General features: G+C 42.6%; 180 protein-coding genes, 1 tRNA gene and 2 pseudogenes (2 of these 183 running past the window's edge). 94 read left to right on the top strand and 89 right to left on the bottom strand.

Annotated features, from left to right (window positions below):
* Window positions 1–149, top strand: partial view of an IS4 family transposase gene (locus tag PSM36_RS15700; protein WP_076931714.1) — the 3' portion only. The gene continues 715 nt to the left of window position 1, outside the view; the window shows 149 of its 864 coding nt (coding positions 716–864); its start codon lies beyond the left edge, outside the window; its stop codon occupies window positions 147–149.
* Complete coding sequence (locus PSM36_RS15695) at window positions 146–571, top strand: transposase (RefSeq protein WP_076931713.1); 426 nt, start codon at window positions 146–148, stop codon at window positions 569–571. Before PSM36_RS15700 ends, PSM36_RS15695 begins: the two co-directional genes overlap by 4 nt.
* A 303-nt stretch (window positions 572–874) precedes the next feature.
* Here the strand turns inward: PSM36_RS15695 and PSM36_RS15690 are convergent, their stop codons facing one another.
* Window positions 875–2,581, bottom strand: a complete 1,707-nt coding sequence (locus tag PSM36_RS15690; protein WP_076931712.1) for a transposase — start codon at window positions 2,579–2,581, stop codon at window positions 875–877.
* A 178-nt stretch (window positions 2,582–2,759) separates the two neighbouring features.
* On the opposite strand from PSM36_RS15690, the gene PSM36_RS15685 reads away from it, so the two are divergent.
* From PSM36_RS15685 to PSM36_RS15670, 4 genes are all read left to right on the top strand, one after another.
* Window positions 2,760–3,854, top strand: a complete 1,095-nt coding sequence (locus tag PSM36_RS15685; RefSeq protein WP_232001474.1) for a Fic family protein — start codon at window positions 2,760–2,762, stop codon at window positions 3,852–3,854.
* A 388-nt stretch (window positions 3,855–4,242) separates the two neighbouring features.
* The gene (locus tag PSM36_RS15680; protein WP_076931710.1) at window positions 4,243–5,145 is read left to right on the top strand and encodes a bifunctional enoyl-CoA hydratase/phosphate acetyltransferase; all 903 of its coding nucleotides are present in this window, start codon (window positions 4,243–4,245) and stop codon (window positions 5,143–5,145) included.
* A 21-nt stretch (window positions 5,146–5,166) separates the two neighbouring features.
* Window positions 5,167–6,246: a butyrate kinase gene (buk, locus tag PSM36_RS15675; RefSeq protein ID WP_076931709.1), complete on the top strand. Its 1,080-nt coding sequence runs from the start codon at window positions 5,167–5,169 to the stop codon at window positions 6,244–6,246.
* Window positions 6,247–6,313: 67 nt separating this feature from the next.
* Window positions 6,314–7,510 carry a hypothetical protein gene (locus PSM36_RS15670; protein ID WP_076931708.1) on the top strand — a complete coding sequence of 399 codons (1,197 nt, stop codon included), beginning with the start codon at window positions 6,314–6,316 and terminating at the stop codon, window positions 7,508–7,510.
* 78 nt (window positions 7,511–7,588) lie between these two features.
* On the opposite strand, the gene PSM36_RS15665 is transcribed toward PSM36_RS15670, so the two are convergent.
* The gene (locus tag PSM36_RS15665; RefSeq protein ID WP_076932325.1) at window positions 7,589–8,959 is read right to left on the bottom strand and encodes a dipeptidase; all 1,371 of its coding nucleotides are present in this window, start codon (window positions 8,957–8,959) and stop codon (window positions 7,589–7,591) included.
* Between the two features lie 111 nt (window positions 8,960–9,070).
* A complete protein-coding gene (locus tag PSM36_RS15660) occupies window positions 9,071–9,952 on the bottom strand; it encodes an SMP-30/gluconolactonase/LRE family protein (protein WP_076931707.1) in 882 nt (293 codons plus the stop codon).
* Window positions 9,953–10,161: 209 nt separating this feature from the next.
* On the opposite strand from PSM36_RS15660, the gene PSM36_RS15655 reads away from it, so the two are divergent.
* From PSM36_RS15655 to PSM36_RS17450, 19 genes are all read left to right on the top strand, one after another.
* A complete protein-coding gene (locus PSM36_RS15655; RefSeq protein WP_076931706.1) occupies window positions 10,162–12,228 on the top strand; it encodes a gluzincin family metallopeptidase in 2,067 nt (688 codons plus the stop codon).
* Window positions 12,229–12,361: 133 nt separating this feature from the next.
* Window positions 12,362–12,448, top strand: a tRNA-Ser gene (locus tag PSM36_RS15650).
* 452 nt (window positions 12,449–12,900) lie between these two features.
* Window positions 12,901–13,329, top strand: a complete 429-nt coding sequence (locus PSM36_RS15645) for a VOC family protein (RefSeq protein ID WP_083711097.1) — start codon at window positions 12,901–12,903, stop codon at window positions 13,327–13,329.
* A 169-nt stretch (window positions 13,330–13,498) separates the two neighbouring features.
* The gene (locus PSM36_RS15640; RefSeq protein ID WP_232001473.1) at window positions 13,499–14,428 is read left to right on the top strand and encodes a helix-turn-helix transcriptional regulator; all 930 of its coding nucleotides are present in this window, start codon (window positions 13,499–13,501) and stop codon (window positions 14,426–14,428) included.
* A 102-nt stretch (window positions 14,429–14,530) separates the two neighbouring features.
* Window positions 14,531–15,004: an AraC family transcriptional regulator gene (locus PSM36_RS15635; protein WP_076932324.1), complete on the top strand. Its 474-nt coding sequence runs from the start codon at window positions 14,531–14,533 to the stop codon at window positions 15,002–15,004.
* Window positions 15,005–15,079: 75 nt separating this feature from the next.
* Window positions 15,080–15,340, top strand: coding sequence for a DUF1905 domain-containing protein (locus PSM36_RS15630; RefSeq protein ID WP_232001472.1), 261 nt, complete (start codon window positions 15,080–15,082; stop codon window positions 15,338–15,340).
* Window positions 15,341–15,683: 343 nt separating this feature from the next.
* A complete protein-coding gene (locus tag PSM36_RS15625; protein WP_076931703.1) occupies window positions 15,684–16,055 on the top strand; it encodes a type IV toxin-antitoxin system AbiEi family antitoxin domain-containing protein in 372 nt (123 codons plus the stop codon).
* Window positions 16,056–16,296: 241 nt separating this feature from the next.
* Complete coding sequence (locus PSM36_RS15620; RefSeq protein WP_083711096.1) at window positions 16,297–22,218, top strand: DUF3320 domain-containing protein; 5,922 nt, start codon at window positions 16,297–16,299, stop codon at window positions 22,216–22,218.
* 119 nt (window positions 22,219–22,337) lie between these two features.
* The gene (locus PSM36_RS15615) at window positions 22,338–23,336 is read left to right on the top strand and encodes a virulence RhuM family protein (protein ID WP_076931701.1); all 999 of its coding nucleotides are present in this window, start codon (window positions 22,338–22,340) and stop codon (window positions 23,334–23,336) included.
* Window positions 23,337–23,500: 164 nt separating this feature from the next.
* On the top strand, window positions 23,501–24,007 hold the full coding sequence (locus PSM36_RS15610) for a DUF6398 domain-containing protein (RefSeq protein ID WP_076931700.1): 507 nt from the start codon (window positions 23,501–23,503) through the stop codon (window positions 24,005–24,007).
* Window positions 24,008–24,012: 5 nt separating this feature from the next.
* Entirely contained in the window at window positions 24,013–24,522 is a 510-nt protein-coding gene (locus tag PSM36_RS15605; protein ID WP_076931699.1) for a GNAT family N-acetyltransferase, read from the top strand.
* On the top strand, window positions 24,523–24,972 hold the full coding sequence (locus tag PSM36_RS15600) for a GNAT family N-acetyltransferase (RefSeq protein ID WP_076931698.1): 450 nt from the start codon (window positions 24,523–24,525) through the stop codon (window positions 24,970–24,972).
* Window positions 24,973–25,115: 143 nt separating this feature from the next.
* Window positions 25,116–25,391 (top strand): zinc ribbon domain-containing protein, encoded by a 276-nt coding sequence (locus PSM36_RS15595; protein WP_076931697.1) that lies wholly within the window; start codon window positions 25,116–25,118, stop codon window positions 25,389–25,391.
* Window positions 25,392–25,490: 99 nt separating this feature from the next.
* Window positions 25,491–26,243 carry a subclass B1 metallo-beta-lactamase gene (gene bla, locus PSM36_RS15590; protein ID WP_076931696.1) on the top strand — a complete coding sequence of 251 codons (753 nt, stop codon included), beginning with the start codon at window positions 25,491–25,493 and terminating at the stop codon, window positions 26,241–26,243.
* Window positions 26,240–26,992 (top strand): DUF5131 family protein, encoded by a 753-nt coding sequence (locus PSM36_RS15585; protein WP_076931695.1) that lies wholly within the window; start codon window positions 26,240–26,242, stop codon window positions 26,990–26,992. The genes bla and PSM36_RS15585 overlap by 4 nt, the downstream gene beginning before the upstream one ends.
* A 228-nt stretch (window positions 26,993–27,220) precedes the next feature.
* Window positions 27,221–28,069 (top strand): class I SAM-dependent methyltransferase, encoded by an 849-nt coding sequence (locus PSM36_RS15580; RefSeq protein WP_232001471.1) that lies wholly within the window; start codon window positions 27,221–27,223, stop codon window positions 28,067–28,069.
* Window positions 28,066–28,278: a hypothetical protein gene (locus PSM36_RS15575; RefSeq protein ID WP_076931694.1), complete on the top strand. Its 213-nt coding sequence runs from the start codon at window positions 28,066–28,068 to the stop codon at window positions 28,276–28,278. Before PSM36_RS15580 ends, PSM36_RS15575 begins: the two co-directional genes overlap by 4 nt.
* 78 nt (window positions 28,279–28,356) lie before the next feature.
* On the top strand, window positions 28,357–28,755 hold the full coding sequence (locus PSM36_RS15570; protein WP_076931693.1) for a helix-turn-helix domain-containing protein: 399 nt from the start codon (window positions 28,357–28,359) through the stop codon (window positions 28,753–28,755).
* 109 nt (window positions 28,756–28,864) lie between these two features.
* Window positions 28,865–29,026 (top strand): hypothetical protein, encoded by a 162-nt coding sequence (locus PSM36_RS17450; protein ID WP_154671048.1) that lies wholly within the window; start codon window positions 28,865–28,867, stop codon window positions 29,024–29,026.
* 37 nt (window positions 29,027–29,063) lie between these two features.
* Here the strand turns inward: PSM36_RS17450 and feoB are convergent, their stop codons facing one another.
* The 3 genes from feoB to PSM36_RS15555 form a co-directional block, all read right to left on the bottom strand.
* On the bottom strand, window positions 29,064–31,577 hold the full coding sequence (gene feoB / locus PSM36_RS15565) for a ferrous iron transport protein B (protein WP_076931692.1): 2,514 nt from the start codon (window positions 31,575–31,577) through the stop codon (window positions 29,064–29,066).
* A 102-nt stretch (window positions 31,578–31,679) separates the two neighbouring features.
* Window positions 31,680–32,234, bottom strand: coding sequence for a PepSY-associated TM helix domain-containing protein (locus PSM36_RS15560; protein WP_076931691.1), 555 nt, complete (start codon window positions 32,232–32,234; stop codon window positions 31,680–31,682).
* A complete protein-coding gene (locus tag PSM36_RS15555; protein WP_076931690.1) occupies window positions 32,215–32,760 on the bottom strand; it encodes a hypothetical protein in 546 nt (181 codons plus the stop codon). Before PSM36_RS15555 ends, PSM36_RS15560 begins: the two co-directional genes overlap by 20 nt.
* A 534-nt stretch (window positions 32,761–33,294) precedes the next feature.
* On the opposite strand from PSM36_RS15555, the gene fumC reads away from it, so the two are divergent.
* Together fumC and PSM36_RS15545 are read left to right on the top strand one after the other, a co-directional pair.
* Entirely contained in the window at window positions 33,295–34,692 is a 1,398-nt protein-coding gene (gene fumC / locus PSM36_RS15550) for a class II fumarate hydratase (RefSeq protein ID WP_076931689.1), read from the top strand.
* Between the two features lie 109 nt (window positions 34,693–34,801).
* Window positions 34,802–36,442, top strand: a complete 1,641-nt coding sequence (locus tag PSM36_RS15545; protein WP_076931688.1) for a fumarate hydratase — start codon at window positions 34,802–34,804, stop codon at window positions 36,440–36,442.
* Between the two features lie 129 nt (window positions 36,443–36,571).
* On the opposite strand, the gene PSM36_RS15540 is transcribed toward PSM36_RS15545, so the two are convergent.
* From PSM36_RS15540 to PSM36_RS15520, 5 genes are all read right to left on the bottom strand, one after another.
* Complete coding sequence (locus PSM36_RS15540) at window positions 36,572–37,012, bottom strand: PepSY-like domain-containing protein (protein WP_076931687.1); 441 nt, start codon at window positions 37,010–37,012, stop codon at window positions 36,572–36,574.
* A gap of 106 nt (window positions 37,013–37,118) precedes the next feature.
* A complete protein-coding gene (locus tag PSM36_RS15535; RefSeq protein WP_076931686.1) occupies window positions 37,119–37,559 on the bottom strand; it encodes a PepSY-like domain-containing protein in 441 nt (146 codons plus the stop codon).
* Between the two features lie 73 nt (window positions 37,560–37,632).
* Window positions 37,633–38,904 (bottom strand): sensor histidine kinase, encoded by a 1,272-nt coding sequence (locus tag PSM36_RS15530; RefSeq protein ID WP_076931685.1) that lies wholly within the window; start codon window positions 38,902–38,904, stop codon window positions 37,633–37,635.
* 6 nt (window positions 38,905–38,910) lie between these two features.
* Window positions 38,911–39,588 carry a response regulator transcription factor gene (locus tag PSM36_RS15525; RefSeq protein ID WP_076932322.1) on the bottom strand — a complete coding sequence of 226 codons (678 nt, stop codon included), beginning with the start codon at window positions 39,586–39,588 and terminating at the stop codon, window positions 38,911–38,913.
* A 431-nt stretch (window positions 39,589–40,019) separates the two neighbouring features.
* Window positions 40,020–40,232 (bottom strand): hypothetical protein, encoded by a 213-nt coding sequence (locus PSM36_RS15520; protein WP_076931684.1) that lies wholly within the window; start codon window positions 40,230–40,232, stop codon window positions 40,020–40,022.
* 141 nt (window positions 40,233–40,373) lie between these two features.
* On the opposite strand from PSM36_RS15520, the gene PSM36_RS15515 reads away from it, so the two are divergent.
* Window positions 40,374–40,754, top strand: coding sequence for a hypothetical protein (locus tag PSM36_RS15515; protein WP_154671047.1), 381 nt, complete (start codon window positions 40,374–40,376; stop codon window positions 40,752–40,754).
* A gap of 154 nt (window positions 40,755–40,908) precedes the next feature.
* Here the strand turns inward: PSM36_RS15515 and PSM36_RS15510 are convergent, their stop codons facing one another.
* The 9 genes from PSM36_RS15510 to PSM36_RS15470 form a co-directional block, all read right to left on the bottom strand.
* Window positions 40,909–42,774, bottom strand: coding sequence for a glycoside hydrolase family 127 protein (locus tag PSM36_RS15510; RefSeq protein ID WP_076931682.1), 1,866 nt, complete (start codon window positions 42,772–42,774; stop codon window positions 40,909–40,911).
* Window positions 42,775–42,815: 41 nt separating this feature from the next.
* Window positions 42,816–44,852: a beta-L-arabinofuranosidase domain-containing protein gene (locus PSM36_RS15505; RefSeq protein WP_076931681.1), complete on the bottom strand. Its 2,037-nt coding sequence runs from the start codon at window positions 44,850–44,852 to the stop codon at window positions 42,816–42,818.
* Window positions 44,853–44,892: 40 nt separating this feature from the next.
* The gene (locus PSM36_RS15500; RefSeq protein WP_076931680.1) at window positions 44,893–47,700 is read right to left on the bottom strand and encodes a formylglycine-generating enzyme family protein; all 2,808 of its coding nucleotides are present in this window, start codon (window positions 47,698–47,700) and stop codon (window positions 44,893–44,895) included.
* A gap of 3 nt (window positions 47,701–47,703) precedes the next feature.
* A complete protein-coding gene (locus PSM36_RS15495) occupies window positions 47,704–49,179 on the bottom strand; it encodes a hypothetical protein (RefSeq protein ID WP_076931679.1) in 1,476 nt (491 codons plus the stop codon).
* 46 nt (window positions 49,180–49,225) lie between these two features.
* The gene (locus PSM36_RS15490; RefSeq protein WP_083711094.1) at window positions 49,226–50,356 is read right to left on the bottom strand and encodes a DUF5007 domain-containing protein; all 1,131 of its coding nucleotides are present in this window, start codon (window positions 50,354–50,356) and stop codon (window positions 49,226–49,228) included.
* A 17-nt stretch (window positions 50,357–50,373) separates the two neighbouring features.
* Window positions 50,374–51,153: a hypothetical protein gene (locus tag PSM36_RS15485; protein ID WP_076931677.1), complete on the bottom strand. Its 780-nt coding sequence runs from the start codon at window positions 51,151–51,153 to the stop codon at window positions 50,374–50,376.
* Window positions 51,154–51,264: 111 nt separating this feature from the next.
* Window positions 51,265–52,875 carry a RagB/SusD family nutrient uptake outer membrane protein gene (locus tag PSM36_RS15480; protein ID WP_076931676.1) on the bottom strand — a complete coding sequence of 537 codons (1,611 nt, stop codon included), beginning with the start codon at window positions 52,873–52,875 and terminating at the stop codon, window positions 51,265–51,267.
* Between the two features lie 12 nt (window positions 52,876–52,887).
* Entirely contained in the window at window positions 52,888–56,256 is a 3,369-nt protein-coding gene (locus PSM36_RS15475; RefSeq protein WP_076931675.1) for a SusC/RagA family TonB-linked outer membrane protein, read from the bottom strand.
* A gap of 323 nt (window positions 56,257–56,579) precedes the next feature.
* On the bottom strand, window positions 56,580–60,536 hold the full coding sequence (locus tag PSM36_RS15470; RefSeq protein WP_076931674.1) for a hybrid sensor histidine kinase/response regulator transcription factor: 3,957 nt from the start codon (window positions 60,534–60,536) through the stop codon (window positions 56,580–56,582).
* 216 nt (window positions 60,537–60,752) lie between these two features.
* On the opposite strand from PSM36_RS15470, the gene PSM36_RS15465 reads away from it, so the two are divergent.
* The 7 genes from PSM36_RS15465 to PSM36_RS15440 all read left to right on the top strand — a co-directional run bounded on the left by PSM36_RS15465 (window position 60,753) and on the right by PSM36_RS15440 (window position 73,159).
* A complete protein-coding gene (locus tag PSM36_RS15465) occupies window positions 60,753–62,840 on the top strand; it encodes a glycoside hydrolase family 172 protein (protein WP_083711093.1) in 2,088 nt (695 codons plus the stop codon).
* A gap of 137 nt (window positions 62,841–62,977) precedes the next feature.
* A complete protein-coding gene (gene rlmD, locus PSM36_RS15460) occupies window positions 62,978–64,387 on the top strand; it encodes a 23S rRNA (uracil(1939)-C(5))-methyltransferase RlmD (RefSeq protein WP_076931673.1) in 1,410 nt (469 codons plus the stop codon).
* Between the two features lie 485 nt (window positions 64,388–64,872).
* Window positions 64,873–64,971, top strand: coding sequence for a DUF4466 family protein (locus PSM36_RS17840; protein ID WP_317042247.1), 99 nt, complete (start codon window positions 64,873–64,875; stop codon window positions 64,969–64,971).
* Window positions 64,972–64,973: 2 nt separating this feature from the next.
* Entirely contained in the window at window positions 64,974–66,218 is a 1,245-nt protein-coding gene (locus PSM36_RS15455; protein WP_076931672.1) for a glycoside hydrolase family 88 protein, read from the top strand.
* Between the two features lie 72 nt (window positions 66,219–66,290).
* Window positions 66,291–68,180: a heparinase II/III domain-containing protein gene (locus PSM36_RS15450; RefSeq protein ID WP_076931671.1), complete on the top strand. Its 1,890-nt coding sequence runs from the start codon at window positions 66,291–66,293 to the stop codon at window positions 68,178–68,180.
* Between the two features lie 59 nt (window positions 68,181–68,239).
* Window positions 68,240–70,873 (top strand): heparinase II/III domain-containing protein, encoded by a 2,634-nt coding sequence (locus PSM36_RS15445; RefSeq protein WP_076931670.1) that lies wholly within the window; start codon window positions 68,240–68,242, stop codon window positions 70,871–70,873.
* A gap of 57 nt (window positions 70,874–70,930) precedes the next feature.
* Window positions 70,931–73,159, top strand: a complete 2,229-nt coding sequence (locus PSM36_RS15440) for a polysaccharide lyase family 8 super-sandwich domain-containing protein (RefSeq protein WP_076931669.1) — start codon at window positions 70,931–70,933, stop codon at window positions 73,157–73,159.
* A 16-nt stretch (window positions 73,160–73,175) separates the two neighbouring features.
* Here PSM36_RS15440 and PSM36_RS15435 read toward each other — a convergent pair whose 3' ends face one another.
* From PSM36_RS15435 to PSM36_RS15425, 3 genes are all read right to left on the bottom strand, one after another.
* The gene (locus tag PSM36_RS15435; RefSeq protein ID WP_076931668.1) at window positions 73,176–74,087 is read right to left on the bottom strand and encodes a TraB/GumN family protein; all 912 of its coding nucleotides are present in this window, start codon (window positions 74,085–74,087) and stop codon (window positions 73,176–73,178) included.
* 62 nt (window positions 74,088–74,149) lie between these two features.
* Window positions 74,150–74,470 (bottom strand): hypothetical protein, encoded by a 321-nt coding sequence (locus PSM36_RS15430; RefSeq protein ID WP_076931667.1) that lies wholly within the window; start codon window positions 74,468–74,470, stop codon window positions 74,150–74,152.
* Window positions 74,471–74,581: 111 nt separating this feature from the next.
* Window positions 74,582–75,103, bottom strand: coding sequence for a ferritin (locus tag PSM36_RS15425; protein ID WP_076931666.1), 522 nt, complete (start codon window positions 75,101–75,103; stop codon window positions 74,582–74,584).
* A 224-nt stretch (window positions 75,104–75,327) separates the two neighbouring features.
* Between PSM36_RS15425 and spt the strand changes: the two genes are divergently transcribed.
* From spt to PSM36_RS15400, 5 genes are all read left to right on the top strand, one after another.
* Entirely contained in the window at window positions 75,328–76,521 is a 1,194-nt protein-coding gene (gene spt / locus PSM36_RS15420; protein WP_076932320.1) for a serine palmitoyltransferase, read from the top strand.
* Between the two features lie 112 nt (window positions 76,522–76,633).
* Window positions 76,634–78,112, top strand: a complete 1,479-nt coding sequence (gene guaB / locus PSM36_RS15415; protein WP_076931665.1) for an IMP dehydrogenase — start codon at window positions 76,634–76,636, stop codon at window positions 78,110–78,112.
* A gap of 245 nt (window positions 78,113–78,357) precedes the next feature.
* Window positions 78,358–78,894 carry an RNA polymerase sigma factor gene (locus PSM36_RS15410; protein ID WP_076931664.1) on the top strand — a complete coding sequence of 179 codons (537 nt, stop codon included), beginning with the start codon at window positions 78,358–78,360 and terminating at the stop codon, window positions 78,892–78,894.
* Between the two features lie 13 nt (window positions 78,895–78,907).
* Window positions 78,908–80,173, top strand: a complete 1,266-nt coding sequence (locus PSM36_RS15405) for an outer membrane beta-barrel protein (protein WP_076931663.1) — start codon at window positions 78,908–78,910, stop codon at window positions 80,171–80,173.
* A 282-nt stretch (window positions 80,174–80,455) separates the two neighbouring features.
* Window positions 80,456–81,730: an LVIVD repeat-containing protein gene (locus PSM36_RS15400; RefSeq protein WP_076931662.1), complete on the top strand. Its 1,275-nt coding sequence runs from the start codon at window positions 80,456–80,458 to the stop codon at window positions 81,728–81,730.
* 81 nt (window positions 81,731–81,811) lie between these two features.
* Here the strand turns inward: PSM36_RS15400 and PSM36_RS15395 are convergent, their stop codons facing one another.
* Window positions 81,812–82,573, bottom strand: a complete 762-nt coding sequence (locus tag PSM36_RS15395; RefSeq protein WP_232001470.1) for a protein-L-isoaspartate(D-aspartate) O-methyltransferase — start codon at window positions 82,571–82,573, stop codon at window positions 81,812–81,814.
* Window positions 82,574–82,754: 181 nt separating this feature from the next.
* Between PSM36_RS15395 and PSM36_RS15390 the strand changes: the two genes are divergently transcribed.
* From PSM36_RS15390 to PSM36_RS15380, 3 genes are read left to right on the top strand one after another with little or no spacing between them, the layout of a single operon-like run.
* Complete coding sequence (locus PSM36_RS15390; RefSeq protein WP_161947583.1) at window positions 82,755–83,882, top strand: NlpC/P60 family protein; 1,128 nt, start codon at window positions 82,755–82,757, stop codon at window positions 83,880–83,882.
* 4 nt (window positions 83,883–83,886) lie between these two features.
* On the top strand, window positions 83,887–85,041 hold the full coding sequence (locus PSM36_RS15385) for a dipeptide epimerase (RefSeq protein ID WP_076932318.1): 1,155 nt from the start codon (window positions 83,887–83,889) through the stop codon (window positions 85,039–85,041).
* A gap of 54 nt (window positions 85,042–85,095) precedes the next feature.
* A complete protein-coding gene (locus PSM36_RS15380; protein WP_076931660.1) occupies window positions 85,096–85,461 on the top strand; it encodes a DMT family protein in 366 nt (121 codons plus the stop codon).
* 49 nt (window positions 85,462–85,510) lie between these two features.
* On the opposite strand, the pseudogene PSM36_RS15375 reads toward PSM36_RS15380, so the two are convergent.
* From PSM36_RS15375 to PSM36_RS15345, 7 genes and pseudogenes are all read right to left on the bottom strand, one after another.
* Window positions 85,511–85,771, bottom strand: a pseudogene (locus PSM36_RS15375) (AAA family ATPase); the annotation flags it as partial.
* A 70-nt stretch (window positions 85,772–85,841) separates the two neighbouring features.
* A complete protein-coding gene (locus PSM36_RS15370) occupies window positions 85,842–86,225 on the bottom strand; it encodes a DUF3037 domain-containing protein (RefSeq protein ID WP_076931659.1) in 384 nt (127 codons plus the stop codon).
* Window positions 86,212–86,982 carry a HipA family kinase gene (locus tag PSM36_RS15365; protein WP_197684937.1) on the bottom strand — a complete coding sequence of 257 codons (771 nt, stop codon included), beginning with the start codon at window positions 86,980–86,982 and terminating at the stop codon, window positions 86,212–86,214. Before PSM36_RS15365 ends, PSM36_RS15370 begins: the two co-directional genes overlap by 14 nt.
* A 34-nt stretch (window positions 86,983–87,016) precedes the next feature.
* Window positions 87,017–87,562, bottom strand: a complete 546-nt coding sequence (locus tag PSM36_RS15360; RefSeq protein WP_076931657.1) for a nicotinamidase — start codon at window positions 87,560–87,562, stop codon at window positions 87,017–87,019.
* Window positions 87,563–87,637: 75 nt separating this feature from the next.
* Window positions 87,638–88,387: a hypothetical protein gene (locus PSM36_RS15355; RefSeq protein ID WP_076931656.1), complete on the bottom strand. Its 750-nt coding sequence runs from the start codon at window positions 88,385–88,387 to the stop codon at window positions 87,638–87,640.
* A gap of 46 nt (window positions 88,388–88,433) precedes the next feature.
* Complete coding sequence (locus PSM36_RS15350; RefSeq protein ID WP_076931655.1) at window positions 88,434–89,561, bottom strand: TIGR04133 family radical SAM/SPASM protein; 1,128 nt, start codon at window positions 89,559–89,561, stop codon at window positions 88,434–88,436.
* Between the two features lie 18 nt (window positions 89,562–89,579).
* Window positions 89,580–90,092 carry a radical SAM-associated putative lipoprotein gene (locus tag PSM36_RS15345; RefSeq protein ID WP_076931654.1) on the bottom strand — a complete coding sequence of 171 codons (513 nt, stop codon included), beginning with the start codon at window positions 90,090–90,092 and terminating at the stop codon, window positions 89,580–89,582.
* A gap of 307 nt (window positions 90,093–90,399) precedes the next feature.
* Between PSM36_RS15345 and PSM36_RS15340 the strand changes: the two genes are divergently transcribed.
* The gene (locus PSM36_RS15340; protein WP_076931653.1) at window positions 90,400–92,778 is read left to right on the top strand and encodes a TonB-dependent receptor; all 2,379 of its coding nucleotides are present in this window, start codon (window positions 90,400–90,402) and stop codon (window positions 92,776–92,778) included.
* 32 nt (window positions 92,779–92,810) lie between these two features.
* On the opposite strand, the gene PSM36_RS15335 is transcribed toward PSM36_RS15340, so the two are convergent.
* The gene (locus PSM36_RS15335; RefSeq protein WP_076931652.1) at window positions 92,811–94,235 is read right to left on the bottom strand and encodes a basic amino acid/polyamine antiporter; all 1,425 of its coding nucleotides are present in this window, start codon (window positions 94,233–94,235) and stop codon (window positions 92,811–92,813) included.
* Window positions 94,236–94,300: 65 nt separating this feature from the next.
* The gene (locus PSM36_RS15330) at window positions 94,301–94,978 is read right to left on the bottom strand and encodes a DUF554 domain-containing protein (RefSeq protein WP_076931651.1); all 678 of its coding nucleotides are present in this window, start codon (window positions 94,976–94,978) and stop codon (window positions 94,301–94,303) included.
* A gap of 132 nt (window positions 94,979–95,110) precedes the next feature.
* Between PSM36_RS15330 and PSM36_RS15325 the strand changes: the two genes are divergently transcribed.
* The 21 genes from PSM36_RS15325 to PSM36_RS15225 all read left to right on the top strand — a co-directional run bounded on the left by PSM36_RS15325 (window position 95,111) and on the right by PSM36_RS15225 (window position 125,493).
* Complete coding sequence (locus tag PSM36_RS15325) at window positions 95,111–95,560, top strand: DUF4494 domain-containing protein (RefSeq protein ID WP_076932317.1); 450 nt, start codon at window positions 95,111–95,113, stop codon at window positions 95,558–95,560.
* Window positions 95,560–96,222 (top strand): YggS family pyridoxal phosphate-dependent enzyme, encoded by a 663-nt coding sequence (locus tag PSM36_RS15320; protein ID WP_076931650.1) that lies wholly within the window; start codon window positions 95,560–95,562, stop codon window positions 96,220–96,222. Before PSM36_RS15325 ends, PSM36_RS15320 begins: the two co-directional genes overlap by 1 nt.
* 108 nt (window positions 96,223–96,330) lie before the next feature.
* Complete coding sequence (locus tag PSM36_RS15315) at window positions 96,331–97,305, top strand: dihydroorotate dehydrogenase-like protein (protein WP_076931649.1); 975 nt, start codon at window positions 96,331–96,333, stop codon at window positions 97,303–97,305.
* A 9-nt stretch (window positions 97,306–97,314) separates the two neighbouring features.
* Complete coding sequence (locus tag PSM36_RS15310) at window positions 97,315–98,259, top strand: hydrogen peroxide-inducible genes activator (RefSeq protein ID WP_076931648.1); 945 nt, start codon at window positions 97,315–97,317, stop codon at window positions 98,257–98,259.
* Window positions 98,260–98,366: 107 nt separating this feature from the next.
* Window positions 98,367–98,753 carry a hypothetical protein gene (locus PSM36_RS15305; protein ID WP_076931647.1) on the top strand — a complete coding sequence of 129 codons (387 nt, stop codon included), beginning with the start codon at window positions 98,367–98,369 and terminating at the stop codon, window positions 98,751–98,753.
* A gap of 384 nt (window positions 98,754–99,137) precedes the next feature.
* On the top strand, window positions 99,138–101,564 hold the full coding sequence (locus PSM36_RS15300) for a TonB-dependent receptor (protein ID WP_076931646.1): 2,427 nt from the start codon (window positions 99,138–99,140) through the stop codon (window positions 101,562–101,564).
* Between the two features lie 201 nt (window positions 101,565–101,765).
* Entirely contained in the window at window positions 101,766–102,302 is a 537-nt protein-coding gene (locus tag PSM36_RS15295) for an HD domain-containing protein (RefSeq protein WP_076931645.1), read from the top strand.
* Between the two features lie 155 nt (window positions 102,303–102,457).
* On the top strand, window positions 102,458–103,063 hold the full coding sequence (locus PSM36_RS15290) for a nucleotide exchange factor GrpE (RefSeq protein WP_076931644.1): 606 nt from the start codon (window positions 102,458–102,460) through the stop codon (window positions 103,061–103,063).
* A 1-nt stretch (window position 103,064) separates the two neighbouring features.
* On the top strand, window positions 103,065–104,222 hold the full coding sequence (gene dnaJ / locus PSM36_RS15285; RefSeq protein ID WP_076931643.1) for a molecular chaperone DnaJ: 1,158 nt from the start codon (window positions 103,065–103,067) through the stop codon (window positions 104,220–104,222).
* Window positions 104,223–104,268: 46 nt separating this feature from the next.
* Window positions 104,269–105,162, top strand: a complete 894-nt coding sequence (locus PSM36_RS15280; protein WP_076931642.1) for an AraC family transcriptional regulator — start codon at window positions 104,269–104,271, stop codon at window positions 105,160–105,162.
* A 151-nt stretch (window positions 105,163–105,313) separates the two neighbouring features.
* On the top strand, window positions 105,314–108,547 hold the full coding sequence (locus PSM36_RS15275; RefSeq protein WP_076931641.1) for a SusC/RagA family TonB-linked outer membrane protein: 3,234 nt from the start codon (window positions 105,314–105,316) through the stop codon (window positions 108,545–108,547).
* A gap of 22 nt (window positions 108,548–108,569) precedes the next feature.
* Window positions 108,570–110,369: a RagB/SusD family nutrient uptake outer membrane protein gene (locus PSM36_RS15270; protein ID WP_076931640.1), complete on the top strand. Its 1,800-nt coding sequence runs from the start codon at window positions 108,570–108,572 to the stop codon at window positions 110,367–110,369.
* A gap of 97 nt (window positions 110,370–110,466) precedes the next feature.
* Window positions 110,467–111,711, top strand: a complete 1,245-nt coding sequence (locus PSM36_RS15265) for a glycan-binding surface protein (RefSeq protein ID WP_076931639.1) — start codon at window positions 110,467–110,469, stop codon at window positions 111,709–111,711.
* A 21-nt stretch (window positions 111,712–111,732) separates the two neighbouring features.
* Window positions 111,733–113,895: a glycan-binding surface protein gene (locus PSM36_RS15260; RefSeq protein WP_076931638.1), complete on the top strand. Its 2,163-nt coding sequence runs from the start codon at window positions 111,733–111,735 to the stop codon at window positions 113,893–113,895.
* A gap of 144 nt (window positions 113,896–114,039) precedes the next feature.
* Entirely contained in the window at window positions 114,040–115,722 is a 1,683-nt protein-coding gene (locus PSM36_RS15255) for a glycosyl hydrolase (RefSeq protein ID WP_076931637.1), read from the top strand.
* 101 nt (window positions 115,723–115,823) lie between these two features.
* Window positions 115,824–116,969, top strand: coding sequence for a glycoside hydrolase family 26 protein (locus PSM36_RS15250; protein WP_076931636.1), 1,146 nt, complete (start codon window positions 115,824–115,826; stop codon window positions 116,967–116,969).
* Window positions 116,970–116,974: 5 nt separating this feature from the next.
* Entirely contained in the window at window positions 116,975–118,156 is a 1,182-nt protein-coding gene (locus tag PSM36_RS15245) for a glycoside hydrolase family 130 protein (protein ID WP_076932316.1), read from the top strand.
* Window positions 118,157–118,225: 69 nt separating this feature from the next.
* Window positions 118,226–119,611, top strand: a complete 1,386-nt coding sequence (locus PSM36_RS15240; RefSeq protein WP_045090506.1) for an MFS transporter — start codon at window positions 118,226–118,228, stop codon at window positions 119,609–119,611.
* The gene (locus PSM36_RS15235; RefSeq protein WP_076931635.1) at window positions 119,608–120,843 is read left to right on the top strand and encodes an AGE family epimerase/isomerase; all 1,236 of its coding nucleotides are present in this window, start codon (window positions 119,608–119,610) and stop codon (window positions 120,841–120,843) included. The genes PSM36_RS15240 and PSM36_RS15235 overlap by 4 nt, the downstream gene beginning before the upstream one ends.
* A 143-nt stretch (window positions 120,844–120,986) precedes the next feature.
* On the top strand, window positions 120,987–122,894 hold the full coding sequence (gene acs, locus PSM36_RS15230) for an acetate--CoA ligase (protein WP_076931634.1): 1,908 nt from the start codon (window positions 120,987–120,989) through the stop codon (window positions 122,892–122,894).
* 112 nt (window positions 122,895–123,006) lie between these two features.
* Window positions 123,007–125,493, top strand: a complete 2,487-nt coding sequence (locus PSM36_RS15225; RefSeq protein WP_076931633.1) for a DUF4982 domain-containing protein — start codon at window positions 123,007–123,009, stop codon at window positions 125,491–125,493.
* 84 nt (window positions 125,494–125,577) lie between these two features.
* Here the strand turns inward: PSM36_RS15225 and PSM36_RS15220 are convergent, their stop codons facing one another.
* The 18 genes from PSM36_RS15220 to PSM36_RS15135 all read right to left on the bottom strand — a co-directional run bounded on the left by PSM36_RS15220 (window position 125,578) and on the right by PSM36_RS15135 (window position 150,029).
* Window positions 125,578–127,206 (bottom strand): sialidase family protein, encoded by a 1,629-nt coding sequence (locus tag PSM36_RS15220; RefSeq protein ID WP_083711191.1) that lies wholly within the window; start codon window positions 127,204–127,206, stop codon window positions 125,578–125,580.
* An 87-nt stretch (window positions 127,207–127,293) separates the two neighbouring features.
* Window positions 127,294–128,697 (bottom strand): sugar porter family MFS transporter, encoded by a 1,404-nt coding sequence (locus PSM36_RS15215; protein WP_076931631.1) that lies wholly within the window; start codon window positions 128,695–128,697, stop codon window positions 127,294–127,296.
* Window positions 128,698–128,798: 101 nt separating this feature from the next.
* On the bottom strand, window positions 128,799–129,911 hold the full coding sequence (locus tag PSM36_RS15210; protein WP_076931630.1) for a DUF4434 domain-containing protein: 1,113 nt from the start codon (window positions 129,909–129,911) through the stop codon (window positions 128,799–128,801).
* Window positions 129,912–129,928: 17 nt separating this feature from the next.
* The gene (locus tag PSM36_RS15205; protein ID WP_076931629.1) at window positions 129,929–131,008 is read right to left on the bottom strand and encodes an SGNH/GDSL hydrolase family protein; all 1,080 of its coding nucleotides are present in this window, start codon (window positions 131,006–131,008) and stop codon (window positions 129,929–129,931) included.
* Window positions 131,009–131,135: 127 nt separating this feature from the next.
* Window positions 131,136–131,990 (bottom strand): sugar phosphate isomerase/epimerase family protein, encoded by an 855-nt coding sequence (locus PSM36_RS15200; RefSeq protein ID WP_076931628.1) that lies wholly within the window; start codon window positions 131,988–131,990, stop codon window positions 131,136–131,138.
* Window positions 131,991–132,234: 244 nt separating this feature from the next.
* Window positions 132,235–133,284 (bottom strand): integrase core domain-containing protein, encoded by a 1,050-nt coding sequence (locus PSM36_RS15195; RefSeq protein ID WP_076928998.1) that lies wholly within the window; start codon window positions 133,282–133,284, stop codon window positions 132,235–132,237.
* A gap of 5 nt (window positions 133,285–133,289) precedes the next feature.
* Entirely contained in the window at window positions 133,290–133,571 is a 282-nt protein-coding gene (locus PSM36_RS15190) for a hypothetical protein (protein WP_076929390.1), read from the bottom strand.
* 155 nt (window positions 133,572–133,726) lie between these two features.
* Window positions 133,727–134,143: a type II toxin-antitoxin system VapC family toxin gene (locus PSM36_RS15185; protein ID WP_076931627.1), complete on the bottom strand. Its 417-nt coding sequence runs from the start codon at window positions 134,141–134,143 to the stop codon at window positions 133,727–133,729.
* A gap of 4 nt (window positions 134,144–134,147) precedes the next feature.
* On the bottom strand, window positions 134,148–134,351 hold the full coding sequence (locus PSM36_RS15180; protein WP_076931626.1) for a hypothetical protein: 204 nt from the start codon (window positions 134,349–134,351) through the stop codon (window positions 134,148–134,150).
* Between the two features lie 255 nt (window positions 134,352–134,606).
* Complete coding sequence (locus PSM36_RS15175) at window positions 134,607–136,118, bottom strand: Gfo/Idh/MocA family protein (protein ID WP_076932315.1); 1,512 nt, start codon at window positions 136,116–136,118, stop codon at window positions 134,607–134,609.
* 10 nt (window positions 136,119–136,128) lie between these two features.
* Window positions 136,129–137,376 (bottom strand): phosphodiester glycosidase family protein, encoded by a 1,248-nt coding sequence (locus tag PSM36_RS15170; RefSeq protein ID WP_076931625.1) that lies wholly within the window; start codon window positions 137,374–137,376, stop codon window positions 136,129–136,131.
* A gap of 15 nt (window positions 137,377–137,391) precedes the next feature.
* Window positions 137,392–138,738, bottom strand: a complete 1,347-nt coding sequence (locus tag PSM36_RS15165) for an alpha amylase family protein (RefSeq protein WP_076931624.1) — start codon at window positions 138,736–138,738, stop codon at window positions 137,392–137,394.
* Window positions 138,739–138,777: 39 nt separating this feature from the next.
* On the bottom strand, window positions 138,778–140,490 hold the full coding sequence (locus PSM36_RS15160; protein ID WP_076931623.1) for an FAD-dependent oxidoreductase: 1,713 nt from the start codon (window positions 140,488–140,490) through the stop codon (window positions 138,778–138,780).
* Between the two features lie 19 nt (window positions 140,491–140,509).
* Window positions 140,510–141,904, bottom strand: coding sequence for an alpha amylase family protein (locus tag PSM36_RS15155; protein ID WP_076931622.1), 1,395 nt, complete (start codon window positions 141,902–141,904; stop codon window positions 140,510–140,512).
* A gap of 135 nt (window positions 141,905–142,039) precedes the next feature.
* A complete protein-coding gene (locus tag PSM36_RS15150; protein ID WP_076931621.1) occupies window positions 142,040–143,710 on the bottom strand; it encodes a DUF5018 domain-containing protein in 1,671 nt (556 codons plus the stop codon).
* A gap of 19 nt (window positions 143,711–143,729) precedes the next feature.
* A complete protein-coding gene (locus tag PSM36_RS15145; protein WP_076931620.1) occupies window positions 143,730–145,346 on the bottom strand; it encodes a RagB/SusD family nutrient uptake outer membrane protein in 1,617 nt (538 codons plus the stop codon).
* A gap of 19 nt (window positions 145,347–145,365) precedes the next feature.
* On the bottom strand, window positions 145,366–148,521 hold the full coding sequence (locus PSM36_RS15140) for a SusC/RagA family TonB-linked outer membrane protein (protein WP_076931619.1): 3,156 nt from the start codon (window positions 148,519–148,521) through the stop codon (window positions 145,366–145,368).
* A 314-nt stretch (window positions 148,522–148,835) separates the two neighbouring features.
* A complete protein-coding gene (locus PSM36_RS15135; RefSeq protein WP_076932314.1) occupies window positions 148,836–150,029 on the bottom strand; it encodes an AGE family epimerase/isomerase in 1,194 nt (397 codons plus the stop codon).
* 564 nt (window positions 150,030–150,593) lie between these two features.
* Between PSM36_RS15135 and istA the strand changes: the two genes are divergently transcribed.
* Genes istA through istB form a run of 3 tightly spaced genes read left to right on the top strand, consistent with a single transcriptional unit; the run spans window position 150,594 to window position 152,819 of the window.
* The gene (istA, locus tag PSM36_RS15130; RefSeq protein WP_076929581.1) at window positions 150,594–151,781 is read left to right on the top strand and encodes an IS21 family transposase; all 1,188 of its coding nucleotides are present in this window, start codon (window positions 150,594–150,596) and stop codon (window positions 151,779–151,781) included.
* A gap of 28 nt (window positions 151,782–151,809) precedes the next feature.
* Window positions 151,810–152,070, top strand: coding sequence for a hypothetical protein (locus PSM36_RS15125; protein ID WP_076929580.1), 261 nt, complete (start codon window positions 151,810–151,812; stop codon window positions 152,068–152,070).
* On the top strand, window positions 152,067–152,819 hold the full coding sequence (gene istB / locus PSM36_RS15120; RefSeq protein ID WP_076929577.1) for an IS21-like element helper ATPase IstB: 753 nt from the start codon (window positions 152,067–152,069) through the stop codon (window positions 152,817–152,819). Before PSM36_RS15125 ends, istB begins: the two co-directional genes overlap by 4 nt.
* A gap of 178 nt (window positions 152,820–152,997) precedes the next feature.
* Here the strand turns inward: istB and PSM36_RS15115 are convergent, their stop codons facing one another.
* The 19 genes and pseudogenes from PSM36_RS15115 to PSM36_RS15035 all read right to left on the bottom strand — a co-directional run bounded on the left by PSM36_RS15115 (window position 152,998) and on the right by PSM36_RS15035 (window position 173,163).
* Window positions 152,998–153,438 carry an ATP-binding protein gene (locus PSM36_RS15115; protein WP_076931618.1) on the bottom strand — a complete coding sequence of 147 codons (441 nt, stop codon included), beginning with the start codon at window positions 153,436–153,438 and terminating at the stop codon, window positions 152,998–153,000.
* Between the two features lie 465 nt (window positions 153,439–153,903).
* Window positions 153,904–154,680 carry a nucleotidyltransferase family protein gene (locus tag PSM36_RS15110; protein WP_076931617.1) on the bottom strand — a complete coding sequence of 259 codons (777 nt, stop codon included), beginning with the start codon at window positions 154,678–154,680 and terminating at the stop codon, window positions 153,904–153,906.
* A complete protein-coding gene (locus PSM36_RS15105) occupies window positions 154,677–156,098 on the bottom strand; it encodes a RapZ C-terminal domain-containing protein (protein ID WP_083711189.1) in 1,422 nt (473 codons plus the stop codon). Before PSM36_RS15105 ends, PSM36_RS15110 begins: the two co-directional genes overlap by 4 nt.
* A 22-nt stretch (window positions 156,099–156,120) precedes the next feature.
* Window positions 156,121–158,097: an NAD(+) synthase gene (locus tag PSM36_RS15100; protein ID WP_154671046.1), complete on the bottom strand. Its 1,977-nt coding sequence runs from the start codon at window positions 158,095–158,097 to the stop codon at window positions 156,121–156,123.
* A gap of 48 nt (window positions 158,098–158,145) precedes the next feature.
* Window positions 158,146–159,579 carry a transglutaminase-like domain-containing protein gene (locus PSM36_RS15095; RefSeq protein WP_083711091.1) on the bottom strand — a complete coding sequence of 478 codons (1,434 nt, stop codon included), beginning with the start codon at window positions 159,577–159,579 and terminating at the stop codon, window positions 158,146–158,148.
* A 55-nt stretch (window positions 159,580–159,634) separates the two neighbouring features.
* Window positions 159,635–160,378: an HAD family hydrolase gene (locus tag PSM36_RS15090; RefSeq protein ID WP_076931615.1), complete on the bottom strand. Its 744-nt coding sequence runs from the start codon at window positions 160,376–160,378 to the stop codon at window positions 159,635–159,637.
* 283 nt (window positions 160,379–160,661) lie between these two features.
* The gene (locus PSM36_RS15085) at window positions 160,662–161,087 is read right to left on the bottom strand and encodes a hypothetical protein (RefSeq protein WP_076931614.1); all 426 of its coding nucleotides are present in this window, start codon (window positions 161,085–161,087) and stop codon (window positions 160,662–160,664) included.
* Window positions 161,088–161,259: 172 nt separating this feature from the next.
* The gene (locus tag PSM36_RS17440; protein ID WP_154671045.1) at window positions 161,260–161,487 is read right to left on the bottom strand and encodes a hypothetical protein; all 228 of its coding nucleotides are present in this window, start codon (window positions 161,485–161,487) and stop codon (window positions 161,260–161,262) included.
* Between the two features lie 157 nt (window positions 161,488–161,644).
* Window positions 161,645–161,740: pseudogene (locus PSM36_RS17435) on the bottom strand (beta-phosphoglucomutase); the annotation flags it as partial.
* Complete coding sequence (locus PSM36_RS15080) at window positions 161,741–162,970, bottom strand: M20 metallopeptidase family protein (protein ID WP_394333038.1); 1,230 nt, start codon at window positions 162,968–162,970, stop codon at window positions 161,741–161,743.
* Window positions 162,922–163,983 (bottom strand): dihydrodipicolinate synthase family protein, encoded by a 1,062-nt coding sequence (locus PSM36_RS15075; RefSeq protein WP_154671044.1) that lies wholly within the window; start codon window positions 163,981–163,983, stop codon window positions 162,922–162,924. Before PSM36_RS15075 ends, PSM36_RS15080 begins: the two co-directional genes overlap by 49 nt.
* A gap of 12 nt (window positions 163,984–163,995) precedes the next feature.
* Window positions 163,996–165,018: an NAD-dependent epimerase/dehydratase family protein gene (locus tag PSM36_RS15070; RefSeq protein ID WP_076931612.1), complete on the bottom strand. Its 1,023-nt coding sequence runs from the start codon at window positions 165,016–165,018 to the stop codon at window positions 163,996–163,998.
* A 9-nt stretch (window positions 165,019–165,027) separates the two neighbouring features.
* A complete protein-coding gene (locus PSM36_RS15065; RefSeq protein ID WP_076931611.1) occupies window positions 165,028–166,236 on the bottom strand; it encodes an Nramp family divalent metal transporter in 1,209 nt (402 codons plus the stop codon).
* A 5-nt stretch (window positions 166,237–166,241) separates the two neighbouring features.
* Window positions 166,242–167,849: a Gfo/Idh/MocA family protein gene (locus tag PSM36_RS15060; protein ID WP_076931610.1), complete on the bottom strand. Its 1,608-nt coding sequence runs from the start codon at window positions 167,847–167,849 to the stop codon at window positions 166,242–166,244.
* Window positions 167,833–168,342 carry a DoxX family membrane protein gene (locus tag PSM36_RS15055; RefSeq protein WP_076931609.1) on the bottom strand — a complete coding sequence of 170 codons (510 nt, stop codon included), beginning with the start codon at window positions 168,340–168,342 and terminating at the stop codon, window positions 167,833–167,835. Before PSM36_RS15055 ends, PSM36_RS15060 begins: the two co-directional genes overlap by 17 nt.
* Before the next feature lie 165 nt (window positions 168,343–168,507).
* Window positions 168,508–169,923 carry a sulfatase gene (locus tag PSM36_RS15050; RefSeq protein WP_197684905.1) on the bottom strand — a complete coding sequence of 472 codons (1,416 nt, stop codon included), beginning with the start codon at window positions 169,921–169,923 and terminating at the stop codon, window positions 168,508–168,510.
* A gap of 73 nt (window positions 169,924–169,996) precedes the next feature.
* Window positions 169,997–171,451, bottom strand: coding sequence for a sulfatase family protein (locus tag PSM36_RS15045; protein WP_232001469.1), 1,455 nt, complete (start codon window positions 171,449–171,451; stop codon window positions 169,997–169,999).
* Between the two features lie 58 nt (window positions 171,452–171,509).
* Window positions 171,510–172,871, bottom strand: a complete 1,362-nt coding sequence (locus PSM36_RS15040) for a Gfo/Idh/MocA family protein (RefSeq protein WP_076931607.1) — start codon at window positions 172,869–172,871, stop codon at window positions 171,510–171,512.
* A 112-nt stretch (window positions 172,872–172,983) separates the two neighbouring features.
* A complete protein-coding gene (locus PSM36_RS15035; RefSeq protein ID WP_076931606.1) occupies window positions 172,984–173,163 on the bottom strand; it encodes a hypothetical protein in 180 nt (59 codons plus the stop codon).
* Between the two features lie 30 nt (window positions 173,164–173,193).
* On the opposite strand from PSM36_RS15035, the gene PSM36_RS15030 reads away from it, so the two are divergent.
* Window positions 173,194–174,384, top strand: a complete 1,191-nt coding sequence (locus PSM36_RS15030) for an IS66 family transposase (protein WP_076931605.1) — start codon at window positions 173,194–173,196, stop codon at window positions 174,382–174,384.
* Between the two features lie 166 nt (window positions 174,385–174,550).
* Here PSM36_RS15030 and PSM36_RS15025 read toward each other — a convergent pair whose 3' ends face one another.
* The 3 genes from PSM36_RS15025 to PSM36_RS15015 form a co-directional block, all read right to left on the bottom strand.
* Complete coding sequence (locus tag PSM36_RS15025; protein WP_076931604.1) at window positions 174,551–175,864, bottom strand: Gfo/Idh/MocA family protein; 1,314 nt, start codon at window positions 175,862–175,864, stop codon at window positions 174,551–174,553.
* A gap of 16 nt (window positions 175,865–175,880) precedes the next feature.
* Window positions 175,881–176,606 (bottom strand): 3-keto-disaccharide hydrolase, encoded by a 726-nt coding sequence (locus PSM36_RS15020; protein ID WP_076931603.1) that lies wholly within the window; start codon window positions 176,604–176,606, stop codon window positions 175,881–175,883.
* 164 nt (window positions 176,607–176,770) lie between these two features.
* Window positions 176,771–177,748 (bottom strand): PIG-L deacetylase family protein, encoded by a 978-nt coding sequence (locus tag PSM36_RS15015; RefSeq protein ID WP_197684904.1) that lies wholly within the window; start codon window positions 177,746–177,748, stop codon window positions 176,771–176,773.
* A gap of 171 nt (window positions 177,749–177,919) precedes the next feature.
* Here PSM36_RS15015 and PSM36_RS15010 point away from each other — a divergent pair, with 171 nt between their 5' ends.
* The 5 genes from PSM36_RS15010 to PSM36_RS14995 all read left to right on the top strand — a co-directional run bounded on the left by PSM36_RS15010 (window position 177,920) and on the right by PSM36_RS14995 (window position 184,748).
* Window positions 177,920–178,744 carry an IS4 family transposase gene (locus tag PSM36_RS15010; RefSeq protein WP_449421179.1) on the top strand — a complete coding sequence of 275 codons (825 nt, stop codon included), beginning with the start codon at window positions 177,920–177,922 and terminating at the stop codon, window positions 178,742–178,744.
* Window positions 178,745–178,752: 8 nt separating this feature from the next.
* Window positions 178,753–179,088, top strand: a complete 336-nt coding sequence (locus PSM36_RS17960) for a transposase (protein WP_449421178.1) — start codon at window positions 178,753–178,755, stop codon at window positions 179,086–179,088.
* A 123-nt stretch (window positions 179,089–179,211) separates the two neighbouring features.
* Window positions 179,212–181,437, top strand: a complete 2,226-nt coding sequence (locus PSM36_RS15005; RefSeq protein ID WP_076931602.1) for a beta-N-acetylhexosaminidase — start codon at window positions 179,212–179,214, stop codon at window positions 181,435–181,437.
* Window positions 181,438–181,447: 10 nt separating this feature from the next.
* The gene (locus PSM36_RS15000) at window positions 181,448–182,575 is read left to right on the top strand and encodes an amidohydrolase family protein (RefSeq protein WP_197684903.1); all 1,128 of its coding nucleotides are present in this window, start codon (window positions 181,448–181,450) and stop codon (window positions 182,573–182,575) included.
* Between the two features lie 4 nt (window positions 182,576–182,579).
* Window positions 182,580–184,748, top strand: a complete 2,169-nt coding sequence (locus PSM36_RS14995) for a glycoside hydrolase family 36 protein (RefSeq protein ID WP_076931601.1) — start codon at window positions 182,580–182,582, stop codon at window positions 184,746–184,748.
* Here PSM36_RS14995 and PSM36_RS17920 read toward each other — a convergent pair.
* Window positions 184,715–184,924: a hypothetical protein gene (locus PSM36_RS17920; RefSeq protein WP_394333037.1), complete on the bottom strand. Its 210-nt coding sequence runs from the start codon at window positions 184,922–184,924 to the stop codon at window positions 184,715–184,717. The two genes, PSM36_RS14995 and PSM36_RS17920, sit on opposite strands and share 34 nt — an antisense overlap.
* Window positions 184,925–185,256: 332 nt before the next feature.
* On the opposite strand from PSM36_RS17920, the gene PSM36_RS14985 reads away from it, so the two are divergent.
* From PSM36_RS14985 to PSM36_RS14965, 5 genes are all read left to right on the top strand, one after another.
* Window positions 185,257–186,381 carry an SIS domain-containing protein gene (locus tag PSM36_RS14985; RefSeq protein WP_076931599.1) on the top strand — a complete coding sequence of 375 codons (1,125 nt, stop codon included), beginning with the start codon at window positions 185,257–185,259 and terminating at the stop codon, window positions 186,379–186,381.
* 15 nt (window positions 186,382–186,396) lie between these two features.
* Window positions 186,397–187,626 carry a class II D-tagatose-bisphosphate aldolase non-catalytic subunit gene (locus PSM36_RS14980; RefSeq protein WP_076931598.1) on the top strand — a complete coding sequence of 410 codons (1,230 nt, stop codon included), beginning with the start codon at window positions 186,397–186,399 and terminating at the stop codon, window positions 187,624–187,626.
* Complete coding sequence (locus PSM36_RS14975) at window positions 187,623–188,579, top strand: carbohydrate kinase family protein (protein WP_076931597.1); 957 nt, start codon at window positions 187,623–187,625, stop codon at window positions 188,577–188,579. Before PSM36_RS14980 ends, PSM36_RS14975 begins: the two co-directional genes overlap by 4 nt.
* A 1-nt stretch (window position 188,580) precedes the next feature.
* Window positions 188,581–189,393, top strand: coding sequence for a class II fructose-bisphosphate aldolase (locus PSM36_RS14970; protein ID WP_076931596.1), 813 nt, complete (start codon window positions 188,581–188,583; stop codon window positions 189,391–189,393).
* Window positions 189,394–189,544: 151 nt separating this feature from the next.
* Window positions 189,545–190,510: a glycoside hydrolase family protein gene (locus PSM36_RS14965; RefSeq protein ID WP_197684902.1), complete on the top strand. Its 966-nt coding sequence runs from the start codon at window positions 189,545–189,547 to the stop codon at window positions 190,508–190,510.
* Window positions 190,511–190,552: 42 nt separating this feature from the next.
* Here the strand turns inward: PSM36_RS14965 and PSM36_RS17955 are convergent, their stop codons facing one another.
* The 12 genes from PSM36_RS17955 to PSM36_RS14910 all read right to left on the bottom strand — a co-directional run bounded on the left by PSM36_RS17955 (window position 190,553) and on the right by PSM36_RS14910 (window position 207,765).
* A complete protein-coding gene (locus PSM36_RS17955; RefSeq protein ID WP_449421184.1) occupies window positions 190,553–191,008 on the bottom strand; it encodes a transposase in 456 nt (151 codons plus the stop codon).
* The gene (locus PSM36_RS14960; protein ID WP_449421179.1) at window positions 190,897–191,721 is read right to left on the bottom strand and encodes an IS4 family transposase; all 825 of its coding nucleotides are present in this window, start codon (window positions 191,719–191,721) and stop codon (window positions 190,897–190,899) included. The genes PSM36_RS17955 and PSM36_RS14960 overlap by 112 nt, the downstream gene beginning before the upstream one ends.
* Before the next feature lie 136 nt (window positions 191,722–191,857).
* Window positions 191,858–193,882 (bottom strand): alpha/beta hydrolase family protein, encoded by a 2,025-nt coding sequence (locus PSM36_RS14955; RefSeq protein ID WP_076931595.1) that lies wholly within the window; start codon window positions 193,880–193,882, stop codon window positions 191,858–191,860.
* A 100-nt stretch (window positions 193,883–193,982) separates the two neighbouring features.
* Window positions 193,983–194,333 carry a putative collagen-binding domain-containing protein gene (locus tag PSM36_RS14950; protein WP_076931594.1) on the bottom strand — a complete coding sequence of 117 codons (351 nt, stop codon included), beginning with the start codon at window positions 194,331–194,333 and terminating at the stop codon, window positions 193,983–193,985.
* Between the two features lie 134 nt (window positions 194,334–194,467).
* Window positions 194,468–195,814, bottom strand: a complete 1,347-nt coding sequence (locus PSM36_RS14945) for a rhamnogalacturonan lyase family protein (RefSeq protein ID WP_154671043.1) — start codon at window positions 195,812–195,814, stop codon at window positions 194,468–194,470.
* Between the two features lie 153 nt (window positions 195,815–195,967).
* A complete protein-coding gene (locus tag PSM36_RS14940; RefSeq protein ID WP_076929797.1) occupies window positions 195,968–196,861 on the bottom strand; it encodes an IS3 family transposase in 894 nt (297 codons plus the stop codon).
* Window positions 196,858–197,157 (bottom strand): transposase, encoded by a 300-nt coding sequence (locus PSM36_RS14935; RefSeq protein ID WP_019537946.1) that lies wholly within the window; start codon window positions 197,155–197,157, stop codon window positions 196,858–196,860. Before PSM36_RS14935 ends, PSM36_RS14940 begins: the two co-directional genes overlap by 4 nt.
* A 268-nt stretch (window positions 197,158–197,425) precedes the next feature.
* On the bottom strand, window positions 197,426–198,931 hold the full coding sequence (locus PSM36_RS14930; protein ID WP_076931592.1) for a SusD/RagB family nutrient-binding outer membrane lipoprotein: 1,506 nt from the start codon (window positions 198,929–198,931) through the stop codon (window positions 197,426–197,428).
* 20 nt (window positions 198,932–198,951) lie between these two features.
* On the bottom strand, window positions 198,952–202,119 hold the full coding sequence (locus PSM36_RS14925; protein ID WP_076931591.1) for a SusC/RagA family TonB-linked outer membrane protein: 3,168 nt from the start codon (window positions 202,117–202,119) through the stop codon (window positions 198,952–198,954).
* Window positions 202,120–202,224: 105 nt separating this feature from the next.
* A complete protein-coding gene (locus tag PSM36_RS14920; RefSeq protein WP_076931590.1) occupies window positions 202,225–203,670 on the bottom strand; it encodes a DUF4832 domain-containing protein in 1,446 nt (481 codons plus the stop codon).
* Between the two features lie 447 nt (window positions 203,671–204,117).
* Complete coding sequence (locus tag PSM36_RS14915; RefSeq protein ID WP_076931589.1) at window positions 204,118–205,221, bottom strand: transglutaminase domain-containing protein; 1,104 nt, start codon at window positions 205,219–205,221, stop codon at window positions 204,118–204,120.
* 102 nt (window positions 205,222–205,323) lie between these two features.
* Window positions 205,324–207,765 carry a WD40/YVTN/BNR-like repeat-containing protein gene (locus PSM36_RS14910; protein WP_076931588.1) on the bottom strand — a complete coding sequence of 814 codons (2,442 nt, stop codon included), beginning with the start codon at window positions 207,763–207,765 and terminating at the stop codon, window positions 205,324–205,326.
* 451 nt (window positions 207,766–208,216) lie between these two features.
* Between PSM36_RS14910 and PSM36_RS14905 the strand changes: the two genes are divergently transcribed.
* From PSM36_RS14905 to PSM36_RS14890, 4 genes are all read left to right on the top strand, one after another.
* Window positions 208,217–209,002, top strand: a complete 786-nt coding sequence (locus tag PSM36_RS14905) for a DeoR/GlpR family DNA-binding transcription regulator (protein ID WP_076931587.1) — start codon at window positions 208,217–208,219, stop codon at window positions 209,000–209,002.
* 530 nt (window positions 209,003–209,532) lie between these two features.
* Window positions 209,533–210,867, top strand: coding sequence for a DUF1593 domain-containing protein (locus PSM36_RS14900; protein ID WP_083711088.1), 1,335 nt, complete (start codon window positions 209,533–209,535; stop codon window positions 210,865–210,867).
* A gap of 50 nt (window positions 210,868–210,917) precedes the next feature.
* Window positions 210,918–212,381, top strand: a complete 1,464-nt coding sequence (locus PSM36_RS14895) for a glycoside hydrolase family 140 protein (protein ID WP_076931586.1) — start codon at window positions 210,918–210,920, stop codon at window positions 212,379–212,381.
* Between the two features lie 196 nt (window positions 212,382–212,577).
* The gene (locus PSM36_RS14890) at window positions 212,578–213,885 is read left to right on the top strand and encodes an Ig-like domain-containing protein (RefSeq protein WP_154671042.1); all 1,308 of its coding nucleotides are present in this window, start codon (window positions 212,578–212,580) and stop codon (window positions 213,883–213,885) included.
* 322 nt (window positions 213,886–214,207) lie between these two features.
* Here PSM36_RS14890 and PSM36_RS14885 read toward each other — a convergent pair whose 3' ends face one another.
* From PSM36_RS14885 to lysS, 3 genes are all read right to left on the bottom strand, one after another.
* Window positions 214,208–215,557: a glucose-6-phosphate isomerase gene (locus PSM36_RS14885; RefSeq protein ID WP_076931584.1), complete on the bottom strand. Its 1,350-nt coding sequence runs from the start codon at window positions 215,555–215,557 to the stop codon at window positions 214,208–214,210.
* Between the two features lie 183 nt (window positions 215,558–215,740).
* Window positions 215,741–216,736, bottom strand: a complete 996-nt coding sequence (locus tag PSM36_RS14880) for an NAD(P)H-dependent glycerol-3-phosphate dehydrogenase (protein ID WP_076931583.1) — start codon at window positions 216,734–216,736, stop codon at window positions 215,741–215,743.
* 24 nt (window positions 216,737–216,760) lie between these two features.
* Window positions 216,761–218,494, bottom strand: coding sequence for a lysine--tRNA ligase (lysS, locus tag PSM36_RS14875; RefSeq protein WP_076931582.1), 1,734 nt, complete (start codon window positions 218,492–218,494; stop codon window positions 216,761–216,763).
* Between the two features lie 501 nt (window positions 218,495–218,995).
* Between lysS and PSM36_RS14870 the strand changes: the two genes are divergently transcribed.
* The 11 genes from PSM36_RS14870 to PSM36_RS14820 all read left to right on the top strand — a co-directional run.
* Window positions 218,996–219,538 (top strand): NADH-quinone oxidoreductase subunit NuoE family protein, encoded by a 543-nt coding sequence (locus tag PSM36_RS14870; protein WP_076931581.1) that lies wholly within the window; start codon window positions 218,996–218,998, stop codon window positions 219,536–219,538.
* A 10-nt stretch (window positions 219,539–219,548) separates the two neighbouring features.
* Entirely contained in the window at window positions 219,549–222,686 is a 3,138-nt protein-coding gene (locus PSM36_RS14865; RefSeq protein WP_076931580.1) for an FAD-dependent oxidoreductase, read from the top strand.
* A gap of 15 nt (window positions 222,687–222,701) precedes the next feature.
* Window positions 222,702–224,459: an NADH-dependent [FeFe] hydrogenase, group A6 gene (locus PSM36_RS14860; RefSeq protein WP_076931579.1), complete on the top strand. Its 1,758-nt coding sequence runs from the start codon at window positions 222,702–222,704 to the stop codon at window positions 224,457–224,459.
* Window positions 224,460–224,708: 249 nt separating this feature from the next.
* A complete protein-coding gene (locus tag PSM36_RS14855; RefSeq protein WP_076931578.1) occupies window positions 224,709–225,053 on the top strand; it encodes a DRTGG domain-containing protein in 345 nt (114 codons plus the stop codon).
* Between the two features lie 119 nt (window positions 225,054–225,172).
* Window positions 225,173–225,583 (top strand): ATP-binding protein, encoded by a 411-nt coding sequence (locus PSM36_RS14850; RefSeq protein ID WP_076932305.1) that lies wholly within the window; start codon window positions 225,173–225,175, stop codon window positions 225,581–225,583.
* 12 nt (window positions 225,584–225,595) lie between these two features.
* Window positions 225,596–226,960, top strand: coding sequence for a [Fe-Fe] hydrogenase large subunit C-terminal domain-containing protein (locus PSM36_RS14845; protein ID WP_076931577.1), 1,365 nt, complete (start codon window positions 225,596–225,598; stop codon window positions 226,958–226,960).
* Window positions 226,961–227,025: 65 nt separating this feature from the next.
* On the top strand, window positions 227,026–227,364 hold the full coding sequence (locus PSM36_RS14840; RefSeq protein ID WP_076931576.1) for a hypothetical protein: 339 nt from the start codon (window positions 227,026–227,028) through the stop codon (window positions 227,362–227,364).
* Between the two features lie 41 nt (window positions 227,365–227,405).
* A complete protein-coding gene (locus PSM36_RS14835) occupies window positions 227,406–228,122 on the top strand; it encodes a PHP domain-containing protein (RefSeq protein ID WP_076931575.1) in 717 nt (238 codons plus the stop codon).
* The gene (locus tag PSM36_RS14830; protein ID WP_076931574.1) at window positions 228,115–228,681 is read left to right on the top strand and encodes an ATP-binding protein; all 567 of its coding nucleotides are present in this window, start codon (window positions 228,115–228,117) and stop codon (window positions 228,679–228,681) included. The genes PSM36_RS14835 and PSM36_RS14830 overlap by 8 nt, the downstream gene beginning before the upstream one ends.
* Before the next feature lie 195 nt (window positions 228,682–228,876).
* Window positions 228,877–229,266, top strand: a complete 390-nt coding sequence (locus PSM36_RS14825) for a (2Fe-2S) ferredoxin domain-containing protein (RefSeq protein WP_076931573.1) — start codon at window positions 228,877–228,879, stop codon at window positions 229,264–229,266.
* A gap of 10 nt (window positions 229,267–229,276) precedes the next feature.
* Window positions 229,277–230,686, top strand: the 5' portion of a protein-coding gene (locus PSM36_RS14820) for an NADH-quinone oxidoreductase subunit NuoF (protein ID WP_076932304.1). Its footprint extends 423 nt past the window's final position; only the first 1,410 of its 1,833 coding nucleotides appear in the window; its start codon is at window positions 229,277–229,279; its stop codon lies off the right edge, out of view.

Genomic DNA, 230,686 nt, shown 5'->3' with positions numbered 1-230,686 from the left:
AATATGAAGTTCAGGAAGTCCTGTTTGAAAAGAAGTTGGAGAAAGGTGAATATGGCGTTTTTAAAACGGAGCATATCCACATAAACTATAAGGAAACCGTTGAAATCGAAGTCGAGGGAAAAAAAAGAAGAAGAAATCCAAACAGGTGAAAACTTTATGCTTGCGTTTAGTCTGGTATAAAGATGAGGAAGGCAGAAAATACAAGTTCATAACCAATAATTGGGAAATAACGGATGAGGAAGTTGCCTTGGCTTATAAAAACAGGTGGTTAATCGAGACGACCTTCAAAAGTTTAAAACAGAACTTCCAACTCACCTATTTTTATTCCGACACGGAAAACGGTATAAAAACACAAGTTTGGTGTACATTGATCGCCTTTTTGCTTTTGCAGGTGATTCAAACCAAATCTGAAAGCAAAAAGGCATTTTCAACCATAGCCGCATTGTTGCGAATGCATTTGATAAGCCATTTGGATTTGACTTGGGTTGTGACCGAAGGCAGGCGTGCATATCCCAAACGGATGAAGAGTCGGAACAAAAGCCCATCGGCCGCACAGCTATCATTGTTCTGAGGAATGGGGAGGGTATCTTTTTGGAAAATGAATTTTCATTTTCCAAAACACTATGTATCATCGTAATAAAAATAGAATTTAAAGGATTTAGAATTTAGTCGGTTAATAGTGATATTTCCTTATATTTGTTCCTGATAAATAGATGATAATGAGTATGAAATATGATATTATAGTCTGAAATTTATGATGGAAGGAGTGATATTCTCTAAGTATTTGGGAATGAAATTGGAAAAAGTTTGAATAAGATAAACAAAAAATGATGAATAATATGACCTATGAGTCTGCTCTGAAAACCCCATTTTTTCAAATTGCTGAAAAATGAAGTTTAACCGGACAAATGTGATTGTTTTTATTAATTGAAAGTATGCTTACAATAATATACATATTGAAACATAAATTAATTATATATTGTGGCAGTTTTTGCCAAAAAAGCGCTCTTTGACTTATTCGCGTCATATAATTCACTATCCTGACGAAGTTTATCCACAACGAGCGGGAGTATGCCCATAGTTTGTGCTTGGCAAGTGACCTGTAACGGCTCTTGTCATTCGGGTAATGGTATCCTAACTGGAAAATGCTTGCTTCGACATTGTTCCTGATATTTTTTTCATCTATCGGGATATCGTCCAATTTCTTCCTCAGAGCGGCAGCCCTGAGGTTATCCTCATCGAAGTAGCGGTATTTTCCTTCTTCAGTCTTGATCCTCCATTTCCTCTGTGTTTTGTCTTTGCGGAGTTTTACCCGTTGTGCCTGTATTGTTGTTCCTGTTTTGTTGTCGGTTACTATTAAATTGATTTCATTCTGTTCGTCCAAACGGATGTCATATCTCGGTGCGGGGCCTTGCATGCCTGTGAGTATCAGCTCGATGCCATTTTTATCGCTTTGGCAATACTCCTGATTATCAGCACTGTGGTAAGCCCCGTCGGCATATACTTTCTCTATTTTGTCGGATATTATTTCCTGTGTCCGATCCAGGGCTTGTTCAAGGAAGCCGTTGTCCGGAGCCGATGCCACCGTTACCTCGGTATCGGTTATCAGGTTCAATGCCGTATCTTTGTCATCTCCCGGTTGGTCGCATGTCTCGGTGACGTTCACCGAATACCCTTTGACCTTGTTGCCGTCTTTGTCACGGTAATGGCAGTCGGTGTCATGGGGTGACTGTATGGATTTGGCGCTGACTTTCTCCTTTTCCAGAGGAACGACAGTTTTGTCCCTGCCAACCGAGTATTGTTGTTCGAAAACCGCTTTAAGGGTCTGGTAATGACCATAGTCATGCTTCTTGAAGAGCCCTATAAAACGGTACATCAGTTTGCCCAGTTCAACGAACCTGGCATCAACCTCGGCCTTTGTACTGCGGTACACCACCTTGTTGCCCGTTTCACCCTGTATGCTTTCGATAAGGGAAAACATCTCTTTGGACAGGCTCTTATTGAAGATATGTTCCTCCCTTTCATTGATAAACAGACGCAGGGTTTCATGAATCAACTCGTAACGGGAGTACCAGGCGATATTGCTGCCGACCAGTTTACTGTCCATGCGCACCTGCTTGCCGCTCACCTCAAACTCCAATAGCTGGTCACGGGTGATTTGCCCCTGGCACTTTTTGAACAGGTCTTCGCCGTGTTCCCTTGCATAGTCAACCAGATGGCGACGGAAAAGGTAGTAAGTGGATGAAACAGGCTCAGCGTCCTCTAACGACATCAGACCCAGAGCACTGCGAACAAGTAAATTGTATGCGCAGTTCTCAAACAATTGTGCGTCGCTCCATCCCTGGCCTTCCTTGAGGATCATCATACCGACCAAAATACGGATAGAGGCATTAGGAGCCCCCGTTCCATTAGAATAAAGTGGTCTGAAAATAGACTCATCCACACGCATTACAACATGGTTTCGGAACCGGTTATGCCAGGAGTCATTTTTTAGGTATTCTTTCTTCTTAGAGTCTCTGAAGTACTCCGTCGGTGATGAAAAAATGCCCAATTGAGGGTTTTCGTCCGATTTTTTGAACATATTATACAGTTTTAAGCCCTACTAAGGTAGTGAATAATAGCTATATACACAAATATTTCAAAGAACTTTTCAGGTGAAATTTACCTGATTTATAAAATTTATTGTACAAAAAATTTTAAACTAAATTATCACTCCGACTTTTCGGAGCGGACTCACCTATAAAATACCTAAACTGCCGTTGGAATTAGATGTTGAGACAAAATCTGTATTACGTCAATTAAACGAAGCGAATAAAAAGTTGGCGGAGTTGAAAGGTGTTGCCCTGACAATTCCTAATGAGAATATTCTCATCAATACTTTGGTTTTGCAAGAAGCTAAAGACAGTTCGGCCGTTGAAAATATTGTAACCACCCACGATGATCTATATAAGGCTGATTTAGATTTGAGAGGAATGGCTGTTTCTGCAACCACAAAAGAAGTTTTGAATTATGCAGAAGCATTACGATATGGTTTTCAACTTATACGAAACCACAAGGTTTTGACTAATAACAATATAAAAGATATTCAACAGAAACTGGAAAAAAACAGTGCCGGTTTTCGTAGTGTGCCAGGTACTACTTTAAAAAACCAAGCCGGAGATGTGGTGTATACCCCTCCACAAGATAAGAGGGAGATTGAAAACTATATGGATAACTTACAGGATTTTATCAATGATACTTCTGTAAGTCAACTTGACCCTCTTATTAAGATGGCTATTATTCACCATCAGTTTGAAAGTATTCACCCTTTTTATGATGGAAACGGAAGAACCGGCCGTATAATCAATGTTCTTTATCTTGTCATAAATGGGTTATTGGATTTACCCATATTGTATTTGAGCCGTTATATTATTTCAAATAAATCCGAATATTACAGGTTGATACAATCAGTCAGGGAAACAAATGACTGGGAGAGTTGGATTTTGTTTATTCTGAAAGGAGTTGAAGAAACAGCAGGACAGACAATACAACTTGTAAAAGGGATATCAAAACTTATGCAGGATTATAAGTTTAAAGTACGGGAATTGCTAAAGAAATCCTATAGCCACGAACTACTCAATAACTTGTTTAGCCATCCTTATACGAAAATTGAGTTCGTAATGGCAGATGTCGGTGTAACACGTCTTACAGCCACATCTTATCTGGATAAACTTGTTCAGGCTAAACTATTAGAGAAATTAAAATCGGGTAGGTATAACTATTATTTAAATATTCCATTAATTAATTTACTCATGAATAATAGTGCCGATTTAAGGCATAAAGATGTTGAGCAAATAGAATCGGTGAATGAATAGATATATATAAATTTTTTCTGTTTTTATACATATTGAAGATGACGTATATAGAAAACCGCATTTTTCTATACATGTAAATAAAAATATATATAGAAATTATACGATGATTATACATGAAGATATTCTTGTACATGAACGTATGGTTTATGGTGTATATCAAAAAGTATATTGACAATCAAATAAAGACAAAGTTATGTATTTAATTTTATAAATATGTGAGTTTGAGGTAAGAAATTATATAATAATGCAGTTGCTCCTACGACACAAATTAATCGCCGTGTCTTTTGATAATGGATTTACTTTTTGTCAAAAATCATTCGGAATATAGCTGAATATTACCATATTTTTTGTTTATTTGCAAGTAAAATAGTGCAAAATAATAGTTGCTATGATTCGTGATTTGACTGAACTACTCCGGAAAGCGAAAACCCGGCGGCCTGTGCGGAAGGTCGTTGTGGCTGCTGCCGAAGATAAACATGTTTTGAAAGCTTTGCAGAATGCTATAAAGGAGGAGATTATCATACCCCTGCTCGTTGGAGATAAAGGGAAGATTGAGCAAATAGCACAGTCGATTGGTTTTTCTCTGGACGGTATCGAATTGATCGATAATCGGGAGGGTAGTGCTATTTCTGCGCGGATCGCCGTTGCGAAAGTAAGGAGCGGAGAAGCTGATATTATCATGAAAGGTTTTGTGAACACCGGCGACCTCTTGAAAGCAGTACTGGACAAAGATCTGGGTTTGCGTACCGATCAGTTGTTGAGCCATGTGGCTTTCTTTGAATCGCCCTATTACCATAAGATATTTTGTGTGACGGATGTGGCGATGAATATCGCTCCCGATCTGGAGGCAAAAGTGCAGATCATCCATAATGCGGTGAAAGCATGCCATGGGATTGGTATCGGGAACCCCAAGGTGGCTGTGGCTGCCGCAGTGGAAACTGTGAATCCAAAGATGGAAGCAACGGTACATGCCGCTCAGTTGAAAGAGATGAACGACAAAGGTTTGTTGAAAGGGTGTATTGTCGATGGCCCTTTTGCCGTTGATATCGCGGTAAATGCGGATGCAGCACGGCATAAAGGAATCAGCGGGGAGGTAGCAGGCGACTGCGATATAATCCTTGCGCCCGATATCGAAGCGGGAAACATGTTTTACAAGGCGCTCAACTTTCTGGGTGGGGCTTCCTCAGCAGCCGTGGTGATGGGCGCTTCAGTACCTGTCGTGCTAACTTCACGATCCGATGATGAAAGGAGCAAGCTGCTCTCTATCGCTTTAGCCACACTGATTGATTAACCAATAAAATAAGATATTCAAATGGGAGTAAATACGCGTATTTTAGTGATTAACCCCGGTTCCACTTCTACAAAGATCGCTATCTTTCAACAGGAAAAGGTGATTTTTCTGAAGACCATCAAACATTCTCAGGAAGTGTTGGGCAAATTCAAACGGATCACAGACCAATTCGAACACCGTAAAGAGGTGATTTATGAAGAACTAAAGAATGCCGATATACCGCTGGAGACCATTGACGCGGTGATTGGCCGCGGAGGATTGGTGAAGCCAATCGGTTCGGGCGTTTACCGGGTAAACGATGTAATGAAAAAAGATCTGCTGGAATGTAAACGCGGTGAACACGCCAGCAACCTTGGAGGATTGATCGCTGCAGACATTGCAAAGTTACTCCCCTCTGCCGAGGCTTTTATTGCCGATCCCGTGGTAGTGGATGAACTTGATCCGCTCGCCAGGTATTCGGGACATCCCGACTTTGAGAGGAATTCTATTTTCCATGCACTCAATCAGAAAGCGATAGCTCGCTCGCACGCCAACTCCATCATGAAAAAATATGAGGACATGAACCTGATCGTAGCCCATTTGGGAGGAGGTATTACGGTCGGTGCGCATCGCAAAGGAAGAGTTGTGGATGTAAATCAGGGACTGGATGGTGATGGGCCTTTTTCTCCCGAACGCTCGGGTTCACTGCCTGTAGGAACTCTATTGAAAGCTGCATTTAGTGGTCAATACAGTTACGAAGAGATGTACTCGATGATCGTCGGTAAAGGTGGGATGATGGCATACCTGGGAACAAATGATGCCTATTTGGCTGAACGGGAAGCGAAAGATGGCGATGAAAAATGTAAAGAGGTACTGGAAGCGATGGCCTACCAGGTGGCGAAAGAGATCGGAGCTATGTCCACCGTATTGAAAGGTGAAGTCGATGCGATCCTGATCACCGGGGGAATTGCCAACAGTAAATGGTTCTGTAATCTTGTCATTGAGCGGGTTTATCGGATAGCGCCTGTACATGTTTATCCGGGGCAGGATGAGATGGGTGCCCTGGCCGAGAACGCTCTTCTTGCACTTAACGGGGACATTGAAATAAAAGAATACCAATAGGTTTGTATATACCAGTAGGTTTTTATACAGAACCCTCTCATCCGGAACTGAACAAATATTTTAGTCGATGTATCTTTTTAATCCCGAGAATGATCTCGCCCTAGCCAATTTTACGCCCAATTATACTCCGCCTGCATCTGCAATCCGGATGGCGGAGGAATTGGCTGTTTTACCTATTTGGTATGGGGGGGAGGATGTTACCGGAAAGAATAATTGTGATACGAAAGTGGTTGCTGGAGGAGAGTTGAACCGCTCATTCCTGGAGGCTGTAAAAAAGATCCTGCCTGTAGAGGCGTCGCTTGTCTCATTTTCTGATATTGCATTATACCCACACCTGAAGATTGTTCCCTGGGGGTGGAACCCTGCATTGAGAAGAAAACTAATATCAGAGGGAGTATCACAAGGATTGTTGCCGTCACCGGAAGAATTAGCGTGTTTAAGAAAATATTCTAACCGGCAGTGTGCCGTGGAAATATTGCAAGAATTGCGAGCTGAAGGGGAAGGCTTTTGTGGAGAGTCTCATTTCTTTACTGACACAGAGGAATTGTATATCTGGCTGGAATCCTTATCTGGAAATAAGGTGTTGAAAATGCCCCTTTCGGGTAGCGGTAAAGGGCTGATATGGATATTGGAGGGAATTACCGATAAGCAACGGGACTGGTGCCGGCGGGTCATCCAGGAGCAGGGCGGAGTGGTGGCAGAGCCGGTATTGGCCAAGGTACAGGATTTTGCGATGGAATTTTACCTGCACGAAGGGACGGTGCGTTTTGCAGGCTATTCTATGTTCAGTGCAGCCTCTTCCGGTGCGTATATGGGCAATGAACTGCTCAGCGATACCCGGATTGAGGAAAAACTCAGTAAGTTTGTTTCGGTAGAGTTATTACGCCGGCTCAGAAATTTACTGGTTAAAAAGCTGTTGAGTCGTTTCCCGCTTTATACTGGCTACGCAGGAGTAGATATGATGGTGTGTGAGACGCCCGGAGGATACTGTCTCCAACCCTGTGTGGAGATCAATATGCGGATGAATATGGGAATGGTAGCACATATCTTCCATAATCGATACATATACCCCGATGCGGAGGGTCAATTTGTTGTGGATTATTTCAAGAAGCCGGAAGGTGCTTTATCCTTCCATGAGAAAATGCAACGGGAGTCCCCTTTAAAGGTAGAGAACGGAAAGATACTTTCCGGCTACCTGTCGTTGACTCCCGTTACCAAAACTACCGGTTATATTGCTTATGTGAGTGTTTTGAGAAATTACTAATTATCAATTACTAATTACCAATGGGAAGCCAGACCTTCTGGATACTTTCCCACCTTTCACATATTGGCACATTGAAAATTAGTCTCTTTCTTCCGCCAAATATTGGTAAAACAGAGGAAGGGTTCTGATACCGTTATAGAACTGTTCCAACGGGAAATTCTCATTGGGTGAGTGGATAGCGTCCGATCCCAGTCCAAAACCCATCAGTACCGACTTAACTCCCAGTATCTCTTCGAAAGTAGCAATGATAGGGATACTTCCACCGGAACGCACGGGGACGGGATCCTTTCCGTACACATCTTTCAATGCTTTCTCTGCTGCTTTGTATGCAGGAAGATCGATAGGGCAGACATAGGATGGTCCGCCATGCAGGTATTCCACCTTTACCTTTACCGATTTCGGAGCGATAGACTCGAAATATTTCACAAACAGTTTTTCTATTTTCTTATGATCCTGATTGGGTACCAGACGGGTGCTGATCTTGGCATACGCTTTGGAAGGCAGTACCGTTTTAGCTCCTTCACCGGTATAACCGCCCCATATCCCGCATACGTCGAAAGTCGGACGGATGCCGGTACGTTCGTTGGTGGTATATCCTTTTTCCCCGAACAGTTCTTTTACACCCACCGATTTCTTGTACTCCTGAATGGAGAAAGGTGCTTTGCCCATCATGGCTCGCTCTTTCCCGGATACCTCCGCCACATCGTCATAGAAGCCCGGAATGAGAATACGTCCCTCATCATCCATGGTTTGGGCAATCATTTTTGAGAGCACATTGATAGGATTGGCTACCGCCCCGCCGAACAGTCCTGAATGGAGGTCGGCAGCAGGTCCCGTTACTTCAACCTGCCAGTAAGCCAGGCCGCGCAGCCCGGTAGTGATGGAGGGCATGTCGCGGGCGATCATCGAGGTGTCCGAGACAAGGATCACATCGGCCTGCAGCATTTTCTTGTGTTTTTTGCAGAACTTCGGAAGGTTGGGCGATCCTACCTCTTCTTCCCCTTCAATAAGGAATTTCACATTGCATCCCAGTTTGCCGGATTGTGCCAGGTACTCGAACGCTTTGGCATGCATGAACGACTGTCCTTTGTCGTCATCTGCGCCGCGTGCCCATATCTTGCCATCTTTCACCACCGGTTCAAAAGGGTCGGTTTTCCAGAGGTCGACCGGATCGACCGGCATCACGTCCATATGCCCGTATACCAATACGGTTGGTGCTTTCTTATCGATGATCTTTTCTCCATAGGTTACCGGATTCCCATCGGTCTCCATTACCTCCGCCTTGTCGGCGCCGGCTGCCAGCAGGATTTCTTTCCATTTTTCGGCGGCGCGGTACATATCGGGTTTATGCGCCGGGATGGATGAAATGGAAGGGATGCGGATCAGTTCGAAGAGTTCATCCAAAAAACGTTGTTTGTGTGTTTCTACGTACTTGTTGATTTCGTTCATCATATTGTTTTATTTTATAGTTTGATAATAAATAGTCTTATAGATTTTCTTGCATCCCCCCCCTCTATTACGAAGCGGCATTGCAAGGTGGTTGATAATGTTGTGGAGGCATTACTTAACTCCTCTCACATTCATTTTTAGGGTATAAACCGAACTACGGGCCGTGATGAACAGGATATCCCGGTCTTTTCCTCCAAAACATACGTTGGACGGGCTCTCAGGGACTTCGATCTCCTGTCTCAGTTCCCCATCCGGCGAATAGACCCATACTTTACCCATCGTGAGATAAATATTTCCCCGCTCATCGATAGTCATTCCATCGGAACCTTTAGGTGCGAAGAATGTTTTACCGGAGAGGCTTCCGTCGGGCCGGATCTCATATTTCCATATCTTCCCATCATTTATATCGGCTACGTACAGTGTCTTACCGTCAGGTGTGCCTATGATGCCGTTAGGTTGCTTGTAATCATCGATTACCCGTGATATGGCTCCGTCGCGTGAAAGGTGATAGACGCCCCGTCTGTCCTGTACCTCGGTATGTCCTTCCTCCCAGTAATTACGGTGATAATAAGGATCGGTAAAGTAAATATCTCCATTGGGGGCAATCCATAGATCATTTGGCCCGTTCAGATGTTTGCCTTCGTAATTCTCAAAAAGAAGTTGTCTCTTTTTGTCTCTATCGAAATATACAAGTTGGTTAAACAGGTCGGCGCAAGCAACCAACTGGCCGTCAGCATTGAAATACATACCGTTGGATCTTCCGGTATCTTCCGACCATAATTCAATTCCCCTGATTTCATCCCATACATAAATACGGTCGTTGGGCTGATCGGTAAAGAAAATTCTCCCGTCCGGTGAAACGGCTGGGCCTTCGGTAAAAGCATAACCGGTACCGGCTTGTTGAATCTCTGCGTCTTCGGCGATAATGCCGGACTCCTGTCCGTAAAGGACGATAGTTGCTGATAGAAGAAGCACGGTATTTATTAATTTCATTTAAAATAATTTGGTTTGTTTGTTTTTCCATATCGCAAACATCAGTTTCTTCCGTAAAATAAATTTACTCCGATCAATGTTGTGGTGTAAAACTATAAAAAAAATCCGGAACACTGGGCCGGTTAGTGATGTTTTTTAATTGATTTTTATATCTTTGTGAAATATCTACAATATCAAGAGTCTTTATGTTTTAAACTAAAAACAAAGTCATGAAGAAATTCTTATCGTTTACCTTTTCTACTTTTCTTATCGGATTAGTGGCATGTAACAGTTCCGTTCAAAATAGCAAAAACAGGATGCAAACAACTGATTTTATCCCTCAGGCCAAAGTCGAGGCGGTTATCAAACAACTCAAAGATTCTCTTGGAGATTCTCACGCATTCCGCATAGAGCGGGGTGTACGGCAGGTAGCAGGGCAATGGGGCGAACAGGATGGCACCGTAGACGATTTCGCAGGATTTTGTAAGAATTCGTTTATTAGCGATACAGCGAAACTTTCCGGCCTTTTTAGTGCGTTGGAACGTAATTTTGAAGTGATCTACGGTTACTTCCACAAGATAGATGTGATGCTCAAAGCTTCCTTGCAATTAGAAGGGCCTGAGATCACACCAGTGGACATGATGTTCGGTGGTTACGATGTCTCTGCCCATTTGACCGATGATTTGTATAACAATAAAATTGCGTTTCTTAGTGCGCTGAATTTTCCTTTCTATACGCTGGAAGAAAAAACTGAACTGGGCGCAGGATGGTCGCGGAAAGAGTGGGCCTATGCCCGTATGGGTGACAGGTTTATATCGCGTGTACCGGCAGCCGTTCAACAGGATATTTCCAGAACGATAACCGAAGCAGATGCCTATATCTCCGACTACAATATCTATATGGGAAATCTGCGGAATGAAAATGGAGAACAACTGTTTCCCACCAATATGAAACTGATCTCTCACTGGGGATTGCGCGACGAACTCAAATCGAACTATGCCGACAGTGAAAAAGGATTGGAAAAACAGCGGATGATCTACGGCGTGATGCAACGCATTATCGATCAGTCAATTCCCCGCCAGGTAATCAATAGCGACAGCTATTCATGGAACCCGATCACAAATGATTTATTTGATAATAATGGAAAAACGGTCGCATCCAAATCCGAAGATATCCGTAGGTACGAGGTGTTTCTGAAAAATTTCCGGGCGATGCGTCAGCTCGATCCCTATTCTCCCCATTATCCCACTCAACTAATCCGTGCATTTGATGGTACGATGGAAGTACCTCAAAAAGATGTGGAGGAACTATTCAGGGGATTACTCTCTTCGCCGCAGGTGAAAGAGGTGGCTTCATTTATTGAATCGAGGCTGGGACGGAAGCTGGAACCGTTCGATATCTGGTACAACGGTTTCAAATCGGGAGGAGGTATTCCCGAAGAGGACCTGACAGCCATTACTTCCCGGAAGTATCCCAACGCACAAGCACTTGAAGAAGATCTTCCCAATATTTTGATAAAGTTGGGTTGGAAGCCTGCTAAAGCCAGAGAGATTGCTTCACTTGTTACGGTGGATGCTTCCCGTGGTGCCGGCCATGCTTGGGGAGCTGCCATGCGGAATGATGTAGCACGCTTGCGTACCCGTGTCGGGACGGAAGGTATGGATTACAAAGGCTACAATATTGCTGTGCATGAGTTCGGACATAATGTGGAGCAGACTATTACCATGAACGATGTAGATTATTATATGTTGAACGGTGTTCCCAATACTGCCTTTACTGAAGCAGTAGCATTCATTTTCCAGAAGAGGGATCTGGAGTTGTTGGGATTGAAAAATCCGAACCCGGAAGATGAGTATTGGCTGGCGTTGGATAATTTCTGGTCTTGTTATGAGATCATGGGTGTTTCTCTTGTCGACATACAGGTATGGGAATGGCTATATGCTAACCCTGATGCTACGGCGGAACAACTGAAAGAGGCGGTGATTAGTGCTGCCAAAGAGGTATGGAACAGCTATTATGCCGGTATATTGGGAGGAGAGGATGAGACATTGCTTGGTATCTATTCACATATGATTGACTATCCGCTCTATCTGCCCAACTATCCGATGGGACATCTGATCGCTTTCCAGATTGAGCAGCAGGTGCGGGGTAAGAATCTTGCCGACGAGATGGATCGCATGTATACGCAGGGAAGTATTATTCCCCAGCATTGGATGAAAAATGCCGTGGGTTCACCTATTTCCATTGATCCGTTGCTTGCCGCAACCAATGAGGCATTGCAGGCGTTAAAGAAATGAATCGGGCTGTTTCTTTAAGTTAAATGTGTATGATCCAGCATTGCCTGGATTATGCCGTTGTGAGAGAATGTCTAATTTATTGAAGGATTATGTGCTGTTTTACGGGAAAATAGCGTAATTTTGCATCCGATCAGGAAAGATGCCGGAGTGGTCGATCGGGGCGGTCTCGAAAACCGTTGTACTCTCACGGGTACCAAGGGTTCGAATCCCTTTCTTTCCGCTTAAATATGTAATCATTTGTAAATTAATGGTTTGTGTAGGATTTTTCTCTAAGTATTATAATATTTTGAACCCTTCTACGAATCTCTAATCAACTGATTGTTATACAGTGCTGTAGTTCGTATTCTGTTCTGATTTTCAATCAATTTTATTCTATTTTTATACGATTATTGTTTCAAAGTCGTAGCTAAATCGTGACCCTTTTAAGGGGATAGAAAAGGTTGCGATTTAGATATAATTATTTGTTTTATAGATATATATGAACTATATCTCTAATATATACTTTGACTTCTATCAATATTGCAGTTATTTATAATCAAAAACTTGGAAATGCTTAAAAAATGGACTTTGCGCTCTAAATTGTACCCCTTATCGTATTTTAAAAAAGTTGCTGACATACTGTTGTCAAACAGATACCATATCTTTGCATCACAATTCAATTAAAAACATAAAATGATGAAACTTACATCTTATCTTATTTTCAATGGTCAGGCCGAAGAGGCAGCCAATTTCTATGCAGACGTATTGGGCGGAAAAATCGAAAATCTTTATCGCTATGACTCTATGCCTGCTGAGCCGGGGATGCCGGAAATTCCAAACCATTACAAGCAGAAAGTGTTGCACTGCTGTATTGACTTTCCGGGGGGAACAATGAGCGTTGCCGACACTATACCGGGCGACGAGCGCAACTTTGGTAATGGAGGTCATATGCTAACACTTATGTGCGAATCGATAGCCCAAACCGAGGAAGTGTACGCAAAACTCTGCAAGGGTGCACAAAACATCCAATGTGAGCTTGCCGAAGCGTTCTTTGCAAAACGTTATGCCGAAGTCGTTGACCGTTATGGTGTGCTTTGGGCAATAATGTTTGATGAAAATTAGGCAAGCTTAAATTGTCGCAACCACAGGATTATTGCTAAAAAGCAGAAAATCAAATGGATAAAAATTCGATAAAAGAACTTGCAACGTCTTTAGATGCTGATGCCGGAGATGCCGTGAGGTTTGTCCCTACAGATTCGCATTTATACAATAAATCAGGGTGAATAAAGACTTGAACCGAATTGACCGCATATCGGCATTACTGGTGCAGTTACAATCACGGCCGGTTGTGAAAGCTTCTGAAATGGCAGAACGCTTTGGAGTAAGCCTGCGTACCATTTATCGTGATATGCATACCTTATCGGAAGCCGGAGTACCTATATGTGGCAATTCGGGAGTCGGTTACTCTTTAGTTGAAGGTTACAGATTACCTTCACTCATGTTCACCAAAGAGGAGGCAATCGCTTTTCTTACCGCTGAGAAGATTATCGAACAACTCACGGATACCCAGAATAGCAACTATTTTCATCAGGGAATGGATAAAATCCGTGCCGCATTACGAGCTGTCGATAAAAAATACCTCCATGACATGGGTGATACCATAGCGGTGTATAAAAGCAAAAATACACGGGAGAGTTTACCCAACTTGTTGCAAACAATATTAAGCAGTATAAACGATAAGTTAATCGTAGAGATTGACTATACCAATATTGACGAAAATAAGAGCAAAAGGGCGTTGGAGGCAGTCGGCATCACCTATTCGCATCCGAATTGGTATCTTTCGGGCTGGTGTCACCTGCGGGAAGAGTACCGGATATTCAGACTCGACCGCATTGAGAACATAAAAATAACGACCAATAAGCATACGAAAGTTCATCCGCCGTTAGAATCGCTTCTTGGGAATGATGATCCCCAATGCCTCCAAGAGGTAATCTTGCACACAAGCAAAGAGGTTGCCAAGTACAATGCCGACAGGTGTTATTTTATGGGTATGACTGAAGAAAAAGAGCTTGAAAACGGGCAGATAGAGCAAACTTATATGGCTTATTCACTCGAACCTTTAGCAAGATGGGTGTTGGCAAATGCCGATACAACAATTGTAATTAGTCCTGTTGAGGTAAAAAACATTATAAAACAAATCATTAAAAAATTAAATTTATGAAATGAGCATGAACCAACGGTCGGCGTTAGCTAAAACCATTTGCACACAAGTAGATGATTATCGAGAGTTCCATACAACCATAGTGTTAAAAAATAAATGTATATGAAAATTAACAGTACAGAGATCAAAAATCTCGAACCCATTAAAACGATTGCAATTTCACACATTGGAGATTATGCAGGTATTGCAGGAGCATTTGAGAAACTTGCGGCATGGGCCGGAGCCAATAATCTTTGGGCTGCTTCACCAAAAATGGCAGGTGTTTACCATGATGACCCTATGCATACACCGGTTGAAAAATTACGTTCGGAAGCCTGTCTGGAAAACGTTTCAGGGATTGAACCCGGTAAAGGAATGCAAGACTATACGATAAGTGGAGGTAAGTATTTTGTGATGCAAGTAGAAGTAACAATGTCAGAATACGGCGAGGCTTGGCAAAAAGTATCTTCCGCCTTTAATGATAAAGGGTATGAATATGACATGCGGGATCATTATGAACTGTATGTGAGTTGCGCCGGAGACACTCAGGATGCGGATGCTCCTTGGATAGTAAATCTGTGTATTCCTATGAAATAGGATTGATTTTATCGTAATACAAAAAATAGCTGTGTCACTTCAAAATTGCGCAGCTATTTTCATTAATTTGGTTATATGGGAACTGAAAAACCATTGGTAAACAGGAGTTATTTATTACAGAAATTTGAAGGGAAGGGAGGTTGGACTTATGTCGAAATACCTGAAATCCCTATGCCCAAAACTTCTTTTGGAATGTTGAAAGTAAAAGGGAAGATAGATGATTATGAGTTTTCGAATGTTCATTTGATGCCTTTGGGAAATGGTAATATATTTATAGCTGTGAAATCGGGAATAAAGAAGAAAATAAAAAAGCAAGCCGGAGATACTTTCATATAAACCTATACGAGGACAAAACACCTCTCTCTTGATAATTCATTCATAAGCATAAAATTTTAAGTGAATATTTATAATCAGACCGAAGTCTTACTTTATGCTTAATGGTTCAGAATACCCTTCTATCATTATTGTTTCATTAAGGGCTTTGCGTTCCATAGTATGACGATTTGCTTCTAAAAATCCATTCTTGGGATAACCTAAAATAAGCAAGGTTGTTGGCTCAATATAATCAGGAATAGCAAACTCACTTTTTATGTGATAATTCCACCAGAATATTCAAATCAAGGAATGTTACCGCCATATTTATTGATGATCTAATGGAGTCGCTGAACAGCCATATTATGTGGCATTATTATCGGCGGCGGCTTTGCATGGTGCAACACATCAGCAGCCAATGGAATATTTTGTGATAGTACAAACCCCTGCGTCGAGAAGTATTCATAATAAAAAGTTGAAAATTTCATTTTTTTCAAAAAATAGTTGGGAACAGGGAGATATTGTGAAAAAAACGACTAATGCAGGGTATATGAATGTTTCTTCACCCGAGTTGACTGCACTTGATTTGTTGAACTATACCCACAAAATCGGATTAAATCGGGCAACTACCGTATTGCAGGAATTAGCGCAGATTATGATAGTATCGGCACTTGTGAAAACAGCATCGCGATATCAAAGTACACCAGTCATTCAGCGATTAGGCTATATCCTGCCTTAGACTTAAAAGGGAAAATAAGATACTGTGCTTTACAAGGTTATATAGAAAGGTTCACAATCCTTTCTTTCCGCTGAAAGATATAGAGACTGTCTCAAAATGAAGTTTAACTCCATATGTGCAAATGAAGTAGAATGGAGAGTATGATTTTTTGTTTATTACCTCTGAATCCTCATTAAAATTTTTACCTTTGAATATCAAATAAAAAAATACAATAGCGATATATTCTTATACCAATGCTAATATGAGTGAAAGATCTAATTTAATAAAGGTGGAATTCGTCTATCTTCCTGTGATCAATTTCGCGTTTCAGCAGAATCGTGTTTCTGTCGTTCGTGCTTTCACCATTGAAAATATTTCAGGAAAGCCGTTAAGCAATATCCGTGTGGAACTGGCTACCGAACCCGATTTTGCCGAGACAGTACCTTATCTGTTAGAGGAAATTCCTGCCAACCATACAGCCCGGATTGATGACCTGAAACTAAAATTGTCGACCAATTTTTTTATTCAACTCACCGAGCGGATAGCCGGGAATATTTCGTTAACCATTAAACTGGAGGATGAGATTATTTTCAAGGAGGATTATCCTATCGACGTATTGGCTTTTGATCAGTGGAGCGGGGTTTCCATCCTGCCGGAGATGCTGTCTGCTTTTGTCACTCCTAACCACCCTGCTGTTATTCCCATACAGAGAAGGGTGGCTGATATTTTGGAAAAGATGACGGGCAATCCGGCGCTTGACGAATACCAGAGCAGGAATCCCAACCGGGTAAAGAATCAGATGGCGGCTGTCTATAATGCCATTGCGGAACAAGGTATCATATACAGCTCGGTTCCGGCAAGTTTTGAGAAGTATGGACAGCGCATTAGAATGGTAGATAGTGTGACATCGCAGAAACTGGGGACATGCCTGGACATGGCCTTATTGTATGCTTCTTGTCTGGAAGCGATTGGTATCCATCCCTTGATTGTTGTTACCCGGGGACACGCCTTTGCAGGTGCGTGGCTCGTGCCGGACACTTTTCCTGATAGCGTGATTGATGATTGTTCGTTCCTGACAAAAAGAACAGCCGAAGGGGTCAATGAGATTATCTTGGTGGAAACTACCTGTATGAATAAGGGAAATGACGCTACTTTCGACCAGGCGGTAAAGCAGGCACACGATGCTGTCAAACGAATTGGTGATTTTGTTTTGGCTTTGGATGTGAAACGTTCCCGGTATTCGGGAGTACGGCCTCTGCCGCAACGTGTTTTGAATGGTGAGCATTGGCAGATAAAAGAGAGCGAAGCCCCATTTATAGAAAAGGAAATTGTTAATCCGGAAGCGATTAATCCATATGATTTATCCAATCTTTCCACTGATATCCAAGTTACCAAGCAATTGATGTGGGAACGAAAATTATTGGATTTGAGCTTGCGAAATAATCTGTTGAACACCAGAATAACGAGAAATACACTTCAATTAATTTCAGCCGATTTAGATAAATTTGAAGATGCCTTAGCCGATGGGAGTGAGTTCAGGCTCATGCCGAAACCTACAGACTGGGACAATCCGTTATATGATTTTGGAGTCTATCATTCTCTGGCCTCTTCCGATCCAATTATTGAGTTGATCAAATCGGAAATGGATCAGAAGAGATTAAGGACCTACCTGACAGAATCGGAATTGGATAAGTCATTAAAGCATTTGTACCGTTCCTCCAGATTGTCGATTGAAGAAAATGGAGCCAATACACTCTATATGGCGCTCGGGTTACTTCGCTGGTACGAGACTCCCAGTAGTGAACGTCCGCGTTATGCTCCAATATTGTTATTCCCCGTAGAAATGATTCGGAAATCGGCTGCCAAAGGGTATATCATTCGTTCGCGGGAAGAAGATATTATGCTGAACATCACTTTGCTTGAGATGCTCAGGCAAAATTTCGGTATCAATGTGCCTGGTTTGGAACCACTCCCGCAGGATGAAAGTGGCGTGAATGTAAGGCTTATCTATTCTATCATCAGGAGCAGCATCAAAAACCTGCCAAAATGGGATGTGGAAGAACAGGCTGTTCTGGGTATATTCTCGTTCAATAAATTCATTATGTGGAATGATATCCACAATAACTCGGATAAGTTGCTACGGAATAAATTGGTACAGAGCCTGGTCAACGGGAAAATTGAGTTCGATGTGGATGACAGAGTGACCAATGCGTCGGATTTGGATAAAACGTTGAGTCCGGCAGATATTGTACTCCCTATCAGCGCCGATTCATCCCAGTTGGAAGCCGTTTATGAAGCCGTCAATGATAAAACCTATATCTTGCATGGACCTCCCGGGACAGGGAAATCGCAGACCATTACCAATATCATAGCGAACGCCTTATACCGGAAGAAGAGGGTATTGTTCGTTGCAGAAAAAATGGCCGCGTTATCGGTTGTGCAAAGCCGCCTGGAGGCTATCGGGTTGGCTCCTTTCTGTCTGGAACTTCATTCAAATAAAGCGAAGAAGACAGATGTCCTGTCGCAGTTGAAAAGGACGACTGAAATTGTGAAACACCGTTCTCCTGAGAATTTCGACCGGGATGCCAAACGTTTATTCGAACTGCGTAAAAACCTGAATGTATACGTGGATGCATTGCATAAGCAGTATCCGTTTGGGTTATCGTTGTACCGGGCTATCACAAATTATTTACATACAGAGACGGATCAGGAGGTAAAATTTCCTTCACACCTGTTTCCCGGCCTGACAGAAGAGAAACTGCTTGAGTGGCAGGATATGGTCGATTTGCTGGTAAGCATTGGCAATGCTTGCGGACATCCTTATGACCATCCTCTGACCGGCATCAACCTGTCAAGATATACATCTGAAGCAAAAGAGAAAGCTTCTGTTGTCTTACAGGAGGCCATTAAGGTTTTTTCGGATCTGAAAAAGCAAACAACGCTATTAAGTACGCTGACAGGAGATACGCCTGAAACAAAATATACCCGGGGGCAGTTTGACAGCGCGGCAACGCTTTTCGCTGTTTTACTTCAAATACCCGGGTTGACACCTGCTTTATTGCACGAACATACGCCGGAAGAGCTGTTCACGGAATGTAGAGAAGTGGTAGTGCATGGAAAGGAGCGTGACCGATATAAAAAAGAAATCCGACAGTATTTCAGCGAAGATATCCTTACTATCGATGCCAGATCTCTATTGAATGCATGGAATATGGCCGCCAATAAATGGTATATCCCCCGGATTTTGGGACAAAAGAAGGTGCGTGGTCAATTGAAATTATATATTGATGTCGGCACTATTAAACATATCGATATAAAGAACACACTTACAAACATTATCCAATACCAGCAGGAACGGAAATTAGTGAATGACTATTCCTCAAAGTTGCACTCGCTGTTCGGAAAGTTTGCCAAACCGGAAAATGAACAATGGGAAACGATCCTTCAAATAATCAACGATTTCTCTTTATTGGACAATGTTGTGCTTGTTTTTACGAACGATATCGTGAAAGCCAATGAACTGAAGCAAAATATCGCCAGGCAGTTAGTGAGCGGGATAGATACTTTTAGGAAAGTACATGAGAAATCTTTCAATGAATGTAGCGTGTTGTTGTTGAAATTGGAGAATGTATTATCCGAAATGTCGAGGGTATTGAATGTGGACGATACGGTGCTAATGGGCAATGATGCATTGTGGTTAGACAACGCTTTATCCCGGTTAAATAGTTGGCTTTCCCATATCGACAAGCTAAAAGACTGGTGTCAGTGGCTCACTGCAAAAGAGAGGGCGGCCGGACTTCAAATTGGATTTGTCGCTGATGAATACAGGGAGAAGAATATTCCGACGCATCAATTAAAAAACAGTTTTTTGAAAGGATTCTATCATGCGGCTATTGACTATATTATTGCGCAGGAGCCGGGATTGGAACTTTTTAAAGGAGAATTATTCAATGATGTGATTTCAAAGTACAAGGAATTGAACGATAATTTTGCAGAAATCACCAGGAAAGAATTATATGCCAGATTGGCCGCGAATATCCCCTCGTTTACTATTGAGGCTACCCAAAATTCAGAAGTGGGAATATTGCAACGCAGTATCAGGAATAATGCGCGTGGCATGTCCATCCGCAACCTGTTCGATCAGATTCCTACTTTATTATCACGCATGTGTCCTTGCATGCTGATGAGTCCGATCTCGGTCGCGCAATATATCAATCCCGATGCCGACAAGTTTGATCTGATCATTTTCGACGAGGCTTCTCAAATGCCGACGTATGAGGCTGTGGGCGCTATTGCCAGGGGAAAGAACATGATCATTGTAGGTGATCCCAAGCAAATGCCTCCGACAAACTTTTTCTCTGTCAATAACGTGGATGAGGATAATCTGGATAAAGAAGATCTGGAGAGTATCCTGGACGATACTTTGGCGCTTTCTATACCCTCCCGCTATCTGCTGTGGCACTACCGTAGTAAACATGAAAGCCTGATAGCGTTCAGCAATTCGGAGTATTATGATAATAAACTGCTTACTTTTCCTTCTCCTGATAATATCGAATCGAAAGTCCGCATGGTTCATATCGATGGGCTCTATGACAAAGGGAGAAGCCGGCAGAATAGAAATGAGGCCGAAGCCGTAGTCAATGAGATCAAACGTCGTTTGTCCGATGAGGAGTTAAGAAAAAAAAGTATTGGAGTAGTTACCTTTAGTGCAGTGCAACAGAATCTTATTGAAGACCTGTTGTCAGATCTGTTTGTTTTCAGACCCGATTTAGAGGCTATTGCCCTGGAATGCAAAGAGCCCCTGTTCATTAAGAATCTCGAAAATGTACAGGGTGATGAACGCGATGTCATTCTGTTTTCCGTGGGATATGGCCCGGATGCGGAAGGCCGGGTGAGTATGAACTTCGGGCCATTAAACCGTAATGGAGGGGAGAGGCGTCTGAATGTGGCTGTCTCCCGCGCAAGGTATGAAATGATCATTTTCTCATCACTGCGTTCCGATCAGATCGATTTGAATCGCACCTCTGCCATAGGTGTCAAAAGCCTGAAACGTTTTCTCGATTTTGCGGAAAAGGGAGAGCGACTCAATAGGGAGCGACAGTTAGCTATGTCCAAGGATGCTTCAATTGAATATCTTGTTGCTGAAAAATTAAGGGAAATAGGATATGAGGTGCATACAAATATCGGTACTTCCGGCTATAAGATTGATATTGCCGTTGTGGATAAGAATAATCCTGGTAACTATATTTTAGGTATCATTTGTGATGGCGAAAATTATAGACGGACAAAAACCACCAGGGATAGGGAAATTGTGCAGAACAGTGTATTGCGCATGTTGGGATGGAATATATGCCGTGTATGGACGCTCGATTGGTGGGAGAATCCCTCGAAAGTAATGATCATGATTGAGTCTGCCATCGAAAAAGCTAAAAAGGGAATCTCTGAACCGGTCATAGCTAAAAAACAAGATGGAAAAGGATTGGTTCTGGCAGGAGATGAAGAGGGGCTGATCAAAAATAATTTTGCGGATCGGGGAGTGATGCCGGAAAAACCAAATACAATGGCGAAAGAGCCGGTTGTGATGAAAGAAGCGTCAACCGTAATGCGGGAAGAGCCAATAAAAACAGAAGAATCCGATATACATGATACATATGTGTATGCAAATCTTCCAAAAGTGCCATTTCCCTCAGAATCATTTCTTCTTCCTCACCATGAGGACTATATCTTAAGGCAAATCCAAACGGTACTTGAAGCAGAAGCGCCAATAAGCCGTTCTCTGCTGTGTAAGCGTGTGCTTAATTCCTGGGGAATTTCCCGTTTAGGATCACGGATAGATGCCTATTTTAATGAATTGTTCAATAAGATTGAACACTATCCAAAAAGAGGCCACGGATCTTTCTTCTTTTGGAGAAGTGAAGAGCAGATGATTTCATACGATACTTTCAGGCCGGTATCGGAACGTATTGCGCATGATTTGGCGCCTGATGAAGTGGCGAATGCGATGAGATATTTATTGAGATCACAAATCAGCCTCCCGACAAAAGATTTGTCACGTATTACAGCGCAACTTTTCGGTTTTACCAGGACGGGGAATATTGTTGATTATGCTATGCGTAAGGGCATACGTGAAGCAATAGAGCGGGGTTATATGAAAGTGGAAAACGGACGGGCTATTATTTTGTAAATTAGCTGTTTATTGCAGTCGGTAAGAATATTTCCGCCAAAATGTAAAAAATATGGCTCTTCTAAGATCCTTATCTTTGAAGGTAAATTAAGTCCTAACATAAAAGTAGAAAAAGCGATATGAATAGTAATATACTCATATATCAAAACAAAGAAGGCAGCATCAAAATTGATGTCCGGTTAGAAGATGAAACCGTTTGGTTGACACAGTCCCAAATGGGGATATTATTTGGAAAGGACAAGCGGACAATATCAGAGCATATTGGCAATATATTTAAGGAAGGAGAGTTGGATGAGAGTTCAGTTGTCCGGAATTTCCGGATAACTGCGGCGGATGGTAAAAAATACGATACTAACCACTATAGCCTGGATGTTATTATTTCGGTGGGTTACCGGGTTAAATCGCTTCAGGGTACACAATTCCGCATTTGGGCTACCCAACGGCTTAAAGAATATATTATCAAAGGCTTTACGATGGATGATGAACGCCTGAAGCAATTAGGTGGCGGAGGTTATTGGAAAGAACTGCTCGATCGGATCCGGGATATTCGTTCTTCCGAGAAAGTGCTTTATCGCCAGGTGCTCGACCTTTATGCGACAAGTGTGGATTATGATCCAAAATCTGATGTTTCCATCCAATTCTTCAAAATTGTACAAAATAAGCTACACTTCGCGGCCCATGGACATACCGCTGCAGAAGTCATCTACGAACGGGCAGATTCTGACAAACCGTTCATGGGGCTGACTATATTCTCTGGAGATCTTCCCACAAGCAAAGATATAACTGTTGCAAAAAATTACCTGACGGCTGACGAGCTTAAAATATTGAACAATCTTGTTTCCGGGTATTTCGACTTTGCGGAAATTCAAGCTATGCGGCGTAATCCAATGTATATGTCGGACTACGTTAATCAGTTGGATAATATTCTTTCTTCAACCGGAGAAAAGTTATTGACCGATGCCGGTAGCATCAGCCATCAACAAGCGATGGAGAAAGCAAAAGCTGAGTACAGAAAATATCAAGTGAAAACTGTATCTCCTGTTGAGCAAGCCTATCTGGATACGATTAAGCAATTGGAAAGAAAGGCTAACAAGAAAAAAGATAGAAAAGACGAGTAAAAGTTATCTGACAGTATAAATCACAATTTGTGATCTTAAACGAAAATATTAATATTGACTGATAACGAGTTTCAAAACTTGAAGTCACAATTTGTGACATCAAGTTGGGATGGCGTTCGTAAACTCTAAAATGCTTTTACAAAATTATTTATAAGGTATAATATATGGACACAAAACAAATCAAAAGAAAAAAAGAAGAGGAATTGATCGAGCTGGTCTCTAATTTCTGTCAGGAGAAACTAAATGAGGAATATAAACAACTTTGTATTGAGCTGGTTCAAAAATTAGGGCGTAAGAGAAATGTCCCTTTCTTGACCGGAAAAATGGAGATATGGGCAGCCTCTGTCATATATACGATTGGTAATCTGAACTTCCTTTTCGACAAATCTTTTGAGCCCTATATTCCATCAAGTGATATTCATAATTATTTCGGCACAAAAAGCTCAACAGTAGGAGCCAAGTCTAAATTGATCCGGGATATGCTGAAATTGGACAGAATCTTCAATAATGAATTTGCGACCGGACATATGGTTGATAGTAACCCATTGAATCAGTTTGTCATGATTGATGATATGATTATGCCAATCGAATCGTTGCCGGAAGAATACCAACAGATGGTTAGGGAGGCCCGTGCAAGAGGAGAAGATATTTCTTTCCGGACAAATGGATAAAAAGTATGTATAAAAACTATCTACTAAGGGAATGGAGTTTATCAGACAAGATATCTATTGCTGAAAATGCCAATAATATAAACATTTGGAACAATGTAAGGGATTATTTTCCTTACCCATATACGGTTGAGGATGGGGAGCAGTTTATCAATATGGTTTTAAGCAAAGAACCACCCTTTACTGATTTTGCGATTGACGTTGGCGGAAAAGCTGTCGGAGGAATTGGAATAGTTTTGAACTCAGATGTAGAACGGATAAGCGCCGAAATCGGCTATTGGTTGGGAGAATGTTACTGGAACAGAGGAATCATGACAAATGTTGTAAAAGAAATGGTTGATTACGCTTTCTCTCATTTTCCGATAAAGAAGTTGTACGCACCTGTTTTCGATTTTAATAGAGCTTCGCAGCGGGTTCTGGAAAAAGCCGGATTTGAAAGGGAAGCTGTTCTGAAACACGCAGCCATTAAAAACGGTAAAGTCATAGATTTGCATTATTACGGATTAATCAGAATATAAATGAAAATTATATCGGTTCGGGAAAATCCCGAATACAAGGAAAAAGCGGTTCGTTTTTTCCAGCAAAGCTGGGTTACGGTATCGCCGATTATGTATGAAGACAGTATAAGCCACAGTATAAACGCGGAAAATCCTCTGCCACAATGGTATTTGCTGCAACAAGAAGACGAGATTATAGGATGTGCCGGACTAATCACAAACGATTTTATCAGTCGGATGGATTTGTATCCGTGGATTTGCGCAGTGTTTATTTCGGAACAACAAAGAGGAAACAACTATGCGGAACTTCTGATTAACAAAGCAAAAGATGATTCTAAAAGATTCGGATTCAAAAAATTATACTTATCTACCGTTCATGTCGGTTATTATGAGAAATTTGGATTCAAGTATATCGGACAGGGGTATCACCCTTGGAATGAAGAATCAAGGATATATCAGATAGAATTGTAAAATATGAATCTCGAAATCAACAAAATAACTGAGGGATATCCTTATTGTTCCGCATCCGTATCGGTTGGGCTGTCGAGTTTACCGATCCTTCGGGTAACAGATTAGGATTTGCAGATTATAACCCACAATAAATTCAATTAATCATGGAAGAAAAAATTTGCCAAAGTTGCGGTATGAATATGAAATCCGCAGAAGATTTCGGCACGAATGCCGACGGGACAAGAAATGAAGAGTATTGCATTTACTGCTATCAGAACGGGACTTTTACCCGTGATGTAACCATGGAAGAGATGGTGGAGACGAACCTGGAGTATCTCGATCACTGGAATAAAGAGACGGGAAATAATTTTACACCCGATGAAGCGCGCCCGATGCTTCGAGAGTTTTTATCAATACTAAAACGCTGGAACAAAGAGTAAAGCGGTACAATTCTATGCAGACGAATTGTGTCTCACTTCAAATGATTTGAATGAACTCGTAGAAAAGAGAGGAATATTAGCGAATAAATTGTATAAATTATGAAAGATGCAACACAAACAATCGGCGGAATTATATCACTATTTATCTTAAGTACTATCCTCTTAGGATGTAAAGAAGCAGCATCAAAAAAGGAAGTATATCAGTCGGAAAAGTTGTTGATAACCCAAATCTCAGCACATGTTTATGAGCATATATCCTATCTTGAGACCGAAAGTTTCGGGAAAGTCCCATGCAACGGAATGATTGTTTGCAACAAAAACGAAGCTGTTGTTTTTGATACGCCAACCGATAACGAATCTTCCTCTGAACTGATTGATTGGATAACAAGCACGCTAAAATGCAAAATCAAGGCAATTATTCCTACTCATTATCATATCGACAATTTAGGGGGATTGGATAAGTTCCATAGCCAAGGAATACCTTCTTATGCCTATCAGAAAACAATCCAAATAGCAAAAAAGGATGGACTTCCGGTTCCACAACAGGGATTCGATCCATTCCTCGAATTGGAAGTAGGGGGAGAAAGAGTATATGTGGATTTTTTGGGGGAAGGACATACTTGTGATAATGTTATCGGATATTTCCCTCTGGAAGATATTATGTTTGGCGGCTGCCTTATCAAAGAAGTTGGGGCTGGAAAAGGAAACCTTGCGGAAGCGAATCCTGACGAATGGCCTGAAACAGTAAAGCGCGTCAAAGCAAAATATCCGGGCACTAAAATCGCTATCCCCGGACATGGCAAATACGGAGGAATGGAACTGTTCGATTATACAATAACACTGTTCGAATGACCACGAACGCTATCGAACCCAAGTCGAAGATGTGGAACCTGTGGCATGGCTGCCATAAGCTAAGCGCCGGTTGTAAGCATTGCTATGTTTACCGGGGTGATTCAAAACGGGACGTTGACAGTAGTATTATTACCAAAACAAAGAATTTCGATTTACCTGTGCAGAAAAAGCGGAACGGAGAATACAAAATCCCTTCGGGAACGATGGTTTACACTTGTTTCACTTCCGACTTCTTTTTGGAGGATGCCGATCCCTGGCGTGTGGAAGCATGGGAAATGATACGTCTTCGAAATGATTTGAAATTTATGATGATCACCAAGCGTATCGACCGTTTGCATGAATCATTGCCTGAAGATTGGGGCGACGGCTATGATCATGTAACCATTTGTTGTACGGTTGAGAATCAGGACAGGGCGGATTATCGCCTGCCTATCTATAAAACGGTACCCATAAAACACAAAATCATTATTTGTGAACCGCTTTTGGAACACATAGATTTATCCTCATACAATATAGGTTCATGGGTCGAGCAAGTGGTCGCCGGAGGGGAATCGGGATACGGTGCCCGTACCTGTAATTTCGATTGGATCATAGATTTACGCAACCTGTGTGCCGGACAGAATGTTTCGTTCTGGTTCAAACAAACCGGAGCCAGGTTCGTCAAAGACGGAAAACTATACCACATAAACCGTCGTTTACAACACTCGCAGGCTCGCAAGGCGGAAATTAATTTTAATGCGATAAAATGATAAGAAAAAATGTATTATCTTTACCCCGTTAAAATAATTGGATGTTTAAATTTAAGAAGGAGTCCGTGAAGTAAATAACCTTGCTATCCTGCAAGGTTATCCCTTAAGTTACACTCAGGCATATTCTTGCCGGAGTTATTTTCATATTTATATATTAACAGATTTTTGATACGGCGGCAGGTGCTATAATCCCTGTTCCGGCATCATCCCATTAATAATTTAAACATCATGAGTAACGAAAATATTAAAACAATTGAGCTACGCTCCAATGACCTCACGCTCGACGAACCGAGTGAACTCGCTCCGTCCTCGCTTAATCGGTCAATTCACGAATTCGATTTTAATTTAATCTGCGAATATTTTTCAAATGTAGAACGTCAGGGACCGGGCAGTCCCGAAATAACCCTAAAAGCATTAAGCTTTATCAACAATCTTACGGATGAATCCAGGATTGCCGATATCGGCTGCGGTACGGGTGGACAAACAATGACATTGGCCGGACATGTTCCGGGGCAAATTGTTGCAATAGATCTCTTTCCTGAGTTTATCCGTATCTTTAACCGGAATGCCGAACGGTTCAATTTCCAAGACAGGGTTAAGGGAATCGTCGGTTCAATGGATAACCTTCCTTTTCAGAAGGAAGAATTAGACCTGATCTGGTCGGAAGGCGCGATTTACAATATAGGTTTTCAACGGGGATTGAACGAATGGCGGGAGTTTCTGAAAACGGGCGGTTATATTGCCATTTCGGAAGCATCATGGTTTACCGGTGAACGTCCGGCTGAAATCAATGATTTCTGGATGGATGCTTATCCCGAAATAGATACCATTCCGAATAAAGTTGCCCAAATGCAGGAAGCAGGGTATATCCCTGTCAGTACCTTTATCCTGCCCGAAACCTGTTGGACGGAACACTTCTATGCTCCACAAATTGCAGCACAGGAGAAATTCCTTACAAAGTATGCAGGAAATAAAACAGCAGGGGAGCTTATCTCAAACCAACGCCATGAGATGCAGTTGTATGATAAGTATAAAAGCTTTTATGGCTACGTGTTCTATATCGGAAAGAAAATATGAGAGATAAAGTATCGATCAGAAGAATACTTCCTTCGGAATATTCCCTGACGGAAGACATCATGTATGAAGGGATCTATTATCCCGACCCGGTAAATCCTTATCCGAAGGATGTGATATACTTACCACAGGTTCGGATTTACTGGGATAACGGGGGAGAATTGTGTCCGGAACAGGCATCTGTATATCAGCGTCAGTTATATGTAAGATAACTCTTATCGGATGTTAGCAAGATCGGAAAGGATATATATAATATTATATCCTATTTTTGCAGAAAATAAATTATCGATATGCAACAGCGAACTTCAACGACAGAAGAATACCAAAGGCAGATCAATATCATTAAGGATTATATCAATAATAATCTGGATAAACCGATTGATTTATCCGAACTGGCTGAAATAAGCCATTTCTCTCCTTATCACTTCCATCGGATAACCCGTGCTTTGATAGGTGAACCTATCGGGAGTTATATTGTCCGGATAAGATTGGAAACAGCCGCCAAATTACTGCGATATACGAATATGTCCGTTTCCGAAATCGCTTATAGGGTAGGCTATGATGTGCCTACTTCACTTTCGAAAGCATTCAGGCAACAGTATGGTATTTCACCGATAGATTATAGAACGAATAAAGAATATACAATCATGAAAGAACAACCTGGGACTAAGGGATTATCATTGTTTTGAAAAGTACCTCAACCATCCCGGTAAAACGATCCCGGAAAAGTTGAAAACGGAGATTTATATCCCTGTAGAATAGATAGGGATCGCTTTTGTATCTCTATTATCGATTAAGATGGCGGGCCTATTCTTTGTGTATATCACATCCGGTACAGCCGCCACAGATGGAGTGGTCTCTTTCGGTGAAAAAGAAACGATAGATTGCCCGTATGAGGATGACCCCTACAATGATACCGATGATAATAACGATGAAAAGTTGTATATCCATGCCTTTTAAACAGTATTATAACAGGAAAAGTTTTTAGATGCAGCTCCTAAATCAACAGGTTTCCTATCTGGTATACCAGGAATGCTATAAACCAGGCGAGGCCTGTAGAGTAAAGTACACTGAATAGTGCCCATCCCCAGGAATGCGACTCCTCTTTGATGGCTACTACTGAGGCTACGCAGGGGAAGTAAATCAATACAAAGAGCAAAAAACCGGCTACCACAAGAGGGGTGAAGATGGGCGATCCGTCCGCATAAGACTCTGCCTTTAGCCGGTGCTGCAATGATTGCTGGTCTTCACTATCACCGGTGTATAGTACGCCCATGGTGGAGATGACGATTTCCTTGGCTGCCATTCCCGATAGCAGGCTCACTGATATTTTCCAGTCGAATCCGAGCGGGCGCATCGCAGGTTCAATGAACTTTCCGATATTCCCGATATAGGAATTCTCTTGATGAGTTGTATTGCGGAGATGTTCTATCTCTGTTGTCTTCTCCTCCCTCTCTTCGTCGCTTATTTCACTCCGATCGTATTGTGCATCGACCATGGCGATCTCACTGTCGAACGCGGCGTCTCTCTCCGCATTCTGGGGGAAATATCCTAAGAACCATATCACGATGGAGGCGATCAGGATCGGGCCTCCCATTTTCCGCAGGTATTGGCTCGACCGGTCCCACATATGGGTGATGATCGATTTAGTGGTCGGCATCCGGTAAGGAGGCAGTTCCATCACAAACGGTGTTTCCTCTTCTTTAAAGGCTGTCTTCCGGAGTATTCTTGCCGTGAGTGCGGCAATCAAAATACCAAAAGCGTATAATCCAAGCATTACCAGCCCCCCGTATTTAGGTACGAAAGCACTCACGAAGAGAATATAGACAGGTAACCGGGCGCTGCAAGACATAAACGGCACAATGAACATGGTGATCATACGGCTGCTCCTGCTTTCGATGGTGCGTGTGGCCATAATGGCCGGGACGTTACAACCGAACCCCATGATGAGGGGAATAAACGATTTCCCATGCAGGCCGATCCTGTGCATCAGTTTGTCCATGATGAAAGCGGCGCGTGCCATATAGCCCGAGTCTTCCATAAAGGCGATGAAAAGATATAATATCACAATATTGGGGAGGAAGACGATGACGCCTCCCACACCTCCGATGATACCATCTACAACCAGTGCCTTTAATGGTCCCTCCTGCATATTGCCCCTGACGAGGTTACCCAGTTGTTCCACCAGCCACTCGATCCATTCCATAGGGTAATTGCCCAGACGGAAAGTGGCTTCGAACATGACCCATAAAAACAGGAAAAAGAGGGGGAACCCGATGTATTTATGGGTTACGAGGGCGTCAAGTAATTTTGTTTTTTCAGAGAACTGGGTCTTTTCCGTAAGTGTCTCTTTGAGTCCACCGGCGATAAAACCGTACCGGGCATTGGTAAAAGCAGACTCCGGATCTTCCCGGAGTAACTTTTCAATGTAAATCCGTTCTTTATCCCTGCGGGAGAAGATCTGTTCCTGTTGGGGCAATGTGCGGACACGCTTCTCTACATCCCTGTCACCTTCAAGCAATTTGACGCAGATATACCGTAGCGGCATATTCCATCCGGCATACAGTGTGGGTTCCACATTTTTGAACTCCCGCTCCATGATGCCGATGGATTTCTCCAACACCCGTCCATAGGGGATCTGCACATAATCGAACTCCTCCTGTTTGTAGATATCGATTACTTTTTCGAGTAATTGGGGGATACCCTCACCCCTTTTGCCTACGGTGGGTACCATAGGAATATTGATCAATGATCCGAACGTCTCGTAATCGAATGTACGGCCGCTCTCTTCCAGTTCGTCGTACATGTTCAGGGCGATCACAATCGGCACTTTCAGATCAATCAGTTCCGTGGTAAGATAGAGATTTCGCTCTGCCGCCGATGCCGATACCACGTTCACAATCACATCAGGCTTTTCATCCAGTATATGTTTCCGGACGAATAATTCTTCGGGGGTATATGCCGATAACGAGTAAGTGCCGGGAAGGTCTATCAGTGTGAACTCATAGCCGTTGTGGCGCAAGGTGCCCTCTTTCGAGTCGACAGTCACACCACTGTAATTACCCACATGCTCGTGTGCACCGGAAGCCAGATTGAAAATGGTGGTTTTTCCCGAATTGGGATTTCCCAGAAGCGCAACTCTTATTCTTTTCTCGGGATGAGGCCGGTCATGCCTTTGAAGAGATGCCCTGGTTTCAGTTCCATTATTGTTTTCTTCTGTTTCTGAAGCGAATACTTCTTCGAGTAGCGCTTCTTCTTTATGTAAGGCATCATTCCTTGCGTCCCCTGCCAGCATCGAAATTTCAATCATTACCGCCTCGCTCCGGCGTAGCGATACCTCGTACTCCATGATCTCATATTTGATGGGATCTTTTAATGGAGCGTTCAGTATTGATTTGACTTCCTCTCCGCGTATGAACCCCATTTCGAGGATACGTTTCCTGAAAGCCCCGCTACCATTTACTTTTACGATGTATGCTTTTTGTCCCGTTTGTAATTCTGAAAGGCGCATTAATGTTTGATTTTCTTATTTCGGCTTGCAAAGATAAGGTTTTTTGCTTTAATTATTTATATTGTTTCTAAATAATGGGGCTCGTCGTCGCTTTAAGCCTTCTTATCCTGCCAGTAATATATATAAGATAGGAATAAGCAGGCCGATGACCAGGTACCATTTCCCTCTTTTCGTGATGCCATGTTTTCCCTTTACCATAAACAGTCCTGATACGGCCAGAAAGATCAGTGATCCGGCGAATATATCGGCCATGAGCGACCACCCTTTGACGCGGTTATAATGGAGCCGGTTCACCCAGTAGGCAATCGGTTTTTTCCTGCTTATCTGGTATTGAGCTATACCTGTTTGTGGGTCATATTCTCCGATACCGCCCTGCAGCATTAACCTGTATTTTCCTGTGGTTTCGCCGATATTGTTCAGTCCGGGCCTGTCGGGTTCGGATTGCCATTCTTGTGTGAACTCTTCCGTTGTGAGCCCTTTGGTGAAAGTCAGGCTCTTATTCTCAACTTTATATGAAGGGTCTTTGTGATCCATATGGTTGAGCAGAATACCGGAAATTCCATAAACGAGGGAGAGTCCTACCATTACGAACCCGATGTCGCGATGTAGGATTCGTATCCATTTTCTTATTTTTGGACTAATTGTGAACTTTTTCATAGTTCAACCCGTCTACATAATATATCGAGTAATAATCTTTGCCCCGGGCTTTCATCCAATCTTTCATCTCGTTGATATTGGCCAACTCTGCCTCGCAAGTTTCAGCAGAAGCTTCTTCTTTCGTCAGTTTTTCGTTGACACTACTTTCCATATCTGCTATTTCAACTTCGGTGAGTCGTCTTTCTCGCAATATACCGTTTACTTTTAATTGTGAACCGACCAATTCCTTGTCGAATGACCCTATGTCCCCTTTGGCTTCTACCCGGATTGAATACTTCTGTCCCTCTCCGGTCAGAAAACAGCGTTTACCTGAATGCTCACAGGTATGGGTTACATACCCTTTGATTGCCACCGGTTCATCTATCAATGATTCGGCTACGGCATAAAGGGAGTCGGCATCGAAGACAATCGCTCCGGTTTCCGCCACGGTCTCTTTACTTTCACTGCTCTTTTGTGTTTGTCCCGCATTGTTACAGGACGCGGCAAAGAAGGCAAATGCCACTAAAATAAAAGTTAACTGCTTCATACGATTATTCTATTATGATTAAAACTGTAAATTTACAGCTTTTTGTTGATTATTAATTAGATATTACGATATAAGAAACTGTTTTGAATTTTATGAGTAATTTTTCACACTTATTTTTCCGCTCTTTCATATTGTTTTTTGCCTTTTTTTGCGCCTTTGAACTTTCATTTCTTTCAAGTAGCCCGCTACATTTCAATAAATGAAAATCCAAATCCATCAAAAAATTACTAAAAAACAATGGATGAAAAAATTCAAAACAGTTTCTAAGTGAAACTTCAAAATAACATTTTTTTTCATTATAAAACCATCCCCTAAAATGAGTATATTTATGTGATGATATAGCATGAAATGGTAGTAGTTTTCCGATGCCGTTTTTTCTTTATATTTTTGCAGATAGTGATTATAACTGGGGGATTTATTTATTTTTCTGGTTGCCGAATTGGGAAAAGAGGAAAGATACTGCTTGTGAATGTGTGGAGGGTGAAGGATTGGAAAGGGTAAGAAAATTTATATAAATATTAAATGCATGGATCTATGAATTACAGAATTGAAAAGGATACGCTGGGCGAGGTACGGGTACCTGCCGATAAGCTGTGGGGTGCGCAAACCGAGCGGTCGCGCAATAATTTCAAGATTGGAAGTCCCGCTTCCATGCCGAAGGAAATCATTTACGGATTTGCTTACCTGAAAAAGGGAGCGGCGTATGCCAACCATGAATTGGGTGTGTTGTCGCAGGAGAAACGCGATTATATTGCGCAGGTATGTGATGAAATTCTGGAGGGCAAGCTCGATGACCAGTTCCCGCTGGTTATCTGGCAGACAGGGTCGGGGACGCAGAGCAACATGAATGTAAACGAAGTAATTGCCAACCGTGCCCATCAACTGGCAGGGAAGACGATCGGAGAGGGTGAAAAAACATTACAACCCAACGATGATGTGAACAAGTCGCAGTCGTCGAATGACACTTTCCCAACCGGAATGCATATCGCCTGCTACAAAAAGATAGTAGAAGTGACTCTTCCCGGATTGCGCCAACTGCAGAAAGCATTGGCCGCCAAATCGAAAGAGATGGCGGATGTGGTGAAGATCGGGCGGACACATCTTATGGATGCCACTCCCCTTACATTGGGACAGGAATTCAGCGGATATGCCGCACAACTCGCGTATGGCATCCGTGCGATTGAAAATACCTTGCCGCATTTGGCTGAACTTGCTTTGGGTGGTACTGCTGTAGGAACGGGATTAAATACTCCCAGGGACTATGATGTGACTGTAACCCGTTACATTGCCGAATTTACCGGCCTTCCTTTTGTAACTGCCCCGAATAAATTTGAAGCGCTTGCGTCACATGACGCCATTGTGGAAACACATGGAGCACTGAAACAGGTCGCTGTATCGCTTAACAAGATAGCTAATGATATCCGCCTACTGGCCTCGGGGCCCAGGAGTGGTATCGGTGAGATTATTATCCCCGCGAATGAGCCCGGTTCGTCTATCATGCCCGGGAAAGTGAATCCGACCCAGTCGGAAGCGCTCACCATGGTATGCGCCCAGGTAATGGGAAATGATGTGGCAATTACCGTAGGAGGCATGCAGGGCCATTTTGAACTGAATGTCTTTAAACCGGTGATGGCAGCCAACTTCCTTCAGAGTGCACAACTTTTGGGAGATGCTGCCCTGTCGTTCGATATCCATTGCGTATCGGGCATTGAGCCTAACAGGCCGCGTATTAAGGAATTGCTCGACAATTCATTGATGCTGGTAACCGCTTTGAATACGAAGATCGGTTATTATAAAGCTGCCGAGATCGCCAATGCGGCTCACCGGAACGGAACTACGCTCAAAGAGGAAGCTGTCCGCCTGGGTTATGTCTCTGCGGAAGATTTCGATCAGTGGGTGCGTCCCGAGGATATGACCGGGCCCTTGGCTTAATCTTAATAACAAGTATTTTTGAACGGCGTCGTTTTCCGATGCCGTTTTTTCTTTGTATTTTTGCCTGCTAATGCAAAATAACCCGGACTTATTGAACAAAATCATATTTATGGCAACAAAACCATTTATTTATCAGGAGCCTTTTCCGATGTCGAAAGACCAGACATCCTATTATCTGCTCACAAAGGAGCATGTATCAGTGGCATCCTTTGAAGGGAAAGAAATCCTGAAGGTCTCGAAAGAGGGATTAACCCTATTGGCGGAGACTGCTTTCCGTGATGTGGAATTCCTGCTGCGCCCCGACCACCAGGAGCAAGTGGCTGGCATTCTCGCCGACCCTGAAGCAAGTGACAATGATAAGTTCGTGGCACTCACCTTTCTGCGTAATGCCGAAATATCGGCGAAAGGGATTCTTCCTTTCTGTCAGGATACGGGTACGGCGATTATCATGGGGAAAAAGGGACAGCAGGTATGGACCGACGGGAACGATGAGGAGGCCCTTTCACGGGGAGTGTACAATACTTTCGTGAACGAGAACCTGCGTTATTCCCAGAATGCGGCATTGAACATGTATGATGAAGTGAACACGGGCACGAACCTGCCCGCGCAAATCGACCTCTATGCAACGGAGGGAGACGAGTACAAGTTCCTCTGCATTGCCAAAGGAGGCGGTTCGGCCAATAAAACCTATCTCTATCAGGAGACCAAAGCGCTGCTTACTCCCGGTAAACTGGAAGAGTTCCTGATCGCAAAAATGAAGTCACTGGGAACTGCTGCCTGCCCTCCCTATCACCTGGCGTTCGTGATTGGTGGCACCTCGGCCGAAGCGAATCTGAAGACGGTGAAGCTTGCCTCCGCCAAATACTATGATAACCTGCCCACGGAAGGGAATGAGCTGGGACAGGCCTTCCGGGACATTGAACTGGAGAACAGGCTGAAGAAAGCTTCCGTAGAGTTGGGACTTGGTGCACAGTTTGGAGGGAAATATTTCGCCCATGACGTGCGGGTTATCCGCCTGCCGCGCCATGGCGCTTCCTGTCCCGTAGGGATGGGAGTATCCTGTTCGGCCGACCGCAACATCAAGGCAAAAATCAACCGTGAAGGTATCTGGATCGAAAAACTGGAGGATAATCCCACCCGTCTTATTCCTGAAGAATACCGTGAAGCGGGTGAAGGAGGGGGAGTGAATATCGACCTCAACAGGCCTATGGGTGAAATCCTCGCGGAGCTTTCCAAATATCCGGTCTCCACCCGCCTTTCGCTGAATGGTACGATCATTGTCGGTAGGGACATAGCCCATGCCAAGCTTAAAGAACGCATCGATCGCGGGGAAGGGCTCCCACAGTATATCAAGGATCATCCTATTTACTATGCGGGCCCGGCCAAGACTCCGGAGGGTTATGCTTCCGGATCGATGGGACCCACCACGGCAGGGCGCATGGACTCATACGTGGATCTGTTCCAGTCGCACGGCGGCAGCATGATCATGCTGGCAAAAGGGAACCGCAGTCAGCAGGTTACGGATGCCTGTAAAAAGCATGGAGGTTTCTATTTAGGCAGCATTGGCGGGCCGGCAGCCATCCTGGCGCAGGATAGCATCAAGAGCCTTGAATGTGTGGAGTATCCCGAATTGGGGATGGAAGCGATATGGAAGATTGAAGTGGAAGATTTTCCGGCATTTATCCTGGTGGATGACAAGGGAAATGATTTCTTTCAGATAGTGACACAGCCTAATTGTGCAGTAGGGTAAATACACGTTAGGGTAAATAGCAGAGAAAAAACCGGTGCCGACTTTCCGTAACCCTTTGGAGGTAATGGAAAGCCGGCATCTCTATTTAACCGAAGTAGCGTTTGAACCCCGGTTGAAGGGGTTTTGGCTTTAATTTAATACTTTTCCGGTTTCATCGATTTTTACTTTTATTTCGGAGTTACCCTTTTCAAGTTCCAGCAGGTAGTAATTGCCCCGAGGCGTTTCTACAAAGTCGGCATCATCGATATGGTATCCACTGTATGCGGGATCATTTACTATGTTACTTATCGCCTGTGGTAATTCGGAAACCCTGACATCCCATGATGTGTGCAGCCAGTTATTATTCAGGTCGAAGACAACATCTTTGCTTAAAGTGTCATGGATTATATCCACCTCGATGGTGTTCCTTGCCCGGTCAATCTCCACGACCTGTGCACCCGGATATTTGTTTTCGATAAATGCCCTGATATCGCTGGCGGCAGCATCCGATAATTTGTCGTCATCACAGCTCAAAAATGGCAGTGTTATTACAGCCAGAGCCAATATTATTAAGATAGCTTTTTGTTTCATACGTTTTTAATTTGTTTGAGTCAGAAATTAGTACTAAGAAATCAGAAGTTAAGAAGTGGAGAAGTTAAGAAGCGGGATAATCTCCCAAATCCGAGATCCGAATTTTTTAATCATCAATATCAATTACATTAAAGTTAGCGTCGAATTCCAGTTCCATGCCATTCAATAATTCGATCTCATGCCGGTTTCGACTCTTTTTCTCTATTTTGGTTATTTTTAAGTCGGGATAATTCGTCCTCACATAATTAGCGATTTGCGGAGGCACTACTTCCGAAGGAAGTTCCGTGTACTTGCAATCAATCTCTTTCCAGATCCCTTTTCTGTCAAATTCCGCTTTGTTTCCATTGGTGAAAATGACTTCATAGCTTTTTCCCGAAAATTCACGCTCCATTTTAACCAATGCAACGGACTGGTTGGGGAAATATTTCTTGATCATCTGTTGAGACTGGGCCGGCAGTTGATCAAAACTGATAGGTCTGTCGTTGCCGGCTTTGGCTGTTACGTGGACGGCGGCCACGCAGAAAAATAAAAGAATTAATTTTTTCATTTGTGATTTCTTTTTATGTTCAGTTTGTACATGGCAAAGCTATAACACGATTCTGAAAAGAAAATGAAATTTTTTACCGGGAGATTTCAAAACGATGAAAATTATTCTCAAAAGCATAGCTTATATGTAGCTTTTCCAAATCGCATATCGATTTGATCAAAGCCAGGCCCAGCCCTGAGGATTCAGGTTTTTTATTCCCCTGGTGGAACCTCTTGAAAATAAGTTGGGAGTCAAGGGCGAATTCCTGTCCGCTGTTTTTGATAACAAGTTTCGACGGAGAGATTTCGATAACGATCTTTCCATTTGCGATGTTGTGGACAAAAGCATTTTTGATAATGTTGTTGACCAGTATATCAGCCAACGTTTCATTCATTATTACTTTAAATATACCGGATTCCCTGATTTCAACTTCTACATTCATATGGGCATACACTTCCTGATAGTCGTTGATATTCTTTTTTATGATGGAATTTAACTCAATATGATGTGTGCCGGGAAACTGCCTGTTTTCTATTTTGGAGAGCAATAGTAGTGTTTTATTTAACCGGGTGATCTGTTCAAGGGTCTGGAGTGTTTTCGACAACTCTTCCAGTTGGGTTTCGGTGAGGGATTCGTCTTCCATCAGGTTTTCCAGTCGGTTGCGGCATACGGCCAGGGGAGTTTGTATTTCATGGGAGGCGTTCCCGATGAATAATTTTTGTTCCTCGAAAACTTCCTCACTGCGTTGCATACTTTTGACGACTGCCTCGTTCAGTCTCTTGAATTCGGTGATGCCCGTATCATTGTTTAAAGGAGTGTTTTCTTTTCCTATCTTGTATCTGTTGAGCCATGCAAGTAATTTATGCAGGGGGCGGTTACTCTGGTGGTATATCCAGACATTGATCAGGAGGATGCAAAATAAAAGTCCGAAATACAGAAAGATCATCCAGTAAAGGATAGCCTCCTTGAGATCTTTTTTTTCAATGGTGGGGATAGCGACAACTAATTCGTAGTATTTTCCGTTTTCATCCCTGTAAACGGTAGTGAGTATACGAGCCGGCTCTGTTTCCCTTTTGAGTGGTATATATATCATGGAATCGATATAATGAATATGGGGTTTGCTTTGTGCCTCCACGGCTGTTATTTCTTTCAGGTAATATTGGTTATTTGAGTTGTTACTTTCAGAAGGCATTTCTTCTCCTGCAAGCTGACGCATGATGATCTGTTCGGAGTAATCTTCCAGTGAGTCGTCGGTTTCATCGTTTATTTCATCGATCATCCTCATATAAAAGAAGACAGCCCATATAGCCAGGACAATACTGAGTACAATGCTCAAACGGATGATGATATGGTAGATCAGTTTCATTAGCGATTATTCAATAATTAGTTTATAGCCGATACCGTATACGGCTTTTATTTCTATGCTTGCCCCGGATTCTTTCAGTTTCTTCCTCAGGTTTTTGATCTGCGCATAAATGAAGTCGAAATTATCGACTTGATCGATATGGTCGCCCCACACCGCTTCTGCGAGTGTGTGTTTATTGATCAGCCGGTTGCTGCGATTTGCAAAATAGAAAAGTATGTCGTATTCCTTGCGGTTAAGGTCTATATCCTTGTCTCCAACAGTAACCTTGAATCCATCAGGATAAATTTTCACATTGCCTGTCTCAATGGCCATGTTGCCGTCCTGTTGTTTCCGTCGTATAACACTCCTGATCCGGGCAATCAGTTCGGCCAGATGAAAGGGTTTAGCCAGATAGTCATCCGCGCCCAGTTCCAGCCCTCCAATTTTATCTTCCAGTGCGTCATTAGCCGAGATAATGATCACACTGTCCGGTTTTTGCATTTTCTTTAAAGCTTCCAGTATCAATAACCCGTTACCATCGGGAAGCATAATATCCAACAGGATACAATCGTATTCGTAATCTTCAATCTTCCGAAGGGCCGATTGATAGGTTGAAGCACATTCCACCACATACCTTTCTCTTTCCAGGGTTCGCCTGATCAACTCCTGCAAGGAGGGTTCATCTTCCACTATCAATATCTTCATATGAACATTTATATTTAGAGTCAAGAACCAAGAGCCAAGATGCAAGACTTGGAACTTGGAAGCAAAGAACGGCATAATTTCTGAATTAAATCTGAAAAATCTTTTTAAGTCGTATCAATGATTTTTTTTGTGCCCGTCTGAAGGTAACAGATTATAAAATCAGGGGGTTAAGATAATCAGACAGGCGAACAGTCCAATCAGTATTATAGCTAAAAGGATATAAATAATAATCTCGAGCCACTTTTCACTGGCTTGATTCTTCTTTTTCATGCGATTAGTTTACCTTTCCCATCCATACTTTATTGATTTTTTATCAGTGTATGGAAGTTATAATGATTCTGTTCCTTTAAAGGAGCGATATATGTATTTTCTTCTGTTTATCTGAATGGCGGATTGAAGCGTGTGGTTTTCTAATACTTGCAAGACATGCTCTACGAACCCCAAATATCCTTAATTCCATATTCAGCGAAGATAGATTCTATTAGCTCCTTTTCGTGTACCTTCAGGGAATACACGCCCCGGATACGATACCCGAGTCCCTGCGGTGTGCGAATACCAAGCGCCTGCATTAATTTAGCCTTAACTTCAGCCAAATCTTTTACCCGTACTTGCCCGAGGCCTTTCTGAAACGAATTTCTTTCCATTTTTTATGTATTAGTTAAGGAAATAGCGTTTTCCTGCTATTTCAAAAGTGAAATAAAAACGTTTACTTTGTAATAATTTATTTCGTTTTGCAAATATCAATAATATTATTGATATAGACAAATAAAATGATTGCTTTTTCTATGGAAAATGAAACTATTTTTGACAGAATTGCTCAAATTATTGAAATTGAGTGTAATGGGGTACCTGCACAATTTGCGAAAAAAATCGGATCAAAAGATCAAACTGTCAGGAATATTGTTGTAAATAGAAGAAGCTATCCCGGATATGAGATGTTATTAAAAATCATCCAATCAATTGATTGGTTAAATCCGGATTGGTTGATCACCGGCAGAGGGGAAATGAGGAAGGGACATGATAAAAGCAATCAAGTGATCACAGAACCGGAGGCTCATTATGAAACTGATATCAACCGGCAATTAATCAATATTATCGATTCACAGCAACGCACCATTGAGAATTTAACCAAGCATAAGAAGAGCAATACTGTGGATCCGGTATAGATCAGGTTTCTATTTTCTTGTATTGTACTTTCTTTTAATAACAGGGTGTACACCTGTTATTACCGGCTTCATCCAGGGGGGCCTTCTGTCCCTTACGGATAAAACCGGTATAAACAGGTGATATAGATAACAGGTTACCTTTATCTGCTTTAGATTATTTTTTGTAATTAACCCATACCTTCATTTGTCCTGCCTCCCTGTTATCCCATGCATAATAAGGAACGAACAGAATGCTGTCATTGCCCTTTCCTGCACTTATGGTAACCACTCCTTGCGGAAGGGATTCATTAAAGTTAGGGGTAAATTCCATATCCGGAGATAAAAACAGGCTGTCGAAAGAAGGATTATCCGTTTCTTCCATGCAATAGACCAAAGGACCTCGTTGAATGGCTCGTTTACCGGTATTTTCCTTAACGCGCGGATCAGCGGTGATTACTTCTACCGGCATATCCATCGTTAAAACTAATTTGTCGGAATTCTTCCATTTTCTGTCTATTACGGCAAATCCTTTTTCCAGAGGTATATTTTCTATGGTTTCACCGTTTATGGTAACCGTAAATTTATCGCACCAACCGGGAATACGTAAACGAAATTCTTTTTTCATTGTTTTGTTAAGAGATTCTATGCTAAATTTAACTGTTCCGTTCCATGGATAATCGGTTTCCTGACGTATAGTGAATTTCTCTTTTCCTGTGTTGATCTCGGTTTTATTGCCTATAAACAGATTGACCCATATTGCCTTATCCGATACCCCATAAATGTAATTCCCGATGGATGGCAAGAACCGTGAGATCTGGCTGGGACAACAGGCTGTTCCGTACCATTCCCTACGATGATGATTACCGTGGGATGCCAGTGGATTCACGTAAAAAAAGCGATCGCCGTTCAAAGATATACCGGCAAGTGCGCCGTTGTACATAGAACGCTCCATCACGTCAATATATTTTGCATCACCGGTTAACTGATGCATACGGGAATTCCAAAACACCATTCCCACCGAAGCACATGTTTCACAATATGCTTCGTAATTCGGTAGATCATAAGGTTCTGTAAAACCTTCGTTCTGTCGTGATGATCCTATACCACCGGTAATATACATTTTTCGAAGCACGACATCATCCCATAAACGGTTCAGCGCTTCAATATATCCGTCATCTCCCTTCAGAGCGGCAACATCGGCCATTCCGCAGAAAAGATACATGGCACGGACAGCGTGACCGGTTATTTCTTCCAGATCTCTTACCGGCACCACATCCTGGTAATAAAGCGGGTTCCATGTTCCTTCCGATCCCTTACTTCCATGTCCGTGCCCTCTCTCTTCGAGAAGCCAGTAGGCGAAGTCGAGATATTTTCCTTCCCCGGTTACTTCATATAACTTTACCAGCGCCAGTTCTATTTCTTCGTGTCCCGGAACCCAATGACGCTTACCGGGGCCGAATAAATCCATCATGTGATTGGCCATATGAATGGAGACATCGAGAAGCGTTCTCTTTCCGGTTGCCTTATAATATGCAATAGCTGCTTCGATCATATGTCCGGCGCAGTACATCTCATGTTTGTCCATATTCGTCCAACGATTATCTATGCCGGTTAAGGTGTAGAACGTGTTGATATAGCCATCCGGTTGCTGGGATGCCGCAATTTTTGCGATCCAGTCATCACATTTTTTTTCCAGTTCAGGATCCGGATTGTTGATCAGGCTATATGCCATGCCTTCCAGTGCTTTATACACATCGGAGTCATCATAAAAGATCCCTGAATGTTCGCCGGTTCCTTTTGCTGCGTTTTCAAAGTTACGGATCCTGCCTGTCTTGTTCTCTATCTGGTCAATACACACGGGTAATGTTGTGCTGGCATGATTTCTCAGGCGGGGTGACCAAAAATTATCCGTGAGTTGTACATTCGAAAAGTCGATTTGGCCGATCACTTTCGAAGTAGAAATCCCTTTATCATTCTTGTGTATCGATGAACAAGAAACGATCAAAGTAACTGAGAGGAACAATAAAAAATATTTGTTCATTGCTGTGCTGTTTATGTTATATCATTTAACCTCTGTTTAAATCACTGTCTTGTAACGGGGAACTCCGCTATTCTCAACGTTGTACATCCGTAGGGTATCAAGATGATCTCTTCCTCGGGCATTGTCTCCGCCTGATATTGTACACTGAATGGAAGAGGTCCGGCGGAACGGTTGTATAGCTGCCAGTCAATCATTCGTTTTCCTTTGGTTTTTATTTCAACAGGAGCGTTTTCCACATTCCATGGATATCCTTTCACTTCATTCACAATTACCTGAAAATCGGTTTCAATATTTTCAGGTCTTATGGATTCCTCCTTCAGGCAATAGTTCCACGGCGAATCGCTATGCACTTCATAGTACCACTCCCCGTAACGGGTTCCGAATTGGCGATCATCCTCTACCTTGATCCAATTTTCTTCCATCCGCAAGGCGTACAGAAGGGGACCTCTCTCTATTGCCGCCGATGCCTCATGCCAGCGGGAAACTTTTACTTCCATCGGTAACAGCAGCTCAACCACGTCCCCCGATTTCCATTCACGATGAACCTTTTCAATTATCCCGCCACCGGTATTTTTCCATATTTTATTATTGATTTTTATCGTAGCCTCGTTACACCATTCCGGGATTCTGAGGTGGAGAGGGAACATAACCGTTTCGACAGGTTGATCGATTATATCAATGGTAAAACGAACAGATTCTTCAAACGGATAGTTCGTGATCTCTTCGATTTTAACCGTAGTACCTGTCCCAACTTTAGCGGTAATCGTGCATGGGGAATAAAAGAGAGCAGCCAGTCCCTTATCTTCGGATGCATACCACAAGTGTTTCGTGAATTTTGGCCATCCCTGATGCAAATTCGAAGTACAACAGGGATATCCGGTCAACAGGCCGAATAGTTGATCGGTGCCATGGTAGCATGTTACGAAATTTCTCGGATGACGTGATACTTCAACCTGGTTCAGTTGCTGATAGTATTGGCGTGCATCGAAATCATCAGTAATTTGCGTTGGTAAAGCATTAAAAGTAATTTTCTCCAGCCAGTCCGCCCATTCAACACTTCCTGTGATCTCAATCATTTTTTCAAGGGAGAACATCAGTTCAACAGCAGTACAGAGCTCGGAGCCTTGTGTAGGGTTTCCGGTGTGCAGTAACTCATCGGCACCATAAAGGCCGTTGGGCCATCCATGGGCACGTTTAAGATCTTTCATTCCTCTGTGAACGGCATAGATATGTTTCTGATCTTTGCTTGCCTGATAACGAATCACTGGCTGTTTCATACCTTGTGCCAAATTGACGCAATGAACACTGAACAGCGTATTCAGCATATCACCTTCCAGAAAGGCATTCGTCCAATCTATAGTTTGCTCTGTAATCAGGTCTCCCAGTTTCAGTAAGAACTTTTCTCCGGTAATATTATAAAGCCAGTAAACTATCATCAGGTTGTCTCCTCCCCGTTGCTGACCCCAACGGGTCCAGTGGTTCAGAGGCTTTAAAGGTAACTCTTTCAACTGATACCTAAAATAGTTTAACATAAATGGAATCACGCGCTCATCGTACGTTGCCTCATAATACTGCTTCATAAATTTTAAAACGACCATCTTCGGCCACCAGTCATGAGCATTTGTCCTTTGTAGTCCTGCCTCCGGCTCCCTATCCATTGATGGGCCAAAATAACCGTTCTGCTGTTGGCTCTGGAGGGTCCACTCCACCCAGGGCTGCACTTTGGCTTTTAATGTTTCATCATCCAATATATATGCCAGTGGAAGAAGGCCGTCTATCCAGTAGGGACCTCTTTCCCACACATCTCCGTCTCCACCGAGCCAACCGTTTCGGGGTCCCATCACCTCGGGGTAGAGAGAGTCGAGATGACCGGTCATACCGTTTTTCATTCTCACCATCTGATCCTTCAACCATCCTTTTGGCTGTACAGCGCCCAAAGGGAGTTCCATATATGGTTTTGTAATTAATGGAGAACGATTATTTAAATAGAAGTCAGTTGACAACTGCCTCTGCTGTGCTTCGATATTCATGTTAGATACTAAAAATAATAATAGAATAATCAGACTTGTTTTCTTCATAACATATACCTATTTATAATTTTATAATCGAAAATATTTTTTACCGTGCATCTTTTACACAACGGAATCCGACTGTTGCCTTTCTTTCGAACGACGGAGAAACCCGAAGCAGATATTGTCTGAAATTCAATTCACGGGGGCCTCCCTGTACATACCAGAAACTTGATTTTGGTGAAAAATAACTTCCGCCTTTTATCATTATATACCTGTAAGTAGTATTATCATAAACATCATTTGTCAACTGCCATACACAACCTACCAAATCATATAATCCATAAGGATTCTTTCCTTTTTCATATTTCCCGACCGGATAAAGCGAACCGTCTCCCAAATTGCACCGGGTTGAATCTATCCCTTTTATTTTCCATACGGAAAGAGTATTCGTGATGAACTCTTCTTCTCTTTCCACAGGTGTTTCCTGTATCCAGGGCCATTCATTCCCATTTCCTGTCTGGGCGGCATACTGCCACTCTATTTCGGATGGAATACGTTTTCCCGCCCACGTGGCATACGCTTTTGCATCTTCAAGTGTCACATAAATTACCGGATAGTTTTCCTGTCCTTTGGGGATTTGTTTATTTATCCAGTGTTTAAGGAAATTTGTCGTGTCTTTTGGTTGATAGTTCGTTGCTTCTAAAAACTCTTTATATTGCGTATTGGTAACCGGATATTGATCCATAAAAAATTTTTTCATGGATATTTCCTCACCCCTGGATGTCAGGTTATCCGGATAAGGAATGAAAGAGTCACCTACTCTGTAACTATCGCATTTAAAAATTCCGGCAGGTATAGTGACCATACCTATAGGCGCTGTTTCCACTTTCTCTGTGATTTTAGTTTCCGATATCAAACGTGCTGTGCCGGGTGTGATGTGAATTACCCTCTCATCGATTAATTCTTTTCCCTCAAACGCCTGAATGACAAACTTTCCTTCCTTATCCGGAAATACATCCTGCAATCGAATCGTGTGTAGCTTCGTGTCATATTCAGCAGGAATATTTTCATAACCCGGCTCTCCTGACCAGATTCTGATTTTATCACCCTTTTGGGATGAGAAAGAAAGTTTATCTCCACTCAATACAACGGACAATAATTTGGGGAACCGGGCGATTGCTGATACCGAGCTTTCATTGTTTGTACCCAGGTTAAAACAGTTAAATGCATCTATTTTTATTTGTATATAGTCTTTGTCCCCAATCTTATTGACAATCGCTTCTTCATGTTTACACAGGTCAACAAAATGACAGGCATCCTCATTCTCCACCTGAAATAAATTTCCATCATATCCGGCCGGGCGCAGGTTTAAAATTGTATAGATCGTCTTTGTTTCTGTTGCCCATCTATTCACATAGATACTATCAACCGATGTGGGAATGAGCGGTATAAAATCGTATTGGAAAAAATTTGTACTGTTTTCCCTTTGGATCATAAGCAGTTTACCCCAATATTGCATTTGTTGATCAGACCATTCAAATCTTCCGGGAGGAAAACTGTTTATCTCCGTGCCATATCCGTTGAAAAATGAAAGATTGAACTCCCTTTTTATTGGTTCGCGTGCTTCCTCGGCTACTCTGAAAATGGCAAAATCAGGCTTTATGAATTTATTTAAATTCAGTACCGGCGGATAATAAAGGGCATTATGCACTCTGCCGGAGGCAATTCCCTGCATATCACGAGGTACCGCCATTCCCTCACTGTACATTACAACTCCTTTACGGGCGGCATCCACCGCATTCTGCAATTCGACACTTGACCCACCTTTGGTATCAAGCACGAATCCGTCAATATCCGCAATTCCGGTAATATTGGTCATCCCGTCGAAATGACCCTCATCCGAACGGGTACTTTCGTCCCACGGATTGTAACATAAGAAGAAGTAAGTTCCCATCTTGTGGCATAGATCCGAGATCTCCCTTAATTTCGTGTATCCACCCGGTAAATCCCGGAACATATCCCATTGATTCCGCTGGTCCATCCCTAATGCGGGCCATGTGGGCCAGATGCCATACACATCATAGCCACCCATCAGGCTTTTCATTTTTTCAAGATACTGCTGTACATGAAACGAATTGTCTTCATAATCAAAGAATCGTTTATCCCAGGTCATCATGAGATTGACCGCGAAGCAGTCCCGGATCCATTTCAAGTCATCCCTTTCGATCAGTGAATTATCGAATGTACCTACCGGAACATCGTACAGCAATCTATCCTGAAACATTAACTTCAGGCCATTTTGCCAATCACCTTTATATTTATCCAGCCAGAAATTGTACTCAATAATGCCATCAGGATATAAGATGGTTTCAAAACGTCTTAGATTTCCATTTTTCAGACTCTTATTTTCACGTCGTACCAATGCAGCAATATGATCTTCTCCCCCTGTTTCCGCACAGGTAAATCCCAATTCCCATGCATTGTCGGGCAGAATAACATTGAGCGGTTCATGATCCGGTCGGAACAAATACGTACGGGAAAGGCCATGCGAACCTTTTCCGGTAATATATACGTTTTTTTCACTTCTTCCCAGCGGAACAACGTTATGTAAAATCAATGTGTCGGCAGAAATATTTTTAAAACTGATCATCCCTTGGATCCCCAATTGGGATGTTTGCATCAAAAAAGATACATCCATAATCCCGGAGGAAGTAACTGTTGAGTATTCTGTTTTTCCTATCTGGTATGTGGCCAGTGGCAGCTCTTCAGGAAAGATAATGCCCGGTTCAATGGATTGAATTGACAAATGGCTTCCTTCATTGAACCGTATCGACTCCAAAGATTGACTGCACAGTGGGTGTATAGAACACACTATGAGAAAAATAATGACCAACAGTTTTTTAAAATTTTCCATAGACTAATCAAGAGTTTGTTGTTTGATGGCATCGTTATAATCTACCACATAGTGCCACCAATTATTCAATTTCCCATCATTCGGATGAATGCCTTTGTAACGAGGCATATGGGAAAGATAATATTTCATCCATCCTAATTGCCAGGAACCCTGAGGATTTCCCCATTCTGTCCGATTCACACTTCTGGCCTCATTTCCTCTTAAATAAGGATAGTTCAACCAATCATCCACATAGCTTAGTATATGTGTTTCGTTGCCAAAATCATAATCCTGTTGTCCGTTAGGTGGGAAATGCACATTTCCAACCTGGGCTTTACCTTTCTCAAATTTCTCATACCTCAAACCATAGGCAGAATATTTTTCCCATGTGGAAAGTTGAGACAGGCTGGTTTTATTGTCATAATCCCACCATCCGTAAACCTGCATCATGGTTGATTCAAAACGATGTCCATAACTTTCCAGTGCACAAGCCAGATCCCGTTCGTAATTCAATCCCATAATACTGAGTAGTTCCGTACATGAGGGATTTTCATTCGGCGGAGAATTAATCCAAAAAGCATCCTTGCCCATCATGTGTGACTCCCACATTCCACCATAAGGAAAAGTCCAGACCCATACTTCATGAATTTCACCCTTGTCCCGCATTTTGTCAAAACCATAATGGGTGACCATGGCATTATAATCATATGAAGTCCCTGTTTTTTTAAAGGTATCCCAATTTTCCTCTCCCAGGTATTTCACCACTTCTTCCACTGATAACAACCTCTTCCGGGGATCATTTTTAAGATAGGTAAATAGTCGCTCAGCATCAATTTCCTTCACTATTTGATAATCTACAGTATATCCTGAAACTTCTTCCAGCGCCTTTTCATAATTCTTGGAAAGTTCCGCCGGATCGTTCCATTTAAAACTGTATCCGGGAGTGATAAAGAGTTCGTGAAGACGTTTGTTTTGGGGTAATAAAACAGGGTTTTCATATACTACGGCAACTTTTACCGTAATGGTTTCTGCATTGGCATTTTCCAGATATATTGACTGATCCACTTTTTTTTCTTTCGTGAAGTCCAAAAATTCAGTTTCTGCCTGCTGCCTCAGATTATGTTTGAATATGTTCAAATAATATACCCCATTTATTTTTTCAAATACCTGGTTATTTTTATTGAGTTCATTCCCTGTAAACCTGACAATACCTTTGGCATCTGTTTTTTTTGATGATATTATATTCTTGCCGATATTTCGATCTTCCGCTGAACTGTAAACTTCTATAGTTGCGCCTTCTACTTTTCCTTTACCTGTGGTATCGAAAACAGTTACATTTAATTCTAACTCCGAGACCCTATCAGTTTCCGAAGAATCATCTTTCGGCTGACCTGAAGGGGTATTACTACTATTCCCACAAGAAAACAAACAGGATGAAAGGAAAACTCCGATTAAAAAATAGTTGAATAAGCTCCCTATTGATTTATTTGTTATATACATACTATTTTATTTTGATATTTACCGATGAATATTCGAATAGCTTATTTTAATAAGTGAAATTTCCATCAATGGCTGTGTATGGTATTTGACAACTAACCTCCCAGGTACCACTTTCATAGAATGTGATTATAGAACGAATTCTTACGAACCAGGCCGATGCATCCGCCCAGTTGTTTTCGGGCCAGTTAGCAGGTGCAATCAAACTTGGAACCTTGCCTGCCAGAAAGTCTTCATATAGTTTATCAATATCGAAAGAATGAAAATCAGTAGCAGTAGGTCCCCTTAGGTATGACATGAAATTCACATTTGTAGGCCAGGGTGTAGTGGGAAACTCCACTATCATCCCTTCACTCGTATTTTGCCTGTTGATCGAATGATCAATATAACTGTATGTCCCGGCAGCATAGGTTGCATACTCAGCCGGATTAAACAGCGCTCCCTTGGAATCAAGCAATTTAAATATTACCCTGATACCTATGTTCGGTTCATCGGAAACTTTATGGATTCTGACAAATTCTACACCATTATCAGCATAAATATTATTTCTTCGTGTGATAAAGTCGGGTTGTGAAGTGTTTATCTGATCATAGAGCACGAAATTATTAGCACCACCCCTTACCACAGAGATGCCGTTAATCACTTCATTCACAGTAAACGCCCTTGCATCTGAAGTGAGTTTTAAAATAGCATAATCGGGATATAGTTTTGATCCTTTTGAATTGGTTACTCTTACGTCTACATGATATACATCTCCCGGACCTGATAGGTTAGATGTAACCTCCGTATATAGTAACTGGCCATTTACCGGGTTGATCATTACAGGCTCAACTTCCCTGTCTTCCAGTTTTGCCATGACCTGTTCTTCCGTTTTATCAGTCAAAAAATCATAAGGTTTTATCCATGTACGATAGATATATTTTTCAAAAAACTGTGCTGAACGGTTATTGGAAGCATCTCTGATATTTTCGATGGCGAAATTTAGCGGTTCTGATGAATTATCGGTCCATGCATAATCGGTATTTCCTTTTCCGCCAATTGAGACATATATTGTATCTGCCCCTTTCAGATATATATCATCGCTTAAGTAGCCAATACCATCCGGTTCCTGAAAACATGACACTACAAACAATGTCGACATAATAATTAGTGCTCCAAGAAATTTAATTTGCTTTTTCATAATCTCAATTTTAAAAGTTACAATAAGTCATCACTTCTTGTTCCAAAAAAGAATAGGGAATGATAATAATAATGGTCGGAATAATTGTAGTCCCCCTGGTATAAAACATGTACTACTCCATTCAGCGTCAATATATCGGAGACATACATGCGATACACATGATCACATTCCGGATTATCGAAGTATTCCGATAAGCTTGAGCGTTCAATACCGGTCCATTCCCAATTGGCACCTCTTTTAAAATGGATGTGTATAATATAAGGAACTTCCTGCATGAAGTTAGAATACTGATAACCCCAACCTGCCACACCTGAGCCATCCCATGCGGCTCCCGGGTCGGTATTGGTTTTATCTCTGGATATATATACTTCTGTTCCATCCAATGCCGTTAAGATTTTACCATCTTCAGGAATCGTTTCACGCCACCATTTCCCGGGCAATATATACATTCCCATCTTTGTTAATTCTTCACTGGTTATATCATCAATGGTGATCGGTTCCGCTTCGGGATTTGTCCGTAGTGCCTGATTGTTTCTCCGGCGAAGATAACGATTCACAGACCATATATTGGGTGCAACAACGGTTATATCTCCATTAATTGCCTCTTTCAATCCTGCTCTCTCAAAAAGCTCAGCGACAACTTCAGTCTCTTTCATCCGGCTCAACAGATCAAATGTTGTCATGTCCAGTTTATTGGTTTCATTTGCCTCGCCACCAATGATGTAGTCCTCATTATTACATCCGAATAATATTATTGTGGCGATTAGGACAATTATCAAGTGAATATATTTTTTCATATGATTAAAATATTTATTTTCAATGGTGTCATATGGAACTCGCTTTTAATCATGTTCTTGGTTGTAATGATTCCCATGCTCGTTTCATACGATTAATTTTTCAGATAATTACTACCATCTCGTTTTTCCGTTCCAGTAAGGAGTCTGAGAGATCATTTTATTTGATAGGAGAACAGAGCCGGATACCGGCCAATAGTAGCCCTCTTGCTGATACCTGCCTGGATCCATCACCTGTGGATTAGGGAAGCTGTTATTCCTTACCATATCATAATAGATCTGCCCTTCTCCAATTAGTTCACTGATTCGTTGTTGGAGGATCTCCGCCAGCAAATTGTCACCGGAATAAGGGGGTAAATTTGCCCGATCTCTTATGTCATTCACAAGAGCTATCGATTTAGCTTGTTGATTATCCTTATAATATGCCTCCGCCAGGAGAAGATAAAGATCTGTATATCTGAATATGGGAATATTTGCTTCTGCAAAATAAGGGATATACTCGTTCCATGAATGCAAAGGATCCACACTCATCAGCGCATATTTTTTCATCCATGTAACCAGTTCTCTATCCGTAGCCACAGGGCTTACATCACTGAATGGTTCATTGTACGGTGACTCCCATGCCTGGAAGAAAAGATTTGCTCTTATATCTCCTGTTTCAGTAGCGATATCATATTCCGGATATATCAACTCTTTTTGGACCCTTGGAACGAAATTAATACTGGATGCCCTGTCTTTTGTAACATCACCGTCAAGAGGCGGAATCTTGCAGGTCAGGTTTATAATACCACCCACATCTACTCTATAAGATTCATTGTCCTGGGAAGAGATATTCAGCTCAAATATGGCTTCGCTCGACTTTCCGCCATAAAGCGTCTCAATTACAGTCGGACTACTATAGTCCACGAGCGAGTATCCGCCATTACTCTTCAAAGATTCCAACGCTGTTATAGCATCCGTCAAATACTGTTGGCTATCTAAATTGTCTCTATTGGCCAGAAAATACATCCACATATTGACATGTCCGGCAAGTGCTTCGGCAGATCCAAGGTTAGCCCGGATTCCCCATTCCGCATTTGCCATATTCCCATATTCTAATTTACTTATGGCATTATTCACATCCTGAAGTACATTTTTCCCTATTTCTATGTCATCTGTCCTGCCAATGAGTATAGGTGTCAAATCGTTATTGATGAGTTGCGTCGAAGATTCAATAGACTCACTGATATAGGGAGCATTCCCCCAAATTCGTAAAATATTGAAATAGACAAGGGCCCTCAGAAAATATGCTTCCCCAAGTAGTTTGTTTTTGTTATTACCTGTAAATTTCTCCGCAGGCATTTCCTCCACTTTCTTAATTACCAGATTCGCCTGGGCTACCACTTTATAGAATTTAGACCAATCCCCATAATCTTCTAATTCTCCCCATGATTTTGGCCCGGTAATATTTTCAAAATCGCCCACTTTATATAATTGATCCGGTGAACCGCCATTCCATCCTCTATTTACAAAACCGGTAGTCGCATCGCCTCTTTGATACCAGTTCTGCGGATTTACCATTAATCCTCTATATAAAGCATATATCCCCAAAACACCTTTTTCAGCATCGCTTTGAGTTTTCCAGTAGACTTCATTGTACACTAAATCCACTTGCTCTACGTCTAAAAAATCGTGACAAGCAAAGAGTATGGGATATAATAGAGTAAAAATTAATATTTTCTTCATTTGATTATGTTTTTAGAATTGAAACTGTAAACCGAAAAGATAATTACGAGATAATGGATATCCGCTTCCATTGTAATAACCTGTTTTCGATACCATACGCGGGTCGAAAACCTGAGATTTTTTCCACATATACGGATTATTTACCGTCATATAGACATTTACCCTGTTGAGTTTTAGTTGGGAGATGAGTTTATCCGGTAAATTGTATGACAGTGTTACATTATCAATACTCCAATAATCACCCTGTTCTATAAACATGGAAGATCTGCGGAAAGAGCGGGCTGATCCTCCGTCTGAGTAACCTATGTACATCATCGGATAATAGGAACCATCACCGGGTTTCTGCCAGAATTTTGTCTCGTCAAACTTATACAAAGCCAATTGGAAAAACCTTTCCGGACTATCAAAATTTGTCAGCTGCTGTTGTAAGGTAGTATTAAAAATATAATGTCCGAATGCAAACGAAGAATGTGCCCTTAAAGAGAAGTTTTTATACCTGATGGTTGTATTGAGTCCTCCTTGTATTTTGGGCTCAGGAGATTTATTTTCAATGATCTTTTTATCATTCCCATAATCTCCGCCATCGATTAAATAGTCGCCATTCACGTCAGTATATAAAGGCATACCGGGAAAAATCCTCCCTTGAAGACCTAACGCCAATCCGGCATCTGCAGCGTAGTATCTAAGCGCTTCCCCATTCATCGGATTAACCGGGAGATCATCAAATGAATCAAGTGCCCCTATATATTCATATGTATAATATTGAAAAGCCGGCCTGCCCACTACAAAAGCATAGTCACCGCTGATATAATCACGTCCGCCATTCCCCAGTTTTGCCACAATCGTTTTGTTATTTGCAAAATTTGCCGTCCAGGTCCATTGGAAATCACCGGAGTGAGGAAACAGATGTGCTGTTATTCCTAATTCAAAACCGTTACTCATCATATCCACCAAATTTGATTCAAGAGAATTAAATCCGACATAGGGGGGCAGGAATGAGCGATAAATCAGGCCGGAGATATACCTGGAGTAAATATCTCCCGTAATAAAAAGCCTTCTGTTAAATAGTTCCAGGTCTAATCCATAGTTGATTTCATTCGATTTACTCCACGATAAATTTTTGTTTGCCACCTTGTTGAAATCAGATATTAGTAACGATAAGCCACCATATGTTTTTACATCCATCTTATTACTATATATATCATTCATTCCGGCTCCAATGTTGCTCAGTGAAATGAGTGAATTGTATTGTAATAATGGGTCGCTGGCAATACTCCCTGAAGTGCCGTATGATATACGGATCTTCCCGAAATCTATCCAATCAGAGGTATTTTCCATCCACGGTTCATCCGAAAAGATCCAATGGACTTTGATGGACGGGAAAGTTGCCCATTTATTATTTGCTCCAAATCGGGATGAGGCATCTCTTCGTAAAACACCCTCTACTTTGTATCTGTTTCTTTTAAAGCCATATGCCGCCGACGCAAAATAGGAAAGCATATTAGTAGTCACAATATCAGAATAACCATTGATATTTTCTTTCTGATAACCTTGAATAACTTTCAGATAGTCGGAAGTACCATCTTCGGCCGAAATCCATGATTGTTGTTGTTGATCTGTGTTCACTTCGGCGCCTAACAAACCCACGACGCTGTGATTTCCGAAATCTTTCGTATAATTAAGTACAGAGTTTGCATTGATTATTGAATTAATACTTGACTGGGATTGCCCATATGTTTTACCGTCGGCCCTTGCTGTGGAAGGAATGAAGTAATTATTGGAGCCGAACATTAATGCTACAGATGCCTGATTATTCAATGAAAGATTTTCTGTGAAATTAATTCTTAAGGCATCACTGAATGATAAACTATGTGTGACGTTTTTATTATATGCATTCCCCAGTTGTCCCGAAAGTTGGTCCAGTTCATCAGGAGTACGATAAAATAGTGATGAGGGTAATTCGGTGGGACTTGTAGGCAAAGCTCTCATATAACTGTTCAGACCTCCTTTTCTGTTCAGAAAGCTATAACGCACAATAAAATCATTACGGAAGTATTTATTGATATCATTCACAAGACTGGCGCTGAGAGTTGAACGGGAGAAGCCATAACCCACCAATACACCTTTTTCATCATAGTGATCCAGCCCAACACGATAGGAGCTACCTTCTTTTCCTCCTTCAAAACTCAGATTATAATTTTGTGAGAATCCCGGTTGATAAAACATTTCCTGATAATTATATGCGTTGTTAAACGCGGGATTGTACTTGTCCGTCAATACCGAAGGCAGCATATACCCCATCACCTCTAATCCATTGCGTATGTCTACCCATGCCTGTTCTCCAAATAGGGCAGTAAGAGATTTTTGATATAGATCTAACTTCGCTTGTCTTTCCGCCTCTCCAATATATACTCCCATTTTTTGAGGAGTAGCAGTAATACCGGTGGAAATACTGCCGGTCAGACGAGCTCTTCCACTAGTGCCCCGTTTGCTGGTAATAATAACAACCCCATTGGCCCCGCGGGATCCATAAATAGCCGTTGCGGCCGCATCTTTTAATATACTAATAGATTCAATATCATCCGGATTAAGACTTGCTAAAAAATCGTTTTGAGATACATCAAATCCGGCGATATCCTGTAAAGACATTGGAACACCATCCATTATAAATAAAGGATTACTGATGCCGGCTAATCCATCATCTGCCGAAAGGGAGGTATTGCCGCGGATAACAAGTCCCCCGCCAGAAGCACCAGGAGTGCCTCCTCTTCTGATAGATTGCATGCCCGGTATTTGTCCGGAAAGTAGATTTAAAAGTGAAGAGGTCGGATTACTTTCAAAAATATCCATATTCACCTTTGCTACAGAAGATGAGATATCACGTCTGCTCTGGGTTGTATAACCTACCACCACCACTTCAGAAAGTTCACCTATATCCTCCTGCAATGTGATCGTTCGGTTTAAGATTGGAACGTTTCCGACTGGTAATTCCTGCGTTTTGTATCCTACGAAAGAGATAATTAAAGTTGCTCCCTGACGGGTATTTAATTCAAATTTCCCCTCGATATCTGTACTGGTTCCCTGTGAAGTACCCCCAACTCTAATAGATACACCGGGTAATGGTTCTCCTCTTTCATCTATCACGGTACCTGATACAATTACCGACTCGGGTTGTTGCTGAATGCTATGTGATTCATTGGAGATCGTTGACAATTCTATTTTTTCTTCCGCTATTGGAAACATTTCAGAATATCCCGATGTTGCCAATGAATAAAATGTAGCTACAAACAATAAGATTACTGCTGTTTTTACAATTTTACCCGAACGACTGGCGAATGCTGTGATGACTGTATCATCATTTTGTAGATTTATGTTATTCATACTCTCATAATTAAATTTTTAATTTATTTGATTAATATTTCTTTCTTAAAAGAGTCCATTGAAAGTGTGATAGGGTAAACTCTTATCTAATCACACTTATTCCATTTTTTTGTTTTCTCATAGGCACTCATGTTTCAAATTAAAATATAAGTATATAGAACTCAAAAAATAAATATTTTCAAAGTATTGCTAATTGAATAACACGCTGAACAGCGCCATCATCATCACAAAGATGAATATGTTTAAATTATAGAAAATGAACTATTGTTTCAAAGAAATGCAAAATCGTGTCAAAATAAGACGAACAATGTATTCACTGTCCCCTAAAAATCTTTGGGAGGAACACCGAACTGCTTAAAGAAGCATTTCGAAAAATAATTTGGAGAGCTAAAACCTACCATATATGCGATTTCATTGATTTGATATTGTTTTTGTTTAATAAGTTCAGCGGCTTTTTTAAGTCTGATAAGTAAAATGAAATCATTGGGAGACAATTCCGATACATTTTTAACTTTCCTGTAAAGGGTAGAGCGGCTTAGCGCCATTTCTTCCGCCAATTTATCTATATTTAGATCGGGCTCATCCAGATTATCATGAATAATACCTATCAGTTTTTGTAGAAATTCTTCATCAGCCTTTGAATGAGTAATACTTTTAAAGGCCAGTTCGGGTGAATTTTTGAATGCTTCCTGCATCTTTCTCCGGTTCTCTAACAGATTGTCAATCCTGGCCATAAGATAATCCACGGAGTAAGGCTTTTCTATATATTCATCCGCTCCACAGTTTATCCCTTCAATTTTAGATTCCAGATTGGTTCTGGCGGTCAGCAGGATTACCGGTATATGGCTATATTTTATATTCTCTTTCATTGTCTTGCAAAATTCTAAGCCATCCATTACCGACATCATTATATCACAGATCACTACATCTATATTTTCTTTATCCATGATACTCATGGCTTCTAACCCGTTTTTGCTCTGCAATACATTATATTTCTTTGTCAGGTGTTTATAAAGAAGTTGTTGAAATTCTTCATTGTCTTCCACTGTAAGGATTGTATGATTTGGTCTCCTGGAATGGATTGGTAAGGTATGTGCTGATTTCGACGGTGTATCGTACATTCTGTTTGTTTGTTCATCATCATTTATATTTATACTGTAATCCTGATTAATAGGCAGGATCATCACAAAAATAGTTCTATCGGGTTTAGAGTTATCACAGTATATCGTTCCTTTATGAAGTTCTACCAATGATTTCACAAATGCAAGACCTATACCGGTACCCTGTACGTTTCTATTTAATTTAAAGAACGGCTCAAATATTTTTTTCAGATACTCATCAGGAATAGTGTCTCCATCATTCTCTATTTCTATAGTGAAATTTTTTTCATTGTGACTGAATTTCATTTCTACTACTGTAAGAGAATGTTTCAACGCATTAGAAAATAAATTACTTATTATCTTGGTAAATACTTCCCTATCCACATCGGCATACAGACTTTCAATTGAAAAACTATTTTGAAAAACTATTTTTTTAGAATCCAGACTTGGTTTGAATCTGCTGATAGTATCTTTTATAATACCTACAACATCGGTCTTTACGAAATTCAAACTAAGGATCCGGGACTCTGTCTTTCTAAAATCCATGAGCTCATTGACCAGTTTGAGCAATCGATCCACATTACGTTGAACGATTGTAAGATTGTCCCAGTTTGGATTGTATATATCAATATTTTTCATTACATCTCCCAATGGGATTTTAATCAGGCTTAAAGGGGTCCTTATCTCATGTGTAATGTGCGTGAAAAAATCGATCTTTGCTGTGTATAATTCTTTTTCTTTGGTATTTTCGAGTTCTGTCAGTAATAGATCATTACGACGTTTGGTCCTGCGAACAAAGTTATATATGCTAAAGGATATTATGCCGCTTATTGCCACAATATAAAACAAAAAGGCCACAAAAGTCCTGTACCAGGGCGGTAACACATCAATTTTTAATGAGGTTTCCGTTTCATTCCAAATACCGTCACTATTAGATCCCTTTACTCTGAAAACATAATTACCCGGTGATAAATCAGAATAATTTACCTGATGTACCTGATCGACATAGATCCATTCGTTATCACGCCCCTCCAGTTTATAAGCATACATATTTCCGCCGGGATACGTATAACTTAGCGCTGCAAAACCTATACTAAACACTGAAACATTGTGTGGAACCTTGATGCTATGAGTATAAGTAATGGATTTTTCTAACGGAGAATTTTTTTCTGTTAATGTGACTTCTTTATTCTGAATTTGAAAACTATTCAGGACTACGGGCGGTATATATTCATTTATCCCCAGGTTATCAGGCATAAAGGCAACAAATCCTTTTACTCCCCCGAAATATATTTTCCCGTCATAACTTTTAAACCCGGATTTGTAATTAAATTGATCCCCTAATAATCCGTTTGAATGAGTATATACTGTCACATCCATATTGTCGGGGTTCAACCTGAAAATACCCTTGTTGGTACTACCCCAAATATATCCTTTGTTATCTTCTATTAATCTGTAAATGACATCATTCGGTAATCCGGTATCAGATGTGATTGCACTTTTAAAAGAGTTCGTATTGACGTCATAGATCCCGAGGCCAGCCCCTTCGGTACCAATCCAGAGTCTGTTCTTCTTGTCTTGCAATAAGCAGATGATAGATTTTCCCGTATCGTCGGTATTATTCACAGTGGATGGATGATGGAACCATTCGTCTGAAAATCTATTGTATGAGAAGACCCCGTCTCCAATAGTAGCGAACCACAAGGTTCCCTTATAATCCTCAAGTATGTCATTGACCTGATTATTAATCCTATCCTCATTGATTCTCCTAAAATCATTGGATATCCCGTCAAAATATTGAAGCCCGGTCATTGAACCGATCCATATTTTGCCGGAAGAGTCTTTATAAATAGAATAAATATTATCGTCCTTAATGGAATTTTCGGATAATGAATTTTTATATGATTTAATTTCTCCGGTGAGGAGATCCGAAACATAAAGCCCTTCAGAGAATGTACCCACCCAAAGCCTGTTCTCATCGCACAGCAGCGAATGGATATTTTTAGCGGGTATAGAACTTTTCCCAAAAGTTTTCATTAGAGGGTCAAACCAGTTAAGACCGGCATCTTCTGTCCCGATCCATATTTTTTTAGAGAAATCTTCACAAAATTCACTGATACTTTTTCCACTAATTGAATTTTCCCCGACGATTGGATAATATTTCTCAAACTGTGAGAAAGCGTAGTTGAAATAGCAAATTCCTCCAAAAAAAGTGCCGACCCATATTCCCCCTTCCCGATCTTGGAACAGACTGTGAATCGCATTATCCGATAATGAATAAGGATCATTATAAATATGCTTCAAGTTAAGATATCTTTCTGTTTTAAGATCATAGATGTAAATCCCTGTTTCCGTTCCGATCCATAACTCCTGATTCTCCGTCTTGATCATGCATCTTACAAAAAGCGTTTTTCCATCGTTTCCTTTTTCCAGAAATGGAGTGAAAGTCTCATTTTCCAGATCGAATTTCTGCACTCCCTTATTTACTGTTCCGACGAGCATATAATGAGAATTGTACGAGAGAATTACATTAATACTATTGTCCGGGCTGTCTATTTTTTCTTCATCCAATAAAAACTGTACAGTTTCGGCACTTTCGGTATTGATTTTCAACAAACCCCTTCCGTGTGTAGCGACCCATAGGTTATCCCTGGTATCGAATAGGAGCTCTCTTACATGTGTATCTCCTAATAGATAGCTTTTCAAATTACCCTGGCAATAACAATATACTCCTTTGTCTTGAACTATTATCCATACATTACCCTCTTTATCCAACTTCAGATCTCTTACAATCCCATCTATTTCCCCTCCCTCATCCGATTGCACATTGAATCGACTGAAACTTTCATATAAAGGATCGTAGATGTAAATCCCGTTCGCTGTTCCAATCCAAATTTTTTCATCCTCATTCTGAAGTATTGAGAAAATTTTATTTGAACCGATTGTATATGCTTCTCCATTTCCTTTCTTAAAGATCCTGAATTGTATGCCATCGTATCTATTCAAACCATCCATTGTGCCAAACCACATAAAACCGGTTTTATCCTGCATGATGGAATAGACCATATTTTGTGATAAGCCATCCTCCACAGCCATATTTCTGAAATAGTAATCAGAACCCTTCACAAGGATACCATTGAGAAAACACAAATAAAACACGACAAGTACCTTCGGCTTCATGATCTTTACAATTTATAAATTGAAATTCAAATCAGTATCATTCAGTATCCAACCACCATGTTCCTTTGCAGGAGTGAATGGTCTCTGGTTTATAAAAACAGTTAAATAGAACTTTGATGAGAAAATATTACACTTTTATGGCACAATATTTTCTTCAACAGCAAATTTATGAATTAACTTTGGTTTTCATGAATTTGTATTTAATAAGAAAATAGCATGAATTCAACAGTCCATCAACTGGGGATATTATTTTTTATGTTACTGATAAGTTTCAACGTTACCTATTCCCAACAGGTTGTGTCATTCGAAAGTCTTCTGCAAGAAATGACAGATAGAGAAAATCTGGCGGAATACCCCTCGCCATTTTATACATGTAGACAATTCAGCAGTTATGACAGGGCATCTGTAGATCCTGATCTCAAAAGCTGGTTTGCCAATTGGGACCGGAACATGTTTTTAAGAACAGAAGTCGATCATGATCGAAAAGAATATGTCCTGATGGATGCAAAAGGTCCCGGGGCAATTGTCCGTATATGGATGACTTTTTCCGGTAAAGATTCAGGGAGAGGGATATTAAGGATATATCTCGATGATTATTCTACCCCCGCAATTGAGGGCGACGCTTTAAGCATTATCAGCGGGGGACAATTGGTAGGAGCGCCTCTTTCGAGTTCCGTATCGGACCTGACGGATTATGGTATGAGAGGGCATAATCTTTATTTACCAATACCTTATTCCGGCAAATGCAAAATTACTTATGAGAGTGATAATATAAAGAGCATGGGAGCTAAAAGCGGGGAAGAAGAAGCCATATATTACAATATAAATTATCGTATATATGAAAGTAAAACGCAAGTAAAAACCTTTGAAATGTCCCAGTTGCTTGCCGCAAAAGAACTAATAGATACGACTCAGAAAAAGCTAACAGATAAGGATGTCCTCATTTCACAGGAAATGAAAAAAGACACATTGCAAGGATTAATTCCTGTGGGTGAAAATCTGAATTTGACTATACATAACGATCATTCAGCAATACGCAAAATAACCCTCAGGATGAATGCCGGGAATTATGAACAGGCATTACGCAGTACAATAATTCATATTTTGTTCGATGGTAATAAGGCAATTAGTTGTCCCATAGGCGACTTTTTCGGAACCGGGTATAAAATAAGAAAAAACAGTTCATGGTACACGAAAATTGAAGATGACGGCACTATGTCTTGTTATTGGGTAATGCCTTTTAAGAGAAAATGTGATATTTTGCTTGAAAACAGAGGGGATCAGGATGTGAAGATTGACTATGCGGAGATCATCACTCTTCCCTATAAATGGACGAAAAACACAATGTATTTTTGTTCGACCTGGAAACAATATAGCTTTTTAAGCACAGGGGAAATGAAAAATAATGAAGGAGACGGTTTTCCCTTCGATATAAATTACGTGAAGTTAAAAGGACGAGGAGTGTATGTCGGGGACTGCTTAACTTTGTTCAATACTGTCTACGCATGGTGGGGAGAAGGTGATGAGAAAATATATGTCGACGGTGAATCTTTTCCTTCGCATTTCGGAACCGGAACTGAAGATTATTACGGATATGCATGGTGTCGGCCGGAAAAATTTACAGGACATCCTTTTATAGCTCAACCGGATGGCAGTGGGAATTTTGATCCGGGGTATACAAACAATGTCAGGTTTCGCTCACTGGATGCAATACCCTTCGAAAAATCTTTAAGATTTGACATGGAGATGTGGCATTGGACAAAGGCTGTGATCCATTTTTCACCCATTACTTTTTGGTACATCAGTCCCAAAGATATAAAAAATATTCCTCGTTCAAACCTCTCAGATGCATCTTTTCCCGTAGCAATGAGTCGCGAAGATGTAGTTTCACCTCTAATAGTGAATAATAAGGTAGAAGCTGAGAATATGATATTAGAAAAAGTAACAGGAGGTAATTTTCGTTACAGCAACAATGTTAACAGAGGATGGAGTAATAATATGCAGGTTTTTTGGAGTGATATGAAACCAAAAGATACTCTTACGCTATCTTTTTTCTCAAATGAGGAGCGGGTGTCTGATGTGACAATTCAATTTTCCAAAGGTCCGAAGTATGGAACTTTTTCACTTTCAATTAATCAGGGAGATGGTGTAATTATAGATTCATTCGAAGAGAATGATATAATCAATGAATATACATTGAAGAATGTAGTGATTAATAGAGGGAGGAATCTCCTGAATATGGAATATTTGATGCCAGCGGATAAAAATCAGATCGGTATTGACTTTATTGAGCTCTCTGATTAAAAGAGTACACTAATTTGCAAAGAGCGTTAAGGCCGTGTGTCCGAAATCCTTTTCAACGGACAAACCTGATTTTGTTTTATGATGTATAAAAGAAATCAGTGGATAAATTTTATCTTTGTAGTTGTAAAGTGAGACAGATGGCAAGAAAGAAAAAGCAACTTCCCTTATTGGAAAATATTCTTATTACTGATGTGGCTGCCGAGGGTAAGGCGATTGCCAAGGTAGACGGCATGGCTGTCTTCGTGCCTTTTGCAGTGCCCGGAGATGTGGTGGATATTCAGTTGACACGGAAAAAGAACAGCTTTGCAGAGGGTAGGGTGGTACGCATTGAAAAATATGCAGAAAACAGAACGGTGCCATTTTGTAGTCATTTTGGAGTCTGTGGCGGTTGTAAGTGGCAGATGTTGCCTTATAACGAGCAGTTGAAGCAGAAGCACCGGCAGGTGACGGATAACCTTGAGCGGATAGGAAAGATCGATCTGCCCGACTTTAACCCCATTCTGGGTGCGTCTCATGCAACCTTTTACAGGAATAAACTGGAATTCACCTTTTCCAATAAGAAATGGTTGACCGAAGCACAAATAGCGAGCAACGAAACGTTCGACAATATGAATGCACTGGGTTTTCATATCCCCGGAATGTTCGATAAAGTACTGGATATCGATAAATGCTGGCTTCAGGATGACCTCTCCAACCAGATAAGGAATGCAGTCCGGGAGTTTTGCCTGGAGAACGGTTACACCTTTTTCGACCTTCGCAACCAGGTGGGACTGATGCGTACGCTCATCATCCGCAACAGTTCCATTGGAGAATGGATGGTGATCGTGGTCTTTTATGAAGACGATCCGGAAAAAAGAGAGAAACTGATGAATTTCATTACCGAAGAATTTCCGCAAATCACTTCATTACTCTATGTCGTCAACCAAAAAGCCAACGATACGATCACCGATCAGGAAGTGATTGTCTGGCGTGGTCGCGATCATATTTACGAAGAGATGGAAGGGCTTAAATTCAAAATCGGTCCCAAATCGTTTTTCCAGACCAATAGCGAACAGGCGTATAATCTTTATAAAGTAGCGCGTGATTTTGCACAATTGTCAGGAAAGGAGACGGTCTACGACCTTTACACCGGTACCGGCAGCATTGCCAATTTCGTGGCGCGGAATGCCAAAAAGGTGGTGGGGATAGAATATGTTCCTGAAGCTATTCATGATGCACATGAGAATTCACGTTTGAACGGAATTGATAACACCCTCTTTTATGCCGGTGATATGAAAGATGTGCTTACTGCCGATTTTATATCTGAGCATGGACGTCCGGATGTGATTATCACCGATCCGCCCCGGGCCGGTATGCACAATGATGTGATTGATGCGATCCTTCTGGCTGAACCGGAGCGGATTGTGTATGTAAGTTGTAATCCTGCCACACAGGCACGCGACCTGAGCTTGCTTGATGGCAAGTACAGGGTTACCCGTGTGCAACCTGTCGACATGTTTCCCCACACGCATCATGTGGAAAATGTGGTGTTGCTGGAGAAAAGATGATACCTGCATCTATTATTACCCCTCATCAGTCACTACTATTCTGGAAGTTCTATTATTGCTTGGGTTTGCGTTATTTTGAGAGTGCGATTGAATAAATTGAGTACATAGAAGGTGGTAATTTGTAGAATTTTATTAATTTTACAGGCGTTATCCTGCTGATAAATGGTGTTTTCGGTTGATTTTCAGCTGAAGGGTTATTCTTTGAATGTTGGATCGTTTATGGTAACTTGTGTGTTCGTACACGGAGGATTATAGTTTTCGGTATTTTTTTTAATTTTATAAATCATGTGATTTATAATGAGAAATGAAAAAATATATATTACGTGGGTTAATGTGTGATTCATACAAAGATTTCATTGTTTTGTATGAATACTGGACTCCACATTTATACCAATTTGTTTTTTCACTCGTTAAATCTCGACCGATACTGGAAAAGAGGTCTCATATAAATTTTCGGCGAAAGTGAGTAACGGACAGTCTGTTGAATAGTTGAAACCGGTGATGGAGCTTACCGTGCTTTCGTATACATCAATAAAGCGACTGCAAGTGAGGTGACTATCAGTATGAAACGTTATAAAATGTAAATATGCAAAAAAACTATTTATTATTACTTGTGATTGTATTTGTGGGGTGTACTTCACAGTCATCCCCCGGGAAGATGAAGGATGCTCTGGTAAGAGATAATCTTGCGTTTGCTGAACAGCAGCTCCGGTTTGCCTTTGAAGCCATTGATGCGGCCCATCAGATAAACGGTACTACTCCAGAAGAACGCCCTTCCCCGAGGAATATTGAACCGGATGGTTCGCTGCGGTTGGTAAGAGCCCGGGACTGGACTTCCGGGTTCTTCCCGGGCAATCTCTGGTATATGTATGAACTGACCAATGATGATTATTGGAAGGCAGCGGCAATAAAACATACCGGTTACCTGGAGTCGTTAAAGAGCTACAAAGGGACACACGACCTGGGATTTATGATGTATTGCAGTTATGGAAACGGTTTACGGTTATCCGGCGTGCCGGGATATCAGGATATCCTGCTTGAAACGGCCGAATCGTTAATCTCCCGTTATAATCCTCTTATAGGATGTATTCGTTCATGGGACCATAATGGTGATAAATGGCAGTTCCCGGTCATTATTGATAATATGATGAATCTCGAACTTCTCTTCTGGGCATCGAAGGTCAGCGGAGACCCTAAGTACCGGGATATTGCCGTTACCCATGCCAATACGACCATGCAGAACCACTTCAGGCCCGATTACAGTAGCTTCCATGTGGTTGATTATGATGCTGCCGGCGACGGAAAGGCTATCCAGTTCCATACACACCAGGGGTATTCGCATGAATCGGCCTGGGCAAGGGGACAGGCGTGGGGTTTATATGGATATACCCTGTGTTTCAGGGAGACAGGAGATAAGAGGTATTTGGAACAGGCAGAGGCGATCGCCAACTTTATACTGGCACATCCGAACCTGCCGGAAGATAAGGTTCCCTACTGGGATTTTGATACTCCGGATATTCCCGATGCACCCCGTGATGTTTCTGCCGGAACCATTACAGCTTCCGCATTGTATGAACTATCTACGATGGGTACGGATAAGGGGGACTATTATCGGGAAATGGCAGACCGGATCATTGAGAGTGTCTCGAAGAAGTATCGTGCCGGCTTGCATGAGCAGCACGGTTTCCTAACCATATCGAGCATCGGTCATTTGCCGCATGGTTCGGAGATTAATGTGCCGATCATATATGCTGACTACTATTTTATCGAGTCGCTTGTTCGCAGGGAACGCCTGGCCAACGGGGCACCTGTTGTCCAGGAAGTTCGATAAAATACTGAACCCCGGTTGAGGGTATGGATGAAAGCTGAAATAGGAAAATAAAATGAAATTATTTAGACAAATATGAAAACACAACATTATTATGTTATCTCTTTTTTATGTATTATAATGCTTTCATCCTCCTCAATATCAGGTCTGTTGAAAGCGTCGGGCAGGGATGATATTCCCAAACTCGACAACCCCATGACGGTGCAATACCTGAAAAAAAATCTGAGGAAATCCCAACCCCGCCTTGTCTTGAACAGTTCTGCGGAAAAGACGCTCAGGCGAAAGCTGAAGACAGACCCGGTTACCCGGAATATGTATGAGGCTATCCGGTTGAACGCCGGCAAAGTCATGGAGGAGCCTTTATTGGAAAGGATTCAGACCGGACGGCGGTTATTGTCGGTCTCCCGCGAAATGCTTTACCGCATGAATATGCTCGGAATGGTGTATCGCATCGATAAAGATCCGAAAATACTGGAGCGGATCAATGACGAACTGGTAGCAGTTTGTAATTTCCGGGACTGGAACCCTTCCCATTTCCTTGATGTGGCGGAGATGGCGATGGCGGTGGCTATCGGACTCGACTGGACAGCGGGTGATCTTCCGCAGTCAACTATTGACTTGGCACAAAGTGCTCTGATTGAAAAGGGTATCCTTCCAGGTTGGCCTGAAAATGGAAAGAACCCGAGTTGGGCCTACGGCACGAATAACTGGAATCAGGTATGTAATGGTGGTATGATTGCTGCTTCTATTGCCATTGCCGGGAAAGATCCCGAACTTGCTGCGAAGACTATTCGAAGGGCATTGGACGGTCTGCCTCACTCATTGGTTGAATACATGCCCGATGGGGTATATCCCGAAGGTTCTACTTACTGGGAATATGGAACCAGCTTTTCCGCAACTACTGTGGCCATGCTTGAGAGCGCTTTTGGAAAAGACTTTGGACATTCCGACTATCCGGGATTCAAAGAGAGTGCGGTTTTCAGGGTGCTGATGAATGCGCCATCCGGATGGTATTATAATTTTGCTGATTGCGGGGACAGGCGCAGTGTGCAGGGAGATGAAACCCTCGCATGGTTTGCTGCAAAATCCGGGAATGCTTCTTTTTTCGAAAAAGAACGGTTTCTAATACCTCCCGCCAAGATGGGGAAATTATCACGGCTCGCCGGTGCAGCGCTGGTGTGGATTGCTCAATATGAGGAAAAAGGAAAAGGGGAGATCCCTACGGCCTGGAAGGGGGGAGGTTCTAATCCCGTTGTTGTTTTTACAGGAGAAAAGGGTGACCGCCATAATTATTACTTTGGAGGAAAAGGAGGGCGAGGTACGGTCAACCATGGGAATATGGATGGCGGTTCGTTTGTCTTCGAATTAAACGGAGTACGCTGGGTAGTAGATCCGGGAAATCAGAGTTATCATGAGCTGGAACAGACCGGGTTCGATTTATGGAGTCGTTGTCAGGAATGTGAGCGATGGACTTTGCTTACCAAAAATAATTTTGGGCATAGTACTTTAACTGTCAACGACCAACTGCATGTGGTTGACGGATTAGCCACTATTGTAGATTTTAAAGATGGAGCGATGCCTGAAGCTACCATCGATCTGACACCTACCTTCCGTGGGCAGTTAAAGGAGGCTAAGCGGAGATTCATTAAAGATTCTGCTACCTCGCTTGTGATTGAAGATTATATTGAGACTATCGGTTCCACAGAACTTGTTACATGGCAGCTAATGACTACTTCTGACGTGGAACTGACAAATAATGGAGTTATCCTCAGACAGTCAGGCAAGAGTTTAAGGGTAGAGAATATTTCCCATCCCGGCCTGGCAATGTCGGTTGTGTCTCTTTATCCTGCACCCTTAAAACTGGACAGACAGATGAAAGCCCTGAAACGTGTCGAACTAAGAATACCTGCATGGACTATCGACAATGGAAAAAGTTCCATAAAAGTACGGCTTTCGGAAATGTAGACTTTGGGCCATTTATTTGAATCAATTTAGAAACTGTTTGTCTTTGAGTTTTGTAGATTATGAGCAGAGTAGTTGTATTCCTTTTTACGCTGTGTGCGGGTATCTTTTATAGTACGGGGCAGAATCAACATGAACATCCCCGTCTCCTGGTGAAGGATACCGGGAAAAAATATATTCTTGATAAAATAGAACAACATGAATGGGCCAAGTCCATATTCAATGAGCATTATGATAAAGTAAGCCCTTATGTGGAGCGCCATCAAAGCGATCCGGAGTGGATACTGGGCAGGTATCTTATGAACCGGGTAGAGGGAAAGCGTTACACCCATGCATACGATGACGGGACAGGCCATTATATAGTAAGGTACTCGGGGGATGCTCCGGTGCCCACAGTGAGGGTTTCCACCCATAAAAGGAATCCTGTTACTGAAAGTGGCGCTCCCTATGTTATGCCGTCCCTTGAAGAGTTGGTACCTAATGATACATCCATGTATATTTGGGCGTTGAATACCGAAACCAATAAGAAAGATTTTATCGATCCACAACAGTTTGTTTCAATAATCAATGGAGAAATCAATGACCTGGCTCTCAGTGCTGCTGTTATTTACTGGTTGAAAGAAGATGAGAGTTATGCCAGATTTGCCGCAGATATTTTAGATCAGTGGGCACAGGGGGTATTTTATCAGGAACCCATCATAGGTGCGTGCCGAACCGGACTTTTAGATATCCAGACACTTGGTGATAACCGGTATCAAAGTTTGATACTTGCATACGATTTTTTATATCCTTTTTTGAAAAAGGAAGGATATGAGTTGAGCCGGTATCAGCACGTTTTTGAGAAATTTGCATCCACACTCACATTCAGGGGATTCTGGAATAATAATTGGTATGCGGCAGTAAGTGCAACTTTGGTGTATGCTGTATTGAGCCTGGATGACAAAGAGAAACAGGACTATTACCTCCAGTTCGTATTGGAAAGGGATACTATCGACGGATCCTGTGGCCGTTTGAGTCTTGCTACCACTGTAAAAGAGTGGTTGACTCCGGATGGGCATTGGAAAGAACCGGGTGGATACCATAACTTCCCGGTCTCCAATCTTATTAAGGCTGCCTTTACTTTAGAGAAAAATGGATATCCGGTATTTCAGCAATATCCTGAATTGTTTGATGCTACCTATGCCATGTTAAAATATTCATTTCCTAATCTGTATGTTTCTGCCTTTGGCGATACCGGAAGGGCTTTTCAAAGTCCTGAAACACTGGAAATAGGATTGGTGATTGCTACGGAATATAACCGTCCTGAGGTTCCGGGCATGATGGCGGCCATGAACACGATTACCGGACATGGAATGTATGATCGCAGTAAGTCCGGGCTTATGGGGTTGCTTACCTATCTGCCCGATTTTCCGGAGGGGGTGAGCCAACCTTATGTGTGGGCACGGAGTGGAGAGTTGGATTTTGCCCGGTTCTATTTCCAAAGGAACGGTACGGATGAAAAGCAGGGACTTATGTATGGGGTACAGGGGGCAAGTTACAACCACAACCATTGCAATGGCATGGCAATGGAACTATATGGTTGTGGGGAAGTGATGGGTATTGATGCCGGAACGGGTCCGAATTATGAACACCCTTTGCACCAGGGTTATTTTAGTCAATGGGCGGCGCATAACACTGTAGTGGCAGCGGGTAGATCCAGTTCCATCCCTTTCAGCGGTGCTGCCGGGAAGAAAAATATCGGACAGGTTGAGTTGGCTGCTATGGAACCTTTACCGGGGAAGAATGGCGTTTCACCCTATCATTCATTTACAGATACCAGGTATCTGGATATATCCACCCATACAAATCAGCTGCGAACAATGGGTATCATCCGTACATCCGATTCAACCGGTTACTATATCGATATCTTCCGTTCTGATAACCAGATATCGAACGATTATGTCTATCATAATATAGGTGATTCCTTTGTTTTTTCAGGTCAATCAGGTAACCCTTTGCAGATGGAGTCTGCCAAATATCCCTTGGTGGAGGAGGATTATCCCGGATTTAGATTTTTCACTGATGTGGAGAAAATGGAGAATGTAAGGGAAAATGTCAGGGGGCTATTTTCTGCCAAAGACAGGCAGGGACAGGATATATTCATGCATGTCTTTTTACCTGCATCGGACAAGGTTTACTACCGGGCAAAATCACCGGCAGTCAGAACCGGTGGACGCCAATATTTCAATCGGCCATTGCCGTTGTTTACAGTCCGTTCGGAGGAGGAGGCATGGACAGAACCATTTATTTGTATTTTTGAACCTTCTGTCTCTAAGGAAAATAATACGATAGTGTCAGTGGAAAGAATCGCTGAATTGTGTGACAGTGAAAATACAGTAATCCGCGTTTGGCACAAGGATGGTTCTGCCCAGATAATTTTTCAGGGGAATTGCGCGAAAAGGATTATTAAAGGCGATCATTTTAGTTTCTCAGGCTCTTTTGGTGTAATTTCAACGGATGTGAATGGAAATTTGGAGTCGTTATATTTGGGTGAAGGACACCATATCGCTTACAGTGATGTAAAAGTTAAGAGCATTGATGCTCCGGCTTCTGTTTTTATCCGGCTCGATGATAAAAATGAGTACTCGGTTTCAGGTAATCAGCCGGTAAAGATTGATTTAAGCGGGACAATAATTAATTATTTGCTTACCGATTAAGGTACAAAGTAGTATAGTAGTGAAGAAAGAGTTTATAAGATTAAATAATATAAATCAATGATAAGAAGATTAATCGTTATACTGGGTATATTGCTCCTGTGTAGTGGGGCCGCTACTGCCGGGGTAAATACTCCTGCCGATGTGAAAGTTATTAAAGCACGGGTATTGAAGTCACTCATGGTTCCTCATGGGGATGATAGCAGGGTGGAAAGACTGGTCGATTCCATCAGGGATGACGGAACGTGGCCTGGTATTGACTATAAAGATGTGTCGAATGAAGGTTTCCGGCATACCGTTCATTTGGGGAATATGGTACTGCTTGCCAGGGCATATCAGGTAAAACCATCCAAGTTTTATAAAAACAGAAAAGTGAGAAATACAATTGAGTTGGCGCTCAAACACTGGGTCGAAAATGATTATATCTGCGATAACTGGTGGCATAATGAAGTTGGTACGCCTACCCAGCTTGTCAACCTGATGCTGATAACAGGGGATGATTTGTCAAAAGACCTGGTAGTAAAGACACAACCGATCATAGGCCGGGCGCACATTGACGCACCGGGTGCACGGCCGGGCGGTGACAGGATAAAGATTGCCGGCATCCAGGCCAAAAATATGTTATTCATTGGGGATGGGGAAACTTTTGAGAAAGTGATCGGGGTAATTGAAAATGAGATTAAATATGTGGAATGGATCGGCCGTGAATATGGTTACACCTATCGTCTGCACGAAGGAGGATTCTCTAACCGTTCAGCGGGAGGACGCGGCATTCAGTATGGCAATAGCTTCCATCACAGAACGGATGGGGTGAACAATACCCTTTCCTACGGGTTGGGCTATGCCGATTCTTTTATCGAATGGGCTGTATATACAGCCGGTACCGGTTATGCTTTTTCTGAAGATAAGATAGCACGGTTGGTGGATTATTTTCTGGATGGCATTTGTAAAATGGCTGCCTTTGGAAAGTACCCCGATCCGGGGGCAAAAAACCGGGAGGTGAGCCGTCATGGCAGTTTACGCCCATTTAGTACCCGAAGCGCGGAAGATCTTTTAAAGACTACCTGTTACAGGGCCGGGGAGTTGCAGGAGATAGTCAATATCCGGGCTAATGACGGGATCAAACCGACCCTGTCGCACGCAACCTTCTTCTGGAATACGGAACACTTTGCCTATCAGCGTCCGGAGTGGTACACCTCTGTAAGGATGTATTCCACCCGTACATACAATATGGAGGTGGGTTACAACAGCGAGGGTCTTTTGAATCACCACCGGGGTGACGGGACTAACCATATTTCACGAACCGGAGAAGAATATTCTGATATTTTTCCTGTATTCGACTATCAAAAGGTGCCGGGAGCCACTATTATGCAAAAGGAGGAACTCCCTCCTCCGGGACAGATACAGAAGATTGGCCTGACCGATTTTGTGGGTGCAGTAACTGATGGTACATACGGTGCTGTCGCTTTTGATTTCAAGAGCCCGCACGATCCGCTGATAGCCCGCAAATCATGGTTTTTCTTTGACGATGAATATGTTTGCCTGGGGGCCGGTATTTCCGGCAGGCAACAATTACCGGTAGTCACGACATTGAATCAGTGTTTGCTTCGGGGTGATGTAGTCATTTCGTCCGGAAATCAACATGCTGTAATAGCCAAAGGAGAAAGAGAGCATGAAAACGTTGATTGGGTCTTTCACGATGGAATAGGATATGTTTTTCCTGAATCGACAAAGGTTTCCTTGACGAATGACAGTGCAACCGGTTCATGGTGGGATATCAACAAGCAGACCAGCACACCGAAAGAGAAGGTTAGCATGGAGGTGTTCAAATTGTGGCTTGATCACGGTATGAGACCATCCGACGCTACCTATGAATATATTGTAGTACCCGCCACCTCTTTAGAGAAAATGCGACAAAATAATGCAACAAAAAATATTGATATATTAGTGAATACCCCCTATGTCCAGGCTGTCAGGCACACCGGAACTGATATTTGCCAGGCAGTATTTTACAAGGGAGGAGAGGTAAATATCGGAGACAATCTGACTCTTTCTTCCGATAATCCGGGAATTGTGATGGTAAAAATGAAGAATGGTGCAATTACAAAAATCTCCGTCTCCGATCCCAATCGTGAATTGACGAGGTTCAACCTTTTTGTCTCTGTCAGGATCGAAGGGGGAGGAGATAATTGGCATGCCGTATGGCATGCCGCTAAGGGTGGAAGTCATATTGTTATTGAATTGCCGTACGGAAATTATGCAGGCGATAGTGTAACGATTGAGTTTTGATCAGGGGTATTCTGTTTCACCTGACTGCTTCCACATTATATCCCAATTTCTTCAGTCCTTCAATCAGTCCTTCGTCTCCCGGCAGGTGCAGGCAGCCAACGGCAATAAATGAGGATTTATCTTCCATGATGGATGGGAGTTGGTCCAGCCATTTCCTATTACGGTCGCCGTTCAGCACATTTTTCTCCTCTTCCGTAGAAGGGCAGGGATCGTCAGGTATTTCTTTTTCGTACAATTGGCGCAAGACTTCAATATCCTGAGCATGATAGGCCGCCTGCATTTCATCCATCTGCTCTTTCAGCATTTCCGGATGTTTCACCATGCAGATCAACATCTCAGCCTGGCGTTCCAATGATTGCGAATTCAATAATACATAGATCTGATCTTCCGCAGTCTCAAGTCCTACTACCGGACGTGACCGTTTCAGTGCTTCTTCCTGGAAGTAATAATCTATGTTTTGCGCCGAAGCTACAGAAGGATAATATCGTTGGTAGAGTGAGATGGAAACCAGGTTTGAGAGCATGGCCGGCTTCAGTTGTCCCAATTGGTCGAGACCAACCCCCACTACGGCACGGAGCATACTGTCCAGCACCGCTGTATCTTCAGGGGAGAGTAAAGTCGCGTAGGCAATATCCGGTGGTAGCATGCCTTCACCCATGATCTTCATCTGCATCTCCGACATGTCACTCATATCGAGTTCACCTACGGTCTGCTCTGTTTCTTCGAAAGCAGCCTCAATTCCGGGTATACTATCCAGAAAGGAGATGGGGACAAGGTGATGTGTCCCGAAAATATAGGATGGTTTCTGTAATCCATTTCCTGATATTTTCCACAAGAGGGAACTCTCTGTCTTGTTTGAAGCTCCGGAGGAACAGGAAAGCAATAAGAATATCGCTGTTACAGCGATGAAGACCTTTTTATAATGCATTTGATTATTTATGTTTTTTCTTTGTGGGTATGGAATTATTTGCTATTTAGTGGAACTTATATTTATTGCCGTACTTTTGCGAAACCGGCATCGGGAGTTTTCTCTAAATGGCTTTTTTCTTTCCCTATGCCCAGGAAATCGAACAGGAACCAGAAGATCGTGAAAGAGGGTATCACGTCGGTAGCCGGTAACAATTCTTCAAGGAAGGTGATCAGTGAGGTATATTTCCCTTTTCTCTCCCCGAACATCTTATAGCTGATGGAGGCGGCTATGGGAGCCCAGACGACGTCCAGAAACGGGCCGATAACAGGGATGGCCAAAGAGGCCATGCCAACAGTATCCAACAACACACACTTGATCAGTTTCCTGTATTTATTATCCATATTGATATTTTACACTTCAGGCGGTAAAAGTAAATATAAAAAGGATTACCGGGAAAAAAATAAGCAATATCTTTTTATAAATTTTTCTGGTTATTATTAACGGTGTAAAAATTATTCGCTGCCGGTAGTTGTGTCGAGTGGAGTATAACTCCTCTTGGACAACTCCTTGTCCATCGTATAAATACCAAAGCCATTATCGCCGATCAGCCTTAACCCGTCAATCAGACCCTGCGCGGTTTCTTCCTCTTCTACCTGTTCGCTTACGAACCATTGCAGCATATTTTCTGAAGCAAAGTCATTTTCTTTGCGTGACATGGCGACCAGATTGTTGATAAGGGAGGTAACAACCCTCTCGTGTTCTAATGTCACTTCAAATGCATGCAGTAACGAATCCCACGATGTGTCTACTTTGTCAATGGGTTGCAGCTCTACCCTGTTCCCTTTGGAAATAAGATAATTCATCAACTTGTGGGCATGATCCTGTTCTTCCTTAAACTGTACCTTGAACCAGTTCGCGAAGCCGGGAAGACCTTTGTGCGCAAAATGCACCGACATGGAAAGATAGAGATAAGCCGACCAAAGTTCGGCATTGATCTGTTTATTAATTGCAATTTCTAATTCTTTACTTACCATAATTCTGTCTGTTTATCATATTTAATGTCTATTGAGGTTAAAACGCTTTTCGGGTTAAAATGTTTATAAGTACATAGTTTCAACAAAATTCCCCATATTTCAAAAATTAACCCTACTTCGGAAATTAAATTAATTGCTATCTTTGCGAATTGATTGCGTTCATGGTTAAAAAGATGCTTCCGGTACTTTTTTAAGTGGGGGCTTATTCTTTAAATTTTTTTCAGATGAATCTTTTAAGGGAAAAAATGATGAAATATGATGCTCCGCAACGCGCAAAGGCGGCGGGTATCTACCCCTATTTCCGGGCTATTGAGAGTGACCAGGATACCGAGGTAGTCATCAACGGAAAAAAAGTGTTGATGTTCGGTTCCAATGCATATTTGGGGTTGACCAATCATCCGAAAGTGAAAGAGGCGGCCGTTGCCGCAACCAAAAAATATGGTACCGGGATGGCCGGTTCCCGCTTCCTGAACGGTACACTCGATATTCACCTGGAGTTGGAACGGAAACTTGCCAATTTCATGAATAAGGATGAGGCCATTGTATTTTCTACCGGCTTCACCGTCAATGAGGGGGTACTGGGATGTCTCACGGGAAGGGATGATTTTATTATCTGGGATGAAAGGGACCATGCTTCCATTATAGAGGGACTTCGTACTTCCTATTCTACAAAGTTTAAATTTCGTCATAACGATGTGGCGCATTTGGAGAAACAATTAAAACGCTGCCATCAGGGAAAGGTGAAATTAATTGTTGTAGATGGTGTATTCAGCATGGAGGGAGATCTGGCCAATCTACCCGAGATTGTGAAATTGGCGAAGAAATATAATGCCAACATTATGGTTGATGAAGCCCATAGCCTGGGTGTTCTCGGTCGAAAATACAGTGGACGTGGAGTGTGCGATCATTTTGGCCTGCTTAATGATGTGGACCTGGTGATGGGTACTTTCAGTAAATCTCTGGCGTCAATCGGGGGTTTTGTGGCGGGCGATTACCCTGTTATCAATTACCTGCGTCACAATGCCCGGACAAATATATTCAGTGCAAGTATTACCCCTGCTGCCACTGCTGCTGCATCAGCCGCCCTGGATATATTGAAGGCGGAACCCGAACGGGTGAAGAATTTGTGGGAACTTACCCATTATGCCATCAACCAGTTCAAAGAAAGAGGTTTTGAGCTGGGCCCGACCGCAACACCCATTATGCCTCTCTATGTGCGTGACAATGACAAGACTTTCCTCGTTACCAAGCTTCTGTTTGAAGAAGGTATCTTTGTCAATCCGGTCGTATCTCCGGCAGTTTCCCCGGGCGATACGCTCATTCGCTATTCGTTGATGGCGACACATACCAAAGAGCAGATAGATTACTCTCTAGAGCATATTGCCAAAGTATTTAAAAATCTAAATATCTTGCCATAGCAGGATAAAACAACATTAGGAAAGCCTATCATTAAAATTAACATCAGAGATCAGATTAGTTCGCGAAAAAATACCTACTTTTGTATGCAATAAAAATTTAAAGTGAAAACTTATGTCATTTATTGCAGATAAAATCATCATGGAAGGGTTGACTTTCGACGACCTTCTGTTAGTCCCCGCTTATTCGGAGGTACTCCCCAAGAATGTAGATCTCTCTACGCAGTTTTCCAGAAATATATCACTTAATATTCCTATGGTGTCGGCTGCTATGGATACAGTGACCGAAACCACAATGGCCATCGCGATTGCCCGCGAAGGAGGGATCGGTGTGATCCATAAGAATATGAGCATTGCGGAGCAGGCCAAACAGGTACGAGCCGTGAAACGTGCCGAAAACGGAATGATCCTGAACCCTATCAGTATTACTCCCGATAAGAAAGTGTCTGATGCACTGGCCATGATGGCCGAGTTCAAAATCGGCGGGATTCCTGTAGTGGACAGGGATAATAAACTGGAAGGTATCGTCACGAACCGGGATCTCCGTTTTGAGAAGTCGATGGAGAAGCAGATCAGTGAAGTGATGACAAAGGAGAATCTGGTCACTACCCGCCAGACGGCTAACCTGGAGGATGCCGCGGAGATCCTTCAGCAATATAAAATCGAAAAATTGCCCGTGGTTGACTCCAATAATAAGTTGGTTGGTCTGATCACCTATAAAGATATCACAAAAGCGAAGGATAAGCCGTTTGCCTGCAAAGATGAACAGGGGCGACTGCGTGTGGCAGCAGGAATTGGTGTGACGCACGACTCTGTCGAAAGGGCGACAGCCCTTATTGAGGCGGGTGTGGATGCGATCGTGATCGATACTGCGCATGGACATTCTAAAGGGGTGGCAGATATGCTTAGGCTGGTAAAGAAGACCTTCCCCGAAATCGATGTGGTGGTGGGTAATATTGCTACCGGAGATGCCGCCAGGTTTTTGGTCGATGCCGGTGCCGATGCCGTAAAGGTGGGAATAGGCCCCGGATCGATATGTACCACCCGTGTAATTGCCGGGGTAGGAGTACCCCAGTTGTCGGCCATCTATGAAGTGGCTACCGCACTGAAAGGCACGGGTGTCCCTGTGATCGCTGACGGTGGATTGCGCTATTCGGGAGATATTGTAAAAGCGTTGGCGGCAGGAGGTTCCTCGGTGATGATGGGCTCATTGCTTGCCGGCACGGAAGAGTCGCCCGGTGAGACAATTATCTTCAATGGCCGTAAATTCAAATCTTATCGTGGAATGGGATCACTCTCTGCCATGCAACAAGGTTCGAAAGACCGTTATTTCCAGGATGTGGAGGATGATATCAAGAAGCTTGTTCCGGAGGGGATTGAAGCCCGTGTACCGTTTAAAGGAACGCTGCAGGAGGTGGTCTATCAGATGGTGGGTGGACTTCGTTCCGGTATGGGGTATTGCGGAGCGGCGAATATTAAGAAACTGCATGAGGCAAAATTCACCCGTATTTCTTCTGCCGGATATGTTGAAAGTCACCCCCACGGAGTGATGATCACGCGTGAAGCGCCCAATTACAGTAAGGGGAGTGAGTGACCTCTCCGGGTGTAGTTATTAGCATACATGTTGATTAGCAGATTTGTTGATTTACTGATTGGTAGATTGATAAATCTGCTGATTAATAATTATTGAATTCCCCATTGGCATATTGACCTTTTCTTCTCCTTAAATGCATACACTTTCCGAATTACATTCGGATTAAAAAAAATAACCAAAAATTTGTTGTATCTCTGCAACGTTTTGCTTTCAACGAACGTCATTATAATAAACAGGGAAATTTTATGTCGGAACAACGATTAATACTTGCTTGCAAGCAGGGAAAATTGTGGGCGAGGAAAGAAGTGTACGACCAGTACGCTCCTGCCATGATGGCTCTATGCAGGCGCTATGTCTCCGATATGGAAGATGCCAAAGACGTGTTACAGGAAGGCTTCCTGAAAATTTTTGTTGAAATAGGACAATATTCGGGAAAAGGTTCTTTTGGAGGATGGATAAGGAAAATTTTTGTGAATACCTCACTCGATTATATGCGGAAGAAGAATCGCCTGAAGCAGAAAGAATTGTTAACGGATGTTGAGATGGAATGTTCCGGCAGTGTTCCCGATATGGCAGATATCACAGCTGACGATTTAATCCGTTGTATCGACGAGCTTCCCGATACCCATCGAGCGGTTTTTAATCTCTTTGCGGTGGAGGGTTTTAGCCATCGGGAAATTGCTGCATTGCTGAATATTCCCGAAAGCACGTCACGTTCATTCTTTTTCAGGGCGAGGCAGTTATTGCAAAAGAAGGTCACAGAATTAATGGATCACAGATAAACAGGTAGCAAAAATGCGGTCAGATGATAAATATATAGATAAACCGGATGACTTTGCGAGGAAAGTCGGCAATAAGCTGCGCGAGCATCGGATACCTGTAGACCCAGAGGTGTGGGATTCGTTAACGGACAGACTCCGGCCATGCAGGAAGCCTGTTTTCACCTATTGGTCGTGGGGGGTAGCAGGCGTAGCTGTGGTATTGCTCTCGGTATTGTTTTTATTGAACCCTTTTGGGAAAGAACCTTTACTTACAGAGGACTCGCAATTCCCCGAACAAATAAGAAAGGAAAAAGTTATAAAGCCGGAAAGCAGGATACAGGTAGCAGCAACTACGGATCAGACAGGATCTCCAAAACCGTCGCAGGGTGTTATGCCAACTGAGGATGTAAAACCGGCAGAAATTGTAGAGTTGGTTGATGTTCTGGATCCGATTGAAGTTGCTGAGTTGTCAGAAAATGAAATATCAGGTGGGATCCCAGTGCCGGAGAAGATGCCCAATCAGGAAGAAGTTATAAGGTATGAGGTGGAAGAACTTCCGGTGGGAGGGTTATTGGCTGAGAATGGTAATTCTTCCCCTCCTCAGGAGCAACGCGGACTTCGGTCGTTGATAGCGGCTTTGGGGAGCGGTGGTGCCCCTTTGGATTTTTCATTAGGTATTTATGATACTGATGAAAAAATCTATGATGGTTATTTTCCGGGGGGTGGCCTTCATGACGGAAGTGGAGTGGGTTCCGGAGGAGAGTCCAATTTACTTGATCCGGATGATTATACCGAGGTCATTCATCGTCTTCCCGTCTCATTCAGCCTGACGGCTGATTTTCCAATTGCTGAGGACATGACTCTGGAAACCGGATTGTCCTACACTTACCTTTCTTCTCGTTACAGGCGCAATGATAATTTCATTTACCGGGGTACATTACGGCAACACTATTTAGGTATACCGGTAAACCTGAGATATACCGTGTGGCAAAATGATGTATGGAACGTGTATTTGCTGGGTGGCGGGAGCGTCGAGAAGGGACTTCGCTCAATTTACAAACAGGAGATCGAGCAAAATGGCGGCGTGGTATATCACACTAATCTCTATAGCAGGATCAAAGGGTTACAGTTTTCTGCACAGGGCGGAGCCGGATTCAGCTATCAGTTGCAGGGGAACCTAAGTCTGTTCGGTGAGCCTCGGATTGTCTACTATTTCAGGAATAACCAACCAATGAGCGCCCGCACGGAAAATCCGTTGATATTCGGATTAAATATGGGGATAAGACTACAGTTTAAGTGAATAATGAATAGTTAAGAGTGAAGAATTTCCTGGTTTTTAGTTTTCATTTTTCATTCTTGATTTTTAGAAACTGTTTAAATTTTATTGCTATACTATTTTGAATCTATTTTGAAATAGATTTTTTATTTTTTTCTTGCGGATTTAGCGGGCTAAATCAAAAGGAAAAAGTGAAAAAGATGCGCAAAAGAGACCAAAATAGTAGCAAAGAAAAATAGACAGTACAATTATAAAAAATATTTCGGTAAAATTTAAACAGTTTCTTAATTTAAAAATAGTTTGATCATGAAAAAACTGACTTTTTTTCTATTAATGACCGGTCTTTTTGCTTTGCCGGGGTGTAGGGATTATGTAGATGAATATGTAACCTACACAGTGAATGAGCCTGTGTTTATGTCGGCTTCTGAATTCAGGAGCACGGTCGATGTGGAAGGGCCTAAGCCTATTGAAAAACAGGGGAAAATTGTTTTTTATGACGAATACCTCTATATTTCCCAACCGGAGAAAGGAATCCATATCATCGACAATCGCAATCCGTCGGATCCGCGCAATATTGCTTTTATCGAATTATTGGGAAATGCAGATATGCATGTGCGTAATAATATGCTGTATGCCGATTCATATGTCGATTTGGTTTGGTTCGATATCAATGATCCGGCTAAACCGGTGTTCAAAGGGCGGAAAGAAGAGGTTTTTCCAGAGGCGTTACCATTAACGGAAAATGGATTCGGTATCGATTATGATAAATTTGCGGATCGGGGCAACAAGGTCGTTGTGGGATGGAAAACCGTGGAGAAAAAAGAGCTGGTTCGTAATTACAAACCCCGTTGGTGGAGCTGGGGCGGTGTGACTGAAGATCTGGTGTATAACGATGCCGCTTCGTATAGTGGAGGTGGTGTAGGGGTAGTCGGCTCCATGTCGCGCTTCGCTATTTATCAGGACAATCTTTATACTGTAATGAACAATATGCTCGGGATCTTCGATTTATCAGGAGAGACACCCGTAAAAACCGGTGAAGATATATATGTGGGCTTCAGTGTGGAAACCATTTTCAGCTACAAGAACTGTATGTTCATGGGAACCCCCACGGGGATGATCATTTATTCGCTGGAAGATCCGTTAAAACCCGAGCGTCAGTCCATGATTACCCATGTGTTCGGTTGTGATCCGGTGGTGGTGGAAAACGACATCGCCTATGTAACCGTTCGTTCCGGTACCTTTTGCGGTCAAGACGCCAATGAGCTGATCGTTGTGGATGTGAGCGATGTAAAGAAACCCCAACACATCGTCACCTACAACATGAAAAACCCGAAAGGGCTGGGGATCGATAATGGTACACTTTTCGTCTGTGATGATGGTCTGCGGGTATTCAACGCTGAAAATCCGAGCGCCATTATGTATAAGGACAATATACTTGCGCATTTCAAAGATATTGACGGGTTTGATGTGATCCCCTTCAATAATGTGCTGATGATGATTGCAGAAGACGGGATATACCAGTACGACTATACCGATGTGAAAAGTATAAGGCGGTTGAGCCGTTTACCGATCGGTAAATGAAACTTCCCTGTTTGCTCAATTTCCTGCTGTCGTTGTAGAAATACAGCGGCAGCTTTTTTTATCGGATCCCTTGGGGTATCTCTATTTTACTGTTCCTTCCTGCATGGGAACAAAGATAAAATCCCCGTGCTCCGATTCCTTGAATTCATTCTCACTTATCCTCCGGATAACGGTCATTTTTTGTCCTGCCCTTCCTCCCACAGGTGCAACCATCCATCCACCTATGCGTAGTTGCTGTAATAGCTTTTCAGGGATCTTCTCCGGTGCAGCGGTGATCAGTATCTTGTCGAAAGGAGCATGTTCGGGCAGTCCTTCGAAGCCATCACCAAAAAAGAGATTCGGATAATATCCCAATTTGTTCAGGGTCTCTTTGGCGCTTTCATACAGGTTGTAGTACCTCTCTATGCTGTAAACCTCTGCCTCCATTTCGCATAGTACCGCCGCTTGGTATCCGCTGCCGGTTCCTATCTCCAGTACTTTTTCACCCGGTTTCAATTGCAATAGCTGGGTCTGCCAGGCTACTGTGAAAGGTTGAGAGATGGTTTGTCCGCTTTCGATCGGTAGTGGGCGATCCTCATAAGCGTATGCGGAGAGTTGCGCGTCGATAAAGGAATGTCTCGGGATATTGCCGATAGCCGTTAAAACACGCTTGTCGGAAATGCCTTTTTTCTTTAATTCTTTGGCTAGTTTTTTTGCTTCGTCGTGTCGCCGGGGAAGATCTGTCATGTGGATATCTGATTTCTTTTGCTGGTTTCTAGTACTGTTCGATGCGCAGGTGATCAGCCCTATACAGAAAAGGGCAATAATGAACACCGTAATGGGATGCTGCTTTCCTCTTCTCATAATATGCGGTTTCTAGTGTGATAAAAGCAAAGATAATGATATTCTGTGTCTTATATGAATTTTTCATTATATTATTTTCAGTTCAATAAAAAGTTGTATATTTCGCATAATTTTCATAGCGGTAATTGAAATGCAAAAAATATTTTTTTTATTTGTCTTGTTCTTTTCAACGTTATCTGTTATGTCTCAGAATAGTGATATGGACTCTGTGATTAAGTTGTTAAAGGAGAAATATGCGCCTGATAGCCGTGTCGGGGTATTCAATGTGGAGGCTGTGGAGCAAGGGGGCCAGCTTATCCTTAAAGGTGAAACGAGCAGTAGGTTGGCTTATGATGATCTGATTTTACAGGCGAAAGCAATATCAGGAATTGTGAGAGACAGTATTCGCCTGCTGCCTGGCCGGGAGTTGGGCGATACAGTATGGGGCGTGATTTATAATTCGGCAGGGACTCTTCGTGCTGAACCCCGTTACGGTTCTGAATTGGTATCCCAGGGATTGTTGGGAATGCCGGTAATGATACTGGAGAAACGCGGTGGATGGTGGCGTATACAGACTCCGGATAAATATATTGGTTGGATGAACGGATCGGTAAAAGCGATGACAAAGCCGGAGTTACAGCAATACCTGCAAAAACCAAAGATTATTGTTACATCTGTTTTTGCCCATTCACTGGAGAAGCCGGAAAGAGATTCCTTGCCTGTTTCCGATCTGGTCACGGGCAATATGTTAGTAATGAAAGGCGCTAATGGAGAATTCTATCATGTGGAATATCCCGACGGTCGTGAAGGATATGTCAGTAAATCGGATGGTGTCGAAACTACAGAATGGTTGAAGGGTATTAAGTTGACCGGTGAAAGTATTGTAAATACCGCATACCGGTTTATGGGAATACCTTACCTTTGGGGAGGCACTTCTTCCAGGGGGTTGGATTGCAGTGGGTTTACCAAAACCGTCTATTTTATGCACGGTGTCATTTTGGCCCGTGATGCTTCCCAGCAGGTTCATAGCGGTAAACTGACAGACGATCAGGGTGATTTCAGTAATGCCTTGCCGGGAGACCTGCTCTTTTTCGGTTCAAAAGCGACTGATGACAATCCGGAAGAAAAGGTGGTACATGTAGGTATATACATCGGGAATAACCGTTTTATCCACGCTTCCGATTATATCCATGTCAGTAGTCTTGATCCGGCTGATCCGTTGTATGATGGGTATAACAGGAACCGTTACCTTCGAACCAAACGTATTGTCGGCATGGTAGGTACACCAGGAATCGAGACTATCTTCGAAAATGAATTTTATAAGCAATGAGAGTATGAAAGAGGATCGTCGTCACTTTCTAAAGATATCAGCCATGGCTGCCGCATCTCTGGCTGCAACGTCAATACTGCCCGCTTGCTCTTCCAAAAGAAACAGACAACCAAACAGCACAATGAAACTATCCTGGACTCCTTATGACCTGCAGTTGAACCATACATTTACCATCTCCGGGTTTTCACGTACGACCACACCTGTGGTACTGATTAAAATAGAATATGACGGACTGGAAGGTTACGGCGAAGCATCCCTGCCTCCTTATCTTGGAGAAACACAGGCTTCGGTGATCGAATTCCTCAGGAAAGTGGATCTGTCAGGCTTTACGGGGCCTGATCATATTGAAGGGATAATGGCTTATGTTGACAGCATTGCCGGGAAAAACACGGCGGCAAAGGCGGCTGTCGATATTGCCCTGCATGATCTGGTGGGGAAGATCGCAGGTATGCCGTGGTACAAGATACGGAAATTGGACAAATACAATGTGCCGGATACTACCTTTACCATCGGTATCGACAGCGATGAAGTGGTGCGCGAAAAGACACGCGAAGCGCTTGGACGATTCAACATCCTGAAGGTAAAGGTAGGTGGCCCTGACGATAAGAGAATGATCGAAGCCATACGTTCAGAAACCGATCTGCCGTTGGCCGTGGATGCCAATCAGGGGTGGAAAGACCGCCAACAGGCACTTGATATGATCTTCTGGCTGAAGGAGAAAGGGGTAGTGATGGTAGAGCAACCTATGCCGAAACAGGATCTGGATAATATTGCCCGCCTCACCGAAGAAAGCCCTCTTCCAATTTTTGCCGATGAGTCGATACAACGTCTTGCTGATGTGGAGCGCATGAAAGGAGTCTTTTCCGGGATTAATATCAAGCTGATGAAGTGTACCGGTATGCATGAAGCGTGGAAAATGCGGGGGTTGGCTTCCTCGTTGGGAATGAAGGTAATGATAGGGTGTATGACCGAAACCTCTTGTGCGATATCGGCCGCGGCCCAGCTTTATTCAGGAATGGATTTTGCCGACCTTGATGGTGCACTCCTGATAGGGAATGATTGTTTCGATGGTGCAAAACTTGAAAATGGAAAGATTATACCTAACGACCGGCCCGGTATCGGGGTAAAACCGATAAAAGAGTTGATCTTTGGAAGATAAAAATCTTGTTCGTACATTTGCGCGATTTTTTCACTTCTTTTTCAGGTTATTGGAATGAATTATCTTCTCACTATCGGACTTTTGATCTGTTCAAATGTCTTTATGACTTTTGCATGGTACGGACATTTAAAATTGGCAGAAAATGCATGGTTCAGTAAATTGCCGCTTATCGGGGTGATCGTCTTCAGTTGGCTGGTTGCCTTTTTCGAATACTGCTTTCAGGTTCCGGCAAACCGTATTGGGTTTGAAGGAAACGGAGGCAGTTTCTCTCTCCTGCAACTGAAAGTCATACAGGAAGTAATTACTTTGGTCGTCTTCGTCATTTTTTCATTCCTCGCTTTCGGTACCCAATTGAAATGGAACCACTTTCTTGGATTTGTCTTTCTGGTACTCGCAGTCTATTTTATTTTTAAGGGGTAACGGGTCGGTATCGTTTATGGGTATATCGGTTTCATTGTTTTCTCAATTATTAATCTTTCAGGCAGCCTATAGGTACTACATAAACACCGTCCTTCCTCCGGTAAGCATATTGACCCACTCTTGTAAGAACCATCAAAAATGAAGGGGATTTCATTTTAGTGGTATCTATTTTATCTGCCAATTGTTTGAGTGTATTAGCGCCAGCTTCTATTAAACTGTCGCCACCCAGTTTTACCTCTATCAGCCCAAAGCTGCCATTGCGCAGATGTAACACAGCATCACACTCCAGTCCATTCTTGTCCCGATAATGATTATAATCTGCTTTTCTTTGTTTACAAATACTTTGCGGATATTTATTCACCAATTTGGCCGAATCCCTCTCACTTTACCAACTCTTCAAATAAACGCTCAAAGGTTTTATCCAGATCGCCGGTTTTCCCGGGATGGGGACGTGACGACTGGATAATGGAACTGCGGACGGCCGTCAGCCAGCGGAAACGTTCGGGGATGTCTAATTGCGCTATGGGGCCGCATTGGGGATTGCCTTCCGCAATCTGTTTATGTGTTTCAAGGTTTTCTATCACATCATCATAATCCGCTTCCGAGTGCATCAGCCTGAATTTGTCAGGGCAGAGATGATACTCAAACCGTATATATCTTTCACGCTTGCAGAAAAGGATAAGTCCCACATTGAAGAACTCTTCCCGCTCAATCCTCGGTACCAGTCGAATAACAGCATAATGATACAGTTTATCCCCTTGCATCTTTGGCAGTGTTTAGAAAGTTTTGAGAATGGTGTAATCGTGTTTTCAAAAGATTCAGATAAACTCCTCTGATCTCTTCGGGTGTCTCTTGCGTGTGGTTCCATACCAGCCACTCGCCAGGAATAAGTTTCGTGATTTCTTCCAGTAAGTCGTCTGAAAGAACCTCATGTGCAAATTGGTCTGCTTCGTCGAGCATTGATGCCTGGGATAGCAATACATGATCCTTGATATGGGGGAACGGGTTGAGGGCATGCCTCTCGAAGTCGTTCCATGAGTGATGGAAGTAAAACGATGCGCCGTTGTCGATCACCCATAACTCGCGATGCCACCACAGCAGGTTCGTATTGTTAAATGTGCGGTCGATATTGGTTATAAAAGCATCGAGCCAGACAATCTTTGATGCCAGGAAAGGGTCGATTTTCACGGTTGGGTCGTAGGCAATGGCTCCCGAGAGATAATGTAACCCCAGGTTGAGTCCTTCACTTCCTTTCAGCAAATCCTGTATTTCCTCATCGCCTTCACTTCGTCCGAAATCATCATCGAGTGTGGCAAAAACCAATTCGGGAATTTGCAAGCCCAAGACAGAGGCAATTTTTCCGCCCAGCAATTCCGAGACCAGCATTTTAGTGCCATGCCCCGCGCCACGGAATTTCAGTACATATTTGAATCCGTCGTCGGCTTCTGCTAATGCCGGAAGTGATCCGCCTTCACGTAAAGGCAGGATGTAACGGACAACTTTTACGGTGCGTAATGATATATCTTTTCCCATCGGGAGCAAAGATACGATAATCTCATTGAATTTCTGTCGATTCCATCAGTACGCAACCTTTCTGGTACATTTCCTGTAAGGATTTTTCATCGTCACCGGGTTGTACGTTGACTGCCGCTATGGCATCAGTGATCACATAGGTATGAAAACCCTGCGTTACCGCATCAATGGCAGAGGCCTTGACACAATAATCAGTGGCGAGACCGCATACGTAAAGGTGTTGAATGTTGTTTTCCTGGAGGAAATCGGTAAGCGATGCATTGGTTGCTTCAAAAGCGGAATAGCCATCATCTTTGTTATCCGTGCCTTTTAACAGTTCCAAATCTATTTTATCAGCCTCCAGGCCGGGATGGAATTCTGCACCTTGTGTTCCGGCGACACAATGTACCGGCCATTTCCTGAAATGCACCGTTTCCTCCGGATGCCAGTCCTGCGACGAGATCACCAGATCGAACTTGTCCATAATTCCGTTGATCACCGGAACCACTTTATCACCATCTTTTACTGCCAAGGTACCTCCAGGACAGAAATCGTTCTGAACGTCAACAATTAATAATGCTCGTTTCATCTGTTGCCTGTTTTATTGTAATAACAAGGAAACAGTGTTTGAGGTTCGATCAAGGGTGGGAAACGGATATCCTTTTCAGAATGTTATTCCGTAGCCGATACTAATATTTAGGTTTCTTCCTGCGGTGGATGTCCGGTATGATTTTCTGTCGGTCTCCACTCCGTCTGTATGGGTAATTAATTCTGCATAGGATTTTTGGAGGGGCTGTTGAAAGTTTATATCCAATATCAGAGAACTTATTCGGGAAATTGAATAACGAGTGGATAGGCCCATATTCAGAAAGATAGGTAGGGCGTGTTGCTTATAGGATACACTCAATTCAGAATTGTTTTCTTTCCGGGTTCTTGATGATTCACTATCAGGTAAATAACTCATGACTCCAAATCCTATTCCCGGATGGATTTTCCATCTGTCTTGTTCAAAACGATAGATAATCCCCGCATCCAAAGACGGATACAATCTTGAAACGGGAAAAAAGATATGGTCGAGGAAGATAGTTTCCAGTACTTCTTCTATAATACCCTGCTGATTGTATTCAGATCTTTTACTTTTGTATAGATTGAAACGTAGTTTCGCGTACACACCTGTCTGGTTCGAAAAAAGCCAGGTCACCCGGGATCCGAATACCGGTACTACGTCCGGCCTGGATCCAAGTAGTTTGGATTCAGGATTGGAACTGGAGTGGATCAGGTCGATATTTGTTCCTGCCGTTACATCAATGAGCCATTTTTTCTCCCGGTTATTGGATGGGGAATTTTGTGTCTGCTGGGCATAGGAGAGTGTCCCCATGCAAATAAATAAAAAGAGAATGAGTTTAATCTTCATGGTCACAGTTGCCTATAAGGACTAATAATATTTTAAAGAACTGCTATTACGTTAAAAAGCGGAATGCTGCAGTTAATACATTTTCGAATTTTGGTTCGGCTTGTGTCTCTTTTCCCATCATTTCGAGATGGCAATGCAATAGTTCGCCCGTCTTCTCGTCACGTAGGTGGAGACCATTCCCTTGACAATATTTATAAGACTTACAGGATGCACATTTCCCGGTTTTTGTCCATGAACGGTCCCGCATAATCTGGTAACGGCTGTTCCAGACCGTCCAGAAATCATCCTGATAGATATTGCCTTGCACGTAATCACCCCTAAGGCTCGGACAGGCGCTGATATCGCCGTTGGCAAGCACTGACGCAATATTGATCCCTGCCTGACAATGGAAAGGGGTGTCGCGTACCTCCATTTCATAGTCCTCCAGATATCCTTCGCAACCGTAAGAGGCATTGATTTTCCCTTCCCGTCGGGTATCACGAATGAAATCCATCATCTGCCGGAATTCCACTGTGGAGAGTTTTAAAAGCGGGTTGTCCTTAGCCCTTCCTTTCGGGAAGACGGTGAAGAGCCGCCAGTGTGTAACGCCTAAAGAAATGAGTAAATCACGTAGTTTCGGCAAATCCGCAATATTTTTTTTATTGACACAAGTGACTACATCATACACCAGATCGGGTGTCGATACGACTCTGGAAATGGCATTGATAGCCCGTAACCAGGAGCCTTGTTTTCCTCTGAACCAGTCATGGGATTCTTCTGTGTAACCATCCAGACTCACTGTCACAGAGCGTAATCCTGCATTGAGAAGAGATTGTAATCTTTTTTCCTCCAGTCCCCAGCCGTTGGTTACGAATCCCCATGGATAGCCCATGTCGTACATTGCCTGGCCACACTCCGCCAGGTCCTTTCGTACCAACGGTTCTCCGCCGGTGAGTACAATCATGGTCTTGTGTGGGTTCACATGTGGGCGGATATCCGCAAGTACTCTCAGAAAATCCTCTTTTGGCATATCGGGAACAGCCGCCTGTCTCGTACAATCGCTTCCGCAATGCATGCAGTTGAAGTTACACCGTAAGGTGCACTCCCAGAAAAGATAGGTTAGTTTGTGCAGTTTGCTCTGTGTAGCCTTATGTTGCCGGTAAAGAGAAAGAATGAGCTTCTTTTTAGTATCCATACAATCAGATTTGATTCTTTACTCTACGTCTTTTTTCATCTCTTTGTATTCGGCAGGAAGTGTGCCGTACATAACATGCGGGCCAGATTCTTTTTTAAGTTTAAAATCAGCTTTTCCTTCGAATTTACCGTTATACCAGTTTTTTCTTCTTTTGCCAATTTGTCTCAGCTCAGATGCATTTATCCGTATAGTATCGGACTGGTATTCTCCTTTGTCGATATCCGAGGTATAAACCCATATATCTTCCGGGCCGAAAGCAACTTCCGTGAATTCCAGTTCGTAATTTCCATTGGCATCGGTTCTTACGGTGTCATTCCAGTGAGGTGCTGTCCGGGATTTGCGGATGACTGCCATATCCTCAATAGGTTGCAGGTTCTGAATATCACTGACATTTCCCTTGACTACGAAATCTGCGGAGGGACTACCGTACTCCACACGAGGCTCTATTATATCGCAGGAGGTGTATAGCCCTAATGCAGTCAAGATCCAAGCGATAATTTTCCCATAGGTTCTTAAGACAAATTTCTTCATAGGTTATCCATTGAGACTCACGCAAAATTAGAGTTATTATAATAATATAGATGAAAAAAAGGGAAAAACGTTGCACCAAAAGCAATATATTTTTCACAATTGTTTTTTTAGAGAAAAAAATCACTAATTGTGGTGATTGACAGATGTCCCATTTTGCTGTTTCTTTGCATCCGAACGTTTTCGTTAAGCTAAATGGGCACAGTCAAACTTGTTTGAACTTTGCCATAGCGAGAAAACGGCTAATTTTAATGAACTTTTGTATTTTGGCTTAGAAGATAAAATGTAATCTGTTAAAACGATCCATAGAATGAGAAATTTGTTTTTAGTGATATTTGTTTTCTGCAGCACTTTTTGTGTGGTTGCCGGAGATAACGAACCAGCTAAGGAGACCAGCCCCGATGATACGTTAAAAGTGTATTACCTGAATGAGGTGGTTATAAGTAGTTCCGTGAAAGAGACCAATGCATTGAAGAGTCTGCCTACAGCCATATCGGTAGTATCCCCAAAACAGTTGCAGGATGCCCGGATTGAGTCGTTGCCGCGATTGAGCGCTTTTATTCCTAACTTTTTTATCCCTTCTTACGGGTCGAAAGTCTCCACACCGATCTATATCCGGGGTGTGGGTGCCCGTCTCGGGTCACAGACTGTAAGCCTTTACGTGGACAATGTCCCCAGCTTTAACCCTTCAGCATTCGATTTCGAGTTTCAGGATATCCAACGGATTGAGGTGCTTCGTGGGGCACAGGGAACCCTGTACGGACGAAATGCCATTGGCGGTATCGTAAATATGTATACTCTTTCCCCTCTATCCTTCCAGGGTACTAAACTAATGGTGAGCGGAGGGAATTATGGACAATTCTCTGCGAAAGGATCAGATTACAGGAAACTTTCCGACCGTTTTGGACTTTCTCTTGCAGGTTATTACAAACGTGACGATGGTTATTTCATGAACAGCTATACCGGAAAGAAAGTCGATGCTTCTGAAAATGCAGGAGGCAGGTTCAAACTGGAGTGGCAGGCTTCTCCCTCATTCAAAGCGATGCTTTTTGGAAATTATGACTATGTGTCCGGTGGTGCTTTTCCCTATATGCATGAGGATTCTACTGCGTCCAGTTTTAATGAGCCGTCGTCGTATGATCGCCACCTGTTTACCAACGGATTGTCGTTGGATTATACCGGGAACGGTTTCACGATCCATTCTACTACCGGTTTTCAATATCTGAAAGATGATATGAAAATGGACCAGGATTACTCTCCTAAGTCCGTGTTCTCTATCAACCAGAAACAGAAGCAGCGCTCCGTAAGCCAGGAGGTGACCGTGAAATCGGATACGCAGGGAAACTACCGCTGGGTAGTAGGCGCTTTCGGTTTTTATGACAATCGGGAGATTGATACGCCGGTCGCGCTTAAAGAAGATATGATGACGGTATTGCAGCGTCCTTTGGATATGCTTATGGAGAACCTTGGAGCACCTCTTCGTCTGGTTTATACCGGTGACCGGATCGACCTGCCCGGAGTATATACCAAGCCGTCGCGCGGGGCAGCTTTGTTTCACCAGTCCACCTTCAATAATCTTTTTGGTGTGGAGGGATTCTCTGCTACAGCCGGTATCCGGTTCGATTACGAACATACCGGTCTCGATTACTTCACAGAGAGTGACGGGGGAGATATTAATATGGTGTTTCAGACTCCTATGCCTATTCCACCCATATTTGTGGAGGGAGATACTTTATTGGAAGGTTCTTTCCGTAAAGATTTTTGGAAAATACTGCCTAAGTTTGCACTGAAATACCAGATGTCTCCTACTTCACAAGTTTATCTTTCTGCGTCGAAAGGATATAAAACAGGCGGATATAATGAACAGGTCTTCTCGGATGTATTACAGGGTGCGCTTATGGAATCATTGATTAGAAACGTTAAACCGTATGTGCCTGGCAACGTTCAACTTCCCGAAATACCTCCCATGGCACCCATAGAAAGTCAACTCTCCTACGATCCCGAAACCAGTTGGACCTACGAGTTGGGCGGCCGTTATGAGATGCTGGACAGGAGATTTTCACTGACCTATGCCCTTTTTTATACCCATGTCAATAACTTGCAGATTACCCAGTTGGCCAAACAAGGTACATCGGGACGTACTATTGCCAATGCAGGGAAATCGGACAGTAAAGGATTTGAGTTGAGTTTGAAATATGTACCGACAGATAATCTCTCTCTCTTTGCCGAGTACGGATTTGCCGATGCCCGTTTTGTAAAGTATGAGATTGGGGAAGAGGGGGATGATCAGATAGACTATTCGGGAAACCATGTGCCTTTTGCGCCTCAGCATACATTGAGTCTGGGAGCCAGCTATATACACCATCTACCTTACGGTTCATTTATCGACCGGGTGATTGGAAATATACAATACCAGGGAGTTGGTAAGATTTACTGGACAGAATCAAATCAAAATGATGCTGGCACGAAAGAACTATATCAACCCTTTTATGGGATGACCAATGCCAATATTGCTGTAGAGAAAGGAGCTTTTGGGCTGGAATGTTGGGTAGAGAATCTTTTCAATACAAAATATAACTCATTCCTGTTCGAGCAAAATGATGTGACGACCGATGAAATGAATACCTTTGTACAGCGTGGATATCCCACCCGCTTCGGTGCCACATTGCGCTATACTTTTAACAGGTAATATTGTGCCTATTGAATATACTTAGATCTCTTTCAAAGGATAATCTTCCCGGTCAGGATTTGTACGACAATCAGCAGTGTGCCGGCAAGTAACAGGATAATGACCGCCCATTCCCACTGTTTGGGCTGTTCTTTTTTTTCTTTTTTAGCCTTGATAAATAAAAGGGAGCCGATACCGTAAAAAAGCACTGAAAGAAACAGGTATTTGATCCCTACCGCATAGATCACATAAGTGGAATACAGTGTACCAAGCAGGGCAATGATCACATTCTTTGCTGTTTTCTCCTCTTTCCTGTAACGCAGCGCGGTCTTTACTGCATAAAGAGACGAGAGGAGGTAGGGTATCAGTACCAGTGTGGTGGCAATGGTGATGGCGGCAAGGTAAGTCTCGTTCAATCTGAGCGACAGGATGGCAAGCAGAAAGACTTGTGTGAAGCCTTGTGTCAGTAGCAGTGCGTTCACCGGTGTGCCTTTACTGTTCACTTTGGCAAGGTAGCGGGGCATTACATTGTCTCTGGCAGCGGCATACATCGTCTCCACCGAGAGCAGTATCCACGAAAGGCTGGCTCCCAATACCGACACCATAATCCCTAACTTGATAATGATCCCGCCTGCAGCACCTATAATGGTACGTTCCAGCACCAGGGCAAGGGGGGTCTCCGAAGAAGCCAGTTCCCCTGCAGGAATGCCTGCCATCGCTATCAGCGTAATAAGCATATATATGGCCAGCACAATCAGGGTAGAGAGAATGGTGGCAGTACGTACGGCTTTCTGCTTCCTGGCTCTCCCTGACAGTACTGAGGCTGCTTCTACTCCCACAAAGCACCAAAGAACGATGGCCATCGCGTTTCCCACCTGTTGTATGGGGGTTGTCGCAGCTCCGTTAGCAGCGAGTTCCCATTGCCAGTCGGGCACATGAAAGAGGTCCTTGTCGAAGAGCGCCGGGGCCAGTAGAATGATCAGCACAATAGGGATCAACTTGGCAACTGTGACGATAAAGTTGAGGATGGCGCCTTCCTTTACCCCTGCCCTCAGGATAGCATAATAAAACCAGAGGATGGCCGATCCGATGAAGAAGGATTGTATGGGAGAAAGGGCCTGTTTGCCCAACAAATCGTTTAATGTTTTAAAGAAGAGAGCCAGATAACTGATGTTTCCCAACCAGCCTACCGACCAGTACCCCCAAGCGGAATTGAAACCCATATAATCACCAAACCCATCGCGGGCATAGGCATAGACTCCGCTCTTGAGTTCGGGTTTTCGCCCCGCCAGATAGACGAATACCAGTGCCAGCATCAAAGCTCCGATCCCCCCGATGACCCAGGTGAGCATGGTTCCCTGTGGATTGGCTACCTGGATGAGGTCTTTCGGTGAATTGAAGATCCCTGACCCGATCATGGACCCGAGTGCCACGAATACCAGCAGCCATAGGCCTAACTTTTCATCTTTTGTCTTCATTAATATATCTCTTCAATCTCTTCAAAGGGAGGCTGTGCGTTTGGGATTTCTTTTACTTATACTGATTAACCAAATATCCAGATCAGAAGTACGACGATGATCAGTGACGGTAGCATGTTCATAATCCGGAGTTTTTTTATCCCCAGTATATTTATCCCCAGTCCGATCAACATTATGCCACCGGTGGAGGTAAGTCCGAGGATAATATCGTCGGTAAAGAGAGTTGCGGCATATTTGGCCAGCAAGGTGAGAGAAGCCTGGAAGATAAAAAGCGGAATAGCAGATATTACGACACCCGCGCCAAAAGCGGAAGCCAGAAGAATGGCCGAAAAAAAATCCATCAATGACTTGGTGAAAAGCAGGTCGGGTGAACCGCCTGTCCCTTCCTGGATTGTGCCGATGATGGTAAGGGATCCCACGCAGAAAAGAAGAAATGCAGTAACCAGTCCTTCCGAGAATTTTTCACTGCCAATGCGAAAACGGTGTTTCAGATAATCGCTCATCCTTTCGGTACCTTTTTCGAGATCGGCCCATTCTCCCAGCAGGGAGCCGATGGCAAGGCTGCTGACCACTATGAGTATCTTTTCCATCTCGATGGCCATGGATGCACCAATGGCCAGAGTGAAGAGTCCGATCGCCTGGAAATAGATGGTGGTGACACGTTCCGGCATCCGTTTTTTCAATAGCAGGCCGATCATGCCTCCACCCGCTACTGCTGCTGTATTTACGAGGGTTCCAATCATTTTTTAACCGATAATCTGCAAAAGTATCATTTTTTTTGAGATAATTAGTATCCGTGAGGGTTGAAATCAATGGTGGAAAATCATAACTTTGCACTGCGTTGCGAAAGGATGCAACTGATAAATAAAAAATATATGTACAATTGGTTTGAGTGCAAGATAAGATATGACAAGATGCTGGAGACCGGCATGCAGAAAACAGTAACTGAACCCTATCTGGTAGACGCGTTGTCGTTCACCGAAGCGGAAGCAAGGATTATAGAAGAAATCAAACCTTTTATTTCGGGTGAGTTTTCGGTGTCCGATATTAAACGGGTGAAATATACTGAGTCGTTCTTCAATGAAACGGGCGACCGTTACTATAAGGCAAAACTTTATTTTATAACGCTCGATGAAAAGAGCGGCTCGGAAAAGAAAACAGCCGTCAATATGCTGGTGCAGGCTTCCACGTTGAAAGAAGCTGTGGAAATTGTGGAGGGGGAAATGAAAAAGACCATGATCGATTATGCCATTGCCTCGGTAACCGAGACGGCTATCATGGATGTTTTCCCTTATGGCGAAGAGAAAAATCAAAATCAAGAGTAGTGTCTATACGATCCCATATCGATGATTTACGGGAAACCGTCCCTCCAGATGTGACACTGGTTGCGGTTTCCAAATTCCATCCTGCTGAGACGGTCAGGGAAGCCTATGATGCCGGGCTTCGGGTCTTTGGAGAGAGTAGGGTGCAGGAGTTGGTAGCCAAGAAAGAGCAACTCCCCGGAGATATAGAGTGGCATTTTATCGGTAATCTGCAACGGAACAAAGTGAAGCAGATCGCACCTTTTATCTCCCTTATCCATAGCCTCGACAATGAGCGGTTGATGCTGGAGATCGAAAAGCAGGGGGCGGCCAACGGAAGGATTATACCCTGCCTGTTGCAAATCCATATTGCCGAAGAGGAGACCAAGGCTGGTTTCTCACCCGGAGAATGCCGCCAATTCCTTGAAGAGGGTAAATGGAAAGTATGCCCTCATGTGCGGATTGCCGGAGTAATGGGTATGGCTACTTTTACCGATGATGTGAATCAGGTGCGCGATGAGTTCCGGCAATTGAAATTATTGTTCGACGAATTTAAAACCGGTTTTTTCCGACACGACACCGCTTTCAAAGAAATCTCCATGGGAATGACAGGCGATTATCCGGTCGCTATTGAAGAAGGAAGCACCATGATACGGATAGGAACCCTGATCTTTGGTGACCGCTAAATCCCTCCACAACCAAATTCCAATATATTTCCGATATAAGTTATTGATTTTATCGATAAAATGCCTATTTTTGTTGATTATAATTTTTTTGAAAAACATAGTATATTCATGGTCAATTTAGAAACAACCTTTGCAGGGTTACGGTTAAAGAATCCGTTAGTAGCAGCGAGTAGCGGTCTTACTAATTCAGTAAAAAAAATTAAAGAGTTGGAAAATGCCGGTATAGGGGCTATTGTGTTGAAATCACTATTCGAGGAGCAGATCGAGAATCACTCCGAAAAACTTTCCCAGATCGCTGATTATCCTGAAGCGGCTGATTATATCAATACATATATTGAGATGAATCATATGGAGAAGTACCTTGATCTGATCCGTTCAGCCAAAAAAGAGTGTGACATTCCCATCGTAGCCAGCATCAACTGCTATAAATTAAGCCGTTGGGTTGAATTTGCCAAGACCATTCAGGATGCCGGAGCCGATGCGATTGAACTTAACCTGTTTGTATTGAACGCAGGAGAATTGGGAGATACTTATCTGGAGGACTCTTATGTGAATATTGTAAGAGAATTGAGGAAGATTATCCGTATTCCTGTTGTAATAAAGATGGCCAAGAATATCAGCAATCTGCCAGGGCTCGTAGGGAAACTGAAAGCGTTGGGTGCGGGCGGAGTAGTACTCTTTAACCGTTTTTATCAACTCGATATTGATATTAAAAATCTGGAAATCACCTCCGGGCCGGTATTCAGCAATCCTTCCGACTTCAGTGATACTCTTCGCTGGACAGCCATTGTTTCGGGTCGGGTGCCGGATTTCGACATAGCTTGTTCCTATGGAGTACACTCATGGGAAGATTCTGTCAAGGGAATTCTGGCAGGAGCAGGTGCTATTCAGCTCTGTAGCTTACTTTATGAGCAGGGTCTTGATGTGATTGAAGATACTCTTATGTGTATGGAAGAGTGGATGCTTCAGAGCAACTATGAGCGCATAGATGATTTCAAGGGTAAGCTGAACTATGGCAACATCAAGGATTCGGCTCTCTACGAACGGGTACAATTCATGAAATATTTCTCCAGTTACAAGTAATATAAGAAGATGAACATCCAACAATTAGAATATATTATCGCGGTAGATAATTACCGCCATTTTTCCAAAGCTGCTGAAGCCTCTTTTGTGACTCAGCCTACATTGAGCATGATGATCCAGAAACTGGAGGAGGAATTGGGAGTGAAAATATTCGATCGCTCCCAACTTCCGGTACAGCCGACCGATATAGGTGCACGGATTATTAACCAGGCTCGTATTGCGGTAGCCCAGGTAAGTCAGATCAAGGAGATTATCCAGGAGGAAAGGGGAATTGTGAAGGGTGTCTTCCGTTTGGGTATTATTCCTACTGTATCACCTTATCTTTTGCCGAAACTGATGCAAGTCCATCGTGAGAACAAGTATGATGTCCGCATCGTTATCTCTGAACTGACTACGGATCAGATACTGAAAGGACTTTCCAATGACTCATTGGATGGAGGTATTCTGGCTACACCCCTGAAAGAACCTTCCATCAAGGAATATCCGATCTATTATGAGCGGTTTTTCGCTTATGTTTCTCCGTTGGAGAAAGCGTTGTTTGCCAAAACGGCACTCGATGAAAGCGACCTGAATTCCTCCGCACTCTGGTTATTGGATGAAGTACACTGTTTCAGAACCCAGATATTGCATTTGTGCAATCTGAAGAAAAAACGTGGCTCCAACAATTCCATCTTTTCCTATGAAGCCGGCAGTATTGATACATTAATCAATATTGTGGATCAGAATGAAGGGCTTACGGTTATTCCGGAGATGGCACTTGCCAATATGAGTGAGAGGCAGAAAAAGAATGTACGTCCTTTCAAAAATTCCACTCCGGTACGTGAGATCAGCCTGATCACCCGTCAGGAGTTCCTGCGCGAACGAATGATCGGTATTATCACCGACGAAGTGAAATCGGCAGTACCCAAATCGTTCCAGGATATGGCAATGAAAAAGTACGTCGTGCCGTTGTAATGCCCACTCGCTATAACGAAACAAAAAAGAAATGTTCTTCTCGGACGGAAAAATTTGTTAGATTAGTCTAAATTTGTACTTTTGCAATTCATGAGTGGTGAAACAAGATGAAATTGACATTCAGAAATAGCATATCAAAACAGATCGCCCGGTTGTTAATCGTGGTGCTCGGTCTGTTTATCCTGAATAATGCTGTTTTTTTGCATGCCCACCGGTTGCCCGACGGACAAGTCATCTTACATGCTCACCCGTATAAAAAGAGCCAGGATCCTGCCCCTATTAAAACACACCATCATACGGCACCGGAACTGTTTGTTTTGGCTCAACTTCAGTTTCTGTTCTTTGTTTTAATTACGCTGTCCGCTACTGTCCTCAGAATTGGCTACAAAAGGGTTTTCTCTTCTATTTACCCGTCACTACATCTTAAATACTTTGCAAAATCAAGAGGACGTTCCCCACCCACTCTATTTGGGATGGATTTACAGCCTTTGTAAATTTTCTTTTTTTCATCAGAAACGGTCATTGGCCGTGTCAGGCTTGTGTTTTCTAAGCTACGGGAAAGGCTTGTTTTGCACTACACACATGATATGGCTTTGTGTTTATCATTTGCGATGAAACTCAAACATCCCTTATCTTTGGTTCTTTATATTTAACTATGTTGATTTTCGGTTATCAGTCGACGTGGTTCATTAAAATTAGACTATTTCTTTCAGACTTTCTTAATTTATTCTGCTATTTCCATAGTTGGGACTATTTGAGTCACTTGCTACTCGATTATTAGTTCTCTCTATGGCATAATGCGGACAGGTTTACACTTTATTTTAAAAGACAACATACAATAAACATTGTGTGAAATAAAAAATAAATATTTTGATCATATGAAAAAAATTATATTAATTACAATAATCCTTTTTATAATTGTGGTTGCGGGAAAGCCACAAGCACATGCAGGCACAGATGCCAATATCGTAGGTGATGTACAGTGCGGAGGGGAACATGTTCCCTATGTGACTGTATCGATAGATGGAACGACCATCGGTACTTCGACCGATGCTACCGGGCACTTCCAGTTAATAGACCTGCCGATAGGGGAATTGACCGTACGCGTCAGCGGAATCGGCTACAAGAGCGTAACCCGGAAAGTAACTACCAAAGCCAACACTACCGAGGAGATCAAATTTGTGATTGAAGAGGATCGCCTGCAATTGGAAACTGTTGTGGTTACCGCCGACCGTAACCAGACTAACCGTGCCGAAGCACCGGTTGTTGTCTCGTCTATCTCTCCGGAGTTAATGGTGCGTACCCAATCGGTGAATATCGCCGAGGGACTCTCTTTTACTCCGGGACTTCGCACGGAGACCAACTGTCAGAATTGCGGTTTCACCCAGCTGAGGATGAACGGGTTGGAGGGTCCCTACACCCAGATACTATTGAACAGCCGCCCGGTATTCAGCGGGCTGGCCGGTGTATATGGGCTGGAACTGATCCCTACCAATATGGTGGAGCGGATGGAAGTGGTGCGCGGCGGCGGATCGGCCCTCTTCGGGGGGAATGCTATTGCCGGAACGGTCAACATCATCACGAGGGAACCGGCCAGGAACTCATTCAGTGTTGAAAGCCGACTCGGAGCGATCAACGTGGGTGGGCGTGAAGGCTCTAATACGAAGGCAGACGCGCAGTTGAACGTCAACGCATCTGTAATCAGCGACGACCGGAAAACGGGAGGCTATATATACACCATGTTGCGTAACCGCGGGGCGTATGATGCCAATGGTGACGGCTTCAGCGAAATGGTGGAGATGGAAAACACAACGTTTGGGTTCAACGCATTCCATAAACCAAGCAGCAAGAGTAAGATCTCTCTCGACGGCTACCGGATCAGCGAATACCGCCGGGGTGGTAATATGCTTGACCATCTCCCTCATGAGGCAGATGTAGCAGAGCAACTCGAACACCTTATCTCGGGAGGAAGCCTCTCTTATGATCTTTTTACCAATAACAAGTATGACAAACTAAACCTGTATGTGTCGGCACAACATGTTGCCCGTGGCTCCTATTATGGAGCAGAGCAGGATCCTAACGCTTATGGAGATACAAAAGGGCTGACTTCTTCGGTAGGGGCCCAGTACAACCTGAACAGCGACTGGTTTTTGTTTGCGCCCTCAACTACTGTCTTCGGGATCGATAATACCAACGATAATCTTCATGATGTGAAGTTGGGCGCAGAAGGAGAGAAGAACACCACACTCGCCGACCAGACTGTGAATACGTTGGGAACTTTCGTGCAGCAGGATTGGAAATCGGAGAAGGTAAACCTTTCTCTGGGTCTTCGTTATGACTACTATCGGATCAAAGATACGGAAAGCGTAAGCGATGACCCCAAGGGTGGAGTTTTGGTACCTCGTGTAGGCTTGCTCTATAAGCTGACACCCGATTTGCGTTTCCGGGTAGGGTACGCCAGAGGTTATCGTGCTCCACAGATATTCAATGAAGACCTTCATATCGACCTGGTGAACGCAACACGGGTGGAAACGCGTAACTCCCCCGACTTGAAACAAGAAACCTCCAATGCTTTTACTGCCTCTTTCAACTCGGTATTCGATTGGGGAGGTACCTATCACGATTTTCTGGCAGAAGGATTTTATACGCTGTTGAATGACCCGTTCGCCAATGAGTATGCGCTGATTGATGAGGATGATGAGTCACGTGGTTTTTACTACGAGCGGGTGAATGCCGAAGATGGCGCTTATGTTTCCGGGATCAATCTCGAATTGAAGTCGCTTTTTTCTACTCAAATAGAAACGCAGCTCGGATTTACTTTCCAGACCAGCCGCTATAAAACAGCACAAGCCTGGGGTGAAGAGGACGAAAGTGTCTCACGAAATTTTATGAGAACTCCCAACCAGTATGGTTATGCGACTTTTATCTGGAAACCGACACATCACCTCAATGCATCCTTCTCGCTAAACTATACCGGCCCAATGGATGTGCCGCATTTCGGCCTTTCTGCCGATGATTTTGAGGGCGCTGAACGGGAGAGAGTCGAGACTGCTATCAACAATGGTTACATCATCGAAGGCGAGAGGCTAGAGAGAACCCGCAGTTTTCTCGTGGCGGACCTGTTACTCTCCTATGATTTCCACTTGGGTAAAGAAACGACGTTGGAGTTCTTTGCCGGTGTAAAGAATGTCTTCAATCAGATACAAAACGACTATGACAGGGGAATGTACCGTGATGCCGCTTATATTTACGGCCCTTCGCAGCCGCGTACCATCAACGTTGGTTTCCGGTTCGGGAATTTGTAGGCTTATCATACTCCCGGCTATTTGTCGGGAATATATCTGTTTTATCCGGGTTTTTCTCCCTTTTACCGGGAGGAACCCGGATAAATGTTATGATCTCTTATCATCTCATCTATTTTTTATATTACTTTTGTAATAGAAGTATGCATATTCCGATTCCGATTTTTCAAAAAAGAATTGAATCGGGAATTTGTTGGCTTATTTATGGATATACAGACAATTATCGACAAATATTATAAAAAGGGAACAAAACTCTATGATATTTATATGTCTCATGTGACGGATGTGACAAATAAGTCCCTTTCGATTGTCCAAAAGCATCCGGAATTGGCAGTAGATGTCCGGTTTATTGAGGAGGCAGGTATGCTTCATGATATTGGTATCTTCCTGACAAAGGCACCACATATTGCCTGCGAAGGCAGTTATCCCTATATTTGTCATGGTTATCTGGGACGTGAGCTGCTTACAAAAGAGGGTTGGGCCAGGCATGGATTAGTGTGCGAAAGGCATACGGGTACCGGATTGAGTCTGGAAACCATTATCAACCGGAAATTACCGGTTCCTTACAGGGATATGCGCCCGCAGAGCCTGGAGGAGAAAATTATTTGCTTTGCCGATAAGTTTTTTTCGAAATCACAGTTGGGGAAGGAGAAGCCGTTGAAAAAGATCAGGCAGAGCCTTGCCAATCACGATTCGCATGACGTGGAAGTGTTTGATGAATGGTGTGAACTTTTTCTTTGAGATCGGTAAATACTTCATTTTTTTATTTTTGGCAAACTATTTGCAGTGTTAGAAGTGGAAAGGTGAGAAAGTGTCTGGGTACCTGGGTGCCTAAGTGTCCGGGTACTTAAGTTGTCACTTTTAATTATATGAACGAAATCAAATAAAACAACTATATGGGTAATAACAATCAATCGAATAAAGATCCCGAAGAGTTCAACGAAAAGGAATTCCATGATTGGGAAGAGACTATACACGGTGAAGCCGGAGACAAAATGACAGATGATGCCGGGGAGGTGGATGCAGCTGAAGATACGGTAGACCGCCCTGAAACGGAAGAGGATGATTTTCAGCAGAAATACGATGATCTGAATGATAGTTATCTTCGCCTGCACGCTGAATTCGATAACTTTCGCAAGCGTACGCTGAAGGAAAAGGCCGACCTTATCAAAAGTGGAGGGGAACGGGTCTTGCTCGATATCATCATGCTGGTAGACGATTTCGAACGTGCCCTTGAATCATTGCATAAGACGGAGGATAGGGAGGCCATGCTGGAAGGGATGGATCTTATCTATATGAAATTTGTCGCTTTCCTGAAACAACATGGAGTGAGTGAGATTGAAACCATCGGACAGCCGTTCGATGCCGACAGTTTTGAGGCCGTTACAACCATTCCGGCGCCGGAAGCGTCGCAGAAAGGAATGGTGGTGGATTGTATCCAGAAAGGATACCGGTTGAACGATAAAATTATCCGATTTCCGAAAGTAATTGTGGGAGAATAAGATGGCAGCAAAAAGAGATTATTATGAAGTATTGGGAGTATCCAAGACTGCTACTGCCGACGAGATAAAGAAAGCCTACCGTAAAAAAGCCATTCAGTATCACCCCGATAAAAATCCGGGTGATAAAGAGGCGGAAGAAAAATTTAAAGAGGCTGCAGAAGCATATGAGGTGTTGAGCGATGAGCAGAAGCGTGTCAGGTATGACCAGTTCGGTCATGCCGGCGTGGGTGGAGCTGCTTCGGGTGGTTTTGGCGGCGGAGGCATGTCGATGGAGGATATCTTCTCTCAATTCGGAGATATCTTTGGCGGCCATTTTGGCGGTTTCGGTGGTTTTGGCGGCTTCGGGGGTTCCCAACGGGGAAGGAGAGTGAACAGAGGATCCGATCTGCGGGTAAAGGTGAAACTGAACCTGAAAGAGATCCTTAATGGTGTGGAGAAAAAGATCAAGGTGAAGAAATATGTCTCCTGTTCCCATTGTAGCGGTAACGGATCCGAAAACGGGAATTCGACTTCTACCTGTAGTACATGTAACGGTTCGGGCGTAGTGACACGTGTGACAAACACTATCCTTGGCCAGATGCAGACTTCTTCCACCTGTCCTACCTGTAACGGTGAAGGTACGACTATTACAAAAAAATGTTCCTATTGCAACGGCGAGGGGATCGTACGTGATGAGGAGATACTCTCAATCAGGATACCTGCAGGTGTTGCCGAAGGAATGCAACTGTCCATGTCAGGAAAAGGGAATGCTGCCCGCAGAGGAGGAATCAACGGTGACCTGTTGATCGTTGTGGAAGAGGAACAGGATCCGAACCTGATCCGTGACGAGAACGATGTGATATATAATCTGTTCCTCAGTTTTCCTATGGCTGCCCTTGGCGGAACGGTGGAAGTGCCTACCATCGACGGCGTCGCAAAAGTGAAGATAGAACCGGGCACGCAACCGGGCAAGGTATTACGTTTGCGCAATAAGGGCCTTCCTTCTGTAAATGGATTCGGCAAAGGCGATGAATTGGTCAATGTGAACGTATATGTTCCGGAGAATTTGAGCGACAAGGAACGCAAATGGCTTGAGGAGATGGATAAGTCGGAGAACTTTATCCCGTCTAAGACGGAACGTAGAAAAGTATTCGATAAATTCAAAAGAATGTTCGATTAGTATTATCTTTATAAAATTATTATGGGATCTTAATGGTTAAGTGTCGATGGCCACTCCGGATAGCAGATATATCATACATGAAATTACTCCTTTATCGGATAAGGATTGCTTTTATATTGCTGACCGGAGGAAATCGGAGTTCACCTATCCTTTGCATTCCCATAGTGAGTTCGAGATCAATTATATTGAAAATGCCGAGGGAGTAAGGCGTATTGTGGGAGATTCTGTCGAAATTATCGGCAAGTACGACCTTACCCTTATAGCCGGTGAGGATCTTGAGCATGTCTGGGAACAGCACCAATGTACCTCCAGGCATATCAGGGAGATTACTATTCAGTTCTCCAAAGATCTTTTTTTCGGGAATTTTATCCATAAGAACCAGTTCGATAGTATCAGAAAGATGCTAAACAACGCGCAAAAAGGGATTAACTTTCCGATGGAGACCATTATGAAAATTTATCCCATGCTCGATACCCTTTCTGCTGAGAAATCGGGATTCCACGCAGTGATAAAACTACTCACCATTCTGTATGACCTGTCTCTCTGTGATAACTATCGCTCCCTGGCCAGTACTTCGTTTGCACATATCGATGGAAATTCCGATAGCCGACGCGTACGGAAAATCCATGAATACATCAATAACCATTATAAAGAGGAAATACGGCTGGAAGACCTTGCAGGTATCATAGGGATGACACCTGTGGCATTGAGCCGCTTTTTTAAACTTAGATCCGGAAAAACTGTCTCCGATTACATTATCGATATCCGCCTGGGGTATGCATCAAGACTTTTGGTGGACACCTCTAATACCATTGCCGAAATCTGCTATGAATGCGGTTTTAATAATTTATCGAATTTTAATCGTATTTTCAAGAAAAGAAAAGGCTGCTCGCCAAAAGAATTCCGGGAAAACTACCGGAAAATGAAACGCATTATTTAGATCTTACTACTCGATAACAATATGATTTACCCTTACTTGATTCAAAAAGTATCATAATCAGATAAGATAATACTTGAATTTAACCGACCCTCACTCTATTTTTGTATTATAAATATAATATTTTATTAATTTTTGTAATAATCATCATTGTATGAAAAACATTGTTATGTTGTGTACAGCTCTCATTATGAGCATTTCGTTAATGGCACAGCAGCGCAGGATAACCGGGACTGTGACAGACAGTAGGGATAATTCTGCGATGATCGGTGTGAATATTATGGAAAAAGGAACCTTAAACGGTACAGTTACCGATATTGATGGCAACTTTTCCTTGAATGTGACCACGCAAAATCCGGTATTGGTCTTATCCAGTATTGGTTATAAAGCACTTGAAGTCAATGTTGGTAACCGTTCCAGCCTGAATATTACCATGGAAGAGGATGCCGAAATGTTGGAAGAAGTTGTAGTGGTGGGATACGGAACCATGAGAAAGAGTGACCTCTCCGGGGCATCCGTATCTGTGAGTGAAGAGAAGATAAAAAGTTCTATCGTCACTAATCTGGATCAGGCACTGCAGGGACGTGCGGCGGGTGTTACATCGGTGATGACTTCCGGTGCTCCGGGTTCGGCGGTATCTATCCGTATCCGCGGACAGGCTACCATTAATGCAGGGGCTGAACCTTTGTATGTGGTCGATGGAGTTATCTTCCAGGGTGGAAGTACTACCGGTCTCAGTCTGGGATTGAACCTGGGTAATGGTAGAGGAGCCATCTCTCCGCTATCCACGTTAAACCCTTCCGATATTGTCTCCATGGAGATATTGAAGGATGCCTCAGCAACAGCTATCTATGGAGCACAGGGCGCTAACGGTGTTGTCCTGATCACAACCAAACGGGGACAATCAGGAAAAGCAAAGTTTACTTATGAAGGCATGTTCGGTCTGCAAGACCAGGCCCGTCGCCTGGATATGATGAACCTTCGGGAGTATGCGATTTACAATAACTCTATTGCTGCAACAACGGGAGGAACCGACGGGACTCCCGAGTACCGTGATCCCTCCCTGTTAGGAAAAGGTACTGATTGGCAGGATGCGATCTTCCGTCAGGCCTTGATGACCCAGCATACTATTTCTGCACAGGGAGGTGTGGACGCCGTACAGTATTATGTGTCCGGCTCTTTTATGGATCAGGAAGGTACGATTGTAGGTACAGACTTCAACCGTTATTCGTTCAGGGTGAATCTGGATGCCAACCTAAAACCGTGGATGAAGTTAGGTCTGAATACCATGTATTCGAAAACAAGCGAACGATTGGGGCGTGCTGAAGGTACCGAAGGAGTCTTGACCTATTCTCTCCTTTCGCCTCCCGATATACCTATCTATGATGCTTATGGAAACTATGCATCTACTGTGAAAGAGGGTTATAGTCGTATCAATCCGATTGCTATAGCTGAGTTAGATAAGAATCTGCTGGACCGCCAGAAGCTGAATGGGAACATCTTTATGGATATAACTCCTTTGAAAGATTTGACATGGCACACAGAATTAGGTTATGATATCAGCAATTCCCGTTCCGAACAGTGGCAGCCGACCTACAATTTCGGGTCTCTGGTACAACGTCCGATCAACAGGTTAACCTGGCAGCGTAATAATAATATGTATTGGCAGCTTAAGAACTATCTGACTTATAACGGACGGATAGACAAACATTCGTTTACTGCGATGGTAGGCCAGGAAATGTGGGAATCATCATGGGAGTGGCAGCGGATAGGAGCAGAAAATTTACCCGGGAATGAGATACGCAACCCCCAGCTAGGTGATCAGGATACCTACCAGATAGCCGACGGAATGGGGGATGGGGCAATGGCCTCTTTCTTTACGCGTGAGACTTATAATTATGATGACCGCTATCTGGTAACTTATACTTATCGCTATGATGGTTCTTCCAATTTCGGCCCGAAAAACCGTTGGGCGGGGTTCCATTCGGTAGCCGGTTCATGGCGCTTTTCGAATGAGGCCTTCTTTGCCTCGCTGAATAATGTGATTAGTAACGGTAAACTGCGCTTAGGATGGGGACAGACCGGTAACTCCAATATAGGGGGAGGCTTATGGGGAGCAAGCCTTCAGATGTTCCCTACCGGTTTAGGCGCAGGATATAAACAGGCGCAGATTGCCAATCCTTATGTGAAATGGGAGACACAGGAGCAATGGAATCTGGGTCTTGACCTTGGTTTCTTTCACGACCGCATTAATCTGGTCGTAGATATGTATGATAAGACTGCCAATGATATGTTGATGCAGTTACAGTTACCTTCCTATTTCGGGTCGCGAGGAAATGCCAACTCTGCATTGACTGCTCCGATGGGTAACTATGGGACTATCAATAATAAAGGGTTGGAAATCTCATTGAATACACGCAACTTCACCGGTAATTTCACATGGGATACCGATTTCCAGATCTCCTTCAACAAGAACAAACTGGTCGCGCTTTCGGGTACCGATGCTTCCGGGATAGAGGGGTACGGACAATGGAGTGATGTGGTTAGTATTTCGAGAATAGGCGCACCGTTGTATGAGTTTTTCGGCTATATAGCAGATGGAGTCTATGCGAATAAACAGGAAATAGAGGACCATCTCTGGGGTGAGATCCCGGAAAACGGCTATAATCGTTATTCTACCGTGTTTGTAGGCGATATAAAATATAGGGATATCAGCGGTCCGGAAGGGAAACCGGATGGTAAAATCAATACTTATGATCGTACGGGGATAGGTTCGCCGCTCCCTAAATTTACTTACGGATTGACTAATACCCTCAACTATAAGAATTTAGACTTCACCTTGTTTGTGCAGGGAAGCTATGGTAATAAAGTATTTAATGCCCTGAGCCGCGACCTTACCGGCATGGGATATTGGAACAATCAGTTGAGGAAAGCGATGGATTATGCCAATCTGATCCCTATAGATCCTGATAAACAGTATCCGATACAAAATCCCTATAGTCCGACAGAAATGATCAACAATTGGTTTGAGGATATCGATAATGTGACACTTTCGAATCCAGACACAAAAATGTCACGTGCCGGTAAGAGTTTACCTTATAATAATCAACGTATCAGCACCAGATATATCGAAGACGGATCTTATCTGCGGGTAAAAAATATTGTGCTGGGTTATACTCTTCCGCAAAGGATGCTCCGCAAGGTACAGATAGATAATGTACGGGTATATGCCAATATCCAGAACCTATGGACATTTACCAAATATTCGGGTTATGATCCTGAAGTGGGAGTAAATCCGCAGGATGCTTCCGGCTATACATTCGGGTTTGATCAAGGGCGCTATCCTGCTCCCAGGATTATCACTTTTGGGGTTAATTTATCGTTTTAATGCTATAATACCTTATAATCATATGCAAAGAATAAATAAACTGCTACTTATTGTAGCGATCGGAATAGGGATGATCTCCTGCGAGGATTTTTTAAATCGTCCCGATAAAGCCAATTATACATTGTCTGATTTTTATCAGAACGATGAGCAATGTTTCCAGGCAGTAAATCCACTCTATACTGTGCCTTGGTTCGATTTTTTCCGTGGATGGCTTCGTGTAGGCGATTGCCAGTCGGGTAATTACTTTATGGATGGCAACGGCTTCTGGATGCTTACTCCCAACGAAGATATGGAAGAGGTGAAAAGTATGTCCGCATCTTTATGGGCTGTGAATGCACGTGCCAATACCGTGCTGGAAAATATTAACCTTTATGCCGGATCCGGTACTACCGAAGTGGGACGTAATGCCGCCAAAGGTGAAGCATTGGTGTGGAAAGCAATGGCCTATTTTTATATGGTTCGTATCTATGGTGCAGTACCTATTGTCCATAATAATACCGAACTGTTGGCTACCGGAGAATACAATGGATTATTCCGTGCCAAAATTGACAATGTATATGATTATATTGTCATGACGTTGGAAAAAGCCGTTGAATGGTTACCGGAAAAGTCACATCAGGCAGGACGGATCGATAGATATTCTGCCTATGGCTTACTGGCAAAAGTGTATCTTGCTAAATCGGGTTATGGCCAAAACGGTACACGCAACCAGGATGATCTTGACAAAGCCAGGGAATATGCACGTAAAGTGGTACGCGAAAGCGGGAGGGTTCTGGAACCGGTGTATGCCGATATTTTCAGGGGTAGCAAAAACCTTTCTGATGAAAGCCTTATCGCATGGCGTTGGGTGGTAGCCGGTGAAACCTATTGGACAGCGTCCAACGACCTGCAGGCCGACCTTGTATCCAGTGCGTTCAGTGAATTCAGCGGATGGGGAAGCTGGGGTGGACCCTCGCTCGACTTACAGGAAGCATTTGGAGAGATTTTTGACGGGTCAACCCTTTCGGGAGCCATCTCGCCTAACCGGCAAAATACCGACAGACGGCGGAAAGCTACCATGATGATGTATGGTGACGTATATGAATATTTCTGGCGTGATCATCCTACCAAGGAGGGGGCCGACGGACAACCGGTGAGTTTCCCGAATGGATTTGATTTTGCAAAATTCTACGGAAAGGTAGTGGGAGACTTCAATAGCTCCACCGGAGCTAACTGTGTAAAACATATTGTAGGTAACAATGCCGACCATCTTGGAGAATTCGGCATTCCGATGATGGACAGGAAAAGTAATCTGGCTACCCATATTTTGCGTTTGGGGGATGTATATCTGGTATATGCCGAAGCTATTCTGGGAAATAACGCTTCTACTTCAGATCCTGAAGCCTTGTATGCATTCAATGAAATACGGAAACGTGCCGGTGTTGCCCAAAAAACATCCATTACGTTTGACGATTTATTCAAGGAACGCCGCCTCGAATTGGCTTTCGAAGGTGATTTCTGGTACGACTTTGTACGCCTGAGTTACTATAAACCTGATGAGGCGTTGGCCAGACTGAATGCCCAAAATCGCAAGAATTATACGGGATTAAACACCTATTATCTGGATGAGGGGTGGAAAACCTGGGGACAGGGAGGTGAGAACAGTTATCCAAAAGATGATAATGGCAAACCATCTCCCCGTATTAATGCTGAACAGCCCGATGGAAAGCCATTTACATTAAGTAAATTTACCATGCCCTTCCCCTCTACCGATTTGGCGATGAACCCCAATCTGGCAAAAGATCCCGTGGATTATGATTTAAGTCAGTATACATACGAATAAATTACAGATATGAAACGAGCACAGTAATCATTATCACACAAGATCATGACTACAGCGAGTTCCATATGACACCTTTGAAAATAAATATTTTAGTCATATGAAAAACAATATATATTATAAAAAAATATTCGTTTTCCTATTGTTTTCGGCAACTTTACTATTCTTTGTTGCCTGTGAGGATGACGATAAGGGGAAGTATAAAATGACAGACGGAGTACCGACTATCTATTATGTCCGTCCGCCCGATATCGAAAAAGCCGATTCTCTATTGGTCGGTGCGTATATGGGAGAAACGATCTGCCTGGTCGGTGATAACCTGACTAGCATTCAGGAACTCTATTTCAATGATATAAAAGCTTTGCTCAACATCAATTATATTACCAAAAATACTTTGTTGGTAACAGTACCGAGAGAAGTACCAAATGAAGTAATCGATAAAATAGTGATGGTACTCAAGTCAGGTGAAAGAGCAGAGTATGATTTTATTGTAAGAATCCCCGCTCCAGAAGTAGCAAGCATTAAATGTGAACAGGTACCCGAAGGAGAAGATGTAGTTCTCTATGGTGATTATTTCTTTGACAGCCAAACGGTACCTTTGACTATTGTGATCGGTGATTATACTGTGCCAAAGAGTGATATTGTGGATATACAGAAAACACAGGTGACATTCAAATCCCCTCCAATGGATGTGAAGGGTACTATCTCTATGACGACAGCTTATGGTAATAGTGGGCGTACCAAGTTCGTATTCCACGATGACCGGGGTATCCTTTTCAATTTCGACGATTATCCGATTGTGCCGGGTTGGGGACGGCCGAACCTCATTGAGACCGGACCTGATGCTATTTCAGGTAATTATATGAAATTCAGAGGTGAACTTCTGGCAGGTGAATGGATAAGCCCGGGTGATAACTACCAGTGTAACTTCTGGGGTGAAGATAACGGTATACCTACCGGAAATCTGTTCTCCAGTGATCCTGCAACATCTATATTGAAATTTGAAGTGAATGTATTGCAAGAGTGGAGTGCCTTGCCTATGAATATTTTCTTCGGTCCGCAAGCTTCACAGGAGAGTGCCTTATGGGATGACTCCGTTCCCCGTGCGCAATGGATACCCTGGAAAGAGACAGGAGGTTCTTATATAACCGACGGATGGGTAACTGTTTCCATTCCAATTGCAGATTTTAGATTAAGTGGTTCGGGAGTGGATCTGGAAAAAATTCCAACATATTTTGGTGCGTTGAATATCTATATTTACAATAGAGGTAGGGTTGACGCTGTTGGTACCGATTGTGATCCTGTCATTCTGATAGATAACGTCCGTGTAGTGCCGGGTGAATAACCATTCAAAAACAATACAGTTATGAACAAAAGATTTAATATAGCATCATTTGGGATGATGTGTCTTATATTGGTAAGTGCCCTTTTTATTGTCTCTGCCTGTGATAATGGAGATGATCTGAGTACCGATCAGATGACAGACACCGGGATTACAGTCAAAGCCTTCGGCCCCAGTCCTGCCTTGCGGGGGGGAGAGTTGCGATTTGTAGGTACAAATGTTGATAAGGCCACTGCTGTGGTGATCCCCGGAGTTCCCGAGATAACCGAATTTACCAAAAAGGAAAAAACGGAGGTACGGGTAATTATTCCACAGACCGCGCAACCCGGTTATGTGATCCTGCGTACGTCGCAAGGTGATATCACACCGAAAACAATGCTAACTTTCTTGGAACCTATTGTCATTGAGTCTATAACCTCTTCGAAAGTGAAGGCAGGTGACGAGTTCGAGATAAAGGGAGATTACCTGAATCTGATTGCCCGGGTAGTTTTTCAGGAGAATGTAGCAGTTGATTCGACTGATTTCGTCAGTCAAAGCCGTGAAAAGATCATTGTAAAAGTACCGCTTAAAGCGCGCTCGGGTGAAATAATGATAGCCAATGGCGAAGAGATCCCTATCGAGGTTTATTCAGGAGATCTGCTGGCGGATATCGTAGAGCCGGTAATTACATCCGTAACCCCGTCTACGGTAAAAGCGGGTTCGGATGTCAACATTGCAGGTACTGATTTCGATTTGGTAGAAAAAGTTATTTTTGGAGGTGAAAAAAACGCATCCAAATTTACCGTAAGCGAGGATAAAAAGAGTATTACCGCAACTGTGCCGGCTGACGCGCAGGATGGTCCGGTCATGTTGGTTGCCTATTCGGGTGCCGAAATAGTAAGCGAAACAAGCCTTACGCTAAAGATGCCCGTTGCCGCGATAGAAAATAAGAAGGTGAAAAACGGTGAAAACATTACCGTCACCGGAACTGATCTCGATTTGGTAACTGCTGTCTGGTTCGATGAACTGGAAGCAGAGTTTTCTTATGCAGACGGTAAATTATCCGTAACCGTTCCTGAAACGGCCGTAAGCAATCATATCAAATTTGTGACTGCTTCCTCGAAAGACCTTTCGATAACGGGTATCACTTATGTGGTACCGGCCATATCGTCAATCGCACCCACAAGTATTACTGCCGGAGATAATATCACCATTACCGGAACAGACCTGGATCTGGTGCGTGAAATTATTTTCAGCACAGGGGAAGGTACTGTATCAGTGGCTCTGACTTCTGCCCCTGATCCAAACAGTATTACCATACAATCTCCTTTTACGGCGACCAGTGGTAAGGTTGACCTGAAGACGGTAAACGAAACCATTGTGACCTCGTCGCAATCACTCACTATCGCTCCGGCATTACTGGCAGCGATAACAGAAATGCCGGAAGCGGTAAAACCGGGTGCTTTGGTGACGGTAAAAGGTATTAATTTAAGTACAGTAACGAAAATAGAATTCCGTTATAAGAATGGGACAATAATACCGGCCACCAGCTTTTTACCCAACCAGGACGGTACATCGTTACAGATGTATGCTCCGGCTGCATTGGGGAAAGTTGACCTGATCCTGATCAATCCTGTGGGTCCTTCAGTGGCTTATCCTTTGTCGATTGGATTGACTGATCCTATAGCGGATCCTTCATTGATTATTTTCGATTTTGAAGATGTAGGTGGTAACAATGTTCTGAATAATGCATGTGACTGGGGAGGAATATGCGGTGTGAAAGGCGGAGATGAAAGCGGTCATTTCTTCGAGGTGATGCCGACAAGTACGAATATCACCGGCTATTGGTATATCGCTGATAACTGGATAGAAGCTCCTTATCCGAGCATTTCGGGAATCACGGATTATGTACTTAAAATGGATATTCGCCTTAAGAACGATATCCCGGTTCCCTCGGGCTGGCATGTACTTAATATACGGATTGCAGGGAATGTGGAATATAATATTATGCCTTACCTTCAAAAAGGCTCTGTGTATACAACCGAAGGAGAGTGGAAGACAATAACTATTCCTTTAACTGATATCCCGGGTTTGTCCGATCCTACTTCAACGGGGGGCGATTGGGGTCTTATCTATAATAAAGATGCTTCTGTGTCTTTCCCCACCGTTGGTTTGTGTATCGATAATATCCGTTACGAACTTAAATAAAAACGTCGGAAATACTTGTTTCAAAAAAGAGGGAGTTTTTTTCCTGGAATATTCCCTCTTTTTTATTTAATTCCCAATCTTTTTGTATTCATTGCAGTAGTCTCATTTGGCAAAGGGAAGTCATCTAAAGCAGAAAAAACGACCATGAGCAGAAATTTTTTCTATATTTATTTATTATTGGTATTATGCTTTGGATCCTCGTGTAAAGGTGAAGATGCGGTCGATCCGCCTGTATTTCTTTATACGAGGCCTGATGATAAAAGTGTGGATGTACCGTTAAACCAGGAAGTGAGTGTGGGCTATGATACCGAAATAGTACTGGCGGATAACCATGGGATTACAGTAAACAATGAAAAGGCGAATGTGACGGCAAATAGCAGGAAATTGTTGTTTTCCCTCACCTTGGAAACCGGTACAACATATGATATCGTGATCCCAGAAGGAGCCGTCCGGAATAGTTCCGGAGGGAAAGCCGCTGCTGCTCGTTTTTCATTCACCACCATTTCAGATAACAGCCGCTACGAAGCGGAAAAGGCGACGCTGACCGGTAATGCGGCTATCGAGAATACACTTGGGAACTATTCTGGCTCAGGATATGTCAATCAAAAAGAGGGTGATCTGGTTTTTAAAGTGAATGTTCCGAAGTCGGGGAGATACGAGGTGCTCTTCCGTTATGCCAACGATAACCAACGAAAAGAAAACGACTTGTGGGTTAATGATGTGAAGCTATCTTCCATTGTTTTTGACGCCACTTATAGTTGGAAAAATAATTCTATGAATATCTTTTTTCGGGAAGGAACCAATACGCTTGCCATAAAAAAGAATTGGGGATGGACTTACTATGATTATATTGAAATCAATCCTGCTCCTGAAGCCACTCCATTTAATATATCCCTGGATCTGGTAACGGCATCGCCGTCGAAAGAAGCAATGAATCTGTATAATTTTTTAAAAGAAAATTTCGGGAAAAAAGTGATTTCAGGTGCTATGGCCAATTACAGTACAGGGATCGAAGAAGCCCTGTGGATGTATGACAATACAGGCAAATGGCCCGCTTTGGCATGCTTCGACCTTATCAATTATACTACATCGTGGGGGGTGGGTGATTATACGGAAATGACGGCCAACGTGGAGGATTGGTGGGACAACAACGGAATTGTTTCCATCATGTGGCATTGGCGCGATCCCTTGAAAAAGACCGATGCATTCTATACGGAAGGTACATCTTTCGATATATCAAAAATCACGGATCCCAATTCTGATGAATACAAGGCGATGATAGATGATATCGATGCCATTGCTGGTTATCTGAAACAATTCAAAGAGAAAAATATTCCTGTTTTGTGGCGCCCGTTGCATGAAGCTTCCGGCGGTTGGTTCTGGTGGGGTGCTAAAGGTGCGGCTCCCTGTAAGGCGTTGTGGAAACTTATGTTCGACAGGCTTGTGGATCATCATCAGCTGAATAACCTGATTTGGGTCTGGACGTCGGATGCTTCGGATAGCGCCGTCGATTGGTATCCGGGTGATGCCTATGTGGATGTGATCGGTATGGATATATATCCCGGAGAAAATCAGCATGGCTCTCAATATGTGAACTTCGACAGAGTCAAAGCATTATTCGAAAGCCGGAAAATACTGGCTTTAAGTGAATGTGGATCTATCCCTTCGGTGGATGCTATGTTCGAATATGGCGATATCTGGTCGTGGGTGATGCCGTGGAACGGTAATTATACCCGTGACGATAAGCATAACGGGGCAACTTTCCTGAATAGTTTCCTGAATAGTGATAAGGTCATTACCCGTGATGGGATGCCGGATTTAAAATAAGAATAACATTTGTATGAAACGAGCAGGTAAATCATGACACTCAAGATGATGATTAAAAGCGAGTTCCATATGATACCTTTGAAAATAAATAGTTTTATCATATGAATGCGAAATCATTGGCTTTTTGTACAAGCATATTCATTTTTCTTTTCTTTGCTTCTTGTACTTCAAAAGCGGGTACAGGTAAGATTTCCGATAAAGTACAAGGAACCGAATTGACAGCGGAGGCTCAAAATCTTCTGGAAAACCTGAAAGAAATATCCTCCCAGGGATTCATGTTCGGTCATCAAGATGATCCGTTATACGGTATCATCTGGGAAGGCGACAGCGGCCGTTCCGATGTGAAAAGTGTGGTGGGGGATTATCCTGCCGTGATGGGCTTTGATATTGGCCGGATTGAGCATGGCAATGAGAAAAATATCGATAATGTCTCTTTCGACAAGATCCGGCAGGAAATCATCCGCCAGTACAACAGAGGTGGAATAATCACTATAAGCTGGCATTTGGATAACCCGTTAACCGGAGGAGACTCATGGGATGTCTCTACCGGCGGGGTGGTAACTTCGATCCTTCCGGGAGGAGGGCAGCATGAGAAGTTTCTAATGTGGTTACAACGTGCAGCCGATTTTTTCAATTCACTTACTACTGATAGCGGAGTAAAGATTCCTGTCCTTTTCAGGCCCTGGCATGAACATACCGGAAGTTGGTTCTGGTGGGGTAAAGAACACTGTACGGTAGATGAGTATAAGCAGCTTTGGCATATAACCCGCGATTTTTTTGATCAACAGGGGATCAATCATCTGCTTTACGGTTATTCTCCCGACGCACAAGGCCCCGGTGATATATACATGGAACGGTATCCCGGAGATGAATATGTAGACTTGTTGGGATTGGATTGTTATCACAGGGATAATGAGAAAGGTACAGCGGCCTATCAGCAGACTTTACATACCATACTCTCTTTTATGACTGAAGAAGGAGAGAAACGTAATAAACCGATTGCCCTGACAGAAACCGGATTAGAAGCGATCCCTATTCACGATTGGTGGACAAACGTCCTTTTTCCCGTGCTGGATCAATACCCCGTTACCTATGTGCTGGTATGGCGCAATGCCCGCGAGCGACCGGATCATTTTTATGCTCCTTATCCCGGACATCTTTCAGAAGCAGATTTTATTGCATTTTATCAACATCCCAAAACACTTTTTTGCAAAGATATACACTATATATACAACCCTAAAGATTGAATGATATGAGTCTGTTCAACCAACGAATGCAAGCGTTACTGGAGGACTACGAAACATTGGTTAGTAAAAGAAACAGTCCCTTACCCGGTAATAACGGCTGGTTTCAACGATATAAAAACCCGGTGCTCACAGCAGCCCATACGCCGCTATTCTGGCGATACGATCTGGATCCGGAAGCAAATCCTTTCCTGATGGAGCGGATCGGCATGAATGGCGTGATGAATGCAGGTGCCATCAAATGGAATGGAAACTACCTGCTTGTGGCACGTGTGGAGGGTGTCGACCGGAAATCTTTTTTCGCCATTGCCGAAAGCCCTAACGGCATCGATAACTTTCGCTTTTGGGATTACCCCATAGTAATTCCTGAAAATGATGATCCTGTGACCAATGTATATGATATGAGATTGACCCTCCACGAGGACGGATGGATATATGGAGTATTCTGTGCAGAACGGTTTGATGGAACAGCTGAGGAGGGAGACCTTTCGAAAGCGAAAGCATCTGCGGGAATAGTACGGACAAAAGATATGATCAAATGGGAACGATTACCAGATGTTGAGTCGAAAAGCCAGCAACGCAATGTGGTGCTTCACCCTGAATTTGTCGAAGGGAAATATGCACTGTACACCCGTCCGCAGGATGGCTTTATCAGTGCAGGTAGCGGATTGGGTATCGGTTGGACATTGGTAGAGGATATGACGAAGACGGTAATCACCGAAGAAAAAATTGTCGACCGGCGCTTCTATCATACCATCAAGGAACTGAAGAACGGGGAAGGGCCGGCACCTATTAAAACAGCCAAAGGGTGGCTGCATCTGGCACATGGTGTAAGGGCATGCGCTGCAGGTCTGAGATATGTATTATATTTGTATATGACTTCGCTGGAAGATCCGTCGAAACTTATTGCCTCTCCGGGCGGCTATTTTATGGCTCCCGAAGGTGAAGAGCGTGTGGGTGATGTCTCAAACGTGCTTTTTAGCAACGGCTGGATTGCCGATGACGATGGAACGGTGTTCATCTATTATGCTTCGTCCGACACGCGGATGCACGTGGCCACCTCTACGCTGGATCGGTTGGTAGATTATTGCTTCCAAACTCCCGAAGACGGATTGACATCTTTTTCGTCAGTACAGGCATTGAGTAAGCAGATCGACAAGAATCTACGGTTTTTGGAAAGATCGAGATAATCCGATTGACCCCGTTTGCGGGTTAAATATTCACAATGACATTGGCCCAGGAGCCAAAATACCTTATTTATGATAACACTCAAGGAGAAATTAGGATATGGATTCGGCGATGCGGCATCGTCGATGTTCTGGAAATTATTCGGCATGTACCTCCTCTTCTTCTATACCGATGTGTTCGGGATGGAGGCGGCGGCAGTGGGGACGATGTTCCTGATCACACGGGTATGGGATTCGCTTTTCGATCCGGTAGTTGGGGTGATAGCCGATCGCACCGAAACCCGATGGGGGAAATTCAGACCCTATCTGTTGTTTCTGGCCATACCGTTCGCGGTAATCGGGGTCTTTACCTTTTTTACTCCGGCTTTCCCTTCTGCAGATAAGGTGATATATGCCTATATTACCTATTCTCTGATGATGATTGTCTACTCGGGGATTAATGTTCCTTATGCATCCCTGCTGGGAGTGATGAGTCCCGATCCGAAGGATAGGAATGTACTGTCTACCTACCGTATGGCTTTTGCCTATATTGGCAGCTTTGTGACCTTGCTCCTGTTTATGCCGATGGTCAACTATTTCAGTGGTAACAGCAAAGTGATTGAAGACCAACAGCACGGATGGTTCATGGCTGTCATTGTGATCGCTATTGCCTGTGCTGTTTTGTTTCTGCTCTGTTTTGCATTTACAAAGGAGAGGGTAAAACCCATACGCCAAAAGCAGGCTCCGTTGAAAGATGACCTGAAAGATCTTCTCCGGAACAGACCATGGTGGATACTCCTGGGGGCAGGTGTCTCAGCACTCATATTCAACTCCATCCGCGACGGCGCGACCATCTATTACTTTAAATATTATGTGGAAGAGGATCTGTTCGGAACGGTTAATATCCTGAATATTCCATTCGTGCTTAGCGGGTTGTATCTTGCCCTGGGCCAGGCGGCCAACTTGCTCGGTGTGATTCTTGCTGCGCCGGTTAGTAACAGGATCGGAAAACGGTACACCTATATGGGGGCGATGGCAATTGCTATGGTTCTCAGTATTGTTTTCTACGGACTGGGCAGTCATGGTCTCGCTTTGATATTTAGTCTTCAGGCGCTAATCAGTATTTGCGCAGGAAGTATCTTCCCGTTATTATGGTCAATGTATGCCGATTGTGCTGACTATTCAGAATATAAAACCGGAAACCGCGCGACCGGATTGATATTCAGCTCTTCTTCAATGAGCCAGAAGCTGGGGTGGGCTATCGGTACGGCCATGACCGGCTGGTTGTTGGCTTACTTTGGTTTTGAAGCCAATCAGGTGCAGAATGCGGAGACCATCAGCGGCATCAAAATGTTTATGAGTATTTTTCCGGCAGTAGGTGCTGCTCTTTCGGTAATATTTATCTATTTTTATCCTTTAACTGAGAAGGGGTTAAAGGCGATCACAACTGAACTGGTAAAGAGAAGACATCAACTATGAATGGTTTTAAAAAAGAGTTGACAGAGAATATACTGCCGTTCTGGATCGACCGGATGCAGGATAACCGGTATGGTGGCTTTTACGGGCAGATAGACGGGAAAGGCCAGTTGCATCCCGAAGCGAATAAAGGAGCGATCCTCAATGCCCGGATTTTATGGACCTTCTCGGCTGCGTATCGCTTGTTAAAAGAACCGGTATACCTCGATATTGCCCAAAGGGCATTCGGTTATATTTGTACCTTTTTTATCGACAAAGAACAGGGGGGAGCTTATTGGGAACTGGATTATAGGGGAAATCCGGTGAATATGAAAAAGCAGGCCTATGCCCAGGGGTTTATGCTATATGGTTTTTCTGAGTTTTACCGTGCAACGGGTGATCCAAAGGCATTGGTACTGGCAAAAGATTTTTTCCGGTTGATTGAAAAATGCCATGATAACCGGTCGGGTGGATATCTGGAGGCCTATACACGGGATTGGCAACCAATCGGGGATATGCGCCTGAGCGAGAAAGATGCCAATGAGAAAAAGACGATGAATACCCACCTGCATATCCTGGAACCTTATACGACTCTGCTCAGGATTTGGAGAGATGAAGAGTTGATCGTAGCACAGCGGCGGCTGATAGATATCTTTACTACTAAAATACTCGACAGGGAAACAGGACATCTGAACCTGTTCTTTGATGAGGAATGGAACGTAAAGTCAACGGCTGTATCTTACGGGCACGATATAGAGGCTTCGTGGCTGTTGTTTGAAGCTGCAGAGGTGTTGGGCGACAGGGAACTGTTGGAAAAGATAAAGACGTTATCGTTGAAAATAGTGGACGCCGCTTCCGAAGGGTTGCAGGCTGACGGTAGCATGATATATGAAACGGACCGGATTCACTCCAAGGTTGAACAGTTCGTATTGGCCGTTTCGAGCGGCCGCAGTCCGGACAAACGTATCCCGGTCTGCACGGACGCTGAGCGGCATTGGTGGGTACAGGCTGAAGCGGTGGTCGGGTACATCTATGCATACGAAAATTCGGGAGATATCCGCTATAAAGAAAAAGCCTACGGCGTTTGGGAATATATCCGGAACTATATCATAGATAAGGAGAACGGGGAATGGTACTGGAGCCGTTTATCCGACGGGAGTATCAACCGGGAAGATGACAAGGCCGGATTCTGGAAATGTCCTTACCACAACGGGCGCATGTGCATGGAGATGATGGATCGGTTTGTTAGAGAATAATGGGAACCGGATAATTTACTGGAAAAGTTAAATACTTATCTGCATAATGTTAAATTGAAATAAAAAATAGTCGAAATATTGCAGATTGAAAGATTAGCCGGATTTTTTTTATTTATTTGCAATTATTAAAAATCCAGCTTAAGATGAGTAGTTATTCGATCAAATCCTTAGAGCAATATTTTAAGGTATACCGAAAGTCGATCCGAAAGCCCAAAAAGTTCTGGGCGAAAATAGCAGAAAATAATTTCACCTGGTACCGGAAATGGGATAAGGTGTTGGAATTTGATATGGAGAAGGCTGAATTTATCTGGTTCAAAAATGCCAAACTCAATATCACCAAGAATTGTATCGACCGACATCTGGCAAACAGGGGGGATGAGAATGCCATTATTTTTGAACCCAACGATCCGGACGAACCGGCACGCTATTATACTTATAGCCAACTGTATGCCGAGGTTTCCAAAATGGCTAATGTGCTTCGGGAACAAGGAGTACAGAAAGGCGACAGGGTATGTATTTACCTGCCCATGGTTCCTGAACTGGCTTTCAGTGTGCTGGCCTGTGCACGTATAGGTGCAATTCACTCCGTGGTATTTGCCGGTTTTTCTTCCAATGCCCTGGCTACCCGTATTAATGATTGTACCTGTAAACTTATCATTACTGCAGATGGCGGATACCGTGGAACCAAGACCATCGATCTGAAACGTATCGTGGACGAAGCACTTGTAAAGTCCCCTTCGATAGAAAGAGTATTGGTTGTAAAGCGCACCGGCCAGGAGATCGATATGAAAGAAGGACGTGACCGTTGGCTGCAACCACTACTGGATGAGGCTCCCGCTACCAGTATGGCAGAGGTGATGGATGCCGAAGACCCCCTCTTTATTCTCTATACTTCCGGCTCGACCGGAAAACCGAAAGGAATGCTGCATACCACGGCGGGATATATGGTCTATACGGCGTACACCTTTAAAAATGTATTTAATTACATGCCGGGAGATATATACTGGTGTACGGCCGACATCGGGTGGGTTACAGGACACTCTTACACCATTTACGGGCCGCTGCTCAATGGGGCTACTACTGTTATCTTTGAAGGAATCCCTTCGTATCCTACCCATAGCCGTTTCTGGGAGGTAATCCAAAAACACCGGGTCAATCAGTTCTATACGGCACCCACAGCAATCCGTTCCCTGGCCAAAGAGAAGATTGAATATGTCAGGGATTACCGTCTCGACTCTCTAAAGGTGATCGGCTCCGTTGGTGAACCTATCAACGAAGAGGCATGGCACTGGTATAACGACCACGTGGGTAACAAACGGTGTCCCTTGGTGGATACCTGGTGGCAGACAGAGACCGGAGGTATTGTGATATCGGCTATCCCCTTTGTCACACCGACTAAACCTACCTATGCTTCACTGCCGCTTCCTGGGATTAAGCCGGTTTTGATGGATGAGCTGCGAAACGAGATCGAGGGCAATCAGCAAATCGGAAACCTTTGTATTGAATATCCCTGGCCGGGTATTGCAAGGACTATCTGGGGAGATCACCAGCGTTTTATCGATACCTATTTCAAAACATTTCCCGGTAAATATTTTTCAGGAGATGGCGCACTACGCGATGAGGTGGGCTATTACCGCATCACCGGGAGGGTAGACGATGTGATCATTGTTTCGGGACACAACCTGGGAACCGCGCCCATCGAAGATGTGATCAACGAGCATCAGACGGTAGCAGAGAGTGCTATCGTGGGATATCCGCACGATATCAAGGGGAACGCCTTGTACGGTTTTGTAGTGCTTAAAGAAACCGGCTTATGGCGTGACCGGCAGAATCTTGCAAAAGAGATCAACCAACTTATCTCCGACCAGATCGGTGCCATTGCCAAGCTGGACAAGATACAGTTCGTAACGGGATTGCCAAAGACGCGCTCAGGGAAGATTATGCGGCGCATCCTACGTAAAATTGCCGAAGGAGAACAGTCCGATTTTGGAGATATCACCACGTTGGTTAATCCCGAAATCGTGGAAGAGATCAGCCGGGAAAGAGTGTGATATACGGATACGGACATAAATTTTTAAATATTTTGGTTTTGTCTCACTTATTCATGCAATAAGTTTAGTATCTTCACGGTTTTGAATAAAACTGATATTAGAAAATAATTGTATGAAGAAGTTTTTATTTGTTTGGATTGCACTTTTGATCGGGCTAAGTGCTTTGTATGCTACCCGGACAACTGTTCCCCTTGAACAGGGATGGAAATTTACCCGCAACGATGATCCCAAAGCATCGGACGTTGTGTATGACGACAGCAATTGGCAGACCGTGCGCATACCTCACGACTGGGCAATATACGGTCCTTTCAGCAAAGAAAATGATATTCACCGGATGGCGATTGTGCAGGATGGACAAACTACTGCCATCGAGCATTATGGCAGAACCGGTGGCCTGCCTTTCACAGGGGTGGGGTGGTACCGGAACACTTTTTCCATACCCGGCCATTCGGAAGGCAGGAGAGTGATTATCCAGTTCGATGGTGCCATGAGTAATGCGCGGGTATTTGTCAACGGGAAGGAGGCCGGCTACTGGCCCAACGGTTACAACACTTTTTATTTTGACATCACGGGCTTAGTGCATAATGACGGGCAGGATAACCTGTTGGCGGTCCGTCTGGAGAATTTCGAAGAGCAGTCGCGCTGGTATCCCGGGGCAGGGCTTTACCGTAATGTGCATATCATTACTACCAACGAAGCATATATCCCCGTTTGGGGCACTTACGTGACCACACCCGAAGTAAATCAGAAATTTGCGCGGGTGAATGTGAAAACAAAAGTGGTCACTTCAGGAGAAGGAAATTACAGGCTGGTGACAGAAATTAATGATGCGTCGTCGCGTGTAGTCGCATCAGATGAAGCATTGTTGACCCCATATGATCTTGGTGAAATTTCCCGGGACCTGTTTGTCGAAGATCCGTTACTATGGGATATCAGGCAGCCCAATATGTACCGGGTAGTTTCAAAATTATATAAAGATGGGGTACTGATGGATGAGTATAGTACCCCGTTTGGTATCCGTACCATTGAAATTGTGGCTGACGGAGGATTTATCCTTAACGGTAGAAAAGTGAAGTTTCAGGGTGTTTGTCTTCATCACGACCTGGGCCCGCTGGGTGCTGCGGTGAATGAAGCGGCTATCCGTCGGCAGATACGAATTATGCAGGATATGGGAGTAAATGCCATCCGTACTTCTCACAATATGCCGGCTCCTGAGTACGTGCGTATTGCCGATGAGATGGGTATGATGCTGATGGTGGAAACTTTTGATGAATGGGCTATTCCCAAGGTGAAGAATGGATATAACCGTTATTTCAACGAATGGGCTGAAAAGGATATTGTGAATGTCATCCATCATTACCGCAACAATCCCAGCGTGGTGATGTGGTGCATCGGTAACGAAGTGGAAGAACAGAGCAATAAGCAGGGCGCCAGGGTAGCCCGTTTCCTGCAGGATATCTGCCACCGGGAAGACCCGACCCGTCCGGTGACCAATGGGATGGATCGTCCCGATCATGTATTCTCCAATCACATGGCGGCTATCATGGATGTGCCCGGGTTCAATTATCGTTCCTTCCGGTATCAGGAAGCCTATGAGCGATTGCCTCAGCAGTTGGTGCTGGGAAGTGAAACCACTTCTGCCTTGAGTTCCCGCGGAGTGTATAAGTTTCCGGTGGAGAGAAGATCAATGGCTATGTATGACGATCATCAGGCTTCGTCATATGATGTGGAACATGCGGCCTGGTCGAACCTGCCGGAAGACGATTTTATCCAGCACGACGACCTGTCCTACACAATGGGTGAATTTATATGGACCGGTTTTGATTATCTGGGAGAACCCACCCCTTATTACAGTGCATGGCCCAGCCACAGCTCATTGTTCGGAGCCGTGGATCTGGCTGGGATACCCAAGGACCGGTTTTATCTTTATCGCAGCCACTGGAATAAGGAAGAGGGGACATTGCATATCCTTCCGCACTGGAACTGGGAAGGACGGGAAGGCGAAGTGACGCCTGTTTTTGTGTACACTAATCACCCCTCGGCCGAATTGTTTATCAACGGAAAAAGTCAGGGAAAAAGAACCAAAGACCTCTCTGTACCGCTCGAAGGAAGCTATACAGAAGAGGCGCAAAAGAATTTTGCACGACAGAAACGGTATCGCCTGATGTGGATGGATACCCGGTATGAGCCGGGAACTGTGAAGGTAGTGGCATACGATGAGCATGGAAATGCCGTAGCTGAAAAGGAAATCCGTACTGCGGGGGAACCCCATGGATTAGTGCTTGAAGCAGATCGGACCATCATCAATGCCGACGGCAAAGATTTGGCGTTTATTACGGTATCGGTAGTAGACAAGGATGGTAATCCCTGTCCCAATGTAAATGAACTGGTCAGGTTCAACGTGAAAGGGGCGGGCAGTTACCGGGCCGGTGCCAATGGCGATCCCACGAGTCTCGATCTTTTCCACCTGCCGCAGATGTACCTCTTCAACGGCAAACTGGTAGCGGTCGTTGAATCGACGGAGAAGCCCGGTACCATTACGCTGGAAGCAACAGCCAAAGGATTGAGGAAAGCGAGTATAAATATCCAGACAAAATAAGCCCGTTTCTTACAGGCTCATAAAACGGTAGGGTTACGTGGTAATGCCGCGTAACCCTACTTTATTTTTTGACTATGATAGAAGCTATTTCCTGATAATATCAGTCAGTTTTATGGCCTGGAATGTCATATGGGCCACACTGCTTTCGTATATAATACCAATGGTCTCTTTGTCGATCATCGTCAGGCACGAATATCCCCATCCGTGATCCTCATCGAGCAGTAACTGATACTCTTCAGGAAAAGAGATGCCACCATCCAGGCTGGCTTTAATCGTTATCTTATTCCGTTCCTTGGTAGAATTTGGGTTGGAGAACAATAAGATATCCCTGTTCAGTACATTATCTTTGGCATCTACCTGTAAAAGGCTGGCCATACAGACTGGCTCCTGTAGCACTTTACGGGATGAAGGATGTTCCGTCCATGTCAATCCCAGGTCTCCGGTTGTTGAAACGGCACGGCTACCACCCCGGTTATCCCGCATATTCAGCATAAGTACTCCCGGAGCTGTTTCAGCTACTTGTGCTTCCGTCGTGTTCGAGCGTGCCGGGTTATGGATTTTCCATGTTTCACCGCTGTCTTTGCTATACATGATGCCGGCAAAGGGAACGGAAGTGGAGTCGATAAATTGTATCGGAAAGACCAGCGTCCCGTCCTGCATGGTGATACCTCTTCCGGGGCCTTGTAGTAAAAGCCTCCATGACGGATCTTTCACCTGTTGTGTGATATTGATAGGATCAGACCAGGTTTTACCGTCATCAGTACTTTTTGTAAGCACAAGTTGTCCGGTTTCATTTATATCCATTCCGGCCTGGGAGTTGTGCCATGCACGCCTGTTCCCCATGCCGTGTGTCCATAGTGCAATGATCCAGATTGTGCCGCTTTTTGTATCCACTAATATCGCGGGATCGCCTACGCCATTCTGTGCTTTCGGTAATCCCCCATATTCGCCGAAGCTCAAAGGAAGACGCATCTCTTCCCAGGACTGTCCCTTATCGGTACTTCTACTTAATCCTACATCTATATATTCCTGCAGATCAACACTGTTATTATAGCGGACATCATACACTGCCAGCAATGAGCCTTTATTGCTCGTGGCTAATCCCGGGATACGATAAGCGGCTGCGCCATCGTCGCCGGCATGGCGTACCCCGATTCCCATGCGATGTGCTGCCGGTTTATCCTGGCTTGTTACAGGTGCATTCTTCCCGTCGAGTTTAGCCGAAACAAGATCTACCCCAACCGTAGAAAGAAGCGAAGTATTAGGTTTCATCTGCAAGCTCACCCAGAAATAGTTAATGCCCGGAAACAGTTTATATTCCGGTTTAAACACCACTTCGCCGGACGGTGATTGCTGCTCGTTTACTTTAATGGAATAGGATGGGATTGCCTCACGAGTTTTCCCCTGCGCGTTATGACTTGAAATATACTGTACCGGCGCATAGTGGATATTTCCCAGCCGTTCCGGCGCTTCAGTACCACCGTAATACAATTTTACGGATGCTATTTCGTCCGGATGAGTATCTTCGGCAAACCTGAGTTTGATCTCATCCAGCGTTTTTGAATTTCGGGCATCTATCCGGACGTAAAACAATACATTATCCAACCTGTCTATTAAAACGGGAATTTTTGTTTGTTTTATATATATCGTATCTGTGGCCTGGATGGTGAAAATGAAACAGGCAAGCAGGAAACTTAAAATAATTCTTTTCATTATAAAATGTTTTACAGTATAAGTAATCATTTAACAAAGCTACTGTAAAATTTCTATGAGTAAAAATTATTTTTCCAGATACACCGTTTATTTCTTTTTTAACCAGAATCTTTCGATATCTTCGAGTGATTTACCGGCGGTCTCGGGCATCAGTTTCCATACGATAAGCATATAGGGGATGCACATGAATGCGAACAGGAAGAACGTGCCGGCAGGGGTAGCGTTTTCAAGCATCCACGGAGTGAGCTGTCCTATAAGGTAAGTGCCGACCCACAGGGAAAATCCCGCGATAGACATGGCCAGTCCCCTTATCCTGGTAGGGTACATCTCGGAAAGGAATACGAAGATTACCGCGCTGATGGATCCTGCCGTAAAGAAAATATAAGCAAGGAAACAGCCCAGCAAAAATATACTCGACATGCCCAACGATTCACCTTTCAGGAAATAAATCCCGATAAGGATCAAAGATACGATCATACCCGAAACGCCGATATAAACCAGTTTTTTCCGGCCTACCTTGTCTATGATAAGGAGGGCAAGTACCGTGGTCCCCATATTGACAAGGCCTATCAATGATTGGTAGAACAGGGAATCACCGCTTGAAAGCCCGCTTGTCTCGAAGATGGACGGGCCATAGTACAGCACGGCATTGACACCCATAAATTGTCCCAGGATGGCGATGGCACAACCGATCAGTACCGCACGGAAGATGCCCGGCGTGAGAAGTAGTTTCCAATCCGATTTTACATCCGATTCCAACATCTGTTTGGTCTCATTGATCTGGAAAGAGACTTCCGATGCTTTGGTGTAAATCTTAGAGAGTATTCCCGATGCGGTTTCGTCTTTCCCTTTCACTATCAACCAGCGGGGGCTTTCGGGAATGAAAAAGATAATAATAAAGAACATCATGGCCGGAATGGTTTCGACACCGAGCATTCCACGCCAGATCTCTGTCCCGAAGATTTGATGCAATATCGAGTTTGATGAGGTAAATCCTGTAGAGAAATTTAGCAGATAGTAATTTGCCAGATAGGCACCCAGAAAGCCTACTGTGACCGCAAGCTGGTAGAGGGAAACCATTCTGCCGCGATGGGAAGCGGGGGAAATCTCTGAGATATAGAGCGGACAAACAATCGATACAATACCGATACCTACCCCTCCTACAATTCGCCAAATGACCAGTTGGTTAAAGTCGGGGGCAACGGCGCATCCCAATGCCGAGGTGGTAAATAATACCGCTGATAGTAGCATTGTCTTTTTACGCCCGAAATAATCACTCAAAGCTCCGGCAAAGAGAACCCCACTGATTGAGCCTATCAGCGCGCAACCGACATACCAGCCGCTTTGGAGCGTTGTCAAACCAAACTGACTTGTCACCTGGGACACCGTTCCCGAAATCACGGCGGTATCATACCCGAAAAGGAAACCGCCTAATGCCGCTACAACGGAAAGAAAGATCACATAACTGCTAATATTCTCTGCTTTCTGCATCTTTAGTTATAAATTAATATTCTATGTATATTACACTGTTGTTTCTCTTGAATTCCGGTGATCTCCCGTCCTTATTCCGCGAGTTCGGGTGGTCCCCTTTATTAAAGATTAAAATATTCCTTATACCGGTTGTATAGATTCCCTGCCTGGAGATAGGCCGACTGCGGACTCATAAAATGGGAGAACTCGAAGGTGATCGCTTTGTCGTAGCCACAACGTTGGGCTGCCTCCAGTTTCATCCGGAGCTTATCGAATTTGATCGGTAGAAATTTAATAGGCATGTCGCGGTCGAACGACTCGGCGTTTGTCCAGCATTGCATACCGTATTTGTCGGCCAGCTTTTTGTTTACCGTGAAGAAAGCGTCCAGTTCGTCATAATCGATATGTCCGTCCTGGAATGCCACGGCATCGACCACCTCGTGAATCCCCGCAAATATCTCATCCCACTCTTTCTCATGTTGTTGGATCGAGACCGCTTCCTCTTTGGTAAGTGCTGAGCCGCTTGCTGCTACTGCCTTTTTACCGTCGATCCATGGCGAGATAAATGTAGGTAGTCCTCCGGAAACATCTTTGCACTGCTTGCCCATGGCGTAGAAAGCACCGATGGCCCCTTTTGTGGCGCGGCTTATTTCACCGCTCACATACCATCCTCCGAAACTCTTATATTTTTCGCCGTAGTTTTTCCAGACTTCGTCGATCACATACTTGTTGTCTTCGATTTCGTGCGACATATCACCGGTGGCCCAATAGTGGCCGGAGTCGTACAGCCCGAAATAAAACTTCATCCCATGTTTTTCCGCGAGGCGCAGGTACATATCCACCAGGTCAACCGACGGCATGAAACATCCTTTGTTCAATAAATATTCCGACGGGTAGGTAATAAATTTCCTGTATCCGGAGCGGATCATGATCACCGTATCGATACCGATGGCCTTCATATACTGGAAATCCAGGTCCCATTCCGCCTCTCCCCAGTTCTGATGGGGAATATCGTGGGATATCTCATCCAGGAATGTGCCGGTTATTTGTATTCCGTTATTTTCAGGTACAATGAGTTTACTTTTCAACTCATTGTTTTTATATATGTTGGAACGATTATCACCTGCTAAGGATGATTTCCCGTCGCCGTTGCAAGCAGATAATGCGGGAATAGCCGCTACCGAAGCGCCGGCAAGGGCGGCTTTCCTGATAAAGTCTCTTCTGTTGTGCTGCATTGTTTTCTGTTTAATGGTTATTGAATGTTGATATGTTGGATAGTATTATACAATTTATCGGCAAAGCGTAGAAAGCCCAAGTCGGTGAAGTGGATACCGTCCACTGTGGCTTCCCCGTCACTGCCGATCAGGCCGTCATTTGCCAGATAATATACATTTTTATCTCCCTCACGTTTGATCTTTTCATATTCTTCCCTCAGCAGCCTGTTCTTTTCCGTTATGGTTTCATAGATGTTTTTATCGTAAAACGAATGGGGAAAAATAACTGTCTCCACGAAAAGGATCGGGGTATCGGGGTTTGCTTTGCGCAATATATCGAAAAAAGGCCTTGTTTTTTCTGTCAGCTGCGTAGCATTGACATTGGGAATAAAATCGAGGATAAACATTGATGCATCCCTGCGGGTTGCCATTAATTCCGCAATCTCATAATCGAGCTGCCCGTTTCCGCTGAACCCCAGGTTGATCACTTCCCTGTTTAACCGGCGGGCGAGGATATTGGTGTATGACATTCCCGGTCTCGTGGCACATCCTCCCTGGGTAATACTGGTCCCGTAAATTAGGATGGGATGAGTCGTATCGGGATAGGGGAGTTCCGGATTTTTGATATAGGCGGTAGAGTCTATCCCTATCGAAAGGGAAACCACTCCGTCATAAAGCGGGAGGAACATCATATATTCCCGTTCCTGCGGTGTCATATCCGAGATAATGGTTCGTTCGTTCACTTTTCCGGAAGGGAGCCCGGCTTTCACGGGCTGCCAGTGACCCTCTTCCCATGCATACAGGTCGACACCTTTGATGCCCGTTTCGGTCATATGATTCATCCGGTTGTCGCCTGTCACCTCCCATTTCGCGGAGATAGCCGTACTGTTTGTCCTGAAACGGATTGCCAGTCCCGACGTATTTTTTCCCAAGTTCCATATCGGCGGTCGGCATACCTCTTTCAGATAGGCCGGAAGCCGCTCGTACCGGGTTTCGGTCTCGTCCGACGTTTTTCCGACCAACGGGAACTGGTCCGCATCATAATACACTGTTTGCGCATGGAGTTGTAGAGAAAGAATATAGAAAATGCCGACAAGTAGAGTATTTATTCTGTTCATATTTAGTGAATTCAAGGTGATTTTCCTTTGTGTTTGATTATCTATAGCTTTAAAAAATCTACCATATAACAAAAATAGTAAATAATTAGTCACAGAATATCCTGCCTAACCGGCATGTTTGAGGAATTTATAATATCTCTTCTGCCACCTGATTGAAATAATCGATGGATTGCTTTATCTGGGGTAGGTTGTTCTCCCAGTTCGCCTCGTATTCGATCGTGAAATACCCCTTGAAGTTTTGCCCCTTCAGTTCTTCCATCATTCCTTTCACGTTGAGGATACCCTGTCCCCATACCACATCTTCGAGGCTTTGTGCTTCTCCCTGCGGTGCAATGTCCTTGAAATGCAAAGCGATGATCTTCCCGTCGAGTTGCTGCATGGAAGGAATAGGATCCAGCCCCATCCTTTTATAATGCCCCACGTCAACGCAGGCTCCTAATAGGTCGTCCCTTCCCCCAATGCTGCCAAGTAATATTTCCGGCTTCCAGTAAGAGTTCTCACTTGGGTGGTTATGGACAGCCACTTTGATGTTATGTTTTTTAGCCAGTTCTTCCACCACGTCCCAATCTTCACGGGCCGGTTCAGCACTGATAAATTCCATCCCCATGTCCTTTGCAAATGAAAAAACATGTTCCCATTCCTCTCTTTGGGCAGTCCATACCCCCGAAGAAATGATTTTGACACGATTTGACGCGGCCAGAACTCTCAGCCTTTCCTGATCTCTCATACTTAAATCATAGCCGAAAACAAGATCTCCGAATCCTTCCCCCATCTTTTGCCCGGGATAGATCTCGATAAAACGGAGTCCCAATTCTTCTGTTTTATCCAGTGATTCCGCTACTGTAAACAGATGAAAAGTATAGGATTGCATGGATAAATGCCATCCCTGTTTTTCCGTTTTGGTTTTCGTACTGTCTTGTGCACATCCGGCATTTAATAAAAGGCAGGACACTGCAATAAATACCATTTTTGTTGTTTTCATATTATTTAAAATTTTATCGTACTTCGATAATTATTGGAGGGATTCATTTGTATATTCACATTGTAAATGTTAGTTCTATTGTATAATTCACATTTCAAATGTTAGTTTTATGATCAATCACTCAATGTTCCATATAGTAAAAAAACGTGCAAACTTGTATTAGCCCGTAATAACCGAGCACATTAATTGTATTTAATCTTTTTTATTACTTTTGTATCGGACAAGCTGATCCGATGGTGATATATTATACCGAAGGATTTATAGAAGGGGTGTTACTGTAAGTAATTGCCCCTTTTACCATTGCCTGAAGAGCTATTTCATTTCTTCGTGGCATTGAGCCACTTGAAATGAGGACAAGCTGAACCTCAGGATCCTTATTGCCCGATGGTATGTCATCATTTTCTTTTCGCTGGTTTTCAGCGTACTTTTCCCTGTATTCTACAGGTGAACAGTATTCCAGTCTATGAAGTATCCAATCCGTGTTGTAATCATTAATAAATTGATTAATACTGTTATAAGCTTCCTCAAAAGAAGAAAATGTTTCTGTTTGCAACACCTGTTCTTCCAGGGTGCGGTGAAACCGCTCTATTATCCCGTTGCATTGCGGTGACCGTACAAACGCTTTGGACATCTCCAATCCCAGGAATTTCATTTCATTCATAAAATCAGCAGAGTCATACTGCGAGCCATGGTCGCTTCTTAATTGCAACTTCATTCCTTTACACACATCCTTACCTACCGAACCGAAAGTCTTCCGTACAGCGGCCCTAACAGGCTCCATGGCGGCAAAACGGTTGCCTTTCCTTGCAATATGCCATGAGATAATCTCATCGTTAAAGTGATCGATCACACCAAAGAACCAATGCCAACCTGACCCATCAATCCAGAACTTCTTCCCATCAGTGGCCCACATGACATTGGGTGCATCCGTGATTATAGTACCATCATGTTCGCGCTTATTCGTCTCCCCGGGCCTTCTGTAGGGGCTCAGCAGGTTGTTTTCCCGCATGATGCGGTTCACACGTGCCTTGCCGGCTACCAGAGCGTTTATCTTCCTTTTACCCATGCGGTTTTTCACTTTCAGATAACCTTCAGCGTTGAATGTACTCTTCTTAATTTCTTCCTTAATCTCCTGTAAAACCTCTTCATCGCTATGCTTGGGTTTTCTGCCCCGTTTCCCTGTTTTGGGAGTAGGGTTTTCATACCAGGTGCTGCTGCTGTAGCCGACTACCTTGAATATCAAACGCTTCGGATATGGTTTCCCGGTTAATGGATAATGTTCCTCTATCAGCATGGAGATTATTTCCTTTTTAGTTTTGCTGCCAATTCGTTCTTTTTTTTTGTGAGTTCGAGCTCCATCTGCAGTTGCCCGATCTTACGCTCGGCAGCACCCAGCCTCGAATCGTCGGGTTTACGCTTGAACCCGTCGGTACCACTCTCGATAAATTGATCCCGCCAAAGGTTGATATCAGCCAGAGTAACTCCGTATTCACGGCTAAGCAGCTCCGGATCCTCTCCACGCAACAAGGATAAAACTATTTCAGCCTTGATTTTCGATGTAAAATTCTTCCTCTTTTCCATAGCAGTTGTAAAAATAACTTTTATTTTTTACTGCTCGGTTTTTTTGAGGGCTAATATAAAAAACGTGCAAACTCAAATCAATTGGTTTACACGTTTTTTTGCAACTGTCCGGTTTTCCGGATGCTTCACTTTTTATTTCCTTACTTATTCACATCTCATCGTCTGTTTAAGATAAAGTCCAGGCCCTGATCGGTGTAGTTCTTAAACTCGTGGTCTGAGGAGATGAGCGGTATCTGGTCGGAAATGGCTTGGGCAATGATTACATGGTCGTTGATGTCTTTATGGCCTTCCGCTATCTGCAATGATGTATATGTCTTGAGGTGATATTCATTAGAATAAATAATTCGTATGTCGTTTTCCTCTATAGCTCCTATTAAGTCCTTTTCAGATTTGTATAATTTATACCTGAACTTCCCGATACGGTACAAAAAGATTAGTTCCTGCACAACGATATTACTCACATATACAATCGAGGAATAATCGTCAAGTATAGCCTTCACATCACGATCTATCTCATCATACCGATCTGACAAAATAAAATACAGGATGTTCGTATCTAAATAATACCTCATCGTCTTATTCCAAGATTGCATCCATATCTATCGTTTCCAACACTCCCTCAGGATATTTCTCCCTGAAAAGCGCAATTTTAGATTTCGGGCCTTGTCCCAGTTTGATTCCTTTTTCTTCCAGTTCCCTGATCACATCAGCTCCGGTTTTAAAGCTTCCTTTTACGGCTCCCCGTTTTTTAAGCATAGCCTTTTTCTTTGTTGTTGCCATGTCTTTTTTCTCCTATTTCTTTGTTTGTAAAATCAATACTGCGAAGTTACAAATAATTTTCAGAAGAAAATAAGAATAAAAATAAAAAACCAAAAAGCCTGAAGTAAGGAAATCAGAAGTGGAAAATCATTATACCTATTCCGGTATTTTCAGAAGGAATATCTAATGGGATAAACGTGTAAACCAATATTTTAAAGAACGCTTTTTGCTCTTGACACCGACCAGGGCACTGTCCCCCTTCCGGTTTACCCTTTATTACCGGGGCATATCCGGTAGCGTAAACCCGTTTTCGTAGGTATGCTTTATCCATTCGTTCGCCATCTCCAGGGCATTGAACTCCGCAAACCTTCTGTCGAATTTCGGATCGCCATCAATCACGGCATATTCATCGTGCGTGACAATGCTGATCTTATCGGTCGGGGATATATTGGTAAATTGCATGTTCTCCCCGTCCCATTGCAGTTCACGGTGCAATCCCTGCAGACCGGAAAGGCGTACGGCCAGAACTCCCATTACCACCATTTCGTTGAAAGGGCCTGAAAACCGGAAATTCGACGAAGCCTCGGTTCTGTTATCCGGGGATTCCTTGCAGGCCCTGATCCAGTCCTGTTCGTGGGCGTTCGTATCCCAGATATTTCCGTTCCCGCCTTTGATGCGTGGTATCGTAGGTTCGGGCTGTTTGAAACCAGACATTTTTGAGGTAGGCAGTAATGTCGGATTCATCCCGTAACAACCGGTCATGATTTTCCCTTTGGTCCCAACCAGTATGATCCCCCCGTTCGAGTCACCCATCATTTCCCCGTCTTCCAGCTCTTCCGGCCTATCGGGGAGTAATCCCCCGTCATACCAATGTACGGTCAATTCGGGCATATTGATCTTCCCCTTTGCCGGACGTGCCGGGAATTTATAGATTACTTTCTGTGCCTGTGGCGGAGAATAAAGATTCGCTAATGTGGAACTTGCCGACACACTCACCGGATACTTCAGATCCAATGCCCAGTATAGCGGATCCATGATATGGCATGCCATGTCGCCCAATGCTCCTGTCCCGAAATCCCAGAATCCGCGCCAGTTCCAGGGAGTATATGCAGGATCATAAGGACGTTTTTTAGCAGGGCCGATAAACAGATCCCAGTCCAGCGTGGAGGGAACGGGTACACCTCCTTTGGGTTCACCCAACCCCTGGGGCCAGATGGGACGGTCTGTCCAGCAATGCGCTTCGTATACATCGCCGATCACGCCCGATTGTACCCATTCGGTTATCTGCCGGCACCAGTCGAATGAATTTCCCTGATTCCCCATTTGGGTTGCCACCCTGTATTCTTCGGTGAGTCTGGTAAGCAGTCTGGATTCATAGACGGAATGAGTCAATGGTTTTTGTACATAAGCATGTTTTCCCAAAGTAATGGCATGGGCGGCTACCCCGGCATGGGTATGGTCGGGAGTTGCCACCATAATAGCGTCGATGGATTTACCCATCTGGTCGAACATTGCCCTCCAGTCTTTAAACTGCTTGGCCTTAGGATAATCGTTGAACGTTTTCGAGGCGTATTTCCAGTCGACATCGCAAAGTGCAACGATGTTTTCTGTTTTCATGTTCGCCAGGTTGCGGCGTCCCATTCCTCCCACGCCGATACCGGCAATGTTCAGTTTGTCGCTTGGAGAAGTATATCCCCGCGCTTTCCCAAGTACCGTATTGGGAACTATGGTAAGACCGGCGGCTCCCATGGCCGCAGTCTTTAAGAACTTTCTGCGTGAATAAGTCATAAACTTGTAATTAATATAATGCAACCACGCTGGTGATGGCGCGTTGGTTACCGTCGCTTGGAATAATTGTTTCTTTCCCGTTGATAAGCATACAGGAGGAACCTCCTCCGTCAAGATTGATTGCTTCCGTGCAACCTAAATCGAGCAATAAGTCGGCAACATTTTTAAGGGTGAGACCCGGTGTATCAGGCGTTTTGTTGCGTCCCTCGCATACGAAAAATATAAGGTGGCCTGAAGGTCTGTACCCTATGGCGGAACGTGGATTGTTTATAGTGGGGCCGATGCCGCTGGAAGCGTCGAACAACTCATTTTCCCAAGTGTTCTTGTATTCACCGTTTTTTATCAATACCGGTCCTGCCCCAATCGCATCTTTTGGAGTCCACTGTTGTGCTCCTTGTGGGAACTTGTCCGATGGAATATCCTGTGGTTTTTCACCAGCTTTATTGGGCGCAGGAGATGGATATACGAAAAGTTTTCCATCTGATTCATAGCCCCAATGTGCATGAAATTCACCATCGGATACTAACCCGAAAATACCTTGTGTTGGATAATAAACAGTACTTTCTCCGTTATAGTTGCGCCAAACCATGGGTTGTGCCGGTTTTACTGTTTTTCCGTCCCGTACAATTAATCCCAGGGAATGCCCGTCCCAAAAATAACCGGCATTTAACAATACAACAGATTTGTTTGAACTATCGAAAAACTGGGAAGGCGTTTTTGTGCCTTGCGCTTCACCTAATACAGAAAATCGGGCTTCTTTATCATTCATATCGGCTACCGCAATGTAAGCCTGTACATTTTTTTCTTCTACTTTCCGGGTGTATTTGTACACGGAGAGATAAGTAGGAAGTCCTCCGAAATCATTTTTCTTTTCCCATCCACGGGCGTTTGGATCGGGAGGAGTAACAACAAAATTCGATTTAATCCGGAACAATATTATTCGCCCTTCATATCGGATTTCAAATGTAGCCTCTTTGGATAAGTCATATTGCGAAGTTTCCTCCTTGGGATTTTCCATACTTACACCGGGAGCTAAAGTGAACTTCACTTTAACATCTGTAATGTCCGTATTTGTCGGAAAATCGATGGAAATAAAATGTGCAAAATTATCAAATACTACATTTTCAGCATGAGGAGAGATTACTTCTACTGATTTGATATACTCTATATTATAATCAATTGTGTTTGATTTCTCCTGGCATGCGGATACAATGAAAGAGAATAGAACTAAAAAGCTATAAAGCAAAATCCGGTTCATGTTTTTTTATTTCAATTATTCAATCACTTTGGCTTCTCTCATACCCCTTTCCACATATTCCCATAAATTTTTCTCTATAATATGGACAATATCGAAAATCATAAGTCCGTCAGACGTAGCCAAATTCATTGTAATAGACTCTGTGAGTCCTTCAGGATCTTCATAAAACTGACTGGCAAGAATTCCTCCATAAAACTTGTTGTCACCCATGATGGTCTTTATTTTTTCATTCGATCCTTCTACGCAATACCAAATATTTTTTTGTGCGAACAGGTCGGTTTCATTTTTTATTTCGGGATTTTTTTCCATATACTCTGCTTTGGTGATCGTTGTATAGTAGTTGCCAACAGTAAAAAGATCAAGCAGTTCGGCATAGCCTGTATTCATATATGTTGGACTTGCCCAATCAAAATCAGCAGACGGATCATAATATTTACTTGCGAAGTTAACCCCAACTTCAAAGTATGTAGGATACCATGCCCCTGTATATGTGCCAAAAGAAATCGATGGATTGGCCGATTTGACGGTTTCTCGGGCTTTTTTCATAAAATCACGAATTACCGTCGCTCGCCATTCAGTCCATTGAAGAAAATATTTGCCTCTCTGAGGGTAAAGATTTCCGTTCGCATCCTTTTGCCATCTGTAAATATCATCCGGAAAAGAGTCTAATTCTGTACCTAAATATTCTTCAAATTTAGACCGGGACAGGTCTGAAAAATCGGCCGTAAATCCATCATATCGTACTCTGTCGAGTATGATTCCATCCAGATCTTTATATTTTTCAACCACCTCCTTAAATATGTTGAGGATGTACTCCTGATACTCTTCATTTACAGGATTAACCATGGCTGAATACTTTTGTTTTTCCTGGGTAATAGGAATAAAAGATCCCTGTTCATCAGGCGGATATACCACGGAAGCCCAATCGGATTTATTTTCTTCGTATATAGAGCCGATGTCCAAATAATTATGTCCTGCTACAAAGGTATTGAGTGAAGCATGAACTTTGAGGTCAATGTCATGGGCCTTTTCAATATAATATCCCAGATAGTCGAATGTATAATGAACCTCTTTTCCGTTCCAGTTGGTAAGTTTTGGGGCATACTGGCTATCATAAAGTACATGGCCGGAAATCGGACGAATATCAACTACGATATCGGTAAATCCTAATCCTTTTACTTTCTCCAGATAATAGTCAATTGTATCTCTATTATTGAAGTGATGTATGTTAGCCGTAGCATCAATCCACATTAATTTAGGGTTTGCATTTTTCCCGGGGCTACATGATATTCCTAAAAATGCGAGTAACAGTATCGCTGATAGGCTTGTAGCAAGTTGTAATAAAAATCTTTCTCTTTTCATTTTTTCAATTATCTGTTTAGGATCATTGTTTATCTTCCCTTATTTCCACTTCGTCTCTGCTCCCTGGCTATGGAGCATTTGCTGGAAGTCGGATAAAAGGTCGCGTCGCTCTCTCACCGCTTTGAAAGGAACTTTTGTCTTTTCGGAAAAGGCAATCAGTTGTCCGACTGCTTCACCAATACTCCATTCCACAGGATGTAATCGATAACAACCGTTAGTAATATGGGTTGTCCCGATATTTTTGTTTGCCGGAAGCAGATTCTTCATCCTTATTGGGAGAAGCGCCCCCAATGGGATCTCGAAAGGAAGTGATGGGAAATCGATATAGTTGTTCCCATTTGAACTGGGATGAAGGTCAATATGATAATATCCTATACCCACACTATCGTAGAAGTCGGCGGAACGCTGTCCTTCGATTTCTCCGGCTACCATTTTCCTGTTTTCAGCACCTACATGCTCTTCCAAAACGGTGAATTCTGCCTTAATTCTTCTTGACTCGCGTATATAGGGGTATTTGGCCATTCCATCTTCCGTACCCATAATATCGCCACGTAGTCTCAATCCGCGCCATCCGGTTTCACCGTCGGGACGGGGCGCTTCGGTTTGTAACCAGTAGAATAGGGAGTGGCTCAGCTGCTTTGCTTTCCCTACAGTCTCTTGGAACTCCTCTTCCGGAACATCGATCAGGTTGCCCGGGAAGAAATCATTCTGGGGCCAGTTCACTATCGTGATATCTCCTTCGTAACTGCTTTCTATAAAGTTGTGGCGGTTGATGATCCTCCGGTAATTCCAAAGGTTTAGTACTTCGCCCAACTCTTGCCCGTTTGGATCGAATCCCAGCCTTTTGGGGGTCAGCGTCCTCGGATCGGAGTAGGACAAGTCCAATAGTCTCCCCGACCAGGGTGGTGTCAGATCCGGCACGTAGTTTTTCCAGAAATCATACCCCTCAGGGGGATTCTGCACATTGTCTCTTCCGGGTTGGTAATCCATGGCGAAACAGACCGTAAAGGCCTGGTTGTTCGTCGGGTCAGCCTTTTCCGGCGCATGCAGCTCTCTGGTGTTGAGCCTTGACTCAGTACCGGTGATATATTCAGTACCGGTCATGGGAAGCAAATCGCCACACTCAGTGGCATCTACAAACGATTTTCCTGTGAGGACCATCCGGTCGCCTGAATAAATATGTACTGCTTCTATGCACGTTACCTTGTCATCATCCACACCGGCACTCTTTGCTTTATGATTGAGTAGCAGGTGCAGTTTTCCGGTACTCAGGTAAGGTGAAAGCATATCGATCAATACCGACACAGCCACCCTTGGCTCATGACATAATCGGGAAACGCTTCCATCACCCGGATTGAGATGTTCACGTGAGCGAGCAGATTCCGTTAATGGATAGTTACGACGATAATAATCACGTACCCTGTTTCTGTAATCCCGGTACGACTGTGGTGCTCCGTGTGTCTCAATCCATTGATGTTCATCGGGGGGAACTCCCTGTTGGGATAGTTGCCCGCCAATCCAGTCGGTCTCCTCGGTCATTATCACGCTGAGTCCGTTCCTGCAGCATGCCAGAGCAGTAGCACATCCTCCCATACCACCACCAATGATGATCACATCTGCATGTAACTCACGTGAAGAGATATTGTGCCGGTTTGTCTTGGTTGATTGAAAGAGAGTGCTTCCTGTGCATCCTTGTATTGTTGTGACACTACCCATTATGCCGGCATAGGTCAAAAATTTTCTTCTGTCCATTCTATCTTCTCTTTTTCAATTATTCTCCTATCGCAATATTGATTCCCCTCTTTACATATTCCCATTGATTGGCCATTTTTAAATGGATCATATCAAACAGGAAGTAACCGTCACACTCATCCATACATGCTTTTACCGAATTAACGATGGCCTGATTTTCCTGTTCCTGTGTTGCCTGGTTTTGACTGTCCCAATTGCCAACATCCGGGCCACTCGCCACCATAGGGCAGCTATTCCTTATCTTTTCTTTTGCCAGTCTTGAGAAACCCTGCATTGTCCATTCGGTCGCACCATATACATTAAGAGGTGAGGCATACGCACCCATCAGCATTTGATCCATTAAATCGGCATATCCGTAGTCCTTATATTTCTCCGTAGCCCATCTGTATGAAGTGCTGGGATTATAGTTCGGGCTTGCCCAGTTCACTCCTACTTCGTAATAGCTAGAGTACCAAGCTCCGACATATACGCCAAATTTTATCTCCGAATTCACTGATTTTACGGCGTTACGTGCTTTTTCCATAAAGTCGTGAATTACTTTTGCCCTGAACTCTAACCATCTGGTCAGGTAAGGTGGATAGGGATTCATAGCGGTAAGCTGTTGCATCGTTGTACCTGGCGGTAAGATATCATCCGGGAAATTTGCTATTTTAATGTTCCCTAAATAGGATTCAAATTTTCCTTTGGTACTCTCCGAGAAATCGGACTGAATGCCATCAAATCTACCTCTGTCAAGTATAATCCCATCCAGGTCATACTTCGCCAGATCTTTCAATAGATTGCATAAGAACTCTTGTACCTCCTCGTTGGCAGGGTTGAAGAATTTTGTACCTGATCCGGCATCCATTGTGTTTGTGATGCCGATTGAAAGATTTTCATAAGTGGCCCACTCCTTTTTTGATGGATCTCTATAGAGAATCCCCCGGCTCCCCAAACCACTGCTGTGGCCTCCTGCCATTGTATTGAAGCCGGCATGTACTTTGAGTTCCAGCTTCTTCGCCTCGTCAATGAACGCCTGCAGATAATCCCATGTGGCTGTACGTTCAACCTTTGAATAGACTCCGTTTACCCATGCTCCCAACCACTCTACCTGTTGGACTCCTGCCACCGACGACTTGTAGAGGATGTCTCCTGATGTAGGACGAATATCTACAACGATATCGGTAAATCCGGCATCTTTGGCAAGTGCAAGATCACGGGCGATATTCTCCCGGCTATTGGCAAAGTCGGGGAAATTGGCAGCCGCATCGATCCAAATAAATCGAGGTTTGTCTTTGTTCTCTTTGGGGGGATCGGGAAATTCATATCCCGGATCCTCAGGATGATCATTTTCACAGGCAGAGATCATTAAAAAGAATCCTGTGAATAGTAGAGTAATAAAGAGATGGTGAACAATAGCAGTGATTTTAACCATAAGCTTTTAAAAAAACGTTACCCCCGTCTCTACATTTAATTGAATGAGTGAACAGTTTCACTCATTCAATTAAAGAGGTAGATGAATTGTAAGATAGGGATAACTCAGAAGTTATATATCTTTTTTGAATGATTATTATATATCAAGACAGTCGTATTGTACGCATACGATAGCTCCATTGGTGAACATGAAATAGAGGTACATATAGTAACCGTCATCCGATACCTTCAGGATCACATCTCCCGTACCATTCGCATTCACGCCTCCGTGGTCTTTACCTCCGTAGAGGCCTATTGGAGCTTGCCATACCGGTGTCGTGAAAGTGGAGGTTCCACTTGCATCGAACAGGTAGATGGAATCGTCACTGCCCCAGGTGAAAGAGTTGACGGAGTTACTTGCTGCATACGGACATTTGTTGAACACAACGTAGTCTGCTGCATTTTGTATCCAGTTGGCATTAATTTCAGGACCCAATGCTTTTACAGTATTGGTGCTACCATTTACCCATGCAAATTTTCTTGGAGGTGCATAATAGCTTACAAAGTAATCTGCATCAAGGTCAGTGGCACTGGTATACACTACATCGGCGTTATTGCCCCATCCTCCATCGATTCCATTAATAGTTACGATCTCCGGTGTTTGTGATTGAAGGACTCCCTCTATTACCTGCCAACGGGCAAAGGTACGGTCGGCTCCCATAATTGCAGCGGTAATGATGGCATCTCCGTCAATACTTCCTTTTACCGAAAGTTTACGTCCGATAGCTGTAGATCCGCTTCCACTCCAGTCGATGAGCAGTTCAGGCGTACCATTCACACCCTTTATATTCCACACTTTGAATGTACCTGCATTGGGAGCCAGGTTACAAACCAGGATATTATCTCCATCGTCAGCAGTAGCAAAGAAGTTGGTAAGGCTTCCGACTATTGATCCCATATTGGGCATCGTACCCACGATAGCGCCTGTTCTCCGATCAAGATATTTCGAGGGCTGATTTCTTGTGTTGACAACCACATAATCTTTGGTTACCGCAATACCGGTTGTCATATGTAATTCAGAGAGACCAAGATCGGCCATTATTGTTTTCGTCCATAGAACTTTTGCACTACCTGTCCGCATACCGAAATCTACCTTGTTAGGTACATCTTTCTGTACTTTATACACTGATTTGCTCACTCCATTCTGTGCCGTTACAGTAATGGAAACCTCTTCATCATAATTCAACGCGACCGTCCTTGGATCGGGATCGAGCGTGGCACCGTGAGAAATATTCACTTCAGCGAGCGCTTCTCCAATATCCTCAAGTGAAATCAGCGAGATCGTTTTTAGCTCTTCATCGATTATACCGCTGATCCCAAGTGATCTCAACTCAAAACTGGTAATTCTTGCTTCTGCACTTTTCCGGATCTCTGCTATAATCTTGTACTCCTTCTTGTTTTTTGACTGATCCGTTACAGTGATAAAGTTTTCTTTGGTCAGGTCAAGATATAAAAGAGGAGGCGAGATGGTTACATTATCATCCAGATTGGCCTCAATGCGTACGTTTTTCAAATCGTCCATTGTCAGCACATTGTCTGAGGTGCGGGGGTAATTGTATGGAAAAACGATTGTAATGATACCCCTCTCATAATCTATTTCACTGGTGAAGCTGTTTTCACTACTTTCATCGCCGTAAAAGGAGGCTGTCAGGCTGTTGATTCCGTCACGGGAAACAGATGGAGTCAGGTCCTCCACTTGCTGGCATCCGTTCATTATGAAAACGACAGAACAGCATATCGCTATGATAGTTAATATATTTTTTTTCATTGCTTCTATCTTATTTTAGTTATTTCCAACTATCGTATTGTTCAATCAACGAGTTATTTGCCAATTCAGCGTCAGGGATGGGAAGTATATAATTCCTTGTTGAGAACTTCCTGTCCTGATAATCCACATCAATGTACTCATAGTTATCGCCGGTAATCCTGAATCCGTGACAGCGATAGTCGTTATATTCAATATGTGCTAGCCGCCATCTTCTCATATCCCAAAAGAGGTGTCCTTCATAAGCCAATTCAACCTTCCTCTCATTGCGGTAGTCGTTAAACCATTGTTCTCCGGAGGAAGACTTGGGAGGGAGGTTTACCCTTTCACGTACTTCATTCATTGCCTCTCTTGCTTCGTCCGGTTTGTTGAGGCGGAAGGCAGCTTCGGCTTTGTTGAGCAGGACTTCGGCGTACCTGATTTCAACCCACGTCTGTGTGCTCGGAATCCCTCGGATGTCTATTAATGTCTCGTCCATCAGTTTCCTGAGGAAATAACCGGTGGTAGTATGTCCGTAGGTATAGGGTTGAGCCCTGTAAGCCATAAAGGTGCCATAGGTTCCATTCACCGAATTCTGCATTGTATTTCCTTTCCATGTGCTGCCCGGGAAGATCACGGTCGCTTTGAAGCGCGGTTCCAACTCTTCATAGGGAGGGCGTGTTGCATTCTCAGTATAGTAAGGAGTCCAGTCCATTTGCGTGCCATCTGCTTTTTCATAACTCTCTACCATCTCCTGTGTAGGCGTACCTAATCCGCCGAACTCATAACCGTCGCTCAGGGGTACGTAGTCCTTATCAAACGTATGGTTGGGGCCCAATTCACTATATTTGAATTCAAGGATCGATTCTTGATTGCTTCCTTTCCACGAATCTGCATAATTATCTGTCAGGCTGAACAGGCCGGATTCAATCACCTCATTGGACGCATCATAGGCTGCCTGCCAACGTTCCGCGTAAAGCATTGCCCTCGATTTAAAAGCGAGTGCTGCATATTTGGTTACTCTTCCTTTCTCCTGGGGAATCCATGATTCGGGAAGATTTTCAATGGCAAAATTAAGATCCTGTTCAATCAGATTCCATGTCTCTTCATTCGAACTGCGAGCCTTATCCTTTTGCATCTCATTAAGACTGGTATAGAGGATTACACCGTCAAACCGCTTAGCAAGCTGGAAATAGATAAAGGCACGGAAAAAACGGGTTTGTGCCTCCCAGCGTGTGTTCATACTCTCGGGAAAAGAGGAGTAGAGTTCCATTGAATGAAGGAACTCATTCATCCTCCTGATCTTGTTGTAGGCATCTGTCCAATTGCTATAGAAACAACTGGTCGTGGTAACGGCCTCCGGATTAAATACATAATTATTGGGGTGGCCTGCTTTGTGTCCAAGCGCATAGGATCCATATTTGAAAGTATTGGTCAGACTCTCAGTAAGACTGCCCTCAAACTGTTGGTTTCCGAACTGTCCATATTGATGCAGATAGGTATAAAAACCATTTACATAAAGATCAACGCTCGATTCCCTCTCCCATACAATTTTATCAGTAACTTGGTCGGTAGGGGTCAGATCCAGCCAATCCGAACATCCTGATAAGATGATGACGGAGATGGCCAAAGATAGAAATTTTATATTTATTTTTTTCATTACAGTCAAATTAAAGAGGTTATAAAGAGAAATTCAAGCCGAATGATAATGTTCTCTGTTGAGGATAATATCCGTTATTCACTCCGGGTGATTCAGGGTCGATATTGTATTTTGTCAGCTCGCTGAACGTTAAAATATTCGATCCTTCTACGTAGAGCCTGATTCTATCTATTCCCGCAGACCTTGTAAAAGACTGGGGTATAGTATATCCGATCTGGAATGATTTCAGGCGGAGGTAGTTGCCATTTCTGTACCAGAATGTAGATGAGTAGGCATTATTGGTACTTACATTTACCAGTGAGAGACGTGGAAACTCAGCATTGGTATTGTCCGGTGTCCATGAGTTCTCGGGAAGGAACTGTGGGGAATTACCACCATGATAGAAAAGCTTTGTGAAAGCGGTATTATCCATAATCCCCTCGGAACCGGTGGATGTATATACCCCCGTCAATGCTACCGTGCGACCTAAACCGGATTGAAACAGGATATCAAAATCGAATCCTTTCCAACTCCCGTTTAAATTGAGAGAGGTTTGGAATCTGGAGTAGGGGCTTTTACCTACATATCCCATATCTTGTGCATAGGTTATTTTTCCATCACCATTTCGATCCTTATATTTGATATAACCGGGAAGTACGGGTGATCCGGTAATGGTTGGGGAGTTGTTGATTTCCTCCTGCGACTGAAAAAGTCCCTCGGCTATAAAGCCAAGTTGTGAGCCAACCTCCTTACCGGTTAGTTTGCGGTAATCGGGTGTGTTTTCGGAGTCACCTGCATAATATAACCATCTCCTATAGGCCAGTGTCCCTACCCATTTAACGCCATAGGTAAAATCGCCTATCTTGTTGTTATGGGAGATCGTGAAATCGAATCCTCTATAGTCGATTTTGTTTACATTATCGGAGTTAAAGAAGTAACCTCCCATCGAGGGTGGATAGGATCCTCCAATGCTGGCTAAGAGGTCGTACTGGTATTTATAGAAAGCATCGACTTCAACTCCCAACAATCCTCTCCATGCCATAAATTCAACGCCCAGATTATATGTGATAGCTTTGGCCCAGGTCAGATTAGGATTACCTAAAGTGGCTGTGTAGAGCATACTTTGTCTCTGATCACCCAATATTAGTGCATTTGAACTCAATGTCATCAGATTGAGGTATTGGAATGCATTAACAGCAGAAGTAGCTGTTTTACCAATACCGCCTCGAATTTTCAAATTATCAATCCAATGAGCTACGAACCACTCTTCGTTATTCATTCTCCATCCTGCAGAGATTGCCGGCAAGTTAACCCATTGTGAACCGGTCATGCCGCTGAAAAGGTAGCTTCCGTCGCGACGGATTGAAGCTTCCAACAAATAACGTTCGTCATAATCGTAATTCACACGGCCAACGAAACCAATTAATCTTGATTGCGCACTACTCCCCGAAATAGTCGGGATTCTTTCCTCTCCATTTCCGGTAGTATTGGTGATCTTGCTCAATTCCGCCAGTTCCAGAAAATCGAGTCCGTACCCTGTGGCGCCTAGCGTATTGCTGTAGTTGTTACGGGTTTCAGCAAGACCGAAAACATTGATCTTATGGTTGTCGAAAGCTTTGTCATAGGTAAAGCTGCTTTGGGTTACAACGCTTGTTGCACTATGTCCGCTCTCGCTCAAAGAGGTATTGCCCGAATTGTTAAAGAAGGAAACATAGTCAATCTTTTCGGTCGAACTGTTTGGCAATGACCCGATCATTGTTTGATAGGGTATGATCAGCGATTTATTGAACTGGAAGAATTTATCGTATGCTCCCATAAATTTCAGGCTAAGCCCTTCCATCCAGGGTGCATCATAATTCAGTGAGAAATTGGTCTGGATGGTCGTATTCCTGGGCCTGCTGTATCCCGATTCGTAAATGGCTGCTACCGGACTCACGGGCGATGAAGCGGTGCGTGTGGAAACATAGTATTCCCTGCCGTCAGCACCAATAGTGGTTTTTGGAAGATAAGGCAGGGCTCGTACGGCCTGTTGTGGAATATTGTGCCAGTCGTTCGGGTTTGCAGAGTAGCTTGGCCTGTTGTGTTCGTCCAAACGTCCTGCAATATTCATTACCAATGTGATATTGTCTGTAATTTTTGAATCGATATTTGCCCTGAGATTATAACGGGAATAATCAAAATTGTCTACGTTCCCTTTTTGCTGGAAAGCGCTGATTGAAGAGAAGAATTTGACTTTATCGGTTCCTCCTGTTGCGCTAACGTTGTGATTCATAGTGGATCCGACACCAAAGACTTCATCATACCAGTTCGTATTGCCCCATCCATCGGTCCCCGATATCATTTTTTCTATTTGGGCAGATGTAAAGACCGGTTCATCCCCGTCTAATTCTCTAGCTCTATTATACCAATAGGCATATCCCGGCCCATCTAACCATTTTATCTGATTTGCATTCTGGCTAATCCCATATGATCCGTTGTAGGATATGCCCAATTGACCTTCTTTCCCTCTTTTGGTAGTAACGATGATCACGGAAGTTGCATTCAAACCGTAAACCGATGCAGAGGTTGCATCTTTCAAAATTGAGATGGATTCAATCTCATTGGGATCAATTTCGTTTATACTTCTGATCACCCCATCTACAATATAAGTGGCGCCTTCGCCTCTAACGAGCAATGATGCCGCATCTTGTCCGGGCTGTCCTGTTTGCTGTAACATCGTAACTCCCGCTACTCTGGCTCCCAAGACATTCGTTACTCCAACAACAGGAGCCTTGATTAGTTCGGTATTCGATAATGTGGATACTGCACCTGTTACACTGGTTCGTCTTTGCGTACCATAACCTACGACTATTACTTCATCGAGTATCTCAGTATCCTGCTCCATTGTAATATTAAGGTATGTCCTTCCGTTAAGGGGTATTTCCTGTTCCACGAAACCGACATAAGAGAAGACGAGAGTACTGTTTGATGACGGTACTTGTAATGAAAATTCTCCGTTTATGTCAGAAACGGTACCTTGACTGCTACCTTTAATGATAACGTTTACTCCAATCAAGGTTTCTCCGGTAGTGTCAACCACTCTCCCTCCTACATTGATTTGTGCAAAAGTGACAATGGATGTGAAAAAGTAAAGCGATAGTAATAGAAATCGGAGATTTCCATACTTCCATTTTAGGGGTTGCTTGCTACTTCTCATTTGGTTTAATTTTTTAATTGTTTATAAATGCTTAAATATCATTGCTATTGATCACCTGAAAATTCCGCTTGAAGGTAATTTGAAATAGGCAACAGGCAATCAATACAAAAATTTGGACATAATGGTATCTTATTGATATATTATTCATTTTTTGAATTATTGCTTATTGATTAATTCAAATTATTCTTCACCAAGCTAATAGCTTAACAAATCAGACTCTACCCATTTGGTCTGGTGAAATAGTTTTCTACTCAGTAAAATAAATTAGTTGATTTTGTTCTCCGTTTGAGAGGAACAATCAATCATTCCTAATTTTATTTTGCATTGACTGTCTCCAACGTTTTGACTGCCTCCAACGTTTTCCAGCATTGATACAATCCTCTTGGCACGTGGAAGCAGCCTTTCCACTTGCCTCCTTTCAAATCCAAGAGTACTTCCCCACGACGATTCAGATAACCCCACCATTCAGGATATTCCGGGTCTTTGAAGTGACTCCATGTGTAATCGTGTACTTTTTTGAACCATTGGAACGATTCCTCTGAGCCAGTCAATTGATACCCTTTCAGCAGCGATATCAATGTTTCTACATGCACCCACCACAGTTTCTGATCCCATTCCAATTCCTGTAACGGAAACCCTTTTCGATCCATAAAATAGAAGATGCCGCCATACTCTTTATCCCATCCATATTCAATGGTCTTCAAGGTTGTTGCTACTGCTTTTTCAATTAATGCAGGGCGGTTGAGCCGTACTCCCAGATCCATGATAAACCACATGGCTTCTATTGCGTGTCCCGGATTTATCAAACGGCCCTCGAAGGAATCGGACAGCGTGTTGTCTTCATTCACGTTCTCTACTATAATGCCACCCAATTCAGGACGCAGGAATACTTCCATCACTTCGTGGATGCATTCTTCCATGGTCTGTTCGACGATCTCTTTGTCGAGCAGGTGTTCGATTTCCAGCGTGAGGTTGCTGAGAATCATCGGCAGGGAGAATCCTTTGAGCGGACGAGTGCCGGGATAGGCTTTGTTCCACCTGCCTTTCGGATTGTCCCGCCTGGAGAGAATGATATCGAAAGTACGCTTCGCAATATCGGCATATTCCCGGTTCCCGGTTGCCAGGCTCAGTTGTCCAAATGCCATGGTTGCGAAAGTGTAGGAGAAAATGTTGTACGGCTCTACCAATGGTTTCCCTTCCCGGGTAAGCGAGAAATACCAGTTGAAGTTGCCGTCATGTCCATACTTCTTCAGAAACTCAGCTCCCTGTATGGCGCAATCGAGCCATTCCTGGCGTTTTTCTACCTTATTGCATAACATGGAGAACAGCCATACCTGACGACCCTGAAGCCAGATGAATTTGTCGGTATCGAACACATTTCCTTGCCGGTCGAGGCAGGTGAAGTATCCGCCAAATTCCTTGTCCTGAGAGTGTGATAGCCAATAAGGAATTACATTTTCAAATAATTCCGTTTTATATTGCGTTGCTAATATGTTAAAATTGTTCATTTCATCCATTTTATCTCATAATTTAATTCTATTTACCTCGATAATAATATAAGTGTATTAAAATATACCTGCAAATTAAAATTAATAAATTTATATATGCAACTATAAAAGTAAAATAATTTATTATATGGCGAACTATTAACAAAGTTTAACTATTTAATATATGCTGGTTAGTGAGAATTTAAGTTAAAAGATAAGGCTTTATTTATGTTAAGCGGTAAAGAAGGATATGGGAATCTATATTGATTTGGAGAGAGTGCAGGAAGGTTTTTATAATGTTAACAGGGATTTTGCAGATAATATTAAGGATGCAACGGATAAATTCAAACAAGCATCATTTTGTCTATGAAAAAATATAAATGTACCTATGGCATTCGTTTATCCAAAAAGAATTTTGGCTTTGAGAACGGAATAAAGTCAGTTCCTTTATATGCTGTAATCAGTAACTTCGCATGTACAATTTTCGGCAAGATTGAATGTACAGAAATTGGCAATATGCAATGTACATAAAAAGGGTTAAAGAAGAGTCTTCATATATTTGTAATTCACGAAAATACAAACACTATGAAGACTCAGATACATGACCTTAGAAAGGTACGTATGTGGTACGAAGTTAAAGAACTTTCCAGTAATCCGGGCAATTCGGACAGTAAAATTGCAAAAAAGTTGGGTGTTGATCGCAGAACTGTTTCCAGGTACAAGAAGATGAGTGAAGAAGAGTTTCATGAGTTTTCAATGAAACAACGTGTATACGAACTTGTTCTGTCGCCATATTACCCGGACGTTCTTTCCTTATTGAGTATAGACAATGGTTTGCCGGCGGCAGTGATAGAAGACCGGCTGAAGGAGAAATACGCCGACTTGCCGAAGGTGAACAGCAAGACTGTATACAACTTTGTCCAGCACGTGCGGCGTCAGGAGAAGATCCCTGTACCGGAGAAGATCCGCCAGACGGAAGCCCTGGAAGAGTTTGCATATGGCAGCCAGGCGCAGGTTGACTTCGGTACAGCACAGATGCGACGTTTGGACGGCAGTAGGCGCAGGGTTTATTTTTTTGCCCTTGTCCTGTCACGCAGTCGCTACAAATATGTGTTTTTCCAAACAACTCCCTTCACCGGGAAAACAGCCGTCCAGGCTCACGAGCAGGCCTTCAAGTATATAGAGGGTATCCCCGGGAAGCTTCTCTATGATCAGGACTCGGTGTTTCTGAAAAGTGAGAACCTTGGCGATTATCTCCTGGCTGATGATTTTCGTCGCTACAGGGATGAACGCGGTATCAGCGTTGAGTTCTGCCGCAAGGCCGATCCCCAGAGCAAAGGCCGGGTCGAGAACGTGGTAGGATACGTGAAAAACAACTTTCTTCGCGCGCGTACCTTTCACGATATAGATCGCCTCAACGAGGAAGTCCTGAGCTGGTTGGAGCGCAAGGCGAACGGCACCAAACATGCCACGACGAAGCGCCTGCCCCATGACGTGTGGTTGATTGAAAAGGAGCATCTCTCCTTTTTTCGCCCCTCACCGGCAATCCCCCGGGATGAGATTCCCACCTACACGGTGAGAAAAGATAACACAATCAGTTACAAGGGGAACTTCTACAGGGTCCCATATGGCACCTATAACGGGAAGGGACCGGAGGTATTACTCAAGGTCAAGGATGGCACCCTTTCGCTTTCCAACCGGCAAGGCATCCTTCTGGCCGAGCACCCCGTCAGTCTTGAAAAAGGCAAGGTAAGAGGAGATACACAAGTATAAGCCCCGTTATCTGAGAGACAATCTGAAAATGATAAGGGAGGTGATGGGCGAATATGGTGAGGAGATCGTTGGCAGTGCACTTGATTACTGCCTCGACAATGGGCTCTACAACGCCCTTTACCTGAAAGAAGCCGCATCACATTACCGGGAGTTAAAACGCCGGGAGAAGAAGCCCTTGCCTGTTGTAAGCGTGTTGCATGACGGTGTTCAAACAAGTCAGTATGACACGGATGCATACATCCCCGAGAGAAGCAAGATAAACCGGTACGATCAAATCATGGAGCTATGAAGCAGATAGAAAACATGAAGCAATATGCCGGCATACTTCGTTTGGGATACCTGAGCAAAAACTTGCAGCCGATGCTTCACCAGGCGAGCATAGATACACCGGGATACGCGGACTTCCTGGAGAACATGCTTATAAAAGAGCTAGAGCAGCGACAGCTGAATGATTACCGGCGCAGGACTAAACTGGCCCGTCTGCCACGTGCACACGAGCTTGACGAGTACGATTACAAGGCCTCGAGCAGCATCGGCATAAGGCAGATGACACAGCTCAGGGAGCTGCTCTGGGTCGATCAGCTATACAACCTGGTGCTGATGGGGCCAAGCGGTACGGGCAAAACATACCTGGCCGGGGGACTGGTCAATGATGCCATCAAGAAAGGTTATAGGGCCTATTTTACCACCATGGCTGACCTGATAGGCGTGCTCAACAGGAAAGAAATCATCTCATCGGCAATGAGCACCTACAAGCGATACACCAAGGCACACCTGATTGCCATAGATGACATCATGATGTTCCCGGTGCAAAAGAGTGAAGCGGTGGCTCTGTTCAATCTGATCAATCACCTGCATGAGCAGTGCTCGATCATCATCACCACTAACAAGTCACCCAGCCAGTGGGCGGAGACACTGGATGATGAAGTGTTAGCCACAGCCATCCTGGATCGACTGCTATATCGTTGCGAGGTGATCAGGTTCGAGGGAAACGGTTACCGTATGGACAACCGGAAAACTTTCCTTGAGAAAGAATAAAAAAACAGTTGAATACAATAAAAAAGAGATAGTTAATGTAATGTTAAACCTGTACATTGGATATTGCCAAAAGTTGTACACTCAACATTGCCATTTTTTGTACATTGTAAATTTGCTAAATAATTACATATGCGGCTTTCTGTATTTGAGATTGTGCCAAGCATCACGCTGACTAAAATTAAAATGAATTATTAAAAAATTCCCTTAAAGTCAAATGAACAATTCCATCTTCGCTGTTCGAAATAAATGAGTCCATTGTGATTACAGCTTTAGGATAGTTATCCTTTATCTTCTTTAAGTTACCAAATTCACGTTCGATAGTTGCCTGGTCATTTAATGTTAATGCCACTTGTAAATATCTTTTCTCACCGTTTTTCTTGCAGACAAAATCAATTTCCTGATTATCCAATGCTCCTATTTTTACTGGATATCCATTGATAATCAAATTGTTATATGCTAAATTTTCAAGTATTTTTCCTCTGTCTCGCGGACGATACCCACCAACGATTACATTTTGAATGCCTGTATTCTCAAAATAATATTTTTCTCCGATCTCAAAAATACGTTTACCCGAAATGTCGTATCTGTTTATTCTGTGAATGATAAAGCTGTTTGCCAAATAGTTTACATAATTGAGAACCTGATGTACTGAAATAGTTCGTGTATTGCGATTTCGGGTAATCGCTGATATTCTTCGCTGAAAATTGTTGTCCGATATTGTCCGCTAAAAACTGGATGAGTTTTTCTAAGAATGCAGTGTTGCGAAGATTGTATCGGCTAACTACATCTCTAAAGACAATGGTGTTATTTAGGTATTCAATACAACTGTATCCGTTAATTTCAGGTGTATCAGGTAGGGTAAACCTCCGTATTTTGCATACAATTCCCCATTTTGATCACTATCCTGAATATTGTGAAAGTGTATGTACAGGTAACCGCATGCCGTATTTATTTTAATTATGATTAAAACTTTCCGTAAAGTTAGCAATAGTTTTCTGTATAATTAAAATATTCCAGAGAAAAAGAAAGAATCATTCATTTGGGGATGTGGCGATAATTTATATTCAAACACTTAAATAAAATATCAGACGAGCCTGTCTAGAAATCGAGCAGCCTCTTGAAGGGAGTCGGTTCTTCCTACATCGATCAGTTGCAGGTTCTCGGGAACATAGCAGGTTACGTTTACCTTATCGCAGATCGAGAGATAAAAGTCGATGATGGAGAAACGATCGGGAAGATCAGTCATATATTGGAAAATGGCCGGTTGGAGAATTTGGATCCCTGCAAAGGCCAATTTCCGGTAGTGCCGGGGATCGAAATAGGGAAAAGGTGATTTTATTTCCCCTGTTTTTTCATTGATCCATCCTTTCAGGTGGTTATTGTCGTTGAAGAGAAGGTAGCGGGAGGTTTTCCGTTCGCTGCAGACGAGGGTGGCGAGGGGGTAACTTTGCTGACCGGATTGTCGTATCGGGTCCGGAAAGTTATTTTGTGTATGGGCTTCGTATAATTTCCGTAGATCGATATTGGAGAGAATATCTACATTATGCACTAGAAACGGCTTATTGTCGTTGAAGAAGGGAGAGGCTTTTTTTATCCCTCCTCCCGTATCAAGCAGCTTTTCCTGTTCATCGGAAAACTCGATATGAATATCAAAGTGATGATTTACTTCCACAAAACCAATAATCTGTGGTGCAAAATGGTGTACGTTGATAATGATCTCATCAAATCCTGCGGCTTTCAGTTTCTCGATCGCATGCTGTAACAATGGTTTCCCGCCGACCGGTACCAGTGCTTTGGGCATGGTGTCGGTCAGGGGTTTGAGTCTTGTGCCGAGTCCTGCGGCAAATATCATTGCTTTCATCTCTTCCTGAACTCCTGCTCCAGATTCTGTTCCCGATGCACCAATGAGACTTTAATTCCAAACTGCCTCGAGATATGCTCTGCCGTCTTCTGGGCGGCATAGACCGAGCGGTGTTGCCCGCCGGTACAACCGAACGAAATCATCAGGTCGGTAAAGCCCCGTTCCATATATCGCTTCACGTGCCTGTCCACCAGAGGATAGATGCAGTTAAGGAACTCGGGCATCTCACCATCCTCTTCGAGGAACTGGATCACCGGCTCATCCAAACCGGTCACGTTACTGTAGCGTTCATATTTCCCGGGATTATTGATGGCGCGGCAATCAAACACATATCCACCTCCGTTGCCGGAAGCATCATTCGGGATTCCTTTCTTGTAGGCGAAGCTGTAAATGCGCACTTCCAATTCACGCTTTCGCGAGTCGGCAAACTGCTTCAACTCCGTCATCTCTTTTAATATGCTATTGAGATAAGGGTATTCCTCAAAATCTTCTTCCAGTAGGTCTCGGAGATTATTGAGTGCGAATGGCACGCTTTGGATAAAATGCGGTTTTTTTTCAAAATAACCCCTGAATCCATAAGCTCCGAGTACCTGCAGTGTGCGGAAGAGGACAAACTGGCGCAGTTGTTTCAGGAAGGCGGATTCATCTACCGGTTCGTATTTCCTTAATGATTCGATATATGTATGAATGAGTTCATTGCGTAGCTCTTCCGGAAAATTGGCTTTTGCCTGCCAGAGGAATGACGCCACATCATAGTAGACAGGACCTTTCCTGCCACCCTGAAAATCGATAAACCAGGGATTACCGTCTACCAGCATTACATTCCGTGATTGGAAATCTCGGTACATGAATGTGTCTGATTGGTCCTGCAACAGGTTTTTTGCCAGTTTCTCAAAGTCATTTTCCAGTAAATCTTCCTGAAAATCCATGCCTGTCGTTTTCAGGAAATTATACTTGAAGTAGTTCAGATCCCAATATACGGAGCGGTTATTGAATTCCGGCAGAGGATAGCAGACGTTGAAATCCAGTCCCTCTGCACCTTTCACCTGAAAATCGGCAAGCATCGCGATGGTTTTGTGTAAGAGCACTTTTTCTTCATGGCTGAAAACACCCGTGAGCCTGCCTCCTTTGATGGTATCGAACAGAATCTCATCTCCCAGATCCCGTTGGATATAGAACATTTCATCCTCCGAAACGGCAAATATCTCCGGGGTATTCAGTTGCTGCTGATGAAAATGGCGGGACAATGCTATAAATGCACGGTTCTCATCGCGCGATTCCCCATGTACACCGATAAGCGACAGGTCATTTTTTTTCAGGCGGAAATATCTCCTGTTTGACCCTGAGGTAGGCAATACCTCCAGTGTCGGGTTGGATTTGCCGGTATATGTTGTGAAGAGGGATATTAGTTGTTGCATAATAAATGATTCGTTGAGTTGATTACCCTGATACATCCCATTCTTCCAATTCTGCAAGCCAGATATTCACTGAAGCATCGCTTGGCATACGCCAGTCACTGCGGGGTGACAGGTTCACTGATCCTACTTTAGGGCCGTCCGGCATGCAGGAGCGCTTGAACTGTTGGGCGAAGAATCTTTTGTAAAACAGTTTCAACCATTTCATTATTTCCTGGGTGGAGTATTCTCCGGCAAATGCCTGTCCAGCCATAAAACGTATGCGTGACGGTGCGTCACCATAGCGGAGCATACGGTGCAGGAAGAAATCGTGCAGTTCGTAAGGACCCACGAAGTGTTCCGTTTCCTGCGCAATCTTTCCATCCTCGCGGGCAGGTAACAGTTCGGGGCTAAAGGGGGTATCCAGAATATCGTACAGGATTCTACGGGAGGCTTCCTCTTCTGTCCGGGTATCGGCAACCCATCTTACGAGTGTCGAGACGAGTGTTTTGGGGACGCTTGTGTTCACTCCGTACATCGACATGTGGTCGCCGTTATAAGTTGCCCATCCCAGTGCCAGTTCCGACATATTTCCTGTTCCCACTACCAGGCCGTTAATCTTGTTGGCATAATCCATCAGTATCTGGGTTCGTTCGCGAGCCTGGCTGTTTTCATAAGTAACATCGTGATTATTGATGTCGTGTCCGATATCTGTGAGATGCTGGGTCACGGCGTCTACTATGGATATCTCCTTGATAGCCACACCCAATGATTTCATCAGTGCAACAGCATTGTCATATGTCCTGCCGGTAGTTCCGAAGCCGGGCATGGTGATGCCGTAGATGTTTTCACGTGGCAGGCCCAACAGATCGAAAGCCTTGACGGTCACTAAAAGTGCAAGTGTGGAATCCAATCCTCCTGAAATGCCAATGGTGACTTTTTTTATGCCGGTATGTAACAATCGTTTTGCCAGCCCGTGCGTTTGGATATCGAAAACTTCGGAGAGGCTCTCTCCGCTCTCTCCTTTCGGAGGAATGAAAGGATGGGGATTAAACCTGCGGAACATCCTGTCTGAAGTCACGAAGTCTATATAACAGTTAATTGTGGTCTTCTCGTGAAATATTGGAGATATGTAATTGCAATTTCTCAGCCGGTCGTAACGCAATGCCTCAATATCGATATCTGCAATGATCAACTCGCTCTTCGGTGAAAACCGTTCCGATTCTGCCAGCATGGCTCCGTTTTCGGCAATGAAGCAGGCCCCGGAAAAGACCATATCGGTAGTCGATTCACCCCAACCTGCCGAAGCGTAAATGTATGCAGCGTTGCATCGTCCCGACTGCTGTAGTACAAGGGACTTCCGGTAACGGTTTTTGCCGACCAGTTCATTGCTTGCGGAGAGGTTAAAGATCAGATCGGCTCCCTGCATAGCCAGGTAGGATGACGGTGGAGCCGGCATCCACAGGTCCTCGCAAATTTCGATGCCAAAGCTCCCGAAAGAGGTCTGAAAGATCATGCCTGTGGAAGAGATTGGTATCTTGCCGGTTGCTATGTCTATTGTTAAATCAAATTTGTCACCGTCGATAGTCACAGTATGACCGGTAAGATCGTCCCCGGAGGTGAACCATCTTTTCTCGTAATATTCGTTATTATTGGGAATATAGGTTTTAGGGACAAAGCCCAGGATCCCTTCACCCGACAAGACAGCGGCAACGTTGTAGAGGTTGTTTTGAATAAGCAGGGGAAGACCTACGATAGTGATAATGGAAGGCCTCTCCTCTAAAAAACGAACCAGTTTGCATAATGATTCCAGCGCTTTTTGTTGTAGTGCTTTCTGAAAGAAGAGATCACCGCAGCTATATCCTGTGAGACTCAGTTCCGGGAAACAGAGTATCTGTACCTCTTCCTGCTGGGCCTGTTCTATTACTTGTTTTATTTCTTCGGTGTTGTAATTGCAATCCGCCACCTTAAGCTTCGGTGACGCAGCTGCCACACGTAGAAATCCGTAGTCATTTATGTTCATATTCAATGAATTTGCAATCTTTATCACAAAGATAATGAATAGAATCCATTATCGGTAAGTTAACTCCATCTTATATTTCCATTGATCAAAATAAAGGTTCCATCGGTCAGATTCCACTTCTCCCCGCTGGAAATCGACTGTTTCGCTTCGGGGATATATTTTTTCGGGATAAAAATCTCCTGAGAAATCCGAATTGATATACAAGCGGTAGGAGTCGATGCCACTCATGAAAAATTCCCGTCCCGGCCGGATAGGGACAGGCTCGCCACGGCCGAATGAAATATCGACCGGAATCCAGCCGGTACCTTCAAAATAGACTTCCGCCCAGTCGTGCAGGTTCACTTCTCCCGGGTGAGTCATCCATCCGCTTTGCCAGCGGGCGGGAATACCTTTGTGACGCAACATGGTGATTAATAGTAATGTTACTTGTCCGCAATCGCCTTTGCGATTCTCGATTACATATTCCGGAATGTTGGAGATAGTGGAATATTCCAGTGCACTTGCCCAGGGGTAGTTGGAGGTAATGTGACGATAAATTGCCTGAAGGGTTTCTATCGGGGTCCTGGCATTCCGGGTTATACTGTCCGTCAGAGTCCTGATATTTTCCGAAAACAGGATATGGGGTTGTTGTTCGGCTGTATATGTTTGGTATAATGTACTGTTTGTATCGTAAGGATTCACCTCTATTCCAGAGAGGTCGAACCATTCTCCCCGGGAAGTGAATTCAAAATCGATCCAGAAGAGGGTAGGTTTTCCTGCTACAGCCTTTTGTTCCATAAACACACTTGTATGCACTGTCTTGTCGTCGGATAAGAGATAGTCGGATTGTGAGGCTGCAAGTAGTTTTACATCTGTTTGTCGGCGGATATCTTTTCTCGGAAACGGGAGCCAGACCCTCAGTACTTCTCCGTCGGGCGCTGCATCCGCATTTACAGTAAGTGTGTAGCGCGCTTTGACTTTCTTGGAGGGGAGGAGGTATTTCCCTTTCGTGTCGCTCTCAGCTTTATAATTGAACGCGCTGATGAGCAACGAATCGCGCGGTGTATCTGATCCGGGCGCGAGGATCTTTGTCAGCTCTCTCGCCGAAGCATCTACCCGGAATATATTGGGTGCGGCATTCCTGAAATATCGTTTCTCTCCGTCGATGATCCTGAATTCGAGTGTTTTAGATCGTTCCCAGCTATCTATCAGTGAATCGGAAGGGATGAACAGTCGGTTTCTTTCTATCCAATCGATTATTTCATCCTTTGTTTTGTTGAAATCCAGCCTCACCCTGCGCAAGGAGTCTTGCGTAAAAAGAAGAACCTGTTGTTGCGCTTTGCTTGGTTGTCCTACCGATACAAGAGAATCAATCAGTTCCGTTGCCCTTGTAAAATTTCCCGATGTTATTTCTTTGTTAATCTCTTTGGTAGAATAGTGGTGTTTTGGAGAAGAACAACCGAACAGGGACAGCACGATAAATAAGCTTAAAGTCTTTCTCATTGGTTGTGATTTTTAATTTGAATGTTATTTATCTGCCAGTGCGAAAGGAATTGGTTTAAACACTGATTGCATGTGTCAGCCGCAGTATTTCCTGTATTTTCTCAAGTAATGTTTCCATTGAGTCGAAAACTACCGAAGCACCTGCGTCGGTCAGTACGGAGTCGGGGAGGGGACCCGTATTCACGGCGATGGTAAAGATGCCAGCTCCGACAGCCGATTCGATGCCCAGCGGTGCATTTTCTATCGCAATAGCCTGGTTGGGTTTCAGATCGCCACCTTTCTGCAGCCCCATCAGATAGGGTTCAGGGTCGGGTTTCCCATGTTCCACATCGAAAGCAGTCACCATGGTTTGGGGCGTGAATACTCCCGGGAAGTGTGTATCGAGCCGGTCCAGCAGTGAGGGTTGACCTGATCCGGTGACCAGCACGGGTTTTAGCCCGTTCGCCTGTACAAACTTAATAATTTCTTTTATATCAGGGATAATTTCACTATGATTATATTGAGCGAAAAGTACTGATTTTCTTGCGTAAATCTTTATTATTTCTTCTTTGGTAGCTTTACGTCCGAATTCCCGTTCAGTGATAATATTGATGGTAGAGGAACCTACTCTTCCTTCGTGATAATAAAATTCCAATGGTTCCGTTGAGGTATATCCAAATTCCTCCATCGTTTGTTGCCATGATTCTGCGTGTGCAGGCATGGAGTTATATAATACACCATCCATGTCGAAAATGACTGCTTTGAGGTCAAAATGAGAAAAATGATTTTTTTGGAGATATTGTGTAAGAATTTCGATCATTTTTTTAGAACTGTAGTTTTGAAGAATCTTGACGGACGTCAAAAATTCGTAATATATGGATTTTGTTTTTTGTTACTCTGTAATACAGAGAATTCTGTTTGGTTAATACGTATTTTCGTATTTTTTCCTTTCGTGAATTATTGCGGACGGAAGAGGGAATCTTTGAATTTGTTGAATTCTATTTTCAGTAATCTCAATAAAATTTTCTACAACCGATATAGGCCAGTTTTACAGGAGGTAATCGATAATTTGCAAATAATCGGTTTCGGCTGATCTTGTCCAGTCAATGGAGTATCGCATTGTTAATTTTTGTTCGTGCTTTCTTCATTACTTCTTCGTGAGAAACTAGATAACCGGCTTCGGCTTCTTCTACTGCATCCAAAATGCCTTGCTGTTGCTGTTCCGTTAATTCATCCCAGTCGTTAGAATTGGAAGGAGGATCAATAAGTCTATCCACAATATGATGTAATTTCTCCAGACTCTTTTGATCAAGAGAATCTATCTGTCGGAATATTTGTAGTTTTAATTCAGCGGTTGACATTGTGCTTGATTTTTTATTGTACGAGGCGCATCTTTTATTTTCCAAATATACACGATTTTCTTTTGATAGCCAAATTGAGGATAAAATAGCGGGGATTCCGAAAATAAATATTTTGACTCCATGTTCATGATTGAGCATATCTTCATTTTGCCACGGTTTGCTCAGCATACTAAAAATTTTCTCGGAAGTGGTTTTTTGTCTTATAAACTCAGATGCCTGATCCTTAATAGCTTATATTGTCGAAATTTTATATAAAAGCAGCAGATCCGTACCCGGGTATTTTGCGTGCGTCAATTTCAAAGTCTCAATTATTTTCCTGCCCGCCTCGTTGCTCCTGTTGTTAGCCAACGGGTGTAGGGTTATCTCCAAGGTGGCATTGTCGTAATTTTCGCACTCCCAATGCGTGGCTTAACTCCCCAACCGTGCAAAGGTGGTTTATAACCAGGCTAGCCATCGTATGGCGGTAACTGTTCTTGTCTTCTTTCTTGTGGCAATAGATCGGGTTGCCGCAATGAAGGTAATAGACGAAACCGTCCTGCTCCCGGAAACCGACTATCTCGTTCACCATTTTTATGTCAACCGGGAATAAGGGTAATTGGAATTGTATGATACGTAATTTTTTTCAAATGTACGACCTTTTTGTTTTCAATAACGACTTTGAAAATTATTGATCTTCAATAACAGGATCAGAAGTTCTGAAATTATTTGTTGGATTTCAGATTGTCGCCTTTCCGCAGCCCCATCAGATAAGGTTCGGGATGGGGTTTCCCATGTTTCACGTCGAAGGCAGTCACCATTGTTTCGGGTGTGAATACCACAGGTTAATCTTCTAGTTTTTTCACAGCTAAATAGCTCATCAGCCCCATACCTGTTTCGATGCACTCTTCATTGATTTCCATGGCAGGGGTGTGTAATGATGAATTTATCCTGTTGGGGTAACCTGTTCCCAGAAGATAGAAACAGGAACTGAAATTCTGGGCATAATAGGCAAAATCTTCTGAAGCCATCCAGATGTCAGTTTCAATTATACTCTCATCACCCATGTATTCCCTCATATAGGAATGGATTTTATCTGTGAGTACCTCACAGTTATAAAGGGATGGATAACCCTTTTGGATGTCGATATCGCATTCACAGCCTAATCCATGGGCAATGGATTTTGTAGCCCTTGTAATTTTTTCATGCGCTTCGTCACGCCAGTGCTCATCCATAGTGCGAAAAGTTCCTTCTATGTAAACGGTATCGGGTATTATGTTGGTTGAACCGTTCGCCTCTATTTTCCCAAACGATAAGACCGTTGGAGTTTTCGGGTTATTATACCTGCTGACAATCTGCTGTAACGTGACAATCATTGTTGCTGCGGCGACAACCGGGTCATTATTGTTATGAGGTTCGGCGCCATGGCCTCCTTTTCCTTTCACTTTTATCCTGATCTCATCCATGGAGGCCATGAACATGCCTTTTCGAATTCCTACTTTCCCGCTTTCTATGGAAGGCATTGTATGTTGTCCGAGAATAGCATTGACTTTGGGATTCTGTAGAACCCCTTCCTGTAAAATTTTAATGGCTCCCCCCGGTAATATCTCCTCCGCCGGTTGGAAAATAAGTTTCACAGTCCCATTGATTTCCTTCCCCAGTCTTTTGAGTATGTGTGCCGCACCCAATAAAGAAGCAATATGTAGATCATGTCCGCAGGCGTGCATCACTCCCGGGTTGACCGACTTGAAAGCGAGGCCCGTATTTTCGTGGATGGGGAGGGCATCCATATCGGCACGGAGGGCTATCGTATTGGCCGTTTTATGATTACCCCCCAGTGTGGCTATTATTCCTGTGTCGGCAACTGGTATCCAGGGGATTCCCCATTCATCAAGCGATTTTTTTATAAATGCTGATGTATTAAATTCCTTGAAAGAAAGTTCCGGATGTTGATGCAGATATCTTCTTTTGGCAAGGATGTCCTCCCTGATCCCGGAAGCGATTGCTTTTATTTCATCTTTTAGTGTCATCTGTCGTTGGCAATAAATTCCTTCACATACTCGTCGTCCGTCCATTTTTCATATTGGGAGATAACCCTCCCGATCTCGTCTGCTTGTCCTTCCGATAATTTCTCTTTGGGGCTCAAGCACCATATTCCTTTCAATAATCCCTGCCTTCTCAGTACTTCATGAATTCCTGCAATGGAACCCTTGAAATTATTGGGCACATCAAAAATGGCGGCATTCATATCGGTAACTTCAACGGCTACTTTCAGTATCTCCTCATAATTCAGGGTGTCACTTTGTAACCCGTCCCTTATATGGCGAAATAGTCCGATCGATTTTTTTGTCCAGACGGCGTAATGTCCCAGTAACCCGCCCACGAACTTTTTTTCAACCAGCCGGTCTCCTGTATGGATCCTATAGGGAGTGATCAAATCCAGCACGATATTGTCATCATTGCCGGTGTAAAGGGAAATCTCCTTGTCTCTTCTGGAATTACAGATTGCCCGTACTACCTCCAAAGTATGATACCTGTTGAAAGGGGCAGTCTTGATTGCGTAGACATTATCTATATCGCAGAATTCCTTCCAAAACGAATAGCTGAATATCCTCCCTCCCACAGAGGGTTGCAGGTAAAACCCGAATACCGGGATCACTTGTGCGACAGCTTTGGCACGCCCGATAAGCTCTTTTTCCGAAAGGGAACTTAATCCCCCCATGCTAAGTAACCCCAGATCGTAGCCGAGGCTTTTTGCAATACGGGCCTCCTTTACCGCCTGTGGAGTCGGCCCACAGATACCGGCCACTTTTATAAATGAGGTATCCGGATTTACTTTTTTGATTTCGTCAGCGGCAATTTCCAGTACTTTCTCATAATAATTATATTCCGGGTCTCGGATCTCGAACTGGGTAGTATGGACGCCAATAGCTATCCCGTCGACACCGCAAGAGATATAATAGCGAGTCAACCTTCGTTGCGTCTCTTCATCAATAGTTAAATCTTCGTGCAGGGCGAGTGGATGCGCAGGTATGAATCCGCCTCCTCTTAATCGTTTTAAAACTTCTGGATTTATTGTAGCATTCATCTGGTTGTCAGTTTAAAATTTTCCTTCCCTTTCTTGAAAATGGGTGGGTTTTTCTTTTATCTCTCCTCCTTCGATAACCCAATGGCTGACCAGCTCGATCATTTGTTTCAAACTGATATTGGGATATCCGAAAAGGTTGAAGCACTCGGCGGCATTACTTAACAAAGCATTCGATTCTTCGATGCCGGTAAATTTCGCTGTTTTATTGAAAGTTTTTCCGAATTCCTGGGCAATCCATCTTACCGATATTGTTTCGGGACCTGTAACGTTCAAAATCTTGGCCGGCACGGCACAATGGAGAAGTGACCTGATAGCAATTTCATTGGCATCCCCCTGCCAGATTACGTTGACATTCCCCATCGCCAAATCGATTTCCCTATCCCCGTAGACTGACTTGGCGATCTCCAGCAATACACCATAGGATACATCATTGGCATAATTTAATCTGTATATCAGGATAGGAGTATCATTCTTTTGGGAAAAATATTGGAAAATTCTTTCCCTTCCCAGACAGGATTGGGCATACTCTCCTATGGGAGAAGCCGGCATCTCCTCTGGCATTCCTCCTGATGTAACAGGTGATAAAGGATAGACATTCCCCGAAGAGAATGCCACGATATTGGATTGCTTGAATCTCTTAGCCACCATCCCCGGCAAGAATGTGTTCATTGCCCAGGTATAGGATTCATTCCCTGTAGTGCCAAATTTATGCCCCGCCAGATATATCACGTTGGGAGTTCCAGGTAGCTTTTTTAGATCATCTTCATTCAGCAGGTCCGCCTTGATGGTTGTAATGCCGTGGTTGTTCAGATCGTTCCATACGTCAGGATCGGAAAACCTTGATGCGGCGATGACCCGTTTCCGGATTTTCGTTTCGTTGATGGCATCCTTGGCCAGTTTGGCCATGGCAGGCCCCATTTTACCACCTGCGCCCAGAATAAGGATATCACCCTCTATCTTAACGATGTCATTCAATAATTGAGGCGAGGGCTTCAAATATTCTTGTAATACGGTATTCTTATCAAATGTTTTCATACGATTATCTTATTTTAAAAATATATCTATAAAGTTAAACAGGGCCAGTACTATTACAATGCACAGTCCGATGAATCCCGGTATTTTCAGGAAAGGTCTTATTTTATTTTCTTTCATGACTTTTTTATCATTTGCGATTAAGAACATGGCAATTCCGATCACAGGGACTATAAAAATGGTAATACTCTGTGCAAAAACGATCAGTTCCAATGGCGCACTCCCAAAGAGAAGCGCAATAATAGCACCAAAAGCCATCACAAGAGCTATCAGCAATCTGGTTTTATGAGAATCGAAGCTGCTCCCAAATCCTAATGCGTCACTCATTAAAGTTCCTCCAATAGTGGCATTTCCGACTATCGAGGAGAATCCTGCGGCAAACAGCCCGATTAAAAATACGGCAGAAGCGGCTTCCCCGAAAGCGGGCCGCAGTGCCAGGGACATGTCTGTCGCTGTTTTCACCTCGATCCCTAAAGGTTGGAGAATCGCAGCCGCACAAATCATCAGGATTGCGCTCAACACTCCCAGGACAATTATTCCGGTCAGGCTACTGTTTTTAGATACTTTTTCGTCTGATTTTGTATTTATTTTCTTTCTTTCCTGTACCAGGTAGGATGTATAAAAGGCTCCGACAATAGAAAAGCAGGAAGCCATGAAAGCGATGATCAGCCCCATGGATCCGGTCGGGACTTTCGGGATGATAAAACCGGAAATGATTTTACCAATATTGGGGCTTACCTCCAACAGGGTGATAAGGAATGCCAGCAACATCAAGCCTATCAGGAATATCATCACCTTTTCCAACACTTTATAAAAGTTCCGGAAGAAGAGCAACGCTATGCCGACACAATTGAAGAATATTATCCAGATGTTGTTATTTGTATTGGTCAATTCCCCGATGGCTATGCCTACCCCCACCGAGTTGCCGGTTTGAAATGAGGTACACACTAAAAAAATACCGATACCCACTACTGCCGCAAACTTTCTTCCCCACTTTTCACCTATTACTGTGAGTAGGGACTTATCGGTGGCCAAACCTATGCGTTCGGCAATAATAGTATATACAGCCATAAAAAAGATGGCGATAAGAATGATCCATAGTAAATCGTACCCGAAGTTTGCCCCTATTTTCGAGGTGATGGTCAGTTTGCTCGGGCCGAATACCAGTGCGCCGACAATCAAGCCGGGACCGATAGTGTGTATCCAATTGAATCGTTTCATATTTTTCAAATGATTCTTTTGTTTTCGTCATCCCAAAATACTTGTCGTTTCTCAAGATAAGAACGATGTGCCATTAAACATGTGACACCTTCTTCGTAAGCGACTTCTATATTGGCGCTTGGTGTCTTGTTTTCACGGATGCAGTTAAGCCATTCACGTAAATGCAAGTGTGTTACGTCTATTTGTTGACCACTTATAACGGTGTTTGTCAATCCGCGATCGGCATAGTATTTCTCAGATGCCGATGTGACCGCATCGATTTCTCCTGCATTAGGGTTGAACGATAATATTGGTGAATTGGTATCAATTAATCCGGATGCTATCCCTTTTTTGTATTGCGTTGAATTCCAGTCAACGGTTATCTTAATATTTTGCCCCAGTTCCATTGATGCATCGTGTCCCATAAAGACCCTTCCGCGATTCCTGCTGGAAGCAAGGTTCCCACTATACATCAATGTCAAGTCTCTATCAGGATATTCGAAGATACAATGTAAGCTATCGGGTATTTCACGGTTATCCTTCCAGTAGTAGATCCCTCCCGAAGAAGACACGGACTTGGGTATGCCAATCCTGAGTAATTGATTGACCGCATCAAATTCATGAGTGAATAATTGACCAATCATTCCGGTATCGTAAGCAAACCATTTAGTCCAATTATAAAACCGGTCGATGCTAAAAGGAATATGGGGTGTATGGCCTAACCATTGCTTCCAATCGATATTATTTTCATCTCCGGGTTTGAGATTACCTTTGCTATCCAGATGTCTAATCCATGCCCCATCTGCTGTATTACGGTTAGTAGTCGTTTCTATAAGGGTGATTTTACCCAATACGTTTTTGTCAATAATCTCTTTGGCTTGTTTAAAGACAGTACTCTGCGTGATTTGGTGTCCTAACTGAAAAGTAATATGGCTATCTTTTACCGCACGGTATAATTCATTGAGTTCCTCTTCTGTGTGTGCGATACTCTTTTCCAAATAGACATGTTTACCTGCTTTGGTGGCGTCGATCGCAATACGGGCATGATGATGATCGGGAGTAGCAATTATGACTGCATCAATATCCTTATCGGCAAGCATTTCCTGGTATGTGTGGTATCGTTTGACAGGAAATGGGGACGCTCCCGACAGGATATTATTATTTGCAATGGTCAAGCCACGTTCCGCATGTAGATCGAAAACATCACAAATACCGGTAATGGCAACATGAAGATTTTCCTGTTCCAGCCAGCTTTTTAATGTATTGTTGTTTTCTCTTTTCTTCACTTCTTCCGGATGCATAAATCCCAAGCCCGCTGATAATTGCTCTGCACGTTGCCCAAATCCTATAATTCCTACCCGGATTATATCCTGTTTCTGTTCTCTACCATAATCCGGAATAGAAAACTCCATTTTATCAAGTCCCAGCTCTTGAAGTATCCGTTGTCTTTTATCCTTGTCATAGTTAATCTTTTTGAGCAGTTCGAAACCGAACAACCCTGCGACCGGAATTCCTGCGAATGCTTTCAGTACATTCCTGCGTGAAATGTCTTTTGGTGTTTTTTTTATATCATCTAAAAGAGAACTCTGTTCGTTCAGATTTTCTTCTTTCGAGTTGTTATTTGTTTTTTCCATATTGAAGTTTTCTTTTATCACGAGAATAAATAAAAAAATCTAATCCGAATATTTTACTTGTCGGGAAAAGGGCTAATCCAAAGAGAACGATTGCCTCAATGAGTGTTCTATTAACAACCAAGTTGCTCCCGTCGGAAGGCAGGGTATATTCATATCCCACCATAGGCGGAACGTTCAGGTAATAGATGAAAACTAAAAACGATCCTATAATAGCCGCCGGTTTGAAAAGAAATCCAAATATCAATCCTAACCCTATGGTCACCAGTCCCCAGATATTCATGAAATCGACTATGGCCAAAATATTGGGATTTGAGATAATCCAACCGGAAAGACCTGATAAAATTCCTTGTGACTCCTGAAGAAAATTTGCTGATGTCCATTGAGGATTTAAAATTTTCGATATTCCCTCGTACAGAATATGCCAACCAATAACAAACCGGAGTACGAGTAATAATGTGAGTTGAGATTTCGAATAATTATTTTCATTTATCATATCTATTTTTCATTTAAAATCCAAATAAAATTGGAAGATTGAGTAAATGCTTATAAGCAACTAGCTAAAGCAAAGAAACAGAGTAGAGATGGACGATTTTTTATGCAATTAATATTTTTCAATTGACAGATACTCCAGCCTCTGGTTAATGTGAATCACATCTCTCTATTCATAGCTTGCTCTCAATTTCCAGGACATTTCATCCACTATTTTCTTGTATTTCTTGTCGTTGGCAAGATTAGTGAATTCCAGAGGATCTGTTTCGTAATCATACAGTTCTAACCCATATAAGCCTTTGCTCCATTCCGTATAGCGATACCTTTCGTTACGGATAGTACGTCCTTCTATCTCTACATTATCTCGATACCGTAAAACCTGTGTGAAAGCCGGATAATCCCATTCCATCCCGGGATTGTTCAGCAGTGGGACAAGGCTTTTCCCATCCAGGTCGGTCGGTGCAGGCAATTCGCACAATTCTGCCAGTGTCGGATAAATATCGACAAGTTCGACTACCCGAGAAGAGGGTGTCCCGTCAGTGATTCCCGGAACCGATATCAGTAGCGGAGTACGTGCCACATGTTCGAACAGGCTCTGTTTCATCCATTGCCCGTGCTGTCCGACATGATAACCATGGTCGCTCCAGAAGACAATGATTGTGTTTTCTTTCAATCCCAGTTCTCCCAGTGCATCCAGCAATTTTCCCACTTGCGCATCCATAAAGGAAATGGAAGCATAGTAGGCCTGAAGCACTTCCCTGCGGTGGGATTCCGATAATCCCCAGTGTAGAGGATCGGTAAATTTTGCCACATCCGGTTTGTTTGCCCAGTCATCTTCACGTTCTTCGGGTAGTAATAACTGGTCGGGGGGATACATGTCGAAATACTTTTTGGGTGCTATATAGGGACAGTGGGGACGGAAGAAGCCTACAGCCAGAAAGAACGATTTATCCTTATGTTGACGCATCATCTGTATGGCTACGTTTGCTGTTATGGCATCCGTATGTTCGTTATCCGTACCATCTGTCGCCCTAAAGGATAATGAACTGCCCAGTCCCCGTTTTGGAGTGTAATTTGTGATCAGGTGTTCTTCGGTCTTATCAATCCCGATGGGATTAAACCGTTGAGTCCATGATATGGAATCATCCATACCGTCGGTACCGATCTCTCCAGGAACACCATAGTGGAAAATTTTTCCGATCCTACCACTGAAATAACCATTTTCCCTGAATAGTTGGGCAATGGTTTTGGCTGAAGGAAGATTTTCCCTGAAATTGACTTCCAGGTCATATACTCCAGTTTTGTCCGGACGGTAACCGGTCATCAGCGAAGCCCTGCTTGGACCCGATAGGGGATACTGATTGTATGCCTTGTCGAAGCGGATCCCCTGCCGGGATATCCGGTCAATATTCGGAGTTTTCACCTGTGGATTTCCGTAGCAATGCATATCGGTGTTCAGGTCATCTGACGCGATGAACAACACGTTGTATTTTTTTGCGGGTTCAGTCGGCTGGGCTAAAATATTTGTTCCCGTGACCAAAGCAAGGGTCAACATTGTATTGACTTCACATTTTTTCACAACCATTGTGTTTTAGAGTCTAACAGTACTAAGACAAACATAAAAAGAAGCTATCCAAAGACTGGAAAGAAAAGATCAATTACTCATCTCTCAATTCCGGAATTTCATCAAATAATAAAAAACCTGTTATACGATCATTCTTATCAGCTCTTTTATGCTTCCATGAAGGATGATCGTGAGTCTCCTCCTGCCATTGGGTAAGTAATTTGGCTAATTTTCTACCCTCTTGAACATATTCCTGTAGATCGGCGATATTATTCAACTCAAAAGGATCATTCTCCAGATCATAAAGTTCAACCATAGGACGGGGTGCTGTAAATATCTGAAGTTGTTCTTTTGTCAATAAACCTTTCCTTTGTTGCTTTTTTAACTCATACCAACTCATACTTGAGCTCAGATCTGCTGCTGTCCCGTGAGGGAATTCATAATAGGCATTATAGATCAGCTTATATTTCTCGGACCGGATACAACGGATATATTCATCCGTATCATGCCAGTTACGTTCGGCAAAGATAAAATTCCTACCCCTTCCGGTATGATCGAGGACGACCTTGTGAAAACTCTCTCCATAGATACTTTGTGGTGTCGGAATACCGGCAAGGCTTAGAAGTGTAGGAGCAAGATCCACAGTAGTGATTAGACCATTCTCATGTACTGTCCCGGGATTAATCTTTCCTTCCCACATAAAGATCAGTGGAGTTTGTATTCCCGAGTCATAGAGTGAGCCTTTACTCCTGGGGAAGGGCATCCCATTATCACTAAGAAAGACAACAATGGTGTTATCAAGTTTTCCTTTTTCATCTAATATGGAAAGCATTCTGCCTATATTTTCATCCATCCGGGTTATTTCATCGTAATAGTCCGTAAGATCCCGACGGGTATCCGGCCCATCAACCAGATATGGCGGAACCTTTACTTTGTCCGGATTATTTTTTTGCGGGCAAACATTCCTGTTATAAGGACGATGCGGATCAACGAAGCCTACCCAAAGAAAAAAAGGATTATTCTCACATGCATGCAAAAAATCAATATAGTTTTTATAACTTTCTTCTGTCAGATTACCTTGATTTGGAAGATATCCTCCAGGGATCACTCGGTCAAATTGTTTATCTCCTTCCAGTCCCCAATGAGTCTTTAGCATCGAGCCTGTATAATATCCGGCTTCACTGAAATAAAAGGGTATTATTTTTATGCCCTCTTTCAATGGAGTATGCAAATCCTCTGTTCCTATGGTATGGGCAAACATTCCTGTCATCATACTGGTTCGGGAGGGGCTTGATTGGGGAGAGGTCACATATGCATTTTTAAAACGTATTCCTTTGGTTGCCAGACGATCGATATTAGGCGTTTTTATTGCTGGGTTTCCATAACAACCAAAATCCATACCCGCATCATCGGCTATAAAAACGAGAATATTGGGTGGAGAAGCAGACGGTTTTTGCCCCCAGATATTTTGTGAGAAACATATACTTCCGATCAAGTATGCCCAGATTTTTCCTTTTTTCAGCATATTTGACTCTAAAAAGGCTACCATAGTAAATGTATTTATTAAGTTTGGTGATAAATATCTTTTGATAAATTTAAATTCATTATTAGCGTGTTACCGCTATACCCGGGACAGGTGATACGGGTTGAATATCAACGAGTCCCCATTTGTATTCATCCGGACCAAGCTTTAAATCCGAATAGATAATATCATCCCATGTGACATCCTTGCCCGTGTAAGCTGATTCTCTTCCCATAATACCTGTGAGGGTTGAATGAGCAAGCTGCTCTGCATCATTAATAGGCTTATTCGTTCGAACAGCTGTCACAAAACATATCATCTCCTGGTCATAGGGCGAAATGGCTGTACTGTTGGTCGGCTGACCATCTTTTCCCAGTGGATATTCATATTCCCAGATAATATTGCCGTTATAATCAAATATTTTGTTCTGTCCATTTGTATACCCTTTTGTCCCTAAAATTATATCACCTACATTATTAGTGCATCCGTCCATTTCACGACACATCCCCTGGTAGTGCTTATTATCATCGAAAACGAAATCCACACTGAAAAAATCATACATATCCCCTGTTGGCCTGTGATAACGTCCTCCAACCCCCGATGCTTTTACCGGATGCTTTTCAAAAAACCAATTTACCCCGTCAATATTATGAATCATTAAATTTACAATGGAGTCACCCGTCAGCCATCTCCAGTTTGCCCGGTTCCTGATCATTGCTTCCATATCGCTCCATTCGGGCTTTCGTATGAAATTCCCAACTCCTCCCCTGTTGTAATAGCAGTTGGCAGATATGAGTTCGCCAATAGCACCATTTTTGATCATGCTGAATGTTTTATTATAATCGTCCTGATACCTTCTTTGTGTACCGGCAACGATTGTTAAACCCATTGATTCTGCCATTTTCCCCGAAGCAATGACTGATCGGATACCTACAGGATCGACTGCGGCAGGCTTCTCAATAAAACAATGTTTCCGGGCCTCTACTGCAGCCTTCAGATGCATAGGCCTAAAATGCGTTGCAGTAGCCTGTATAATTACATCCACATCGGAATCTATCAGCCGTTGATAGGCATCAAACCCCACAAAACAGTTTTCATCGGGAATCTCAACATTATTATTTTTCTTTAATGTTGCCCTGCATTTATCGATTTGATCCTGAAATAAATCTGCAAGGGCGATAAGTTGTAAATTGGGACCAGCATTGATAAAATTCACTGCCGCACCGGTTCCTCTTCCACCGCAGCCAATCAGTCCGGCTTTTAACATTTTCCCATCGGGAGCTTTTGTCGGAAAAACCGGTGCTTCGTAGGAGGAGGCTATTGTTGTTTTTCCCGGTTTGTTACAGGATGAGAGTAGGTATCCTCCTCCGATTGTTCCCATTACTCCTAAAGTGGCAGCATCTTTAAAAAATTTTCTTCTGCCGGGTTCTCTTAATTTATTTTTCATACGAATAAGTATTTAAAAAAATTGTAACTATCCAGGTTCCCTTTTTCTGGCCAATGATGGAGAACGTGGTAATGTTTTCGACCACCTGTCATAAATTTTTTAATTTTTTTCCTCATGCCGCCATTCGTGCATTTAAGTCGCTATACATCAGGTCATTGGAAGCCTCTCGGAGGTGATATGCAACCTTCAAAAGTTTTCGGAATGACCCTCCGAAAGAGGGTTCCCCGGCCTCGCCAAAACGCCGGCAAATAGCTTCTAATCCATTGATGTTTAAATTGTTGAATTTGCTCATGTCGATTATTTTACCGTTCTTTGCGCAGGTATGAAAAAGAACTTTAACACAGGACTCGGGAAGAGCCTCGAGGCGGACCGGGTGAAGCTCACCCGGCGGCGCGAGCAAATACTTCGTGAACTTGGCTTCCATGACGAGCTTGATTCCACGGAACTGGCGGAGCGATTGCCGGTCCGGACAAACGCCAACAGGACCCTGGCCAAAACCATCGGGGAGAAGGACAGGGAACTTGCCAGGATGGGTCTTGTCCTTTCTGCGCGTGAGAGCGGGATGAAAGTGAAAGAGGCCCGTATTGCCGACCAGGCATCCCGCATCGCCGAACTGGCATCCCGCGTCGCCGAACTCGAGGAGGGCGTGAAGCCCGTAAAAAAGAGCAGCGCGAACAGCAGCGTCCCGCCGTCCAAAAACCCGATCGGCATACGCCACACACAATCCCGGCGTAAGCCTTCCGGCAGGAAGACCGGCGGGCAAGAAGGGCACCGGGGGAGCACCCTGCCCCAATCCGAAAATGTGACCGGAACCGGGCGGTGGTACCCCGCCCGCGCATGTCCTGAATGCGGGAAGACCCTGGAGATGGACTCCGCCAGCGTGCGCGCCACGCGCCAGGTGGTGGACATACCGCTTCCGGTCGCGGCCACGGTCGTCAACCACATGGCGATGCAGGTGAAGTGCTCCTGCGGGCATTGCCGCAAGGGACAGTTCCCCCAGGAGGTGAACGCCCCCGTGTCGTTCGGTCCCAACATCATGGCGATGACATCCTACCTCAGCACTTACCAGAATGTCCCGTTCAAGCGGCTCACCCACCTGTTCGACACCATATTCGGGCTTCACATCAGCGAGGGATCCGTGTCCAACATGTTGAAAACCATGCGTAAGTTCTCCAAGACGCCCTACGGGATGATACGCCGGAAAGTCGCCGGGGGAAAGGTCGCCAGGGCGGACGAGACCGGGATCAACGTGAAGGGAGAAAACAACTGGCTCTGGGTTTTCCAGAATGCCGTGGCCGCCTTCCTCGCCGATCCTGCCGTTCCCCCCACCAACAACGACTCCGAAAAGGCATTGAGGCCAGCCAAGACCAAATTGAAGGTCAGCGGGTGCTTCCGCTCCGACGAGGGAGCGGAGAACTACGCCACCGTCGCATCCGTCATCCAGACGGCGGTCAAGAACGGGCAGAACCCCTTCGAGGTCCTTCGGGTCATTGCGACCCTCGCACAAATATAGCGTCGAGCTGTACATAGTTATTGACGGATTCATGGTTCTCTGCCTATGGGCGGAGTACCTGAGTAGTTACCAATAATATTGTTTGTAAAATTTTTCTCATATTAGAATGTTTTTCATTTATTCAAAACATATTCAATTCAAAAATATAGCATTTTCTTCGGTCAAACTACTTTTCTATTCGAGGAAAAAACCATGGCTCTCTGTATTGAGGCTTTATATATTTGTTCGCTTCACCGATGTTGAATGATTTATTCTTATCGTCATATTGTAAAGAGACTCCGCTCATCCGAGAAGCAATATTCCCCAAATGAGCATATTTGGCACATAAACTTCCTGTTTCTATCGTGCATGCCGTATTCCTGTCTCTTCTTTTCATGCATTCCAAGAAATTGAAAACATGATCTTTGTGATCTTGATAATCAGCTTTCACGATTTTCTCGGGAACCTTTTCCCTTTGGGGATAAACCTGCCAGTCATCTCTATTGGCGACTAATGTTCCGTTTTTACCGGTAAAGACTAATCCATAATTTTTACCATACGGACCGGATTCGATACCGGCATTATTCTCCCAAGTCAATATATAATCATTAAACTGATATAATACAGATTGAGTGTCAAAAGTTTCATGCATGCCATCCGGATAGAGAAAATTGCCGGCATTCGCCTGTATACTGTTGGGCATTGTTTTTACTTTCTTTGCCCACAATGCCATATCTAATAAATGTACCCCCCAGTCGGTCATAAGGCCACCCCCATAATCCCAAAACATTCTCCATGAACCGTGAAAACGTTGACTATTGAATGTCCGTTCAGGCGCAGGCCCCAACCAGGTATCAAAATCAACACCTTCCGGGATATTCGAATCAGGAACAGATCTGGTTATTGCCGCATAATTGAAGTTGGCATACACATGTATACGGGATATTTCTCCCAGTATACCCGAATCCAGGTAATCAATCATTTCTTTCCAGAGTTTCGCGCTTCTTTGCTGTTGGCCGACCTGTACTACCCGCTTATATTTATTGGCGACTTCCACCATCACGTCACATTCCGCCATCGAATTACTAACCGGTTTCTCCACATATACATCTTTTCCTGCTTTACATGCATCCACAAATTGCAGGCAATGCCAATGATCAGGTGTTCCGATAATGATCGCATCAATATCCTGTCGATCGAGGATCCGGCGATAATCATCGTACAACTCGAATTTTTCTTTCCGGATAGAAGCTAACTCCTTTGCCCGTGAGTCCAGAATCGATTTATCAATATCACATAATGCCAAACACCGTACTTCATCCGACTTCAGGAAACTCGACAAATTGCTCCATCCCATGGAGCGGCACCCGATCAATGCAACATTTATCGTATCGTTGGCGGATACACCCGACGTTGCGGACTTTAAATAGGCGGGCATTGTCAAACCTGTCGCCACGGCATAGGATGTTTTCTTCAAAAAAGAGCGTCTTGTAATTGTCATAATAATAGTGTGATAATTATAGATTACGAATCCAGATATTTCTAAAAGATACTGCTGTCCCATGATCCTGAAGCATCAAAGGAAGTCGTCCATGAGCATTGTACTCCGGCAATCCGATGTAAGGTGTATTTCCTTTCAGTATATAATTGTTCTGCACCAGAATACCGTTCAACACAACGGTTATCATTGCCGGCGACTCAAGTTCGCCACCTGTGCCGAATTTGGGAGCTTTCCAATAGATATCATATACCTGCCATTCATCGTTTTTTGTATAGGCATTGAACAACGGAGCCGTCTGTTTATATATACTGCCCACCATTCCGTTTACATAAGTATCATTATTGTCCCCATCCAGTACTTGAACTTCATAACGGCTCATAAGAAAAATCCCGCTATTCCCGCGATCCTGTCCGTTGTATTTTTCAGGAGCCGGAGATTTAAACTCAATATGTAACTGGCAATCGCCAAAATGTTCTTTAGTCATCATACCTCCTGCGCCAGGCTTGACAGATAAAACTCCATCCGTAACATTCCATCCGGGTTTTTCCCCTTTTTCATTTACCCATTTGGAGAGATCAGTTCCATCAAATAGTATGATGGCATCGGAAGGGGCGGAACCAGGGGTTTTACCCGGAATAACTTTCGCCGGGACGGGATAATACCATTCTGTTTGTTGAGGAGTCCACTGTGCTAGAGCTGCAAATGTGATAAACAAACCACATACGATTATTTTCACTTTCATGCGTCAATATTTTTTTATTTTAGTTTGTATTTAAAAAAATTAGATAAACAAGTGCGATGGTAATTTTCTCTATTGCATTTTTGTCTTTCATCTATAAAATCGATAATTCTGTGTATCAGTCTAGTTACCGTTGGTTTATTATGTGATCATTCATTTTGAGGTAATTATTTCAACATAGGGAATAATTCTTTAATTTCTTCTTCTGTAGGTTGTTTACCGTATTCACAAATTTCAAATGATTCAGCGGCTGTTATTGTGCTACCTTTTCCTTTTCCATACCATTTAGTAAGTGACTCTCTAACAGGAGTTGTAATGGATGTTTTTTGAGAATTTTTGAGCCATTCAATTCTTTCTTCTTTATCCGTAGGCGCAATAGTTGAATTTGTCCATGGGAGCCATTCAAAATATTGGGACTCATGTGCAGCCATTGCATATATTTTCTGATCAATAACATCCGAAATATCAATGGCTATATCGGGTTTAAAAGGATAAGGTTTCTGAAAGTTGTCCTGTGCATAAAGGAATAGTGGATTTTTCTTCAAAGATGGTGTATCAGAGACAACATTTGGAACAATAACCATATATGCTGCATCTTGAACAAGAATGGCAGCGTTTCTGTGGTCGGGATGATAATCATTTTGCCTGTGGCCAATTACTATATCAGCATTCCATTGTCTGATTAATCGGATAACATCTTTTCTCACATCAAGTGTTGCCATCAGTTCTCCATCATGATTTTCCAAGACTATATAAGACACTCCAAAGCGTTCCCCTGCTTCATCTGCTTCTGCTCTACGTCTCTTTGCAAGTGCTCCTCCACCCATTGATTGGTGCCCTGCATCCCCGTTTGTCAGTGATACAAAAAGCACATTATGTCCCATTTTCGCGAATTGAATGGCTGTTCCACCTGCTTTGCTATCTGCATCATCAGGATGAGCTCCGAATACAATTACATTAATCTTATCATTCCGGTTAATTTGGTTGTTTTGACTATAACTATTATTATAACAAAAAACAAAAATAATAAAGGCAAATAAGTATTTCATAGATATATGATATTTAGTGGTTATAGATGTTTCTGCTATGTCTCTGGATATCACTAAATGATTTTGTCTCGATAAGATAGGATTATTTTTTTTCATATTGATAAATATTTAATTCATTATTTATTTAATATGTTTCATCATTAGTGGGCACTTAAATAAAAAAATAGTTCTTTGAAATCTTTTGTAGATCGCAGTTTTGAGAAATTTTAGTTGTGTGACGATTTGAAATGCGATGATTATATTTTACTTTGCCCAAAAGTAAAAATCATGAATCAAGGCAAATATATTTTCGCGCAGCTTACAGATTTTCTACCACGCAGGGTATTTGACAATATCGTATCCAGACACGATGGAAACAAGAAAGTCCGAAGTTTCACCTGCTGGAACCAGATGCTATGCATGATCTTTGGACAATTGACAGCCCGTGACAGTATGCGGGACTTGATGCTGAGCCTGGAAGCCCATCAATCCAAATATTACCATTTGGGACTGGGGGCAAGCGTAACCCGGACAAATCTGGGTAAAGCCAATCGTAACCGTAGCTATAAAATCTTTGAGGATTTTGCCTATGTGATGATGGACAAGGCCCGTCAAAGTCATTACAGGGAGGACTTCGAAGTCAAGGTGGACGGGAACGTCTATGCCTTTGACTCCTCCACCATCGACCTGTGCCTGAGTGTCTTCTGGTGGGCGGAGTTCCGCAAGCACAAGGGAGGCATCAAGTTGCATACATTGTATGACCTGAAGACTTCCATTCCGACTTTCGTGTTGATCACCAGCGCAAAGGTCAATGATATGAACGCGATGGATTATCTTCATTATGAATCCGGGAGCTTTTATATCTTCGACCGCGGATACGTGGACTTTGACAGGTTGTACCGGGTGAATGAATCCGAAGCCTGGTTTGTCACGCGGGCCAAGAAGAACTTCAAGTTCCGCAGGATGTATTCCCGGGAAGTTGACAAGTCGACGGGCGTGCAATGCGACCAGATCGGGAAACTGGAGGGATTCTACCAGCAAAAGGACTATCCCGGCAAACTGCGCAGAATCAAGTATCACGACGTGGAACTGGGCAGGACTTCGTTTTTATAACCAATAACATGGACTTGACGGCCGTCGAGATAGCGCTACTGTATAAAAAACGCTGGATGGTTGAGCTGTTCTTCAAATGGATAAAACAACACCTGAAAGTAAAAAACTTCTGGGGAACGACCATCAACGCCGTTAAAATCCAGTTATATTGTGCTATCATCGCTTACTGTCTGGTAGCCTTGATTGGTTACGAATTGAAAGTTGAGCGTCCAATCTACGAAATTCTGCAAATACTCAGTATCTCCCTACTGGACAAAACTCCTATAAGAGAGATACTTACGAATTGCGATTACAAAAATGTCAAAGAGCTCGATTATAAACAATTAAAAATCAACTGGATCTAAGTGTCCAGTAGTGAAATTCAATTATAAAAAATAACTCAGACAAATAAATTCTAATAGGTATCAGTATATATTGAAATATAAAGGTTTAATATAAATAAGTTGAAAACTATCAATTAAGTAAATATGTATAATCAAAGTAAAGCAACTAAACAAAAATCTGCACAATTGAAAGAATATCAAAGTCAAATTTTAAGTCCAATAATAATTATTTTGACAATATTGTTTTCAAGTATTAGTTTACACTCTAGTGAGCTATATGACAAAGGTTTGTATCTAATTCCATTTCCTCAGAACGTTCAATTGGGAGGTGATGATTTCATTATTAATGGAGAAGTAATTATTGTAACTGATAAGGATAATTCAGAAGCAGATAAATTTGCAGCTGAAGAGTTAGTATTTACCTTAAAAACTGAATGGAATATTGAAGCAATATTATCTGAAACAGGTATAAAAGGGAGTAAATCTATTGTCCTTACACGTAACAAGGTTCCTGAATCGCTAAAAGAGCAAGGATATAGAATCACTACATCCAGTGATGAATTAATTATTCAGGCAAAAAGTGAAGAGGGTCTCTTCTATGGTACACAAACTTTACTTCAGCTAATTAAAAAAAATAGTAACGGTTATATTATCCCGGGATTGGTTATTGAAGATTGGCCGGATATTAACAAACGTGCGGTTCATTATGATACTAAGCATCATCAGGATAAAATATCTTATGTTGAGAAATTTATAAGAGATCTAGCGCGGTATAAAATTAACCAGCTAGTATGGGAATGGGAAGATAAGCTGGCTTATAATAGCCATCCTGAGATTGGTGCACCTGGCGCCTTTACTACCGGAGAGATGCAGGAGATTACACGCTATGCACAAAAATATCATATAGAACTTATACCGTTAGTTCAGGGACTTGGGCATGTAAGCTTTATTCTTAAATGGCCACAATACAAACATCTCCGCGAAATTCCAGCCTCAAACTGGGAATTTTGTCCCTTAAAGGATGGTACTTACGATTTGCTTTTTGATTTATGGGAAGAAGCGATTGAAGCAACACCTGGCTCTGATTATATTCATATTGGTTCTGATGAAACTTTCGAATTATGCGCTTGTCCTGAATGCAATGCAAAAGCCGAAGAAATCGGGCGTAGCGGAGTCTATCATCTGTTTGTAAAAAAAGCGGCTGAACATCTTAAGAAAGCAGGAAGAAAGGTCATGGTATGGGAAACACCTATGGGATGGGAACACAATCCATCACCAATTAAAAACTTCACTCCTTCTAAAGGTTTGGTGCTCACAGAAAGTTACAACTATGATACTCCAGATTATCGGCATGCTAAAAGATCAAAAGATCTTGGATACGAGGTTTACGCCTACGATCCTAATCCCGGTATCGAACCGCTTTTTCTTCCTTATAAATATAGGGAGAGAAACAGTGGAAAAATGAAAACCACTGGGAGCTTGGAGAATTCTTATCAATTTTTGACTTCAGCTGCAGTTTCAGGAGTTTTTGATGGCATGATAACTACATCTTGGGACGATTCCGGATTGCACAACCAAATGTGGATGCTCAGATTTGCTACCGCTGCGGCTTATTCATGGAATGGTAGTTACCCCACTTTGCAAGAGTTTGAAAATACATTTTACAAGAATTATTATGGTAAAAATGTAATGGACATGGAAGAATTATATTCTCTTTTAAATGAAGGGGCATATTATTTTTCCTGGACATTTGAGCGGAATGTATGGCACCATGGTGAGATAGGCAAAACCCATATACCTGACATGCTTCGAAACGATAACATGGAATATAACCCATATTGGAATGCCCGGTATCAGAATAAAGTGGAAGAATCGAGAGAAACATTGCAAAAAATGGAGAGAGCATTACAAATAATCGAAAACAATAAAAGGTTAAATCCAAAAAACGACTATGATTTTGAATTATACAGAACTATTGCTGAATTGATTAGTCATACTTGCAGTACTTATCTGGACCTTTCGAGCTTAGAGAGTATAATAACCCGGGCACATAATTTAACCTTTACAGATAAAGCAATGGCCCACGAACAACTATTGAAGGCTAAGGAGTTGATCGAGTCAAGTATTGAACGCAGAACGAAAGTTTATAATGATTTGGTGAGGATATGGGAAATTACTCGTTTACCAAAAGGTTTAAGTACCCGTGGAAAAGAGTTTTTCCATCAGCAGGATCGTGCCCGTCATTTTGCGAATAGAGTGCCAGATATGTCATACTTAATCTATGATGAACAATTATTGAATATGGAAGGATATTTGGAAAGATTAAAGGATTATATAAGGTATTATAAAGAAAAAGTTCTGGACAATTAGAATTATAAATATGAAGACAAAAAATTATATTTTGATGGAAATAGCCGCCATAACGTTAATTATACTATTAACATTCGTTTCTGCTTGTAATAGGGGTGGTGAAAAGAACGATTATTACACTGAATCAGACTTTGAAAAAGTAAATAAGATAGATATTCATTGTCACATTAATACCACAAGAACTGCGTTTATGGAACAGGCTATTTCGGATAACTTCCGGATCCTCACCGTAAATACAAACGCGTGGGATGATATCACCATTTATGAACAGGAGAAATTTTCACTTTATCAAATAAACCAATTTCCAAGATACATTTCATATTTAACAACCTTTACTTTAGACGATTGGGATGATGAAGGCTGGCATAACAAGACAATTACTCTTATAAAAGAGTCAATAGACAAAGGTGCTATTGGTGTAAAAGTATGGAAAAACATAGGTATGGTTGAAAAAGATAAAAATGGGGAATTTATTATGATTGATGATCCCAAATTCGACCCGGTTTTTTCTTTTCTAGAAGATAATGGTATCCCACTTTATGGCCATTTGGGTGAACCAAAAAACTGTTGGCTCCCCATTGAAGAGATGACTGTAAACAACGATAAAAAGTATTTTAAATCTAATCCGGAATACCACATGTATTTACATCCGGAATTTCCTTCATATGAAGACCAGCTTGAAGCCCGAGATCATATGCTGGAAAAACATCCCAATCTTATATTTGTGGGAGCACATCTCGGGAGCATGGAGTGGAGTATTGATCTAATGACCGAGCATTTAGAACAATTCCCTAATATGACCCTGGAAATGGCTGCGCGAATCTGCCATATTGCAGCTCTGTCGCAAAAAGATTGGGATAAAGTGCGCAATTTTATTATTAAATATCAGGATCGAATAATGTATGGTACAGATAATAGCGATAGTGCCGAAAATGATAATGATCCCAAAAAATTAAAAGAACATTTACATAATGTGTGGCTAACCGACTGGAAGTTCTTCACAACAGATGAGTCAATCACTATGTGGGAAGTTGATGGTGAGATCAAAGGATTAAAACTTCCGCGTGAAATAATAGATAAAATCTACTTTAAAAACGCAGAGAAGCTATTCCCAAAATTCAAAAAAATGAAAACCTAAAACTATGAGAAAATTTGATCTATTATTACAGCTACTGTTTATTTGCTTGATTTTTCCATCATGTTCCAATAAAAATAAAGATTTCACATATTCAGAAAAAGGTGACATCTGGATAAAAAACGGAGAGATTGAACTTAAGCTGGATTCCGAAATGAATCTTCTTGTTTTTTATAAAGGTGGAGAAAAGCCATTGAATTCAGTCGATAGTCTAACCCTGCCAAGTCATTTTATCAGAGTTGATGGTAAAGATGTAACAAAATTTATAGTCGATTATAAACAAATCGCTATTGAGTCAATTGATTCATATTTTGGCAAAGGAAGACAACTTAGAGTGAATGGCGTTTCAGAACCGGAAACGGGGATCCTTTTGGAGAAAACGTTATCCATTGAATTGTATGACAAGTATCCCAATGTAGCAATCATAAGTGCATCATATAAAAATCTGGGAGAGGAAAGTATCTCTGTGGATAAAACGATATCAAATTATTTCAAATTGGATGCATCAGTTTTTAATTCTGTGAATAAACCATTCGATTTTTATTCTTTCCAGGGAGCTTCAGTTTCTTGGGGAAAAGATTATATATTTCCAATAAAAGAAGGATTTCAGCAAAAAAATTGGATGGGTGTTCAACCAGATACTAAGACAGGAGGGGGAATACCCTTTGTAGATTTATGGAATCAGGATATTGGACTTGCCATCTCACATATTGAAACAAAACCACAACTTGTTTCATTTCCTGTAAAAGTTGAAAATGATAACAGGGTGAGTGTGTCTATTCTAAATGAAACGGAACAGGACTTATTACCCGGTGAAAGTCTAAAAACAATAAAAGGAGCCGTAATCACACATTCTATGGATTATTTTGACCCTCTAAGAACTTATTCAAATCTCATGGCTGATCAAGGAGTAAAACAACCTGCTCCTTCTATGGGCGCACATGAAGCAATTTGGTGTAGTTGGGGATATTTAACCGATTTCACACTTAATGATATCTACGGGGTAATTCCTAAATTAAGAGATTTAGAAATTAAATGGATCGTAATAGATGATCGTTGGTGGGATAAATATGGAGACTGGAATCCACGTAATTATACCTTCCCCGAAGGAGAAAAGCAAGTAAAAGAGTTCGTGAAATCAATACATGATCTTGGGTTTAAAGTGAAAATTTGGTGGGCACCAACCCCTGTTCAACCTGAAGTCATACCTGTATGGGATGGTTCGGTGGATCCGGGATTAGCAGAAATAGCAAAAAAGCATCCGGAGTGGCTCATAATGGATGAAAAAGGAAATTATTCACGTGATAACCGTGACATGTACCAGTTTTGTCCAAGCTTACCAGATGTTCAGGAATATATAAAAGAATTGACTACACGTTTTATTGACGAATGGGGTTTCGATGGCCATAAGTTAGATGCCTATTATGTGGTTCCTCCATGTTATAACCCGGCACATAATCATAAGGATCCTGCGGAGTCTTACCAAGATCTTCCTAAGTTATTAAAGGTTATTTATGAAACCTCGAAATCAATCAATCCGTCTTCTGTAACTGAAATCTGTAATTGTGGAACAACGCAGGATTTTTACCAATCAGTTTATATCGACCAACCTGTAGTTTCTGATCCAACAAGTGTTGAACAAGTTCGAAGAAGAGTGAAATCAATGAAGGCACTTTGGGGGTCAAATGCTCCCATCTTTACCGATCATGTGGAACATATTAGATTAGATGTGGATATTAATGACAAAAGCGATACCGCTAAAGTAGGAGAAGATTTTGCAACATCCATGGGGGCTGGAGGTGTGATCGGAACTAAGTTTACCTGGCCTGAGGGTCCTGAAAATATGCAGTTGACAAGCGATCGCGAACAACATTGGCAAAAATGGATAAAACTTTACCATGAAAAAATGCTCAGTAAAGGAGATTATCTGAACCTTTACGATATCATTTACGAAAAGCCTGAATCACATGTGATCCAAAAAAATGAAAATTTTTACTATGCCTTTTATGCTGACGAATGGAATGGTCCAATTGAATTGCGAGGACTTAAGAATAAAACATACCGAGTTTACAATTATGTAGATGAGAAAGATTTGGGAATAGTGAACGGACCAATCGCTGAAATTAATATCGATTTTTTTAATCACTTGTTGATAGAAGTTACACCAATAGAGTAAGGAGTTGGAATTATTTTACCGAGAGAAAAAACTGCCTTGCACTTTTTGAAATTCATTGATATGAAACTCTGTGAATCCGTGACAATGGCATCAATATCATTCACCCGAGCGATAAAACAAAAACTTCTCTTGTCAAACTTGGAAGTATCAAATACAGCAATACATTCTTTAGCCATTGATATCATTGTTTGATAAATGTGTGTCTCCTCAACATTGGGTGTGAGATACCTTTCTCAATTGAAAAATTTCTCATATCTATCTGTTTTCTACAAAAATAGTATCTTTTTCATAATAAATATAATCCACAACGGTTATTTCGAAATGTTGTATTTCGAAATGTTTCGAAATTAAAAAAAAATACATCTAATTTCATAATACATTGATTTACTATCATTTAAAAGAACACGCAAAGGGTTATGTTTTACAACATATATATTGCCAATTTCGAATCTTTCGCAGAAAGCTATTTTTGTATTGAATATAAGTTTAACGAAAATAATAAATTATTATGAACATTGATTCTCTCAATTGGCATACGTATCGTGAAATCTGTCAACAACCAACATTGTGGAAGGAAACCTACTCCATCATTGCAGAAAAAGAACAAGAAATATCCGATTTTATGTCTGAATTTTACACTGATGATGTGATAATAATATTTACAGGTGCCGGTACATCTTCGTTCATTGGCAATATTATGACGTTTATGTTACCAAAACAAAAAATATATAATATTAAATCCGTTCCGACTACTGACGTCGCAACTCATCCAAATACTTTCTTTCAAAGAAACAAAAAATATATGCTAGTATCTCTAGCTCGATCGGGCAACAGCCCGGAAAGTATCGCTGCAGTAGATAGGGCTAATTCAATTTGCGGAAAAAATATTTCCCATATTATGATAACCTGTAATGATTCGGGAGAATTAGCGAAAAGGGCAGTTAACAAAAATGCGCTCTTATTGATACTGCCTCCGGATACAAATGATAAAGGTCTTGCCATGACAAGCAGTTTTACTTCCCTGCTTCTGGCTTCGATGTTAATCTTTGATATAAAGAAAATTTCATTGAAAAAAAACGAAATAGATAGATTGTCCGGAAAGGGTGAATTTATGATTACTGGCTACGCCGATCTGATTTTCAAAATAGCATCCAGTGAATTTCAACGGGCAGTATTTTTGGGGTCTGGGGAAAGAAAAGGTATCGCGGAAGAATGTCATCTAAAATTACAGGAGTTGACAGACGGCAAAGTAATTTGTCTGTTCGATTCATTTCTGGGATTCCGACATGGTCCCAAAGCAGTGATAAATGAAAAAACAGTACTCGTTTACCTTTTATCCGACGACGAAAAAACATTCCAATATGAACGAGATCTTATTCTACAAATTAATCGACAAGAGAAGCCTGCAATCCAAATATATGTTGCACAAAGTAAAAAACAAATAGACAATATTGAATTTGATCTGGAAATGATTCCGGAAAAGTACGATCAAACTGCATATGATGTAATACTGTACGTACTAATCGGTCAATTACTGGGTTTATTTAAATCCATTGACCTGAATCTTGATCCTGATAATCCATCTGAAAGTGGTAAAATATCAAGGGTGGTAGAAGGTGTAACAATTTATTGATTAATAAAAATAAAAATGCCAAAAACAGAAAATATTTTAAAAAGAATAGAGGAGTTAAAAGCTGAAACAAACATTCCTCGTACACTTTTTGCTGTATGTCCAAACTCCATATCCGTTATTAAGGCAGCTTTTCGGGCAGCAAAACGAAACAATGCTCCCATAAAATTCGCTGCTACACTTAATCAAATTGACTCTGACAAAGGGTATGTGGGAATTACGCAGAATGAATTCACTAAAATGCTGGAAGATGAAGCGAGATCCGTCAATTTCGAAGGACCCTATATTGTTGCAATCGATCATGGGGGTCCCTGGCTAAAAGATAAACAGTCACTGGAGAAATGGAAATTGCAAAGAGCAATGGATGGAGTAAAAAAATCTTTTGAGGATGCTATTGAAGCAGGCTATGATCTGATTCATGTAGACCCCACGGTAGATATTTTTATTCCTGAAGGAGAAATTATTGATATAAAGGTAGTAGTTCAAAGAACGGTAGAGCTGATTAAACATAGTGAGAACTTTAGGCGTCAAAATAACCATCCCATTATCTCATATGAGGTAGGGACCGAAGAAGTACATGGAGGATTAGCTGATGAAAATACCTTCGATACATTTATTGAGCTCTTAAAAAGGGGATTGAAAGAGGAAGGACTCTCCGATGTGTGGCCCTGTTTTATTGTAGGTAAAGTGGGGACGGATTTGCACACCAACACATTCGACAAAGAAGTAGCCACAACACTCACAAAAAAAGTAAAACAATTTGGCAGTTATATTAAAGGACATTATACCGATGGCGTTTTGAATCCACAAGACTATCCCCTATGCGGGATTGGAGCAGCCAATGTGGGGCCTGAATTCACAATCAGTGAATATGATGCATTGGTTGAATTAGAGGAACTAGAACGTAAAATGTTTGAGAAAAAAAGAATTGCCGTCCTGTCAAATATGAAAAAGACTCTATGGAGATTGGTGCTGAATTCCAATCGTTGGCAGAAATGGCTGCAACCCGAAGAAAAAAATATCCCCTTTGAAAAGATCTCAACTGAAAGGAAAGAATGGCTGATAAAAACGGGATGTCGCTATATCTGGCAAAATCCTGAAGCTGTTGTAGCACGTTACCGTCTCTATGAAAATCTGAAAAAAAACGGAATAAATGCGGAAGAAATTGTACTTTCACGAATCGAACGCGATATGGACAAATATTTCTATGCATTTAATTTAGTAAATCTTAATAACTATCTCACATGATAAAATATGATGTTGTAGCGATAGGTGAATTGAACGTGGATCTGATCCTGAATGGAATTGAAAGAACTCCCGAAATCGGCAAAGAGGTATTTGCCAAAGATATGCTTCTTACTTTGGGCAGCTCTACAGCAATATTTGCAGCTAATATTGCCTGCTTAGGTTCTAAAACCGGTTTTGTGGGGATGATTGGAAAGGATACTTTTGGAAAGCTAATTGAGTCATCCCTTAAAAAAAGAGGGGTGGACACCTCTATGCTCATTTATTCTGACACCTATTCCTCTGGCGCCACCATTTGCCTGAATTATAATGAAGACCGTGCGAATATAACGTATCTAGGAGCAATGGCCTTTATGACTTTTGACAATATTGACAAAACAGTTTTTACTCAAACAAGACATATTCATCTTTCTTCGATTTTCTTGCAATCAGGAATTAAAAGAGATCTTCTTGCTATTTTACAATTCGCACGAGAAAATAATGTGACTACTTCGCTTGATCCACAATGGGACCCTAAAGAAGAATGGGATATGGATTACAAGACAACTCTACCTTATGTTGATATATTTCTGCCCAATGAGACCGAATTAAAACACATTACACAGTCTGACACACTAGAAGAAGCGATGAGTAAAATTCAACCACATATCAATTTATGTGTGATAAAATGTGGTAGAAGAGGATCCATTTTATTACAAAAACAAAAAGAGCCTATCATACTGGATGCTTTTATAAACAATGAAGTAGTTGATGCAATTGGTGCTGGGGATAGTTTTAACGCTGGTTTTATCCATTCATTTGTTAGGGGGAGATCTCATAAAGAATCTCAAATCACAGGCAATCTAACAGGTGCGATCAACACAACCACAGCAGGTGGAACGGGAGCATTCACTTCTAAGGAAAAAATAAAGGATATCGCAAGGAAAAAATTTAACCAGGAACTAAAAATCGAATAACATGACCTTACAAGAGAAATTAAAAGAATATCAATTAAAACATGAAGCAATCCTTGCAACCAACTTCTATAACTTGGAAACTTTACAGGGAATACTTCTTGCTGCTTCAGAATGCAATTCGCCGGTTATCCTGCAACTAACACGCAGCTCCATAGAATATATTGGTTTGAAAGAAGCTGTTGTTCTTGCACGTCAAGCTTTGGATAGTTTTAAGATAGAAGGTTGGATACATCTAGACCACGGAGATTCTTTAGAACTGGTGAAAAAGTGTCTAACACAGGGATTTGACTCAGTGATGATTGATGCAAGCAATGAACCATTTGATAAAAATGTGGAAATCACAAGCAGAGTAGTGGAAGAAGCGTCAAAACATGGTGCAAATGTGGAAGCTGAACTGGGCTATATTGCTAAACTAGGACAGGAGCAGAGTGGAGTTTATACAACGGTAGAAGAGGCTACAAATTTTGTAAAACAGACAGGAATTAACGCGCTGGCAATTGCAATTGGCTCATCACATGGTTTCTATAAATCTGCACCAAATCTTAATATTGAAAGGTTGAAAGAGATACATGCAGCCGTGGATACCATTCTTGTACTGCATGGAAGCTCCGGAATTCCGGATAGTATGCTGCAAGAGGCAATTCGGAATGGAATCACAAAAGTGAATCTGGCTACGGATATAAAAAACACCTTCATGAAAGCATTAAAACAGATACTATTCAATACTGATGAAATTGATTTACGTAAAGTATTCCCAAAAGCTACTGCTCAGGTTGTGGATTTGTTGGTAGACAAATTTAAAGCGACCTGCTAAACAGACAGCATGAGAGACTGAAATCGCTACAGGTCATTGAGAAATTTAGAGACTGTCAAGCACAGAGAATCATATACTATCTGAAAATAAGCTGATTATTTATATAATAGCATTGGGAAATTTACAATGAAGTTAAAAATAAACTATTAGTATGAACATTAAAAGCAAAATAATGAAATATTTTTCAAATTTATATCACCTAGGTATATTGGTTTTGTTTATAGGAATATTTGCCTGTCAATATCATTCTCAAAAATCAATAACTGATAAATTTCCTCCTCAAATGGTATTGTTTGGATCATATGAGGAAAATCCTATTTTTTCTGGTACTAATAGTAATACATGGGACAAGTATATAAGAGAACGCGGCTATATCTTAAAAGATGAGGGAATATATAAAATGTGGTATACAGGATATAATGGAGGAGACTCATCTATTAAATATCTTGGTTATTCAACATCGACAGATGGTGTTAAATGGAGCAGATACCAGGATCAACCAATTTTTAATGATAAGTGGACCGAAGATATTTTTGTGATTAAAGATGATGGAATTTATTACATGTATGCAGAAGGTAAAAATGATATTGCACATTTGCTTATATCTACAGATGGAATCAATTGGAATTCCCAAGGAAATTTAATCATTTTCACCACAAATGGTGATACAATTCCTGCTCCTTATGGAACGCCTACTGTTTGGATTGAAGATAATACATGGTATTTATTTTACGAACGAAATGATTTGGGCATCTGGTTGGCAACATCTAAGGATAAAATTAATTGGATGAATATTCAAGATGAGCCAGTGTTAAAAATGGGACCTGAAAAATATGATGAGGGTGCTGTAGCTGCAAACCAAATAGTAAAATATAATAACCGCTATTTTATGTATTATCACGGTTCAACAAACCCTAATTGGGCAAATCCAGAAGAAAATGCAGAATGGTCTTCCTTAGTAGCCATGTCCACAGATCTAATAAACTGGACTAAATATCCTGACAATCCTCTAGTAAAAGGAGATACTTCCAGTCCAATTTTGGTGTTTGATGACCATGAATATCGATTATATACTATGCATGATAAGGTATGCGTATATTTTCCAGTTTTACATTGATCTATTATTAATCACCTATTATGAAACATCACTACTGGACACTTAGATCCAGTTGATTTTTAATTGTTTATAATCGAGCTCTTTGACATTTTTGTAATCGCAATTCGTAAGTATCTCTCTTATAGGAGTTTTGTCCAGTAGGGAGATACTGAGTATTTGCAGAATTTCGTAGATTGGACGCTCAACTTTCAATTCGTAACCAATCAAGGCTACCAGACAGTAAGCGATGATAGCACAATATAACTGGATTTTAACGGCGTTGATGGTCGTTCCCCAGAAGTTTTTTACTTTCAGGTGTTGTTTTATCCATTTGAAGAACAGCTCAACCATCCAGCGTTTTTTATACAGTAGCGCTATCTCGACGGCCGTCAAGTCCATGTTATTGGTTATAAAAACGAAGTCCTGCCCAGTTCCACGTCGTGATACTTGATTCTGCGCAGTTTGCCGGGATAGTCCTTTTGCTGGTAGAATCCCTCCAGTTTCCCGATCTGGTCGCATTGCACGCCCGTCGACTTGTCAACTTCCCGGGAATACATCCTGCGGAACTTGAAGTTCTTCTTGGCCCGCGTGACAAACCAGGCTTCGGATTCATTCACCCGGTACAACCTGTCAAAGTCCACGTATCCGCGGTCGAAGATATAAAAGCTCCCGGATTCATAATGAAGATAATCCATCGCGTTCATATCATTGACCTTTGCGCTGGTGATCAACACGAAAGTCGGAATGGAAGTCTTCAGGTCATACAATGTATGCAACTTGATGCCTCCCTTGTGCTTGCGGAACTCCGCCCACCAGAAGACACTCAGGCACAGGTCGATGGTGGAGGAGTCAAAGGCATAGACGTTCCCGTCCACCTTGACTTCGAAGTCCTCCCTGTAATGACTTTGACGGGCCTTGTCCATCATCACATAGGCAAAATCCTCAAAGATTTTATAGCTACGGTTACGATTGGCTTTACCCAGATTTGTCCGGGTTACGCTTGCCCCCAGTCCCAAATGGTAATATTTGGATTGATGGGCTTCCAGGCTCAGCATCAAGTCCCGCATACTGTCACGGGCTGTCAATTGTCCAAAGATCATGCATAGCATCTGGTTCCAGCAGGTGAAACTTCGGACTTTCTTGTTTCCATCGTGTCTGGATACGATATTGTCAAATACCCTGCGTGGTAGAAAATCTGTAAGCTGCGCGAAAATATATTTGCCTTGATTCATGATTTTTACTTTTGGGCAAAGTAAAATATAATCATCGCATTTCAAATCGTCACACAACTAAAATTTCTCAAAACTGCGATCTACAAAAGATTTCAAAGAACTATTTTTTTATTTAAGTGCCCACTAATGATTGAATTTAATTTCGCAATAGTAAAACATTTTGGTTAGTATTTTCAAAATGTCGAATCAGATCTTCGGACCAGCTATAATTTTTAGGAATATCGCCAAATAATGAAACTTTTGTTGGGTAAATTAGGGCTGGTAGTTGGTATACGTCAGTTACGCGCAAGCAGTTCAGCATTTCAATGGCATATCCTTTGCCATCTTGCTGACTTGAAACATCCTGTGTTGCAGGAGGATTTTTTAGTGCGAGCCATTCGCATTTATTGTCTAATAATGCTGCATATAATGCTACAACTACGTTTTCATTCTGTGCGGCAATCCCGATTTTCAATGGATCAACTTCCGGTAAAGTCCTGCAATATTCTATACATCTTAGAAGATCATATACTTGCATTGAAGCGATTGTTCTGCCTGTCCAAGCTGCAGATCTTCGTATATGCCACTGTAGGCCCGGATCCCAACCAGTTTCACCAATACCTCGAGGTTCAAAATATGCAATATTCCAATCAGTTTCTAATTCAGAAACGAAGCCCTGCGATTCATTGCGTTCCTCATCGTAGTTTTTAAGGACAATCAATAAAGGTTTTCTTTGTGTTGTGTCCTGTCTCCAGTAAAAATTAATTTTTAACCGCCAACCTTCTTCAGGTACAAAACTGTGTATATTCCATCCAAATTTTGCTCCATCAAGTGAACGAAATTCTATTTTACTATCAAAAGGTGTCTCAGCACTGGGAAACGCTCCAAATGTTTTATTAGTCAAAAAATTCTTCACCTTATCTCGGTGTGAAAACATTTCTTCTTTGGAATATATTTGGGGAGGTTGTGACAATTTTATAAATGAATCTTGAATTGTTGTAGTGCGGTCATTCTTAGGGACTCCGTTCAGATAGACTTTTAACTCATTTGCGCTAAGCAAATTATTTTCATCAAGACTGATATCTCCAGCTTCATCAGTCGTAACATCCTTATTCATTAGATGTTTTATAAAAAAAGCATGTATATTTTTTCTGGATATTTCATGGTATGAGTGTCCGCCGGGTGTTTCTATCAATCTTATATTTTCAGACATACCATATAAATTGTAAATCTTTTTGATATCCAAATATAGTTTTTTTACTGACTCAATCGTATTAAGTCCATCACGATTTGCTTGTGCAATTAATAGAGGTCTGGGAGAAATTAAGGCTCCTATATCCTGAAAGTCGATCTGGTAAGTATTAGTTGGCATCATACAGTCACAATGCCCATCAATAGTCCGTTTTCCCACTTGATCTTGTAAGGTGCTGGCCCCACAAACCGGAGCTACTGCTTTAATCCGTGTATCAGCAGCAGCAATATACCAACTTTGCGAGCCTCCTCCTGAAATTCCAGTAACACCTAAATTATCCATATCCACTATCGGTAAAGAACTCAAAAGATCAATTCCACGGATTGCGTTCCAAAGTTCAACGCCACCTGGGTTATATCCACGACTATACCAATTAAACCAACCTTTGGAATATGGTCCCCAATGATGGCCATGAACCTCTCCAAATTGGATATTTTCAATAATCAAACAAATGAACCCTAGTTTGGCCAGTTTAGCCGGATATGCCTGATAACCCACGTTTTGGGTTCTAGAGTGTCCATTTACGTAAAGTACTGCAGGTTTCGGGGTCTTTATATTGTCTGGAATATAAAGATGAGCGGGAACATACAAATCGGGTAATGATTCATAATAAATTTTCTCAATTCTATACCCATCTTGCTGAATGGTACCGGTATACTGTACATTAAGGTCGGTTCTTTCTTCGTAAAAATAATCCTGAATACCCATCATCTCAATAAATTCTTTGTGCCGTTGTTCTCTGACATTTTCCAAATCATCCTTAGAATGAATATCAGATAATGCGTTATTTGTTATTTGACAGGCAACTTTAGAGAGATAATCCCGAATATTGTTCTCTCTTATAACATTCTGACCATAGACGTGATGTATCCCGGAATGTCCAATAATAAAAATTACACATATGTAGAATACTAAACTCTGTCTTTTCATGACAATTTACTTTAAATGATTTAAACTATGACTAATTTTTCTACTTTGCATTTTAGTTTAATGATATCACATTTTTGACTTTATATCTGAATATAAATAATCAGTCACATCGCATAAGCAATACCCAATCTTCATCATTGTTCTGTGACGGACTAAAATGTACACTGTCCCTATTATCAAATAGCCCTTCAACAGGATAATAATCGTTATTACGGGGGTCAAACCACTGTACGCGTATATTCGACTTAAAAAACGACATGTCAATCTTGGCACTACCCTGTGCAGGAATATACACTACGGCAAAAGTCCCATCCCTGCTTTTGGCCAAAGCCATTCTTGCAAGATCCTCGCCAGGTTGGTTCAGTAAAGCCTGGCTGATAGCCTTACCAGTTCCACACATGATGAGAATAATGGTCAAAAACAGATGAACAGTGAGTTTTGTCTTAAACATATTGAATTTTCTTTATAACAAACCTTTGAATCTACAAATAATAATTATTATTATTACTGGACATTATATTGATTAAGAAGTAATATAATTGACAATCAGATGTGTAAAATTAAATTCTATTTATATTCTTTTAATTAGATACCGCCTAAGTTAAACAGGTTATATCCATTTCCAGTCTGATTTCTGTTGGTTTTATAAAAGGGATGGTTGTACCTGCGGAGCGCATTTGGAGCATCCTCGGCATTTTTATCAGCCCAAATACGGAGCCATCCGTCTTTTGAGTAGGAAAGGATTTGTTCCCCCGGTAAATCGGTGAACTTTGATGCCATAGCGGATAATCCTCCAATATTTCCGATCACATTTCCTTTCCTATCCAGAATATCGCCGTTTCCTTCAAAATAACCTTTCACCAATTCATGAATGCCATCACCGTTGAGATCAACCGGAATGGTGGTATAGACGTCAAATCCGAGGTTTATCCTTTCTCCGTTATAAGCTTTGTAGGTATATTCGGTTACGTCGGTACGTACTTCTCCTTCAGCAGTCCTGGTTTTCACACCTACTTTCACACCAAGTACATAGTGTTCCCCATCATCACCCAGTCTAGCTGCCCAACCTGTATCCATATGCCCGTTTTCGAGATCTGCCCATATCCGTTTACCCTCTTGGTCATACAGTACTACCCGGGGGTAGGTAGGTTTATGTGTTTCCCTGCAGGTGAATATTGTCCAGGTATTGTCCGCATAATTGAAAATGGGCTGGATAATGTCTGAATGCCCTTCCCAACTATCTTCGTCGGCACAAAATAATTGCTCTCCTTTGTCAAGTTCAATCGTGCGCTCTCCCCACAGGAGTTCGTCAATCCCGTCGTTATTGATGTCAACCACCGGGGTTACGTGGCTTCCCTGAGCACCTTTAGCATCTGCAGGGATATAATGTTCCCAGCGTTGCTCAAGATCTTTGTTCCACGCTTGGAGCCGCATAGGGCCATAGGTCCCTTGTGCCGTTAGCAGGACAGGCTCTCCTCTTGCATAGCCACCCATTATAAAATGCCGGTAAAGTGCCGACATTCCCTGGGGCACTTCGGGCCGGGGCCATGGAATTTCCGACAGTATATTACCGGTTTCAGGATGAAGCTTTTGTAGCACATAATGGGCAAAATTAAGCGGATGTTCCGGATCCTGATTATTGATGATCCATAGTTCATCCATCCCGTCCTGATCGAGGTCGAATGCAAACAAGGGGCTAAACCATATACCTGGTACCACACCTTCACCCAGATCCTTTTTCCAGAGCAATTTTCCCTCTACATTTAATACGGCTAATTTAAGGGTGTGTTTCGGGAAAAAGAACATGCCCTCCCAAGGATCGACTTCGGCTTCTTCCGAATACATCACTGCTATCGCTCTAGGTTGATTTATTCCTAAACTTACAGGTACTGCACGGAGCTGACCGAACTTGTCAGCAAGCTTTATACTCATGATGGGTTGAATATTAAAATTCTGCGAAAAGCCCATTTGACATGCCATGAAAAAAATAATCGTTAAATAATTAAAAGTTTTAATACGCATTGAACTGAATATTAACTTGAAAAATAAGATCAATGGAATTGCCAACTTATTTGAGACAATAAGTTAAGCAACATTTTTAATTAATTGTTTTTTAATATTGTACTGTTTCCAAAATTCATCAATAGTCAAATTACCCAATGCTGAGAATCTTCTTTTATGATTATACCAGGATTCAATATATTCAAATACATCCAAGCACATCTGCTCTTTTGTTTTAAGCTTGGTACCATAAATCAACTCGGTTTTGAAAGATTTAAAGAAACTTTCAGCCACCGCATTATCCCAACAGTTGCCTTTCCCGCTCATGCTTTGCTCTACCCTATGGTACTGCAACAAATTAACGGTCTGTTTGCAGGCATATTGAATGCCCCTGTCAGAGTGAAAGATCATCCCTTCTTTAAACGGTCTGTTTCGGTTGGCCATCCTGATAGCCGGTATGACAGTGCCGGAAGCAGTCAAATTATCGCTGATAGACCACCCAATGAGTTTTCGATCAAAAAGATCAATCACGCACGTAAGGTAAAGGAATCCATCCTTACAGCAGATGTAAGTAATGTCGGACACACAAGCCCTCATTGGTTCTTTTTGATTGAACTCACGGTTAAGCAAATTAGGCGCTACATTGTAATTGTGGGATGCATCAGTGGTTACCCTAAACTTCTTAGAAAGCTTGCTGCGCAATCCCATATTTCTCATATGACGGGCAACAGTTGTTCTGGAAACATTGACTCCGGATGCTTGCAAATCTTTAGCCAACCTGGGACTGCCGTTGCGCCCCTTGGCATCGAAGTATGCATCTTTAATCTCTCGGCTAAGTTCCATATGCTTTTGTTCTCGTTTATTTATAGGGTTCTTAATCCAACGGTAATAACTGCTGCGAGATACACTCAATACTCTGCACATCATCCCAATCGTCCACTCCCTCGAGTTGTAATCCTTTATAAATTGATAAATCAACGATCGCTCGTGGAGATGATGCCTAAGGCTTTTTTTAATATGTCACGCTCTGTTTCAGCCTCTTTAAGGCGTTTTTCCAGTTCTGCAACCCTTCCGGCTTCTCTTTCACGAGAACGGACTCCGTTGCCCGGGAAACTGCTTTCCCCACGTTCCCGGTACTCTTTGCACCAGCGATACAATAGTGCAGGTGATATGCCCAATTCGTGTGCGAGTTCGGAAACATTCTTCCGCTCGAAACTTAATTTGACGGCATTATCTTTAAATGCCTTGTCATAATGTGTTCTTTGTTTTCTCATACTTTGACAAATGTAAGTTTTTTATGCTTAACTTTTTGTCCCAGCAAAGTTAGTAACTCCACAATAACTCATTACAAACACCCTTATATTGGTCAAACAGGCTGATACTTTTCAACACATTATTGTTTTGATACACCTAAAGCTGCTAGATACCAGCCCATTTGGATATTCCTTTACATAAACTATATTTATATATATCTGAATATTAATTGTCTAATAAATATTTACCTAGGTATTGTTGTTATAAATAAGTTTAATGAAATCATTATTAGTTTGGAGGAAAAACATCTTGTAGTGGATGCCTGAATGGTAATCCGGGACGTTTATCCCACCAAACTCTTGTCTCTAATTTATCACCTCCAATGTTAGAAGCCGCTGCGCTAACATTCGATTCGTTTTTAAGATACTCATCATTTGGATATGTAAATCTTCTGGGAATATAATCAATAACTCCCAATTCATTTCCTAACCACACTTTTGGGTAACCTGTTCTTCTCATTTCTGCCCAACCCTGATGTCCCTGAAAGAACATAGATATATATTTCTGTGTTGAAATTTTTTCGAACTGTTCTTCATTTGTACCATTAAGTACAACTTTTTCGTGATTCAAAAAATCAGTAACATCAGCTTCATCCACATTATATTGTTCCATAGATCGCTCTATTCCTGTAATATATAAATTCTCAGTTGATTCATTTGTGATATTGGCAAATGCGGCTTCAGACCTCAAGAAATAGACCTCTGCAGCATTCATAACGATTATCTCGTATGTATCTGCTTTTAAAAGTGGTCCCATGGTGGCAACTTCTTCGTAAGGAACTTTTTGTTCTTGAGTAAGTTGGATGGGGCGTCCACGGTATGGACTTTCTGGATGTTGAGAAGGAGTGAAAAAAATAGGCATTCTTGGATCATCTGTTGGAATCATAACGTCCGTGATGGCAAATCCCACATACATTGGGGTTATATTTGTTTGATAATGGTTATATACGAAATTGACATTCGATGCATTTTCTGATGCACTTGGTGGGAGAGTCTTTAAGGATGCATTTTCACTATTTTCATCAATAAGAGGAGCATTAATAACATCTTTTATATGTTGACTAGCAAGAGATTCATTTGCGAACCTAACACGTATTGCCAATCGTAGACGTAATGAGTTAGCAAATTTTCTCCAATTATCCACATCACCTTTATACAATATATCGGCATTACCAAACGATTCCTGATCACCTATTGATCCCAGCTGGGCAGATGCAAGTTTTAATTCATTGAGCATGTCCGTGTAAATTGTTTCTTGTGTGTCATATTTAGGTTGATTGATGGCATCAACACCTATAGCCGCTTCTGAATATGGTATATCTCCATATGCGTCAGTCATCATGTGATAGATCCACGCTTTCCATATCCTTGCCATAGCATTTTGATCATTTTTTCTTGGGTCTTCAGAAGTAAGCCTGATCACTTCATTAATATTTATCACATAGTTCCTATACCAGTTGAAAGGAGAAGTGTAATTTGATTGACGAAGCAGATTTCCACTGGATACGCTTGCAAAATACTGTGAAAATTCGCCAATTATCCCGCCGGTATCTCCGTAAGAAGCAAATATTGAGTTCTTTAATACACCTGTAAAAATAACTGATGGATTAATTACATCATCGGTGATTAATATCGGATTTGTATTTATTTCCTCAAAATCACTTGTACAAGCACCTATTGCTAAAACTACAATAATGATAGTTGCAATTTTTTTTAATATCATATTTTCTCGCATAATATTTATTATTAAATTGATTAAAAGGATACAAATAAATTAAAACCAATGCTTCTGGTTGAAGGAAGCCCCCTTGCTTCAACACCTTGTGCGTATGCTTCTGTGTTGAATGCCGATTCAGGACTTATTCCCATCAACTTAAATTCAGGATCCCGATACAAGTAAAGTAGGTTCCTTCCCACGATTGATATCTTCACATTATTCAGGAATGTTTTTTCTAAAAGACGAGAAGGTAAGGTGTATCCCAATGAAATCTCTCTTAAACTTACATAATCTGCATCAATGACCATAGTTTCAGAAATTTCGCCCCAAGGCCCTTGTTCTGCATAATATTGATGAGGCAGCAAGGAAATATCATTTTTTCTATATTTTATACCTCCAACTTCAATATCACCATTCGGATCTTCTATAACGCCATCAACAATTAAATCTTCAGGAGCTCTTGCTTCTGTAAATTTGCCTGTACCTTTGGCCATTTGGTCATATTTATTAAATGAAAATATCTGCCCCCCAACTCTAAAGTCAATCATTCCGCTTAAAGTTATTCCTTTATAAGAGAGAGTGTTAGTGAGTCCACCCAAAAAATCGGGTTGGATATTTCCCAGGACCTCAATATTATCACCTCTTTGCCATTTTCCGTTTTCATCTACAACAGCCTGACCAGCCTCATTTCTTTTTACTCTATATCCAACTATGTTACCATAAGGCTCTCCAACACGTGCCTCAATTGTAGCCGAGCCACCAAGTAGAGTGTGGCTATCTATCCCGGGAACTAAAGAAACCACCTTTGACTTGTTATGTGACAAATTTAAGTCCATATTCCATCGGAATTGACCCATATCCAGGATAACGGTGTTAATCATTAATTCAAGTCCGTTATTTCGAATTTCACCCGCATTAATCATCCTGTTTGAGAATCCTGTAGCAGCGGAGACCTCTATTGGTATAATTTGATTTGTTGTGGATTGATTATAATAGGTAAAATCGATACCCAATCTGTTGTTAAATAGACTTAAATCCATACCAATTTCAAATGACTCAGTTAATTCATTCTTTAAATCCAACAGAGGTATCGTACTATTTATTGTCCCCATTCTTAGTCCATTGAATGAAATAGCATCATATGAATAACCGGCTTTTGTTTGATAAGGATTAGCATCATTACCTGCTTGCGCATATGAAGCACGCAATTTCCCAAAAGTAATAAAGTCGGTATTAGTATTAAATGTTTCGGTGAATACATAGCTCAGACTGACAGATGGATAAAAAAATGACTGATTATTAAGTCCTAAGGTTGAGGACCAGTCGTTCCTCCCTGTTATATCAAGGTATAAGTAGTTTTTGTATCCGAGTTGACCAGAGAAAAAAACCGAGTTTGTTTGTTTTTTCTCATAGTAATTTCTTGGAAATTTTTGTGCTGCAAAATTTATATGGTATAATTCAGGAATAGACAAGTTCTCTCCACGTATACCTACAACCTCTTGCTCTCTATTCATATGGTTAGTACCTAAAAGAAATGAACCCGACAAATCACTAAATAAGTTACCAGAAGCTGTAAGCAATAGATCACTATTATCTTCTCTTACCTTCCACATTGTATTATTTACCTGGCCATTAATATTTGCCGCTCCGGGTGTACCTTGTGGTATGATTGCAAATCTTTTGTCAGTGTAAAAATCGGTACCAATTCTACCCTGAATACTCAACCAGTTAGTTATATCGTAACTAGTAAGTACAAACCCCATGATACGATCCCTTACATCATTATTCTTGAACCGTTCGGTTATCCAATAAGGATTATAAGGTGATCCGGATTTATAACTCTGCATTCGTCCATCCTCTTTTCTGTAATCTTTCATCCATTCAAGATCAACACTCCGTGGCAATACCCCTAGGCTTGATGGAAGATTTATAAGAGCTATACCATTCTGAATTCTATTGTTTCCTTCCTGTCTTATATAATCTACCTTCGCATCCACAAATAATTTTTCAGAAACCTGCGAGTTAGCTCTTATAGATACACTTTGTCTATTTAGGGAAGAATTTGGAACTATACTTTGATTTCTCATATCTGAAAGCGAAAGACGTAAAGTATTCCTGTCAGTTCCTCCAGAGATGGCAACTGTATTAGTAAATGTAGTTCCTGTTCTGAAAAAGTTTGCAATATTGTCTGTCGGTTGTGCTGTATACGGCTGAACACCCCATTCAGGTGCATATTCATACATAATGGGCCGTCCGTCCATACGTCCCCCCCAGTTATCAATCAACCATGCAGGCCACACTGAAACTTCCTGTCCGTCTATAATTTTTGTATCAAATGAATTGTAGTCCCCGTCATATCCACCACCCCATGTGTTTTGAAAAGTGGGATGAACATTTGGTGTGTCGAAAGTAAAATTGGAGTTTAATTCAACTCCTACTCCTTTTTTAAGTACACCAGTTTTTGTTGTAATAAGGATGACTCCATTTGCGCCACGGGAACCATATAAAGCAGCTGCAGCAGGTCCTTTAAGTACTGACATACTGGCAATATTATCCGGATTTATATTACCAACTCCATCCCCAAAATCAAATCCATCAAAATCATTGGGTTTGTCAATGGTCTGATTATCTATGGGAACACCATCTACAACAAACATCGGTTTATTATCTCCAGTCAAAGAGCTATTTCCCCGAATATTTACATATGAAGAGCCAGCAGCCCCTCCAGCTGAAGAAGGATTAATATGAACACCAGCAACTTTTCCTTTCAAGGCATTAGCAACGTTAACCTCTCTGGCTTCGGTTAAATCCTCCGGTCTAACCTCCTGCATAGAGTATCCTAAAGCTTTTTTCTCTCTTTCAATACCAAAGGCTGTAACAACAATTTCTTCCAGCATTTCACTAGAAGCTTCCATAATAACATTTATGACTTTTGATGAAGTAATATTGACTGTTTGTGTTTCCATTCCAATGAAAGAAAATACTAAAGTCTTAGAGCCATCCGGTACCATAAGGGAAAATTCACCATCCACATCGGTTATAGTGCCAACAGTAGGAGAGTCTTGTAAGACCACTGTGACACCTGGCAAAGGCAAATTATCTGATGCCGATGTTACAGTTCCCGTTATTGTACTACTACGCTGCGCAAAAACATTTCCCAGTAAAAATAATACTGTCATAAATGTTGCGAAAATCTTTTTTTTCATAAATCTTTTTTTCATTTAAAAAATAATTGAAATTTAAAATAGATATGACCAGTGATAAGAATAGAAATTTTGTTATTTTTTCTGATTCAACCCTTAGCATTTCTATTAATTAATAACTTTAATTTCACCAAGTTGATACCATCCGTCTTCCACTTCACCTTCGAAAGCAAGTTTTATACGAGGTTTGTGTTCAAGTCGGTCAACCAAGGCAATCTGAAGATTGTATGAACCTAAGGGAAGATCCAATGGAACAAAAACATCATTATCAAAGACGATGTCGCCTGGTAGCCATTCTTTTAAATCAAAGTTTGAAACAACCATGATTGCTTCATGCTCGTCTGATGTTAATCTTATTGCAGGAATAAAGTCTTTGTAACAAGGAGCCACACCTTTGTTCTCCCACCAGGAAGTAAATGATAATTTCCCATTTCGTTTGATTTCAGGCGCATATGTAAATCTTCTTAAAACAAAACGATAGCCCATCTTTTTTATCCAGTCATTAACCAAATCCTCCCACTCTTCAGGTACTGGAGAGGATTTTGCATTAAAAGAAGACATATGCCATTTTAAAGACTGATCAAAAATATACTTGACTTCTTCCCTTCCATAACCGTGATTGTCGCGCCACGTTAAAAAAGTACCGCATATTTCAAAACTTACGGGTGATTTTTTCCAACTGTCTTGAACTTCACAATTAATGATTTCACGGGGATAAAAGTCATACATATGTGTCCATCCGTTTTGTTCATTTGCCCAAAATCCCAAATCACCAATACAATCAACCCTCCATCCCACAGGAATTTTAGAGTTAGCATACTTATTCGTTTTTTCGTCCATTAATAAAGCTATCAAAGGAGTCTTAACGAAAGAATCGGTATATGCATTAACAAGTTCCTCACGGGCCGATTGACTTAACAGTTCCGAACCAGCTCCTTCTCCCCATGCTCCTACAATTGAAAGATCAACTGCTTCCAGACTGGGGTGACCATCATATCGCTCTCCCATTTTACGTATAAATCCACCAAAATACTTCCCATAACGTGGATCCTCAGGATCCACAACCCACTTATTTACGGGATTATTGTATTCCCAATCAACATTTGGTCCAACCATTTCCCTATACCAATTTGGGACATCCCTTTCCGTGCCGGTTCCATAAGGTGCAATTCGTATTAAAAGCGTTTGCCCCCTATTCTCTGCAATCTCTAGAGCCTTATCGAGCATATCCCATCGATACACATCCTTTTCAGGATTTACAAATTTCCAATAAACACGCCAGTAAGCAATCGTTGTTGAAGGATAGTCCGAATTAGTAAGATTGCCATCTAATTGCTGATAATCAATAGGATAACCCTCAGTCCAGTAACTTCCCCTATTCAAATCATCTCCATTAAATCTTTGAAAAGTCATAAAGCCTTTCCCCGGATTGTTGAGTACTTTGTCAATCTCTTTTGGCTTTACAATCACAAGGTTATCTGGATTCTGAGAAAAAGATTTAATAGATAATAGAACCAGAAATAGAATCGAAATTAGTTTTAAAGAATATGACATATTTAGAATTCAACTTTCGTAAGCTCCAAAACCCGCCTACGTTAGGTTTACAAAATTTAAGTTCTTCGGGATATTTATATGCTATAATGAGATAAGAGTATACAATTTAAATTGTTTGATAATATATCACAAAATTAATTTACTGATTTTTTTCGAAACTATCGGAATATCTGTTATAAAACATGTTTTCATTATATTTAGTTAATGATCATAATATCAGTGTATTAAAAATTATCCTTTTTGAAAAAAATATTTCGAAATATTTCGAAATTGTTAGAATCGAAGTATTTTTTCGAAAAACTTAGGGTCTCAATAAAGATTTTCTTTATAGGAATAATAGTTTTCATAAACATACTTTTAATTATCGGGAATTATAAACATATGAGTTGATAAAATTATTTTAGGATTGTTTTTATTTTAATGGATGATATGTCTGATTTTCAACAACTACTTTTCAGATAGGATGATTTTGTGTTCTGGACCGGTGACTCCAGCTATATTTGCAGTACGGAAAATAAGCACGTATCTACTTTTATTTAAGTTAATCTCAATTGAATCTCCTATCTGTTGCCAAATCCCCGAAGCAGAGTCTTTCATTTCATATCTACTAAGATTTGGCGTGTTGGACATTAGTTTTATCGAAACTTTATTCCTATTAATTTCAACATTTGAATTTATTGTATTAGGAGTCCATTCAATGTCATCTCTGTTTTTAACCCACTTTCGGTACTCTGGTTTTTCGTATGCCCAGTGAGGATTGCCATCTCTGAACCATATATTATTTTTTGTAAAATCATCTTCCTGCATAATATTCATTTCTTTATGTGCCGGCCAGGCAGTGAACATATTATTATATCCATGAAACTCTACCCAAGTATATGTTTGTGCTCTTCGTTCGCGTTTAGTTCCTGTTTCAGGGTCAATCTCGGTTATAATTCGGTCTGGTCCTTTTACTACAACAATTTCAGCAGCCTTGTTTTTCAAATATTCATCACGAATTTGCATAGCTGATAGTGGAATTCCATTTTTTTCAAAATGGTGATCATATTTAGCATCGGATAAAAACCATTTATTGAAGTCATTCAGCCATATTTCATTAATTCCATGGTATCCGTCAGGACCTCCTTTAACGCCAGGACCTGCGCCTAGAGTACGAGTTACATAACCATAAGCATTCATTATTGCATTTTGAATTTTCATGTAATGTCCACAATGGTAGCCTTGTCCGGATAATGCATAATCTAGCATTTTTTCCACATCACCTTCACCGGGATAACTTTCTTCAAAATCTGATATTCTAACTTTAGATTTTATCCAGTGGCGTAATAAAAGGATACGACTTAACTCATCTGTTTCACCCTGAAAAACAGTATCCAGCTGATATTTTTCAATTAGATGATTAAACTTTGGAGAAGTTAAATCTTCTGATCCAGAGAAGACAGTATTAGGCTTGAACTCTGGATTATCTACTGCAATTTGAATATACTTCTTGTTATTGCAACAAGGCATTAATAAATTTATTGTAACGATTAGTAATGATATAGTTTTCATTGTTTGTTATAAGTAAATTACATTATCATAGATGTTTCGACCTAAAATGTACTCCAGTAACCTTATGATTATATATCGATTAGAACTAATCAGCAGCTTTACTTACCACCAATCTTCAGGCATATTTACAATCCCTTCAAATGTATTTTCAGTCCCTTCTGCAGGACCATAAAAAACGCTACCGCCGAAAGTTGTCAGAAACAACATTCTAGAATTATTAGGGTCTGGTATAGGTTTTTGTCCCCATTTAAAACGGTATCCATTTAATCTTAGCCAGTTTTCACCTGCATCGTCACTTCTGTATGCTGCATCCTGAAACGTATTAATAAAAATTATATCTGAATTCTCGTAACCTGTGGCGGCTGAATTTACTCTTACTCGTTCATCAAATATCTGATACCAGTTTAATCCTCCATCGATGGTCTTATAAATACCCCCATTCTTATCACCATTTGTTGTTTTTCTCGGCCAGCAACTTAGGTACATTATTTGTTCATTATTTTGATCAATTAACAGATCATGAGGCCCATTCACTCCTTCCGGTAGAGCTAAAGATTTCCAGGTGGCAGCATCATCTTCACTATAGTACAAAACTCCATCGATTTGTTCCCCTCTGCTTTTGCCACGACAACATAACAGGTACAAGATACCATTTGTATTTCTGCGAATTTGCCAGGCATATAAGTTATCTTTCAAGCCGTTATTTACTTCAATCCAGTTTTGACCGTCATTTATAGACTTGTAAACTCCTTTGTCAAACACAGTAACATATAGAGTTCTTTTATTTGCTGGAGTGGATGGATCGATTAGAATACTTGTACAGACAGAGTTTTCTGGCATTCCATTATTACTTTTACTCCAAGTTTTACCCCCATCTATTGATAAGGCAATACCACCGCTGTAATGATCAAATCCTCTCAAACTAAACATTTTTTCCCTTGGTAGATCATGTGCATTTCCCCAAACAGACCAAACCTTGTCTTTTATTTCAGGATCAAATTTCAAATCATAACACGTATTTTGCCAGGAATGGGGAATATTAGTCAAAGAATGAAACCAACTTTCGCCTCTGTTATATGTATGGAATAGTCCTATATCAGTGTAACATATAAAATAGTGTTCACTGTCGAATGGATCAAAGTGTACACCATAACAGGTAGTTACATTTAATCCTCCGCTAGAATAAGAGCCATCAGGTTGATTGTGGCTGTAAGTCTGCTTCCAGTTTTTCCCCCCGTCAATTGTTTTATAAGCTCTGCCATTATCACCAGCAAAACATATATCAGGATTTTTTGGTGCAACACCTAAATTGAGGGCTGCTCCACCCCAACCTGGGTCAAAGCTCTCTTCCATCCATGAACCCTCGAAATTATTAGTAATATAGCCCCCGGATGTTGATGCCTTAAGTACAGGTTCCCATTCTTTCCCAGAATTTATAGTTTTATAAATGTTGTAAATTTGCTCAATTTCACCATTTCTGTTTTTTTCTGAAGATGTAAAAGAAATATATGCGATTTTCGGTTGAGTTTCACAAACGGCCAATCCTTCACGAAAAATAGGTACAGTGCCATCTGCTATTGATTTAGTAATTCCTGTATTAATTTGTTCCCAAGTATCACCTTGATCTGAAGATATAAACATACCTCCGCTAAATTTTCCATTTTCATTTATAAATGCTGACTGAATATATATTAGACTCCCTTCTTTTCCTTTTCCTCCTTCCACTATAATTAAGTTATCTATCGGCAATTTTAATTGTTTTACTTCTCCGGTTATCTTGTTAACATGAAACCCCCCATTGTTAGTAAAAACGAGAATCATATCTTTCATTTCTCTTTTACGTATTGGAAAAATCGCTTTAATTCTCTTACCCGGAAGTGTTGATAATAATTCCCAACTCTCACCTCTATTATCAGAAATAACTATAAAGGTGGAATCTCTATTCTGGGAAGAATTACTTTGTGATATATACACTTCCAGTGGGGCAAGACCTAAATATATTCTGTTATTATCTGATGGGTCAACAACAACCTTATCTATTGTTCCATTTATAGCATTATCAATAATATCTGAAGGAAGATAATCATAACTCTGTAATCGTTCTAAGCCTTCTTTTGCTTTGCCAACATCCGGGTATATGATTTCCCAGCTTTCACCCTTGTTAGATGACCGATACAACAGACTTAATCCGGAACCTCTGTCTTCACTGTATCTAAATCCTCGTGTTGCCACATATAAAGTGTTTTGATCAGTTGGATCAAACTCAAAATCAACAGGAACATTCCAAAGATTTTTCATACTCCAGTTCTTACCTCCATCGCATGAAATATAAATACCTGTCATATCGCAATGAGTAATCACAAAGTCGTCATTAAACGGACTGATTGTGGGACTAAATACCCCTCCACCACCGCCTGGACCGACAACCTTCCATTCAGTCGAATCATAAAATCCGGAGTGTTGATGGGGTTTGTTTTTGCAATTTGTAGTAAAAAATATGAGCGCTAAAAAACTTGTGAGCACAATTGGAAAATTCAGTTTCATATAGATATTTTTTATGGAATGTTTTATTTAAATTTATATGAAATATTTAGTCTTTCTTTGAACTCTATTGTAGTAAATATGATTATTGAAGAGAAAATAGATCAGACCCCTGGACTATATGGATATTGATAATCTTTTTTACATCACCAGCAGGACATTGATGGCGGTTGGAAAAAATGTTCATTAACTGCTCTCATATTGTCGCTTGATTTTGATTTGATTACTTGTATCAAAATTAGTTTCAATCGAAAGATCCAAAATAATACAAATGTATGTTGTAAAACATATATCCGGGTGGATGCATTTTAAATAATTGATAAATAGCTATTTATATTTATATTTTATTTTTGATTTTTATTTCGAAATATTTCGAAATAAGCTATTTTATTTAATATGTCTTTCAATATATTTCGTTTCTAAGCAAAAGTATTATATTTGCAAATAAAAAACGATGGAGAACTATTCAACTAACGAGAGAAGGGCTGATATCATCCAGATACTTAATCAAAAAGAGAGGGTGATGATTTCGGAACTATGCGAAAGGTATGGCTTGTCGGAGGTGACTATACGGAAGGATCTAGAAATTTTAAAAAAACGTAATTTACTTTTCAGAATCCGGGGAGGAGCAATTCGTATACCGTCGACGGTTGACGGTAATGATGCGCGTGTAGAGGCAAAAAGGCTCTTCTATTATAAACAGAAAAGAGCGATTGGACGTGTAGCTGCATCATTGATTAATGAGAATGAGACTATTATTATAGACTCTGGGACAACGACCATGGAAATTGCTAAAAATCTGCATAAATTCCATAACCTCACTGTAGTGACCAATGCGATAGATATTGCATTGGAAGTGTCTAAATATGACAGATTTAATGTTATCTTATTAGGTGGTCACCTGAGAGAATCCTCTCTGTCGATCGTTGGCCCTTTGGCTGAATCTGTATTGAAAGTATGTTATTGTGACAAGCTCTTTTTGGGTGTCGACAGTTTTTCGATAGAAAAGGGTATTTCTACACCCAATCTCGAAGAGGCAAATATTAATCAAACGATGATATCCATGGCAAAAGAATCTATTGCTGTATTTGATTCTTCCAAGTTTGACAAAAGAAGTTTTGCATTTATAGCGCAAGTGAAAGATATTGACGCAATTGTTACAGACGAAGACATACCCCCCAAAATAATATCTGAATTGACAAGTAGGAATATTAAGGTTCATATCGCTTCATATCAATAAGGCAATAAAATTGGATAAAATGATGTTTAGCTCTTTTTTTATGGCCGGGATCAGATCAACCGGGAGTTTGTTATCCCGCCTTTATTAACGACCTGATCTCATCCCCCCCCCCCCCGCTATAGTAGGGTGCTAGATTATTGGTCGGGTGGTTCCGGCCCTGTAGGTTATCATTTTTGCAAGGTGGTTTCTGGACGAATTAAGAGGCAACGGGAGATAGAACAATTTTTCGAAATATTTCGAAACGCCAATCGGGTGCTCTTTGTAATACATAATGCTGTTATACAGTTAATTATATATATATGAGTAAATAATGTTTTACAACATATCTTTCGAAGTTTTTGGATATTTCGGAATAAATTATTTTTGATAAAATATTAACTCTACTTTGGTAGATTATATTTCTATAAACAAATGACTGATGAACAGCTGTATCATAAGATCATTCACCGACATATTCGACGACAACAGGACATTAATAGTGCATATCTTATGTAAAATCCGAATCTGTCAAAGTAGAAATAAAATGAATTATGAAAATATTTTTTTTAATATTTATTTTTATCCTATCTGCATTATTGAGTAATGCTGACGAAAACCCCAAAGTAATAGTTCTTACTGACATAGGTGGTGATACAGACGATGAACAAAGTTTGGTGAGATTGCTACTCTATTCAGATTATTTAAATATAAAAGCTATTTGTGCCACCAGTCGTCTCGGACATGGACAAGATACAAAACCGGAACTTATATATAAACAAATTCAAGCATACCGTTCGGTATATCCTAATTTGTTACTTCATTCTTCAAATTTTCTTTCTCCAGATTACTTGACTTCAATAGTTAAAAATGGGCAAGGTGATCAATTTAATATTGGAGACGGTTATGAATCAGAGGCATCTGATTTTATAATTGAAACAATCGATAATGCAGAAAATACAATACATATTTTAATTTGGGGAGGACAACGTGAATTGGCTCAAGCTCTCTGGAATGTAAAAGAAATAAGAACAGAAGCGGAAGTTAGGCAATTTATCAAAAAAATACAAGTTTACGCAATTGGAGATCAGGATAAGCATCGTAATTGGATAATAAATAATTTTAGAAATATCCGTTATATTGCCAGTGGATATATGTTTCCCGATAATTTTGGACTAAGAGAAGTTTCTGTTTACAGAGGGATGTATATGACAGGTAACACATCAATTCAAAATAGAGAATGGGTTAAAACAAGTATTCACGGACATGGAGCTTTAAGTGATTGTTATCCGTTGGATGGGCACGGTACAGATGGAATGAAGGAAGGTGACTCCCCATCATTTCTCGGTTTGATTCAAAACGGGTTAAATATTCCCGAAAAACCCGATTGGGGAGGATGGGGCGGACGGTATAGGTTGTTGCGTAATCACCTTTATACTGATGCACAAGATTTTTTGAATGGCACACTTAATGAACGACATACAGTTTCAAGATGGAGGCCTTCATTTCAACATGATTTTATGACAAGGTTAAAATGGTGTGTTGAACCATTTGATAATGCAAATCATAACCCAGTAATAGTCGTTAATGGTATTTCTGGAAAACAGGCATTGGAAATAAAAGCGGATGGAGAAGAAAAACTAACTTTTAAAACTACAGGAACGTATGATCCGGATGGAGATTCTTTATCGTTCTGCTGGTTTTTCTATAACGAAATAAGTAATACCGATTGTATGTCAGTAGATTATTGCGCAGATGGAAGTTATTGTAGTATAGTAATCCCTCCACATCAAGCAGGTAGAACTATTCATCTAATATTGGAAGTGACCGATAATGGAATTCCGTCTTTGACTTCATACAAACGTATTGTTATACATGTTAATGATTGACATAATGTGAGTTTTCTAATAGTTATAAATTAATTTCAACTCTGAAGCTTATGATCTTACGAATTTTATCTAATTTCCTACTTCTTGCGGTTTTATTTTCATGTTCTACTGTAAATCCGAAACAGCCGGAACAGGATGTTTTTTCTCGTGGAAAATTAGAAGTTTCGGAGAATAAACGTTTTCTGCAACATGAGGATGGCACTCCTTTTTTCTATCTTGGTGATACCGCCTGGGAGCTTTTTCACCGCCTGAATAGGGAAGAGGTCAATAAATATCTGGAAGACAGAGCGGAAAAAGGTTTTAATGTTATCCAGGCAGTGGCATTGGCGGAATTGGATGGACATACCGTGCCAAACCCTTACGGTCATCTGCCGCTTAATGATCTGGATCCTGCACAACCGGCCGTAAAAGAGGATCCTGATAACGATTATTGGGACCATGTAGACTATATTGTTGATAGGGCAAATGATCTCGGAATGTACATTGGTTTCCTTCCTACATGGGGACGTTACTGGCATGATGAGAAATTCCTGATTTTCACACCCGAAAATGCCCGGATTTACGGTGAGTTTTTAGGAAGACGGTATAAAGATAAAAATGTAATATGGATATTAGGAGGTGACAGGTTTGTAACCAGCGACCTCCATTATGAAATAACAAGGGCAATGGCTGAAGGCATTAAAGCGGGTGATGACGGAACACATCTTCTGAGTTTTCATCCGCGTGGTGGAAGAGGTTCTGCAGAATCATTCCATAACGATGCCTGGTTGGATTTCAATATGCGTCAGAACGGACATACCCCTGATTATACAAGCAAGTATAGTAAAACACTGAATGATTATAACAGGGAACCTATTAAACCGGTATTCGATGGGGAACCCTTATATGAAGATCATCCCATACATTTTGATGCTGCCAATCAGGGGCATTCTATAGCTGCCGATGTGAGAAGGACACTGTACTGGAACCTTTTTGATGGTGCATTCGGTCATACCTATGGGCATCATTCGATATGGCAGATGTACGATCCTGAAAAAGAAAGACGTCCTATCAATAATCCGTTAATGTCGTGGAAAGATGCGCTTGACCAACCGGGAGCTTCGCAGATGATCTATGGAAAGAGACTGATGGAATCGCGTCCTTTCCTTACGAGAATACCTGATCCCTCAATTATAGTGAAGGGAGAGATCCCGACTTCAGTTCCCGGGGAGGGTCGTTACCGGTTCGTGGCAACCCGGGATACGGATGGTACTTACGTGATGATTTACTGTCCTGTGGGACGTGCTTTTACTGTCAATATGAAAGTCATAAAAGGAATAAAGATAAAAGCATGGTGGTATAATCCGCGGAATGGAGAAGCAACCCTTTTTGATACATTTGAAAATGTGCAGGATAAAAGAACATTTATTTCGCCCGATAAGGGAGAGTTAACTGACTGGATACTTGTGTTGGATGACGCTGCTTTTAATTATCCTGTACCGGGGAAGAATAACCTTGACAAACGGTTATTATAGCCGTATAATATGATTTTTTGTTTTGCAGTAGTTGATTATTGTTACGTCTCCTTGTTTACTTTTTGTTTATTTGCAATTAAAATAGTACAAAATAATTATGTTATGAGAAAAATTTCGAAAAATATATTCATCGGTAATATAAATACGTCTTAACCTAAGAGTAATTCATAAATCAGAACTGTAATCCAATGGTTTTATGAGATTATATGATTTACCAATTACTGTAATTAGATACATCAATATTAAAATAATTGTGAAAAGAGCGCTAAGCATATTATTAGCAATAAACCTGATTGTTGTGCTTGTTTCGTACGGAAGTGGGAATTCAAGCATAGAACTGACTGTGGATAAGGCTGAAATTTCAGTAAAAGTGGGAGAAGAGGCTCAAGTTAAGATTAAAACCGGCAACGGAAATTATTCTATACAATCTGCCGATGAGACAAAGGTTACTGCCACTGTAAAGGAAACAACGATTATCATAAAAGGAGTAAATGTTGGCGAAACAGTTGTCACAGTGACCGATGGACAAAATAAATCAACAGTTATTAAAGTGATTGTTACTTTTACCAATGTATCACTTGCAGATTCTTATCCAAATGACATAGGAATTGAAAATGACGCTAACGTTCTTTATGTTGAAAAGTTTAACAACGGGATGACAAACATTCTTAGTCGATATGATGATAAATTGAATCCTGAAGGAATGTCGATAGACGAGGTAGACGTACCTACAGGAAGTAAGGAATCGTATTCTTTAAAAATGACCAGTATAAGCGGCGGGGTAAATAATGGTGGTCATTTGTTCAAAAAATTTTCACCGGGATTTAACAACATTATTTATGTCCGCTACTATGTGAAATATCCAACATCGTCAAATGGATATTTTCATCATGAGAGTGTATGGTTTGGTGGTCACAATCCTTCAACTTCGTACACATTTCCCAGAGCAGGCACCTGTGGTTTGGGAGACAGCAGGTTGATTATCTCCTACGAACCTGTTTGGAGAAATTCCCAGGCTCCGGAGGGAATGGATACCTATCTTTATTGGGGAGGCATGCGTAGCTTCAATGAAGGAGAAAACTGTTATGGAAATACAACGATTAATGAAGGTCGTGCAGGTTATAACTCGCCTGCCTCCGAAGAAGCTCCAGTAGTCACGTTTGACGAATGGATGTGTATTGAAATAATGATCAAATTGAATGATCCGGTTACCGCCCATAATGGTGAATTGAAAGTCTGGCAAGATGGTGTTCCTGTCGGTCACTGGGGACCTGGTTTCCCGAATGGCTACTGGTTAAGGGATAAATGGTATAACAACCCTGCTGGTACTCCATTCGAAGGGTTTCAATGGAGAACAGATGTTGATCTGAACATCAACTGGCTTTGGTTCGAGTTTTTTCATGATGATCCCAACGCCCCTTCCAGCTACATCAAATTTGCAAATTTGGTTGTCGCAAAAGAATACATTGGGCCGATTAACAATCCAACAGACGCTACCAAATAAAAATAATAATACCTTTTTCTGAAGTATTTCGGAACGCTGATTGCTATCCCTGCTAATGTATTATGCTATTATATAGACGATCAATAAGTGTATCCACAATATGATGCAACTTTTCCAGACTCTTTTGGTCAAGGGAATCTACCTGTGGGAATATTTGTAATTTTAATTCAGCGGTTGACATTGTTTCTGATTTTTCTCCAAATATAGATGATTTTCTTTTGAAAACCATATAGATAGATGAAAAATCCCTCCTGACCCATTGAAAAAACAAAAAATCGGACAAACATGGGCTTGTCCGATTTTCCAATAGGTGATTGTTGGCTTATAACCTTGCTTTGATTGCTTTGGTTGCTTCTTCGAAGCCCGGTTTTTCCAGCAGGGCGAACATATTCTTTTTGTAAGCTTCTACTCCCGGTTGGTCGAAGGGGTTGATCCCGAGTAGATAGCCGCTGATGCCGCACGCTTTTTCGAAAAAATAGATCAATTGTCCGATATACTTTTCGTTCAACTTGGGTATCTCTATTGTGAGGTTGGGGACGCCTCCATCCACATGGGCGATGCGGGTGCCCAGTTCCGCCATCTTGTTGACTTCATCCACCCGTTTTCCCTCTAAGTAGTTCAACCCGTCGAGGTCCTTGTCATCATGGGGAATCTGTACTTTCTCGTTGGCTTCTCCAATCGTTATCACCGTTTCGAAGATGGTGCGTTCACCTTCCTGTATCCACTGACCCATGGAGTGCAGGTCGGTAGTGAAATCGACCGCAGCCGGAAAGATACCCACATTCTCTTTTCCTTCACTTTCGCCGTAGAGTTGTTTCCACCACTCGGCCAGGAAGTGGAGTTTGGGGTGATAATTCACCAGGATCTCGATCTTCTTACCCCGTTTATATAGTTCATTGCGGATTACCGCGTAGATGGCGGGGAGATTGTAATCGAACGAAGTGGAAGGCACGGTAGCCTTTTCTATCTCCACAGCTCCGGCTACCAGTTTACGGATATCTATTCCTGCTACGGCAATCGGAAGTAATCCCACCGGTGTGAGTACGGAGTAACGCCCTCCTACATTATCGGGGATAACAAATGTTTTGTATCCTTCGGTGTCGGCCAAGGTCCGAAGCGCACCTTTCGATGCATCGGTGATGGCTACAATCCGTTTTCTGGCTTCCTCTTTGCCCACCTTCTCCTCCAGTTGGTCTTTCAGTAACCGGAAAGCGATGGCCGGTTCGGTGGTTGTACCCGATTTCGAGATATTGATGATACCGAATCGCTTGTCATTGAGGTACCGCATCAGTTCGTAAAGGTAGTCTTCGCTGATATTGTTCCCGGCATAAAGGATGACAGGATTTTTGCGGTCTTCTTTTTCCTGTAACCAGTCGAATGAAGAGGAGAGCGCGTCGATCACCGCACGGGCGCCGAGGTAACTTCCGCCAATACCCACTACTACCACAGCATCGCAGTGAGTGCGGAGTACTGTGGCTGCATCTTCAATTTCTCTCAATACCTGATCAGTAATTGAAGAAGGTAGGTCTACCCATCCCAAGAAATCATTCCCCTCGCGGGAGCCGTTATGGAGCGCCTGGTTGCAGGCTGCTGCCTGTGCCGACTGTTTCAGAATATCCTCTTCCGAAAGGAATCCGGAGAGATCTTTAATCTGTAATTGAATCGTATCCATTTTTTGTTGATTTGTTTATTTGATTGAAACTAGAAATTAGAAGTCTGAAGTTGAGAAGTCAAGAATAATAATTCTTCATTATTTAGTCTTATTAAATTCCTTCGCTTCCCACTTAGGGGCCTTCTCCCCGGTCTCCCATTCACCCGGTCTCCCCGGTCACTTTTCCGCTCTTCCTCTGATTTTTCAGAAGAAGTCGATCAGCTTCTTAATGCCATTTTGTGGGGAGAGCTTTTCGTAAAGTATCCGGTAGACCGTTTCTGCAATGGGGATATCGATGTTGAAGCGGCTGTTCAATTCATGGATACACTTTGCCCCGTAGTATCCTTCCGCAATCATCTCCATTTCCAGTTGCGCTGACTTCACGGAATAGCCTTTCCCGATCATTGCTCCGAGCGTTCTGTTCCTACTGAACTGTGAATAGCCTGTCACAAGCATGTCTCCAAGGTAGTGCTGTTCGGTGATGTTGCGTTCAAGCGGAATCACTCCATTGAGGAATCGCGACATCTCCTTGGCGCAGTTGCTCATCAGCACCGCCTGGAAATTATCGCCATACAACAATCCCTGGCAGATACCTGCAGCGATGGCGTAGATGTTCTTCAGTACGGCAGCCAGTTCAATACCCACCACATCATCCGAGACGGCAGCCTTGAGTATTCTCGAGTTGATGGCTTCCGAAAGCAGTTTCGCCTTTGTCTGGTCTTTGCTGGCAACGGTCAGGAATGAGAGCCGTTCCAATGCCACCTCTTCGGCATGGCAGGGGCCGGAAAGCACGCCTGTATTTTCGATAGGAATCTTAAAATTACTGGCAAGGAATTCACTCATCACCATGTTGTCGTTTGGAATGATCCCTTTCAGTGCCGATACCATGAATTTTCCTTTGAAGGTATTGTTCCAGATACGCCGGAAATATTGTTTCACATAGGGAGAAGGGATAGCGATGATGATGGTGTCGGAGTCCTTGATTGCCTTTTCCAGATTCGAATAGAAGGTGATCTGGGCCAGGTTGAATTTCACATTGGGCAGATAGCCGGGGTTGTGGCCGAGCTTATAAAAACCCTCTATCTGATCATCCCGCCGGATGAACCAGTTCATATGCTTCTGGTTCATCAGTACGATTTTTGCCAGCGCCGTTCCCCATGTTCCGCCGCCCAGAATACAAATTTTGCCGATAGAATCCATTATATGTTTTTTTACAATCAGGCTTTAAAGTTCCGAGGCATTAGCTACCCATGTTTTTACCTCATCAGGAGTAGGATTGACCAAATTCAGTTTGAATTTTTTATTCAATCCACATATCTCCTGATGGAGTTTGTTGGGATTCAGTTCTTTGAGACTTTTTACCCGGATATATCCCGCCTGCTGAAGCGGATCGACCCACTCCTGCGGGATACCGATGTCGGTATAATGTGATGCGGCATCTTTTTTGACTGTTTTTTCCGGACGCATCATCGGGAAAAGCAGCACTTCCTGTATAGAGGTTTGTCCCGTAAGCAACATGGCAAGCCTGTCCATCCCGATACCCATCCCTGATGTGGGGGGCATGCCGTATTCTAAGGCGCGCAGGAAATCCTGGTCTATGAACATTGCTTCATCGTCTCCTTTCTCCGAGAGCCGGAGTTGCTCTTCAAATCGTTCACGCTGGTCAATCGGATCATTCAGTTCCGTATAGGCGTTGGCCAGCTCTTTCCCGTTGACCATCAGTTCAAACCGTTCGGTCAGGTCAGGATTTTCACGATGGCGTTTACAGAGTGGTGACATCTCGATGGGATAGTCGATGATAAAGGTAGGCTGTATATATTTTCCTTCGGCTTTTTCACCGAAGATCTCGTCGATCAGTTTGCCTTTACCCATGGTCTCGTCCTGTTCCACATCCAGCTGTTTACATATATCACGCAGTTGAGCCTCGTCCATTCCACTGATATCAATGCCGGTGTGTTCCTTGATGGCGTCGATCATGGTAACCCGTCGATAGGGCGCTTTGAAATCGATCTCCGTATCACCCACTTTCGCTTTTGTCGTCCCGAGTACTTTCATCGTAACGTGCTCCAGCATCTGTTCGGTGAACTCCATCATCCACTTATAATCTTTATAGGAAACGTATATTTCCATTACCGTGAATTCCGGATTGTGCGTCCGATCCATCCCCTCATTGCGGAAGTTGCGTGAGAACTCATAAACACCCTCAAGTCCGCCCACGATCAACCGTTTCAGATAAAGTTCATTGGCGATCCGGAGATAGAGTTCGATATCGAGTGCATTCATGTGGGTGATGAATGGTCTCGCTGCAGCTCCACCGGGAATATTTTGCAGTACGGGGGTATCTACTTCCAGATAGCCATAGCCGTTAAAGAATTCACGCATGGCATCGAAGATGCGGGTACGCTTTACGAAAATATCTTTTATACCGTCATTCACTAACAAGTCTACATACCGCCTGCGGTACCGTAATTCGGGATCGGAGAATTTATCGTACGCCACGCCGTCTTTCATTTTCACGACAGGCAGCGGTCTCAATGATTTTGACAACAAGGTGAGTTTTTCTGCATGTACGGAGATCTCCCCTGTTTTGGTGCGGAAAACGAAACCCTCAATTCCGACGAAATCACCTATATCAGTCAGTCTTTTGAAGACGGTGTTATAGAATTCTTTATCTTCATCAGGGCAAATATTGTCGCGCGTAATATAGACCTGAATACGACCTTTGGAGTCCATTAACTCAATAAAGGATGCTTTCCCCATGATCCGGCGGCTCATGATCCGTCCGGCAATACTTACTTTACGCTGCTCGGCGTCGTCGTTGAATTCATCTTTTATCTCGGTGGAATAGGCATTTACATTATACAGTGCGGCGGGATAAGGTTCCACTCCCAGTGCTCTCAACTCTTCCAGGCTTTGCCTGCGTATGATTTCCTGTTCACTCAGTTCTGAATTATGCATAAATAGGGTCTTTTCTCAGCCATTTTTATTCCAAATAAATTTATTCCATTCACACATAGCGAAATAAATCATCTTTGAATGTGTGCGGATAGATGATGGCTCTTTGGCTGCAAAAGTACAAAATAATTCATAAATAAACATAGATATTTGCTATAACATTGTCAAACAGATTTGTTTCTGTTTATTGTTTATTAAGCGAATTGCTTTATTTTATCCGGTTTGAAAAGATTAACCATGCCAATTTCGGAGGAGCCTTGTTCTTATGGTTTTTATACACCATAGATAATGGCATTGAACCTCGGATTAAATAGTAGATTATCAGATATATTATGTCTGTTGTGTAAGATTGGGGAATTTACCGGAAAATAATTAAAGAAAAATTTCTTTAATCGATATAAGTGTATTATATTTGTAGGTGTAATAGTATGGTTAAGCCAAAGAAGCCGTCTGCCCGGTATAATTGTCGGTTGTATTGTATATACATAATAAAAATCTGTCTTTATGAAAACACTGACCTATGTTCCTGTTTCAGAAGCTCTCCTCGATGAGATCATTGAAAAGCACCGGGGAAAACCAGGGATGCTGCTTACGACGCTGGAAGAGATACAAGAGAAAAACCACCTGAAATATCTTCCCGGCGAAACGTTGGCTGAGATCTCAAGAAAAATGAAAATACCTTATACGCAGGTATATAGTGTAGCCTCCTTTTATTCTTACTTCAACTTAAAACCACAAGGCAAGCACACTGTTGTTGTCTGCAGGGGTACAGCTTGTCATACCAAAGGGTCGAAAGCCCTGCTGGATGATATCGCCGCTATTCTGGGTTTTAAAAGGGATGAAGACGATACGGAATCCTCTTATACCACTCCCGACAATCTGTTTACCATCAAAACGGTAGCTTGCTTCGGGCAGTGCGCCCAATCTCCTGTTGTTGAAGTGGATGGGATTATTCACAGCAATGTGAATTCACAGAAATTGCTGAATATACTGGACAAACTGAAAAGAGGAAAGTCCCGAAGAACCGGTAAAAATAACTTAACATAGTTTTAACCATATGAGACCGTCCGAGATCAAACTAATAAAAGAGCAGCAGCATCAGGAAAGAATACTTCCTGCCATGCCAATGATACTGGTAGGGATGGGGACTTGCGGCATTGGCAATGGAGCTGATACGGTTTATCGTCAGATCCGGAAGCAAATCACAGATACCGGGATCGATTGTAAACTCAAACAGACAGGATGTTTCGGTTTTTGCGCCGAAGAGCCGATGGTAATGCTTTACCAGCCCGGTAAACCGATGCTGGTCTACAGCAAAGTGAACGAAAAAGACGTAAAACATATCATCGAAAGCCTGGTGAAGAATACGATCTGCCGTAACAAGCTTTTGTGCAGGATAGACGAATGGGATTTCCTGACTTCAGAAGTGAAATTTGGTAAAGGGTATCAAGATATTCCGCATTGGGACGAGATCCCTTTTTTTAAAGGGCAGCAGAAAGTAGTGTTACGCCATGCCGGACTCATTGATCCCGAAGATATCCTCGATTATATTGCCGTAGGAGGATACAATGCCCTCGTCAAGGTGCTTGCCGGTTTTGAGCCGGCTGACGTGATCAGCGAGGTGATGGAGGCGAAGCTCCGCGGCCGCGGAGGCGCGGGTTTCCCTACCGGTAGAAAGTGGTCGATCATGCAAAAACAGGAATCCGGTCAGAAATATATTATCTGCAATGCAGATGAGGGCGACCCGGGTGCCTATATGAACCGCAATGAGATCGAGAGCGACCCGCACATGCTGATCGAGGGCATGTTGATAGGTGCATACGCCATGGGAGCCGATAAAGGGATAGCGTATGTGAGAGCCGAATATCCGCTTGCCGTGAAACGCCTCAAAAGTGCCATCAGGCAGGCTGAAGAATTTGGGCTGTTGGGTGAAAATATCCTGGATTCCGGCTTCAGCTTTAGTCTGGATATTGTGGAAGGCGCCGGAGCATTTGTTTGTGGTGAAGAGACGGCACTGATCGCTTCCATTGAAGGAAAGGCCGGACGCCCGATGCCCCGCCCTCCCTATCCTGCAAGCAGGGGATTGTATGGAAAGCCCACGAACATTAACAACGTGGAGACATGGTGCAATATACCTGTCATCATAGAGAAAGGGAGTGAATGGTTCAGCGCCATCGGTACGGAGAAAAGTACCGGTACAAAAGTATTTTCGCTGGTCGGAAAAGTGAAGAATACCGGACTGGTGGAACTTCCGCTGGGCTCTAAACTGGAACAGTTTGTCTTCGGTATAGGTGAAGGGACAGGCACTTCCAAGCGGGTAAAAGCGGTACAGACAGGCGGCCCTTCGGGAGGCTGCATACCGTTGGAGTATTTTTCCACACCTGTCGACTACGAGTCTTTGAACAGCATAGGTGCCATCATGGGTTCCGGCGGTATGGTCGTGATGGACCAGGACAACTGCATGGTAGATGTGGCACGTTATTTTCTCGAATTCAATGCCGGGGAATCGTGCGGAAAATGTACACCCTGCCGCGAAGGATCCGCACAGGCACTCGCTATCCTTACCCGCATCACAAGGGGGCAAGGGACTCCTGCCGATTTGGCCGTGCTGGAGCTCCTTAGCGGTGTCATCAAAGATTCGTCGCTTTGTGCGCTCGGGCAGACCACACCCAATCCGATCCTGACCACATTGAGATATTTCAGGCACGAATACGAGGAGCATATCAGAGAAAAACGTTGTCATGCAGGAACGTGCGAATCGTTGTATATGGCATTGTGTGAAAACAGCTGCCCGTTGCACATGAACATCCCCGGCTATATCGAACTGATAAAAGAAGGCAGATATGAGGATGCTTTTGAGCTTACACTGCGCGATAATCCGCTGCCGGGAACGATTGGCAGGATATGCCACTTCCATTGCCAGATGCGTTGCCGGCGTGAGATGCTGGATCAGCCGGTTTCACAGGGAGAGATCCACCGCTATCTGGCGGACACCATGTATCAACTCGGGAAAGAGAATGAGATCTATCGGAAGTTGGTCAAAGAGAAACTACCTCCTACCGGAAAACGGATCGCCATAGTGGGCGCCGGACCTGCCGGGCTTACGGCCGCATTTTATCTCGTACGCTTAGGGCATGAGGTTATCGTTTACGACGCCTTGCCGGAGGCCGGCGGAGTGCTTCGCTTTGGCATTCCGCAATATCGTTTACCTAAAGAGCTTCTGCAGAAAGAGATAAAGGTAATTAAGAAGCTGGGGGTTCAATTCAAATTCAATCAACGATTGGGAAATAATCTCTCGTTGACGGATCTGAGAAAAGAGTCTGACGCTATTTATATGGCGATTGGAGCATGGAAAGATGTCGATTTGAATATTCCGGGTGAAGATACAAAGGGTGTCCTTGCCGGCACTGAGGTTTTAAAAAAGATCGCATCAGGTAAAGTCCCCGGGCTCGGCCGGCATGTAGTGATCATCGGTGCCGGTAACGTAGCCATCGATGCTGCCCGCAGTATCCTGCGAATGGGTAGGGATGTGACTATTGTGTACCGACGCGAAAAGAGTGACATGCCAGCCAATGCCGTTGAGATATCCGAGTCGGAAGAAGAAAAAATAAAATATCGATTCCTCTCATCTCCCCATGAGATCATTGCCGATACCTCCGGACAGGTCAGGGCGCTGCGGATCGAAAAAATGTCACGGGGAGGCATTGACCGTTCGGGAAGAAGGAAACCTGTTCCAACCGGGATATTGGAAGAAATTCCCTGTGATTCCATTATTCTGGCTATCGGGGAGCAGGTCGACTCAAAGAGTTTGGGGGACAGTCTGGATATGGAAAAAGATGGCAGAATAAAGGTGGATGCGTTCACCTGTCAAACATCTGATCCGAAGATCTATGCCGGCGGCGATGCTGTCAGCGGTCCTTCAACCGCCGCAGAGGCAATGGGGATGGCAAAGAAAGCCGCTGCCTCTATTGACAAGGCGCTGATGAACGAAGAGAGATTCCAGCTTTTGTCGCGTGAATTCCATTATGGAAATCAGGTGCCCATGAATCCGAAGCCAAGCCCGAAAAACGTGGCCAGAAGACTCTCGGTGAAAGACAGAATGAATAATTTCAATGAGATCTCATTCGGATTTACGGGTGAACAGGCCCGTAACGAAGTGGAGAGGTGCCTGAGGTGTGATGTCAAATGTCAATAGGTAAAATCGCATATTATGGAAATCAGGATAAATAACCGGGTTGTTCAGGTAGCCGAAGGATGTACCATCTGGCAAGCCTGCCGTTCGGTGGGCATTCATGTGCCTTCTTTGTGTTATCTGAAGGATGTATCTCAAAATGCATCCTGCGGAGTATGTGTAGTAGAGGTGAAAGGGGCCAGGTCTTTGTTGCGCTCCTGTATCACAAAAGTTACCGAAGGGATGGAGATATCGACCAACAGCCTGCGTGCGATGGAAGCCCGGAAATTGAATGTTGAACTGTTATTGGCCAACCATCCGCAGGATTGCCTGGTCTGCGACCGGAACGGAAACTGTGAACTGCAGCAGTTGACCTTTACATTGGGTATCAATTCGAAACGGTTTGTACGGACCCGCAAAGAGTATTACGCAAAAGATGATTCCTCTCTTTCTCTGGTCCGTGATCCTGAAAAATGTATCCTTTGCGGACGTTGTGTTGCCGTCTGCAACAATATACAGGATGTAAAAGCGATCGATTTCTCGGGACGAGGGTTGAAAACAAAGGTATCTGCTTTTCTCGATAAAGGATTGGGGAATGTCGTCTGTACAAATTGCGGCCAGTGTGCCTTGGTTTGTCCAACGGGAGCTATCACTGAAAAAAGTTCGGTAAGCGAAGTGTGGGCAGCGTTGCAGGATCCGGAAAAGGTAGTGCTGGTGCAGACTGCACCGGCTGTCCGTGTGGGCATCGGAGAAGCAATGGGCATGCCCTATGGGAGCCTGGTCACGGGACAGATGGTGGCCGGCCTGAGGCGGCTTGGATTCTCACGGGTCTTCGATACCAATTTCGCGGCAGACCTCACTATTGTGGAAGAGGGAAACGAATTGCTCCATAGGATAAAAAACGGTGGCACATTGCCGATGATCACTTCCTGTTCACCTGGATGGATAAAATTTATCGAGCATTTTTATCCGGAACTATTGGGGCATTTGTCCACCTGTAAATCTCCACAACAGATGTTCGGCGCGGTAGCCAAAACCTATTATGCAGAAATGACAGGTATTGATCCGCGGGATATCGTAGTGGTATCCATCATGCCCTGTACCGCCAAAAAATATGAAGCACGCAGGCCTGAAATGGACGGCGCATTCCAATACTGGAAAGAAAAATTGAACCTTACGGAAAAAGAACGCTTTTTTGATGTGGATTACTCCCTCACAACCCGGGAGCTGGCACGTATGTTTCGTGAAACCGGGATTGAATTCACACAACTTCCGGAAGAGGAATTCGACAGCCCGTTGGGCGAATCTACCGGTGCGGCAGTTATATTCGGCTCCACGGGCGGTGTAATGGAAGCGGCATTGAGAACTGCCTATGAGCTTTACACAGGAAAAAGGCTGGACAATATCGATTTCAGGTCGGTCCGGGGCTTGCAGGGGATAAAAGAAGCCGACGTCAATTTGAATGGAACCATATTGAAAGTGGCGGTTGCCCACACACTAAAAAACGCCGGTATATTGTTGGATCAGATTAAAAATGGCACATCTGCGTATGCTTTCATCGAGGTGATGACATGCCCGGGTGGTTGTTTGGGGGGAGGAGGCCAACCCATACCGACCAATGCGGAAATACGTGAAAGGCGTGCCGCATCCATTTATTTTGAAGATGAACATAAGGCGATACGTAAGTCACACGAAAATCCGGAAATAGCAAGGCTATATAAGGATTTTCTCAATGAACCCCTGGGTGAGAAGTCACATCATCTCTTGCATACGCACTATGTGGAAAGAGGATATTAAAAATTTATTGAATTTAATTACTGAAAAATTTCTTTAATCTAAGGAAAATGTTTTACTTTGTGAAATGTAGCGGGGAATTGTTTTAATTATCTAATAATCAAATTATTAAAAAGATGTCTTTTGCTCCGCAATATTACTTTTACGAGGTTGTTTCTGATAAAATAGTAGTAATATGATATAAATAGTTGCGAAATAACACTTTCAGGAAACATAAGGATAGCTGTTTTCGTACATTGTTTGAAACAAAAAATGAATTTACACCAGGTAAACGAAATTATTAACGGTACAATTCAACTCGATTGTAATACATTCCACGATTACACAAATGTTTTCGCTTCAGATCTGATGAGCGATGTACTGCGTTATTATATGGAAAACACGCTCCTGATAACAGGATTGTGCACTCTGCAGGCGATCCGTACTGCGGAGATATCCAATATTTCCTGTATTATTTTCGCTCGCGGTAAACGGATATCGGACGAGATGCTTCAACTGGCGAAAGAAAACAATATAGCGATCATTGAATCCGGATTGACTGTGTTTGAAATTGCCGGCAGGCTTTATCAAAACGGATTGAAACCGGTTCGGGAATGAAATGGGTATAAAAGTCGATTTAATGATCCCGACTAGTCGGGACAACTTGTCCCGATTTATCGGGAAGTAGTGATGATGTACTGATTTTGACAATTGACAATGAATAATTGAAAGATCAATTGAAAATAGAGCACCACATAGAGGGGAGTAATTTCAGTGCCGCAGGTAGTGCGAGTTCGGAAGTGAAGAAAACGTTGAAACAGTTCAATATTTCCCCGCTTTTGTTGCGAAGGATCGCGATAGCGCTTTATGAGGCAGAGATGAACGTAGTAGCTCATGCTTGCCGGGGTGTCATGAGTGTGGATATTCAACCGTTCTGTATCCATGTTGTGGTTGAAGATGAAGGTCCCGGTATTGAAGATATTGAAAAAGCCATGGAAGAGGGGTTTTCTACGGCCACGGAAGAGGTTCGCCAGATGGGATTCGGAGCGGGAATGGGACTGCCCAACATCAAAAAGAACAGTGACGAGATGACGCTTACTTCCATCCCCGGTGTGGGCACACGGCTGGAATTTATAGTTAATATTTGATGAGGTACTGTTATGAAAGACAGGAACTACACACATTCCATACAGATCGATCCTGACAGGTGTACCGGATGTTCCCATTGTATGCGTGTGTGTTCCACACAGGCTATCCGGATCATGGGCGGATATGCGCGTATACAACCCGAAAGATGTGTCGATTGCGGTGAGTGTTTCCGTGTCTGTCCGCAGCGGGCCATCTATGCCAAGGATGATGGTCTTGGCACCCTTCCGCCGGAAAACTATAAGATCGCGCTTGTACCCTCCGTTTTTATCGGCCAGTTCCCTTCGGAATATTCAGCTACCCAGGTTTTGAGTGCCGTGAAACAGGTTGGGTTTGATGAGGTATTCGAAGTAGAGCAGGCCGTGGATTTCATGAAGGAAGCTTATCAGGCCGTGGCGCAACAAAATCCTTCGCATCCGCTTATCAGTTCCTATTGTCCTGCGGTTGTACGACTTATCCAGGTGCAGTATCCTTCACTCACCGGGCAGATCATGCGGTTGAAAGCGCCTCATGATATTGCCGCACTTTATCTCCGGAGATCAAAAGAGAAAGAAGGCCTCGCCCCGGAAAAGTTATCCATTTATTATGTTACTCCCTGTGCTGCGAAAACTGTGGCTGCCCGTGCACCGGTAGGAGAAGAGAAATCACCTATCAACGGGACTGTCAATATGACGGCAGTTTACAATAAAGCATCCAAGATATTGTACGGCTTTAAAAAACCGGGATTACATAAAACCTTCGCCAATATGAGACCCGATTCCGTCAACTGGTCGTTATCGGGAACCGAAAAAAAATATTTCCCCGGAAGAGGGCTTGCCATCGACGGGATGGATAATGTGATCGAGTTTCTGGAAAAACTTGAATCGGGACATGTTTCCGATATCGATTTTTTGGAGATGCGTGCCTGCGACCAGGGTTGTGCGGGTGGTATTCTCTGTCCCGGGAACCGATTTCTGGCAGTGGAGCGGTTGGAACATCGGCAGAAGAGATTGCAAAAACTGAAAGATGCCGATAACGGAAGGGTGAGAAACCCTCTGATGGAATACGAGAAGATACTTCATACAATGTCGGGTGTCGATCCCGTTTATCCGCGCGACGGCCTGCTGCTGGATGAGGATATAGAAAAAGCCCTTATCAAACTGCAACGCATAGAGAGGCTGAGGACCTATTTCCCCGGTTTCGATTGCGGTGCCTGTGGCGCACCCGGTTGTAGAAACCTTGCGGAGGACATTGTGCAAGGGAAGGCCAGTATCTCGCACTGTGTGTTTGTGCAGCGTGTGATGGAGAAGAATTATAAACTGAGTCCCGACCAGGCCTTTGTAGTTATAGAGAAAATATGGGGGAAGGGACGGCTCGATAAATATGTGGATAAGGTGTAGAAAGACTGGGAGGACTGGGAGAGTGGGGAGTAGGAAGGTGAAAAATAAATTATGAATTATGAGTTATGAAAATAAGCCTAAATAACCTGAAAGAAAAATTGAATTATGAGTGCCTGTCCGGTGAAATATGGCTCGACAGGGTTGTGGACGGCGCTTATGTCTCCGATTTGCTAAGTGATGTGATGGGCAAGGCGCAGTCCGGTATGCTCTGGATTACCTCACAGGTGCACAAAAATATCGTAGCGGTTGCTTCGTTGAAGGAGTTGAGTGCCATCATCGTGGTGAACGAACGGAAAGTGGATCTGGATGTGCTGGAGCAGGCCGAATTGGAAGAGGTGGTCATCCTTGCATCGAAGAAGCCTGCCTTCGAAACGGCGGGAGAACTGTTTCGGGTTATTCAGTAGTTGTTCGGTTTTTGTTCATTACTAACACGGAGTAAGCAAATATGAACGCCGATTTACATATACATACCTGTCTTTCTCCCTGCGGGGATCTGGATATGAGTCCTCGTAATATTATCCGTATTGCGAAGGAGAAAGGGTTGCAGATAATCGGCATTACCGATCATAACAGCACAAGGAATGTGCGGGCATGTATGGAATTGGGTGAAAAGGCAGGGCTATATGTTATTCCCGGATGTGAGGTGAATACACGGGAAGAGGTGCATACACTCTGTTATTTTCCCCATCTGCGGGCGGTGGAAGCGTTTCAGTCTTATCTGGATGAACGGATGACAAATATGAAAAACGATCCGGTTCGCTTTGGATATCAGGTCGCAGTGGATGAAAACGACCGGATCGTCTATGAAGAAGAGCGATCGTTGTTTATGAGTATAGAGGATGGTATAGAGGATGTGGCGGAACAGGTGCACCGGTTGGGTGGTGTTTTTGTGCCGGCACATATCGACCGGCCGAAGAACAGCCTGATCAGTCAACTCGGCTTTGTTCCTTTTGACCTGAAATATGAAGCGCTGGAGATTTCGAAGGCGACAACCCCGGGCGCATTTCTCAGGAGTCATCCCGAACTGGTGGGAAAGCGTTTTCTGCAAAGTTCAGATGCCCATTATCCGGAGGATATTGCCTGTGCCTATACATGGTTTGATATGAAGGAGCCGACTTGGGAGAGTTTTACAGATGCATTTTTTTATTTACGTTATGATTGATCTGGCGATGCATATGATGGATATCGTACAGAATTCCCTGCGTGCCGGTGCGCAGAGAATCGAGATCGACCTGATGGTGAATAGTCGCGATCACACGTTGCTGTTCCGCATAAAAGATGATGGTGCCGGTATGGATGCGGAGACGGTGAAGAAACTGGACGATCCTTTCTTTACCACCCGTACCACCCGAAAAGTCGGTTTGGGAGTTCCCTTTTTGAAAATGACCTGTGAACAGACAGACGGAAGACTGAAAGTGTTTTCGGAAAAAGGCCGAGGCAGTGAGATGGAAGCGATCTACCATACCGATCATCCCGACTGTCTGCCGTTGGGCGATATGGGAGGATATCTTGCTCTTTTATTGAGAGCAAATCCCCATGTCTGCTTCCGGTTTACCTGTCGAATTGATGAAACAGAATTTATACTGGATTCCGATGAGTTGAAGAAACAGGGAATTGAATTACAACATCCCCGGATGCTGGGTGCGGTAAGGGAATATATCCGGGAGAATTTGAGAGAAATTTATAAAAAACGGTCGTCGCACAACTTTTTATGCTTATAAGTAAGAATAAAGAGCAAAGAATAAAGATGATGTGGTTAGGTAAGATACTGAGACTGGGAGACTGGGGAAATTGGGAGAGAGGGTGATGTGGAACCTTGAACCTGGGATCTGAATTGTAAATCGACGTAGTCAGGTCTGAAATCTTGAATTTTGAATCTTGAACGAAGAAAGTATAAACAATTAACTTTAAATAATATGACAGAAATCAAAACACTTGCCGACTTGAAAAAGAGACAGGAAGAAGTAATGTCCCGCATGAGTCTGAGGGATAGGGCGGAGGATCCCGAATCGCTGGTTCAGGTGAAAGTGGCAATGGCCACCTGCGGTATTGCTTCCGGTGCCAAAGAGGTGATGGAGTTCTTTGTGGAGGAGCTCGATAAAAGAAGGATCGATGCGGTTGTCACACAGACAGGATGTATGGGGTACTGCTTCGCAGAACCTACCGTGGAGATTACCTTGCCGGGTAAGGAGCCTATGGTATTCGGTTATGTGGATAGAGAAAAAGCCGACGAGATTATCGAGCGTTATATCAAAGAAGGGGAATTGGTGGATGGCATCATCCCGCAAAATTATAATACCATTTAAATCGATGCTTATGAGCCAATACAAAATGCACTTGCTTGTTTGTGGAGGTACCGGTTGCCATTCATCCGAAAGCAATCTGGTATATGAGATGCTTTGTGACGAAGTGGAAAGAAAAGGGATGGAGAAGGAGGTGCAGATCATTCGCACCGGATGTTTCGGCTTTTGTGAAAAAGGCCCTATCCTGAAGATACTGCCTGATAACACTTTTTACACGCAGGTCAAACCGGTTGACGCCAAAGAGATCATCGACGAGCATATTATCAAGGGGCGGCGGGTATACCGGCTGCTTTATACCGATCCCGAGACGGAAGAGCATGTCCCTGATTCGAAACATATGGGGTTCTATAAAAAGCAATTACGCATAGCACTTCGTAATTGTGGTACCGTCGATCCGGAGAATATCGATGAGTCGATCGCGCGAGATGCTTATCAGGCGTTGGGGAAAGTGCTCACTGAATATACTCCTCGGCAAACTATCGATCTGGTCAAACGATCGGGACTACGCGGCCGCGGCGGAGCCGGTTTCCCAACCGGATTGAAATGGGAGATCGCTGCCCGGAATGACGCCAGTCAGAAGTATGTGGTCTGCAATGCCGATGAAGGGGATCCCGGAGCATTTATGGATCGTTCCATCCTGGAAGGTGACCCGCACTCTATCCTTGAGGCGATGGCTATCTGTGGTTATTGCATTGGTGCTACAAAAGGGGTGGTCTATATCCGGGCGGAATACCCATTGGCCATTAAGCGGTTGAAAATTGCCATCGCTCAGGCGCGTGAATATGGATTGCTGGGAGATCAGATCTTTGGTACCGGTTTTAGTTTCGATATCCAATTGAGATATGGTGCCGGTGCGTTTGTCTGCGGTGAAGAAACAGCACTTATCCATTCCATGGAAGGGAAACGGGGCGAACCGTCCAACAAGCCACCCTTCCCTGCGCAGAGCGGATACATGGGGAAACCGACCAATGTGAACAATGTGGAGACACTGGCCAATATACCGGTGATTATACTTAAAGGAGCTGAATGGTTTTCCTCTATCGGCACGGAGCGGTCGAAAGGAACAAAAGTATTTGCCCTGGCGGGTAAGATCAATAATGTGGGGTTGATAGAGGTACCTATGGGTATTACACTCCGGGAGATCATTTATGAGATCGGAGGAGGTATCAAGAATGGGAAGAAATTCAAAGCGGTGCAGACCGGAGGGCCGTCGGGAGGCTGTCTTACCGAAAAGCATCTCGACACGCCTATTGACTACGAAAGCCTGACTGCAGCCGGCTCCATGATGGGGTCGGGGGGGATGATCGTGTTGGATGAGGATGATTGTATGGTATCGGTGGCAAAGTTCTACCTTGGATTTATTGTGGAGGAATCCTGCGGAAAATGCGCTCCTTGCCGCATCGGTAATAAGCGGTTGCATGAA

Source organism: Proteiniphilum saccharofermentans, from assembly GCF_900095135.1.
In the GTDB taxonomy this organism is placed as follows: domain Bacteria; phylum Bacteroidota; class Bacteroidia; order Bacteroidales; family Dysgonomonadaceae; genus Proteiniphilum; species Proteiniphilum saccharofermentans.
Note: the sequence above shows the minus strand (reverse complement) of the source record. Positions and strands in the feature narration are given on the sequence as shown.

Bases quoted from the DNA above. Each gene is read 5' to 3' on its own strand.
- PSM36_RS15690 (WP_076931712.1), bottom strand. From the start codon at position 2,581: ATGTTCAAAAAATCGGACGAAAACCCTCAATTGGGCATTTTTTCATCA.
- PSM36_RS15680 (WP_076931710.1), top strand. From the start codon at position 4,243: ATGATTCGTGATTTGACTGAACTACTCCGGAAAGCGAAAACCCGGCGG.
- buk (WP_076931709.1), top strand. From the start codon at position 5,167: ATGGGAGTAAATACGCGTATTTTAGTGATTAACCCCGGTTCCACTTCT.
- PSM36_RS15670 (WP_076931708.1), top strand. From the start codon at position 6,314: ATGTATCTTTTTAATCCCGAGAATGATCTCGCCCTAGCCAATTTTACG.
- PSM36_RS15665 (WP_076932325.1), bottom strand. From the start codon at position 8,959: ATGAACGAAATCAACAAGTACGTAGAAACACACAAACAACGTTTTTTG.
- PSM36_RS15660 (WP_076931707.1), bottom strand. From the start codon at position 9,952: ATGAAATTAATAAATACCGTGCTTCTTCTATCAGCAACTATCGTCCTT.
- PSM36_RS15655 (WP_076931706.1), top strand. From the start codon at position 10,162: ATGAAGAAATTCTTATCGTTTACCTTTTCTACTTTTCTTATCGGATTA.
- PSM36_RS15645 (WP_083711097.1), top strand. From the start codon at position 12,901: ATGATGAAACTTACATCTTATCTTATTTTCAATGGTCAGGCCGAAGAG.
- PSM36_RS15635 (WP_076932324.1), top strand. From the start codon at position 14,531: ATGAAAATTAACAGTACAGAGATCAAAAATCTCGAACCCATTAAAACG.
- PSM36_RS15630 (WP_232001472.1), top strand. From the start codon at position 15,080: ATGGGAACTGAAAAACCATTGGTAAACAGGAGTTATTTATTACAGAAA.
- PSM36_RS15620 (WP_083711096.1), top strand. From the start codon at position 16,297: ATGAGTGAAAGATCTAATTTAATAAAGGTGGAATTCGTCTATCTTCCT.
- PSM36_RS15615 (WP_076931701.1), top strand. From the start codon at position 22,338: ATGAATAGTAATATACTCATATATCAAAACAAAGAAGGCAGCATCAAA.
- PSM36_RS15610 (WP_076931700.1), top strand. From the start codon at position 23,501: ATGGACACAAAACAAATCAAAAGAAAAAAAGAAGAGGAATTGATCGAG.
- PSM36_RS15605 (WP_076931699.1), top strand. From the start codon at position 24,013: ATGTATAAAAACTATCTACTAAGGGAATGGAGTTTATCAGACAAGATA.
- PSM36_RS15600 (WP_076931698.1), top strand. From the start codon at position 24,523: ATGAAAATTATATCGGTTCGGGAAAATCCCGAATACAAGGAAAAAGCG.
- PSM36_RS15595 (WP_076931697.1), top strand. From the start codon at position 25,116: ATGGAAGAAAAAATTTGCCAAAGTTGCGGTATGAATATGAAATCCGCA.
- bla (WP_076931696.1), top strand. From the start codon at position 25,491: ATGAAAGATGCAACACAAACAATCGGCGGAATTATATCACTATTTATC.
- PSM36_RS15585 (WP_076931695.1), top strand. From the start codon at position 26,240: ATGACCACGAACGCTATCGAACCCAAGTCGAAGATGTGGAACCTGTGG.
- PSM36_RS15580 (WP_232001471.1), top strand. From the start codon at position 27,221: ATGAGTAACGAAAATATTAAAACAATTGAGCTACGCTCCAATGACCTC.
- PSM36_RS15575 (WP_076931694.1), top strand. From the start codon at position 28,066: ATGAGAGATAAAGTATCGATCAGAAGAATACTTCCTTCGGAATATTCC.
- PSM36_RS15570 (WP_076931693.1), top strand. From the start codon at position 28,357: ATGCAACAGCGAACTTCAACGACAGAAGAATACCAAAGGCAGATCAAT.
- PSM36_RS17450 (WP_154671048.1), top strand. From the start codon at position 28,865: ATGGCGGGCCTATTCTTTGTGTATATCACATCCGGTACAGCCGCCACA.
- feoB (WP_076931692.1), bottom strand. From the start codon at position 31,577: ATGCGCCTTTCAGAATTACAAACGGGACAAAAAGCATACATCGTAAAA.
- PSM36_RS15560 (WP_076931691.1), bottom strand. From the start codon at position 32,234: ATGAAAAAGTTCACAATTAGTCCAAAAATAAGAAAATGGATACGAATC.
- PSM36_RS15555 (WP_076931690.1), bottom strand. From the start codon at position 32,760: ATGAAGCAGTTAACTTTTATTTTAGTGGCATTTGCCTTCTTTGCCGCG.
- fumC (WP_076931689.1), top strand. From the start codon at position 33,295: ATGAATTACAGAATTGAAAAGGATACGCTGGGCGAGGTACGGGTACCT.
- PSM36_RS15545 (WP_076931688.1), top strand. From the start codon at position 34,802: ATGGCAACAAAACCATTTATTTATCAGGAGCCTTTTCCGATGTCGAAA.
- PSM36_RS15540 (WP_076931687.1), bottom strand. From the start codon at position 37,012: ATGAAACAAAAAGCTATCTTAATAATATTGGCTCTGGCTGTAATAACA.
- PSM36_RS15535 (WP_076931686.1), bottom strand. From the start codon at position 37,559: ATGAAAAAATTAATTCTTTTATTTTTCTGCGTGGCCGCCGTCCACGTA.
- PSM36_RS15530 (WP_076931685.1), bottom strand. From the start codon at position 38,904: ATGAAACTGATCTACCATATCATCATCCGTTTGAGCATTGTACTCAGT.
- PSM36_RS15525 (WP_076932322.1), bottom strand. From the start codon at position 39,588: ATGAAGATATTGATAGTGGAAGATGAACCCTCCTTGCAGGAGTTGATC.
- PSM36_RS15520 (WP_076931684.1), bottom strand. From the start codon at position 40,232: ATGGAAAGAAATTCGTTTCAGAAAGGCCTCGGGCAAGTACGGGTAAAA.
- PSM36_RS15515 (WP_154671047.1), top strand. From the start codon at position 40,374: ATGGAAAATGAAACTATTTTTGACAGAATTGCTCAAATTATTGAAATT.
- PSM36_RS15510 (WP_076931682.1), bottom strand. From the start codon at position 42,774: ATGAACAAATATTTTTTATTGTTCCTCTCAGTTACTTTGATCGTTTCT.
- PSM36_RS15505 (WP_076931681.1), bottom strand. From the start codon at position 44,852: ATGAAGAAAACAAGTCTGATTATTCTATTATTATTTTTAGTATCTAAC.
- PSM36_RS15500 (WP_076931680.1), bottom strand. From the start codon at position 47,700: ATGGAAAATTTTAAAAAACTGTTGGTCATTATTTTTCTCATAGTGTGT.
- PSM36_RS15495 (WP_076931679.1), bottom strand. From the start codon at position 49,179: ATGTATATAACAAATAAATCAATAGGGAGCTTATTCAACTATTTTTTA.
- PSM36_RS15490 (WP_083711094.1), bottom strand. From the start codon at position 50,356: ATGAAAAAGCAAATTAAATTTCTTGGAGCACTAATTATTATGTCGACA.
- PSM36_RS15485 (WP_076931677.1), bottom strand. From the start codon at position 51,153: ATGAAAAAATATATTCACTTGATAATTGTCCTAATCGCCACAATAATA.
- PSM36_RS15480 (WP_076931676.1), bottom strand. From the start codon at position 52,875: ATGAAGAAAATATTAATTTTTACTCTATTATATCCCATACTCTTTGCT.
- PSM36_RS15475 (WP_076931675.1), bottom strand. From the start codon at position 56,256: ATGAATAACATAAATCTACAAAATGATGATACAGTCATCACAGCATTC.
- PSM36_RS15470 (WP_076931674.1), bottom strand. From the start codon at position 60,536: ATGAAGCCGAAGGTACTTGTCGTGTTTTATTTGTGTTTTCTCAATGGT.
- PSM36_RS15465 (WP_083711093.1), top strand. From the start codon at position 60,753: ATGAATTCAACAGTCCATCAACTGGGGATATTATTTTTTATGTTACTG.
- rlmD (WP_076931673.1), top strand. From the start codon at position 62,978: ATGGCAAGAAAGAAAAAGCAACTTCCCTTATTGGAAAATATTCTTATT.
- PSM36_RS15455 (WP_076931672.1), top strand. From the start codon at position 64,974: ATGCAAAAAAACTATTTATTATTACTTGTGATTGTATTTGTGGGGTGT.
- PSM36_RS15450 (WP_076931671.1), top strand. From the start codon at position 66,291: ATGAAAACACAACATTATTATGTTATCTCTTTTTTATGTATTATAATG.
- PSM36_RS15445 (WP_076931670.1), top strand. From the start codon at position 68,240: ATGAGCAGAGTAGTTGTATTCCTTTTTACGCTGTGTGCGGGTATCTTT.
- PSM36_RS15440 (WP_076931669.1), top strand. From the start codon at position 70,931: ATGATAAGAAGATTAATCGTTATACTGGGTATATTGCTCCTGTGTAGT.
- PSM36_RS15435 (WP_076931668.1), bottom strand. From the start codon at position 74,087: ATGCATTATAAAAAGGTCTTCATCGCTGTAACAGCGATATTCTTATTG.
- PSM36_RS15430 (WP_076931667.1), bottom strand. From the start codon at position 74,470: ATGGATAATAAATACAGGAAACTGATCAAGTGTGTGTTGTTGGATACT.
- PSM36_RS15425 (WP_076931666.1), bottom strand. From the start codon at position 75,103: ATGGTAAGTAAAGAATTAGAAATTGCAATTAATAAACAGATCAATGCC.
- spt (WP_076932320.1), top strand. From the start codon at position 75,328: ATGAATCTTTTAAGGGAAAAAATGATGAAATATGATGCTCCGCAACGC.
- guaB (WP_076931665.1), top strand. From the start codon at position 76,634: ATGTCATTTATTGCAGATAAAATCATCATGGAAGGGTTGACTTTCGAC.
- PSM36_RS15410 (WP_076931664.1), top strand. From the start codon at position 78,358: ATGTCGGAACAACGATTAATACTTGCTTGCAAGCAGGGAAAATTGTGG.
- PSM36_RS15405 (WP_076931663.1), top strand. From the start codon at position 78,908: ATGCGGTCAGATGATAAATATATAGATAAACCGGATGACTTTGCGAGG.
- PSM36_RS15400 (WP_076931662.1), top strand. From the start codon at position 80,456: ATGAAAAAACTGACTTTTTTTCTATTAATGACCGGTCTTTTTGCTTTG.
- PSM36_RS15395 (WP_232001470.1), bottom strand. From the start codon at position 82,573: ATGAGAAGAGGAAAGCAGCATCCCATTACGGTGTTCATTATTGCCCTT.
- PSM36_RS15390 (WP_161947583.1), top strand. From the start codon at position 82,755: ATGTCTCAGAATAGTGATATGGACTCTGTGATTAAGTTGTTAAAGGAG.
- PSM36_RS15385 (WP_076932318.1), top strand. From the start codon at position 83,887: ATGAAAGAGGATCGTCGTCACTTTCTAAAGATATCAGCCATGGCTGCC.
- PSM36_RS15380 (WP_076931660.1), top strand. From the start codon at position 85,096: ATGAATTATCTTCTCACTATCGGACTTTTGATCTGTTCAAATGTCTTT.
- PSM36_RS15370 (WP_076931659.1), bottom strand. From the start codon at position 86,225: ATGCAAGGGGATAAACTGTATCATTATGCTGTTATTCGACTGGTACCG.
- PSM36_RS15360 (WP_076931657.1), bottom strand. From the start codon at position 87,562: ATGAAACGAGCATTATTAATTGTTGACGTTCAGAACGATTTCTGTCCT.
- PSM36_RS15355 (WP_076931656.1), bottom strand. From the start codon at position 88,387: ATGAAGATTAAACTCATTCTCTTTTTATTTATTTGCATGGGGACACTC.
- PSM36_RS15350 (WP_076931655.1), bottom strand. From the start codon at position 89,561: ATGGATACTAAAAAGAAGCTCATTCTTTCTCTTTACCGGCAACATAAG.
- PSM36_RS15345 (WP_076931654.1), bottom strand. From the start codon at position 90,092: ATGAAGAAATTTGTCTTAAGAACCTATGGGAAAATTATCGCTTGGATC.
- PSM36_RS15340 (WP_076931653.1), top strand. From the start codon at position 90,400: ATGAGAAATTTGTTTTTAGTGATATTTGTTTTCTGCAGCACTTTTTGT.
- PSM36_RS15335 (WP_076931652.1), bottom strand. From the start codon at position 94,235: ATGAAGACAAAAGATGAAAAGTTAGGCCTATGGCTGCTGGTATTCGTG.
- PSM36_RS15330 (WP_076931651.1), bottom strand. From the start codon at position 94,978: ATGATTGGAACCCTCGTAAATACAGCAGCAGTAGCGGGTGGAGGCATG.
- PSM36_RS15325 (WP_076932317.1), top strand. From the start codon at position 95,111: ATGTACAATTGGTTTGAGTGCAAGATAAGATATGACAAGATGCTGGAG.
- PSM36_RS15315 (WP_076931649.1), top strand. From the start codon at position 96,331: ATGGTCAATTTAGAAACAACCTTTGCAGGGTTACGGTTAAAGAATCCG.
- PSM36_RS15310 (WP_076931648.1), top strand. From the start codon at position 97,315: ATGAACATCCAACAATTAGAATATATTATCGCGGTAGATAATTACCGC.
- PSM36_RS15305 (WP_076931647.1), top strand. From the start codon at position 98,367: ATGAAATTGACATTCAGAAATAGCATATCAAAACAGATCGCCCGGTTG.
- PSM36_RS15300 (WP_076931646.1), top strand. From the start codon at position 99,138: ATGAAAAAAATTATATTAATTACAATAATCCTTTTTATAATTGTGGTT.
- PSM36_RS15295 (WP_076931645.1), top strand. From the start codon at position 101,766: ATGGATATACAGACAATTATCGACAAATATTATAAAAAGGGAACAAAA.
- PSM36_RS15290 (WP_076931644.1), top strand. From the start codon at position 102,458: ATGGGTAATAACAATCAATCGAATAAAGATCCCGAAGAGTTCAACGAA.
- dnaJ (WP_076931643.1), top strand. From the start codon at position 103,065: ATGGCAGCAAAAAGAGATTATTATGAAGTATTGGGAGTATCCAAGACT.
- PSM36_RS15280 (WP_076931642.1), top strand. From the start codon at position 104,269: ATGGCCACTCCGGATAGCAGATATATCATACATGAAATTACTCCTTTA.
- PSM36_RS15275 (WP_076931641.1), top strand. From the start codon at position 105,314: ATGAAAAACATTGTTATGTTGTGTACAGCTCTCATTATGAGCATTTCG.
- PSM36_RS15270 (WP_076931640.1), top strand. From the start codon at position 108,570: ATGCAAAGAATAAATAAACTGCTACTTATTGTAGCGATCGGAATAGGG.
- PSM36_RS15265 (WP_076931639.1), top strand. From the start codon at position 110,467: ATGAAAAACAATATATATTATAAAAAAATATTCGTTTTCCTATTGTTT.
- PSM36_RS15260 (WP_076931638.1), top strand. From the start codon at position 111,733: ATGAACAAAAGATTTAATATAGCATCATTTGGGATGATGTGTCTTATA.
- PSM36_RS15255 (WP_076931637.1), top strand. From the start codon at position 114,040: ATGAGCAGAAATTTTTTCTATATTTATTTATTATTGGTATTATGCTTT.
- PSM36_RS15250 (WP_076931636.1), top strand. From the start codon at position 115,824: ATGAATGCGAAATCATTGGCTTTTTGTACAAGCATATTCATTTTTCTT.
- PSM36_RS15245 (WP_076932316.1), top strand. From the start codon at position 116,975: ATGAGTCTGTTCAACCAACGAATGCAAGCGTTACTGGAGGACTACGAA.
- PSM36_RS15240 (WP_045090506.1), top strand. From the start codon at position 118,226: ATGATAACACTCAAGGAGAAATTAGGATATGGATTCGGCGATGCGGCA.
- PSM36_RS15235 (WP_076931635.1), top strand. From the start codon at position 119,608: ATGAATGGTTTTAAAAAAGAGTTGACAGAGAATATACTGCCGTTCTGG.
- acs (WP_076931634.1), top strand. From the start codon at position 120,987: ATGAGTAGTTATTCGATCAAATCCTTAGAGCAATATTTTAAGGTATAC.
- PSM36_RS15225 (WP_076931633.1), top strand. From the start codon at position 123,007: ATGAAGAAGTTTTTATTTGTTTGGATTGCACTTTTGATCGGGCTAAGT.
- PSM36_RS15220 (WP_083711191.1), bottom strand. From the start codon at position 127,206: ATGAAAAGAATTATTTTAAGTTTCCTGCTTGCCTGTTTCATTTTCACC.
- PSM36_RS15215 (WP_076931631.1), bottom strand. From the start codon at position 128,697: ATGCAGAAAGCAGAGAATATTAGCAGTTATGTGATCTTTCTTTCCGTT.
- PSM36_RS15210 (WP_076931630.1), bottom strand. From the start codon at position 129,911: ATGCAGCACAACAGAAGAGACTTTATCAGGAAAGCCGCCCTTGCCGGC.
- PSM36_RS15205 (WP_076931629.1), bottom strand. From the start codon at position 131,008: ATGAACAGAATAAATACTCTACTTGTCGGCATTTTCTATATTCTTTCT.
- PSM36_RS15200 (WP_076931628.1), bottom strand. From the start codon at position 131,990: ATGAAAACAACAAAAATGGTATTTATTGCAGTGTCCTGCCTTTTATTA.
- PSM36_RS15195 (WP_076928998.1), bottom strand. From the start codon at position 133,284: ATGCTGATAGAGGAACATTATCCATTAACCGGGAAACCATATCCGAAG.
- PSM36_RS15190 (WP_076929390.1), bottom strand. From the start codon at position 133,571: ATGGAAAAGAGGAAGAATTTTACATCGAAAATCAAGGCTGAAATAGTT.
- PSM36_RS15185 (WP_076931627.1), bottom strand. From the start codon at position 134,143: ATGAGGTATTATTTAGATACGAACATCCTGTATTTTATTTTGTCAGAT.
- PSM36_RS15180 (WP_076931626.1), bottom strand. From the start codon at position 134,351: ATGGCAACAACAAAGAAAAAGGCTATGCTTAAAAAACGGGGAGCCGTA.
- PSM36_RS15175 (WP_076932315.1), bottom strand. From the start codon at position 136,118: ATGACTTATTCACGCAGAAAGTTCTTAAAGACTGCGGCCATGGGAGCC.
- PSM36_RS15170 (WP_076931625.1), bottom strand. From the start codon at position 137,376: ATGAACCGGATTTTGCTTTATAGCTTTTTAGTTCTATTCTCTTTCATT.
- PSM36_RS15165 (WP_076931624.1), bottom strand. From the start codon at position 138,738: ATGAAAAGAGAAAGATTTTTATTACAACTTGCTACAAGCCTATCAGCG.
- PSM36_RS15160 (WP_076931623.1), bottom strand. From the start codon at position 140,490: ATGGACAGAAGAAAATTTTTGACCTATGCCGGCATAATGGGTAGTGTC.
- PSM36_RS15155 (WP_076931622.1), bottom strand. From the start codon at position 141,904: ATGGTTAAAATCACTGCTATTGTTCACCATCTCTTTATTACTCTACTA.
- PSM36_RS15150 (WP_076931621.1), bottom strand. From the start codon at position 143,710: ATGAAAAAAAATATATTAACTATCATAGCGATATGCTGTTCTGTCGTT.
- PSM36_RS15145 (WP_076931620.1), bottom strand. From the start codon at position 145,346: ATGAAAAAAATAAATATAAAATTTCTATCTTTGGCCATCTCCGTCATC.
- PSM36_RS15140 (WP_076931619.1), bottom strand. From the start codon at position 148,521: ATGAGAAGTAGCAAGCAACCCCTAAAATGGAAGTATGGAAATCTCCGA.
- PSM36_RS15135 (WP_076932314.1), bottom strand. From the start codon at position 150,029: ATGAACAATTTTAACATATTAGCAACGCAATATAAAACGGAATTATTT.
- istA (WP_076929581.1), top strand. From the start codon at position 150,594: ATGAAGACTCAGATACATGACCTTAGAAAGGTACGTATGTGGTACGAA.
- PSM36_RS15125 (WP_076929580.1), top strand. From the start codon at position 151,810: ATGATAAGGGAGGTGATGGGCGAATATGGTGAGGAGATCGTTGGCAGT.
- istB (WP_076929577.1), top strand. From the start codon at position 152,067: ATGAAGCAGATAGAAAACATGAAGCAATATGCCGGCATACTTCGTTTG.
- PSM36_RS15110 (WP_076931617.1), bottom strand. From the start codon at position 154,680: ATGAAAGCAATGATATTTGCCGCAGGACTCGGCACAAGACTCAAACCC.
- PSM36_RS15105 (WP_083711189.1), bottom strand. From the start codon at position 156,098: ATGCAACAACTAATATCCCTCTTCACAACATATACCGGCAAATCCAAC.
- PSM36_RS15100 (WP_154671046.1), bottom strand. From the start codon at position 158,097: ATGAACATAAATGACTACGGATTTCTACGTGTGGCAGCTGCGTCACCG.
- PSM36_RS15095 (WP_083711091.1), bottom strand. From the start codon at position 159,579: ATGAGAAAGACTTTAAGCTTATTTATCGTGCTGTCCCTGTTCGGTTGT.
- PSM36_RS15090 (WP_076931615.1), bottom strand. From the start codon at position 160,378: ATGATCGAAATTCTTACACAATATCTCCAAAAAAATCATTTTTCTCAT.
- PSM36_RS15085 (WP_076931614.1), bottom strand. From the start codon at position 161,087: ATGCTGAGCAAACCGTGGCAAAATGAAGATATGCTCAATCATGAACAT.
- PSM36_RS17440 (WP_154671045.1), bottom strand. From the start codon at position 161,487: ATGGTGAACGAGATAGTCGGTTTCCGGGAGCAGGACGGTTTCGTCTAT.
- PSM36_RS15080 (WP_394333038.1), bottom strand. From the start codon at position 162,970: ATGGACGGACGACGAGTATGTGAAGGAATTTATTGCCAACGACAGATG.
- PSM36_RS15075 (WP_154671044.1), bottom strand. From the start codon at position 163,983: ATGAATGCTACAATAAATCCAGAAGTTTTAAAACGATTAAGAGGAGGC.
- PSM36_RS15070 (WP_076931612.1), bottom strand. From the start codon at position 165,018: ATGAAAACATTTGATAAGAATACCGTATTACAAGAATATTTGAAGCCC.
- PSM36_RS15065 (WP_076931611.1), bottom strand. From the start codon at position 166,236: ATGAAACGATTCAATTGGATACACACTATCGGTCCCGGCTTGATTGTC.
- PSM36_RS15060 (WP_076931610.1), bottom strand. From the start codon at position 167,849: ATGGAAAAAACAAATAACAACTCGAAAGAAGAAAATCTGAACGAACAG.
- PSM36_RS15055 (WP_076931609.1), bottom strand. From the start codon at position 168,342: ATGATAAATGAAAATAATTATTCGAAATCTCAACTCACATTATTACTC.
- PSM36_RS15050 (WP_197684905.1), bottom strand. From the start codon at position 169,923: ATGGTTGTGAAAAAATGTGAAGTCAATACAATGTTGACCCTTGCTTTG.
- PSM36_RS15045 (WP_232001469.1), bottom strand. From the start codon at position 171,451: ATGGTAGCCTTTTTAGAGTCAAATATGCTGAAAAAAGGAAAAATCTGG.
- PSM36_RS15040 (WP_076931607.1), bottom strand. From the start codon at position 172,871: ATGAAAAATAAATTAAGAGAACCCGGCAGAAGAAAATTTTTTAAAGAT.
- PSM36_RS15035 (WP_076931606.1), bottom strand. From the start codon at position 173,163: ATGAGCAAATTCAACAATTTAAACATCAATGGATTAGAAGCTATTTGC.
- PSM36_RS15030 (WP_076931605.1), top strand. From the start codon at position 173,194: ATGAAAAAGAACTTTAACACAGGACTCGGGAAGAGCCTCGAGGCGGAC.
- PSM36_RS15025 (WP_076931604.1), bottom strand. From the start codon at position 175,864: ATGACAATTACAAGACGCTCTTTTTTGAAGAAAACATCCTATGCCGTG.
- PSM36_RS15020 (WP_076931603.1), bottom strand. From the start codon at position 176,606: ATGAAAGTGAAAATAATCGTATGTGGTTTGTTTATCACATTTGCAGCT.
- PSM36_RS15015 (WP_197684904.1), bottom strand. From the start codon at position 177,748: ATGAAAAAAAATAATCCTATCTTATCGAGACAAAATCATTTAGTGATA.
- PSM36_RS15010 (WP_449421179.1), top strand. From the start codon at position 177,920: ATGAATCAAGGCAAATATATTTTCGCGCAGCTTACAGATTTTCTACCA.
- PSM36_RS17960 (WP_449421178.1), top strand. From the start codon at position 178,753: ATGGACTTGACGGCCGTCGAGATAGCGCTACTGTATAAAAAACGCTGG.
- PSM36_RS15005 (WP_076931602.1), top strand. From the start codon at position 179,212: ATGTATAATCAAAGTAAAGCAACTAAACAAAAATCTGCACAATTGAAA.
- PSM36_RS15000 (WP_197684903.1), top strand. From the start codon at position 181,448: ATGAAGACAAAAAATTATATTTTGATGGAAATAGCCGCCATAACGTTA.
- PSM36_RS14995 (WP_076931601.1), top strand. From the start codon at position 182,580: ATGAGAAAATTTGATCTATTATTACAGCTACTGTTTATTTGCTTGATT.
- PSM36_RS17920 (WP_394333037.1), bottom strand. From the start codon at position 184,924: ATGGCTAAAGAATGTATTGCTGTATTTGATACTTCCAAGTTTGACAAG.
- PSM36_RS14985 (WP_076931599.1), top strand. From the start codon at position 185,257: ATGAACATTGATTCTCTCAATTGGCATACGTATCGTGAAATCTGTCAA.
- PSM36_RS14980 (WP_076931598.1), top strand. From the start codon at position 186,397: ATGCCAAAAACAGAAAATATTTTAAAAAGAATAGAGGAGTTAAAAGCT.
- PSM36_RS14975 (WP_076931597.1), top strand. From the start codon at position 187,623: ATGATAAAATATGATGTTGTAGCGATAGGTGAATTGAACGTGGATCTG.
- PSM36_RS14970 (WP_076931596.1), top strand. From the start codon at position 188,581: ATGACCTTACAAGAGAAATTAAAAGAATATCAATTAAAACATGAAGCA.
- PSM36_RS14965 (WP_197684902.1), top strand. From the start codon at position 189,545: ATGAACATTAAAAGCAAAATAATGAAATATTTTTCAAATTTATATCAC.
- PSM36_RS17955 (WP_449421184.1), bottom strand. From the start codon at position 191,008: ATGCGACCAGATCGGGAAACTGGAGGGATTCTACCAGCAAAAGGACTA.
- PSM36_RS14960 (WP_449421179.1), bottom strand. From the start codon at position 191,721: ATGAATCAAGGCAAATATATTTTCGCGCAGCTTACAGATTTTCTACCA.
- PSM36_RS14955 (WP_076931595.1), bottom strand. From the start codon at position 193,882: ATGAAAAGACAGAGTTTAGTATTCTACATATGTGTAATTTTTATTATT.
- PSM36_RS14950 (WP_076931594.1), bottom strand. From the start codon at position 194,333: ATGTTTAAGACAAAACTCACTGTTCATCTGTTTTTGACCATTATTCTC.
- PSM36_RS14945 (WP_154671043.1), bottom strand. From the start codon at position 195,814: ATGAGTATAAAGCTTGCTGACAAGTTCGGTCAGCTCCGTGCAGTACCT.
- PSM36_RS14935 (WP_019537946.1), bottom strand. From the start codon at position 197,157: ATGAGAAAACAAAGAACACATTATGACAAGGCATTTAAAGATAATGCC.
- PSM36_RS14930 (WP_076931592.1), bottom strand. From the start codon at position 198,931: ATGCGAGAAAATATGATATTAAAAAAAATTGCAACTATCATTATTGTA.
- PSM36_RS14925 (WP_076931591.1), bottom strand. From the start codon at position 202,119: ATGAAAAAAAAGATTTTCGCAACATTTATGACAGTATTATTTTTACTG.
- PSM36_RS14920 (WP_076931590.1), bottom strand. From the start codon at position 203,670: ATGTCATATTCTTTAAAACTAATTTCGATTCTATTTCTGGTTCTATTA.
- PSM36_RS14915 (WP_076931589.1), bottom strand. From the start codon at position 205,221: ATGAAAACTATATCATTACTAATCGTTACAATAAATTTATTAATGCCT.
- PSM36_RS14910 (WP_076931588.1), bottom strand. From the start codon at position 207,765: ATGAAACTGAATTTTCCAATTGTGCTCACAAGTTTTTTAGCGCTCATA.
- PSM36_RS14905 (WP_076931587.1), top strand. From the start codon at position 208,217: ATGGAGAACTATTCAACTAACGAGAGAAGGGCTGATATCATCCAGATA.
- PSM36_RS14900 (WP_083711088.1), top strand. From the start codon at position 209,533: ATGAAAATATTTTTTTTAATATTTATTTTTATCCTATCTGCATTATTG.
- PSM36_RS14895 (WP_076931586.1), top strand. From the start codon at position 210,918: ATGATCTTACGAATTTTATCTAATTTCCTACTTCTTGCGGTTTTATTT.
- PSM36_RS14890 (WP_154671042.1), top strand. From the start codon at position 212,578: ATGAGATTATATGATTTACCAATTACTGTAATTAGATACATCAATATT.
- PSM36_RS14885 (WP_076931584.1), bottom strand. From the start codon at position 215,557: ATGGATACGATTCAATTACAGATTAAAGATCTCTCCGGATTCCTTTCG.
- PSM36_RS14880 (WP_076931583.1), bottom strand. From the start codon at position 216,736: ATGGATTCTATCGGCAAAATTTGTATTCTGGGCGGCGGAACATGGGGA.
- lysS (WP_076931582.1), bottom strand. From the start codon at position 218,494: ATGCATAATTCAGAACTGAGTGAACAGGAAATCATACGCAGGCAAAGC.
- PSM36_RS14870 (WP_076931581.1), top strand. From the start codon at position 218,996: ATGAAAACACTGACCTATGTTCCTGTTTCAGAAGCTCTCCTCGATGAG.
- PSM36_RS14865 (WP_076931580.1), top strand. From the start codon at position 219,549: ATGAGACCGTCCGAGATCAAACTAATAAAAGAGCAGCAGCATCAGGAA.
- PSM36_RS14860 (WP_076931579.1), top strand. From the start codon at position 222,702: ATGGAAATCAGGATAAATAACCGGGTTGTTCAGGTAGCCGAAGGATGT.
- PSM36_RS14855 (WP_076931578.1), top strand. From the start codon at position 224,709: ATGAATTTACACCAGGTAAACGAAATTATTAACGGTACAATTCAACTC.
- PSM36_RS14845 (WP_076931577.1), top strand. From the start codon at position 225,596: ATGAAAGACAGGAACTACACACATTCCATACAGATCGATCCTGACAGG.
- PSM36_RS14840 (WP_076931576.1), top strand. From the start codon at position 227,026: ATGAAAATAAGCCTAAATAACCTGAAAGAAAAATTGAATTATGAGTGC.
- PSM36_RS14835 (WP_076931575.1), top strand. From the start codon at position 227,406: ATGAACGCCGATTTACATATACATACCTGTCTTTCTCCCTGCGGGGAT.
- PSM36_RS14830 (WP_076931574.1), top strand. From the start codon at position 228,115: ATGATTGATCTGGCGATGCATATGATGGATATCGTACAGAATTCCCTG.
- PSM36_RS14825 (WP_076931573.1), top strand. From the start codon at position 228,877: ATGACAGAAATCAAAACACTTGCCGACTTGAAAAAGAGACAGGAAGAA.